Source organism: Chryseobacterium sp. R2ACT005 (assembly GCF_049949215.1).
Classification (GTDB): Bacteria; Bacteroidota; Bacteroidia; order Flavobacteriales; family Weeksellaceae; genus Chryseobacterium.
In genome coordinates, this window is sequence record NZ_CP188192.1 from 1555497 (window position 1) to 1786182 (window position 230686).

General features: G+C 35.9%; 220 protein-coding genes and 5 tRNA genes (1 of these 225 running past the window's edge). 134 read left to right on the forward strand and 91 right to left on the reverse strand.

The window, feature by feature from the left end:
- The first annotated feature begins 80 nt into the window (after positions 1-80).
- From ACPF63_RS07120 to ACPF63_RS07135, 4 genes are all read left to right on the forward strand, one after another.
- Entirely contained in the window at positions 81-1013 is a 933-nt protein-coding gene (locus ACPF63_RS07120) for a helix-turn-helix domain-containing protein (protein WP_426482532.1), read from the forward strand.
- 96 nt (positions 1014-1109) lie between these two features.
- Positions 1110-1850, forward strand: a complete 741-nt coding sequence (locus ACPF63_RS07125) for an SDR family oxidoreductase (RefSeq protein WP_426482533.1) — start codon at positions 1110-1112, stop codon at positions 1848-1850.
- Positions 1851-1859: 9 nt separating this feature from the next.
- A complete protein-coding gene (locus ACPF63_RS07130; RefSeq protein WP_426482534.1) occupies positions 1860-2345 on the forward strand; it encodes a DUF1097 domain-containing protein in 486 nt (161 codons plus the stop codon).
- Between the two features lie 48 nt (positions 2346-2393).
- The gene (locus ACPF63_RS07135) at positions 2394-3146 is read left to right on the forward strand and encodes an SDR family oxidoreductase (RefSeq protein WP_077416651.1); all 753 of its coding nucleotides are present in this window, start codon (positions 2394-2396) and stop codon (positions 3144-3146) included.
- Between the two features lie 517 nt (positions 3147-3663).
- Here the strand turns inward: ACPF63_RS07135 and ACPF63_RS07140 are convergent.
- The gene (locus tag ACPF63_RS07140; RefSeq protein ID WP_077416653.1) at positions 3664-4086 is read right to left on the reverse strand and encodes a transposase; all 423 of its coding nucleotides are present in this window, start codon (positions 4084-4086) and stop codon (positions 3664-3666) included.
- Positions 4087-4178: 92 nt separating this feature from the next.
- Positions 4179-4877: a hypothetical protein gene (locus ACPF63_RS07145; protein WP_077416655.1), complete on the reverse strand. Its 699-nt coding sequence runs from the start codon at positions 4875-4877 to the stop codon at positions 4179-4181.
- A 665-nt stretch (positions 4878-5542) separates the two neighbouring features.
- Here ACPF63_RS07145 and ACPF63_RS07150 point away from each other — a divergent pair.
- Entirely contained in the window at positions 5543-6970 is a 1428-nt protein-coding gene (locus tag ACPF63_RS07150) for a helix-turn-helix transcriptional regulator (RefSeq protein WP_426482535.1), read from the forward strand.
- 262 nt (positions 6971-7232) lie between these two features.
- Positions 7233-7562 (forward strand): transposase, encoded by a 330-nt coding sequence (locus tag ACPF63_RS07155; RefSeq protein ID WP_077418031.1) that lies wholly within the window; start codon positions 7233-7235, stop codon positions 7560-7562.
- Positions 7563-7799: 237 nt separating this feature from the next.
- Here the strand turns inward: ACPF63_RS07155 and ACPF63_RS07160 are convergent, their stop codons facing one another.
- The 6 genes from ACPF63_RS07160 to ACPF63_RS07185 all read right to left on the reverse strand — a co-directional run bounded on the left by ACPF63_RS07160 (position 7800) and on the right by ACPF63_RS07185 (position 12418).
- On the reverse strand, positions 7800-8237 hold the full coding sequence (locus ACPF63_RS07160; RefSeq protein ID WP_077416660.1) for a hypothetical protein: 438 nt from the start codon (positions 8235-8237) through the stop codon (positions 7800-7802).
- Positions 8238-8284: 47 nt separating this feature from the next.
- On the reverse strand, positions 8285-11107 hold the full coding sequence (locus tag ACPF63_RS07165; RefSeq protein WP_426482536.1) for a T9SS type B sorting domain-containing protein: 2823 nt from the start codon (positions 11105-11107) through the stop codon (positions 8285-8287).
- A gap of 51 nt (positions 11108-11158) precedes the next feature.
- Complete coding sequence (locus tag ACPF63_RS07170; RefSeq protein WP_426482537.1) at positions 11159-11344, reverse strand: T9SS type A sorting domain-containing protein; 186 nt, start codon at positions 11342-11344, stop codon at positions 11159-11161.
- Positions 11345-11383: 39 nt separating this feature from the next.
- The gene (locus tag ACPF63_RS07175) at positions 11384-11791 is read right to left on the reverse strand and encodes a GEVED domain-containing protein (RefSeq protein WP_426482538.1); all 408 of its coding nucleotides are present in this window, start codon (positions 11789-11791) and stop codon (positions 11384-11386) included.
- On the reverse strand, positions 11788-12045 hold the full coding sequence (locus ACPF63_RS07180) for a fibronectin type III domain-containing protein (RefSeq protein WP_426482539.1): 258 nt from the start codon (positions 12043-12045) through the stop codon (positions 11788-11790). Before ACPF63_RS07180 ends, ACPF63_RS07175 begins: the two co-directional genes overlap by 4 nt.
- 238 nt (positions 12046-12283) lie before the next feature.
- A complete protein-coding gene (locus ACPF63_RS07185; protein WP_426482540.1) occupies positions 12284-12418 on the reverse strand; it encodes a hypothetical protein in 135 nt (44 codons plus the stop codon).
- A gap of 112 nt (positions 12419-12530) precedes the next feature.
- Between ACPF63_RS07185 and ACPF63_RS07190 the strand changes: the two genes are divergently transcribed.
- Positions 12531-12833 carry a response regulator transcription factor gene (locus ACPF63_RS07190; RefSeq protein ID WP_426482541.1) on the forward strand — a complete coding sequence of 101 codons (303 nt, stop codon included), beginning with the start codon at positions 12531-12533 and terminating at the stop codon, positions 12831-12833.
- 162 nt (positions 12834-12995) lie between these two features.
- On the opposite strand, the gene ACPF63_RS07195 is transcribed toward ACPF63_RS07190, so the two are convergent.
- A complete protein-coding gene (locus tag ACPF63_RS07195) occupies positions 12996-13355 on the reverse strand; it encodes a prevent-host-death protein (RefSeq protein WP_077416671.1) in 360 nt (119 codons plus the stop codon).
- A gap of 249 nt (positions 13356-13604) precedes the next feature.
- Between ACPF63_RS07195 and gndA the strand changes: the two genes are divergently transcribed.
- From gndA to ACPF63_RS07220, 5 genes are all read left to right on the forward strand, one after another.
- Positions 13605-15023, forward strand: coding sequence for an NADP-dependent phosphogluconate dehydrogenase (gene gndA / locus ACPF63_RS07200; protein ID WP_426482542.1), 1419 nt, complete (start codon positions 13605-13607; stop codon positions 15021-15023).
- A 12-nt stretch (positions 15024-15035) separates the two neighbouring features.
- A complete protein-coding gene (gene zwf, locus ACPF63_RS07205) occupies positions 15036-16517 on the forward strand; it encodes a glucose-6-phosphate dehydrogenase (protein WP_180563942.1) in 1482 nt (493 codons plus the stop codon).
- A gap of 27 nt (positions 16518-16544) precedes the next feature.
- Positions 16545-17255: a 6-phosphogluconolactonase gene (pgl, locus tag ACPF63_RS07210; RefSeq protein ID WP_180563941.1), complete on the forward strand. Its 711-nt coding sequence runs from the start codon at positions 16545-16547 to the stop codon at positions 17253-17255.
- 665 nt (positions 17256-17920) lie between these two features.
- Positions 17921-18559 (forward strand): TetR/AcrR family transcriptional regulator, encoded by a 639-nt coding sequence (locus tag ACPF63_RS07215; RefSeq protein WP_077418037.1) that lies wholly within the window; start codon positions 17921-17923, stop codon positions 18557-18559.
- A gap of 709 nt (positions 18560-19268) precedes the next feature.
- Positions 19269-19907, forward strand: a complete 639-nt coding sequence (locus ACPF63_RS07220; RefSeq protein ID WP_077416677.1) for a TetR/AcrR family transcriptional regulator — start codon at positions 19269-19271, stop codon at positions 19905-19907.
- 67 nt (positions 19908-19974) lie between these two features.
- On the opposite strand, the gene ACPF63_RS07225 is transcribed toward ACPF63_RS07220, so the two are convergent.
- Genes ACPF63_RS07225 through ACPF63_RS07240 form a run of 4 tightly spaced genes read right to left on the reverse strand, consistent with a single transcriptional unit; the run spans position 19975 to position 25497 of the window.
- Positions 19975-21501, reverse strand: a complete 1527-nt coding sequence (locus tag ACPF63_RS07225) for a peroxidase, FMP-type (RefSeq protein ID WP_219072829.1) — start codon at positions 21499-21501, stop codon at positions 19975-19977.
- Between the two features lie 18 nt (positions 21502-21519).
- Positions 21520-22971, reverse strand: a complete 1452-nt coding sequence (locus ACPF63_RS07230) for a ferritin-like domain-containing protein (protein WP_426482543.1) — start codon at positions 22969-22971, stop codon at positions 21520-21522.
- Between the two features lie 4 nt (positions 22972-22975).
- Positions 22976-25054 (reverse strand): GMC oxidoreductase, encoded by a 2079-nt coding sequence (locus tag ACPF63_RS07235; RefSeq protein WP_426482544.1) that lies wholly within the window; start codon positions 25052-25054, stop codon positions 22976-22978.
- A complete protein-coding gene (locus tag ACPF63_RS07240) occupies positions 25051-25497 on the reverse strand; it encodes a hypothetical protein (protein ID WP_180563938.1) in 447 nt (148 codons plus the stop codon). Before ACPF63_RS07240 ends, ACPF63_RS07235 begins: the two co-directional genes overlap by 4 nt.
- Before the next feature lie 518 nt (positions 25498-26015).
- On the opposite strand from ACPF63_RS07240, the gene ACPF63_RS07245 reads away from it, so the two are divergent.
- The gene (locus tag ACPF63_RS07245; protein WP_426482545.1) at positions 26016-27320 is read left to right on the forward strand and encodes a M20 metallopeptidase family protein; all 1305 of its coding nucleotides are present in this window, start codon (positions 26016-26018) and stop codon (positions 27318-27320) included.
- Here the strand turns inward: ACPF63_RS07245 and ACPF63_RS07250 are convergent.
- Both ACPF63_RS07250 and ACPF63_RS07255 read right to left on the reverse strand, forming a co-directional pair.
- Positions 27317-27733 (reverse strand): RidA family protein, encoded by a 417-nt coding sequence (locus tag ACPF63_RS07250; RefSeq protein WP_180563936.1) that lies wholly within the window; start codon positions 27731-27733, stop codon positions 27317-27319. The genes ACPF63_RS07245 and ACPF63_RS07250 overlap by 4 nt on opposite strands.
- A gap of 264 nt (positions 27734-27997) precedes the next feature.
- Positions 27998-28600 carry an FMN-dependent NADH-azoreductase gene (locus ACPF63_RS07255; protein WP_180563935.1) on the reverse strand — a complete coding sequence of 201 codons (603 nt, stop codon included), beginning with the start codon at positions 28598-28600 and terminating at the stop codon, positions 27998-28000.
- A 117-nt stretch (positions 28601-28717) separates the two neighbouring features.
- Here ACPF63_RS07255 and ACPF63_RS07260 point away from each other — a divergent pair, with 117 nt between their 5' ends.
- Both ACPF63_RS07260 and ACPF63_RS07265 read left to right on the forward strand, forming a co-directional pair.
- Positions 28718-29074: a winged helix-turn-helix transcriptional regulator gene (locus ACPF63_RS07260; RefSeq protein WP_077416692.1), complete on the forward strand. Its 357-nt coding sequence runs from the start codon at positions 28718-28720 to the stop codon at positions 29072-29074.
- Positions 29075-29180: 106 nt separating this feature from the next.
- Positions 29181-29777, forward strand: a complete 597-nt coding sequence (locus ACPF63_RS07265) for a Crp/Fnr family transcriptional regulator (protein ID WP_426482546.1) — start codon at positions 29181-29183, stop codon at positions 29775-29777.
- 29 nt (positions 29778-29806) lie between these two features.
- On the opposite strand, the gene ACPF63_RS07270 is transcribed toward ACPF63_RS07265, so the two are convergent.
- Both ACPF63_RS07270 and ACPF63_RS07275 read right to left on the reverse strand, forming a co-directional pair.
- The gene (locus ACPF63_RS07270; RefSeq protein WP_077416696.1) at positions 29807-30649 is read right to left on the reverse strand and encodes a universal stress protein; all 843 of its coding nucleotides are present in this window, start codon (positions 30647-30649) and stop codon (positions 29807-29809) included.
- The gene (locus ACPF63_RS07275) at positions 30646-31173 is read right to left on the reverse strand and encodes a MarR family winged helix-turn-helix transcriptional regulator (protein ID WP_426483202.1); all 528 of its coding nucleotides are present in this window, start codon (positions 31171-31173) and stop codon (positions 30646-30648) included. The genes ACPF63_RS07270 and ACPF63_RS07275 overlap by 4 nt, the downstream gene beginning before the upstream one ends.
- Before the next feature lie 154 nt (positions 31174-31327).
- Here ACPF63_RS07275 and ACPF63_RS07280 point away from each other — a divergent pair, with 154 nt between their 5' ends.
- Entirely contained in the window at positions 31328-31687 is a 360-nt protein-coding gene (locus ACPF63_RS07280) for a DUF488 domain-containing protein (protein WP_426482547.1), read from the forward strand.
- 11 nt (positions 31688-31698) lie between these two features.
- On the opposite strand, the gene ACPF63_RS07285 is transcribed toward ACPF63_RS07280, so the two are convergent.
- The 3 genes from ACPF63_RS07285 to ACPF63_RS07295 form a co-directional block, all read right to left on the reverse strand.
- Positions 31699-32904 (reverse strand): MFS transporter, encoded by a 1206-nt coding sequence (locus ACPF63_RS07285; protein ID WP_077416700.1) that lies wholly within the window; start codon positions 32902-32904, stop codon positions 31699-31701.
- 88 nt (positions 32905-32992) lie between these two features.
- The gene (locus ACPF63_RS07290; RefSeq protein ID WP_047385402.1) at positions 32993-33907 is read right to left on the reverse strand and encodes a helix-turn-helix domain-containing protein; all 915 of its coding nucleotides are present in this window, start codon (positions 33905-33907) and stop codon (positions 32993-32995) included.
- A gap of 195 nt (positions 33908-34102) precedes the next feature.
- Positions 34103-34618, reverse strand: a complete 516-nt coding sequence (locus tag ACPF63_RS07295; protein WP_180563933.1) for a hypothetical protein — start codon at positions 34616-34618, stop codon at positions 34103-34105.
- A 117-nt stretch (positions 34619-34735) separates the two neighbouring features.
- Between ACPF63_RS07295 and ACPF63_RS07300 the strand changes: the two genes are divergently transcribed.
- From ACPF63_RS07300 to ACPF63_RS07310, 3 genes are all read left to right on the forward strand, one after another.
- Positions 34736-36157 carry a PLP-dependent aminotransferase family protein gene (locus ACPF63_RS07300; RefSeq protein WP_426482548.1) on the forward strand — a complete coding sequence of 474 codons (1422 nt, stop codon included), beginning with the start codon at positions 34736-34738 and terminating at the stop codon, positions 36155-36157.
- Between the two features lie 265 nt (positions 36158-36422).
- Positions 36423-36599: a histone H1 gene (locus ACPF63_RS07305; RefSeq protein ID WP_047377485.1), complete on the forward strand. Its 177-nt coding sequence runs from the start codon at positions 36423-36425 to the stop codon at positions 36597-36599.
- 372 nt (positions 36600-36971) lie between these two features.
- Complete coding sequence (locus ACPF63_RS07310; RefSeq protein WP_426482549.1) at positions 36972-38543, forward strand: M20/M25/M40 family metallo-hydrolase; 1572 nt, start codon at positions 36972-36974, stop codon at positions 38541-38543.
- A gap of 57 nt (positions 38544-38600) precedes the next feature.
- On the opposite strand, the gene ACPF63_RS07315 is transcribed toward ACPF63_RS07310, so the two are convergent.
- The 3 genes from ACPF63_RS07315 to ACPF63_RS07325 are packed head-to-tail and all read right to left on the reverse strand — an operon-like array spanning position 38601 to position 41968.
- Positions 38601-39152 carry an RDD family protein gene (locus tag ACPF63_RS07315; protein WP_426482550.1) on the reverse strand — a complete coding sequence of 184 codons (552 nt, stop codon included), beginning with the start codon at positions 39150-39152 and terminating at the stop codon, positions 38601-38603.
- On the reverse strand, positions 39149-39802 hold the full coding sequence (locus tag ACPF63_RS07320) for an HAD family hydrolase (protein ID WP_426482551.1): 654 nt from the start codon (positions 39800-39802) through the stop codon (positions 39149-39151). The genes ACPF63_RS07315 and ACPF63_RS07320 overlap by 4 nt, the downstream gene beginning before the upstream one ends.
- Before the next feature lie 42 nt (positions 39803-39844).
- Positions 39845-41968 (reverse strand): Tex family protein, encoded by a 2124-nt coding sequence (locus ACPF63_RS07325; protein ID WP_426482552.1) that lies wholly within the window; start codon positions 41966-41968, stop codon positions 39845-39847.
- 439 nt (positions 41969-42407) lie between these two features.
- Between ACPF63_RS07325 and ACPF63_RS07330 the strand changes: the two genes are divergently transcribed.
- Positions 42408-42719 carry a hypothetical protein gene (locus ACPF63_RS07330; RefSeq protein WP_077416713.1) on the forward strand — a complete coding sequence of 104 codons (312 nt, stop codon included), beginning with the start codon at positions 42408-42410 and terminating at the stop codon, positions 42717-42719.
- Between the two features lie 110 nt (positions 42720-42829).
- On the forward strand, positions 42830-43507 hold the full coding sequence (locus ACPF63_RS07335; RefSeq protein WP_180563927.1) for a YceI family protein: 678 nt from the start codon (positions 42830-42832) through the stop codon (positions 43505-43507).
- Positions 43508-43598: 91 nt separating this feature from the next.
- Here ACPF63_RS07335 and ACPF63_RS07340 read toward each other — a convergent pair whose 3' ends face one another.
- Entirely contained in the window at positions 43599-43955 is a 357-nt protein-coding gene (locus tag ACPF63_RS07340; RefSeq protein WP_180563926.1) for a hypothetical protein, read from the reverse strand.
- Between the two features lie 119 nt (positions 43956-44074).
- Here ACPF63_RS07340 and ACPF63_RS07345 point away from each other — a divergent pair, with 119 nt between their 5' ends.
- The 7 genes from ACPF63_RS07345 (at position 44075) to ACPF63_RS07375 (ending at position 51582) form a co-directional block, all read left to right on the forward strand.
- Positions 44075-44326, forward strand: a complete 252-nt coding sequence (locus ACPF63_RS07345; protein WP_077416719.1) for a DUF1294 domain-containing protein — start codon at positions 44075-44077, stop codon at positions 44324-44326.
- Between the two features lie 109 nt (positions 44327-44435).
- Positions 44436-44642 carry a bacteriocin-like protein gene (locus ACPF63_RS07350; protein ID WP_047385392.1) on the forward strand — a complete coding sequence of 69 codons (207 nt, stop codon included), beginning with the start codon at positions 44436-44438 and terminating at the stop codon, positions 44640-44642.
- A gap of 136 nt (positions 44643-44778) precedes the next feature.
- On the forward strand, positions 44779-46584 hold the full coding sequence (gene typA, locus ACPF63_RS07355; protein ID WP_077416721.1) for a translational GTPase TypA: 1806 nt from the start codon (positions 44779-44781) through the stop codon (positions 46582-46584).
- 129 nt (positions 46585-46713) lie between these two features.
- Positions 46714-48327, forward strand: a complete 1614-nt coding sequence (locus ACPF63_RS07360) for a glycoside hydrolase family 10 protein (RefSeq protein ID WP_426482553.1) — start codon at positions 46714-46716, stop codon at positions 48325-48327.
- A 270-nt stretch (positions 48328-48597) separates the two neighbouring features.
- The gene (locus ACPF63_RS07365) at positions 48598-49149 is read left to right on the forward strand and encodes a ferritin (protein ID WP_426482554.1); all 552 of its coding nucleotides are present in this window, start codon (positions 48598-48600) and stop codon (positions 49147-49149) included.
- A 178-nt stretch (positions 49150-49327) separates the two neighbouring features.
- Complete coding sequence (gene ychF / locus ACPF63_RS07370; RefSeq protein ID WP_426482555.1) at positions 49328-50419, forward strand: redox-regulated ATPase YchF; 1092 nt, start codon at positions 49328-49330, stop codon at positions 50417-50419.
- Positions 50420-50502: 83 nt separating this feature from the next.
- Positions 50503-51582 carry a hypothetical protein gene (locus ACPF63_RS07375; RefSeq protein ID WP_426482556.1) on the forward strand — a complete coding sequence of 360 codons (1080 nt, stop codon included), beginning with the start codon at positions 50503-50505 and terminating at the stop codon, positions 51580-51582.
- Positions 51583-51680: 98 nt separating this feature from the next.
- Here the strand turns inward: ACPF63_RS07375 and ACPF63_RS07380 are convergent, their stop codons facing one another.
- On the reverse strand, positions 51681-51839 hold the full coding sequence (locus tag ACPF63_RS07380) for a hypothetical protein (protein WP_175627246.1): 159 nt from the start codon (positions 51837-51839) through the stop codon (positions 51681-51683).
- Between the two features lie 248 nt (positions 51840-52087).
- Between ACPF63_RS07380 and ACPF63_RS07385 the strand changes: the two genes are divergently transcribed.
- On the forward strand, positions 52088-53026 hold the full coding sequence (locus tag ACPF63_RS07385; protein ID WP_426482557.1) for a helix-turn-helix domain-containing protein: 939 nt from the start codon (positions 52088-52090) through the stop codon (positions 53024-53026).
- An 89-nt stretch (positions 53027-53115) separates the two neighbouring features.
- Complete coding sequence (locus tag ACPF63_RS07390; RefSeq protein ID WP_426482558.1) at positions 53116-53880, forward strand: SDR family NAD(P)-dependent oxidoreductase; 765 nt, start codon at positions 53116-53118, stop codon at positions 53878-53880.
- Positions 53881-53963: 83 nt separating this feature from the next.
- Here ACPF63_RS07390 and ACPF63_RS07395 read toward each other — a convergent pair whose 3' ends face one another.
- Entirely contained in the window at positions 53964-54140 is a 177-nt protein-coding gene (locus tag ACPF63_RS07395) for a bacteriocin (RefSeq protein ID WP_077416734.1), read from the reverse strand.
- A 304-nt stretch (positions 54141-54444) separates the two neighbouring features.
- Entirely contained in the window at positions 54445-55599 is a 1155-nt protein-coding gene (locus tag ACPF63_RS07400) for a methionine aminotransferase (protein ID WP_426482559.1), read from the reverse strand.
- A 228-nt stretch (positions 55600-55827) separates the two neighbouring features.
- Between ACPF63_RS07400 and ACPF63_RS07405 the strand changes: the two genes are divergently transcribed.
- Positions 55828-56361 (forward strand): DUF2867 domain-containing protein, encoded by a 534-nt coding sequence (locus tag ACPF63_RS07405; protein WP_426482560.1) that lies wholly within the window; start codon positions 55828-55830, stop codon positions 56359-56361.
- Between the two features lie 101 nt (positions 56362-56462).
- Here ACPF63_RS07405 and ACPF63_RS07410 read toward each other — a convergent pair whose 3' ends face one another.
- The 3 genes from ACPF63_RS07410 to ACPF63_RS07420 all read right to left on the reverse strand — a co-directional run bounded on the left by ACPF63_RS07410 (position 56463) and on the right by ACPF63_RS07420 (position 61447).
- Positions 56463-57686: a T9SS type A sorting domain-containing protein gene (locus ACPF63_RS07410; protein ID WP_426482561.1), complete on the reverse strand. Its 1224-nt coding sequence runs from the start codon at positions 57684-57686 to the stop codon at positions 56463-56465.
- 208 nt (positions 57687-57894) lie between these two features.
- Positions 57895-58620, reverse strand: a complete 726-nt coding sequence (locus tag ACPF63_RS07415) for a LytR/AlgR family response regulator transcription factor (RefSeq protein WP_426482562.1) — start codon at positions 58618-58620, stop codon at positions 57895-57897.
- Positions 58589-61447, reverse strand: a complete 2859-nt coding sequence (locus ACPF63_RS07420; protein WP_426482563.1) for a histidine kinase — start codon at positions 61445-61447, stop codon at positions 58589-58591. Before ACPF63_RS07420 ends, ACPF63_RS07415 begins: the two co-directional genes overlap by 32 nt.
- 218 nt (positions 61448-61665) lie before the next feature.
- Here ACPF63_RS07420 and ACPF63_RS07425 point away from each other — a divergent pair, with 218 nt between their 5' ends.
- From ACPF63_RS07425 to ACPF63_RS07455, 7 genes are all read left to right on the forward strand, one after another.
- On the forward strand, positions 61666-63561 hold the full coding sequence (locus tag ACPF63_RS07425; protein ID WP_426482564.1) for a DNA topoisomerase IV subunit B: 1896 nt from the start codon (positions 61666-61668) through the stop codon (positions 63559-63561).
- A gap of 91 nt (positions 63562-63652) precedes the next feature.
- Positions 63653-64162: a hypothetical protein gene (locus ACPF63_RS07430; protein ID WP_077416746.1), complete on the forward strand. Its 510-nt coding sequence runs from the start codon at positions 63653-63655 to the stop codon at positions 64160-64162.
- On the forward strand, positions 64137-66728 hold the full coding sequence (locus ACPF63_RS07435) for a DNA gyrase/topoisomerase IV subunit A (RefSeq protein WP_426482565.1): 2592 nt from the start codon (positions 64137-64139) through the stop codon (positions 66726-66728). The genes ACPF63_RS07430 and ACPF63_RS07435 overlap by 26 nt, the downstream gene beginning before the upstream one ends.
- 41 nt (positions 66729-66769) lie before the next feature.
- Positions 66770-67411, forward strand: a complete 642-nt coding sequence (locus ACPF63_RS07440) for a rhomboid family intramembrane serine protease (protein WP_426482566.1) — start codon at positions 66770-66772, stop codon at positions 67409-67411.
- Positions 67412-67442: 31 nt separating this feature from the next.
- Positions 67443-68531, forward strand: coding sequence for a helix-turn-helix domain-containing protein (locus ACPF63_RS07445; protein WP_077416752.1), 1089 nt, complete (start codon positions 67443-67445; stop codon positions 68529-68531).
- A gap of 159 nt (positions 68532-68690) precedes the next feature.
- Complete coding sequence (locus ACPF63_RS07450) at positions 68691-69476, forward strand: SDR family NAD(P)-dependent oxidoreductase (protein ID WP_180563916.1); 786 nt, start codon at positions 68691-68693, stop codon at positions 69474-69476.
- Positions 69473-70450: an NAD-dependent epimerase/dehydratase family protein gene (locus ACPF63_RS07455; protein ID WP_426482567.1), complete on the forward strand. Its 978-nt coding sequence runs from the start codon at positions 69473-69475 to the stop codon at positions 70448-70450. Before ACPF63_RS07450 ends, ACPF63_RS07455 begins: the two co-directional genes overlap by 4 nt.
- Before the next feature lie 19 nt (positions 70451-70469).
- Here ACPF63_RS07455 and ACPF63_RS07460 read toward each other — a convergent pair whose 3' ends face one another.
- From ACPF63_RS07460 to ACPF63_RS07495, 8 genes are all read right to left on the reverse strand, one after another.
- On the reverse strand, positions 70470-72011 hold the full coding sequence (locus ACPF63_RS07460; RefSeq protein ID WP_426482568.1) for a lectin-like domain-containing protein: 1542 nt from the start codon (positions 72009-72011) through the stop codon (positions 70470-70472).
- A 7-nt stretch (positions 72012-72018) separates the two neighbouring features.
- Positions 72019-72591, reverse strand: coding sequence for a hypothetical protein (locus ACPF63_RS07465; RefSeq protein WP_426482569.1), 573 nt, complete (start codon positions 72589-72591; stop codon positions 72019-72021).
- A gap of 548 nt (positions 72592-73139) precedes the next feature.
- Complete coding sequence (locus ACPF63_RS07470) at positions 73140-73499, reverse strand: DUF4180 domain-containing protein (protein ID WP_426482570.1); 360 nt, start codon at positions 73497-73499, stop codon at positions 73140-73142.
- A gap of 5 nt (positions 73500-73504) precedes the next feature.
- Positions 73505-74527 (reverse strand): serine hydrolase domain-containing protein, encoded by a 1023-nt coding sequence (locus tag ACPF63_RS07475; RefSeq protein WP_426482571.1) that lies wholly within the window; start codon positions 74525-74527, stop codon positions 73505-73507.
- A gap of 27 nt (positions 74528-74554) precedes the next feature.
- Positions 74555-75403 (reverse strand): peptide chain release factor N(5)-glutamine methyltransferase, encoded by an 849-nt coding sequence (gene prmC, locus ACPF63_RS07480; RefSeq protein ID WP_426482572.1) that lies wholly within the window; start codon positions 75401-75403, stop codon positions 74555-74557.
- Positions 75404-76162: a peroxide stress protein YaaA gene (gene yaaA / locus ACPF63_RS07485; RefSeq protein WP_180563911.1), complete on the reverse strand. Its 759-nt coding sequence runs from the start codon at positions 76160-76162 to the stop codon at positions 75404-75406.
- A 4-nt stretch (positions 76163-76166) separates the two neighbouring features.
- A complete protein-coding gene (locus tag ACPF63_RS07490; RefSeq protein WP_426482573.1) occupies positions 76167-76868 on the reverse strand; it encodes a CPBP family intramembrane glutamic endopeptidase in 702 nt (233 codons plus the stop codon).
- A gap of 38 nt (positions 76869-76906) precedes the next feature.
- On the reverse strand, positions 76907-77518 hold the full coding sequence (locus tag ACPF63_RS07495) for an L-threonylcarbamoyladenylate synthase (RefSeq protein WP_426482574.1): 612 nt from the start codon (positions 77516-77518) through the stop codon (positions 76907-76909).
- 101 nt (positions 77519-77619) lie between these two features.
- On the opposite strand from ACPF63_RS07495, the gene ACPF63_RS07500 reads away from it, so the two are divergent.
- The 5 genes from ACPF63_RS07500 (at position 77620) to ACPF63_RS07520 (ending at position 78138) form a co-directional block, all read left to right on the forward strand.
- A tRNA-Met gene (locus ACPF63_RS07500) sits at positions 77620-77692 on the forward strand.
- 38 nt (positions 77693-77730) lie between these two features.
- Positions 77731-77803: transfer RNA gene (locus tag ACPF63_RS07505), tRNA-Met, on the forward strand.
- A gap of 38 nt (positions 77804-77841) precedes the next feature.
- Positions 77842-77914: transfer RNA gene (locus ACPF63_RS07510), tRNA-Met, on the forward strand.
- Positions 77915-77953: 39 nt separating this feature from the next.
- Positions 77954-78026, forward strand: a tRNA-Met gene (locus ACPF63_RS07515).
- A 39-nt stretch (positions 78027-78065) separates the two neighbouring features.
- A tRNA-Met gene (locus tag ACPF63_RS07520) sits at positions 78066-78138 on the forward strand.
- A 132-nt stretch (positions 78139-78270) separates the two neighbouring features.
- Here the strand turns inward: ACPF63_RS07520 and ACPF63_RS07525 are convergent.
- Positions 78271-78528 carry an Ada metal-binding domain-containing protein gene (locus tag ACPF63_RS07525; RefSeq protein ID WP_426482575.1) on the reverse strand — a complete coding sequence of 86 codons (258 nt, stop codon included), beginning with the start codon at positions 78526-78528 and terminating at the stop codon, positions 78271-78273.
- A gap of 49 nt (positions 78529-78577) precedes the next feature.
- On the reverse strand, positions 78578-79291 hold the full coding sequence (locus ACPF63_RS07530; RefSeq protein ID WP_426482576.1) for a 2OG-Fe(II) oxygenase: 714 nt from the start codon (positions 79289-79291) through the stop codon (positions 78578-78580).
- Positions 79292-79464: 173 nt separating this feature from the next.
- Here ACPF63_RS07530 and ACPF63_RS07535 point away from each other — a divergent pair, with 173 nt between their 5' ends.
- Positions 79465-79911 carry a GNAT family N-acetyltransferase gene (locus ACPF63_RS07535; protein WP_180563907.1) on the forward strand — a complete coding sequence of 149 codons (447 nt, stop codon included), beginning with the start codon at positions 79465-79467 and terminating at the stop codon, positions 79909-79911.
- 352 nt (positions 79912-80263) lie between these two features.
- On the opposite strand, the gene ACPF63_RS07540 is transcribed toward ACPF63_RS07535, so the two are convergent.
- Positions 80264-80845, reverse strand: a complete 582-nt coding sequence (locus ACPF63_RS07540) for a hypothetical protein (RefSeq protein WP_426482577.1) — start codon at positions 80843-80845, stop codon at positions 80264-80266.
- 336 nt (positions 80846-81181) lie between these two features.
- Here ACPF63_RS07540 and ACPF63_RS07545 point away from each other — a divergent pair, with 336 nt between their 5' ends.
- The 5 genes from ACPF63_RS07545 (at position 81182) to ACPF63_RS07565 (ending at position 86010) form a co-directional block, all read left to right on the forward strand.
- The gene (locus tag ACPF63_RS07545) at positions 81182-81547 is read left to right on the forward strand and encodes a BlaI/MecI/CopY family transcriptional regulator (RefSeq protein WP_047385363.1); all 366 of its coding nucleotides are present in this window, start codon (positions 81182-81184) and stop codon (positions 81545-81547) included.
- Between the two features lie 5 nt (positions 81548-81552).
- Positions 81553-83496: a M56 family metallopeptidase gene (locus tag ACPF63_RS07550; RefSeq protein WP_426482578.1), complete on the forward strand. Its 1944-nt coding sequence runs from the start codon at positions 81553-81555 to the stop codon at positions 83494-83496.
- A 72-nt stretch (positions 83497-83568) separates the two neighbouring features.
- Positions 83569-84459 carry a GLPGLI family protein gene (locus tag ACPF63_RS07555; protein WP_077416784.1) on the forward strand — a complete coding sequence of 297 codons (891 nt, stop codon included), beginning with the start codon at positions 83569-83571 and terminating at the stop codon, positions 84457-84459.
- Positions 84460-84556: 97 nt separating this feature from the next.
- Entirely contained in the window at positions 84557-85123 is a 567-nt protein-coding gene (locus ACPF63_RS07560) for a sugar O-acetyltransferase (RefSeq protein ID WP_426482579.1), read from the forward strand.
- Between the two features lie 20 nt (positions 85124-85143).
- Positions 85144-86010 (forward strand): GLPGLI family protein, encoded by an 867-nt coding sequence (locus tag ACPF63_RS07565; protein ID WP_426482580.1) that lies wholly within the window; start codon positions 85144-85146, stop codon positions 86008-86010.
- A gap of 71 nt (positions 86011-86081) precedes the next feature.
- Here ACPF63_RS07565 and fsa read toward each other — a convergent pair whose 3' ends face one another.
- On the reverse strand, positions 86082-86735 hold the full coding sequence (gene fsa, locus ACPF63_RS07570) for a fructose-6-phosphate aldolase (RefSeq protein WP_047385358.1): 654 nt from the start codon (positions 86733-86735) through the stop codon (positions 86082-86084).
- Between the two features lie 328 nt (positions 86736-87063).
- On the opposite strand from fsa, the gene ACPF63_RS07575 reads away from it, so the two are divergent.
- Positions 87064-87552, forward strand: a complete 489-nt coding sequence (locus ACPF63_RS07575; protein ID WP_219072813.1) for a YdeI/OmpD-associated family protein — start codon at positions 87064-87066, stop codon at positions 87550-87552.
- Positions 87553-87804: 252 nt separating this feature from the next.
- On the opposite strand, the gene ACPF63_RS07580 is transcribed toward ACPF63_RS07575, so the two are convergent.
- The gene (locus ACPF63_RS07580; RefSeq protein WP_228408803.1) at positions 87805-88341 is read right to left on the reverse strand and encodes a tetratricopeptide repeat protein; all 537 of its coding nucleotides are present in this window, start codon (positions 88339-88341) and stop codon (positions 87805-87807) included.
- Positions 88342-88536: 195 nt separating this feature from the next.
- Here ACPF63_RS07580 and pepE point away from each other — a divergent pair, with 195 nt between their 5' ends.
- The 4 genes from pepE to ACPF63_RS07600 all read left to right on the forward strand — a co-directional run bounded on the left by pepE (position 88537) and on the right by ACPF63_RS07600 (position 92727).
- On the forward strand, positions 88537-89229 hold the full coding sequence (pepE, locus tag ACPF63_RS07585; protein ID WP_077416794.1) for a dipeptidase PepE: 693 nt from the start codon (positions 88537-88539) through the stop codon (positions 89227-89229).
- Positions 89229-90083 (forward strand): hypothetical protein, encoded by an 855-nt coding sequence (locus ACPF63_RS07590; RefSeq protein WP_426482581.1) that lies wholly within the window; start codon positions 89229-89231, stop codon positions 90081-90083. The genes pepE and ACPF63_RS07590 overlap by 1 nt, the downstream gene beginning before the upstream one ends.
- Positions 90084-90179: 96 nt before the next feature.
- Positions 90180-91553, forward strand: a complete 1374-nt coding sequence (gene dacB, locus ACPF63_RS07595; RefSeq protein ID WP_180563903.1) for a D-alanyl-D-alanine carboxypeptidase/D-alanyl-D-alanine endopeptidase — start codon at positions 90180-90182, stop codon at positions 91551-91553.
- Positions 91554-91557: 4 nt separating this feature from the next.
- Complete coding sequence (locus tag ACPF63_RS07600) at positions 91558-92727, forward strand: sensor histidine kinase (RefSeq protein WP_411267048.1); 1170 nt, start codon at positions 91558-91560, stop codon at positions 92725-92727.
- 119 nt (positions 92728-92846) lie between these two features.
- On the opposite strand, the gene ACPF63_RS07605 is transcribed toward ACPF63_RS07600, so the two are convergent.
- From ACPF63_RS07605 to ACPF63_RS07625, 5 genes are all read right to left on the reverse strand, one after another.
- A complete protein-coding gene (locus tag ACPF63_RS07605) occupies positions 92847-94703 on the reverse strand; it encodes a peptidase M61 (protein ID WP_426482582.1) in 1857 nt (618 codons plus the stop codon).
- 116 nt (positions 94704-94819) lie between these two features.
- Positions 94820-96451: a M1 family metallopeptidase gene (locus ACPF63_RS07610; RefSeq protein ID WP_077416804.1), complete on the reverse strand. Its 1632-nt coding sequence runs from the start codon at positions 96449-96451 to the stop codon at positions 94820-94822.
- 136 nt (positions 96452-96587) lie between these two features.
- Positions 96588-99548: a reprolysin-like metallopeptidase gene (locus ACPF63_RS07615; protein ID WP_426482583.1), complete on the reverse strand. Its 2961-nt coding sequence runs from the start codon at positions 99546-99548 to the stop codon at positions 96588-96590.
- Positions 99549-99771: 223 nt separating this feature from the next.
- Positions 99772-100599 carry a twin-arginine translocase subunit TatC gene (gene tatC, locus ACPF63_RS07620; RefSeq protein ID WP_426482584.1) on the reverse strand — a complete coding sequence of 276 codons (828 nt, stop codon included), beginning with the start codon at positions 100597-100599 and terminating at the stop codon, positions 99772-99774.
- Positions 100600-100733: 134 nt separating this feature from the next.
- Positions 100734-101693 (reverse strand): KpsF/GutQ family sugar-phosphate isomerase, encoded by a 960-nt coding sequence (locus tag ACPF63_RS07625; RefSeq protein WP_426482585.1) that lies wholly within the window; start codon positions 101691-101693, stop codon positions 100734-100736.
- 158 nt (positions 101694-101851) lie between these two features.
- Between ACPF63_RS07625 and recQ the strand changes: the two genes are divergently transcribed.
- From recQ to ACPF63_RS07675, 10 genes are all read left to right on the forward strand, one after another.
- Positions 101852-104056 (forward strand): DNA helicase RecQ, encoded by a 2205-nt coding sequence (gene recQ, locus ACPF63_RS07630; protein ID WP_077416812.1) that lies wholly within the window; start codon positions 101852-101854, stop codon positions 104054-104056.
- A gap of 621 nt (positions 104057-104677) precedes the next feature.
- Entirely contained in the window at positions 104678-105757 is a 1080-nt protein-coding gene (locus tag ACPF63_RS07635) for a glycosyltransferase (RefSeq protein ID WP_047385344.1), read from the forward strand.
- 67 nt (positions 105758-105824) lie between these two features.
- Complete coding sequence (locus ACPF63_RS07640; protein WP_077416817.1) at positions 105825-106169, forward strand: hypothetical protein; 345 nt, start codon at positions 105825-105827, stop codon at positions 106167-106169.
- Positions 106170-106219: 50 nt separating this feature from the next.
- Entirely contained in the window at positions 106220-106606 is a 387-nt protein-coding gene (locus ACPF63_RS07645) for a cupin domain-containing protein (protein WP_426482586.1), read from the forward strand.
- Positions 106607-106736: 130 nt separating this feature from the next.
- Positions 106737-108140: a dihydrolipoyl dehydrogenase gene (lpdA, locus tag ACPF63_RS07650; protein WP_077416819.1), complete on the forward strand. Its 1404-nt coding sequence runs from the start codon at positions 106737-106739 to the stop codon at positions 108138-108140.
- Between the two features lie 121 nt (positions 108141-108261).
- On the forward strand, positions 108262-109116 hold the full coding sequence (locus tag ACPF63_RS07655; RefSeq protein ID WP_426482587.1) for a DUF4476 domain-containing protein: 855 nt from the start codon (positions 108262-108264) through the stop codon (positions 109114-109116).
- 130 nt (positions 109117-109246) lie between these two features.
- The gene (locus ACPF63_RS07660) at positions 109247-110071 is read left to right on the forward strand and encodes an SDR family NAD(P)-dependent oxidoreductase (protein ID WP_180563896.1); all 825 of its coding nucleotides are present in this window, start codon (positions 109247-109249) and stop codon (positions 110069-110071) included.
- Between the two features lie 17 nt (positions 110072-110088).
- Complete coding sequence (locus ACPF63_RS07665; protein WP_426482588.1) at positions 110089-111009, forward strand: helix-turn-helix domain-containing protein; 921 nt, start codon at positions 110089-110091, stop codon at positions 111007-111009.
- 59 nt (positions 111010-111068) lie between these two features.
- Positions 111069-111650 carry a TetR/AcrR family transcriptional regulator gene (locus ACPF63_RS07670; RefSeq protein WP_426482589.1) on the forward strand — a complete coding sequence of 194 codons (582 nt, stop codon included), beginning with the start codon at positions 111069-111071 and terminating at the stop codon, positions 111648-111650.
- A gap of 44 nt (positions 111651-111694) precedes the next feature.
- A complete protein-coding gene (locus ACPF63_RS07675) occupies positions 111695-112486 on the forward strand; it encodes an SDR family NAD(P)-dependent oxidoreductase (RefSeq protein WP_426482590.1) in 792 nt (263 codons plus the stop codon).
- Positions 112487-112515: 29 nt separating this feature from the next.
- Here ACPF63_RS07675 and ACPF63_RS07680 read toward each other — a convergent pair whose 3' ends face one another.
- On the reverse strand, positions 112516-112962 hold the full coding sequence (locus ACPF63_RS07680; protein WP_426482591.1) for a hypothetical protein: 447 nt from the start codon (positions 112960-112962) through the stop codon (positions 112516-112518).
- Between the two features lie 136 nt (positions 112963-113098).
- Here ACPF63_RS07680 and ACPF63_RS07685 point away from each other — a divergent pair, with 136 nt between their 5' ends.
- Positions 113099-113923 carry a CvfB family protein gene (locus ACPF63_RS07685; protein WP_077416833.1) on the forward strand — a complete coding sequence of 275 codons (825 nt, stop codon included), beginning with the start codon at positions 113099-113101 and terminating at the stop codon, positions 113921-113923.
- A 38-nt stretch (positions 113924-113961) separates the two neighbouring features.
- On the opposite strand, the gene ACPF63_RS07690 is transcribed toward ACPF63_RS07685, so the two are convergent.
- Positions 113962-117987, reverse strand: coding sequence for a T9SS type B sorting domain-containing protein (locus ACPF63_RS07690; protein ID WP_426482592.1), 4026 nt, complete (start codon positions 117985-117987; stop codon positions 113962-113964).
- A gap of 179 nt (positions 117988-118166) precedes the next feature.
- Here ACPF63_RS07690 and ACPF63_RS07695 point away from each other — a divergent pair, with 179 nt between their 5' ends.
- The 4 genes from ACPF63_RS07695 (at position 118167) to ACPF63_RS07710 (ending at position 124469) form a co-directional block, all read left to right on the forward strand.
- Positions 118167-118760: a TetR/AcrR family transcriptional regulator gene (locus ACPF63_RS07695; RefSeq protein WP_034695556.1), complete on the forward strand. Its 594-nt coding sequence runs from the start codon at positions 118167-118169 to the stop codon at positions 118758-118760.
- 89 nt (positions 118761-118849) lie between these two features.
- Positions 118850-120202: a TolC family protein gene (locus tag ACPF63_RS07700; RefSeq protein ID WP_077416838.1), complete on the forward strand. Its 1353-nt coding sequence runs from the start codon at positions 118850-118852 to the stop codon at positions 120200-120202.
- Between the two features lie 9 nt (positions 120203-120211).
- Positions 120212-121273, forward strand: coding sequence for an efflux RND transporter periplasmic adaptor subunit (locus ACPF63_RS07705; protein ID WP_077416840.1), 1062 nt, complete (start codon positions 120212-120214; stop codon positions 121271-121273).
- A 7-nt stretch (positions 121274-121280) separates the two neighbouring features.
- Complete coding sequence (locus ACPF63_RS07710; protein WP_180563892.1) at positions 121281-124469, forward strand: efflux RND transporter permease subunit; 3189 nt, start codon at positions 121281-121283, stop codon at positions 124467-124469.
- Positions 124470-124821: 352 nt separating this feature from the next.
- Here the strand turns inward: ACPF63_RS07710 and ACPF63_RS07715 are convergent, their stop codons facing one another.
- From ACPF63_RS07715 to ACPF63_RS07765, 11 genes are all read right to left on the reverse strand, one after another.
- Positions 124822-125268: a KTSC domain-containing protein gene (locus ACPF63_RS07715; protein WP_047385336.1), complete on the reverse strand. Its 447-nt coding sequence runs from the start codon at positions 125266-125268 to the stop codon at positions 124822-124824.
- 147 nt (positions 125269-125415) lie between these two features.
- On the reverse strand, positions 125416-126312 hold the full coding sequence (locus tag ACPF63_RS07720; protein ID WP_426482593.1) for a retropepsin-like aspartic protease: 897 nt from the start codon (positions 126310-126312) through the stop codon (positions 125416-125418).
- A gap of 192 nt (positions 126313-126504) precedes the next feature.
- Positions 126505-127269, reverse strand: a complete 765-nt coding sequence (locus ACPF63_RS07725) for a hypothetical protein (protein WP_426482594.1) — start codon at positions 127267-127269, stop codon at positions 126505-126507.
- A 528-nt stretch (positions 127270-127797) separates the two neighbouring features.
- On the reverse strand, positions 127798-128478 hold the full coding sequence (locus ACPF63_RS07730; protein ID WP_426482595.1) for a DUF2306 domain-containing protein: 681 nt from the start codon (positions 128476-128478) through the stop codon (positions 127798-127800).
- A 121-nt stretch (positions 128479-128599) separates the two neighbouring features.
- Positions 128600-129181 carry a GDP-mannose pyrophosphatase NudK gene (gene nudK / locus ACPF63_RS07735; RefSeq protein WP_426482596.1) on the reverse strand — a complete coding sequence of 194 codons (582 nt, stop codon included), beginning with the start codon at positions 129179-129181 and terminating at the stop codon, positions 128600-128602.
- Positions 129168-129527, reverse strand: coding sequence for an NUDIX hydrolase (locus tag ACPF63_RS07740; RefSeq protein ID WP_047385333.1), 360 nt, complete (start codon positions 129525-129527; stop codon positions 129168-129170). The genes nudK and ACPF63_RS07740 overlap by 14 nt, the downstream gene beginning before the upstream one ends.
- 52 nt (positions 129528-129579) lie before the next feature.
- Positions 129580-130170, reverse strand: a complete 591-nt coding sequence (locus ACPF63_RS07745) for a Crp/Fnr family transcriptional regulator (protein WP_426482597.1) — start codon at positions 130168-130170, stop codon at positions 129580-129582.
- Positions 130171-130174: 4 nt separating this feature from the next.
- Positions 130175-131083, reverse strand: coding sequence for a TIGR01777 family oxidoreductase (locus ACPF63_RS07750; protein ID WP_426482598.1), 909 nt, complete (start codon positions 131081-131083; stop codon positions 130175-130177).
- Between the two features lie 24 nt (positions 131084-131107).
- Entirely contained in the window at positions 131108-131452 is a 345-nt protein-coding gene (locus ACPF63_RS07755) for a hypothetical protein (protein WP_047374313.1), read from the reverse strand.
- Positions 131453-131456: 4 nt separating this feature from the next.
- Positions 131457-132059, reverse strand: coding sequence for an HPP family protein (locus ACPF63_RS07760; protein ID WP_047385329.1), 603 nt, complete (start codon positions 132057-132059; stop codon positions 131457-131459).
- The gene (locus ACPF63_RS07765; RefSeq protein WP_426482599.1) at positions 132060-132965 is read right to left on the reverse strand and encodes an arginase family protein; all 906 of its coding nucleotides are present in this window, start codon (positions 132963-132965) and stop codon (positions 132060-132062) included.
- A gap of 511 nt (positions 132966-133476) precedes the next feature.
- Here ACPF63_RS07765 and ACPF63_RS07770 point away from each other — a divergent pair.
- From ACPF63_RS07770 to ACPF63_RS07810, 9 genes are all read left to right on the forward strand, one after another.
- Positions 133477-133809: a single-stranded DNA-binding protein gene (locus ACPF63_RS07770; protein ID WP_426482600.1), complete on the forward strand. Its 333-nt coding sequence runs from the start codon at positions 133477-133479 to the stop codon at positions 133807-133809.
- A gap of 14 nt (positions 133810-133823) precedes the next feature.
- Positions 133824-134279 (forward strand): HRDC domain-containing protein, encoded by a 456-nt coding sequence (locus ACPF63_RS07775; protein WP_228408807.1) that lies wholly within the window; start codon positions 133824-133826, stop codon positions 134277-134279.
- Between the two features lie 123 nt (positions 134280-134402).
- The gene (gene hisS, locus ACPF63_RS07780) at positions 134403-135755 is read left to right on the forward strand and encodes a histidine--tRNA ligase (RefSeq protein ID WP_426482601.1); all 1353 of its coding nucleotides are present in this window, start codon (positions 134403-134405) and stop codon (positions 135753-135755) included.
- 223 nt (positions 135756-135978) lie between these two features.
- Positions 135979-136842: a PH domain-containing protein gene (locus ACPF63_RS07785; protein WP_426482602.1), complete on the forward strand. Its 864-nt coding sequence runs from the start codon at positions 135979-135981 to the stop codon at positions 136840-136842.
- A gap of 10 nt (positions 136843-136852) precedes the next feature.
- On the forward strand, positions 136853-137698 hold the full coding sequence (locus ACPF63_RS07790) for a PH domain-containing protein (protein WP_219072795.1): 846 nt from the start codon (positions 136853-136855) through the stop codon (positions 137696-137698).
- A 20-nt stretch (positions 137699-137718) separates the two neighbouring features.
- Positions 137719-138366 (forward strand): GNAT family N-acetyltransferase, encoded by a 648-nt coding sequence (locus ACPF63_RS07795; RefSeq protein ID WP_180563883.1) that lies wholly within the window; start codon positions 137719-137721, stop codon positions 138364-138366.
- A 65-nt stretch (positions 138367-138431) separates the two neighbouring features.
- Complete coding sequence (locus ACPF63_RS07800) at positions 138432-138971, forward strand: PH domain-containing protein (RefSeq protein ID WP_426482603.1); 540 nt, start codon at positions 138432-138434, stop codon at positions 138969-138971.
- A gap of 187 nt (positions 138972-139158) precedes the next feature.
- On the forward strand, positions 139159-139686 hold the full coding sequence (locus ACPF63_RS07805; RefSeq protein ID WP_426482604.1) for a hypothetical protein: 528 nt from the start codon (positions 139159-139161) through the stop codon (positions 139684-139686).
- Between the two features lie 20 nt (positions 139687-139706).
- Positions 139707-140498, forward strand: a complete 792-nt coding sequence (locus ACPF63_RS07810) for a class I SAM-dependent methyltransferase (protein WP_180563880.1) — start codon at positions 139707-139709, stop codon at positions 140496-140498.
- Between the two features lie 93 nt (positions 140499-140591).
- Here the strand turns inward: ACPF63_RS07810 and ACPF63_RS07815 are convergent, their stop codons facing one another.
- The 4 genes from ACPF63_RS07815 to ACPF63_RS07830 all read right to left on the reverse strand — a co-directional run bounded on the left by ACPF63_RS07815 (position 140592) and on the right by ACPF63_RS07830 (position 143231).
- On the reverse strand, positions 140592-140828 hold the full coding sequence (locus tag ACPF63_RS07815; RefSeq protein ID WP_047385320.1) for a YtxH domain-containing protein: 237 nt from the start codon (positions 140826-140828) through the stop codon (positions 140592-140594).
- Positions 140829-140926: 98 nt separating this feature from the next.
- Entirely contained in the window at positions 140927-141769 is an 843-nt protein-coding gene (locus ACPF63_RS07820; protein WP_426482605.1) for an isoaspartyl peptidase/L-asparaginase, read from the reverse strand.
- A 34-nt stretch (positions 141770-141803) separates the two neighbouring features.
- Positions 141804-142301, reverse strand: coding sequence for a hypothetical protein (locus tag ACPF63_RS07825; RefSeq protein ID WP_180563879.1), 498 nt, complete (start codon positions 142299-142301; stop codon positions 141804-141806).
- A 39-nt stretch (positions 142302-142340) separates the two neighbouring features.
- A complete protein-coding gene (locus ACPF63_RS07830) occupies positions 142341-143231 on the reverse strand; it encodes a cyanophycinase (protein ID WP_426482606.1) in 891 nt (296 codons plus the stop codon).
- Positions 143232-143430: 199 nt separating this feature from the next.
- Between ACPF63_RS07830 and cphA the strand changes: the two genes are divergently transcribed.
- Positions 143431-146061, forward strand: a complete 2631-nt coding sequence (gene cphA, locus ACPF63_RS07835; RefSeq protein ID WP_426482607.1) for a cyanophycin synthetase — start codon at positions 143431-143433, stop codon at positions 146059-146061.
- Positions 146062-146102: 41 nt separating this feature from the next.
- Here the strand turns inward: cphA and ACPF63_RS07840 are convergent, their stop codons facing one another.
- The 9 genes from ACPF63_RS07840 to ACPF63_RS07880 all read right to left on the reverse strand — a co-directional run bounded on the left by ACPF63_RS07840 (position 146103) and on the right by ACPF63_RS07880 (position 155899).
- The gene (locus tag ACPF63_RS07840; RefSeq protein WP_426482608.1) at positions 146103-146561 is read right to left on the reverse strand and encodes a hypothetical protein; all 459 of its coding nucleotides are present in this window, start codon (positions 146559-146561) and stop codon (positions 146103-146105) included.
- Between the two features lie 21 nt (positions 146562-146582).
- Positions 146583-147761 carry a hypothetical protein gene (locus ACPF63_RS07845; RefSeq protein WP_426482609.1) on the reverse strand — a complete coding sequence of 393 codons (1179 nt, stop codon included), beginning with the start codon at positions 147759-147761 and terminating at the stop codon, positions 146583-146585.
- Between the two features lie 193 nt (positions 147762-147954).
- A complete protein-coding gene (locus ACPF63_RS07850) occupies positions 147955-148788 on the reverse strand; it encodes a type 1 glutamine amidotransferase (protein ID WP_180563875.1) in 834 nt (277 codons plus the stop codon).
- 33 nt (positions 148789-148821) lie between these two features.
- Positions 148822-149943, reverse strand: coding sequence for a carboxylate-amine ligase (locus ACPF63_RS07855; RefSeq protein WP_047385313.1), 1122 nt, complete (start codon positions 149941-149943; stop codon positions 148822-148824).
- Positions 149944-149973: 30 nt separating this feature from the next.
- Positions 149974-150927, reverse strand: a complete 954-nt coding sequence (locus ACPF63_RS07860) for an ATP-grasp domain-containing protein (protein ID WP_426482610.1) — start codon at positions 150925-150927, stop codon at positions 149974-149976.
- A gap of 57 nt (positions 150928-150984) precedes the next feature.
- Positions 150985-151698: an alpha/beta hydrolase-fold protein gene (locus tag ACPF63_RS07865; protein ID WP_077416890.1), complete on the reverse strand. Its 714-nt coding sequence runs from the start codon at positions 151696-151698 to the stop codon at positions 150985-150987.
- A 215-nt stretch (positions 151699-151913) separates the two neighbouring features.
- On the reverse strand, positions 151914-153128 hold the full coding sequence (locus tag ACPF63_RS07870; protein WP_426482611.1) for an ATP-grasp domain-containing protein: 1215 nt from the start codon (positions 153126-153128) through the stop codon (positions 151914-151916).
- 141 nt (positions 153129-153269) lie between these two features.
- A complete protein-coding gene (locus tag ACPF63_RS07875; protein ID WP_426482612.1) occupies positions 153270-154685 on the reverse strand; it encodes a leucyl aminopeptidase family protein in 1416 nt (471 codons plus the stop codon).
- A gap of 92 nt (positions 154686-154777) precedes the next feature.
- Positions 154778-155899: an alpha/beta hydrolase-fold protein gene (locus ACPF63_RS07880; protein ID WP_426482613.1), complete on the reverse strand. Its 1122-nt coding sequence runs from the start codon at positions 155897-155899 to the stop codon at positions 154778-154780.
- A gap of 201 nt (positions 155900-156100) precedes the next feature.
- Between ACPF63_RS07880 and glgB the strand changes: the two genes are divergently transcribed.
- The 8 genes from glgB (at position 156101) to apaG (ending at position 168048) form a co-directional block, all read left to right on the forward strand.
- Positions 156101-158047, forward strand: a complete 1947-nt coding sequence (gene glgB, locus ACPF63_RS07885) for a 1,4-alpha-glucan branching protein GlgB (protein WP_426482614.1) — start codon at positions 156101-156103, stop codon at positions 158045-158047.
- Positions 158048-158050: 3 nt separating this feature from the next.
- Positions 158051-159457, forward strand: a complete 1407-nt coding sequence (locus ACPF63_RS07890; protein WP_426482615.1) for a glycogen synthase — start codon at positions 158051-158053, stop codon at positions 159455-159457.
- Positions 159458-159540: 83 nt separating this feature from the next.
- The gene (locus tag ACPF63_RS07895; RefSeq protein WP_047385305.1) at positions 159541-160809 is read left to right on the forward strand and encodes a glucose-1-phosphate adenylyltransferase; all 1269 of its coding nucleotides are present in this window, start codon (positions 159541-159543) and stop codon (positions 160807-160809) included.
- 263 nt (positions 160810-161072) lie between these two features.
- Positions 161073-162035 (forward strand): hypothetical protein, encoded by a 963-nt coding sequence (locus ACPF63_RS07900; protein WP_426482616.1) that lies wholly within the window; start codon positions 161073-161075, stop codon positions 162033-162035.
- A 264-nt stretch (positions 162036-162299) separates the two neighbouring features.
- Positions 162300-163340 carry an SRPBCC domain-containing protein gene (locus ACPF63_RS07905; RefSeq protein WP_077416902.1) on the forward strand — a complete coding sequence of 347 codons (1041 nt, stop codon included), beginning with the start codon at positions 162300-162302 and terminating at the stop codon, positions 163338-163340.
- A gap of 126 nt (positions 163341-163466) precedes the next feature.
- A complete protein-coding gene (locus ACPF63_RS07910) occupies positions 163467-166283 on the forward strand; it encodes a 2-oxoglutarate dehydrogenase E1 component (protein ID WP_426482617.1) in 2817 nt (938 codons plus the stop codon).
- Positions 166284-166322: 39 nt separating this feature from the next.
- Positions 166323-167576 carry a 2-oxoglutarate dehydrogenase complex dihydrolipoyllysine-residue succinyltransferase gene (odhB, locus tag ACPF63_RS07915; protein WP_077416905.1) on the forward strand — a complete coding sequence of 418 codons (1254 nt, stop codon included), beginning with the start codon at positions 166323-166325 and terminating at the stop codon, positions 167574-167576.
- An 82-nt stretch (positions 167577-167658) separates the two neighbouring features.
- Entirely contained in the window at positions 167659-168048 is a 390-nt protein-coding gene (apaG, locus tag ACPF63_RS07920) for a Co2+/Mg2+ efflux protein ApaG (RefSeq protein WP_077416907.1), read from the forward strand.
- A gap of 80 nt (positions 168049-168128) precedes the next feature.
- On the opposite strand, the gene ACPF63_RS07925 is transcribed toward apaG, so the two are convergent.
- The 3 genes from ACPF63_RS07925 to ACPF63_RS07935 all read right to left on the reverse strand — a co-directional run bounded on the left by ACPF63_RS07925 (position 168129) and on the right by ACPF63_RS07935 (position 170704).
- Positions 168129-168683 carry a 3'-5' exonuclease gene (locus ACPF63_RS07925; RefSeq protein WP_047385300.1) on the reverse strand — a complete coding sequence of 185 codons (555 nt, stop codon included), beginning with the start codon at positions 168681-168683 and terminating at the stop codon, positions 168129-168131.
- A 152-nt stretch (positions 168684-168835) separates the two neighbouring features.
- Positions 168836-169813, reverse strand: coding sequence for a glycosyltransferase family 2 protein (locus tag ACPF63_RS07930; protein ID WP_426482618.1), 978 nt, complete (start codon positions 169811-169813; stop codon positions 168836-168838).
- 6 nt (positions 169814-169819) lie between these two features.
- Positions 169820-170704 carry a lysophospholipid acyltransferase family protein gene (locus tag ACPF63_RS07935; protein WP_047385298.1) on the reverse strand — a complete coding sequence of 295 codons (885 nt, stop codon included), beginning with the start codon at positions 170702-170704 and terminating at the stop codon, positions 169820-169822.
- Positions 170705-170784: 80 nt separating this feature from the next.
- On the opposite strand from ACPF63_RS07935, the gene ACPF63_RS07940 reads away from it, so the two are divergent.
- On the forward strand, positions 170785-171357 hold the full coding sequence (locus ACPF63_RS07940; RefSeq protein ID WP_426482619.1) for a thioredoxin family protein: 573 nt from the start codon (positions 170785-170787) through the stop codon (positions 171355-171357).
- 49 nt (positions 171358-171406) lie between these two features.
- Here the strand turns inward: ACPF63_RS07940 and ACPF63_RS07945 are convergent, their stop codons facing one another.
- The 4 genes from ACPF63_RS07945 to ACPF63_RS07960 form a co-directional block, all read right to left on the reverse strand.
- Positions 171407-172768 (reverse strand): aldehyde dehydrogenase, encoded by a 1362-nt coding sequence (locus ACPF63_RS07945; RefSeq protein ID WP_426482620.1) that lies wholly within the window; start codon positions 172766-172768, stop codon positions 171407-171409.
- Positions 172769-173022: 254 nt separating this feature from the next.
- On the reverse strand, positions 173023-174585 hold the full coding sequence (locus ACPF63_RS07950) for an MFS transporter (protein ID WP_426482621.1): 1563 nt from the start codon (positions 174583-174585) through the stop codon (positions 173023-173025).
- A gap of 278 nt (positions 174586-174863) precedes the next feature.
- On the reverse strand, positions 174864-175910 hold the full coding sequence (locus ACPF63_RS07955; protein ID WP_426482622.1) for an HlyD family secretion protein: 1047 nt from the start codon (positions 175908-175910) through the stop codon (positions 174864-174866).
- A gap of 5 nt (positions 175911-175915) precedes the next feature.
- Positions 175916-177250, reverse strand: coding sequence for a TolC family protein (locus tag ACPF63_RS07960; RefSeq protein WP_426482623.1), 1335 nt, complete (start codon positions 177248-177250; stop codon positions 175916-175918).
- A 136-nt stretch (positions 177251-177386) separates the two neighbouring features.
- Between ACPF63_RS07960 and ACPF63_RS07965 the strand changes: the two genes are divergently transcribed.
- Entirely contained in the window at positions 177387-178190 is an 804-nt protein-coding gene (locus ACPF63_RS07965; RefSeq protein WP_426482624.1) for a helix-turn-helix domain-containing protein, read from the forward strand.
- A gap of 180 nt (positions 178191-178370) precedes the next feature.
- On the opposite strand, the gene rplI is transcribed toward ACPF63_RS07965, so the two are convergent.
- The 7 genes from rplI to ACPF63_RS08000 all read right to left on the reverse strand — a co-directional run bounded on the left by rplI (position 178371) and on the right by ACPF63_RS08000 (position 184336).
- Entirely contained in the window at positions 178371-178871 is a 501-nt protein-coding gene (gene rplI, locus ACPF63_RS07970) for a 50S ribosomal protein L9 (protein ID WP_426482625.1), read from the reverse strand.
- 112 nt (positions 178872-178983) lie between these two features.
- Positions 178984-179286, reverse strand: a complete 303-nt coding sequence (gene rpsR, locus ACPF63_RS07975; protein WP_034706728.1) for a 30S ribosomal protein S18 — start codon at positions 179284-179286, stop codon at positions 178984-178986.
- Between the two features lie 33 nt (positions 179287-179319).
- Entirely contained in the window at positions 179320-179661 is a 342-nt protein-coding gene (gene rpsF / locus ACPF63_RS07980) for a 30S ribosomal protein S6 (protein ID WP_077416927.1), read from the reverse strand.
- 195 nt (positions 179662-179856) lie between these two features.
- On the reverse strand, positions 179857-181209 hold the full coding sequence (locus ACPF63_RS07985) for a chloride channel protein (RefSeq protein ID WP_426482626.1): 1353 nt from the start codon (positions 181207-181209) through the stop codon (positions 179857-179859).
- A gap of 42 nt (positions 181210-181251) precedes the next feature.
- Positions 181252-181875, reverse strand: a complete 624-nt coding sequence (locus ACPF63_RS07990; RefSeq protein WP_426482627.1) for a hypothetical protein — start codon at positions 181873-181875, stop codon at positions 181252-181254.
- Between the two features lie 262 nt (positions 181876-182137).
- Positions 182138-183445, reverse strand: a complete 1308-nt coding sequence (locus tag ACPF63_RS07995) for a dihydrolipoamide acetyltransferase family protein (RefSeq protein ID WP_426482628.1) — start codon at positions 183443-183445, stop codon at positions 182138-182140.
- Between the two features lie 63 nt (positions 183446-183508).
- Positions 183509-184336, reverse strand: a complete 828-nt coding sequence (locus ACPF63_RS08000; RefSeq protein ID WP_077416935.1) for an SAM hydrolase/SAM-dependent halogenase family protein — start codon at positions 184334-184336, stop codon at positions 183509-183511.
- 133 nt (positions 184337-184469) lie between these two features.
- Here ACPF63_RS08000 and ACPF63_RS08005 point away from each other — a divergent pair, with 133 nt between their 5' ends.
- The 6 genes from ACPF63_RS08005 (at position 184470) to ACPF63_RS08030 (ending at position 189447) form a co-directional block, all read left to right on the forward strand.
- Positions 184470-185429 carry a PhoH family protein gene (locus ACPF63_RS08005; RefSeq protein WP_077416937.1) on the forward strand — a complete coding sequence of 320 codons (960 nt, stop codon included), beginning with the start codon at positions 184470-184472 and terminating at the stop codon, positions 185427-185429.
- A 119-nt stretch (positions 185430-185548) separates the two neighbouring features.
- Positions 185549-186211 carry a porin family protein gene (locus ACPF63_RS08010; RefSeq protein ID WP_077416938.1) on the forward strand — a complete coding sequence of 221 codons (663 nt, stop codon included), beginning with the start codon at positions 185549-185551 and terminating at the stop codon, positions 186209-186211.
- Between the two features lie 133 nt (positions 186212-186344).
- The gene (locus ACPF63_RS08015; RefSeq protein ID WP_047385284.1) at positions 186345-186842 is read left to right on the forward strand and encodes a hypothetical protein; all 498 of its coding nucleotides are present in this window, start codon (positions 186345-186347) and stop codon (positions 186840-186842) included.
- Between the two features lie 460 nt (positions 186843-187302).
- Positions 187303-187971: an outer membrane beta-barrel protein gene (locus ACPF63_RS08020; protein ID WP_426482629.1), complete on the forward strand. Its 669-nt coding sequence runs from the start codon at positions 187303-187305 to the stop codon at positions 187969-187971.
- Between the two features lie 72 nt (positions 187972-188043).
- Positions 188044-188706, forward strand: a complete 663-nt coding sequence (locus ACPF63_RS08025) for an outer membrane beta-barrel protein (protein WP_180563865.1) — start codon at positions 188044-188046, stop codon at positions 188704-188706.
- A 72-nt stretch (positions 188707-188778) separates the two neighbouring features.
- Positions 188779-189447: a porin family protein gene (locus tag ACPF63_RS08030; protein WP_426482630.1), complete on the forward strand. Its 669-nt coding sequence runs from the start codon at positions 188779-188781 to the stop codon at positions 189445-189447.
- Between the two features lie 69 nt (positions 189448-189516).
- Here the strand turns inward: ACPF63_RS08030 and ffh are convergent, their stop codons facing one another.
- Positions 189517-190875 (reverse strand): signal recognition particle protein, encoded by a 1359-nt coding sequence (gene ffh, locus ACPF63_RS08035; protein WP_077416947.1) that lies wholly within the window; start codon positions 190873-190875, stop codon positions 189517-189519.
- Positions 190876-191031: 156 nt separating this feature from the next.
- Here ffh and ACPF63_RS08040 point away from each other — a divergent pair, with 156 nt between their 5' ends.
- The 35 genes from ACPF63_RS08040 to ACPF63_RS08210 all read left to right on the forward strand — a co-directional run bounded on the left by ACPF63_RS08040 (position 191032) and on the right by ACPF63_RS08210 (position 224119).
- Complete coding sequence (locus tag ACPF63_RS08040) at positions 191032-191403, forward strand: hypothetical protein (protein ID WP_047374405.1); 372 nt, start codon at positions 191032-191034, stop codon at positions 191401-191403.
- Positions 191404-191462: 59 nt separating this feature from the next.
- Complete coding sequence (atpB, locus tag ACPF63_RS08045) at positions 191463-192560, forward strand: F0F1 ATP synthase subunit A (RefSeq protein ID WP_077416949.1); 1098 nt, start codon at positions 191463-191465, stop codon at positions 192558-192560.
- 47 nt (positions 192561-192607) lie between these two features.
- Entirely contained in the window at positions 192608-192802 is a 195-nt protein-coding gene (gene atpE / locus ACPF63_RS08050; RefSeq protein ID WP_002979108.1) for an ATP synthase F0 subunit C, read from the forward strand.
- An 83-nt stretch (positions 192803-192885) separates the two neighbouring features.
- Positions 192886-193383, forward strand: a complete 498-nt coding sequence (locus ACPF63_RS08055) for a F0F1 ATP synthase subunit B (protein ID WP_077416951.1) — start codon at positions 192886-192888, stop codon at positions 193381-193383.
- 2 nt (positions 193384-193385) lie between these two features.
- Positions 193386-193925 (forward strand): ATP synthase F1 subunit delta, encoded by a 540-nt coding sequence (atpH, locus tag ACPF63_RS08060; protein WP_426482631.1) that lies wholly within the window; start codon positions 193386-193388, stop codon positions 193923-193925.
- Between the two features lie 16 nt (positions 193926-193941).
- The gene (gene atpA, locus ACPF63_RS08065; RefSeq protein ID WP_047385277.1) at positions 193942-195519 is read left to right on the forward strand and encodes a F0F1 ATP synthase subunit alpha; all 1578 of its coding nucleotides are present in this window, start codon (positions 193942-193944) and stop codon (positions 195517-195519) included.
- Between the two features lie 76 nt (positions 195520-195595).
- Positions 195596-196459 carry an ATP synthase F1 subunit gamma gene (atpG, locus tag ACPF63_RS08070; protein WP_077416955.1) on the forward strand — a complete coding sequence of 288 codons (864 nt, stop codon included), beginning with the start codon at positions 195596-195598 and terminating at the stop codon, positions 196457-196459.
- A 267-nt stretch (positions 196460-196726) separates the two neighbouring features.
- On the forward strand, positions 196727-198085 hold the full coding sequence (locus tag ACPF63_RS08075) for a hemolysin family protein (RefSeq protein ID WP_077416958.1): 1359 nt from the start codon (positions 196727-196729) through the stop codon (positions 198083-198085).
- Positions 198086-198095: 10 nt separating this feature from the next.
- The gene (locus ACPF63_RS08080) at positions 198096-198401 is read left to right on the forward strand and encodes an ATP-dependent Clp protease adaptor ClpS (protein ID WP_426482632.1); all 306 of its coding nucleotides are present in this window, start codon (positions 198096-198098) and stop codon (positions 198399-198401) included.
- A gap of 209 nt (positions 198402-198610) precedes the next feature.
- Positions 198611-199225, forward strand: a complete 615-nt coding sequence (gene udk, locus ACPF63_RS08085; protein ID WP_045497309.1) for a uridine kinase — start codon at positions 198611-198613, stop codon at positions 199223-199225.
- Between the two features lie 4 nt (positions 199226-199229).
- Positions 199230-199586 (forward strand): FtsB family cell division protein, encoded by a 357-nt coding sequence (locus ACPF63_RS08090; RefSeq protein WP_047374422.1) that lies wholly within the window; start codon positions 199230-199232, stop codon positions 199584-199586.
- Between the two features lie 109 nt (positions 199587-199695).
- Complete coding sequence (locus ACPF63_RS08095) at positions 199696-200859, forward strand: methylmalonyl-CoA mutase family protein (RefSeq protein WP_426482633.1); 1164 nt, start codon at positions 199696-199698, stop codon at positions 200857-200859.
- A complete protein-coding gene (locus ACPF63_RS08100) occupies positions 200859-201299 on the forward strand; it encodes a DinB family protein (protein WP_077416964.1) in 441 nt (146 codons plus the stop codon). Before ACPF63_RS08095 ends, ACPF63_RS08100 begins: the two co-directional genes overlap by 1 nt.
- Positions 201300-201402: 103 nt before the next feature.
- A complete protein-coding gene (locus ACPF63_RS08105; protein WP_426483203.1) occupies positions 201403-201747 on the forward strand; it encodes a GxxExxY protein in 345 nt (114 codons plus the stop codon).
- A gap of 209 nt (positions 201748-201956) precedes the next feature.
- Positions 201957-203108: a class I SAM-dependent methyltransferase gene (locus ACPF63_RS08110; RefSeq protein ID WP_426483204.1), complete on the forward strand. Its 1152-nt coding sequence runs from the start codon at positions 201957-201959 to the stop codon at positions 203106-203108.
- Between the two features lie 138 nt (positions 203109-203246).
- Positions 203247-203516: a hypothetical protein gene (locus ACPF63_RS08115; RefSeq protein WP_426482634.1), complete on the forward strand. Its 270-nt coding sequence runs from the start codon at positions 203247-203249 to the stop codon at positions 203514-203516.
- Between the two features lie 157 nt (positions 203517-203673).
- Positions 203674-205053 carry a dipeptidase gene (locus tag ACPF63_RS08120; protein WP_077416971.1) on the forward strand — a complete coding sequence of 460 codons (1380 nt, stop codon included), beginning with the start codon at positions 203674-203676 and terminating at the stop codon, positions 205051-205053.
- Positions 205054-205263: 210 nt separating this feature from the next.
- Positions 205264-206184 carry a T9SS type A sorting domain-containing protein gene (locus ACPF63_RS08125; protein WP_426482635.1) on the forward strand — a complete coding sequence of 307 codons (921 nt, stop codon included), beginning with the start codon at positions 205264-205266 and terminating at the stop codon, positions 206182-206184.
- A gap of 210 nt (positions 206185-206394) precedes the next feature.
- On the forward strand, positions 206395-207318 hold the full coding sequence (locus tag ACPF63_RS08130) for a T9SS type A sorting domain-containing protein (protein ID WP_426482636.1): 924 nt from the start codon (positions 206395-206397) through the stop codon (positions 207316-207318).
- An 80-nt stretch (positions 207319-207398) separates the two neighbouring features.
- Positions 207399-208106, forward strand: coding sequence for an SDR family oxidoreductase (locus tag ACPF63_RS08135; protein WP_077416977.1), 708 nt, complete (start codon positions 207399-207401; stop codon positions 208104-208106).
- 149 nt (positions 208107-208255) lie between these two features.
- Positions 208256-209002, forward strand: a complete 747-nt coding sequence (locus ACPF63_RS08140) for an electron transfer flavoprotein subunit beta/FixA family protein (protein WP_077416979.1) — start codon at positions 208256-208258, stop codon at positions 209000-209002.
- A 99-nt stretch (positions 209003-209101) separates the two neighbouring features.
- The gene (locus ACPF63_RS08145) at positions 209102-210049 is read left to right on the forward strand and encodes an electron transfer flavoprotein subunit alpha/FixB family protein (protein ID WP_426482637.1); all 948 of its coding nucleotides are present in this window, start codon (positions 209102-209104) and stop codon (positions 210047-210049) included.
- Positions 210050-210231: 182 nt separating this feature from the next.
- A complete protein-coding gene (locus ACPF63_RS08150; protein ID WP_047385267.1) occupies positions 210232-210831 on the forward strand; it encodes a bifunctional nuclease family protein in 600 nt (199 codons plus the stop codon).
- A 22-nt stretch (positions 210832-210853) separates the two neighbouring features.
- Positions 210854-212236: a nucleoside permease gene (locus ACPF63_RS08155; protein WP_180563858.1), complete on the forward strand. Its 1383-nt coding sequence runs from the start codon at positions 210854-210856 to the stop codon at positions 212234-212236.
- Positions 212237-212350: 114 nt separating this feature from the next.
- Complete coding sequence (locus ACPF63_RS08160; protein WP_219072777.1) at positions 212351-212905, forward strand: RNA polymerase sigma factor; 555 nt, start codon at positions 212351-212353, stop codon at positions 212903-212905.
- Positions 212871-213578: a hypothetical protein gene (locus tag ACPF63_RS08165; protein WP_426482638.1), complete on the forward strand. Its 708-nt coding sequence runs from the start codon at positions 212871-212873 to the stop codon at positions 213576-213578. Before ACPF63_RS08160 ends, ACPF63_RS08165 begins: the two co-directional genes overlap by 35 nt.
- A gap of 76 nt (positions 213579-213654) precedes the next feature.
- Complete coding sequence (locus tag ACPF63_RS08170) at positions 213655-214749, forward strand: hypothetical protein (RefSeq protein WP_426482639.1); 1095 nt, start codon at positions 213655-213657, stop codon at positions 214747-214749.
- 149 nt (positions 214750-214898) lie between these two features.
- Positions 214899-215303 (forward strand): hypothetical protein, encoded by a 405-nt coding sequence (locus tag ACPF63_RS08175; protein ID WP_426482640.1) that lies wholly within the window; start codon positions 214899-214901, stop codon positions 215301-215303.
- 2 nt (positions 215304-215305) lie between these two features.
- Positions 215306-215716, forward strand: a complete 411-nt coding sequence (locus tag ACPF63_RS08180; RefSeq protein ID WP_426482641.1) for a hypothetical protein — start codon at positions 215306-215308, stop codon at positions 215714-215716.
- A gap of 57 nt (positions 215717-215773) precedes the next feature.
- A complete protein-coding gene (locus ACPF63_RS08185; protein WP_426482642.1) occupies positions 215774-216952 on the forward strand; it encodes an acetyl-CoA C-acyltransferase in 1179 nt (392 codons plus the stop codon).
- Positions 216953-217058: 106 nt separating this feature from the next.
- Positions 217059-218549 (forward strand): MFS transporter, encoded by a 1491-nt coding sequence (locus ACPF63_RS08190; protein ID WP_077416995.1) that lies wholly within the window; start codon positions 217059-217061, stop codon positions 218547-218549.
- 175 nt (positions 218550-218724) lie between these two features.
- Positions 218725-220887, forward strand: a complete 2163-nt coding sequence (locus tag ACPF63_RS08195) for a M12 family metallo-peptidase (protein WP_426482643.1) — start codon at positions 218725-218727, stop codon at positions 220885-220887.
- A gap of 135 nt (positions 220888-221022) precedes the next feature.
- Positions 221023-221949, forward strand: coding sequence for a mevalonate kinase family protein (locus ACPF63_RS08200; RefSeq protein ID WP_047385257.1), 927 nt, complete (start codon positions 221023-221025; stop codon positions 221947-221949).
- Between the two features lie 10 nt (positions 221950-221959).
- A complete protein-coding gene (locus tag ACPF63_RS08205; protein ID WP_077417001.1) occupies positions 221960-222889 on the forward strand; it encodes a UbiA family prenyltransferase in 930 nt (309 codons plus the stop codon).
- 63 nt (positions 222890-222952) lie between these two features.
- Entirely contained in the window at positions 222953-224119 is a 1167-nt protein-coding gene (locus ACPF63_RS08210; RefSeq protein WP_077417002.1) for a proline dehydrogenase family protein, read from the forward strand.
- A 490-nt stretch (positions 224120-224609) separates the two neighbouring features.
- On the opposite strand, the gene ACPF63_RS08215 is transcribed toward ACPF63_RS08210, so the two are convergent.
- The gene (locus ACPF63_RS08215; RefSeq protein ID WP_426482644.1) at positions 224610-225146 is read right to left on the reverse strand and encodes a helix-turn-helix transcriptional regulator; all 537 of its coding nucleotides are present in this window, start codon (positions 225144-225146) and stop codon (positions 224610-224612) included.
- Positions 225147-226117: 971 nt separating this feature from the next.
- Between ACPF63_RS08215 and ACPF63_RS08220 the strand changes: the two genes are divergently transcribed.
- Entirely contained in the window at positions 226118-227227 is a 1110-nt protein-coding gene (locus ACPF63_RS08220) for a M14 family zinc carboxypeptidase (protein WP_426482645.1), read from the forward strand.
- A 157-nt stretch (positions 227228-227384) separates the two neighbouring features.
- On the opposite strand, the gene ACPF63_RS08225 is transcribed toward ACPF63_RS08220, so the two are convergent.
- Complete coding sequence (locus ACPF63_RS08225; RefSeq protein ID WP_077417008.1) at positions 227385-227885, reverse strand: DUF4920 domain-containing protein; 501 nt, start codon at positions 227883-227885, stop codon at positions 227385-227387.
- A 142-nt stretch (positions 227886-228027) separates the two neighbouring features.
- Here ACPF63_RS08225 and ACPF63_RS08230 point away from each other — a divergent pair, with 142 nt between their 5' ends.
- From ACPF63_RS08230 to ACPF63_RS08240, 3 genes are all read left to right on the forward strand, one after another.
- Entirely contained in the window at positions 228028-229440 is a 1413-nt protein-coding gene (locus ACPF63_RS08230; RefSeq protein ID WP_077417010.1) for an APC family permease, read from the forward strand.
- 158 nt (positions 229441-229598) lie between these two features.
- The gene (locus ACPF63_RS08235; RefSeq protein WP_047374475.1) at positions 229599-230039 is read left to right on the forward strand and encodes a GPW/gp25 family protein; all 441 of its coding nucleotides are present in this window, start codon (positions 229599-229601) and stop codon (positions 230037-230039) included.
- A 24-nt stretch (positions 230040-230063) separates the two neighbouring features.
- On the forward strand, positions 230064-230686 hold the 5' portion of the coding sequence (locus tag ACPF63_RS08240) for a type VI secretion system baseplate subunit TssF (RefSeq protein WP_077417012.1). The gene runs 1261 nt beyond the window's last position; 623 of the gene's 1884 nt are visible here — the first part of the coding sequence; its start codon is at positions 230064-230066; its stop codon lies off the right edge, out of view.

Below are 230686 nucleotides of genomic sequence, written 5' to 3' on the forward strand. Positions count from 1 at the left end.
TTTAAGAAATTTTTCACAGTAAACAATATTTCATGTAGAAAGGCTCGATTAAATTTTTAAATTTACCTAAAATTAATGCAATGGCAAACGATAAACTGAATGTCCGGACACTCCGTGAGCTCTATCAGCAGCTGGATCTTCCTGTTGATTATCTGGAAGTGGAATCTGGCTTTACCATTCATTATTTAGAAGAAACATTCAAAGATTTACCCTTTCGTTCTGAGCCTTTTCGACCAAACTACTTCAGTTTTTTATTTATAAAGAGTGCATTCGGACATTATACGATAGATGACCAGCGGTTTGAAGTGACCTCAAATACCGTATACTTTACCAACCCCGGAAATTACAGGATTTTTGAATGGGAAAAACTGAAGCATACATGTCTTATCACTTTTGGAGAAGGCTTTTTGAAAGAATATGTACATGATGATGTCTATCGGGATTTTTCTTTTCTTTTGTCAGAAGTTATTGCTCCCCGGATTTTGTCACAGCAGCAATTCGGCCAGATAGAAGAGCTATATAGATTGATACACAAAGAGTATAAAGGACATTCTTTATATAAAAATAAGATTATCGGAGCTCTAGTGATTGCATTACTGTTAAAGATCAAAGAATATTTTTTTCAGGATTATGACCCTATTTATGAAGGGAATCGCAGTTCACAGATTGTTAAAACTTTCAAACTGAATGTAGAACGGCATTTCAGAGATCTGATCAGCGGAAAAACAAATGCTCAGTTAAGAGTTCAGGACTATGCCTACCTGCAGGCCCTGCATGTCAATTATCTTTCCAGTGTTATCAGTAGTAAAACGGGAAAAACAATCAGCTCATGGATTGCCGATAAAACGACAACTGAGGCCAAAGTCATGCTTCAGAATGAAAAACTCAGTATTAAAGAGATTGCAGCAAGATTAGGCTTTCTTGAAACTCCTCATTTCAGCAATTATTTCAAAAAACACACTTCAATAAGCCCCGCAGAATACAGAAAACAGTATTTTGGAAGCCAATCTTAGATATTTGCAACATCTGCTATAATTCTTGTACGTCCTTGATGAGCGTAATGTACCAACTTTGTCCTATCAAATTAACATTGATAAAAACAAAGTAATATGAGTACATTAAACAACAAAGTGATCCTTGTGACCGGAGCGTCAAGAGGAATCGGAGCTGAAATAGCTCAACAGCTTGCGTCAGCAGGAGCAAAAGTTATCGTCAATTATGCAGGTGGAAAAGAGGCTGCAGAAGATGTTGTAGCCTTAATAGAATCCAATGGGGGTGAGGCCATTGCCATACAGGCGGATGTAAGCAGTCCTGAGGCTGTAAAACAATTGTTTGATCAGGCTGTCGGCCATTATGGAAAACTGGATGTTCTTGTAAACAATGCCGGTGTTATGATTACCAAACTGATCAAAGACACTACTGATGAGGACTTTACACGTCAGTTCGATATTAATGTAAAAGGGACATTCAATACCTTAAGAGAGGCAGCTACCAGGCTGACCGACAATGGAAGTATCATTAATTTTTCATCTTCTACTACAAGACTGATGATGCCTTCTTATGGCACTTATGTAGCAACAAAAGCTGCTGTAGAACAATTGACCCGTGTATTTGCAAAAGAAGTTGGCAACAGAGGAATCAATGTAAATGCAATTCTTCCGGGACCTACCAATACGGAACTTTTTACTACCGGTAAATCACAGGAAGTGATAGACAGGCTGGCTTCTTTAAATGCATTTAACCGCTTGGGAGAACCTGGGGATATTGCGAAAATTGTGGTTTTTCTTGCCGGAGATGATGCGAAATGGATCAGCGGACAAACCATTGGGGTAAACGGTGCTATGGCATAATCATATAGTATGAAAACTTTACCAATTGCAGCCGCATTCGGCCTTTTCGGGGCCATAGCCGTCACTGTTTCTTTTTCACAGCAATGGCCTACGTGGGTGATGTTCATAGCCTGGGTGAGTTTCTATATTTTCGGTAAAAAGTGGCACAGTTCTCTATGGGCATTTTTACAGATTATTCTGGGAATGGGAATGGCGGTACTGATTCAGTTGACAGCCGGATTTTTGGGACAATTTATCGGGGCATTTGGATTTCCGGTGTCTGTATTTTTTTACATAGGATCATTAGCGTATTTCGCAGGAACCCAAAAGCTGAATAACATACCCGCATGGTTTTTAGGATTGATTATTTTGTTTGGAGTTCACCCGCCATTGGAACCGCTCCCGATATTAAAATTACTGATACCCATCATTGCTGGATTTTTCTTTGCCTGGCTGAATAACAAGGTCGTTGAAACCATCCATGAAAAACAGGTATCGGAATCATCCACTCAATAAAATTTATTTTTAAACACAATTATTATTCAAATTAAAAAATCAAAAATAATGAATTCATTACAAAATAAAGTAGCCATTATTACAGGCTCAGGAAGAGGTTTAGGAAAAGCTATCGCAGAACGTTATGCTGCTTTGGGCGCTGATATCGTATTAAACTATTCACGGGATAAAGCTTCTGCAGATGAGGTGGAAAGCACCATCAAAGCAATGGGAAGCAATGTGATTTCTGTGCAGGCAGATGTAAGTAAAGTGACTGAAATTACGTATCTTTTTGAGGAAGCCAGAAAAGCATTCGGGAAAATAGACATCGTGGTTGCCAATGCCGGTATTGAAATGGTAGAAACTCCTGTAACAGCGTTTACTGAAGAGCAGTTTGACAGACTGTTTTCAATTAATACCAAAGGAGCTTATTTCACCATGCAGCAAGCCGCTCTGAATGTAGAGAACAACGGACGGATTATCTATGTGGCATCGTCTACTACAGCTTTTCCTGTGCAGGGTATGGCAGTATATGGTGGAAGTAAAACAACCCCCAGATATCTTGTGGATGTACTTTCAAAAGAAATAGGACATCGTGGGGTAACGGTGAATACCATTATTCCTTTCGCTGTAGACCATTCAGGAATTTTTGCAGAAGAAAGAAGCTATCCTGAACTGAGAAAATCATTGATTGAAAGTTGTCCGATGGGGAGATTGGCAGAAGTGGAAGATGTAGCCAATATTGCGGAATTTTTTGCAAGTGATCTTTCTTCATTTGTGAACGGACAGCATTTACTGGTGAATGGAGGAGCTAATCAATAAGATGGAATGATGAAAACTATGAAATTATCCAGTATTATACTGGTAATGATCTGCACTCTGAATGCCTGTGGACTTCCTATTGGCTGATAAGCTGGATTAATATGAAAAGCTTGGATAAGCTCGTAAGTTTATGATCATAAAAAACCTCTGTTTCAGAGGTTTTTGTATTTAAAATAAAATTCCCCAACCAAAAATAAAATTCCCCTGAGAATTAATGAATAAATTCTTAAAAAAAGGTTGGGGATAAAAAATAGAAATGTAATACTAAACTATATTCATAGAATTCAATCATTATTACTTTGTTTTGGAGACAAACCAATCCTTATTTTTTTGACCGTTATTTTGATACATCTTCGTATCATGCTGCAGGACCGAAATCCTGCAGTGATACACTTTTCATTTGTGTTATAGAATCGTAAGTTTATAAAAAATTAAAAGGAAAGCATACATTCAATAGAGGGATATTGGAATGTATGCAGCAACTAAAAATCTTGATTTATAGGAGTTCAAAGCTCAATCAGTATTTTTTTATCCATTTGTATAAAGTGGTTTTGGGGATTCTGTAATCTTCTATTATCTGTTGTTTGGTTTTCTCATTTGTTTTTAAAAGATTTAGAATAAAATCAATTATTTCAACGGTATAAATATTTTTCCTGAACTCTGGAAGCTGTGTTTTTTTTTGTTTTAATTTTTGATAATAATCTGATGACAAAGGAGGTGAATACAGCAAAAGATGTTGAGAATAGATCCTGAAAAAATCATAAGTTAAAAGCTTGCTCCATTTAAGAAGAATCTCTGCATCCAGAGATTTGCTTTTGTACATCTCTGCAAGTTCCTTATGGCTGCATTGCATAAAGTTCAGGAGTCTGTCTGAAGAAAAGCCGGTTTCTTTCACCCGTTTTTGTATCAATTCACCGATATGGATATCTTTAAAAAGCATAATGAAGAAAAATTGAATAAAACCACTTTTGTGATAGACCAAAAGTGGTTTTTATAATTTGAAAATAGATATTTTATTATTCAGTATAGATATTAAGTACCATAATATACAATACTCAATGAAGCTGTAGTTAATCTGTGAGGTCTTGTGTAGTTACCTCTACAACTTATTATTTCACCGACATTAAAATATGTAGTTACTCCTATAGTATTTGCTTCGAAAGTAAGATTGTCAGTCAAACTACTTTGATTTACAGAAAGTTCAGTTGTAGTACTAGAAGCAGTTTTCTTTATAAAGGTTTGTACTGTTCCTCCAGTTGTAGGAAAGTTCATACCAACATTTTTTTTTGTGTAAAGCAAAATACCATAATATCCTGCTTTCAATACTGTAAAATTCCCTGAGCTGTATGATAAGTTTACAGCATTGATTTTGTCAGTAGTAAAAGTGTACTTAGCCTCTGTATTGGCAGGAAGATCACTGGTTGAGGTAATTCCTGTGGCAATTCCTACGATAGAAGGTATGCTTAGTGTTGTTCCATCTTTCAGGTTGCCATTAGCATCAGTTCCCAATAAATTGAAATTCTTGTAATTTTCCAGCCGTACAGAGCCATCATCAGATACACTAAGCAACTCCTTATTGGTGCTGTCATTAATCTCTAAGGCTTTTGTAGTGCTTGTGGTCCCTTTACTAATTACATCAAGCGTAGCGCTGGGTGTTGAAGTATTCATCCCAACCTGTGAATACACATTCAATGAAGTAAGGAGAACAGCGGGTAATAATAATTTTTTCATAGATGTAAAGATTTTTTATTTTGTTTTTTTTCACTTAGACTCACAGATATATAAGTTGCATGTGCTGTAAATCAAGAGGGTACATTTTGTTGTTGCAATATTACATTCGTGACTTAATGTGGTGCAAAATTTTATCTATGACATAGCTATGACATGATGTTAACTTTCTGATAATCAGATGATATTTTTGATCATGTATTATTTTCTGTTTTATGATCCGCTCTCTCATTGTATGTAAAATGTGTGTTTAATTTTGGTTTTAAGTAAAAGGCTCTTGAATGATTATTGAAATATGGATGGAGGGGTAAATGCTTACTTTGTACAATAATTTATTGTCTTCGTAATTATGTTTGAAATTTTAATAATGTTATGATGGTTTTTGTGACGATAAAATTATATTCCTGAAAAATAAGCTAGAAACAGTAATAATTCTTATGTCATATCTGTGTCATACCTATGTCATGTTCATATTGATTCCTTTTTTCTTTAAATATTTTATAATTGCTCCTGAAATAGCAGTAGTTCTCGTATAATGATTAATTGGATATTGTATTTTCTTATTATTATTGATTTTTTTAATAATTAAATCATTTATTTGGTTTTAATTTGATTTGATTTTACTGTTATATTTGTTATGTATATAAATTGTTACACGTGCTTACTATATGATGAAATTTATCTTTTTGTTTTTTCCATTTTTGCTTTTTGCACAGTCTAAAATTACCACAAGAACTATTGAAAAGAGACTGGAGAAATCTAATGCACTTCTTATTGAAGGGCAGACAGATGAAATGGTTACATTGAATCTTTCGATACTGGATGACGCTAAGCATATTAATTATGCAGAAGGTAAATTGTCTGCCTATTATAATTTAGCGCTTGCTTTTTCTATGCAGCACAAGTATAATAAAAGCAATTACTTCTTAAAGATGATGGAACCTGAATTTAAAAATTCGGATGCTGAAGATCAGGAAATTTCCATGAATATATTATACAGTATTAATTACAGAGGAATTAAAATGTATGATGAAGCACTAAAAAAATTAAGAAAGAATTTGTTGATGGCAAATGATTTAAAAAATGATTCTACCAGACACGCCATAAAAGGAATGATTCTGGTTCAGGTTGGGAAAAATTATCTTGAGAAAAAAAAGTATGACTCTGTTACGTACTATGGAAAGAAGATTGTTGATGAATTGAAGAAATCAAAAAAAATGGACGTCGGAATGAATACAAGCTTAAAAGCAGCATTGCTGCTTTTATCTGAAGCAAAGCTGAATGAAAATAAAATTGATTCTGCAGAGTTTTATATGAATTTAGCTCGCTCTGTGCCTGTTGATTGGGGGAATAATGATTTTGCAACATTGAAGCTTTTTGGACAAATTCATGACGTGAGAAAGCAATATGATTCCGCAATTGTAGATTATGAAAAAGCAATAAAGCTTGCCACAAAAGCAAAGAATTTAAAAAAATTATCAGAGTTATACCATTTAATAGCCAAGTCATACGAAAAAACCGGTCAGATAGATAATGGAAAGAGATATGAGCTCAAATATAATAGTCTTAATGATAGCTTAAAGAGGATAGATGAAGAGAATCTGGAAGATACAGTAGGTCTTCTTGTAGAAGAAAAAAAGAAGCCTTTGGAGCACCGAACCCACATTTTATTATACGTTATACTTATAGGATTTGTGGGTGCAATTATTATCATCTTTTTTGTACATAACAGGATGAAAAAGAAAAATAGAGTGCTAAATATAAAAGAAAAGGAAACTCAGGAACTTAATCAAAAATTGAATTTTGCATTTGAGGAAGTCTCCCAGTTGGCTAAAAATAATGACCCGGAATTTCTTGCCCGATTTCAGGAAGTATATCCTGAGTTTATATCAAAGTTATTGAAAATAGAACCAGAACTGCAAAGTACAGAATTAAAATTTTGTGCTCTGTTATTTCTTAATTTTTCTACCAAGGATATCGCAGCCTATACTTTTGTTCAGCCCCAATCTGTACAGACCAGAAAAAACCGTTTGCGTAAAAGATTAGGGATTCCATCGGATGAGGATATTTATCTGTGGATGAAAAAAATTAAATAGAAGCTTATTATATCACATCGCTATTTTACTATTTATAATTTGGTATTTCAATGTATTGTAACACTTATGTGATAGGTGTTTTTTTGGAAAAACAATGAGGATTAATCAAATTTGTATTCCAAGAAAAGATAAATTGTTGTAAGTGAACTTTTCAAAGATAAATTATTCTTTGTGGCTAAGAGTTTAGTTATTATTGGCCGGAGATCAGCCACGCTTCGGCCTCCTTTCGGGGTATTATTTGATTAAAACATATAAAGAATTTATGCAAAAAAGTGAATCACCTGATTATAAAAGAATATACGAAGATATCTTACGATTGCAGCATCCCACCAAAAAAGAACAATGTGAATCCATATTATCCAAAAGTAGATTTTCGGTAAAAGATGTTATTACCATCAATGATATTATTTTTCCTAAAGCTGATAAGAAGACCCAGTTTGATAATCAAAGACATCGTTCTTATGATCAATCGGCGATTCTTGAAATCCTTGATTATCAGAAAAACAATAAATTGAGTAACTCTGAATTGGCAAGATATTTTAAATTGAGCCGGAATACTGTTGCCAAATGGAAGAAACATTTTTTGGTGTAATGTGTTGTGTATTAAAAATAATACACCAGTTTATTTAAAAAGATATCATAATCGCTTAAAGTTTATCCTTTAGAAATATCAGAAATAAGATTCTATACTTACATATATCTGAATTTTTCTATCACAAGAAATCCAGATTTTTAAAATAAAATTAAAAGCTTCAATGAAAAAACAGAGACTATCTCATTCATGAAATAGCCTCTGTTTTTTTAATCAATATCCTGTTAATGCAGGTCATTAATTTTTTATGGTGGAAATATGGATACATTTTTGACCGTTAAAATCTGCCAGTTCAATGTTGCCAATCATTTCATTATAGACCCGGGTAGTGGTATCATTAAACTGATATCCTTCAATAAACACAGGTCTGTCCTTTGGAAGATTGCTCTGCTCATTGAGCATTTCCAGTGATAAACTATCAGGATAACCTTCATTTTTTTTAAACTTAATCTCTATTAAGCCGTTGCCAGCGAGATAATCAAATTTCTTTAAATGAGAAGGCAGGGCAGCCTTGGTTTTATAAACGTTTACTTTCTCAATACTGTTTTTGTAAAGATCAAACATGCTGGCAGTTCCAATGGCATCATTGTAAACAGCAAATTGTACGTTGCTGTTTTTCTGAGCCCAAAGTAGACCTGAAGAAATAATGAGGAATATATATAATAACTTTTTCATAATAAATAGATGTTTAAATGCCAATGATTTACTGTGGAAGGTTGGGATTAATTTCTGTTTTTTACTGTAATCCATCCGGTGTATTTTATTGGAGTCTGTTTTTTGTTGGTCTCATTCCAGCCCATATCAAACCAATAGGTTCCGGTAGATACTTTTTTGCCGTCAACGGCTCCGTCCCATTTGAATCCGTTCAGTTTACTTCCTTCATGAATCTTACTTCCGTATCTGTCATAGATACTGAATATAAAATTAGGTTTATTTGCTAAAGCAGAATAATCAAGGATATCATTTATTCCGTCACCATTCGGAGTGATGATGTTGATCAGATTAGGAACTGTGATTTCTACCTGCAGAGGAATACAATTGTATGAATCCTTTACATAGAAAGTTTTGCTTCCGCGGGGTATATTGGTAAATATATTTTCATTCTGCCAGTTGATATTATCCATGGAATATTGATAAGGCGCTGTTCCTGCAATCACAGTTAATGTAACCGAATTATTATTAATCGTAATCTCCGAAATGACAGGGTTTTCAGATGCATACACCTTCACCGTTTGTCTGGTGGTACATTCTCTGTTTTTCAGATCTACCCAATAGGTTCCAACTCCTACATTTTTGATGGACGGTGTTGTCGCTCCCGTACTCCATTCATAAGAAGTAAAACCTGGCCCTGCATCTAATGTGGTTGTATTTTCCATACAGATAATTTTATCCTTTAATACATCTGAGTACATAGGAGCGATAACTGTAAGGGTGACTTCTGCAATTCTATAACATCCGTTGGCATTACTTACTTTAACGTAAACTACACCAGTAGGAGCAATGTAATTGGCTGGATTCAGAATTTGGTTTGTCCCATTGTGTGCATCTGTTGGAGACGGATAATAATGTTTAATAGTTCCTGGTTGTATATTAACCCCTGCTGAAGTTAAATCAAATACCCCAAGTGCGTGATTGGAAGGCTCGAAGCAAGATCGTAAGGCAGCATCTTTGACAATTGGCGTTTCAGAAACCGTTAAAGTTAAAGTTACCTGCTCACAATCTGTAAAATCCGGATTGTTTCCACAAAACTTATAAACAATAGTATCCGTACCCAGATAACCGAAATTGGGAACATAATTAAGTACTCCTGATGCATCAATAGTAACTGTACCATTTGTTGGAGGTGTAATAATAGTTACCGTACTTGGGACATAAGTTTGGGTAGAATTGGTAAACTCCGGTACTATAGTCTGGTGTCCTTCACAAACCGTTACCGCTTTGGTAGATTCTTCAAGACAGGTATAGACCTTATAAACTGGAGTAGTTGCCGGATTACAATTGCCTACTGCAATTTTTACCGTATAATTTCCCGCAATCAGTGGAGTATAAGTATTGGCATTGGCTCCGGTAATAGGGTTTCCGTTCAGGAACCATTGGTAGGTGTCATAACTGTCATTCACTTCCAGTACAATGCCCGGAATACATTCTCCTGTCTTTTTGGAAATCAATGGAATAGAAGAGAAGCCTGCGAAGTATCCGCCATATCCGGATGTACTGTATCCACCGTTAATACCTGCCGTTACAGCCTTGTCAGAAACAACTGTTACATTTCCGGTGATAGATGGGATAGCATAGGTCACCCAGCCGCCATTCCCCGTCAATGCGAAAGGTCCTTCTGCAGCTGTGGGAGTATTTCCATTTACTGTTACGTTGGCTCCAACTTCTGTTAAAATATTCAGTTTTACAACAGCTCCGGTTGGGACAGTACTTGTTACTCCCGGTCCTGTTGGCATTTCATTGATCTTCCCGATTTCTTCAATTTTTCGGGGTAGAAAACAGTTTAATGGCGGTATGTAGTTGAAACCACAGGTTGCACTGCTGTTATTTACAGAAACCAGCTGATATAAATAGACATTTTTTGAAGTCGTAATAAACATATTAAAATGCCCGGAATTTCCCTGCTGAGCATAGTTGCTTCCTGAAATTCTATAAAATTCCCCACTGTTGATGGTCGCAATAGGAATGTTAGAACCATTGATGAATATTTGGGTGTTGTTTTCTGTTCCTACAACGATGCCACCTTCCAAATCAGCATTGGTAGATCTGGTTCTTACCATGGCAAAAGTGCTTCCAAGTCTATCTGTAGGTACAGACTGATCAAGAATTGCATCCGAGCCCGTACTGGTGTTGCTTCCAAAATTTCCATTGACATTTCCGTTGGTAAGGGTAATCGGTTTGTCAGAAACAATTTTAGCTCCAATAAAAGCAGATAGGTTTTGACCATTTGCTCCCGGACCTCCGGCAAAAATAAAAGATTGTCCTTTATTAAGTGTAATTGTCTGCGAATGAGTTGCTGGTATTCCTCCAAAAAATGTTACATTTCCGTTCCATGTAGTGGTTACAACCGTATTGTTTTCTGTTGCTAATATGCCTGCCGTGAAGTTATACAAGCTTGATGATGCAGTAGTAGGAGTTCCGGTTACATAAAATTCTTTGCCAATCCCGGCTTTTCCTTTACTTGTTATGATTTCAGCGTGTGCAGTACTGCTTACCATCCTTAATGAACAGTAGAATGGCTTGGCCCCTTGTACATATAAACCTTTATTGATTGTAGTGAAAGCATTTGTTGTAACATTGGCAGCTATATTACCAATGGGTACCACAAAAGTTTGAGGAGCACCTTTACTGATGGTTACATTGCCAATCGGAACGTTGTTGCTGTTAATCGTAACAACAAAAGGAGTTACAGAATCGGTAGAAAGATATAATGCCTGCGTATAATTTACAGAGGCGTAATAAGGAGCAAACCAGTGATCCGTATCTCTCTGAGCACAAATAGGAATGCCTAATATCAGGAACAATAAACTAAATATAAAGCTTTTCATGCATTGCTGAATTTTGATCTTAAAAATTACGAATTCTTTTTTTAAAATCAATTATGATTCTTTTATTAATTTTTTATGAACGGTTGTATTTCCATCTTCTATTTCTATCATATATATTCCGTTGATCAGATTGCTGAGATCAATAGTATTGTTCAGAATTATTCCGGTAGATATGAGTCTTCCAAGGGTACTGTAGATTTTATATTTAGCTTTTGTACTTATGTTTTTTACATACAATACCGAACTTACCGGATTAGGATAAATGTGAATATCCGCCTAGTTAAGAGAATTAGAAACCGCCAGTTTTGAGATTCTGACAGTGTAGTCTTCCACTTCACCATCCTTGAAACTCATGCAGTTTATAAGAATTCCGTCTTTCTGTAATGCGCCTCTCATGACTACATACTTATGATCACTCAGGCTTATGAAAGCATCATGAGGAACAGAAAAGGTAGTACTTGCTGTTGGATTTCCATTAGGTCCGTCTGCGAGAATTCTTTCATTGATGTCAAATTCTCCGTTTCTGTTGAAATCAATCCAGATCGCAACACCTGCATTGATACCAAAACTTAAAGTCTTATCAAGTATAATATGGTTTCCTGTGGAACCTTGAATCAAGTCAATAAACTTTAAAGGATTTCCTGTGAAATCCGAATAGGTAGATGCCATAGATTCATTGATCATTTCCTTATTACATTAGGCTTTACCGTAACTTTTGAAATGAACTCCGCTGTAGAATTAGCTGCTGATATCGGACAGTAGATTACTGTAGGAGTGGTGAAATAATACAGTTTTGTGAAATTTCCCGGTATTCCCTTACAGATATTGGAAATCTGCATTTCATATTTTGTAAGCTCCAGTAAACCCGTGATTGTGTAAGTATTGGTGGATACTGTAACATCAGTCCAGCTTGGAATTTCTACTTTTCTGTATTTCAATAGAAAAGTGTCGCCGGTGTAATGTAGCTGATATAGTTTGTTTGAACCGAAGTATTATCCACTACCGGAAAGTTGACAGGAGTAACTTTCACATTAGAGATATAATCGTTTGTTCCTGTTCCGGTCATGTTACAATAAGCTAACGGCGGAGTGGTAAAACTTGTATTTGGTGAGAAAGCTCCCTGGTTTCCATTACAGATTGTTGCGGTTTTACCTGATACGCAGTCTGTTCAGTAAGTCAGGTAATCGTGTAAAAACTTTGTCCTGCCGGAAGATTCTGACCTGCTGCATTGGGGAGCCATGTTCCTGTAGTTCCCTGCCTCCATCGGATAACATAATGTCTTTCACCGGAAGAGAAAAAAGTACACACCATTACCTATGATTTCCATCTTAAATATACCAATAGCGTAGATGTACTTGTTAATCACAGGATTACACCTATAGAGCTTGATGGTGATGGAGAAATCTCTAAAATAGTCTGTGTCGTGTCCTATTCCCTTAATCGGACTGCAGGAAATATCCGGATTATATCCAACACCTCAGAAAGTTATTGGAAATATAATCTCTTTACAGGAAAATGGACGGAAGAATGTAAAGTTACCCTAAAAATAAGGGAAATTGAAATTATAAGACTCTATTTTCAGGGATTAAAAATAGAAGAAATTGCAGAGCAATTATTCGTGTTACCCAGTACCATAAAGTTTCACAGAAGCAAATTGTTTGAAAGAATTGGTGTAAAAAATATTATCGAAGCAATATCCTACGTAATAACAAATAATTTGATTTAAACTTTATTTTTTCTAAATGTTTTTCAGATTGAAAATGCTGAAAAACAAATATCTTTTCGGGTAGTTTACAGTTTTTAAATACTAAGAACTGTCTGTTTCTTATACATATGTTTTGAGAATTGTCCCTCTATATTTTTGTAGGGGGACAATTCCCGGAACAGCTTAATTAAGCTGATAATTTGTGATCACTAAACTCAGGATGAAATGAACATAATTCTCTTCTACCTCTTTTCTGTTGATCAACTTGTTTTTATACTCATAAGAATTCAGGTCTCTGGATAATTTTTGATATGTTTCAAAATCATCACCTTTAATCTTTACTCTTATATTACCATCTCTTCTGTTGATGAGTACATCATCCAAAGTTCTTACTTTAAATAAAACTTCACATAATGCAGGACGAGCCTTCATTGACCCGATATATCTTTCAACTATATTAATCTTGAACGAATCAAATTTGATGGTATTAAAAACAATTTTAGAATTAGGTTCCTGAGTGTTGAGTTCAAGTTTATAGTTCATTACTTTATAAATTTTGGCAAATATAAGTTTAATTATGCCAAAAAACAGACTGTTTTAATAGATCATTACCATAATAATGATTGAATTTTTTTCTATAAAAAGAAAAACCTGTGAAAATGTGAATATTAGTAGCTTATAAATGAGGGCAAAACGGAAGTCTGGCGAATTTTTTTCTTCCTTTATTTTTTTCCTTATAGGCATTTACGTAATTTTATTCTCTGTAATTAAATTCATATTAATACCAATATAATGGAAAGATATAGTTATGGAATAGTTGGCCTTGGAGTAATGGGGCGGAATCTTCTTTATAATATCGCTGACAACGGGTTTTCAATCGCAGGATTTGACCTTGATCAGGAGAAAGTAAAAGAATTAGAGAATGGTGCTGCTTCTGAAATGAAAGTAAAAGGTACAGGCTCTTTAGAAGATTTTGTATCTGCATTAGAAGTCCCAAGGAAAATTATTCTTATGGTTCCTGCAGGAAAACCTGTAGACGCAGTCCTGGAAAACATTACCCCGCTTTTGAATGAAGGTGATATCGTAATTGATGCAGGGAATTCTTATTTTGAAGATACCAACAGACGTGTTGCTGATCTGGCATCTAAAAAACTGCATTTTATGGGAATGGGAGTGTCAGGTGGAGAAAAAGGAGCCAGAAGAGGTCCTAGTATAATGCCTGGAGGTGATCTGGAGGCGTTCAAACTTCTTAAACCAATGCTTGAAGCTATTGCTGCAAAAGTAGACAACGAAGCATGTACAGCATATATGGGGAAAGGATCTGCCGGGAACTACGTGAAAATGGTGCACAACGGTATTGAATATGCCATAATGCAGCTTATCAGTGAAGCTTATGATCTGCTTAAAAGAGGTGCCGGGCTGAATAACGAACAGCTTTACGAGGTTTTCAGAGATTGGAATAACGGAGAAATGAATTCATTCCTTATTGAGATTACCAGAGATATTTTTACTCAGAAAGATTCATTCACAGAAAATTATCTTGTTGATCAGATTTTAGATAAAGCAGGAGCAAAAGGAACCGGAAAATGGACTTCTGAGCAGGCCATGGAAATTGGTGTTTCTATTCCTACCATTGATATTGCGGTAACTTCAAGAATTTTATCTGCCTATAAAGATGAGAGAGTTCAGGCTTCCAAAATATATGCTGAAAAAGAAATCACAAAGCCGGAAAATACAGAACTGTTTATCAGGGAAGTAGGGGATGCTCTTTTTCTTTCAACATTAATCAGTTATGCACAAGGCTTGTCTTTGCTGGTAAAAGCATCTGCGGAATACGGTTTTGAAATTCCATTGAAAGATGTTGTGAAAATCTGGAGAGGAGGATGTATCATTCGTTCCGTATTGCTGGAAAAATTCTATTCTGCCTATACTCAAAACCCTGATCTTTCTAATATTCTGCTTGATCATGATATTTCTGAATTGGTAAAATTGAAAATCAAAGCTCTAAGAAAAACTGCCGGATATGCTGCTGCAAACGGTATTTCAAGTTTGGGAATTCAGACAGCTTTGGGATATTTTGATGCCTATACTACAGAATCTCTGCCCGTAAATCTGATCCAGGCTCAACGTGATTATTTCGGAGCTCATACTTATCAGCGTATTGACAGAGATGGTGTTTTCCATACTTCTTGGCAAAGTGCAAACAATTAAATTCGGAAAAAAATGAATCAAAATAAAATCTTGCAGCCAACATCTATCGTTATTTTTGGTGCAACGGGAGATCTGGCAAAAAGAAAACTTTTTCCGGCATTTTATAACTTATATATCGACGGCAGAATGCCCAAAGGCTTCAATATTGTAGCATTGGGAAGAGCCGAAAATACTGATGAGAATTTCAGAAATTATATCAAGGAAAACCTTGAAAGCTTCTCCAGAAAAAAAGTAACTTCTGAAGATTGGGCAGGCTTTCAGGCTCATATTACTTATTTTCAACATCAGCTGGATGAGGAAACTTCTTACCAGAATCTACAGCAGAAATTATTGGATTTTGATGCTGTTTACGGGATGAGAGCCAACAGGTTGTTTTACCTGTCAATAGGGCCTAATTTCATTACCACTATTTCCAATCATATCAAAACAACATCATTAGCTTCCGATCCGAAGAAAGACCGAATTATTATTGAAAAACCTTTTGGACATAATAAACAGTCGGCGATTGAGCTGAACAGTCTTCTGGCAAAAACATTTGAAGAAGAACAGATTTATCGTATTGATCATTACTTAGGGAAAGAAACAGTACAGAATATATTGGCATTCAGATTTGGGAATTCTATTTTTGAACCTTTATGGAAGCATAAATATATAGAATCCGTGCAGATTACCGTAGCGGAAGAAGTAGGAGTGGAGACAAGAGGTGCTTTCTATGAACAGACGGGAGCATTAAGGGATATGATTCAGAATCACCTGTTGCAAATCTTGTGTATGGTGGCTATGGAACCGCCGGCTTCATTGCAGTCTGGCGAGATCAGAGACCGTAAAGTAGATGTTTTAAAATGTATCCGCAGAATTTCTCCTGATCAGGTAGATCATTATGCTGTACGAGGTCAATATGGAAAAGGTACCATAAACGGGGTAGAAGTGAAAGGTTATCGTCAGGAAAACGGAATTGCTTCAGACTCCAATACAGAAACTTTTGCTGCAATAAAATTTTATCTGGATAACGAAAGATGGAAGGATGTTCCTTTTTATGTTCGTACAGGAAAGAAAATGAAAGAAAAGCATTCTTATATTACCATTCAGTTTAAGCCGCTTCCTCATTCCACATTTTCAGACAGCCCACATCTTTTATCAGCTAACAGATTGATTATTAATATTCAGCCGATGATGGATATCAGATTACAGTTTATGACGAAAAAACCGGGACTGACTTTGGATTTGAAACCAGCAGAAATGATTTTTGATAATTTTGCCTGTCAGGATGATACTCCGGAAGCTTATGAAACTTTGCTGCAGGACGCTCTTTTAGGAGATCTTACCTTATTTATGCGTTCGGATCAGGTAGAAGAGGCTTGGGATGTTGTGACAACAATACAGGAAGCATGGGAAAATAATAAAGATTTATCCTTCCCGAATTATAAAGCAGGAAGCTGGGGACCGGAAGATTGCAATGCTTTGGTGGAGAGACAGGGACATAGCTGGGTATAAAACAATATAAATTTAAACAGACAAAAAATGAATATTACAGTATTTGACGATCTGGAAAAACTGTACACAGAGGCAGCAGATGCATTTGTTGACCTTTCAAAAAAATCTATTCAAAAAAGCGGGCGTTTTGTGGTGGCACTCAGTGGCGGTTCTTCCCCAAAAGCCATTTTCAAACTATTGGCAACTCCGGAATATAAAGAACAGATTGAATGGAATAAGGTATACTTTTTCTGGGTTGATGAACGTTGGGTTCCTTTACAAGATGATAAAAGCAATTTCAGAATGACGGATGAGGCTCTTCTCAGCCAGGTTCCCGTTGATAAAAACCATATTTTTCCTATGTATGCTGAAGGAGTAACTCCTGAAGACTATGCAAAGACTTATGAAGAACAGATTAGAAGTGTGCTTGGGAACGAGGGTATTTTTGATTTTATCCTTTTAGGAATGGGAGATGACGGTCATACTGCCTCTTTATTTCCTGGCGAGGAGGTTTTAAATGAAAAAGAAAAGTGGGCTTCTGCTTATTATCTGAAGCCTCAGGAAATGTTCAGAATTACTTTGACTGCACCTGTGATCAATAATGCTGAAAATATTCTGGTTATTGCATTTGGTGAATCGAAAAAGCATGCGTTGAATGAAGTCCTGAACGGTGAGTATAATCCATCGTTATATCCATTACAGCTTATTGAAAAAAAGGAAGGATATCATTTTTTTACAGACGAAAAAGCAAAAGGATAACAAACTAAACTTTGACCTTTTAAAAATAAGAGACTGTCCTGGGACAGTCTCTCTTCATATCAACTACTCTATACCGAAACCGGTATATACAATTTTCTGTATTTCAAAATCAAAATCTAAATTTTAAAAACAGTATCATTAAAGAGCTAATGATACTGTTGCATTTAGTGTTTTTACCTTAGTTGCTTGTTTTCGAAACTTTTTAATTTTTCTCAACTCAATAGTGCTTCTATGTAAAATGGTTATTAGTTTGAAGCAAATATACAAAATAAGACACTTCTAAGTGTCTAAAATTTAAAAAAAATAAAATTATTTTAATTAAATTGATAAAATCCTGTGATATAGGGTGTTTTAAGGTGAAAATAAAATTAAAAAAAACAACAGAATGAGTATTTATAACTTTTAAATGAAAGAAAATACGTCTGTTAAATAAAAACAGCACCATAAAAATGGTGCTGCGAGTAATGTTTTACCTCAGCCATGAAATGTTAAAAACATTTAAACTGAGAGAACTAACGGTACAATCTGATCTCACTCAACCTCACAACTTTGATCGTTCGTTTATATAAAATGGTTATTAGTTTATGCAAATATATACATTTAGACACTAAAAAGTGTCTAAAATAAAAAAAAATTCATAAACTTGTATGATTGAAAAGTTTACCATGGAAAGAAAGTCAGCAGCAGGTAGTATCCGGAACAAGGAACGCAGTAAAAAAAAATTTTTGGACGCAGTAGGAAAGATACTGAGAACAAAAGGACATACTGCTTTGAAAGTGACTGATATTGCAGCTACCGCCGGGGTAGACAAAAAGATGATCTATACTTATTTTGGCGGGGTAGATGGGCTTATAGATGAATATATCCGGTCTCAGGACTACTGGAGTAAAGTAACCATTGATGAAATAGAAAAGATAAAACCAAAATTGGATGACGGGGGAAAATCTTTCATGGAAGAAATGCTTCTGTCACAATTTGATTATGTTTACAAAAGCAAAGAAGCGCAGAAATTACTTCTATGGCGCATCTCGGAATCCAGAAAATCACTAAGAAAACTGACTGACACCCAGGAAGAAAATGGTGAATATATTTTTAAACTGCTGATGGATCCTTATTTTAAAGAAAATAGTGAAGAATTACGTTCGATAATGGCTATCCTGGTTTCCGGACTTTATTATCTGAATATGTACTCTGCCATAAACGGCAGTATCTTCTGTGGAATAGACGTGGATACTTCCAGCGGACGGGAAAAAATCAAAAAAGCAATCTCCTTTTTATTGAATCAGACTTATGAGAATCTGTAATATTCGGTGTGTTATAATCTCAGGAATTAAATTCCGGTAAAAAACAAAACCATTAGAAATTTCTAATGGTCAATTGTGTTGTTGTGTTTCTACCTTAGTGTTTCGTGTTAAAGTAAGGGAACCTAAATAAAACAGTCTGAATTGTCTTATTTTTCAACCTAAAAGTGTTTTAAAATATATAGATGGTTTTAGTTTGTACAAATATATAAAATAAGACACTATGAAGTGTTTAAAATAGTAAAAATTTTCTTTGTTTTATTTAATGTACTGAATTGCAGTATGTTAATTTTATAATAAGAAGAAGTTACTCTTTTGAATGATGCTGATATTCCAATTTGATCATATAAGAAAAGACAGAAAATCTTTTCAAAATAAGATTTACATTTCAGTAATTGAAGAGAATAAGCTAAAATTTCTATTGAAAAGTATTTTATTTAATATCATATCAGCTTTCTGAGAATAAAACAGCACCATTAAATAAAATGATGCTGTTGGGTTGTGTTTACCCCAGTCGTTTATGTTCGAAACATTTTAAACTGAGGGAACTAACGATACAATCTGAATAGTTTTATTTTTCAATCTCGATAGTGTTTTTATATAATGGATGGTTTTAGTTTTTGCAAATATATATAAATAGTTGAAATTAGACACTCGAAGGTGTCTAAAATAATAAAAAATTTTCTTAAACTTGTATATTGAATGTTTAGTCATGGAAAGAAAGTCAGCATCAGGGAGTATTAGAAACAAAGAACGCAGTAAGAAAAAATTTTTAGATGCAGTTGGAAAAATTCTGAAAACGAAAGGACATGCAGGATTGAAGATCAACGATATCGCTGCAACTGCCGGGGTAGATAAGAAAATGATCTATACCTATTTTGGGGGTATGGATGGTCTGATGGACGAATATGTCCGTACACAGGACTTTTGGGTGAAAGTAACGAGTGAGGAAGTAGAAAAGATGAAACCGAACCTGGAAGATGGAGGAAGAGAATTTATCGAGCACATGCTGCTTTCACAATTTGATCATGTATACACCAACAAAGAGGCGCAAAAACTATTGTTGTGGACTATTTCTGAACCCAGAAAATCATTAAAAAAACTAATTGATACCCAGGAGGAAAACGGAGAATATATCTTCAAATTATTGATGGAATCCCGTTTCAAAGATAAAATGGATACCTATCGCTCTATCATGGCGATTATGGTTTCAGGGCTTTATTACCTCAATATGTTTGCCTCTCTGAATGGCAGTATTTTCTGCGGGATAGACACCAATACACCTGAAGGACGTGAAAAGATCAAAAAAGCAGTATCCTTCATGGTGGACCAAACCTACGAGAATCTTTAATATATCTTAGAAAACATAAAAAAAGAGGCAATAATCTGCCTCTTTTTTGTATAATATTGATGATATTCTATCCTTTATGATATGGACATCCTGAAGTTGCACTGGAATTTTCACCAGTATTGAAGAACTGTTCTTCAATCACTTTTCTCTGATCTTCAGGGATGTCTGCTAACTTACGAAGCGTATTGACCTGGATATGAGGCCAGCTTGTGGTACCTCCATCATTCCCGAAATCAAATTCGAAGAATACAATTTGCTCATATTGCAGCTGAAGAACCTCTTTCCCATCTTCAATAATGGTTTCAATCCACATATCCATATCCACTTCAACAGTAGGAACAAAACGGTTTACAAAAGGAACATTTAAAATACCTCCCTGTGCGCCGGTTTTCATTTTGGAAGACATTCTCACATGTACATAATTGCTGACCTTCTGGCCTCTTAATGTATCCCTGAGCCTCAGATCAGGTCGTACAGAATAAGGATATAAATCATCTGCGAGTATTCTCTGGGTGTAGATTTTATTTGACCCCGGATCATTATCATCATTAAGGGTTTCATGAACCCAATCCGGTGCAGGTTTGTCAAGATCAATGATGTCTTCAGGTGTTACTCCTGCATTCCCCATCGTACGTGAAATGGAAAGGTGATTCGTTTCCCAGGCTTCTTTACCATAAGGAAATTGAGGAGAGCCTTCCACTAAATAGAAGGTTGTATTATCTTTATTTTGAGGAATAATATCTCCCAATAATGTAATGGTACTTCCATGAGGAATAACGCCACTTCGGGAAATAGAGTAGTCCGGGATGAAATAAGGACCATCAAGTCCTGCTCCCGGCTTGAGTTCCTGTGCCGGAATAATCTCGTAATAAGGCTGTCCCGGCTGCAGCTGGCTTTGAAGAATATATTTGGGGTTGGCTTCTCCGTCTGGTGTTATCCTTAGCAAAGGCTCATCTCTGTATTCGCCGGTATATCCATATTTTGCATCTTCTGTTGAAACAGCATGAATACCACGATCTCTTTCAATAGACTCTTTGGTTGCTGCATGATTATAGACATCACTCAGCCATAGATACATTCCGTTTTCTTCGTGGATAGGGGTGTATTTCAAAGCATCTTGTCCCTGTACAGTGTTAACGCTCTTTATGCTTTGTTCATATTTAACAGCTCCACAGAAAAGTTCACTCGCACCACCACGGTTACGAACTCCACCGGGAACGATTGAAAATGTTAGTTTCTCAATATATTCTTCACTATCAAAAGCGAATTTTCCGGGAATTGTTCCTGAATTGGTTCCCGGAGAAGGCATAATAGTAGTATGCACCCCGCTTGCTAATGAGGGTTTTGTAATATCTTTATTGTAATTAACATTATAGCTTACCCACGTACCATCCAAAGCTGCAAGGATTCCATAATCTACACTATTTTCGATGGCTTGAAGGTTATCTTCTCTGAATGGTCTCACCGGATCATCAATAAGAAGTTTTGAATATCCATCCATTAGCTCAGCCAGATTAACTTCATTTTGGCCTGGCATTTTACGGAGCAACAGTTCTTCTCCCGCTTTGGGACTTTCTTTTTTTCTTTTAAGCATGATATATCGTTTTTATGGTTATAAATCGGTGTATTCGAAAGTCGGACCTGCATTATTTTGTGAATCCAATGGTTGTTTCATCAGATTGACAGCCTGTTCTTTCAAGGCATACATGTACATAATGGATTTTTCCAATTCTCTTTGGTTTCCTTCCACAGCACTTTGTATAGCATCTAATAAACGTCTGTAAGTTTTATTAAACTCAACGCCCTGTGCATGTAATTCTTTGTTCTTAATATAATCTTCCACTTTTGGATTAGGCTTCATAGGATAGGCTTCATCCCATTCTACAGGTAGGGCTTTTCCGGTTGGTGGTGTAGTAACAGGCATCATTCCGTTTTCATCCATAAAAGGCTCATAGTTTCCACCGAGATAGAAATGCTCATGGAATACTTCTTTAAATCTGAAATAATGAGCCAGCTCCATTCCTTCTTCAAATTGTGACGGATCAACATCGAAAATAGAATCGTCAGCGCCTTCTCCCTGCCCCTTAATTTCCTGAAAAACAGCAATTACTCCATCTAGAGCTTCTACGAAATGTAATTTTCCGCCACTTCCATAGTATTGCTCAGGACGGATCTGTTTTTCCTTCTTTCCTGTGAAAATTCCTCCTATATTCAATTCTTCAAAATTCTTCGGCAGCGTTCCATGTGCTTTGTAGTAGGCAATGATTTGGAAAATAACAATATAGAAGAATAAAACATCATAATATTCACCAATAGTATGAACATTTTCCATGATGAAACCTTTCATGTTTTCAAGGGTCCACAAGTTGGTATTCTGTACGGCTGCTCTTTGAGAATATAATGCTGAAGAATCTGTTACATGGTCATATTTCGGAGCTTTTACCAAAGGTTTGGTTGGGCTTTCAATGGCAATAAAAGTGGCAATACTGTTACTTGAGAATGTTTCCAGACCTATATAGAAATCAACATTCATGGGTAATTTCATCGGATAAGTAGGGTAGTTCTCCTGTTTGTTTACAGAGGGTTGAATGTCAATTGCATTCAGGACATTGCAAACCATGATCAGGTGAAGCATTTCTTCTACGGCAACACTTCGGATGATTTGTGAAGCTAAAGCATTAGTTCCATCCTTGATAGAATACAAAGCTGTAAGATAAGGCGGAATGGTAGAATGCTCAATGAGAATGGCTGTCTGTAAAAGGTCCTGTAAAATGGGTTTATAATCAATTTCGTTTACTCCTTTTTTTAATTCAGACACTTCTGAACCGAACTGAGAACCTAAATAAGCATTAAAATCATCAATCTGATCATTCAGTAAAAGATGAGTTAATATTTTGCTGTGGTGTTTTAATCCTTCAGTCCAGTCTTCTTTGCTAAGTGTTGAATCAAATAATAGAGAAGGCAATGAAACGGCTTCTGTAGCTACCGCGTTTCTTGCGGCCATTCTTCCTGCTGTTAATGTTTCCTGTGGCTGTGCTGTTTTATTGATAAGTCTTTGTCTCATGTTGTTATTTTTTAAGTTGAGTTTCAAGATCAGCAAGGATAGATTCTACTGAACGGATTGTGAATGCTGATAATGTTAAAGTAGGATTTGAAGTTCCCAAAGTGGTCATGTTTCCTGCTCCTACAATATATAAATTCGGGTGGTCCCAAGCTTTACAGTAGCTGTTGGTGACAGAATCCTCTGCTGTAGAACCCATTCTGTGAGTTCCTACTATATGACCCGCTCCGTTATAGGAATATCTTACTCCATTGTAGATGACAGAGTTTTTGTCTTCGGCGGTGTATGATGTGAAATCTTTAATATGTAATCTTTTGAACATCTGATCAGAAGCGTTTTTTGCCTGTTCCATAGCTTTCATTTCATATTCTGTTAATTCATAATGAATTACAGGACGCGGAATTCCAAGTACATCCAGATACTGATCATCAATGGTTACTCTGTTATTTGGATTCGGCAGCTGTTCAATCTCGAAGTGGAATAAAACCTGTTTTGAAAGTCTGTTCGTAAGTGCTTCTCTTAATTTTGCTCCGAAAAGCTTCTCCTTGGTGATAAAATAGGCAACATCTGATCCCGGAGAAAATGCCGGCCAGCCCCAGCCCCAGTTGTCAAGAGGAGAGATCCATGCAGAAAATTCACCTCTGAAGTTTCCGTCACGGAAAGACGAGATATTGGTGGTGGAACCAGGACCTCTGTATGGATAGACCGGTTCGGGGAAAAGTCCCCAGGTAAGCATTACCATATGATCCATCAGGTTTCTTCCCACCTGGTCACTGCTGTTGGCAGCCGTTTTTACAACATTATTAACGGTATATTTGGAATTCAGCAGGATTTTTGGATTCTCAAAAGCATTGGCAGCCAGAATCACAATAGCGTCTAAGGTGTCAATAGATTCTTCAACAAAATCTGTTTTTTCCTTTGAAGTATACCTTCTCAGATGAACTTTGGAAATTTTCTCTTTATCATTCTGGTCAACACTTAATCTGTACACAACACTCTGAGCCTGAATCTGCATGTATGGATTACGCTTAAGGTTTTCATTATCATTAAGCTTATACAATGCCTTTTTCAAGGTCTTTAAAGCATTATATTTAGCCTGAACCGGACAGATGGGAACGCAGGACGCATTTCCTTCACAGCGCTCGCCCATATAAGGATTCCAGACAGAACCGAGAGCCTTATATTCTTCTTTTTCAGAGCTGTCCAAAACCAGTTTGTAACCCGATTCTTTTGGTTCGGCTTTGATGATCTTTGTTTTCCCGTATTTTGGATTCGGAATAGAATTTCTTCCCTGAGGAGATGGTACCATCATCAAAGGAATCTCTCCGGAGCTTAGCTTTACACTCGTACCTTTAAGCCCATCAATGATCTTATGATCCATATAACTTTGCGGAATTTCTTCCATCGGGAATACATAATCTCCATAATATTGTTCCCTATTCTCCAAAATTGGATATTCCTGTTTTGAAACATCTCCGGAAACCCCGATTTCAAATTCTGCCATTTCATAATAAGGCCTTAATTCTTCATAATCTATCGGCCAATTAACCGGACTTGGCTTATCGGAATTCGGCTGGGGAATGGTAATGCCATATTTCTCGGTAAGTTTGAAATCATTCGGAAGCATTCTTGGAGTCGTTCCCAGCCAGTGAAGGGTCGTTCCGCCTCCCACTCTGATGGCATCACTTGCGAACGGCATTGGTCCGAATTGTACCAGATATCCTTTTTTATCTGGAAAGGGCTGAACAATGTGCTCCATATCCAGAACATTTGGAGAAGGTGCCTGTTTCAAATTCGGATAAGGAGAGTTGGGAACTTTGGCTTCTTCTCTGTAAAAAGTATGGATATACTCATTGTAAGTGGTCATTGAGGATACGGAATCCAGTTCAATACCAGCTTCCAGACCCGCTTCATACATAAGGATTGATATTTCCCTGATATTATCCGATTTTCCTGCATCTGCACGGTGGATCATTTTACCTTTTGTCACGTCAAATACATGATCGGTCAGCAGTTTTGCAATTAATGATCCTGCGATCCCCGTTCCTACGATGATCACATCTTTTTTGTTATTTGTTTGATTCATGAGTTGCTGTTTACAGGTTTTATATTCCACGATTTGTAGCCAGGCTGTTTTGCTCCGGGCGGATGAGAATGCATCAGGTTCCAGACAAGACCTTCTTTGTAAGAAAGATCATTGATATAAGCGCCTTCCCAGGTTCCCAGATACCACATGGTGATCACTTTTCCGGAAATGTCATTCATTCCGGGATTGGAGATAATTTCGGATTGAATAGCCTTATTCAGTTCATCTTTACCGGAATGTTTTTCAAGAATGTTTTTAGATACAGTAAGAAATTCTACGAAAGTAGCGGCATCTAAGCTTTTGAGAATGTAGGTGTAATAGGTTTCTGCCAAACCTGTAGACTGTAACTCGTTTACAGTAAACCCGGCAAGCGCTTCCGAGATAGACATAAACACGTCGAAATAATAATCGTCGACGTTGAGGATTTTGTTAATAATATTCATTTCGTTAAAAATTTGGGTTAGATATCTTCAACTCCTTTCAACAGGAAGTTATCATACCGATTGATCTATAGCTGCCGGATTTTTCAGATACCATTTCTCTTCCAGAAATGAATGCATACTTTTCAAGCTATCCATAGTTGTCAGTTTTTGTTTATCCGAAATTAATCAGATCCTCTCAGATTAGATTCAGTATTTCTACGTAATTTACAATGGTGTAATTTTAATTTTTTGTAACAAATCCTTTATTCATGGTGTTTTTAAAGCGCCGTGTTTTCACCTAGTTTAGAATTATTTTAAATAATAGGGTAGGATTTATTACCCTTAAAAAGAGTATTAGAAGTCTCATTTGTGAAAATAAAATATTGAAATTGTGTGAGATGTAATTATTTTTTTAATTAAAAATGAAATAATCTTACCTTTAGACATCAGGAAATATATATTGCTGTAAAGTGTAATAATAAAAGTTATTCTGTACTTATCTGTTGAAATAAACCCTGATAAACGTATAAATTATAACCATGAAAAAACTTGCTTTTAGTGTACTGTGTTTCATTTCTCTGACATTGTCTGCACAAGGATCAAACAAAAAGGAGGAGGCAGTTGCTCAATCTACCAACAATATCCATCAATCTGTTCAGATCGAAACAGACAGGATATTTGATAAATTGGTTAATATCAGAAGAGAATTTCATGAAAACCCAGAATTGGCAGGTTATGAAAAGCAAACTCAGGAAAGAATTAAACAATATTTACTTGATCTGGGGTTGGAAGTTAAGACCGGTGGATATGGTTACAGCGTTGTAGGGATTCTGAAAGGAGATCAAAAAGGCAAAAAAATAGCCTGGAGATCAGATATGGATGCATTACCCAATGATTATCCTGATCCTGAAGTTTTCAAATCGAAAATAAAAGGTATTCAGCATGGCTGCGGTCATGATATACATATGGCGATTGGATTAGGAATTGCTGAAGTTCTTTCAAAAAATAAAAAATCCTTAAAAGGAACCGTCTATTTCATATTTCAACCTGAAGAAGAAACTTTCAAAGGAGCAAAAGAAATGTTGGATAAAGGCTTGCTTTCTATAATAAATCCTGACGAAATATATGGATTGCATGTAACGGCCATACCTGTAGGACAGATAATGGTGAAACCAAATGAAATGTTTGCCTATCAGAAGAAAATAAGGATTCAGTTAAAAAATGGATTATCCGAAGATGAAACAAAAGGGTTAACGAAAAAGATCAGTAATTTTCTCTACCGTATTCAGCCTGAAGCTAAGCCCTGGGAACTACAATCTATTATTGATTCTAAAATTGGCTTGGCAAATCCTGATACTATTTTTAAAGACTACCTGTTCATGGATGGAAAATTTACGGCCTATTCTAAGAATAATGAGTCCTTTTTTGAAACCTATCTGTATGAGACGAATTCTTCTAATTTAGATAAAATAATTCCTGGAGTTCAGAAAATTATAGAAGATAGCGGATATAAAGAAAAGCTTCTTTCTGTTTCATTTGTACAGGGAAATCCAACGGTTAACAATGATGAAAAGCTAACAAAATCAGCCACGGAAATCCTTCAGAATCTCTATGGAAAAAATACAGTTGCTATAGATTATGGACAGGTTCCATTTTTTAATGATGATTTCTCTTATTTTCAACAGAAAATACCAGGCGTTTACTTTTTTCTAGGAGGTTCCAATTTTGAAAAAGGAGTGATTGCCATGAATCATTCTTCTAACTTTCAGGTAGATGAAGAAAGTATCAGAACCGGAGTAAGAAGCTTTTCATCGTTACTTATTGAACGTCTTAACAGGAATTAATTTTTCACCGCAATGGCGTCTATCTCGAACAACATCCCAGGTAAAGCCAGTTGGTTCACAGGAATAAGTGTGCTTGTAGGCAAGAATGATTCTTTCCATACTTTCTTAGCTTCTTCCGCCCATATCTTAAGTTTTTCCTGGTTGTGATCAACGATAAGAAGAGTGATTTTTACAACATTATCAAACGTCATAGAATGGCTCTGTAAAACGATTTTTAAATTTTTCAAAGCATTCTGAACCTGTATTTTAAAATCATCAGCCAACAGATGATTTTCTCCTGTACCGCCGCTCTGTCCGGATATAAAACACATCTGGAAAGGAGATTTCACAGAAATACTGTGTGAAAAACCATAAGGCCCAGGATTAAACAGTTCTGCAGGATTGATCAGCTGAGGTTGTTTATTATTTTCCATAATTTTTATTTTAATCCAGTAAAAATGAGAGATAAAAACAAGGAAAGTCTATACATATGTTGAGGAAAATATTCTTTTAATTGTATAGATTACTTTTTCAATGATAATGAAGGCTTAGTAAAAAAATGCTGTCTCAAAAACCAAATAATTTAGTTTTTGTCATTCTGACGAAAGAAGAATCTTTTTGACACTCACTCAGATGAGATTCTTCATTATATTTTATATCATTCAGAATGACAGTTTTGAGACAGCATTTTTAATTTTTTACTCTACAACAATACTTTCAATCCCTTTTTGCAGCGCCGTATCCTGAATAACCGGAACAGAAAGACCTTCTGCACGAACAACAGAAATATCAGTCATTCCCATAAATCCAAGAGTTTGCTTTAAGTAAGGAACTACAAAATCGTAGGCCTGTCTTTCTCCTTCAGAATATACTCCGCCACTTGAAAAAGCAAGGTATACTTTCTTATTCTTTACCAGACCTTCGGGACCATTTTCACTGTAGCTGAACGTCTTTCCTGCTCTCGCAATGTGATCAAGCCATGATTTAAGAGTGGAAGTGATACTGAAATTGTATAGTGGAGCTTCAATGATGATGATGTCTGCTTCATGAAGTTCATCAATTACTGTATCAGAAAGCTTTACCGTTTCCAACTGCTCAGAAGTACGGTTTTCGGCCGGAGTGAAAAATGCATTGATATGGCTTTCTTCTAAATGAGGAAAAAGCGGGTTGGCCAGATCACGTTTTTTAAAAACACTGTCAGGATATTTTGCCGTGATTTTTTCTACAACAGCATTTCCCAGTTTTTTACTGATGGAAGACTCGCTTCTTGGGCTAGAGATAATATGAAGTACTCGTTTCATTTTTATTTTTTTTTAAAATTGATGTTTCAAAATTATCTATATTTACTAATAAAAATATAGTAGTTACCAAAAGGTTAGTAATAACATTTAGGTTAGCAACCAGATAAAACAGAGACAATGGAAGAAGAAAAAATAGTGTATTCAAGGCCGCAATGCAGTACGCATCTGGCTGCTACTGAGGATGCTTTATATGTTTTGGGGGGCAGGTGGACCATTAGAGTAATGATTGCTATTTTAGGCGGACATACCCGCTTCAATGAATTACAGCGAACCATCAATGGAATCTCGGCAAGAGTCTTGTCCAGCGAATTGAAAAAGCTGGAAGTGAATCATTTAGTTGAAAGAACTGTTCTTACCGATCAGAAACCGGTGTTGGTAGAATATGTTCCTACAGAATACAGTGAGTCCCTGAAAGATGTGATTGCTGCTCTGGCAGACTGGGGTACAAAACATAAAAAGAAAATTACAGCGTAATAAAAAAGAGTAGTGTTGATGTCAAAAATCATTTTTTCTTTGGTATTTGATCAGTTGCAACATTGCTTATACTTTAAGTATTTTTACTCAAATTAATAATGGCAAGATGATTATATATGAAGACTTATTATTTTCCCGGGGAGCCATTCTGGAAAAATATGATGCGGCAGATATTATTTTTAAAGAAGGAACTGTAGCTAAATATTATTTCCAGATCAGGTATGGTACTGTGAAACTGAATACTTTTTTAGAAGACGGAAAAGAATTTGTTCATGGATTCCCTTTTGATGGACACTGCATTGGTGAAAGCTATTTATTTACAGATCATTATTATGCAATCAATGCTATTGCCATTACTGAGTGTGAGATTATTAAGATTTCCAAAGCAAAATTTCTGCAGATACTGTTGGAAAAACCGGATTTAATGCTGGAGATTAATAAATATATGGCTGACAGAATGCATTTCAGATTTATGATTTCCAGCTTTCTTGCTATTTCAGATCCTATTGTGAAGCTTACAAAGCTTTTTGATCATATTAAAAATTATTTCGGATTCGAAGAAACCTATTCCTTTCTGATTCCTTATACCAGACAGCAAATAGCTACCTTAACCGGTCTTCGGGTAGAAACGGTGATCAGGTATGTCAAGAAAATGCAGGAACAGGAACTTGTTAAAATTGAAAGTACTAAAATTTATTATTAGCTTTTACGCATTCATTTTTAAAAACCTTATTATTTTAAAATAAGTACGGGCTGATGGGTGTTCTGGTAGATTCCCTCAGAAATACTTCTGCTTGCCAGATAATACAGAAAGCTATGCTGACCTGGCAAAGCTATAATAAGATCCGCTTCATTAGAGGCTGCAAAGGACAGAATTCCCTTAATAACATTTTCATCATGAGAATAATGAATACTGCTTGGAATCTCCGTTAAACGTTCACGAATATACTCTTCCAGCTCTCTTTTTTTGTCCTCATCCTCTTTCTCATTGGTATTGATATTCAAAAACATCAGACGTACATCCTGTTTGTGGATAACAGATTTGTGATGAAACAATCTTTCTAATCTTTTAATTCCCTTTATATCACAAGGAATAAATATATTTTTGATAGGAGTGTAGTGATAGCTGTTGGGAACAATTAAGGTCTTCACAGGACTCGTTCTTGCAATGCTGATAATATTCTCGGAAACAAAGCTCTCAGTAGAAGAAGTCTGGTCGTCACTTCCCAGGATAATCAGCTCTACAGAAGGCTGGTTTTTTAAAAGTTCATTGATGCTTCTGGTAAGAGCCCAGTCGCTTAATATCCTGGAAACTTTAATTTCAGGTGACTTTTCTGTAATAATACTGCTTAACTGATCAAATAGTGATTCTGTCCTTTGCAGTAAATTATTGACATTTTCTTCATTCACAAATGAATGTCCTTCTGCAATATGCAGATAATCAAACTCAGATTCTCCTGCTGTTTTGAGTAAGATAATGTTTTGATATTCGTAGGTTTTTGCCCAATCTGCGGCAACTCTTACTGCATTTTCCGTAGTTGATGTAAAATCAACGGGTACAAGGATTGTTCTCATATTGTATTATGTTTTGGTCCTGATTCTTCCAGGTTTGCTGTCATTTTTTTTACAAGAAGCAGCGCTTTGTAAATCTCTTCCATATCAATATCTCCAGCCGCTTTTTTGTAAAGATCCAATGCCCACGGATAAACGGTTTCTATAATCTGTTGACCTTTCGGAGTCAAAAAGACCTGTTTATTTCTTCTGTCATTTTTATCAGCAATCCGTTCAACAAGATCACGTTTTACAAGGCTGTTGATGAGATAAGTAATGCTTGATTTGTCTTTGCTTACTTTATTTCCTATTTCCTGCTGGTTGATACCATTTTTACGTGAAAGCAGGCCCAGAATTTCAATAAGTTCAAAAGAAAGATCCGGATCATATTCATTAATCGTGGTCTGAATCTTCTGTCGAAGCCGGCTTTTCATTTCACTCATTGCCAGGCCAAGCTCCAGAGCCAGTTCTGATATATTGTTCTGTTTTTCAGGCATGTTGTATAATAATGATATGGCAAGGTAAGAGGTGGTCTGAAAGAATTTCATCACTGCTTACCCTAACAAATATACGAAAAATTAGTTTTAATTAAAACTAATTGAAAATAAAGTATTCTACAGCAAGAGATAAGAAATAGGAAAACAGGCGCACAGGAACAAATTTTGTAGTCTGATAACTTAGAAGTTTTTAAAAACAAGAATAATGTCTGTAATTGCGTTAAAAAGAGTATATGAAATTCCATCTCCAAACGATGGCTATCGTGTATTGGTAGACCGTTTGTGGCCAAGAGGACTTTCTAAAGAAAATGCCGATCTCAATGAGTGGGAGAAAGATCTGGCACCATCAACAGAGTTAAGACTATGGTTTCATCATTCAGTTGAATTATGGACAGAATTTTCGGAAAAATATAGGAAAGAACTCCATGAAGCTGATCTTGGCAAAGACTTTCTGAAACGCCATAAAGATCAGGAAAAAATTACACTTCTATATGCCGCAAAAGATGAAGAACATTGCCATGCAATTATATTAAAAGAATATCTGGAAAGTATAAAACAGAAGTGAAAAAGCAGAGATTAAATCCCTGCTTTTTCTTTTTTTACGGCTTTATTCATGATGATGATGATTCCGAAAAGGAAACATGCGATGATCAGATAACGCCAGGAAAGGTCTTTTTGTTCATTAACAGTTCCACTTACCGAAATGATAAAACTCGTTATTGAAGTGATTACATATACCAATCCACCCATCAATCCGCCAGCTGTTCCTGCATTTTTAGGAAAGTAAAGCATACTTGTCGTAAAAAAGGAGGTAAATAAAATTCCGGAACAGATGTGAATAAAAAAGGCAAAAGGAATCATAATGAAAAGGCTTTCTGCAAAATAGCTCGTGATAATCAGCCCTGCAATCAGGATAAGCTGAAGCAGGATAGGCTGTAGTATTCTTGGTTTGAAATCAAGGGTCAGTCTACGCTTCCCGATAAAACCTCCAATCATCCATGAGAACCCCAGGATTAATGTACAGTATCCGATAACTACGGGTGTAAAATGGAAGGTATTTTCAATAATAAACGGTCCGGTAATATTAAATAACATAACAATAGAGTAGCTCAATCCCAAAATGAAAATTCCCAGCATGAAAATCCTGTTTTTAAGCATCATTTTATAAAGACTGATATTCTCCGAAAGATCCAGTTTCTTTTTCTGAGGAAGGCTTTCTTCACTAAAGAACCACTCAAACAAGAACAAAAATCCGGCATAGGCAGCCAGAAAATAAAAGTTAGCATGCCAGTTAAAAATTTTCTCAAGATAACCTCCGAGGAACGGAGCCAGAATAGGACCGCATGACCAGACAATCGTAAAGTAACTCAAATAATGTTTTACCCTCTCTGCATCATAAATATCTACAAAAATAGCACGCGTAGCCACAACAAGAACCGAAACTGCAGCACCCTGAAGAATACGAAGCAGACAAATCAATAAAATACTGTTGGTCATCGTAATTAAAATACTCGTCAGGATCAATAAGAACAATGCAATCAATTTCGGACGGTAGCGGCCGATACTATCCAGAATTCCTCCTACAAACAATTGAGAAATTCCGTAGCTCAGCAGATATGAGGTCAGAGTGATCTGGATATCTTTTTCTGAAACCATCATTTCTTTGGCCATAGAAGGGAACGATGGTAAATATATATCCGTGACAAATCCCGAAAGCGGGATAGACACGAAAGCCATAATGGTAATTAATCTGATTCTTTTTTCAGATGCTTCTCTCAACATGTTCATTCATTTTTTACTATGCAAAAATAAGTCAAGAAATATGAAAGTGAATTTTAAAAGACAAAGTAAAAATTACAAAAATCAAATATTAGGATAAATTCTTAAATTTTAATGGTGAAGTCCGGGCATGTTTTTTAAAAAAGTTATTAAAATGAGCAGGCTGATCAAAACCTAATGTATAGCCAATTTGAGCGATATCCCAATTGGTATACTTCAGCAGGTTTTTAGACTCTTCAAACATCTTTTCTTTAATAATCTGTGTTGTAGTAAGATGAGTTACAGATTTCACCGAGGAATTCAGATGATTGACATGCACATTAAGATGATCAGCGAAGTCCGAAGGAGTTTTTAACGCAAGCGGATAAGCAGGGGAGTCCAAAGGAAACTGTTTGTTGAGTAGTTCATCAAATAATCTGTATAAACGCACGTTTGCAGGAAGTTCATTAGGATTGATGTCCTCCACGCGGTTTTCCAATGCCAGATGCATAACAGAAGCCAGGTTGCTTTTGATACTGCTGCAACGGAAAGGATAGGCCGAATTATTCATTTTGTAAATCTGATCAAAATAGAGGGTGGCCAGCTGGGTCTGCTCTTCGGTCAGAAAAACTACCGGCTTGCTCCATTCTTTGAACATTGAAGTCTTTTTGAACAGATTAAATTCTGAATTTCCATTAAAAAATTCCTGATTGAACAGACAGAAATACCCTTCTTGGAGATCGCTGTCACACTCCCAGGAGTAGGGAATGCTTGGAGAAGGAAAGAATAATGCCGGACGGTCAATGTACAGCTGATGGGTGCCATAATGAATAGTCCCTTTTCCAATGATAAAGCTAATTTTATAATAATCACGGCGGTTGTAAGGACTCTTAAAACTGCAGTACTTCCGCATCGAAATGTTGAAGTGGGATTTACCCATTTCAAAATCCTCAGAATCAAACATCTTGATCTGGTTCTTACGAATACGTTTGTAATAATCCTCTATAGTTTCCAGCTGATCACTCATAAGTAAAAAATTATAAAAATCAAAGATAGACAAACTATTACTCATTTAAAATTATTTTAAGTGAGATAATAAAAATAAGAATAATAGCTTTCCTCAATATCATCAATATAAAAAAGATCTATTGATGATGAGATATACGTAAGTGCTATAAAATATACGCAAAATCTGTAAAATCAGTGGTTAAAAAAGATTGTACTAGCCTTTATTAATCTCCAACTCTAAAATATGTGATGGAAGCTGAAATGGGCCAGCTTTCGAACTGATAGTAGGTACAAACCCAGACTCTTTTAAAAATTCCGAAAGCGGATTATGATCAAGCATATTAATCCAAAGGATATCTGTGAAGCTCACAGCTGATCTGCATTTTTTCCAAAGTGACTGCCTTGTTTCAGGAAAATCAAACGCTGAAAGAATCACAAAACTTATTTCTGTTGCTCTTTTTCCATCCGGTATGCCAGGATGCAGAGAACCACTTTTGATGATACTGTATCCGACAGGTTTTTGATCTGCATACGTCATGATCAGCTGATTGGAAAGATCATTCAGGTCGTTGATCATTTTTCTCGGATCTATTTCATTGTGAATATATTTTTTAATGTTTTCCTCACTTACAAAGTCTTTATGCAGTGTATAAACGGAAGAATCAATAATGGTTATAAGATCAGAAATTCCCTCTTCAGAACCTACTGTAAATTTTGAAATGATATCCATGGGATCTTTTTTATTCAAAATTATAAGATTAATCCGTTCAAAAAGGATACAGTTCGCTAAAATATCATCGGTACAGAAATGTATTTTTGTAAATTTGTTCAGTACAGTTGATGTGTTATGGCGAAATCTTATAAGTACGAAATTTTTACGACAGTCATTGAGAAGCAAATCCACAGTGGGATTTTGCAGGAAAAAGACAGGCTTCCTTCTGTTCGGGAAATTAAAGAAAAATATAAGCTTAGTACAAGTTCTGTACAAAGTGGTTTTGAATACCTTATGATTAAAGGTTTAATCAGGAGTTATCCAAGGTCAGGATATTTTGTTGCAGAAATTCAGGAAGAGAATATTCCGGAAATCAGAACAAAACTGCCTGTTGTAGTAAGAGATGCAGAATTTATGAAAAGTATGATGCTTACTTCCAAAAGGACTTCGGAATCCAGTTCTTTCAACACAGCTGTTCCCGGAGATTTGCTGATCCCGCAGAAACTCATCCTCAGAACGATGCAGGAAGTGATTCGTGAAAAAGGAGCTTCATTGCTCAGGTATTACCCGCCAAATGGTCTGGAAACATTAAGGAAACAGATTGCAAAACAAATGGGAACTTACGGCAGTACTTTAAATCCTGATGAAATAATCATTACAGACGGTGCACTACAGGCACTCACAATCGCTTTGAAATTGGCCACCAAAGCTGGAGACGTGGTCGCTGTTGACAGTCCGTGTGTGTTTTCCGTACTTGAAGTAATTGCTCATCTGGAACTGAAAGTGATAGAGATTCCCATACACTACAGAAGCGGTTTTGATACGGAATATTTCAGAACAGTCTGTCAGGAAAATAACATCCGCGCTCTTGTTATAACTCCGAATTTTCATAATCCAACAGGAATGATGATGGATGATGAAACAAAAAAAGAAATTCTTGGTATTGCAAAAACTCATCAGTTGTGTATCATTGAAAATGATATGTATTCCGATCTTTATTTCGATGAACAAAGACCCCACTCTATAAAAAGCTTGGATAAAAACGGAAGCGTGATGACCTATTCATCATTTTCAAAAACATTGGCACCGGGAATACGTTTAGGCTTTCTTTGTGCTGGAAATTTTTATGCAAAATCTGAAAGAGTCAGGTTTACATTAGGGCGGACGGTTTCACCCATTTATCAGGAACTGGTTTTGAAACTGCTGCAAGGAAGCAGTTATGAAAGACATTTGCGTTCATTCCGGAAAAAGCTCAACCAGCAGGCTATTCAGGTGTTGGATGCTTTAAGAAGTTCCTTCCCCGAAGGTTGTTATTTTCACAGACCTCAGGGCGGATATACTATTTGGGGGAGGCTTCCGGAGAATACAGATATGGAAAAGTTCTATGAATACTGTGAAAAGCACCAGATTTTATTTACTCCCGGGAACACTTTTTCTTTTACAGATAAATATCAATTTCATTTCCGGATTGTTTTTGCAGAGCGGATTACTTCTGAAAGTATTATTTTATTACAGAAAGCAGGTGAAAAGGCTCGGGAATTGTTTCTTGCAACATAAGAACTTTATTCAAAGTAAAAGATCTAAAAATGAAGATTTAGAAACCCAAATAATGAAAAAATAAGCGAAATAAAATTCCTTTCAGAAGTCCTCAGATAAGGGTTGTAATCGTGTTCTATGATCGTTTTCAGGTGCTAAACTATCCAAAAATGCACTTTTATAGAGGTGAAAGTGAATATTTTAGCCATTTAGCTTAAACTTTTTTCACTCCAGCTAGGCTGGAATCGCCATAAAACCTATATTTGCAGCCTAAATTTTTAAATAAATGAAAGAACTAATTGAAAAAATCAACGCAGAATTTGAAGCGTTCACAACTGAGGCAAACCAACAAGCAGAAAAAGGTAACAAAGCAGCTGGTACAAGAGCTCGTAAAGCAGCTTTAGAACTAAGCAAACTGTTCAAAGACTTCAGAAAAGTTTCTGTAGAAGAAGCTAAAAAATAATTTACTTTTAGCCGGCTTTTAAAGCCGGCTTTTTTATCCCCTCAATACAATACGTTTTTGGATTTGAAATAGGGTGAAAACTCCCGGTTTATGAGTTTTTTTACTGTAATTCAATATTCAAAATTAAATACTTTAAGCATAACTCTTGCTTTCCTTACACTTCTGAATATATATACGCGACTAACTAATTTTAATCCAAACATCATTAAAGCTGTCATATTGATAGTTTTTTATGAATTATAATTTTCAGTGGATTTCTGTTATTATTTTCATGTGAAAATATAGATAATATCATTAGAAAACCTCTTTTTTAGGCTTATTTTTTCATCATCTCCCTAATTTCCTTTATCTTTAAACCAATCAATATATATTATGAGGATAAATAGATTTTTTGCAGTGCCTGCAGTAGTGCTGGCTGCCCAGTTTTCCTGGGCTCAGGTAAAGGTGGACCCAAAAGAAAGGCTAAACCCTATCGTAAAAAGTTTTGTAGATGAAGTAAATAATAATTCCCAGCTGGAAAACCTGGCATCTGAACTGCTTGACGGGATCGGACCGCGTCTTGTAGGAACTCCCGAAATGCTTGCAGCTAACGAATGGAGTGCTGGTAAACTTCGTTCATGGGGAGTAGATGCCAATCTTCAGCAGTTTGGAACATGGAAAGGATGGCAGAGAGGTACTACTCATGTTGATATGACATATCCGCGTGTAAAATCTCTGGCTGCTACACAGCTTGCATGGAGCCCGGCTACTAAAAAAGCAATTGAGGCAGAAGTTATTATTCTTCCAAAAGTATCTTCCAAAGCAGAATTTGAGCAATGGCTACCTTCTGCAAAAGGAAAAATAGTGCTGATGGCACAATACCAGAAAATCGGACGTTCTGATGAGCAGATCAAAGAATTTGCTACACCGGAATTGTATGAAAAACTTAAAGCAGAGAAAGAACAGGCGGCTAAAGATTTTGCTGCTTTTATAAAAAATATCGGATATGACAATAACAGCCTTCCAGAAGCTTTGGAGAAAGCAGGGGCGGCAGGAATTGCTATTTCAAACTGGACAGGAATCATGGGGGCTAACAGAATTTTTGGTGCCAAAACAACCAAAATTCCAATGATTGATATTGATGTGGAAGATTACGGAATGCTTTACAGGATGGCAGAAAAAGGTACTCAACCTAAAATAAAAATTGATGCCCAGTCTAAAATACTTCCTGAAGCCAAAAGCTTTAATACGATCGGAATGATCAAAGGAAAAGAAAAACCTGATGAATACGTTATTCTTTCTGCTCACCTTGATTCGTGGGACGGAGCTCAGGGCGCTACAGATAATGGAACAGGAACAATCACCATGCTGGAAACCATGAGAATTCTGAAGAAATATTATCCTAATAACAAGAGAACTATCGTAATCGGACTTTGGGGAAGCGAAGAGCAGGGATTAAACGGTTCAAGAGGTTTTGTGGCGGATAATCCTCAGATTATTAAAGGAGTGCAGGCTGCGTTTAATCAGGATAACGGGACCGGACGTGTTGTCAATATCAGCGGTCAGGGGTTTGTAAAAGCTTATGACTATGTAGGAAGATGGCTGGATGGGGTTCCAAAAGCGGTAAGAAATCATATTAAAACGGATTTTCCTGGAATGCCTGGTGGAGGAGGTTCTGATCATGCTTCATTTGTAGCAGCAGGAGTTCCCGGAATTTCTTTGGGTTCTCTGAACTGGGGTTATTTCGGATATACATGGCATACCACAAAAGATACCTATGACAAAATTGTTTTCGATGAGGTGAAAAATAATGTGATTTTAACTGCAGCATTAGCTTATATGGCTTCCGAAGATCCTGAATTCAGCAACAGGGAAAAGAGGGTAATGCCTCAGGATGATAAAGGGGAAACGGTAAAATGGCCGGAAGTAAAAGAGCCTAGAAGAAGTTCTAAAGATTATAAATAAAATTCTATTCTAACAGTAGAATTAGAAAATAAAAAGGCTGCCTCAATGGGCAGCCTTTTATTTTTTTTGCAGAAGCATTTCTCGTACTTCTTTTACTTTGTTTTCTTTTACGATATGGGTTTTACAGATCTTGTTATTCAAATGCATACTGAAGTTCATTTGAGTGCCTTGTGTTTCCCAGGTGTGGCTAGGCGGCGGAGTGTAATCCGTTAAAATCGGGCAAAAGTTGGCCAGACACAATATATTTCTTACCAATGATTTTATAAAACCCGGTTGATTTCCATGGTCATCAAGGATTGTAAGCTTAAAAATTTTCTTGCCTAAGGTCGTTCCGAAATACCATTCACAAAGTGTTCCTGATATAATTACACAGGGAATTGAAAGAATGATACCAAGAATAACAGGTAAATGGAATGTGAAGACGAATATCATGAAAAAAGGAATCATGTCTATCACCTTGGCAAAAAAACGTTCTGTTTCATTTCTTTTATGAGTAGGAGTATAAGGAAAGTCATACTCGAATTCATTATAGATTCTGTTTCCTAATTCATCAAAGGATCGGGTTGGTCTGCGAATAATTCTCTTCTCTTTAAGCTCAGAAATCTTCATTGTTTTGTACTATCGGAAATATGGGGTATTAAGTCCGAAAACGTAAGAATTGATGGTTCATAAAGTGAATCAGTCAGCTTTCCGAATCCATATTTGCAGAAAATAAACGGTAATCCATTTGTCAGTGCGGAATCATAATCAGTTTGGGTATCACCAATATATATGGAATCTTCAAGGGTTAAATGATTTCTTTCCATGAGGAGCTGTATATTTTCAGATTTTGTTTTTTGCGTCCGTCCATGAGATTCAAAATCAACGAACAGATTATTGAACTGATAATAGTCTAAAAATGATTCAATATAACCATTCTGGCAGTTGCTTACGATAAACAGAGAGTGGGTGTTAGCCAGGTTTCTCAAAGTATTTTCTACGCCCTCATATAAAATTCCTCCTTGTATGTGCAGTATTTCATTTTCTTTGGCAACAATTTCAGAGAGAAGCTCCTGAGCTTGCAGATTTGAAATGCCCGGAATAATATCTTTTACAATATCATGAGCCAATAATCCCATATATTGATCCATATCTTCAGGTTTAAGTTCTCTTTGGATCAATTGATGCCTGCCTAAAACTTCATTCCATATTTTAATGATTGTCGCTCTGGAATCCCATAATGTTCCGTCAAGATCGAAAATTAAATTCTTTGTGTTCAAAATAAATATTTTGTGGTTTATACTTTAATTTACAGCCGAAAATTACAAAATCATGCTCAGCTGCACTCTTTTTCTCGCCTCATCTACTTCTGTTACCTTTACACGTACATGCTGGTGAAGTTTTACTACTTCATTGACATCCGATACAAAGCCGTCTTTCAACTGGGAAATATGAACCAATCCGCTTTCTTTTATTCCAAGATCCACAAAACATCCAAAAGCCGTAATATTATTGACAATTCCGGGAAGAATCATGCCTGTTTTTAAGTCTTTAATGCTTTTAACTGTAGGATCAAACTCAAATACTTTGGCAGCTTTTCTTGGATCCAGACCCGGCTTTTCAAGCTCTTTTAAAATATCCTTGATTCCTAAGATCCCGATTTCTCCTGTGATATAGCTTTCCGGTTTTACCAGAGCTATTTTTTCTTTATTGGCAATCAGCTCATCAGTTTTAATGCCTAAGTCTTTGGCTATTTTTTCTACAATTCCATAAGCTTCAGGATGTACAGCGGAATTATCCAGTGGGTTTTTGGCATTCGTAATTCTTACAAATGCAGCTGCTTGCTGGAAGGCTTTTTCTCCAAGTCTAGGAACTTTTTTAAGCTGTTTTCTGTCTTCAAATGCTCCGTTTTCAGCACGATAATTGACAATGTTTTCAGCCATTTTCTCTCCAATTCCGGAAACATAGCTTAAAAGCGATTTACTTGCTGTATTTAAATTAATTCCCACAGAATTTACACATTTCATCACTGTAGAATCCAGTTCATTTTTCAGTTGAGTCTGATCTACATCGTGTTGGTATTGTCCAACCCCAATAGATTTGGCATCAATCTTTACCAATTCAGCCAGCGGATCAGAAAGTCTTCTTCCGATGGAAACGGCTCCACGCACTGTTACATCATAGGTTGGAAACTCTTCCCTTGCAATTTTACTGGCAGAATACACTGATGCTCCGGCTTCTGAAACTACAAAAACCTGCAACAGCTTATCGAAAGCAATCTTTTTAATGAAAAATTCTGTTTCACGGCTTGCCGTTCCGTTACCAATGGAGATCGCTTCAATATTATAAGCATTTACCATAGAACGGATCTTTTTCATAGCCATCCCGCTTTCATTCTGTGGAGCGTGAGGGTAAAGAGTTTCGTTGTGCAGTAAGTCTCCTTTTTCATCCAGGCACACTACTTTGCATCCGCTTCGGTATCCCGGATCTATTGCCAGAATTCTTTTCTCCCCCAAAGGAGGAGCCAGTAGAAGTTGGCTTAAGTTTTCAGAGAAAATCTCAATCGCTTTTTTATCTGCTTTTTCTTTGGCTTTCTGTAGAGCTTCATTGGAGATAGCAGGTTCCAGAAGTCTTTTATAGCTGTCTTTTATCGCTATTGCAATTTGTTCTGAACTTTCATTATTGGATTTGATAATAGCTTTCTCAATAAAATCGATGGCTTCTTCCTTATCGATCCCTACATTCGTTTTTACAAAACCTTCAGCTTCTGCTCTTAACATCGCCAGAAGTCTGTGAGAAGGTGTTCTGCTGAGACTTTCTTCCCATTCGAAATATTGGGAGAATTTTTGGGCGTCTTCCTCCTCTTTTTTAGCTTTTACAACTTTGGAGGTAACAACCGCCTTACGCTGAAAGAGTCTGCGGAGATTCTTGCGGACATACATATTTTCGTTGATCCATTCTGCCATGATGTCTCTGGCACCCTGAAGCGCTTCTTCTTCAGAGGAAACTTCATCATTCAGATATTTTGAAGCCAGAAACTGAATGTCATTATTTTTCTGACTCATAATGATCCTTGCCAAAGGTTCCAATCCTTTTTCCTTGGCGGTATCAGCTTTTGTTTTTTTACGTTTTTTGAAAGGCAGATAAAGGTCTTCCAGCTCCTGAATATCAAAGCTGTCTTCAATTCTCTGTTGAAGCTCAGGGGCTAAAGCATTCTGCTCTTCTATAGATTTTAAGATAGACTCTTTTCTTTTGACAATGTCTTCAAACTGCTTACTGATCTTTGAGATCTGTTCGATCTGTATTTCATCAAGATTTCCGGTTTTGTCTTTTCGGTAACGCGAAATAAAAGGAATAGTGCAGTCTTCTGCTAATAATTGTAAAGTATTGTTGATGCTCTTCTCAGAAATATTGAGCTGTTTTTGTATAAATTCTACGGTCGTCATTGTTCTGTTTTCGGATAGCTAAAATAGCGTTTTGGAATGAGAAAAAAATAAAATACAGCTATAAAAAAGCCTGATTACAACAAAATGCAATCAGGCTGTAATAATAAACTTAAAATTAATTAAGGCAGTACTTCATTATAATAAAGCGGAGTATCATTGTTTTTATCATATCCTATTATAATAACTTTATACTTCTTTGCATCATCATTGTTGTAAAACTGTACTTATAAACAATGAAGATTATATAAAGATTTAAGTTTAGACAAATCGTTGGTGTAAGTTTATGGTTTCCTGTATTAAATAAATTAAAAATCTATCTTCGGCCTTTATGAATGTAATCTTAAGTGATTGAAAATTAATTTTTAAATTTCTATTTACTGTGGTTTTGTATTTAAATATTTTACTTAGTTTATGTTTTTATAATATCAAAACTAATAACATGAAAAAAATATTTACATTATTCATTTGCTGTTCTTTTTTAGCGTCTTGTTATCAAAGAGAGCCTGAAGAGCCTAAAATATGCAAGTGTAAGGTACAGGAGTATGAACGGATTGTTGTATTAAAAAATGAACATGATGGCAGTTATACAGATTATTCTGATACAGGATGGATTGCTAAAGGTGATCTTCAGGAAGACAATGCTGAAGATTGCTTTAGAAATGAAACGGTAAAGAATCAGGAATTCTCTAGCAGCTATGACTCACAATACAGAAGAGAGGTGTCTCGTAAATGGGTTTACAATTGCAAATAATATATAATTTTGTATTTCTTGATGTATGATAAGATGCCTCCAAATAGGTTTTTCTATTTTTGTACCCGAAAACAACAAAATTTCAATAAACTTTTTTAAAACAGTTCAATATGAAAAAAATTAGCGTAATTGCATTAGTAGGAGTAGGATTGCTTTTGGCATCATGTAATAAAGGAAAAACTGCAGATACTGCTGCTACAGCTCAGGAACAAACCGTAGCAGAGAGCAAAGGTGAAACACTTGCAGTAGATACAGTAGGTTCAGTAGTAAACTGGAAAGCTTTCCATAAAGGAGGTATGGCACCTCGTTGGGGAACACTTACTGTAAAATCTGGAGATATCAGTGTTGACGGAGGTCAGGTTTCCGCAGGAAACTTCGTAATCGATATGAACTCTATTAAGGTAGATCCGGCTTCAGTAACAGAAAAAGATAAAAAACCTGCAGACCTTGAAACTCACTTGAAAACTCCTGATTTCTTTGATACAGCGAAAAACCCTACCTCAGATTTCAAAATTACAAGTGTTGTAGATTTGAAAGAAGCACCGAAAGATGCAGTAGCAGGAGCTAATAAAACAGTAAGCGGAAACCTTACATTATCAGGAAAGACATTGAATGTTACTTTCCCTGCTAAAGTAGATGTAGCAGAAAATTCAGCGGCTATTCAGGCTAAATTTACTGTAAACAGAGCTGATTGGGGACTTAAGTTTGGTACTTCAGAAGCAGATCCGGCAGAATGGATGATCAGCAAAGATATCGAGATTGCTATCGATGTAAAAGCTAAAAAATAAGTTATTTAAACTTTAATAACGAATGAGCTGTCTTGATTAAGGCAGCTCTTTTTATTTTTAAAACCATTCTTTTACCCTTTTTAAAAAGAAATCAGTTCAAAATTTTTGAATTCTGAATTCTCACACAATATTCACTCCCTAGATACAGAGGATTACCATGTTTTTCAGACCAGAAACCATCCAGTATATCCTTACTTAGACAGCGGTATACAGCAACTCCTTTATAGATGCTATGATCGTCTCCTTCATAATTGAAGTTGATGACTAAAATATGGTCTTTGTAAAATCCTGTACCATTTTGCAGATGATCACCAATAACCCATTGAGCAATAATACGGTTGTTTTCATCTATGGATAAGGTTAATATACCATGATAAGAAGCCTGCGAAGCCTCTTCCTGGTTGCTTCCTTCAATAGCATAGCTTCCCGCCAGATCGTGTACTGTCATTAATTTGTTTTTTTTAACGGAGGGCAAATTTAAATAATCTTATTCTGTATCTTGATTTAAATTCCGGGATTTTCCTATATATAAATTAAACTTTATTTTTGTTTTAAATTAATTTTAAAATGATTCCTTTTCTATTCATAGCTAATCTGATTACATTTGGTGTCTTCGGTTTTGATAAATGGCAAGCCAAAAAACAGCAATGGAGAATTTCAGAAAATATGCTTTTAGGAATATCTCTTATAGGTGTTGTAGGAGCAGCCTCTGGAATGATTATTTTCAATCATAAAGTTTCCAAAAAATCATTTCTTGTGAAATTTTTTATTGTGGTTTTAATTGACCTGGTACTTTTTTACAGATTGATAAGATATTGATATAAAGTAAGCTATGCTGTTTTTTTTAATGTTAAATATTGTAATAAATAATTGTTGTTACGTTTTTTTTAATAATTTTATCAGGCTAATAACAAATAAATAAAACAACATGAGAAATCTTAGAAAAATTTCCAGAACTGAAATGAAATCAGTTCAGGGAGGAATCATTAAAGGAATGGTGAGATGTAAAGATGCAGATACATGTGCTGTAAGATGGGGTTGGGGAACAGGATTTTCCAGCAATTGTGGTGAATTTGACATTATTTGTGGAGAACCGCCTGCAGTAGATCCATGTGAAGTACAAATCTGTATATAGATAGACTAAAGGGTGTTTTTGGAACACTCTTTTTTATTGTCTTGTAAATAAGTATTTTAAACATAATATTAAATATTTGTATAAGTAAATATTTTTTCATTAAAAATCACTACTTTTGCACCCGTAAAAATCTTTTATGCAAAACATTAGAAATATTGCGATTATCGCACACGTTGACCACGGGAAGACGACTTTGGTTGACAAGATCATTCACGCTACCAACATTTTCAGAGAAAATCAGGAGAGTGGGGAGTTAATTATGGATAACAACGATCTTGAAAGAGAAAGAGGGATCACAATCTTATCCAAGAATATTTCTGTTACTTATAAAGACACAAAAATTAACGTAATTGATACTCCTGGTCACGCCGATTTTGGTGGAGAAGTAGAAAGAGTATTGAAAATGGCTGATGGAGTTATTTTGTTGGTAGATGCGTTCGAAGGACCAATGCCACAAACAAGATTCGTACTACAGAAAGCATTGGAACTAGGATTGAGACCATTAGTGGTAATCAATAAAGTAGATAAACCAAACTGCCGTCCTGACGAAGTTCACGATAAGGTATTTGACTTATTCTTCAATCTTGAAGCTACAGAAGAGCAATTGGATTTCCCTACATTCTATGGATCTTCAAAACAAGGTTGGTTCAACACTTCTTTAGAGCAAACTGAAGATATTATGCCATTATTAGATGGTATTTTACAATATGTTCCTGAACCGAAAGTAACGGAAGGAAGCCTTCAGATGCAGATTACTTCATTAGATTTCTCTTCTTTCTTAGGAAGAATTGCAATTGGAAAAGTAACAAGAGGTGAACTTAAAGAATCTCAATGGATCGGTCTTGCTCAGGCAGATGGAAAAATTGTAAAAGGAAAAGTAAAAGAACTATACGTTTTCGAAGGATTAGGGAAGAAAAAAGTAACTGAAGTACAAGCAGGAGATATCTGTGCTGTAGTAGGTTTTGATGCTTTCCAGATTGGAGACTCTTTCGTAGATCTTGAAAATCCTGAACCATTGGAAAGAACTGCAATTGATGAGCCTACGTTGAACATGACGTTCTCTATCAACAATTCACCTTTCTTCGGTAAAGACGGTAAATATGTTACTTCAAATCACCTTAAAGAAAGATTATACAAAGAATTAGAGAAAAACTTAGCATTAAGAGTTCAGCAGACGGATGATGCAAACACTTTCTTGGTTTTTGGTAGAGGTATTCTTCACTTGTCAGTTTTAATTGAAACAATGAGAAGAGAAGGTTACGAAATGACAATTGGTCAGCCACAGGTTATCTTGAGAGAAATCGACGGAGAAAAATGTGAGCCTTATGAATCTTTGGTTGTTGACGTTCCTGAAGAATATGCTTCAAGAGTTATCGACTTGGCAACTCAGAGAAAAGGAGACCTTCACATTATGGAAACTAAAGGTGAAATGCAGCACATGGAATTCGAAATTCCTTCAAGAGGTTTGATCGGATTGCGTTCTCAAATGTTGACAGCTACTGCAGGTGAAGCTATTATGGCACACCGTTTCACAGAATATAAGCCTTTCAAAGGAGCTATTCCTGGAAGAAGTAATGGTGTATTGATCAGCAAAACTCAAGGTCCAGCTACAGAATATTCTATCGCTAAATTACAGGATAGAGGTAAGTTCTATGTTGATCCAGGTGAGGAGATCTATGCAGGTATGGTTATCGGTGAGCAAAATAAGCCAGGTGATTTGGTAGTAAACATCGTTGAAGCAAAACAGTTGAATAACATGAGAGCTTCTGGAAAAGATAAAGATACAGGTGTTGCACCAAAAATATTATTCTCTCTTGAAGAATGTATGGAATACATCCAGGCTGATGAAGCAATTGAGGTAACTCCAAACTTTATCAGAATGAGAAAGAAATTACTTTCTGAAGAAGAAAGAAAAAGAGTAGAAAGATCTGCAAAAGCATAATAAAAATCTTATACATAAAATCAAAGCCTCGATTTTCGAGGCTTTTTCTATATAAACCCATTAAAATGCTTATTTTGGCATAATAATCTCTGACAAATAAAAAATAAATTTTAAAGTAGTGTTGTGACTATGAGAATGAATAAATTAAAACTTATCGTTTTATTGGGCGTTTTTGCATCTTACACCTCATGTTCCGTACAGAACAATGTTGTAAAAACACCTTCCACGAAGAATCCAACAAAACCCACTAACAATACAGCCCCACCAAAAGCGCCTGTTGTAATAACAAAACCAACTACAGGGACAACAACTCCAACTGAAGAAAATTTCAGAACCAATCTTCCGGAAATCAAAAGAGAATTCCGTGGAGCATGGATCGCGAGTGTAGCCAATATCAACTGGCCGTCAAGAAATGATCTTACGGTGGAACAGCAAAAAGCAGAAGCAATCAGTATGCTTGATATGTTGAAAGATAACAATTTCAATGCTGCTATTTTTCAGATCAGACCTTCTGCAGATGCCCTCTATACAAGTAATATTGAACCCTGGTCTTACTTTCTGACCGGCGAAACAGGAAAGGCACCTTCTCCGAACTATGACCCACTTCAGTTTTGGATAGAAGAAGCTCATAAAAGAGGCTTGGAACTGCATGTCTGGTTAAATCCTTATCGTGCACACCATGCCAATGGTGGTGCCGTGAATAGTCTGTCAATGGCCAATAAACTGTCCGATATTGTTTTAAGATTAAAAAACGGGATGTACTGGTTTGATCCTGCTAATCCAAAAACACAAGGGCACGTATCCAATGTGGTGAAAGATATTGTAAAAAGATACGATATTGATGCCGTTCACTTTGATGATTATTTCTATCCTTATGCCACCTATAACAGAGGTGCAGATTTTCCTGATAATGCAACATGGAACGCTTATGTAAGCAGTGGCGGTACCTTATCCAGAGCAGATTGGAGAAGAGATAATGTGAATAAATTTGTAGAACGTATTTACAAAGAAATTCATGCAGAAAAAAATAATGTAAGATTCGGGATCAGCCCGTTCGGAATATGGAAACCTGGATATCCTGCAGGAGTTGTGGGATCTTCACAGTATGACGAGCTGTATGCAGATGCTAAATTATGGCTAAATAAAGGTTGGGTAGATTATTTTTCACCACAACTTTACTGGCCCATCGACTCCAAAGGACAGAGTTTTGAAGCCCTGTTAAGCTGGTGGCAGTCTGAAAATACTATGAACCGTCACTTATGGCCGGGATTAAATACTGTTGAGATCAAAGTATCAGACCGTCCCACGGAAATCAAAAATCAGATTGCAATTTCCCGAAATATTCTGAAAAATGATGCCGGAGAAATTCACTGGAGTATTGCCGGGCTTACGAAAAATCCAAATATGCTGCCTGCTTTGAAAAGCGGACCGTACAGTGAAAAAGCATTAGTACCAAAATCGCCATGGATAAAAGCTGTCCCATTGCAAACTCCTACATTGTTTATTGCAGACAACGGAAGCTTCGCACAGACAAGCTGGAGTACGAAAAATGCTGCTGATGTTTTTCAGTGGGTTCTTTTTACACAATACAATGGAGTATGGCAAACGGAAATTTTGACGTTAGATACCCTTTCAAAAGACATTCCTAAATTTAAAGACGGTAAAAAGCTGAGTGCAGTTGCTATAAAAGCCATTGACAGATTAGGAAATGAAAGTGATTATATCGCCAGAAAAATTAAATAGTATTTTTTGATAAAAGGCAAAAAAGTTAATTTGAAAATTTCTATCTACTATTAGTCATTACGAACCGTAAGAGGAAGCAATCTCAATTATAAATTTAAAAACCAGTTCTCAAGTAGAACTGGTTTTTATTTTAGAATAACTATAAATTATTAATTTAAAATAATGATTTTCAATTAAATAAAAATGTAAATAAATAATTATATTTAAAATATAAATTGCATCGGAATCATTTTTGCATGATTCATCCCATAATCACCAAAATATAACATTATGAATACTAAAAGACTTTCCACCAATATGGAAAAAGCACTTAGTGACCAGATGAATAAGGAGATTCATGCATCACACGTTTTTTTATCTTATGGAATTTGGGCCGATGATAAAGGCTATCAGGGAATTGCCAACTTTCTTTACCGTCATGCCCAGGAAGAACGAAATCACTCAATCAAATTCATGGAATACATTTTAAACAGAGGTGGAAAACCAAAAGTAAACGCTATTCCTGCTCCTCCTGCAGATCCGAAATCTCTTACAGCTTGTTTTGATGGCGTTTTTAAACATGAAGTTGACAATACAACCGCTATTTACAGAATTGTAGATCTTTCCATGGAAGAAAAAGACTGGGCAACCTGGAATTTTATGCAGTGGTTTGTACAGGAACAGATTGAAGAAGAAACATTAGCTCAAAACTTAATTGATAAATTAAAAATCGCTGGTGGTGACAGAGCTACCGATGAATCTTTATTTACTTTAGATAAAACTTTACAGGAAGCACCGAATGATGTCCCGCTGGCTCAGAATGCTACGGGAAATAATCCATAAAACAGCCGGTGAATCCGAACCTTTAGGAAATCTGTCAGAATATTGACAGATTTTTTTATTATGAAACTCCCTCAAAAATCACTATCTTTGCACACTCGTAATTCAAGGTTCAGAGTTCAATGTTTAAAGTTGGAGAAACCTTGGGTTGCCCTAAACCTTAAACTTTGAATTTTACAATATGAAATGTGGAATCGTAGGCCTGCCGAATGTAGGTAAATCAACTCTTTTTAACTGTTTGAGTAATGCAAAAGCTCAATCAGCAAATTATCCTTTCTGTACTATTGAGCCGAACCTTGGGACGGTTTCTGTACCGGATCAGAGACTTTTTGAACTGGAGAAAATCGTAAAACCTGAGAGAGTTTTACCAGCGGTAGTTGAGATTGTTGATATTGCAGGTCTTGTAAAAGGAGCCAGCAAAGGAGAAGGATTGGGGAACCAGTTCTTGGCTAATATCCGCGAGTGTGAAGCAATCATTCACGTTTTAAGATGTTTTGATAACGGAAATATCATCCACGTTGAAGGTTCAGTAGATCCTTTAAGAGATAAAGAAATTATTGATATAGAGCTTCAGCTGAAAGACCTTGAAACAGTAGGAAAAACAGTTGAAAAAGCTAAGAAATTCATCAAGTCAGGAAAGAAAGAAGATATCCTTACTTATGAAACGCTTCAGAACCTACAGAAATTCCTTGAGGATGGTAAAAATGCAAGAGAATTTGCGACTGATGATTTTGCAAAATCAATTATCGGAGAAGTTCAGTTGCTAACCAATAAGCCTGTACTTTACGTTTGTAACGTAGATGAAAATTCTATCAAAAACGGAAATGATTGGATTGCTAAGATTGAAGAAATGGCTAAAGGTGAAGGTGCTGAAGTAGTAGTATTGGCAGCACAGATCGAGGCTGATATCAATGAGCTTGAAACTTTTGAAGAAAGAGAAATCTTCCTTGATGAGTTGGGTCTTACTGAGCCGGGAGTTAACCGTTTGATCAGAAAAGCTTATGATCTTTTGAAACTTCAGACTTATTTTACAGCCGGAGTGAAAGAAGTAAGAGCCTGGACTATTGGACAGGGATGGACCGCTCCACAGGCTGCAGGAGTAATCCATACAGACTTTGAAAAAGGATTTATCCGTGCAGAAGTAATCAAGTATAATGATTATATCCATTACGGTTCTGAAGTAAAGATTAAAGAAGCCGGAAAACTTTCTGTAGAAGGTAAAGAATATATAGTACAGGATGGAGACATCATGCACTTTAGATTCAATGTATAAGAAAATATTAAAGTTCGTTTATAATAAAAAACGCTTCCATGTATTTGGGAGCGTTTTTTGCATTCATGAGCTAAACTTTTACTATGAGAATCTTTTATTTCGCTATTCCTATCTTATTTTTCTCCTGCTCCCAATCCATAGAAAAAAAGTGCTTTGTCAATCACAGAGATCAGGTATTTGAAGATTATAAAGAGCAGAAGCCTTATACCATTCAACAGATATTGAACGAGAAACCTGATTATCTTGAAATTATAAATCTTAAAGAATACAGGAGTTTTAAGGAAGACAGTATAGTAAGTCATGCCAATATCAGTTCTGAAGAGTCTGAAAATATATTTAATAGACAGGACAAAGAATTTAAAATAGTAAGGGATAAATTTTCAGATCAGTTTTTATATTATTCTCAGCAGCAGGCAGGAAATATTCTGTACGCTTTAGGACGAAATAGCATGGGATTCTGGCTGCTGAAAATTGAAAATAATATACCTAAGGCTTATTTTATAGGATTGAGCTTTAGCCATTATTATATAAATGAAATGCTGGAAATGCCCATCATCAAAGACGGGTTTCTTCAATTTGAAGGAAGTCTTGTGAAAATCATAAAGATAGTGGGACTTCCGGGTTATGATGATTATTCAGCGATGGAAGATGGAAAATTATTTAAAATAAATTTAAAAGACCTGATGAAAGATTCAGATAACGATGGTTACAATGATATTTTTGAAAAAAGTTTTGGTTTAAACCCTGATAGTAAGGATACAGATGGTGACGGAATCAAAGATTTTGATGATATGAATCCTATGTTTGCATCTGAAAAGAATAAATTTACCCAGCTCTATGAATTGTTGCTGCCAAATTATGGAATGACAAATATGAAAAAATTACATTATACATTCCATATTTATAAGAATGATTGTGATTACTTCCACCAGATCAATCCTGAAATCAGAGTATTATTTATACCTGAAGAAAAAAACAATCAAACCTATTATACCAGAATAACCGATGTCATTGAGGAAGATATTTCCAAAATTCAAACCAATGATCAGGATCCAAATGTATTTTATATCTATGAATCAGGCAGCAGTTTTACAAATGATTATGCAGCAGAATATGTAGAAGGTAAATGGATTCTAAAGAATATTGGAGGTATTGTTATCTAATAGATGCGGAAATAAAATTAAAAAAGTCACTCCCTTGCTGGGAAGCGACTTTTTATAATGATAAAAGCTTTTATTCAGCTTTTTCGTTGTGCTGGTTATTAAATTTCGATACCAGGCTGGCATTGTAATTCTGCACAGGCAAAAGAAAATTTCTTACAAGTCAGATCTGGAAGAAGACACATTTCTTTTCCTCCGGTAATTACTCTTAATTGTTTTTTGTTCAATTTTTTTCCGTTAGTTAAATTTTGATTTTTCATTAGTTTTGATTTTTAGTGAGTTAGTGCTAGCGAATGTAAGAAAAATAAATGAAGTATATCACTGTGTTTAGAAAAAAAGAATAATTTTTTAATGAAATATTTTAATATTGGTTATTGATTTTACATTAAATCAATAAGTCTGCAGAGTTTTTCAATATATGAATAAGATGTTTTATTTTGAAAATGTAATCAATTTGAAACAGGCTGTTTCATAAGTTCGTATATTTGAATTTTACAAATCATCTGCCATGGAAAAAGTAGCAAATACCTCACTGGAAGATTTTTATAAAGAGATGGCCGCCAAATTAGGTAAAGATCTCGAAAGTATTTTTCCAAAAGGACTTCATAAAGATATCGGACACTTTAATGTTTTTGATATTGCCCAGACACTCGAAAGAGCAAAGACTACTTCCGAAATGCCTTATAACAGAAGGAAATACTATAAAATAAGTTTTATACGAGGGCGAAACAGGGCAGAATATGCTGACAAAGTAATATCAATAAAACAGAACGCCTTATTATTCGCCACTCCAAAAGTTCCGTACCATTGGATACCTGAAGATGCTGATCAGTCGGGGAGTTTCTGTGTATTTACAGAAGACTTTTTCATTAAAGATAAATCCTATTATAATCTCGAAGATCTCCCTATTTTTCAACCTGGAGGAGTACCTGTATTTGAAATTGACGATGAGCTTGCAGAAGAGATAGAAGGCCTCTTTAAAAAAATTAAAAAAGAGATAGATTCAGATTATGTTTTTAAATATGACCTGATCAGAAACTATGTTCTGGAACTGATTCATTATGGACAGAAATTGCAGCCGGCTACCAAAATATCCGCATCAAATGATGCATCTATGAGAGTGGTTTCTCTGTTTATAGAGCTGTTAGAAAGACAATTCCCTATTGAATCCTGGGACCAGAGACTGCAGCTGAAGACCGCGAAAGATTATGCAGACCGACTGGCGGTTCATGTCAATTATTTAAACAAAAGATTAAAAGAAAGCACCGGAAAAACGACTACAGAATTTATCTCTGACCGAATCACTCAGGAAGCAAAAATACTCTTAAAACAGACCAAATGGAACGTCTCAGAGATATCCTATGCTCTGGGGTTCGAAGAAATTGCCCACTTTTCTAATTTTTTTAAAAGGAAAACTTCCTTTACCCCGTTAGAATTTCGTTCCTGATTTGAATTTTGCAAATTTCAGATTGATTCAAGCAAACACTTCAGTCTGAAAATGTCCCAACTTTGTACCATCAAAATAATCAAAATACAATGAACACAAAAACAAATATCGCACTGGTAACCGGAGGAAGCCGTGGATTGGGCAAGAACTCAGCTCTAAAGATCGCTCAAAAAGGATTAGACGTTATTATTACCTACAGAAGTAATAAGGAAGAGGCTGAAGCTGTTGTGAATGAAATAAAATCAATGGGACGAAATGCTGCTGCTTTCCCGCTGGATACAAAAGACATTAAAAGTTTTGATGCCTTTGTAAAAGAAGTTACGGATCATCTGCAGGAAAATACAGGAAGTACTCGTATTGATTACCTGATCAATAACGCAGGAACAGCTTTATATTCACCCATTACGGAAGTAACGGAAGAACAGCTGGATGATGTTGTAGACATTCATTTCAAAGGAGTGTTTTTCCTGACTCAAAAATTTTTGCCATTCATGAATGATGGGGGAGGAATTATCAATATATCTTCAGGATTGGCAAGATTTGCAACTCCGGGATCTTCTATTTATGGATCTATAAAAGCTGGGGTAGAAATGCTCACAAAATATATGGCCAAAGAATTAGGATCAAGAAAAATCAAAGCTAATGTTGTGGCTCCTGGAGCTATTGAAACAGATTTCGGAGGAGGAAGAGTAAGAGATAATGAAGAGATCAACGCTGTAGTGGCGGGTGCTACGGCCTTAGGAAGAGTAGGACTTCCTGATGATATCGGCGGTGTAGTGGCATTTCTGTGTACGGAAGATGCAAGATGGATCAATGGACAAAGAATTGAAGTTTCAGGAGGAATGTTTTTATAACATTTGAAGAATCATCTTTATAATAATTCGGCCGGCTCATTTGAGCCGGCCGAATTATTATTTGTCATTTTTTTGGAGTATTATTACTCAACAGCTTCAAGGGGTTCAGGTAGCTGGCATTTAAGCTCTCTGCATCCAGGCCCGATGTATACACAGTACCCAGAAGAATTGGTACATCTTACGTTACCTAAACCTCCATTGATTGTACTTAATTCTTTTTTGTTTAATTTTTTTCCTTGTGAGATGATTCCCTTTTTCATGATTTTGATATTTAATGGATTAGTTATTTTATAAATATATGAAAATCATGAACAATAAGTCATTTATTAAAGAAAAATATAAACTCGTCATCTGAAATGACCTTGAAATATCTACCTCATTTTTAGAACAGTACAATTTTATCGGAGATAAAATCATTGCGCCTTAAAACGTTTACTTTTAAAGTTCCTTTGCGTCTTAGCGTTTTCAATACTAAATCCATAAATTTCAATGAGGTTGCTTTGCTCGCAATGGCAATTGGAGTAAAGATCTTTGTCTCTAAGCTCCCACAAAAGCACACAAAAACTATGATGATACTCTTGATAAATTCTCAATTGCCCTTTCCAGAGTTTCCTGCTTCTTGGCAAAACATAATCTTATCACATTTTCATTCAGTTTATTCTTATAAAATGAAGAGAAAGGAACACTGGCAACCTTATGATTAATGGTAAGCTCAGATGCAAAATCAAAATCGTTTTTATCCGAAATCTTATCATACTTTACTGCCTGAAAATAAGTTCCTTCACAATCCAGCAGTTCAAAAGATGTTCCTGCAAGACCTTTTCTCAGAAAATCTCTTTTCTCCTGGAAAAACTGATTCAGTTGGGTATAATGTTCATCATGTTTCATGTACTCACCCAGTGCAAGCTGGATAGGAGTATTCACACAGAAAACGTTGAACTGGTGTACTTTTCTGAATTCATCCGTTAAGATTTTGGGAGCAGCGCAGTAGCCTACTTTCCATCCGGTAACGTGAAAAAGTTTCCCGAAAGAAGCAACAAGAAGACTCCTTTCTTTCAATTCCGGATATTTACAAATGCTTAAATGCTGTTTTCCGTCAAAAACAATATTTTCATACACTTCATCACTTAAAATAAAAATGGAAGTCCCTTTTACCAGCTTAATAAGCTCTTGTATATCATTTTCTGTCAGGATTTTTCCGGATGGGTTGTTGGGATTATTGAGAATAATCATTCTGGTTTTGTCACTGACAAGATTTTTTACGGCAGCCCAGTCGATTTTATAATCCGGAGCTTTCATTTCAAAACGTTTTACAATACCTCCGAAAAGTTCTACAGTAGGTTCATAACAATCATAGGCCGGTTCAAAAATAATCACTTCATCATCCTTTTTGATAAAAGAAGCAATGGCTGTGAAAATAGCCTGTGTTCCGCCTGCTGTAATTGTTATTTCGGAGTCAGGATGATAAATTGCATGATGGCTGTTCTCAATTTTTCTGGCAATTTCTTCCTTCAGTCCAATCATTCCTCCCAGCGGAGCATACTGGTTAAAGCCTTTTTTAATAAAGTGATCTACATGATTCAATAACTCAGGATCAGGCATGAAATCCGGAAATCCCTGAGAAAGATTGATCGCTTCATTTTCGTTGGCAAGCTGAGTCATCTGACTGAAAATAGTAGTTCCTACATTGGAAAGTTTTGATAAAGGAAGTTGTATCATAAAAACAGTTTTGTTGATCGAATTTAATGAAATATTTAAAACAGACTCCATTTATAAAAATAAAAATTAAATAGAGAGAGGTTTAAGGCTGATGTTGAACTGTTTAATGGTTTAAATGATAAAGTTTATGAATAAATATGATTTTAAACATATGTTTGGTTTTTCTCTTTTTAATTTACAGAAAGATACCTACATTTGTTAGGCACACAGCTATTAAAAACAATGACAATGAAGATTAAGAAGACAGAGTTTCCTGAAAAATCAGTTTTATCCCAAGGGGAAAAAGATTTTGATTATAGTGATAGTTTTGAAGGAGAATTGACCCATGGAAGCCGGAATATTGATATTTCAGAAATCGGAAAAATATTCTTTACAAGCGGACCTGAATGGGGAAAGAAAATGTTTGCTTTCAGAAATAAAGCAGTAAGATTATTGGGGCTGAAGACCGGATATGAAACAGAAAGTCAGCAGAAAAGGGATTTTAAATGTGAAGTGGGAGAGCGCATGGGTATTTTTAAAGTGTTTGATAAAACAAATAATGAAATTGTTATTGGGGAAGATGATAAACATCTGGATTTCAGAGTTTCACTTTTATTTGATGAAGATAAAGAGCATCTTGACGAAAAATCACTTACCATATCAACTACAGTAAAGTTTCATAACTGGCTGGGTGTATTATATTTTCTTCCTGTTCGCCCTTTTCATAAGCTGATTGTACCTGCTATGCTGAAAAATATGATAGAACAATTAGAAAAAAGATAAATATTTACCCCTTACAAATGATTGAGGGATAAAGAGACAGTCTCAAAAGTTAAATTGTTTGACTTTTGAGACCGTATTTTGGTTATTGTTTTCTTGGCTATTTATTTGGAGATTATTAGTTTTTGTGAACCGGTTTTTCCTTCAGATGTGAGTTCAACAATATAAGTTCCCTGGATCAGCTTTTCAGTATTCAATCTGATGTTTTGGTTTCCACTATTGAGATTTTCAGACTTTTCTAATACTGTTTTTCCTGAGCTGTCAATAATTCTTACGGCTGCTTTTTCCTTCTTTGAAAGAGATGTCTGTACATCCACATAATTTTTGGCAGGATTCGGAACCAAAGAAATATCTCTTTTTCTGGCCGCCTGAAGCTCCTCTTTCGAAATGGCTTCCAGATCAGGATGTTCACTGCGGAGACCTGTGTTGTCAGTTTCTTTTAAAATTACTTTTCTTGAATAACAAAATGTAATGCAGGTGCTGCATTTTTTTAAACCTTTGCTATCAGATTGAATGACACATACCGTGTATGAACCGGGGGTATTATAAGTGTGTGAAGTCATATGATCAGTAAGCGGTGTTCCATCTCCCCAGTTTACAGAATAATTGTTAGGAGGATTATAGCTGTCTAAAAATACCTTGGCTGTTGCAGTATTGCTTGTAGAACTGAATGAGGTTTCAAGTTTGAAATTCGGGTCACAGTCAGCACATGGTTTTACACAGATGTTGTCATACCATACTATTTCAGAGGGATTTGATGTATAATCGGGAGTAAGCATTACAGCAGTTGAATTATTGATGATGTTGTTGAAGTCTGTGCAGGTTGTACCGCTGCTGGGATCCATTGTCCAGGTTCCTTCAGAATTGGAAGGCAGAACAGAGCCGCTGCAATTGGCAATGGGAGCCCGTACCCGTACCCATCCGCTTCCTTCAGTTACGGTGATATTGGCAACAAACGTGATTATTTTGCTGCCGGACATAATGTGAATGGCTGGATGTATGGGCGGAGACCCATTAAAAGTTCCATCATTTTCAAGATAGAAATCAAAAAATAAACATTGCCCCGGAAACCGCTGCCCCAGATTTTTAAAATCTACGGTATTGACAAGTCTTGAACCTCCGGAGTCATCAATTAGTTTTAGAAACTGAGAACCATCCAGAGCATTGGGAGTGCCGCTTGAAACGGTTACATTGCCATTAGGATAAGGAGCATGAACCCAGTTTCCGGCAGGCAAGGTAGATGAATTAAAATCTGAGCAGGGTGCCTGTGCTTTGAAAAACAGACCGCCCAGAAAAATGCAGATGGTAAAAATGTAAGCTTTTATCATAATACAGCATTGATTTTATAGATCAAAAATCAACAAAAAACTTTAGAATTAAATTTTGTGTATTGACTTCTGGTAAAGGTATTATGATATTAAGGCGTTCGGTAATACCGGTTGATAAGTGTATTTGTTATCCTAGTAAGTGTCAGTAAGTTGTATTTAATTGTAGTTGAATAGTAATTTTAGTTTTCGATGGGCCTTGAGTTATTTTTTAATCAAGATATCCTATCCGGTGAAGGAAATCATTTTTTTTGCGGACAGAAACATCCAGTACAGAATGATCTGCCATCACTACCTGGCCGCCTTTTCCTTTGATGTATTCTTTAAGATGAGACAGATTGATCAGATGTTTATGATGGATCCTGAAAAAACTATATTTTGAAAGCTGTTCTTCAAACTCGTGGAGTGTTTTGGAAACAATGATCTTGCTCTTATCTGTGAAATAAAATGTGGTATAGCTGGAATCTGCCTCACAGCGAATAATTTCACTGATATCTGTGAGTTTAAATCCCTGCAGTGTTGGAAGGCTGATCTTATTATTTTGAAGATTTACTGTATTTTTACTTTTTCTGATGCTTTCCAGTACTTTATTCACGGCAATGATGAACTCCATTTTTTTGATGGGTTTCAAAAGGTAATCGGCAGCTCCGTTTTTAATGGCCTGAATCGCAAAATTTTCAAAAGCTGTAATGAAAATAATCTTTGAATCAACTTCTCTGAACTTTGAAAGAAGATCAAATGCAGTTCCATCCTTCAGCTGAACATCCAGAAAAAGAATGTCTGGTGAGTTTTTGGAAAGATAAATATAGGCTTCCTCTACACTGGCGGCCTGGTGGGTGTTCTCTATTTCTGGAAATTCATTCTCCAGCAGCAGGGAGATATAATCTCTTCCATCCTGCTCGTCATCAATGATGTATGCCTGTATTTTGGTTTTCATAAGGTGTAATATAAAGTGTGATTTGAGTTCCCGGTCTTTTCTCTTTCTCCTGAAGATCGGTTATTTCTAATATGATATTAGTATCAAAAAGCTGTCTGAATGTTTCAATTCTCTTTTCAGATAATTTTACTCCAAAAGAATTTGCATTAGAATGAAGCTTCTTTCCAATGCCCACACCGTTGTCTTCAATAATCACACAGAGAGCTGTTCCTGTATATTGAAACAACACTTCAATGTTTCCTTTTCTGTCCTGAAGATTCGCTATACCGTGTTTTATGGCATTTTCTACAAAAGGCTGAATGAGGAGTGAAGGAACAGTCCAGCTTTCATTTACATTTTCAGAAACGGTAATTTTATAATCAAAAAGATCTTTCAGGCGCAGTTTTTCCATATTCAGGTATAAAGACAGGTATTCTGCTTCTTCTTTTATGGGCATGAAGGTTTTTTCGGAATAATGAAGCGTTTTCCGGATCATTACAGAAAAGGTATTAAGGTAGTTCTCCGCTTCATAATAATCTTTTTTATACAGTAAAAAATGAATGGAATTGAGACAGTTATAAATAAAATGCGGGTTGATCTGTGCTTTAATGGCCTGAAGTTCCAGTTCTGCAATTTTCTTTTCATAATATAAAGTCTCCAGTTTTTTATTTCTCTTTTTCTGAAAATAAAATGTGATCAGCATAGATAATGCAGCAGCTCCAATGAAGACAAGAAGCAGTTTAAACCACCACGTTTGCCAGAATGCAGGTTTGATTTCAAAATGAAGATCAGTAGAGACATACGACTTTCTCCCGTTGTAACCCAATCCGAAAACTTTAAAAGTATAATCCCCTGGTGGAATAGAGTTGAAAGTAATATTCGGGGAACTGCCGGTTTGCCAGTCTTCACTTAGTCCTTCAACTTTATACTGGTAGCTGATTTGCCCTTGTGAAGCAAAATCCGGAAAACTTACATTAAAAGTCAGGCTGTTATCCGGAGTCTTGCCTTCCAGTGGCTGGCCAGGATCATAAAAGAGATTATTCCCGATCTTTACAGAATTAATGATTACTTTTTTATGAACAGATTTCTGCTGGCTCAAAAGGTTTTTAATAGAGAGAATACCCAGACCTTTTGATGTACCTGCATAAACGGTATCTCCGGAAATAATACATCCTGCAACAACATTTGAGGGAAGACCATCTGTATGGGTGAAATTATTGATTTTTAATTTTTTATCCTTAAATTCAATTCTGCTGAGACCGTAATTGGTACTTGCCCAGAAAACCTTTTCATTCTCTATTTCTATTTTTTTGATCTGTCTTGTCGGAAGACCATCGCTTTCCATGATTTTTTTGATCACTCTGAAATTATTAAACAAAATAATTCCGTTAAGATTGGTTGCACCTGCATACAGATTATCACTGAGCTTTTTAATGTCTGTAAAATAATACCCCTCCAGAAACAGCCTTTTCTTTTTTGTAGCGGTATTCAGCTTATAGAGGTCTTTAAATGTTCCGGCAAAGATGCTGTCCCGGGTATAAGGTAATGCGGTATAAATCCGGCTGCCCATCATCAGCTTTTCGTAGGATCCTTTATGGTGATTATAGGCAATAAGACCTTCCAGAGTACAGAAAAGTGCAGATCCCAAAGTATAGGGAACCATGTTTTTAATGACATTTTCCTTCAGGACCTGTTTTTCTCCTGTTACTGTATTATACCGGACCGGATTTCTGGAAAGTCCGAAGATGATTGTATTTCCATCAGACAAAATGGCTTTGTTCTCCATTTGAGAGCTTTCTCCCAAATGAAGGTCCGTGATGACTCCGTTATGATAAATACCGCCTTTGGCTTCATTATAACCGAGATAGATACTGTTTCCGTTTTTTGCAATAGCCGTGATATGAGATGAATTGTTCTTCACAGGAAAATGAATATAATTTCTGAAAAACAGGTCCGAAATAAAGAAAAGGCCATTGTTTCTGGTAGAAAACCAAAGATTGTTATCTTTATCTGTCAGTACATCATGGATAATGTAGCCATCCATCAATCGGATAGGATTTGATAAGCCTTCTGTTTCCATGAAAGGATTTTTGAAATATAAAACACCACCATTTTCAAGACAGGCCCAGATCCGGGAGTTTTTATCAATGGCCAGACGGTGTATGTTTTCGGGAGCTGTATAGGAAGCAATTTTTTTGAAATGGAACTGATGATAAACTCTGTATATATCAATCTTTCTTCCGTTTTTTAAAATAAAAAAATCTCCCTTCCTTGTTACCATTGTATTTTTTTCGATAGAAATATTGCAGACTGTTTTTTTTCGGGTGAAAACATTATAGACTTCGAGATTCTTCTTTTTATATCTATCAGAAATATAAAGGTTTCCGTTTGCCATATTCAATCCGAAAGTAAAATAATTATCCGAAGCATTCTGATGGATAAAAATGGGTATTGTCGTGATTTTTTCGTTCTTGTAAACTAATATGTTTTTGGGATTGTCTCCCTCATACAGATAGACCGTATTTCCGTTGATATGGCTGAGTGTAGTATAAGTAAACTTTATTTTTTTCAACTCCGGATTGCGGTCTGAGTTGATGATTTTGCCTTTCTTCAGATATGCAAAATCATTCAGGAAAGAAATAATAAACATTTCGTTGTCCGGAATTGGAAAACAGTCCAGGATCTCAATGTTCTTGAGCCCGTTTTTACTTCCGAACTGCTTAAATTCTGCTCCGTCAAACCTGAAAAAGCCGGTGTCGCTTCCCAGGTAGATGAATCCATTTTCATCCTGATTCAATCCATAGGTATATGAGCTGTTGAGACCGTCTCCTTCATTATAATGTACCATCCCGGGAATTTGAGCATTACATAATGAAACAGCCAGTAAAATGAAGAAAAATAAACAAGAGATTATAATTTTTTTCACATTTAGTAAAATAATTGTGAAAATTATATAATTTGATTGATAATACTGCAATTTTTTTGGGGAAATCTTTAAAAAACAAACTGAAAAATTCGGATAATTTTATACAATTTTGTACTTTTGTATGTTTGCTGAAATCATATATGTCACAAGAAATAAATCCAACCTATTCAGAAGATAATATTAGAACCCTCGATTGGCAGGAACATATCCGTCTGCGTCCCGGCATGTACATTGGGAAGCTTGGTGACGGATCTTCCGCGGATGACGGTATTTATATTCTGCTTAAAGAAATCCTGGATAACTCCATTGATGAGTTCAGGATGAGATCAGGTAAAAGAATCGAAATAAAAGTGGATGACGGAAAAGTTACAATTCGTGACTTTGGACGTGGAATCCCATTGGGAAAAGTAGTAGATGCTGTTTCCAAAATGAATACCGGAGGTAAATACGACAGTAAAGCATTTAAAAAATCTGTAGGATTAAATGGGGTAGGTACCAAAGCGGTAAATGCGCTCTCTGAGTATTTCAGAGTACGTTCTTTCCGTGACGGGAAAATGAAAGCCGCAGAGTTCTCCCAGGGACTTATCAAAGAGAACTTTGAAGAAAAAGAGACTTCAGACAGAAACGGTACTGAAATTTCTTTCATTCCGGATGGTGATATATTCCTGCATTTCAAATACAGAAAAGAGTATATCGAAAGAATGCTCCGAAATTATGCATACCTGAATCCAGGGCTTAAAATTCTTTTCAACGGAGAGACCTATTTCTCTGAAAATGGTCTTAAAGATCTCCTTGAAGAAGAACTGGAAAGTGAAACCCTTTATCCTATTGTTCATTTAAAAGATGATGATATTGAAGTGGCAATCACCCATACTGACAAATCTCAGATGGAAACCTATTTCTCATTCGTAAACGGACAGAATACCACGCAGGGCGGTACCCACCTTAATGCATTCCGTGAAGCTTATGTGAAGACAATCCGTGAGTTTTTTAATAAAAGTTTTGAAGCTTCTGATATCAGAAAGTCTATCATTGCCGCTATCTCCATCAATGTAGAAGAACCTGTTTTTGAATCCCAGACCAAAACAAAATTAGGATCTAATGATATGGGGCCGAACGGACCTACCGTAAGAACATTTATCATTGATTTTCTAAAAAGTAAACTGGATAACTTCTTACATAAGAACCCGGAAATTGCGGAAGCCATCCAAAGAAAAATATTGATTTCTGAGAGAGAAAGAAAAGAACTTTCCGGAATTCAGAAACTGGCTAGAGAAAGAGCTAAGAAAGTTTCTCTTCACAACAAAAAACTTCGTGACTGCAGACAGCATTATAACGATCAGAAAGCCGAAAGAAAAGGTGATACTCAGATCTTCATTACCGAGGGAGATTCTGCATCAGGATCTATCACAAAATCCAGAGATGTGGAAACGCAGGCTGTATTCTCACTGAAAGGTAAACCATTGAACTGCTATGGCCTTACCAAGAAGGTGGTATACGAAAATGAAGAATTTAACCTTCTTCAGGCTGCTTTAAATATTGAAGAAAGTCTGGAAGACCTGAGATACAATCAGGTGATTATTGCAACCGATGCCGATGTTGATGGGATGCACATTCGTTTGCTGATGATTACTTTCTTCCTGCAGTTCTTCCCGGATCTGATTAAAAACGGACACCTTTATATTCTTCAGACTCCTTTATTCAGGGTAAGAAATAAGAAAGAAACAAGATATTGTTATTCAGAAGTTGAAAGAGTAAAAGCATTAAATGATCTTGGGAAAAATCCTGAAATCACACGATTTAAGGGATTAGGAGAAATTTCTCCGGATGAATTCAAGAATTTTATAGGTCAGGATATCAGATTGGAACCTGTGGTATTAGGGAAAGACCAAACCATTGAACAGCTTCTGGAGTTTTATATGGGAAAAAACACTCCGGACAGACAAGCTTTCATTCTTGAAAACCTTGTTGTGGAAGATGATACTGATATCGCTAAAAAAGAAATTCTGGATGAAGTAGAAAATCAGAAAAATTAAATATTAAAACTCTCCTTGAGAACAATGCAGAAGGGCAAAAAAAAACACATTTTGAAGTAAGAGATTAGGAAACTTACAACAAAAAAATCAAATGAGACTAAGTAACCGTAATAAAGCATCAGTTTATAACTTTTTAAGCACCCTTCTTCTTATGATAATGGTACTTGGAGTAATTGTATTTATAGCTAATAAATATAGGTTTAATGCGCTGGATGATGAAAGTTATTTACTGATTATTGTTCCTATTATGATGCTGATTATCTTTTATATTTGTGGACGGCAGATTTTTGAATATGACAGCGATGGAGAAGCCCTGAACTTTAAAAACAGGAATATTATTCCTTTTTTAAACAAGCCTCTTCATGATGAATTTCCAAAATATAAGCTGATAAAATATGATGTAGTCAGTATTTTATTTATCAAAAGATTATACATCACCGTTTCAAGTAAGAATAATGGATCTACTATACTGAAATATCAGATCTCTTATTTGAACAGAAAAGAAGTAAACGATTTAAAACTCTCTTTAAACAAAGTAGTAAAAGCTAATAAAGAGAATAAAGACAAAAAAACAGATGACGACAGAAGAATATTCGCATGAGGGTGAAAGTTTAAAGAAGGTTTCCGGTCTGTATAAAGACTGGTTTCTGGATTATGCTTCCTATGTAATTTTGGACAGAGCTATCCCTTCGGTGTATGACGGTTTAAAACCCGTTCAGCGAAGAATTATGCACTCTATGCGGGAACTGGAAGACGGCCGTTACAATAAAGTGGCGAACATCGTGGGAAATACCATGAAATACCACCCACACGGAGATGCTTCCATTACAGATGCCATGGTGCAGGTAGGGCAGAAAGAACTGCTGATAGATACTCAGGGAAACTGGGGGAATATTTATACAGGAGACTCTGCGGCTGCGGCAAGATATATTGAAGCAAGGCTGACTCCTTTTGCGCTGGAAGTAGTCTTTAATCCTAAAACTACAGAATGGACCAAATCTTACGACGGAAGAAATAATGAACCTGTAGACCTGCCGGTAAAATTTCCCTTGCTTCTTGCACAGGGAGTAGAAGGTATTGGAGTAGGGCTTTCCACAAAAATACTTCCGCATAACTTCAATGAGCTTATCAACGCATCAGTAGCTTATCTGAAAGGAAAGAGATTTGAGCTGTATCCGGACTTTTTAACAGCCGGTTATCTGGATGTTTCAGAATATAATGATGGGCACAGAGGAGGAAAAGTAAGAGCCAGAGCCAAAATTACCCAAACGGATAAACATACATTGGTGATTTCCGAACTTCCTTACTCGAAAACGACAACTGACCTTATTGATTCTATCTTAAAGGCCAATGAGAAAGGGAAAATCAAAATTAAAAAGATTGAGGATAATACTTCAGATAAAGTAGAAATCCTGATTCATATCCATAATGATGTTTCACCGGATAAAACAATTGATGCCCTGTATGCATTCACGGACTGTCAGGTGACAATCTCTCCGAATGCCTGTGTGATTGTAGGTGACAAACCTATGTTCATGAATGTTTCCGATATCCTGAAAATGAATACGGACCATACGGTGTCATTATTGAAGAAGGAACTTGAAATTGAACTTCACGAACTTCAGGAAAGCTGGCATTTCTCTTCACTGGAAAGAATTTTTATTGAAAATAGAATCTATCACGATATTGAAGAGGTGAAAACCTGGGAAGATGTATTAAAAACAATTGATGCAGGATTAAAACCACATACCAAACATCTTTTAAGAGCGGTTACCGAAGAGGATATCTTAAAACTGACTGAAATCAGAATCAAGAGAATTTCAAGATTCGATTTAGATAAATTTAAAGAAAATATTGCATCACTTGAAGGTAAAATAGAACAGGTGAAATACCACCTGGCCAACCTGATCGCTTATGCCATCGATTATTATTTAAATATTCAGAAAAAGTACGGTAAAGAGAAACAGAGAAAGACAGAGCTTAGAATTTTTGATACCATTGATGCTACAAAAGTAGCGGTGGCTAATGAAAAGTTCTATGCCAATTTTGAAGAAGGCTTTATCGGAACATCCCTGAGGAAAGACCAGTATCTGTTCGATTGCTCTGACATTGATGATATCATTATTTTCAGAAAAGACGGAAGCATGAAAGTGGTAAAAGTAGAGGCGAAAACGTTTGTTGGAAAAGATATCCTGCACGTTGCCATCTGGAAGAAAAATGATAAAAGAACAGTGTATAATATGATCTACCGGGAGGGAAGAGAAGGACCATATTATATGAAACGTTTCTCGGTAACCGGAGTGACAAGAAATACAGATTATCCGTTAGCTTCAGATAAAAAAGGTTCCGAAACACTGTATTTTTCGGCAAATCCTAATGGTGAAGCAGAAACAGTAACAGTATTGTTAAAGCCAAATCCTAGAATCAGAAAGAACAAAATGGAGATCAATTTCTCCGAACTTGCCATCAAAGGACGTGATTCCAAAGGAAACCTGGTGACAAAATATGCGGTAAAGAAAGTGGATATGAAGGAAGAAGGAGTTTCTACTCTGGCACCTAGAAAAATCTGGTTTGATGATACGATAAGAAGACTGAACGCTGATGTAAGAGGAACATTACTTGGAAGTTTTAAAGGGGATGACAAAATTCTGACTATCAATACAAACGGTGAAGTAAAGCTTGTTTCTTTTGATTTGGGTAACCGTTTTGATGATGAATATCTGGTTTTGGAAAAATGGAGACCTGCACAGCCTATTACCTGTATTTATTATGATGGAGAAAAAGACATTTACTTCATCAAGAGATTTTTACTGGAAAATACGGTAAACGTACAGACCTTCATGCCGTCTGAGCACCCGAAATCATTTATTGAAAATGTAATCGTTGCCAATGACGTAACTGCAGAAATTATTTTCGCGAAAGATAAAGGCAAAGAACGTGAAGCTGAAACAATAAACATCGATGAATTTATTGCCGTAAAAGGAATAAAAGCAATCGGAAATCAGTTTACAAAATTCAAAGTAAAAGCAATTAATATTACCATTCCTGAACCTGTGGAAGAAGAACCGGAGATTTATGAAGATCCTGAACCCACAGGAGATACAGATGAAGACGGAGGAATTATAGGAGATCTGTTTCAGGGTGACGGGAATAGCGAAAATGAATAGACCATACAATGTCTGTTTAATTATAACATAAGAAACATACGATGAATATAGTTGTTTTAATTATCATGGCGGCCGCATGTATTTTTAGTTACATGGGATTTAACAATACAGCATTATTTGAAAAATATAAATTCAATGTTGGAGCCATTGCAAACCGTAAAGAATATATAAGGCTGATCAGCTCTGCATTTTTGCATGCAGACTTTATGCACTTATTTTTTAATATGCTTTCCCTGTATTTTTTCCAGGGAGTAGTCATTAGTTTTTTTGGAGAAACGGGATTTTTGATTCTTTATTTTGGATCAATGATTTTAGGAAATCTATTCAGTTTACAGATTTATAAAAACCAGCCTTGGTATTCTGCTATTGGAGCATCAGGAGCGGTTTCGGGAATTATTTTTGCTTCCATAGCCATGGCACCGAATGAGATCAGTGTCAATTTCTTACCGGGATGGTTATTTGGAACATTATATTTCGGATATTCTGTATACATGATGCTGAATCCTAAACAATGGGATAATCTTGGCCATGCCGCTCACCTTGGAGGAGCTTTTTTCGGACTCGTTTACTCTATTGTAATGCATCCGCAGCTGGCCATGAGCAATATCCTTTTCTTAGGAATCATGTCGCTTCCGTTAATTTATCTGGGATATGAAATTTTTGTAAGGAAGCGAATAGGATAAAAGACTATTTTTGCTTAAAATATCAAAACCAATGAACACATCAGAGTTAAACAGTTTCATCGTGATACTTATCTATGGTTCATTGGTTTTGCTTTCTCTGCTAAAGCTCGCCAATCCTTTACAAGTAAACCATAAAGCCAATTTCTGGTTTGGAATATTTCTTTTTCTGTGGTCTACCTTCTGGCTGGATGAGGTTTTGTTTCTCATCACGGGTACGACAGTTGAGTTTCATTCCCTGTTTTTCGTCAGATGTATTCAGTTTTTCACACCCATTGTTTTTTACTTTAGTGTGCTGTTCTTTACCAATCCCTCTTTTACCTTCAAAATCAAGGATTTTAAATTCCTGTTACTTCCTGCAGCCTTTCTGTTATGTCTTATCTTAGTAAATCTCGGTTATGAATCACCGTTTGAATATCTGAGTGTTATTTTGATCCTGATTCAGGCACTGTTCTATACCGGACTTTCTTATATTACCATCAGAAAACACCAGCGAAAGATCCAACAGTTTTCTTCCAATACTGAAGGAATCAATTTGAATTGGCTTGAGTATATCATTCTGGTACTTCTTATTGTGAATATCATCTATGTGATATATAATCTCTTCTATGACCCTAAATCACTGAATTTTTTTATCAATACTGTCTTTTTACTGGTGATCTACTGGGTGGGATATTATTCTCTGAAACAAAGGGAAATTTATCCTTTAGAAGAAAAGCAAAGAGAAGAACTGATCTCTATCAATGAAGATTCCGATTCAGAAGAGATAAAGAGAAAGCTCATCTCCGATGAAGAATTACTAAAGATTAAAACCTCACTTGAAAGACTGATGGAAATACAAAAGCCCTACCTTGACAGTGAACTTAACCTGATCAGGCTGGCTGAAATGCTCTCCGTTTCTACTCATCACCTGTCTTATGTCATCAATACAGGTTTTGGAAAGAATTTCTTCCAATATGTAAATGAATTCAGAGTAGAATATGCCCAAAAACTTTTGAAGGAATCAAATAGTAAATTATCAATTCTGGGGATTGCGTACGAATCAGGATTCAATTCCAAGACTTCTTTTAATACCACGTTTAAAAAAGTGACGGGACAGACTCCTTCTGAATTCAAAAAATAAGTTCAGGTTTATAAAGTTTTACTTTTGTGTTGATTTAAAATATTGATTTTAAGTAATTTATATGTTTTATCTTTCTTGATTGAAAATCAGTTCGTTCAGATAATCCGGAACATTCAAACCCTCTTTACACGATAGCTTTGTACCATAAAATGTAAACGTATGGATACCAAAGAGTCATATGCTGTAGTCACAGGAGCAAGTCAGGGACTGGGCAAATCATTTGCTGAAAATCTGGCCAGAAAAAAGATCAATGTCATTCTTGTAAGCCTTCCGGATCAGAATCTCAAGGAATTTTCCCATGAGCTGGAAGAGCTGTATGAGGTAAAAGTTCATTACTATGAAACAGATCTTTCTGTTAATAACAATGTCATGAAGCTCACAGAATGGCTTAACCGTTCTTTTGATATTCATATCCTGATCAACAATGCAGGACTTGGGGGTACTAAAAAATTCACAGAAGCCTCTCCGGATTATATCAATACCATTCTGCAGGTTAATGTAACGGCAACCTCTCTGATTACCCATCAGTTGCTCCCCAACCTTTTAAAACAGCCAAAAGCCTATATTTTGAATGTCTCCAGTATGGCGGCCTTTTCTCCTATTGGTTTTAAAACCGTATATCCTGCTTCCAAAAGTTTTATCCATTCATTTTCCAGAGGGCTGTATGAAGAGTTGAAAGACACCAATGTCTTTGTAAGCGTTGTGAATCCGGGTGCCATGAAAACCAATACGGATGTCTGTAAAAGAATAGAAAAACAAGGTTTCATAGGAAGACTGACGCTTTTGAATCCTGATAAAGTGGCATCATACTGTATTCGTCAGCTGTTTAAAAAAGATTCCGTAATTATGGTAAATCCAATCAGCTGGCTGATGATGAAAATTTTACCAATATGGATCAAACTTCCGTTGATGACCCAGGCTATAAAAAGAGAGATCGAAGCATGAAAAAAGTATGTGTAACCGGAGCAACAGGGCTTCTGGGAACTAATGTTATTATTAAATTATTACAAAATGGTTATTCTGTTATTGCTCTGGTGCGCAAGAAAAGCGGCTGGCTGGGCGAAGAAAACGAGAATCTGAAGTTGGTGGAAGCAGATCTTTCATCCGATCTTTCATTGTTACTCAAAGAAGTTGACTGTATCATTCATATTGCAGCGGAAACACGTCAGAATCTCATCAGCTATGGTGAATATAGAAAAGTGAATTATGAAATGACCGTAAATCTGTTTACCCATGCGGAATTAGCAGGTGTAAAAAAGTTTTTATTTGTAAGCACGGCAAACACCTTAGGGTATGGAAATACAGCTTTCCGGGGAAATGAACAAGCGCCGCAGCTTTATCCTTTCACACATTCACTGTATGCACAAAGCAAGCTGGAAGCTGAAGATTATCTTTTAAAGAACCATAAAAATACAGACGTTATTATCGTTAATCCAACTTTTATGATCGGAGCCTATGACAGCAAACCGAGTTCCGGGAAAATCATCTTTTGGACCTGGAAAAAGAAACTGTTTTTTTATCCGAAAGGAGGGAAGAACTTTGTACATGTGGAAGATGCCGCTAACGGAATTTTATATGCTATTCAATATGGAAAGACTGATGAAAAATATCTCTTAGCCAATGAAAATTTGAGCTATAAGGAATTTTTTAAGAAAGTAAACCGGATTACCGATCAGAATCCAGTCATGATAGCTATTCCAAACAGAATTTTGAGTTTCCTTGGATTGATAGGTGACGGCTTGAGAAAATTAAACATAAAAACAAATCTCAGTACCTCCAATATGAAAGCTCTGCAGATCCGTAATTATTATTCTAATCAGAAATCAGTAGAAGAGTTAGGTATTCAATATCAATCCGTTGATAAAGCAATTGAAGATGCTGTTCAGTATTTTATTGAAAATAAAAAAACCAGCTCTTAAAAGCTGGTTTTTAATCAAATTATCTTGTTATTTTCTGGGTTACATTCTTGTTGGAAATAACGCAGGCTTTACTGCAGTTATTTGTATTAGAAATATTAACCTGTACCAATGCCGGCAATGATCTGTATTCTTCCTTATTATAAGGAGCTTCAGTACCATTGCTTCCACCGCCTTTAATATCATATTGTACCTGGACCACTCCTGTGAACCCAACCGCAGGTTTGAAAGAAAGCGCTCCGGTAGTGGGGAAGTAAGTCCATGTTCCCTGGCTGTTAGTATAAACACCACCAGTTATATTCGGAATCAGAGCTCCATTATTATCCAAAAAACGAAACGAATTGAAATCAAGGTTATTATATGAAAGTGTTGGCGGGTTTTGACCACCTGCTGAAGAATAAGCCGCATCATTCAGCAAAGGATAATAAATTGACTTTATCCCCGGGCATCCCGCGAACAGATCATCTGTTACTTCTGCAGCATAAGGTCTGGTAACCCCTAAGTTTCTCAATAAATGTATATTTTTAGCAGCTCCTGTAGAAGCAGCAAATCCAATTCTGAAAGTTGAAGGTGCTGAGGTATCCAGAGTTCTTACCGTACTGTTGGATATTGTAGTTTCCGTATATTTCAGAGAAGTTGGATAATAATAATTATCAATCACTGTTTCTTTCACGGTTCCGTGTTGTATTTCCAGGGTTATATTGTAACCGCCAGCAGGATTGGGAACTAATGTGACATACGCTTTACGGAATCTTGCATCATTTTCATTGAGAGGAAAGGTTGTTCCACCACTTTCAATGCTGAATTGCTGAAGAGTTGTATTTTTAATCCCTATATATTTTCCGGTTGCAGTATCAAGATAAGCAGATCTGTTACTGCTGGAAGGAGCAGCATTGGTTGCTGTACTGTAAAGCAATGGATACCCATTGTATCCTGCAGGTTCAGCTGATGACAGATACTGATTTCCACGTTTACCTCTTAAAGAAACATTGCTTCGTCCATCCGCTAATGATACACCGAAAATTCCATTTCTGACTCTTTCACCCTGGTTAAAGCTTGTTTTAAAATTTCCGAATTCATCCAGTCCTATTCCAAGATAGGCTCCTCTAAGGCCTTCTGTAGACTCGCCTCCACGTACAAAACTATATCCTAATCCTCCACCAAAGTATCCAAGATTAAGCTGCTCTTTAGGAATAGATCCGTCTACTAAGAATATAGAAATACCGTCTCCTCCGTTAATGTTTCCGCCATAAATAGCAAATTCAAACTCGAATTTGATTCCCTGGTCACTTTTGAATATTTTATCAGCAAGTATTACACCTCCCGAAATATTGTTCACACTTCGGGTAAGCCGCAATCCATCTGTGGTAAAGGTGGCATCATTCTGGACTCCACTGGTTGCTACTTTATAAGCTTCCTGAGGCTGTAATCCCTGTGTGAAGTTTACAAAATAAGGATAGCCGGTTCCCTGTTCATTTTGTGCTTTACTATTCTGGGAGAAAATGAATAATGAAAAAATAAATAAAAGCCTTTTGTATTGTAAAACTGAGGTATTTTTTATCATAGCTCGGTTATTTAACAACAAAAACAATATTAATAAAAGAACAGTCTGTGGCTGCGGCTTTTACATCATAAGTCATTACCCCATCATCAGAAATAGAAATATTGCTGAATACATTAGGATCAGCATCTGTTACATAATAATAAATGTCTTTGCTTGACGGGAAAAAAGGAATAGATGCGGGAGCGCTGGTGCTCTTTGCTTTTGGAGACCCGAACTGTGTTTTATACAAGGTATATAAATCTTTTGTTCTGCCGGTAGCATTGGTAGAAGTGTCAAAAGAAACACTAGGCATGTAAAACATTTTTACAGTATTACTACTGATACATAACCAATCAGGCTTGGTAGGTGTTCCAATATTCTGGCTTAAACATTTCTTATCAGTATCATAAATAAGAAGCGAATTGGCCGGATTGGAAATAGCATCTCTTTTTGCAGTAGTAAGTCTTGGTATCAGAGTTCCTTTGTTTTGACTGTAAACATCCAGAATAGAGCTTTCGTCAGGTGTTGGTGTATTAATCCCTATCTGGGCAAAAGAAAAAGAACTTACTAAAACGATTGGTAGAAATAATTTTTTAATCATGATGTCTCTAATAATTTTTTATCTGTGTATTGTATGTTTTTTGTGGTGTGTTTTTTATGAAAATACTTTCATACCAGCTCGATTCATATTGGAAATAAATACTCCTGCAACTCATCCAAACAATGAATTATACTCATAGATAGTATGAGGAGCCCTTAGGTTCCAAGATAACAGATACAACAAGGATGTGTCATAGAGACAATCTATGTTTTATCTGAAAGAGTCGAAAAGAGAATTGAGTTAAGTAGCCCTATTATATAAAATATAAGCTTGTAGAATAGTAAAATTCATAACCTTTGTGTTTTTGCAAATATACGAATAAACTACTTATTATGTGTGTTTTATGAGATTAATTTTAATTTAACTTTGTTTGTTGGTTAAATCATCGATTGTTGAATTAATTTTTTTGAGAATATGGTAATATAAATAGATTATTTTTAACATTCAATCACCGTATTTTTTTTAAACATGCCGTTTTGTAAAAAAATACTTCTGTTAAAAAATCCATTAAATAGTATGTTTTTGTACGTAATTAGCTGAAAAAGAATTTATTTTGATAAATTATCTAATGCCTTTTCCAGTGATTTTAGAAAATTTACGTGTCTTGTTTTGTTACTTTCAAAAATGAAATCCTTCAGACTCTTACTATCATATTTGTCGAAGTCACCTACAATAGCCAGTCCGATACGATAGTTCGAGAATTTTTGAAGAATTTCACCGGCTATTTTTGTTTTTAAATCGAAGAATTCAGGAGTGATGTTTTTTTCATAAAGAATGACCTTGTCAAAACCTTGATAATAAACATTTCCCATGAGATCCAGCCCGTCCTGTGCAGATTGGATGATAATTTGATCAGAAATAACTTCTGCAATTTTTATCGTATTAATTTCGTGAGATTCAATAGTCATCTTCTTTATTGAATTGTTTTTTTGATGTCATGTAAAAAGTTACCCAAAGGAAATGCATCTCCCAGATTGGTAAGTGCTATAATACAGCTGTTATGCTGCAGATCTCTCCAGAATAAAGCTTTGAAACCATTCAGACCGCCTGTATGCATTGCGGTTTTTCCACCCTTTTCATCTTCTATAAACCAGGCAAATCCGTAGTTTGAAATCTGGCCGCCAGCTAGTTTTGCAGGAGTATACATGAGAGCTGTATTTTCTTTACTGATCAAGGTATAAGTTCGCAAAGCCTGATCAAATTTATACAGATCTTCAGGAGTAGAATAAATTCCGCCGTCACCAGTTGTTAAGATTGAATAATCATCAGGCTTCTTCTGCCGATTATATCCTGATGCTTTATTCTGGATAATTGTGGAAGATTTATACACATACGTATTGTTCATCTTCAAAGGAGTGATAATCTGTTCATGGATCAAAGTACCATAAGATTTCCCGGAAACTTTTTCGATAATCTGAGAAAGAATGATATATCCGCTGTTGCTGTATTTAAATTTACTGTCAGGAATGAAATCAAGATTTTTAAGACTAAACAGCCAGGCAATCACTTCCGTATTGGTCAATCCTTTTTTCGAAAATAAATTCTCATAGTCACTGATTCCTGATGTATGGTGCAAAAGCTGTCTGATAGTGATATCTTTAGCATATTCGGGAAGTTCAATGAACTGAGATGCCTTATCATCCAGTTTTAATAAACCTTTTTGCTCTAAAATAATAATCGCTGCCGCAGTAAAAGCCTTGCTGAGAGAGGCAATATAAAAAGAAGTATTTTTATCAGACCGGAGCCCTTTTTCAATATTGCGGAAACCCAGGGCAGTATCACATACCATCCTGCCGTCTTTCACAATCAGAACAGAACCGTTGAATTCACCTTTCTTATAATATTCATTCACAACATCCTGAGGATGCTGTTTGCAGGATGTTAACGACAGAATCAGGAAAATACCAACGAAGGCATACCATATCAAAGTTTTCATAGGTTAGGTGTTTGGAAGCAAAATTACTTATTTCCTTCCATAAATGAACCGGTCATTTTCAGATAAATCCTTCAATAATTGAGCGTTAGAAAAATATTGATAGAGTTCCAGAGTTTCCGGACCTAATTTCTGATTGATTTCTAAGAACAAAAGCCCGTCCTCATTCAGGTGCTTTTTAGCATCTTCTGCTATTTTTTTGTAAAAGATCAAAGCATCGGAAGTAGGGGAAAAAAGGGCCATTTTAGGCTCAAATTCTTTCACAGAGTCTGCAATTTCAATCTCTTCTTCAATGCTTATATACGGTGGATTTGAAATAATGATATCAAAGCTTTCAACCGGTTTAAAATGGAGATAATCAGCATGAATGAATTGTATTTCCAGGTGATGATAATCTGCATTTCTCAGAGCGGTCTTCAATGCTTTTTCAGAAAAATCTATCGATGAAACTATAGCTTCAGGAAAATGTTTCTTTAAAACCAAAGGAATTACTCCACTTCCGGTTCCTATATCCAAAATCTTTAATCCCTGAATGTTAAACTTTGAACGTTGAATCTCTCTGATAGCAATCTCCAGCAGTTCTTCCGTTTCAGGGCGGGGAATCAGTACATTTTCATCCACAAAGAACTTCATACCATAAAACTCAGTTTCTCCGAGAATCTGTTGGTAAGGTCTTCCTGTTTTAAGTTCTGAAACCAGATGACAAAGCTTTTTTTCATCATCTGTCAGAAGTTCCTGTTCAGAAAATCTTCTTTGCTGAAAATGATCGAAACCTACGATCTGATGGATGAATAGGGAAGATAAAAAAACACTTTCCGATTCAGTATAAAGACCGGAAAGTTCTGCTTTGAAATATTTTTTAAATGTTGAAATTGTCATTTACCTTGTAAAAACCAGTTTAGTATCTGTAGACTTCTCTTCATCAATTCTGTACCCTTCATAGTTGAACGCTTTTACATCTTCCAATGTCTTGGCGTTAGTTTCAGCACAAAATCTTACTACAAGGCCTCTTGCATGCTTGGTATATACAACGATGGTTTTGAGTTTTCCATCTTTTAATTCATAAAAATCAAAATCGATTACTTTATGGTTCAGTTTTTTTCTGTCGATTACTTTCCCATATTCATTGCTGGCAAGATGAAGAAGTATTTCACCTTTCTTCATTTCAGAATTCAGCTGTTCTGTAATCTTTTCTCTCCAGAATCCATACAGGTTTTTGTATTGATCAAACTCAAAAGGACGGCCCATTTCCAGCCTGTAAAGCATTACTTTATCAGAGGGCTTCAGCAGACCATAAAGCCCGGAAAGCATTCTGTAGTTTTTCTGCAGGTAGTCTACCGCATTTTTATCCAGAGTCTTGGCATCCAGCCCCCTATAAACTTCTCCTGTAAAAGCAAACATGGCAGGAGCAGATTCTTTTGCAGTAGGTTTGGATTTCCATTTTTGATTTCTTTCCCAGTTTTCATCAGCCAGTTTGGGTGATATTTCCATCAGTTCGGACAGATATTTCGGAGATTTTTCTTTTAAATAAGACTGTATAAATGCTGCATCTTCAATGAATCTGGGAGTAGAAGATTTCAACAGATCCGTTGAGTTTTCTACGTTCATTAATTTTGCAGGAGATGTTATAATTTTCATAATGTTAAAATACAGATAAATGTTTAATATTAATAAAATTCAGGGTCATCAGAGAGATAAAGTCAATCATAAAATGACAGATGATCAGAATTTTAATATTTGAATAGCGTTTATAAAACAGGGCAAAAACAATTCCAATAAAGAAAGGTCCGAGAACCTGACCTATGGTACCGTAAGTGCTGTGCAGGATTCCAAATAAAACAGCTGAAATAAAAACTCCAGCAGTTGGATTATTATAGATTTTTTCAATTCTGGGCTGTATATAACCCCGCATCAGGAATTCTTCTACAATAGCAGCCGTAAGGCACATGAAAATAATTAAAAAATAATTGTTCTTAAAAACGGATACAAGGTTAAGAAGCTTATCACTTATTTTTTCGGGGATAAAAAACAGGATTATTGCATTCAGAAATGCTCCACCAATGATGCAGATGAAGTACAGGCTCAGAACTGCTTTAATATAAAATAGGATAGAATAAGGAGTTTCTTTTTTTAATAAAAATGAACCTTTTTCAATAACTATATTGTACAGAAATACAATGATCAAAACGATCCAGATCACAATCCTGCTGAGAAAAAAGCTGTCTGAAGTAATTCCTTTTATTCCTGTCATCAGAGTGATAACCGGGAAAGAATAAAGCATTGCCGCAACCAAAAGCACAAAAGTGAGTAAAATTCCTATAGAATATTTCCCATTAAACCCCATAATCCAGTAACCCTAAACCTTGAACTTTATATTTTGAATTAAATAATTCCTTTTCCCTGACGGATAATCTCCGGTTCTCCGGAAGTAAGGTCTACAATAGTGGATGCCACATTATCTCCATATCCTGAATCAATAACGATATCTACCAAATGATCATATTTCTCAGCAATCAGCTCAGGATCGGTAGAATATTCAATGATTTCATCATCATCTTTAATGGAAGTGGAAGCAATAGGGTGTCCCAGTTTTTCAACAATCAGTTGCGGAATCGGGTGATCCGGAACACGGATACCAATTGTTTTATGACCTTTATACGCCAAAGGTAAACTTTTGTTTGCTTCAAGGATAAAAGTAAACGGCCCGGGAAGATGACTTTTCAGAAATCTGAAAACCGAGGTGTCAATAGGTCTTGTAAAATCAGAAAGATGGCTTAGATCATTACAGATAATAGAAAATTTTGACTTCTCAAGCTTCATTTTTTTGAGCTGAGCAAGTTTTTCCATGGCTTTTATATCAAAAATATTACAGCCTAAAGCATATATCGTATCAGAAGGATAGATAATCAGCCTGCCATTTTTTAAAGTTTTAATAACCTCATTCACAAGATTTTCCTGTGGGTTGTCTGGGTAAATTTTTAATATTTTTGCCATAAAACAAAGATACAAATAATAAAATAGTTTTCATAAAAGTCCTTTATTTAAAAGAAAAATTAGGATTTGTAAAAAATATTCGTACCTTTGCAATCCAATATCGCGGGATGGAGCAGTAGGTAGCTCGTCGGGCTCATAACCCGAAGGTCATCGGTTCGAGTCCGGTTCCCGCTACTAAGTAAGTGTTTTCGGTAAACACTCTAAAAATACACCGCGGGATGGAGCAGTAGGTAGCTCGTCGGGCTCATAACCCGAAGGTCATCGGTTCGAGTCCGGTTCCCGCTACTAAGTAAGTGTTTTCGGTAAACACTCTAAAGATATACCGCGGGATGGAGCAGTAGGTAGCTCGTCGGGCTCATAACCCGAAGGTCATCGGTTCGAGTCCGGTTCCCGCTACTAAGATAAGTGCTTTCGGTAAGCACTCTAAAAATACACCGCGGGATGGAGCAGTAGGTAGCTCGTCGGGCTCATAACCCGAAGGTCATCGGTTCGAGTCCGGTTCCCGCTACTAAGATAAGTGCTTTCGGTAAGCACTCTAAAAATACACCGCGGGATGGAGCAGTAGGTAGCTCGTCGGGCTCATAACCCGAAGGTCATCGGTTCGAGTCCGGTTCCCGCTACTAAACTAAAAATCGGTATAACGACAGTTATACCGATTTTTTTATGTTAGCCTGTCATTGCCAACAAAGTGAAGCAATCTCAGGTTGCAATAACGCAAAGACACAAGTTTATAATTGTATTATAGAATCGTTTTAAGAGCCAAGAGTAAATATTTTCTGTTTCCACTGTTGATACGCTTCTCTCATACAATGTCCACAAGGACGATAATTACTTTGTAGAGCTTCTTTTTCATCTGTAAAGAAGACCCTGTTTTCTATTTTCATTCTTTTTCCTGACAGGCAGCTGAGCAGTCCATAGATTTTCAGTTTTTTATTTCCTCCAAAACAAACTTCTCTGCTATGAATTTTACTTCTCAGACTTTTGGCTGATATTTGAGAATGTGAGAGCATTATAATTGAAATTTTAAAGTTGAAATTTAACAGTTAGCAGTACCTCAAATTAGCTGATTGCATCATGGAAAATAATTCCCAAAGCATAGCGGTTTCCTTCCCGAACCTCACTTATTCCATGTTTCATATTGACCCTGTAATAGCCTTTGGCACCTTTTTCTGGCTTAAATTGAGTCGTAAAAATGAGTACATCTCCTTTCTTAGGTTTTAAAACAATAGCTTTTGACTGTGCTCTCGGGATCTGCTGGGTAAGTACAAATTCTCCACCTGTAAAATCTTTATCAGGTTCGCTGAGCATTAACACAATTTGGATAGGAAAGTACACATCGCCATATAAATCCTGGTGTAAAGTATTAAAACCACCTTCTTTATATTTTAAAATTAAAACAGTAGATTTCTGTTGGCCATTGGTATAACATTGTTGTAAAAATTCCTGATGATCTAAAGGAAATTGAGTGTCAATATGTAAGGCTTTAAACCAGGAATTGGCAATCGGAGCCAGATACGGATAAATAGTCGTTCGTAGGGTCTGAATCATTTCAGGAAGCGGGTAATCAAAATATTTATATTCACCAAGGCCGAAACGGTGTCTTGCCATGATCACTGTTTTTCGGTAAAAACCGGGATTGTCATAATTTGTCTTTACTATTTCGCATTCTTCATCTGATAACAGATTAGAAATTACAGCATATCCGTTTTCATGCATTGTTTCCGTAAGGTGCTGCCAATCTGTATTTTTTATTTTATGAATGATATCTTTCATTGGTTTTATTTTATACTGCAAAAATCCGAAGTTGTTCAGGATAATAAAATCCGAAACATGTGGTATTTATCTTCAGACTGAAGCTTCTGGACTATGAGTATAATATGAATCTGGATTATAAGGCTGGTCCTGATTAAGACTACTTTTGTCCTGTTAATAAAATAAACATAACTATGAATTACATTATTAAAAAGGCAAGTCTTGAAGATCTTAATGAAACAGCAGAATTATTCAATCTTTACCGTGTTTTTTACAGACAGGAATCAGACATTGAAAAAGGAAAAGCTTTTCTCAAAGAACGGTTTTTAAACAGTGAATCGGATATCTTTCTTGTGATTGCTGAAGGAAGGGCTGTCGGATTTGTACAGCTTTACAAGCTCTTTCATTATACCAAACTACAGAAACAGTGGCTGCTAAGTGATTTATTTGTTCACCCGGATTACAGAGGAAAAGGCTTTTCCGTAGCATTAATTGACCGTAGTAAACAATGGTGTGAAGAAACAGGGGCATGCGGATTGATGCTGGAAACAGAAAAAACAAATGATATTGGAAATACGCTGTACCCGCGTTGTGGATTTGAATATGATGGACTTCATAATTACTACCAATGGTGGAAATAGGCACAAAAGGGAACGATGATTTTTAGGCTGGAGGCTGGGGCAGGAAACTCCCAGCATTTTTCTTAAAAGTAGTATTAGTTCTACAATTGTGCACGTTTAATTCTACAGGAATTTTCAGCTAATGGAAAGGTATAGTTCTATTTTTGTAAAGCTCTTACAGATCATGGGTAGGACAGTTGATCTGTAGAGTGTATGCAAAAAAATCTCTGCCTAATTTTCTACTTTTTCCCCAAGAGTTTTATGATTAGTACCACAAAACTGCTTTTTCCGGCGGAGATTTTTTGCTTTTAAATAAAAAAGAGAACCGCAATTGCAGTTCTCTTTTTTTATGTTTTTAATATGATTTTAGATATTATTGAGCCAGTTGAGCGTAAGGAGTAAGCTTGTTGTCATCAGACATTGTCTGTCCTAAAAAGTCTCTTTTCTGATCCGCTTTCATTCTCCCTGCAGCATCGTTGGCATTGAAATAAGCTTCATTCAATTTTGTAGCAATATCAGCAGGCTTGAAATCAAATTTAGTATCACCTTCTACACCCAGATATCCGTTCTTTCTTGTAAGGTTGGTAATATAATTATTGTAGTTGATCATTGTACCTCTAAACATATTGTTATGGTATTCCATACATTTCTTAGCTTTTTTAGAAGAATTGTTCAGGATACAGTTTTTCATATTGTTCCTGTATAAAAACCATTCAGATTCTAAAATACCATATTCTCTGCCCAAAGCAATCTTTCCATTATTCACAATATTATTATCCCCTTCTTTTGTGGAGATGGTCTGAAGATGCTGAATCACCAATGGAACGGTAGCTTCGATTTTTGATTTTGTATCCTTTAATATGCTCAGATTGGCAGCAGGAGAACCCTTCTTTTGTGCTGTAGTAACGTTAAAAATAAGCAGTAATAGTACAATCAATAAATTATATCTTTTCATGAGAAATTTTTAAAGCACTAAAATAAATATAATTTCCCGGTTAAAACAAATTCATTTTAATTTTATTTAATAAAATTTAACAAGTTTTAAGAATTTATACCTGAAATGACTCTTTTTGTGTGGATTAAGCAGGTGGATATTTTACTTCTTTAAAAGATTAATATATTTTAACTAATTTTATATAATTGATTTTCAAACAGTTGTATTGTTATCTATGTTTATCACTAAAAAAATAGTTGTTTGATTCATTTTTATTTCTACATTTGTATAACTAATTTCTTAGTGATATAGAATAGGATGACTTTTATATCACGATAATTGATAAATTAACAGGATATGAAAATTCAGACTTTAACAAAAGCAGAAGAGCAGGTAATGCAGTATTTATGGAAAATAGAAAAAGGATTTCTAAAGGATGTTCTTGATCTTTTTCCGGATCCAAAACCACATACCAATACGGTCTCTACCATTTTAAAAGTATTGAAAGACAAAGAATTTGTAGACTATCGTGTACATGGAAGACAGCATGAGTATTTTCCGCTGGTTTCAAAAGAACAGTATTCTGGGAAAACCATGAAAAGTCTTGTGAAAAACTATTTTAAAGGCTCTTACAAAAGTGCCGTTTCATTTCTGGTAGAAAAAAACGAAATGACAGTAGAAGATCTTGAGATGTTATTGGACGAACTCAAAAATAAAGACTAGTATCTATGGAAGCAATACTTTTATACTTTGGGAAAACAATTTTATGTTCAGGTGTAACATTTTTGTATTACCAGTTGTCTTTAAAAGACAAGACATTCCATCATTATAACAGATTTTATCTGTTGGCCGCAATCGTGATGTCACTGTTGCTGCCACTCATCAGAGTAGATGATTTTACGATAGAGGTAAATAGTGATATGTATATGCTTCTTGATAAGATTCAGAATTTTAATTCAGAAAAAAATATAAACAATGGTAACCTTTATTTTAACATTATTTTTTCAGCTCTGGGACTGGTTTCTCTCTATTTTTTAGGGAAGCTTATCTATGGGATTTTCAAAATCCAGCAGTTTAAAAAACAGTTTCAGAAAGAAAGTTTTGACGGGATCAACCTTTACCGTACAGACCTTAGTGAAGCTCCGTTTTCATACTTTAAGAATCTTTTCTGGAAGAATGCTATCACCCTGCATTCTGATATCGGAAAACAGATTTTAAAGCATGAGATGGTACATATTGAGCAGAAACATTCCTTTGATAAGATTTTTATCGAGATTATTACTTCTGTTTTCTGGTTCAATCCGTTTTTTCATATCATCAAAAAAGAAATTAATCTCATTCACGAGTACCTGGCTGATAAAAAAGCCGTACAACAATCGGACACCAAAGCATTTGCGCAGATGCTTTTAGCAAGCCACTTTTCCGGAACACAGTTGCCTGCTGCCAGTCCGTTTCTAAGTTCAAACCTTAAAAAAAGACTTAAAATGTTACAAAAACCAAAAACCAAGTTCGGATATGCGCGAAGAATTCTTGCATTGCCGGTGTTATTTACCGTAGCTTTTGCTTATCTGGTAAATGCAAAAAACAGAGAAATTGAAGAAACCAATCTTTCCATTAAAAAAGTAGTTTCAGAAATCAAAAAAGATACCGTAAGACCATCGGGTCAGGAAAAAATTACAGATATGAAACCTGTCTCACCGGAAGATCATACAAAAGTGGCTGAGCTTGAGAAAAAGATAAAAGAAAAAGAGACAGAGCTGAAAGGATTGGATCCGGAAAGTGATGCCTTCAGTGATAAAATTGAAGAAATAAGTAACCTCGCATCAGAGATAGGAGAGATAGCTTCCAAAGTTGAAGTGGATGAATATTTCAATTCTGCTGAATGGAAAAATCAGATGAAGGAACTTGAAAACATGGATCCTCTTGATAAAAAAGAGCTTCGTAAAATAGAAAGAGAGGCTAAAAAAGCGGGAAGAGAAGCTGCAAGGATGGTAAAAAAACTGCCTATTCCTCCTGCTCCCCCGGAAGAGCCAAAAGAACCCAAAGCTCCGAAAGTAGTTTATTTTAAAAATAATAATACAGTCTATTATAAGGATCTTAGTCCTAAAGAAAAAGATGAAGTACGTAAGGCAATGAAAGAAGCCAGAAATGCGATGAAGGAAGCCAGAATTGAAGGAGAAAAAGCTAGAATTGAGGGCGAAAAAGCCAGAAAAGAAGGAGAGAAGGCAAGAGCAGAAGGTGCTATAGCTCGCATACAGGGAGACAATGCGAGAGCAGAAGGAGAGCGAATCAGAAAAAAAAATGTGATCATAAGGATTGATGGAGAGAGAATAAGAAAGGAAAGCGAAAAAATACGTGCAGAAGCAGAAAAAACAGCACAGAGTTTCAGAGCTGGTAACTTTACCATGACAACTTCTGCTCCTAATGTTATGGTAATGAATGCTGATTTCATCAAAAAAGACGGCAACGGAAACATCGCCATGAATGGAGTGAAAAAGTTTAGCATAAATGGCAGTGATGACCTGAAATATAAGTATTTTATTGACGGAAGAGAAGTATCTAAAGATGACGTTAATGCTTTGAATTCTGCCAATATTTCAAAAGTAATGGTCAACAGCCAGAAGAATGGGGAAGTGAAGAGAGGAGAAGTAAGAATTGAGACAAAGAAATAAAAGTTCCAAAAAAGCTTTGTCAGTATTCAATTGGCAGAGCTTTTTTACTAATATCCGGATAATACATAAATTATGAAAAAAAGTTATTTCATTTTATTAGCACTGTTAAGTGTGTTTGTGAATGCACAAGTGAACAGATTCTTTTATGACTACAAATATGTTTCTGATTCTACCAATAAAGCAGACGTGAAAAGCGATGTTATGCTTTTGGATATTGATAAAAATGGATCAAAATATTACAGCCGCGATAAGTTTGTTGCTGATTCAACAATGAAAGCTGATATCGCCAAGCAAATGAAAGGAGGATTCGGAGGCAGTATTAATATTAAAAGGAATATAAAACCTGGAACAATTAATACAACTGTTACAAAAAAATATCCTGATTACAGTGTTTCATTCTCAGAAAATATAGGGAATACTACTTATAAGATGCCTGAAGACCAAAAACCTGAATGGAAAATCTTACCAGAAAAACAAAAAATTGGAGAATATAATACCCAAAAAGCAACCACAAATTTTGGAGGCAGAAGCTGGACAGCATGGTTTTCTACAGATATCCCGTTTCAGGATGGTCCTTATAAATTCTATGGACTGCCGGGACTGATCATTAAGATTGAAGATAAAACAGGATCACATATCATGACTTTAATAGGTAACAAAAAAACAGAAGCTGCCTCAGAAGAAGATATTCAAATACCAGGTCTTACTACAATCGGTTTAGGAGGTAAAGAAATAGAAATAACTAAAAAACAGTTTAAAAAAGCCTGGAAGGATTACCTTGTTGATCCTACAAAAGACATGAAACAAACCATGAGTACTCTTCCTGCAGGAGCTGTTGTACAGATGAAAAATCAGGATGGAAAAAGTATTGATACGAATGAAATGTATAGGGCTATTGAAAAAAGAGCAAAAGAAGAACGGCTAAAAAATAACAATAAAATAGAACCGGAGCTTTATCAATAAGCAGTTTCTATTTGATTAAAATACAGTAAGGTTATCATAATCTTACTGTATTTTTTTTGTATTGTGTATCTTTATCCGGGACTTTAAATTCCATAGTATGACAGAAAAAGAAAAATGTGCAGCAGGACTTTTATACAATGCCAATTACGACAAAGAACTGATTCAGGAGCGTATTGCCTGCAAAGATCTGTGTCAGGAGTACAATGGACTGAAAAACTCTGAGGCAGAAAACAAATACAGAATACTTAAGAGCATTATTAGCGATATAAAAGAAAATATCTGCATAGAACCCAATTTCTGGTGTGATTACGGATACAATATAAAAGTAGGAGAGAACTTCTATGCCAATCATAACCTTGTTATTTTAGATTGTGCCAAAGTAGAGTTTGGTGATAATGTTTTTATCGGTCCAAACTGTAGTTTCTATACAGCAGGCCGTCCGCTTGATGCAAAACAGAGAAACGAAGGTCTTGAATATGCACATCCGATTAAAGTAGGAAATAATGTCTGGCTGGGAGGAAATGTGGTTGTGCTTCCCGGAGTTTCCATTGGAAATAACTCGGTGATTGGTGCGGGAAGTGTTGTCACGAAAGATATTCCGGATCATGTTGTCGCTGTGGGAAATCCGTGTAAAGTTGTTAAAAAAATTACAGAACAGAATTAAAAAACTATATCAAACTAACCATGAGAAAGTTGATCATTTTATTGAGTCTTATATTGGCTGTAATTACTAATGCCCAGAATCAAAGATTTATTTATGAATACAGATATGTTCTGGATTCCACAGCTAAAGATAAGCCAGAAGTAGAAATTATGCTTTTAGATGTTGCTGCAAAAGGATCAAAATTTTACAGTAAGGATTCTTTTGAATCGGATTCTCTTATGACATCTGCTATGGAAAAACAGCTTCAGATGGGAGTTAAGGAATTAGATTTTTCAGGAATCAAATTCAAAGGCAAAATAAGTTATAGTGTTGAAAAGGTGTATCCGGATTATTCAGTTAACTTTTTTACCAATCTTGCGGCTGACGAATATATGGTACAGGATGCCAGAAAACAAGAATGGAAAATCTATTCGGATAAAGCAGAGATAGGTGGATTTAAAGTACAAAAAGCAATTGGTGACTTTGCCGGAAGAAAATGGACAGCCTGGTTTACCACTGATCTTCCCATTCAGGATGGTCCTTATAAATTTCATGGGCTTCCGGGATTAATTGTAAAACTTGAAGATGCTTCCCATACCCATTCTTTCGAATTAAAAGGAAATAAAAAACTCCCTGAAGGCTATGAATGGAAGAGTACCAAAGAAAAAGAACGATTTAATGCTCTTGTTACAGTGAATGAAACCAGGTATAGAAAAGCTTTTAAAGACTATCTTGCTGACCCTATGAAAAGTGAAAAACAGATGTTGGCCCAGGGAATTGAAATTCAGGAAATGGATGATTCAGGAAAATTGATTCCTGCTGATAAAGCACAAAAAGATAAAGAAATAAAAAGGAAGAATGATCTGAAAAAGCAAAATAATATCCTTGAGCTGGATGTGCTGAAATAAAAATACTCATTATAAAAATAAAAACCCGGAACATTGTTCCGGGTTTTTTATATCTGAATAAGAATCAGTTATTATGCTAATTTCTGAGAATCTGCAATAAACTGAGCCAATCCGCTGTCTGTTAATGGGTGCTTCAATAAGCTCAAGATCGGAGGCAGTGGGGATGTAATTACATCAGCTCCGATTTTAGCACAGTCAATGATGTGCATTGAGTGACGGATAGAAGCCGCTAAAATTTCAGTTTCATACATATAGTTATCAAAAATCAATCTGATTTCCTGAATAAGGTTCAGACCGTCTGTAGAAATATCATCTAATCTTCCTAAGAACGGAGAAACATAATTTGCTCCTGCTTTTGCGGCCAAAAGAGCCTGTCCTGCAGAGAATATCAGTGTACAGTTAGTTTTGATCCCTTTATCAGAAAAATATTTTAAAGCTTTGATACCGTCTTTGATCATCGGAATCTTTACAACGATATTAGGGTGAATAGCAGCCAATTCGTCTCCTTCCTTAATCATTTCTTCATACGTTGTAGAAAGAACTTCCGCAGAAATATCTCCGTCTACAAGTTCGCAGATCGTTTTATAATGGTTTTTAATTGCTTCAGATCCCTGAATACCTTCCTTTGCCATTAATGAAGGGTTGGTCGTTACACCATCTAAAATTCCAAGATCTCTAGCTTCCTTGATTTGCTCTAAATTAGCTGTGTCAATAAAAAATTTCATTTTGTTAAATAGATTTATTGATACAAAGATAGGGAATTAATTGGGTTCTGGGATATGAATTTTGAGTTACGGAGTTCGGGATTTCGAGTTACGAGGTTCGGATTTTGGGTATACGCGTTGTAGAATTGGAGGGGTTGAGAGTTTCAGGTTTGGGAATGGGATGAATTATATACAGTAAAAAAAAATAATTTATATTGATCTTAAACAAATAGTTAATTTTGCACCTAACACCTAACACCTAACACCTAACACCTAACACCTAACACCTAACACCTAACACCTAACACCTAACACCTAACACCTAACACCTAACACCTAAATATCATCCATGAAAAGCAACAGTTTCACAGCCACATTGGAAATCATTGGGATTAATCCTTTTGTATTTATTCCAAAAGAGATTTTGGACAGGATTTTTGATGAATCAAGGAGAAATAAAAGTCCGGTTCCGGTAAAAGGAACGGTGAACGGACTGGAATTTAAACAAAACCTGATGAAATATCTGGGAGAATGGAGACTGTATGTGAACCTGACAATGTTAAAAAATTCCCCGAAGAGAATTGGAGAAATCATTGAAGTTGTATTGGAATATGATGATTCTGACAGAAGTATTTCTATGCATCCTCATTTGGAAAAAGCGATTAAAGAAAGTCCTCTGGCAACAGAAAATTTTGAAAATCTGATTCCTTCAAGAAGACATGAACTGGTTCGTTATATCAACAATTTAAAAACTGAAGCCAGCATCCAGCGGAATATCGAGAAAATCATCCGCCACTTACATGGTGAAACCGATTTTTTCGGAAAGGTGATTGAATAGGTGAACAGAAACTAAAAAGAATTTTAAAAACGCAAAGACCAAATTAAATTTTCTTATTGTTAAGTAAGTTAAGAAAGCGAAAAAGTTGCTGATGAAGCTTATGATATACATACGCTTAGAAAGAATCAACGAAGTTGATTTAAACTTTGCTGCCTTAAAATAAAAAGTAAGTAAAAATAGACCTTTGCGTTAAATTTAAACTAGATTGGATAAATAAAAAATGCCGGAAAAACTTTCCGGCATTTTCTTTTACTAAGAATTTAGTGTTTTGCTAAGCTTTACAGCGTCCTGATTGGTAGGGTCATACTGTATCGATTTAGCAATATGCTCTTTTGCCTTATTAGGATCTGTCTGCTGTTCTGCAAAGGCAATATAGAAATAGGCATAGGCCAGATTTTTCTTATTTTGCTCTACTTCTTCCGGTTTTACGGTTGCAATATACTTTTCATAAGCCAGTTTTGCATTGGCATCATCTTTTGCAGACTGATAAGCATATGCCTGGCTGTAGTAAGATGGAGCCCAGTCCGGTAATAAAGCAGAAATTTTCTTCCAGGTATCAATGGCATTTGGCCAGTCTGAAGCTTCCTGATAAGCTGCTGCTAATTTTGCTAAGGATTCTGTATCCTTTGGATTGGCCTCAATCTGTTTTTTAAGACCATCAATCGTTGGATTGGTTGTTTGACTCGTCGCTGCCGAAGTTTCCGGTTGAGTCGTTTGAGCGTTTACAAAACTTACACTTCCCGCCAGTATCAAACCTAAAAATAGATTTCTACTATTAATTGTACTCATTTTCATAATCTTATATTTTAAATTCGAAATGTAAAATTCAATAATAATTCCATAAAAAGTTAAATTTTAGAAGCTTTAAGTTTTTTTAGAAAATATTAACGGGAAACATGTTTTTTTTAGTTTAATTTTTGATTCGTTAATGTTTGAAGCTATCTTTGTCATTCATTTTTTTATTAATAAATATAATTTCGTGGTATGAATATCATATTAGCTTCAACATCCACCCTTTTTGGTGGAGAATATCTGGAATACTTAAGAGAAGAATTAATCCAACTTTATAAAGGAATTGACGAAATTGTGTTTATCCCTTTCGCAAGACCAGGCGGAATTTCCCATGACGATTATACAGCAAAAGCACGCTCTTTTTTTGAAACCATCCATATAAAAGTAAAAGGTCTTCATGAATTTGAAGATAAAACAGCAGCCCTTAATCAGGCAAAAGGATACTTTACAGGAGGCGGAAATACATTTTTATTGGTCAAAACATTACATGAAGAAGGATTGATGTCTGCCCTAAAAGAAAATGTATCAGGAGGAAAAGCATATCTTGGATGCAGTGCAGGAAGCAATATCGGAGGCCAGAATATGAAAACGACGAATGATATGCCAATTGTATATCCTCCAAGTTTTGACTGTATGGGACTGGTTCCTTTCAATATCAATCCACATTATCTTGATCCTAACCCGGATTTGAAGCATAATGGAGAAACCAGAGAAACCCGTATTCAGGAGTTCCTTACCCAAAATGACATTAAAGTAGTAGGTCTTAGAGAAGGAAACTGGATCAGAAGAACAGCAGATTCCATTACTGTGGAAGGAAATGAGCTGACAAGAATTTTTGAAAAAGGTAAAGAACCTTACGAAATAGAAGCAGGAAGCAGACTTTAATGAACAAAGAAGAGATCAATCTTTTTGTAGAACATAATCTGAGCAATTTTTCAGTGAACAGTACCGGATGGGAACAGCTGATCCGGAACCTGCTCTTTGAATTTGCTATTGCAGGCTGGAATATGGAGCACCGTGTTTTTGGAAAGGAAAAATTCGGTGGGTTGAGGTGTTACACATACTCCGAGGACGAAGCACTTAATAATAAGCTTAAAGCCATCAAAGATAAATATTCAGAATTGTCTGTAAAGACTTGTGAAATCTGTGGCAGTGAAGGTAAAATGAGGGTAATAGGTTCGTGGCAAACCACGCTGTGCCTGAATCATTTTCTGGAACAGCAGCCTTTTATTGAAATTGATCATCAACAGAATATCAGGAGAAGTAATAAAACCATTCTGAATATCAAAAATATCGTAAAAGCCGACCTGGAATATGACTTTCAAAGCGTATGGATTCATACAAAAGAACAAGGAGAAATGTTTTATTTCTCATGGCAGGAACCTAATTATTATCTGCTTTTAAAAACAATTCCTCTTTCTCTTTTTCCGGAAGACAGACGGAGTGAAATTTCAACGTTATTCCAAAGTTTGCAGAATTGTGAGATATGCGGATATAAAGCTGTGCATCAAAAAAATTGTCTGCGCTGTCATCATGAGCAATGGAATGAATCCGGATATTTTATAGAAGATTATGGAGAAAAATCAAATTATATAAAAGAATGCCAGATGGATATTTTTATAGATGAAGAGGATTACGAGAAATATTTCACCTATGATCAGTCATTTGAAAAAACGTCTGATCATCAGATACTTTTCAGCTCCGATGATCTCAGGGCGTATGAAAAGCTTTTATTTTAACTATATTTGATTAGAATTTAAATCAATGAAAAAGGTTCAGATACTGGTCATGAACTGTATGGGAACTCTTTGCATTCAGAACCAAATAACAATTTAATGAAAAAAACATTTGCTGTTCTCACACTCTCTGTACAGATGGTTGCTGCGCAGAATATTGCTCAGAAACTGGATAAAGTAACCAAGGATCTCATGGATTCTTCAGGAACGGTTTCTTCCAGTTTATCATTTTATGTTTCAGATGAAAATGGCAACTTTATATACGAATATCAGGGAAGTAAGGGACTTTCTACTGCTTCTACACAGAAAATTTTTACCGCTGGTGCAGCACTGGAAACCCTGGGCAAAAATTATACTTTTACAACCACTTCAAGCTATTCCGGAAACATTGCCGGAGGAACACTGAACGGAAATCTTTTCATCAGTTCCAATGGTGATCCTACATTAGGAAGCTGGAGATATGATGCCTATAAACCTGAGAATTTTAAAAAGAAGCTGATTGAGGCAATTAAAAACTCAGGAATTACAAAAATATCAGGAGATCTTGTGATTGATGATTCTTATTTTGATCATCAGACGATTCCCGGTGGCTGGCCTTGGGATGATCTTGGAAATTATTACGGAGCCGGTGTGTGGGGAATCAACTGGAAAGAAAACCAGTTTGATATCAATATTAACGGAACAGATTTTAAAAACTTTTCTTATCCTTTGGAAGGAGTGAAATGGCTGAATGATCTGAAAGCCGGAGGAAGTTCTGATCAGAGTCTTATCTTTACCGCACCTCATTCCGAAGTAGCGTTGATTAACGGAATGCTTCCGGCAGGAAAAACGGTTACGGTTTCCGGCTCTACACCTAATCCGCCCTTACAGCTCGCAGCAGAAGTGAAACAATGGCTGAAAGAATCGGGAATTGAGATTTCAGGAAAAGCAATAACGAATTCACAGCTTGAAATAGAAGGGAAACAGGCATTGGAAACTCCTAAAAATAATATTCTTTTGACTTACCAATCTCCAACGCTGGATAAAATTGTGTATTGGTTTCTAAGGAAAAGTATCAATCTGTATGGAGAAACATTGATTAAAACCTTAGGAAAAGAGAAAAAAGGAAATTCAAGTTTTAAAAGCGGGGTTTCTTATCTGAAAGAATTCTGGAAATCAAAAGGAATTAATCCTAATATGATCAATTTTGCTGACGGAAGCGGACTTTCACCACAGAATTATGTAGCGGCAAAAGCAGAAGTGCAGGCTCTTTTATATGCTAAAAAGCAATCATGGTTTGAAGCGTACTATGATGGTTTCCCAATTCAGGAGAATGGAATGAAGATGAAAAGCGGTACGATGAGAGATACCAAATCTTTTGCAGGATATCACACCGCGAAAGATGGCAAAAAATATGTGTTTTCGATTATTATCAACAACTACCAGGGAAGTGGAAATGCAGAACTGCAGAAAATTCTGAATGTTTTAAAATAAAATAATTTTGAGAAAATCCATACTTACCAGACTGAATAACTGGATCATTTTTGTTGTCATGACTACTTTGGTAATCGCTATTGTAGTGGCTTCGACATCACTCATTAATTTTCTCAGAAAAGAGGAGATCAAAAGGATCAGCCTTCTTTCCAAAGCGATAAGAATACAGCAGGAAGTAAAGACTCCGGATACGGATGTTCTTGATCTGCTGCCGGATATCCTTAATATCAACAATACCATTCCGTTCATTGTAACAGATAAATATAAAAACCCTATTCTTGATCTCGGATATTACAGAAATATCCCTGAAGCTACTATAAAGAACCCTGAAAAACTTCAGGACCTAATCCGGAATATGGAGAAAAATTATGATCCTATTGAGATTAAGGTGCCGGATGGGAACAATCAGTTTGTCTACTATGACAACTCGCGTATGCTTAATAACCTTCGGTATTCGCCTTATATTTTAGGATTGTTTATTCTGTTGTATTTCGGTTTTTCATTCTGGTTTTTCAGGACGATCAAAAAAACGGATGAAGGTTATCTCTGGGCAGGTTTGGCTAAAGAAACGGCACATCAGATCGGAACACCTTTATCTTCCATGATTGGGTGGATGGAAATTATGAAGCTTGATAATCCTGAATCGGAAGGAGTACACGAGATAGAAAAAGATATTGAAAGACTTAGAACGATCTCAGAACGATTCTCAAAAATAGGTTCTATTCCTGAGCTGAATGACAGGAATTTCAATGAAACAATTCAGGAGAATTATGATTATTTGAAAACCAGAATTTCCAAAAAAATCAATTTTACATTGAATCTTCCGACCTATACCGTGTTGGTTCCGCACAATAAAATTCTGATGAGCTGGGTGATTGAAAATCTGGTAAAAAATGCTGTGGATGCCATGAAAGGGGAAGGTGCTATTACGATGTCAATTTTTGAAAGAAATAAAAATATTCTGGTTGAAGTAAAAGACAATGGAAGCGGAATGACAAAACAGCAGGCAAGAAATGCTTTCAATCCCGGATATTCTACTAAAAAAAGAGGTTGGGGATTAGGATTGTCATTGGCAAGAAGAGTAATTCATGAATATCACAACGGAGATATTAAGATTTCTCAGACTGAAGTAGGAAAGGGAAGTACTTTTAGGATTACAATTAAGAAAGAATAAAGGTTGTAACAGAAAATAATCTTAAAAATATAAACCAATAAGGGTTGAATAAAAAAATACAAGATCTTATTTATTCAGATTTAAAAATAAAAAGCGGAGAAATTTCCCCGCTTTTCTTATTATTTTTTACCAGTGAGCCACTGTGTTTGTAATTTCAGTTCTTCCGGAGTCGGATTCGCCTTGAAGGTAGGAGTTTCCATTGTCATCTTATCCAGAATAGCCTTTCCTTTCAACGTCATTTTCTCTTTCTTACCGGCATTATCTCTTAGAATCGTTACTGTAACGTCCTGCCCGTCTTTGATGGTTCTGGTATAGCCAATAAAGTCCTGTACTTTTTTGATGTCTACCGTTTTTCCATCTAAAGCAAGTACCTGGTCTGTAATTTTAAATCCGATACTTTTTGAAAAAGGAGACAAAGCAGAGTTTTCATCAAAAGCAAAAGCATTGTTCTTTTCATCAAAACCTGTCTGGTTCGGGTCTTTGATAAACCAGAAAAGAGGATGGCTTTCCTGCTTTTGAATGTCTATACCTACCATTTTCAGATATTCTGCATAAGGAGTGGGCTGGTTTCCTGCAATATATTTATTGTAGAAATCTTTTACCTGAGGATATCCGGTTACCGTTACCAGCTCGTCAATCAGTTTATCATCTTTGAAAGGTTTGTTTTCTCCAAATCTTTGAGACAGTTTTCTGATCATATCACGATATCCCATCTCTCCGTTGGAAAGTTTTCTAAGCTCAATATCTAGACACATTGCAAGAAGAGCTCCTTTTTCATAAACATTTCTGTACTGATCCTTGTAAGGTTCAACCAATACATTTTTACTCATTACCGTAAACGGCATCGTATCATCGTAACTCTTGGAGTTGGCAATCTTCTCACCAATTCTTTGAAGGAACTGATCTTTATTGATAAGACCCTCCTGAATCTGAAACAGGTTGGCAAAATATTCTGTTCCACCTTCGTACATCCATAAGTGCTGAGACATCTTCGGATCTGCATAATCGAAATAGTGAATCTCTTCAGAATGAGTCTTCAGAGGATTTACTGTATGGAAAAACTCGTGAGAAACCACATCTGTAATGGTATTGTCGATAGCATCTTTCGGCATTCCTTCAGGAAGAACCACACTTGTAGATTCATGGTGTTCCAGTGCTCCGAAACCTTTCACTCTTGGTCCGTCACCTCCGGAAAGATAAAGCATGATTGCATACTTTTTATTGGTATTCATATCACCCAGGAATTTCTTCTGAGCAACCACCATTTTTTCGAGATTCTCTTTGAAATCAGCAGCTTTGTATTTTCCTGTTGGAGAATATACTCCCAGTACCAGATCCATTCCTCCTGCATTGAAGGTAATATAATCCGGTTTTGTATACATAAGTGGAGAATCTGTTACCTTAGCATAGTTCGCAAGGGTATAGGTATCTGTAGCATCAGATTTGTCCTGGTCTACCAATGCTGTTGTTCCGTAGAAATCTGTTGGTTTCTGAACGATCAGCTGATAAGGAACATCCTGCATATTATCAATATATCCTATAAATCCGTGGGTATTGATCATATATACTTTACCTGCCTCAATATCTGTTCCTGACGGAGAAAATACCGCTTTATGCTTTGATGTATCTAATTCATCATCAAAACTGTCATTCACAAGATAAGAGATTTTGGAAAGACCCTGCGCATTTTTCAATGAATAGGTATTATCATTTACTTTAGTGAAAGTAAGTTCTTTTCCTTTATTATCGTAAAATTTGATCCCTTCGATGAATCTTCCATAGTCGTCTACAGAATAAGTACCCGGAACCGTTTTAGGGAAATGAAATTTAACATCTCCTGATTTCATTTTCGGAAACTCCATGGTAACGGCTACTTTATCATCTTTTACATTGACTAGATCAATGGTTGTTTTTATAGACTGAGCATTTGCTAAAAAAGAAGCAAAAATACCGAGACTAAGTACTGTTTTTCTCATTAGGTTTACATTAATAGTTAAATAGTTGTTCTTTTTATCATTTTGTTACGGAAGAAGTATTAAACTTTTCTTAAAATTTCAATGTAAAAGCGAAAAGGCAAATCTGCCTTTTTCTTTTATTTATTATTGTAATAATTGATATAATAGTTGGGGTTTAATTCAACCGGATCATTCTTTTTAAGCTTTACGGTCTGCCATTCTTCCGTAGGATTTATAGTCTGATCACCGTTGATGATTATAGGTAATTTCAGGTTTTTTACCACATCTGTATAACGGAACTTTAGAGTATCGCCATTTTGAGTGTACTCAAAAGTTGGTATTTTTATCGTTCTCAGGTACTGATCAAAAACAGTTGAGAAATCAATGCCGGATTTTGATGAAATATAATTTTCAATCTGCTGGGTGGTAACGGTCTGATGATAAAAATCTTTATTCAGTCCTCTCAGAATCTGTCTGAACTTTTCATCATTGTTAATTACCTGTCTTATCGTATGAATCATGTTGGCTCCTTTCGGATACATATCTCCGCTGCCTTCATTTCTTACGCCGTACTGACCAATAATAGGAACATCATTATCTATCAATTTCCTTATCCCCTGAACATAGATTTCAGAAGATTTTTTGTCCATATATTTTTCCGTGAAAAGAGTCTCGGAATAATTGGTGAAACTTTCATGGATCCACATATCAGCCTGGTCTTTTGCTGTAATATTATTGGCGAACCATTCATGGCCGCTTTCATGAATAATAATGAAATCCCATTTTAATCCAACTCCTGTCCCTGAAAGATCTCTTCCAAGATAGCCGTTCTGATATTTGTTTCCATAGGCTACATTACTCTGATGTTCCATGCCAAGATGAGGAGATTCTACAAGTTTGTATGAATCTTCATAAAACGGATACGGACCAAACCAGTATTCAAACGCTGAGAGCATAGGTTTTACCTGTTGAAATTGTTTTTTTGCCTTGTCTAGATTATAGTCAAGTACCCAATAATCCAGGTCCAGTTTTCCTTTTTCACCCTCAAATACATCTTTAAAATTTACATATTTTCCTATACTCGGGATAATGGAGTAGGCGTTGATAGGGTTTTTAACCTCCCAGGTATAAGTAGTTTTACTGCCGGTTGTTTTTTTATCAGTTAGTCTGCCGTTACCTACACCTACCAGATCATTAGGAGTTACAATTTTCATAATGACTCCGTTATCAGGTTCATCGCTCCAGATATCTTTGGTAGGAAGCCATATGGAAGCTCCTATTCCCTCGTCAGCAGCAGTCATCCATGGATTTCCTTTTTCATCCTTAGTAAAAACCCAGCCTCCGTCCCATGGCGCGTTTTTAGCAATGGTAGGTTTTCCGGAATAGATAACATTGATAGTATATTTTTCGCCTTTTTTGAATTTTTTATTCGCTGTAACCAAAATGAAATCCCCGTCCTGCTTGTAATTTTCAATAGGGAAATTTCCTTCCACTTTATCAGCTTTCATAGGCTGTTGAAGGTCAATCTGGAAAACAGGGTTGGTAATATCTTTTATAATCTCAAAGCTGATTATATTATTTCCTTTAATACTTCTCTGCTCAAAATCCGGTTCTACGGAAAGATCATATTTTTTGACATCCCAAAAATTTCTGAACTCAGTATTGGAGCCTTTTAAAGTATCCTGTTTGGTGAAAACCTTACCCTTTTCAAAGAACTGCCCGAAAACCAGTCCTGATGCAAATAAGAGCGTATATGACAACTTTTTCATTTAAACCTTTATTAATAATCTTTTCAAAAGTATAAAATTAAATTAATAGCACATACCGGAAATACAATAAAATGTAGATTTTGAAAAAGCATAAAAAAAGCCCGGTCAATGCCGGGCAGTAAAAAATTGTTAGGTTTTATTTTTTGATGAATTTCAGGTTTGTAGTGGTGCCCTTATCTTCAATTGAAATAATATAAGCTCCAGTACTTAATTTTGAAACCTGGATTTTATTATCATTAATCTGGCCGTTCATTACTTTTTGACCTGCCATATTAGTAATGATAAACTGAGCTTTAGATGAAATCTGAGATACATTTAATACATCACTTGCCGGGTTAGGGTAGATCTGAATTGAACTCTTATCTTTTACTGTCTCATTGGTAGAAAGCTGCTGCTGGATAAGTACCGGATAATCCTCTACTTCACCATATTGCTGGTTGCTGCATCCGCTGTTTGGCTGGCTTTCATATCCCAATACAACTCTCATGATCACATTTCCTCCGGTATAAGCATCTGCAGGTACTGAGAATGTTCCTGAAACAGGAGTTGCTATACTAGGTGCGCTGGTGTAGATTATTTCAGATGAAGAGAATACTCCGTCTTTGTTGAAGTCTATCCACGCTGTTACCCCGTCATTATATTGTGAACCTGTCCATGCTTTGGTAATACTTACATTGTTACCTGAAGATCCGGACATCAGGGTGATTAGTTTTGTAGGATCCGTAGTGTAGTCTGTATACGGTGTATTATTACTGCTATTTGAAACAGGAGGCATTCCTGAAGGAGTTACCGTCACATTAGAAATATATTCGTCAGCTGCATTTGTTCCGGTTATGGAACATTTAGCAAATGAAGCCGTTGTGAAATTCGTTGATGCAGAATAAGAGCCAACAGAAGATCCGCAAACATTAGCTATCTGTACTTCATATTGAGTTGCTTCTGTAAGACCTGAAATGTTATAAGAGTTTGTTGAAACAGGAACAGTAGTCCATGTTGCCGTTCCTACTTTTCTGTACATTACAGAATAAGTTGCTCCTACTAAGGCTGTCCAGTTTACGGATGCTGAGGTTCTTGTAATACCTGTTACCGTAATCCCCGCCGGAGCAGATGTTGCACAGGCACTTGCAGATGCAGAAACTGTGGCATTCCCAACCGCGTAGAATACATTATCAATGGCGCTTACTCTTATCTTTACGCTGGCACCTGTTGCCAAAGAAGAGAACGAAAACGGCTCAGCTCCATCATTAGGTGTGGAAGGAGTAATAACTGTCCATGTAGTTCCATTGTCTGTAGTATAGTCTAGTTTAACATTCTGTACATTATACGGTGCATTATTAGTGTTCACTACATCCCAGGCAACAGCTCCAGGTGTATTATTGTAAACCGTAGTTGAAGTTACTTTAAATGGACCTTCATTGCCTATATCCACTTTCATCAGGCTGCTTTGGGTCTGTTGTTGTGCAGCATCCGGATTATTATCTCTCACCGTTACCTTGAAATTCATAGTTCTTGGTATGTTGGATACTGTTTCCCAATCTACAGCACTGGTAAGAGTACCATTAAGAACATTTGCCAATTTAGGGAAATAACGGGTAGGGGAGTTTGTAGGCATTAGAGATCTGAAGTTCGCACCATTATTTCTGGTTGCACTTACTGGTCCAAAAGTAGAAGTAGCCAGATCATATTGTTCCCATGTGTAAGTCATTGGATCATTTTGTGTATCTGCAGCAGAAGCTGTCAGTACAAAAGCAGTTCCTTTAGGGATCATTTTATTAGCCAATGGCTGTATAGAAGGAGGTGTATTGGCTACTGCTGTAATAATACCACAATCCTGAGCATTCACATATGCTCCTACTTCTTCAATATTTTTGGTATGAAAATAAGCATCAGAATGCATCTGAACATTATAGTTGGTAATACCGGCGTATCCCATAATAGTAGATCCCGATCCCGGCTCCATGTGGGCACCGTGCAAAGCAATAGACATTGTGTGTGCTGCACCGAACTGGTGACCGATTTCATGAGCTACAAAATCTATATCATAATTATCTCCGAAAGGCTGATCCGGAGTAGATGGTGACGTGATTCCTGCACCTTTAGAAGTAGCATCATTGTTGCTGGCAGGATTTCTGCAGACATTTCCTACATCTCCGGCACTTCCACCACCACCTCTGTGGCCAAAAAAATGTCCTATATCATAGGCATTATTACCTACACCAGCGGTATTGGAAAGAGTTTGCTGAAGTTGTAGATTCCATGCACCGGGAGCACTGTAGCTGCCATTTGGATTTACTATTACATTAGAGTAAGGATCCGTCGCAGGATCTGCGAATATAAGCTGTGGAAGATCCTGTACAATCATATGGATTCCAAAATCTTTTTCAAAAACACCATTTACACGGTTCATTGTAGCATTAATACGGGCTGCGGCTGCAGGCACACCTCCGGCAAGCTGAGTGTATTCACCATTTACGGAGATTGCGATTCTATAGGTTCTGTATTTTTGTTCATTACTTTTATTAATATTACCGAGCCCGTTTAAGACATTTTTTGTTTTAAGAAGCTTATTCATTTCTTTCTTTGCCTTCTCAGACTCAGAAGTTCTACATTCAAAAGGATCTTCCTGGGATTTATTAGATTTGAAAAAGACTCCAAATACATCCCTTTCTTTGTTGATGGGCTCTATAAATTCGTATTTCCCAGTATCAGAGTCGAATGTCATAGATTGGAAATCGTTTGGTGCAGTACTGAACCGGATTTGTTTATGTGGATTATCCAGTCCGATACCGGAATATGCTCCCAATTCGTATCTGTCTGCCATAGACTTTTCTACTACAGGCGAGCTGTACACTGAAAATTTTTCAATTCTTCCGTCTGCTGTTGGAATAGAAACAATAACCGGGCTTCCTCCTTTTCCTGCTTCGGGAGTATTCTTCAGTTGCTCTCTCAATGCAGAAAGATCAAACTTATAGGCATATTCTACCTTAACTTCTTTTCTTACCGGTGTGATTTTTTCCGAGACCGGTTCCCAGCGTTGTGCCTTTAAACCGCTTAGACTTAAAGCCAATGCACAGACGAAAATAATTTTCTTTTTCATATTTTTTTATTTGTTATTGAAGTTTTTAAATATAGTATGTTTTTTTTAATCTTTTACTGATAATATCGTGTTAATTATTCCTAACTTTATAATATTAGCTAAATTTTATTCTTATTTTAAATTATATTAAGAATAAATATAATTAAGGTTGATTTTTTTAATAAAAAAGCGCTATCATTCAATTGAATAATAGCGCTTAGATTTTTATTAGTGAAAATATTAGTTATTTCTGTACTGCCGGAAGATTTACGTTGCTTTTCTGTACCTTCTTATACGTGAATGTACACATCATAATACTGAATTCATACAAAATAAGCAGTGGGAATGCAGCCATCAGCATACTTAAAACGTCTGCCGGGGTAATGATTGCAGCAACTACCATAATCAAAACAATAGCGTGACGACGATATGTTTTCATAAATGTTGGAGTCAGAATTCCGATGCTGGTAAGGAAATAGATCAGAATCGGGAAAAGAAAAATAATACCCATCCCTAAAACTACCTGTAAAAATAAGGTGGTATAATCACTTAAGTCATAAAGAGGAACGATAATGTCTGAAATTTTAAAAATAACCCCAAAATTAACCGCAAACGGAAGGATTAGAAAATAACCACATAATACTCCGGTCATGAAAAGAATCCATACCGCATTAATAATATAAATAGAATTTTTTCTCTCTCTCGGATGTAAAGCAGGACCAATAAAACGCCATAATTCCCATACAATATAAGGAAATGCTGCTACCATTCCTCCAAAAACAGAAACAGCCATCATTACATTGAACTGCTGATACAATCTCTGTACACGAACAGGAAACTCTTTTGGAAGATGAATACTGTCTTCTCCTAAAATCATTCTTGAAAAATGATTAACAACTCTGAAGGTTGGGAAATCATTTCTGGTAGGCCCAAAAAAGATATGGTCCATAATCCAGTTGATATTAAAGCCAACCACAAAAGCAGCAATTATGATAGCAATAATCGAACGGATCAGATGCCCTCTTAATTCTCCTATATGCCCAAGAAAGGACATGTCTTTACCATCACTCACAGAATTCAATTTTTAAAGCGCAAATTTATAAAAAAAATGACAGAAGTAAGCGTCTGCAGATTATTAGTTAAATTTTACTCTTGATCTGCAAATCACCTTTTATGTATTAATCTCTAAACTTTGGATTATATTTTCTAATTAATCCCCTCGTCCAGCAGTTTATGCAGATCTATAATCCCGAAATACTTTCCGTTTTCCGTTACAATAAGCTGGCCGATATTATTTTCTTTCAGCGTTTTCATAGCTTCTTTGGCCAACGCATCTTTCTCAATAGTTCTTGGATGGGAAGACATAATATCTTTAGCCAATACCTTACTGATATCTTCTTCTTTCATCAGCATCCTTCTCAAATCTCCGTCTGTGATCACACCAATGATCTGATCCGATTGAGTTACCACTGTAATTCCGTGGCTTGATGCACTGATTGAGATAATGACATCTCTTATTGATGAATCTTCTGTAACCTGAGGTTTTTGAGAAGAAAGAAACTGTTCTACTTTAGAAGTCAGGTTTTTTCCTAAGCTTCCTCCGGGATGGAATTTGGCGAAATCATTAGCTTTGAAATCATTCAGCTCCATTAAAGCAACAGCCAAAGCATCTCCCAAAGCCATCTGAATTGTAGTAGAGCTGGTAGGTGCCAGTTTATTCGGACAGGCTTCAACGTCAACGTGAGTATCTAAAATAACTTCAGAAAACTCAGCCAGTTTACTCTTTTTATTTCCCGTCATCCCGATCAAAGCGGAAGAATAGTCTTTTAAATAAGGAACCAGGTTGGCGATTTCAGGAGAATTTCCGGAATTTGAGATGCACAAAACAACATCCTGTTTCTGAATTACTCCCAGATCTCCATGGATAGCTTCTGAAGCATGCAAAAACTGTGAAGGTGTTCCCGTTGAATTTAAGGTCGCTACAATTTTATTTCCTACATGGGCCGATTTTCCAATTCCTACCACAATAAGCTTTCCTTTTGCCAGGTTGATGATTTCTACTGCCTGCGCAAATTGGTCATCTATTCTGTTTTTTAATTTTTCGAGTTCAGAAATCTCTATTTCTAAAGTGGTTTTTGCAATTGATATAATGTTGGTTCTATCCATTTTATGATGATAAGGTATACAAAAAAGTTCTTTAAAAACGTTATATTTTAAAAAGAATATTTAATATAAGTTTTATTTTTTATAAATTCGTTCGCTTTTATTTTAAGCGAAATTTTTATAACTTTGGGTGTGATGCAAATTTAGCAATAGAAAATTAGATGAGCGCAAAAAAAGCCAATTTATCAGGCGAATTGAAAAAGTATTTTGGGTTTTCTACATTTAAGGGCCAGCAGGAACAAATTATAGACAACCTATTGAATGGGAAAGATATATTTGTTTTAATGCCTACGGGTGGTGGAAAATCATTATGTTATCAGCTTCCGGCACTTATTTCGGAAGGTACGGCAATCGTCGTTTCGCCCTTGATAGCGTTAATGAAGAATCAGGTAGATGCAGTGAACGGCCTTTCATCTGAGGATGGGGTAGCGCATGTATTAAATTCCTCATTAAACAAAACGCAGACCAAGCAGGTTTTTGACGATATAAAAAGCGGCAAAACCAAACTTCTGTATGTAGCTCCTGAATCATTAATAAAAGATGATTACCTGGATTTTTTGAAAGATGTGAAAATTTCTTTCTTTGCTATCGACGAAGCCCACTGTATTTCAGAGTGGGGACATGATTTCAGACCAGAATACCGGAATCTGAAACAGATTATAGACAGAATCGCCAATGTACCGGTGATTGCTTTAACGGCTACTGCTACTCCTAAGGTTCAGGATGATATCCAGAAGACTTTAGGAATGACTAATGCATTGGTGTTCAAAGAAAGTTTCAACCGTCCTAATCTATATTATGAGGTATGTCCTAAAATCAATATAGACAAGGAAATCGTTAGGTTTATCAATCAGCATAAAGGGAAATCAGGAATTGTATACTGCCTGAGCCGAAGAAAAGTTGAAGAATTTGCCCAGCTTCTGCAGGTAAACGGAATCAATGCACTTCCTTACCACGCAGGTCTTGACCAGAAAGTGAGAGTTGCCAATCAGGATAAATTCCTGATGGAAGAAGTAGACGTAATTGTTGCTACCATTGCCTTTGGGATGGGAATTGATAAGCCGGATGTACGTTTTGTGATCCACTACGACTTTCCAAAATCATTGGAAAGCTACTACCAGGAAACAGGAAGAGCAGGAAGAGACGGAGGTGAAGGCCACTGTCTGGCATTCTATGATCCTAAAGATATTGAGAAATTAGAAAAATTTCTGGCACAAAAACCCGTTTCAGAAAGAGAAATCGGATTGCAGCTTTTAAATGAAGTGGTAGGTTATGCTGAGACTTCAATGAGCAGAAGACAATATATCCTGTATTATTTTGGAGAAAATTTCGATCCTGTAAAAGGAGACGGAGCCAATATGTGTGACAACTCATCCAATCCTCCAAAAGTAAAGGATGCCACTGCAGATTTGAAAAAAACGTTGGAACTCATTAATGATACAGGAGAAAAATTCAAGTCTAAAGATTTGATTTCCGTTATCGTGGGGAAAGAAAATGCAGTGACAAAATCTTACAAACTTGAGCAAAGTTCTTATTTTGGCTTTGGAAAAGAAGAAAAAGATAATTACTGGAAAACAATCCTGAGACAGGCAACCGTTCAGAATTGTTTACAAAAGGATATTGAAACCTACGGTGTTTTAAAAATTACAGAAAAAGGAAAAACTGTCCTGAATGGTACTTCTAAAGACGTATTTTTAATCGCTGAAGACAGAGAATTTGACCTTACCCAGGCAAAAGCTGAGAGCGATCAGGTACAGCAGCAGGCTAGCGGAGGTATGGATCAGAACCTTTTTAATCTGTTGAAAGAACTTAGAAAGAAAGTTGCCAAAAAACATGGAATTCCACCATATACTGTATTTATGGATCCAAGTTTGGAGGATATGACCGTTCAGTACCCGATTACAGTAGATGAAATTACCAAAATCTATGGAGTAGGCGAAGGAAAAGCTAAAAAGTATGGTAAAGAATTCGCTGATTACATCAAAACATATGTAGAAGACAACAATATAGAACGTACTCAGGATATGGTTTTGAAACAGGTGGCCAATAAATCGAGCCATAAAGTTTTCATTATCCAGAGTACTGATAAAAAGATTGACCTTGAAGATATTGCAAGAGCCAAAAACCTTTCTATGGATGAACTCCTGAAAGAAATGGAAAGAATTGTATATCAGGGAACAAAGCTGAATATCGACTATTATATCGAAGATAATTTTGATGAAGATATCGTAGACGGCTTCATGGAGTTCATGAACGAATCTGAAAGTGACAGCATGAAGGTATTACTGGATGAATTTGGGGATGAACTGTCCGATGAAGAAGTGAGAATGCTGAGGATTAAATTTATCAGCGATGTAGCTAACTAAAAGAACAAGTCAGAACACAATAAAAGCCCTGTTTATAAGGGCTTTTATTGTATTTAAAAGTTTATAAATAGAGATAAATGGATTTTTTTTAAAAATATTATCCTGTAATTTTATTTTTTCTAATAATAGCAATCATTTGTTTTGATTTTTCACTAAGACAGAACTTAAAAAAAAATTATAAGAATCAAGGAGAATATGCAATTGGCAAAATAAATAGCAGTAAAGGATATGGAAGAGGTACTGGTTTCTATTTTTTATACTCGTTTAAAGTAGGGAATAAGAATTATAAAGGACGATCTACGACAGATTTGTCATTTTCTGAAGCTGAGAAAAATATAGGTAAAAGGTTTTTAGTATTGTATTTAAAACATAATATTTATAATAATATACTATATGTTTCTATTCCTGTTAATGATAGTATAAAAAGTAATTTGGAGCTGCATAGATGGGTTTCTCGTTATCCTGTTATTCAATCTAAATTAGACTCAATCCCAGGGTCAGGGTTTTTCTTTGAAAACTATTTCTAAGGTAACAATAATTTTATACTTTGCTTACTTTTGTTCTTTAGTGTAAGAAAGGAATATTTGAAAGATAACCAAACTTTTTACTAACTTTACACTGATGAAAAAGATATCTGTCATATTTATTCTGCCGGACTTAGAAACCGGGGGAGCAGAAAGAATTGTTACTACTATTGCGAATCATCTTTCCAGAGATCGGTTTGAACCCAAGATTTTGCTGTTACGTAAACAAGGCGGATATTTGAATTTTCTGAAAAAAGACGTCGAAATTATCGATATCAATACTGAAAGAATAAGACATTCTTTAAAACCTATTTTAGGTGAAATCTACCGAAGAAAACCAGATATTGTTTTCTCAGGTTTCGGAGAGGTAAATGCTTACTTATCCTTATTCATCAAACTCTTTCCAAGAACCAAATTCATTGCCCGGGAAACCAATGTCGTTACCCAGCATGTAACCCGTAAGGAGATTAAGTTTTTCTATAATTTTTACAATAACTATCAGAGAATCATTGCGCAGAGTGATGATATGATGAAGGATCTTGTTGATAATTTTAATATTAAAAAGAAAAAAATTGTCAAGATCAATAATCCTGTAGACTTTGATTTTATTGAAGATAAAATGGCACTCTCTTTAAAACCAGAATGCTTCAAATACAATTATAAAAATGTAGTGGCTATTGGCAATTTATCATCCAGAAAAGGATTTGATAACCTGCTGAAGGTTTTTTCCAGACTTAAGAATGAAAATATTATGCTTCATATTCTGGGTGATGGAAAAGATAAAGAGATCTTACATCAGACCAAAGAACTCTTAGGATTAAAAAAAGTAATTTTTCATGGCAGACAGGATAATCCCTACCAATATCTGAAATATGCAGATTTATTTGTACTTTCTTCAAGGTATGAAGGTTTTCCCAATGTACTTCTGGAAGCGGGGGCCTGCGGAACTTATTCTTTAGCCAATAACTGCCCCGGAGGAATCAATGAAATTATTCAGCATAATGTAAACGGTGAAGTCGCCAATATTGAAAACTATGATGGTTTTGCACAACAGATTGTAAAAGTATTACAGAACAATTATAATAGAGATGCGATAAGAAACTCTATTAAATCAAGGTTTTCAAAGAATATTATTTTGGATAAATACGAAAAGGTATTGCTGGATTTAATGAAGTAGTCTTATTGAACGGATTTGTCTTATGGGGTTTTATTTTCTTAGATTTGGGGTGATAAAATAGATCGTAATGAATAAAATCCCGAAAATAGGATGCGCTTGTGAAAAACCTGACTTCAATTATACAGAATTTAGAAGTTCCGAATTAGGTATAGACCATACGAACGGAAGATATGGAGAAGTTTCCATTCAACAATGCAAACTGTGTCAGAGAATATGGATTCATTATTTTGTTGAAAATGAAAGTTTTTCCAAGTCGGGAAGATGGTACAAAGGAATTGTTTCTAAAAAAGACCGTTCACAGATAACCCCGGAAAATGCAGTAGAGTATCTGGAAAGCCTTGAATGGTATGTATATGGAGGTTCATTTTTTGAAAGTACAGGTACATTTGGACAAGGAAAGTTGGATGTGTGATATTTTAGCTGATTTAATAAAAACAAGCAGTAGAATTAAATACCAAATCAATGAAACCATTTATAATTGCTGTTTTGATGCTGAATTCTGTTGTAATGATGGCTCAACAGAAGACCATCTCCAGAAAAGAATTATTAAAAACTTCTCTTGATCAGAGTGTTAAATCAGCAGAAATTCAGGAAATAACAATGGCTGCAGGACTGGCTGCTCCCAAACATGTGCATCAATGTCCGGTAGTAGGAATCATAAAGTCCGGAGAAGCTATTTTTCAGATAGAAGGACAGAAAAGTATTTTTCTTCGGGAAGGTGATGCTTTCTATGAACCTAAAAATACTACGATTCTCCATTTTGATAATGCATCAGCAGAGAAACCACTCATCTTTACAGCAATTTATTTGAAAGAGGGGAATGAGGAAAATATAAAATTCATAAAATAACATTTTTCATAAAACAAAAACATATAATTATCATTTTTAAAATTGATAAAACTCACTTTGGTGCTTAGTAATTTATATGTAAATTTGTGAGAATTAAGATAGATAATAATAAACAAATTCATAAAATAACATGAGTCAATTCGATGTTACCGTAATAGGTTCTGGTCCCGGTGGTTATGTTGCTGCTATCCGTGCAGCACAGTTAGGTTTCAAAACAGCAATTATTGAAAAATATTCAACTTTAGGCGGAACTTGTCTTAATGTTGGATGTATTCCGTCAAAAGCGCTTCTTGACAGCTCTGAGCATTTCGAAAATGCAAAACACAATTTTGCAGGTCACGGAATCATCATCAATGAGCCGCAAGCGGATATTACAAGAATGATCGAACGTAAAAATGAAGTGATCAAGCAGAATACAGATGGAATCAGCTACCTGATGAACAAAAACAAAATTACTGTTTTTGAAGGTGTGGGAAGCTTCGAATCTGCTACTCAGATTAAAGTTACAAAAAACGACGGTTCTTCTGAAACTATCGAATCTAAATATACAATCATTGCAACAGGTTCTAAACCATCTGCATTACCTTTTATCTCTTTAGACAAAGAAAGAGTGATTACTTCTACGGAAGCTTTAAACCTTAAAGAAATTCCTAAACATTTAGTAGTAATCGGTGGAGGTGTTATTGGTCTTGAACTAGGTTCTGTATACCTAAGATTAGGAGCTCAGGTAACTGTTGTAGAATTTATGGATAAAATCATCCCTGGAATGGATGGAGCTTTAAGCAAAGAATTGACTAAAGTTCTTAAAAAACAAGGAATGAAGTTTATGCTTTCTACTGCGGTTTCTGCGGTTGAAAGAAACGGAGATACTGTAAAAATCACAGCTAAAGATAAAAAAGGAGAAGAAGTAGTAGTAGAAGGAGATTACTGCTTGGTTTCTGTAGGAAGAAAACCTTACACAGATGGGCTTGGCCTTGAGAAAGCAGGGGTAGAACTTGACGAAAGAGGAAGAGTAAAAGTAAACGACCACCTACAAACGAATGTTGCGAATATCTATGCTATTGGTGACGTTATCAAAGGTGCTATGCTGGCTCACAAAGCTGAAGAAGAAGGAGTTTTTGTTGCTGAAACATTAGCAGGACAAAAACCTCACATCAACTATAACCTGATTCCTGGTGTTGTTTATACATGGCCGGAAGTTGCAGGAGTTGGTAAAACTGAAGAGCAGCTGAAAGAAGAAGGAGTAGCTTACAAAGTAGGTTCTTTCCCAATGAGAGCATTAGGTAGAAGCCGTGCAAGTGGTGATGTTGATGGTCTTGTTAAGATTATTGCAGACGAAAAAACAGATGAGGTTTTAGGAATGCACATCATCGGAGCCAGAGCTGCTGACCTTATTGCTGAAGGAGTAATTGCTATGGAATTCCGTGCAAGTGCTGAAGATATTGCAAGAAGTTCTCATGCTCACCCAACTTATGCAGAAGCTATTAAGGAAGCTGCATTGGATGCTACAGGGAAAAGACCAATTCATATGTAATAATTGATTAAAAAATTTAATCATTTAAATATTTAAAAATTAAAGGCTGTTTCTTTTTGAGACAGCCTTTTTTATGTGGCTTTTGGCATGAAAATGGAGATTGATTTTTGAAATTTCAAGTATGAAAAAGATTTTTATCAGTGGGATGCTTTTAGCGGGGATCAGCTCTTTTGCCCAGGAAGCAGGTCAGGTTGGAGAGTTATTAAAGAATGAAGCTTCTACCTCAGAAATGAGATCTCCCAAAAGTTTAAATGAAAGAAATAAAACTCCTGATGGGATGAGACCTGGAAATAATACGATTCCTCAGAGAAATAGAAATACCCATCCAAATTATCAGTGGAACAGGAACTATGGCTATGCGGAAGTTTTTCTGAGAATTCCTGAGCAAGGCTTTTTCACTGTTGAAATTGGAGATCAGATGATAGCCAATGGTTCCGGGAAATACAGGTTCTTTGATTTGTCGTCAGGAAGAATGCCTGTTTCTATCTACGAAAATGGTTTTCTGATTTACAGAACCACGCTTATGCTTCGCAATAATAACAGAATGGTGCTGGATTTTTTTACCAATGAAGGGCTATATCTACTGGATTCTTATCCTGTTCAGGGCCAATATGGCTTCAATGACTGGAATGATGTATGGAACAATCCTTACGGAAACCAGTCCGGAGATGGATATAATCAGGGTAATGTAATGGATAATAATTCTTTCCGCCAGTTTTTTGATATGATGATGAGGAATGAGAAGTTTGATGATGGTAAAATAGCTATGATCAATCAGCAGACGCGCACTTCAATGTTTACTTCCGCACAAATAAGAGATCTGGTAAAAGCTATCAGTTTTGATAATAAAAAATTAGCACTCGCTAAATCTATGTATCGCAACTGCGTTGATAAAAACAGATACTTTATGGTGTATGATGCTTTTGATTTTGAAAGCAGTAAGCGGGAGCTGATGGATTATATTTCAAATTTGTAATAAGACTTTTTTTATCTTTCTCTCTCTCTAGAATAATTTATATCCTGCTTTTGAATACAATAAACGGTGATTTGAACACTTCCTGATCTTTCCGAAATCCGAACTTTGCATCATTAATAAGATATATATTATGAATAAGCAAAAAGTGTGGTTTATAACCGGAGCATCAAGAGGAATGGGACTTGAAGCGGTAAAAGAAGTTTTACATAAAGGAGATAAAGTAATAGCCATTTCCCGGAACATACAACATGTAAATAATGGAGATACAGAAAATTTACTCTCTTTACAGGTTGATATTACGAATGATGAGGATGTAAAAAATGCTATTAAAAAAGGTATTCAGCATTTTGGTGGCATTGATGTGGTTCTTAATAATGCAGGCTATTATTTAGCAGGCAGTGTAGAAGAAATAAAGGATGAAGAATTCCGCAAAACAATGGATGTAAACCTGTTTGGGATGGTTAATGTTATTAGACACACTATGCCATTTCTAAGAAAACAGAGATCAGGACATATTATCAATATTTCTTCCAATATGGGATATGTTGGTTATGCCAATACAGGCAGTTATAATGCCTCAAAATTTGCTGTCATAGGACTTTCAGAAGCTCTTGCACAAGAAGTCAAAGTTTTCGGGGTGAATGTGACAGTAGTGGCTCCCGGAATGTTCCGTACAGGTTTTATGAGTGAGGCAACTTTGACGGCTGCAGAAAATAGGATTGAGGATTATCACTTGGACAAGCATATTGACATGCTTCAAAGCTTCCATGGTTATCAGCCTGGTGATCCCGTGAAACTTGCTCAAATACTTTATAATATTAGTACTTTAAGCAATCCGCCCTTACATCTGATTTTAGGAAAGGATAGTTATGAATCAATTCTTGAACATAGAAAAAATGAAACTGAAGAACTAGAGCAATGGAAACATCTTTCCTTTTCTACGGATTTTAAATAATGTGTAAATTTGAATAAATGAAAAAACCTTATTCAGGACCTTATGTGATAAGATCTATTTCAGAACTGCATCGTTTGTTTGCTCTTCCTCAGCCGGATCATCCTTTGATAAGTGTAATTGATTTTGAATCATTAAGCTATCAGCATAGCGATATATGGAATCATTTTACTAATGACTTTTATTGCATTGTTCTTAAAAAAGGCAGTAACGGGAATTTTAAATATGGTCTTAAAGATTATGATTTTGATGAAGGGATGATGACTTTTACAAAACCAGGACAGATATTTTCAGTAACATCCATGAAAAATAATCCTGTTAAAGGATATATGTTAGTATTCAAGGCGGAGCTAATCCGTCCATATTCTTTAGGGAAAAATATAGATCAATATGGTTTTTTCTCTTATTCCATAGCAGAGGCCCTGCATCTTTCAGAAAAAGAAAATATTGTAATTTCATCTTTACTGAAACAGTTACAACAGGAACTGAAGAATAATATAGACCATTACAGTCAGGATGTTGTAGTATCTCACCTGGATCTTTTATTGAGTTATTCCAATCGTTTTTATAACCGACAGTTTCTTACCAGAAAATCAGTGAATAAGGATATTGTCACTAGACTTGAGCAAATTTTGAAGGATTATTTTAACAACGAACAAGCTCTTACCCAAGGGCTACCGACAGTGCATTTTCTTGCTGGTGAACTTCATCTTTCGCCCGATTATATGACAGATCTGCTGCGCAATACAATAGGACAGAATACTCAACAATATATCCATGAACATTTAATTGAAAAAGCTAAGAAATTATTAACTGCTTCCAACTTAACCGTTACCGAAATTGCTTATCAGCTCGGATTTGAATATCCTCAGTCATTTAGTAAATTATTCAAAAAAACTACAAAACAAACTCCACTGGAGTTCCGAAAATCTTTTAATTAAAAAAAATAAGTCAGATAATTTCTTTTTTTATATTTTTGTATCAATCATTACAAAAATAAATGAAAGGAAGACCCAATATCCATCAGGATAAAGAATTGATTCTAAAAGCTCAGAAATTGTTCTGGGAAAAAGGTTTTACTGCAACTTCGCTTAGTGATTTGACTGTCGCAACTGGAGCAGGAGCTGGAAGTTTATATAACTCTTTCAAAGGAGGCAAAAAAGAACTGTTTAAAAAAAGCCTGGAGCAGCGAAGAGAAGACTTTGAAAATTTCAAGCAAAGATTGAATAAAAGCGAAGATCCAATTGGACTTATTAAAAGTTTCTTTTTAAATATCGCTAATGCTGATTATAATGAGCATATGAAAGGCTGTATTGTTGCCAATACACTTGTTGAAATGACATTCGTAGAGGAAAGTTTGAAAGAAGAGGCTGCCGAGATACTAAAGGAAACAGAAAAACTCTATACTTCGGTTATTCAGCAACAACAAAATAAAGGAACTCTGAAATCAACACTTCCGGCAGAGGTTTTGGGTAAGTGCCTGATCACGTTTTGGTGTGGTATCAATTCTCTTCGTAGAATGTACCCGGACAGGAGGATTTTGAAAACCCAGATTGAATTGCAATTGCAGTTATTGCATTAAATTTTTTTAACTATTTTTTTAACGATCATTACAAAAATAAAACAATGAATTTACAACTAAAAGGAAAGAAAGCATTTATTAGCGGATCCACACAGGGAATAGGATTTTCAATAGCAAAACAATTGTTGGAAGAAGGTGCGTCCGTAATTATCAATGGCAGAAGTGAAGAGAAAACGGAATGGGCGAAGAGAAAACTCAAGGAGGAATTTCCAGATGCAGATGTGTCTGGAATTGCCGCAGATTTTGTCAAAAAAGAAGATCTTAACAAGCTACTGGAGGAGTTGGAGGATATTGATATTCTTATTAATAATGTAGGCGTTTTCGGAATCAGTGATTTTTATGAATTGCAGGATGAAGACTGGTATCATTATTTTGAAATCAATGTGATGAGTGGGATGCGGTTATCAAGAAAGCTGCTTCCAGGGATGATCCGAAAAAACTCGGGCAGAATTATTTTTATCAGCAGTGAATCAGGAGTCAATGTTCCTGAAAATATGATTCATTACGGAATGACAAAAGCTGCGATGTCGGCATTAAGTAATGGTTTATCCAAACTCACAAAAGGAAGTGCCGTTACAGTTAATACCATTTTAGGTGGACCTACTTATAGCGATGGGGTTGCTGCTACTGTGGAGCAAATAGCCGAAGCTCAAAATCTGACTGTGGATCAAATGAAAGAAATCATTATCCAGACCGCCAACCCACATATTCTTTTACAAAGATTTATTAATCCGGAAGAAATTGCAAGCCTGGCAGTCTACCTTTCCAGCCCTCTTTCTGTTGCGGTAAATGGAGCAAGCTTAAGAGCAGATAGTGGAGTCTTAAAGATAATATAACCCATAAAAATATATCTTCAGTTGCTCTTTTACATTATTTTCAGATTATCGTAAAACTTAGAATGTTTCGGAGCAATATTGAATTGTATTCCAAAGGTTACTCCTTTAAAATATTTATCTCTGTGAATTGGAAAAGCATATCCGCTATTCAGAAATATAGCATTAAATAATGAGATCCCTATTCTTGGTTCTAACGAATAGGGATTGCCGGATATTCCAAACAGCAATCCGGCACGTAGAAAGTTGATATTCATCTCCGGAATAAATTTATCTGTGTTATTAACATGGGTATAAAGCAGAGACGGTCCCAGAATAATAGAACCATCATAGCTGTCTCCAAATCTATATTCTAATCCTGCCTGCAGAACATTTCTTCCGGTGTATCGGTAAGAAATATTTACCGCTGTTTTCTCCAGTAGCTGAGCTTTTGAAAAGATAACCGAAAAGAGCAAAGGCAGAATGAAATATTGTTTCATATTTTGTTTTTTATTCAAATGTACATGTTTTATGGTCTTTATAAAAGGTTAATAAGAATCATCCAAAGATTATAATGGTATTGACTAGGTTAGCATCTTCAAATTTCCGTACCTTTGTCAGCTAATTTTATCATCAATGCAACTCGGAAAAACTCAGACTTTAACAATTTCAGAACAAATTAATTCAGGATGGATCCTCGTGGACGAATCCGGAGAAAAAGCTTTTCTGCCTAAAATCTTTATTCAGGATGAAAAAGAAACAGGTGATGAAGTTGAAGTTTTTGTATACCAGGATGACGATAAATTAAAGGCGACTACCGAAATTCCATTGGCTGAAGTAGGTGAATTTGCGGTAATGAGCTGTGTACAGAGTCTTCCTAGCGGAGCTTTTATGGATTGGGGAATCATTAAGGATTTATTTATCCCTTACAAACAGCAGAAAACCAAAATTATAGAAGGTAAAAGATATCTGGTTTATATCTATGTAGATGAAGATATGGAGCTGATTACAGGGACAACAAAGTTCAAGAGAAACCCACAGTATGATGATCTGCCATTTCAGAAAGGAGACAAAGTAGATCTGCTTATGATGAACGAAAGTGAACTGGGCTGGAACGTGGTTATCAACAAGCAGTACATAGGTTTGATATACGCTTCTGATGTTTTCAAAAAACTTTATCCACTGTCAGAAGAAAAAGGCTATATTAAAATGATTCGTGAAGATGGGAAAATAGATATTTCCTTACAGCTGGACGGTTTTGAAAATATTGACGAGTTCAAACAGAAGATTATTAACAGACTGGAAGAAAATTACGGACTTCTGTATGTATCTGATAAATCCTCACCTGAAGAGATCAAGAATGAATTTCAGATGAGTAAGAAAAACTTTAAAAAAGCGATCGGAGGACTTTATAAAGATAAAATCATCGATATCCTGGACGACAAAATCAAATTATTATAAAATAAAAAAACGAGCAGAAATTTCTGCTCGTTTTTTTGTTACTCTCTGTTCTTGATCAGAAGCCATCCGCTGTAGACTCTTCTGTCAGAAACTTTTATAGTGTACCAATAATTTCCGGTAGAAATAGGGTGTGATTCATATTTTCCATCCCATTGGAAAGTTTTCTTTTTAATAAGCTCCTTATAGATTATCGCTCCTTTTCTATCATATAAATAAATTTCTGTTCCCGGATAGTTTTCCAATCCTGCGATTCTCCATGTATCATTGATCCCATCTCCGTTTGGACTGATTGCGTTTGGAATATTGAATATAGAGAAGTTCTTCTGCCCGATGATGCATCCGGATTTTGTTCTCACATAAACAGTATATTCTCCCATATTTAAATTGGTGAAAATATTAGAATTCTGCCATGTGAAATTATCTAAGGAAAATTCATAGTTTCCGCTCTGAGAAAGAATAACCGTTGCTGTATTATTGGTAATATTTACAGAAATGATATAGGCTAAAACAGAATAACCCACCTGAGTGGAGCTTGTACTTTCGCATCCGAAAATATTGGTTACTTTCACGGTGTACGTTCCTGGGGTAGATACTGTAATGGTTTGAGTAGTTGCTCCGGTATTCCATTCATAAGACTTAAATCCTGGTCCTGCATCCAAAACAACCGATTTACCTTCACAAAAATCAAGTTTATCAGGAAGCTGAACAAAAGGCTTAGGATTTAAAGTAAGGTTTAATCTCACCACTTTAAAACACCCATCTGGAGTTGCAACCCTTACGTGTATTAGTGTTGTTCCCAAATTTAAAACATAGCCGGAAGGATTGGAAATAGGATTTCCTGCAGTATCAGTATACGTGAAAATATAATTTCCTGGATTATTAATAATGCTGGCTTCATAAGAATGAAGATTAACAACCATTGAGTTTGCTGTGGTTGTATTACATTGTACTTGTGTAATATCTTTTGCAGGTACATTATCTGTGGACAGCGTTACTGTAATTGCCAGTTTTTCAGATTCGCAATTATTTAAAGTCTGGGTTACATAATAGATTTGTCCGCTTACCAGAGGAGTTGTCATCGGAATCACATTTCCTGCCGCATTATAGAATTTAAGAGCTGTTCCTGATACAACCAGCTTTTCCAGCGTAGGATTTGCCGAAGCACAGAAATCCTGATTAATATTTGCAATTGGTTTAGGAGTGGTATTTACCGTTACCTGAATAGCCGTTTTATTACTTTCACAGCCATTAATGGTTTGAGAAGCATAATAGGTCTGTCCGTTGGTAAGAGCAGTTGTTGATGACAGAACATTTCCTGCAGCATCGTACCACTTGATGTTCTGGCCTGTGATCTGAATGTCAGAGATTTTAGAATTATTGATAGCGCAGAAAGTTTGCTGGACATTTGCAGCAGTTGGAAGAGAGGGGGAGGTTACAATTACATTTTGATTTTGAGTAACTGTATTTCCATTTCCATCATTATAAGTCCAATGAATAACATAAGTTCCAGGGATCGAATAAGATAAAGGGTCTGTAGTGGTTGCAGTAATTGTACCAGCACAGTTATCTGTAGCGGTAGGCAGGTTTGTTATTGTTGTATGACAGTCTCCTGTAATGTCTGCTAGAGAAGCAACGTTCGGAACCGGAGCCATATTGTCACCCACAACGACGTTTACAGTAAAAGTTCCATCACAGCCTCCCGACCCCGAAACGTGGCAGGTATATGTACCGGAATGAGCTGTTGTTGCATTAGGTATTGTTGGATTCTGCTGGTTTGATGTAAAGCCATTAGGTCCAGTCCAGTGATAGGTTGTTCCTCCTGTAGCGTTAAGCTGAACAGTTGAATTGATACAAACCGGAGAGTTTGATGTGACAGATATTCCTGCAGCACAATCATAAAATTTAGCGAAATTATTATTAACCTGGGCTCCTCCTAAAGTATATATATTATTACTTTTTGCATAGATGGAATGAACGGATGAGTAAAAATAAGTTCCCCAAACCTGATTACCTGCCGGATTAAATTTAGTAAAAAAACCTGAACGATAACCATTATTATTGTCAGGCATATACCCATTTGGAGTTGCTATCTGAACTGCGTTTGATGTCTGCCCTGAAAATATAAGACTATTATTGTCATCTACGGAAAGTCCGAAGGCCTGATCATCATTTACAGCATTGCTTGTTGTTGCTCCGAAATAAGTTCCCCAAATTTGATTTCCTGCAGGATTGAATTTTGTTAAAAAAATATCATCACCAAGATTAGATGTGCGTATTGGCTGATGTGTTCCTGAAGTTGATATTCTTTCATTAGCATCCGTATTTCCTAATAAAACTACATTGTTATCTTTGTCAACTTTTAAATCTCTTACTATTGTTCTCCCTTCATTATAATTGTGCTGAATACCATACGCGTTTCTACCGCCATAATAAGTTCCCCACAAAAATTGAAAATTACTGTCAAGCTTGGCTAGAAATGTATTGCCTTCTCCAATCAAAGTTTGCTGATGAGTACCTGCTGTTCCATTTCCGGTAATATTATACCCCTGGTAAACATCGCCGGCTAAATAGATATTATTATTACTGTCTCTGTCAATTTTTTTAATTCCCGACTCTTTTAAAAAAAAATAGGAGCCATACATTTGTTGACCATTCGGAGAAAACTTTGCGATAAAAGAAACCCCATTATAAATATTAGGATTATTTTGAATATTTCCATTAGCTGTTACAATCCCATTGTTTCCGGTGGAAAGTCCCCCGATAATTAAGTTCTGGTTTGAATCTAATACAATAGAATTTGCTGTGTCAAATTGATCTCCTCCGAAATAGGTTCCCCATATTCTTATACCATTATCATTAAATTTCATGATGAAAGAATCAATGTCATATCCCATCCATTGCCCCTGGTAATTTGTATGTTCTTTATGGGCACCGGGAGTTGTTATATTGTTTGTACCTCCCTGAGAATCTCTTGCCTGGCCAATAGCATATATTTCATTGTTATTATTAATGGTAATATCCTTCAGAAGATTGGTTTCATCCCCTCCATAATTGAATTGATGATTTCCTAAAAACACACCCCATATTTTATTTCCTGCCGGATCAAATTTACAGATATAACCATAGTTCTGAGAGTTAGAGTCCATTATTGTATAAGTACTGGTAGCAATATTATATCTTGCAATAGTAGTAAATCCAGTATAAACTTCCTGATTGGAATTGGCCAATACTCTATAATATGTATTGGATTGCCATACCCAGTTTGGGTGATTTTTAATCCATAAGGGGGTAGGTACAGGATCAATAATTAAAGTTTTGGTGAATGAATCCTGTGTCCCGGCAAAACCATAAGTGTTTTCATCAATATGTTTATAATTGATAGTGGTTTCATGCTTAGATTTTCCATCTGTAATCCAGGAAAGAGGAATATTTTCATACATATCTCCAAAACGAAGTTTCATCACAATTTTTTTATTTTTTAATGATGTCTCTGCTCCGTTGAATTTCATTTTGATATCTGAAATTTTTCCGCCGGGTCTTACAATAAAGTTATATTCAACAGGTTTCAGAGTATCTTTTGGTTTAAAGAAAATAAGATCAATATTATTGTAGATATTCTTATAAGTAATCTTTTTAAAACGATACACATTTAAGATCCCGGCCGGCTTTCCAGGAATATTATAAAAGTTATCATAATCAGGAGACTTTTCTTCGGGAATTATTTCAGAATTGATATTAGAGTTAACCAAGTCTATATCTATTCTATGATATTTGTATTTAACCTTTTCCTCTTTTTGATTATAAGATTTTGGGGTTTTAGGATTATCTGGTGTACTTATTTTTTCTACCTGATATACATCATAAGAAAATCCATTAGAACGCAGCTGTACATTCAGACCATTAGAATGGAAAAGATATTTTACATTTTTATTTTCTTTTCCGTCTTGATCAATAATCTGACCTTTGTTTTCATAAAAATAATAGGAGTTTTCTTCAGAAATATTTTTCTGTGAAAATAGAAGTACCGCGTTCAAAACCATGAACAGCGAAAGAATTTTCTTCATCAGGTTATTAATTTTTGCGGCAAAGATATAAAAATAGCTTTCTCATTATATATTAAGTAATAGCAAACTTCAGGTCAGAAACATGATGGATATCATAACAATTATGTTTAATTTTTTTGTTTAACAATTTTGTCAAAAATAAAATTTAGTATAAATTTGCACAAATTTGTTTAACAAAAATGTCAAATCAAGCAAAAAAAGACCAAACACAGGAATTGATCAAGGAGACAGCGAAGAATTTGTTCTTTGTGAAAGGAAAATTTGATGCTACTACGCAGGAGATTGCAGATGAAGCAGGAGTGAACAGGACCCTTATTAATTACTATTTCCGTTCAAGAGATAAGCTGATTCAGATCATCTTTGATGAAGCGCAACGAGTAGAACAGGAAAAATCGAAGATCATTCAGAATTCTGATCTGCCTTTTAAAGAAAAGATCAGCCAATTCATAGAAAGCAGCCTTTCTACAAGCCTTCAGTATCCGTATCTGGAAACGTATATCGTATCACAGATCAATAAAGGGACCTGCCATCAAAGAGAAATTGAAGAAGATATCCTGAATGATATGTATAAGGATATCGAAAAAGAAATGGAATTGGGAAATATAGAAAAAATGGCACCTGTTCAGTTTATTCTTAATATGGTGGCTCTATTAGTATTCCCAAGTGCCATAAGACCATTATTTATGGAAAATTTATTAATTAATGATGAAGAATATGATAAGATTATTTCTGAACGAAAAGAGATTATTATCAATATGTTGTTCAAAAACTAAAAAAAACTAAAGTATTTCTGAAAATGATTCGTCATTTAGAAATAAATAATGACTGAAAATTAAATAAAAAATAAACGAAGTATAAAATTATGAATAGAAAACGTATAACTGCTACAAAGCTAAAAATTGGGATAGCTTCAGCATTTATGATTTTCGGCTCTACATTGATGTCTGCCCAGCAGCAGGTTTCCCTGCAGGAAGCTATAAAACAGGCACTTCAGAATAAGGCAGAAGCCAAAAAAGCTGCTTTACAGATAAAAAAAGCCGAATACAAGATTGATGAAGCCAGAGCCGGTGCTCTTCCACAGGTCAGTGCAACGGCGGGTTTAACTTATAACCCGATTATTCAGGAGTCTTTGCTGGAATTTGGAGGAGAGAAAATCAGAGCGCAGTTTGGGCAGCCTTGGGGTTCTACAGCTTCTGTACAACTTCAGCAGGCAATTTTTGATCAAAGAGTATTTACAGGACTTAAAGCTGCAAAATCAACAAGAGAGTTTTATGTACTGAATGCTCAATTGACCAATGAACAGATTATTGAAAATGTAGCAACAGCTTATTATCAGGTGTTTGTACAGGAGGAAAATCTTAAAACGGTAACCGCCAGCTATGCCAACACCGAAAAAGTAAGAAATGTTATTAAAAGTTTGGTTGATAATGGTTTGGCAAAATCAATCGATTTAGATAGGACAAATGTTCAGCTTACGAATATTGGTTCCAATAAGCAGACTTTAATCAACTCTGTTGAACTTTCAAAAAATGCTCTGAAGTTTTATATGGGAATCCCGATTTCTACAGACATTGAGCTTGAAGAAAAAGAGATCGAACCAAAGCCTGAGCTGATTGCAAGCAACGTAAATCTTAATGATCGTACAGAGATCAAAGTTTTAAATAAAAACAGGGAACTTTTGGTTTTCAATAAAAAAGCAACCGAAGCTTATCTTTATCCATCAGTAAATCTTACTGCGAACTACGGATGGGGAGCAAACGGAGCAAAATTCCCGTTGACAAACGGTCTTAGTAAAGGCGTTCTTTGGAGTGATTATTCGGCAATTGGATTGAATGTAAATATTCCTATTTTCACGGGAGGAGCTACAAAAGCGAAGATCAATCAGGCAGAAATAGATATTCAGGATCTTGATGTTGATATTGAAAACACTCAGTTGAGCTTAAGTTTAGATTATAAAAATGCAATCACCAATATGGAAAATGCATTGATTAATATCGAAAGCATGAAAGATAATGTAGGATTGGCAGAAAGAGTTCAGAAAAATACCCAGTCAAATTATCAATATGGGTTAGCAACCCTTACAGAGGTGCTGGATTCTGAAAATGCTTTAACACAGGCAAAACAGAACTATTCTAATGCATTGCTGGATTACAAACAGGCCGAGATCAAGCTGATAAAAGCTAAGGGTGAACTAAACACACTACAAAACTTATAATAAACTAAAATGAAAAAAACTTTAATATATATCATCGTAGCAGCAGTACTGATAGGTTTAGCCGCTTACAAGATTGCCGGGAACAAAGAAAAGCAGACGCAGGAAGTAAAAGAAGTTGCCAAGCAGGTAGATAAAATCAACGTTAATATTGTAACCGTTACAAGAGAAAATATTGATACAGATTACTCCGCCAACGGAACATTCATTCCTAAGCAGGAAATGAACCAGTCTTCTGAAATTGCCGGACGTATTGTAAGCGTTTTGGTAAAAGAAGGATCAAGAGTAAGTGCAGGTCAGGTGTTGGCAACCATCAAGAGAGATGCTATCGAAGTGGATGTTACACAGGCTCAGAATAATTTGCAAAATGCTATTATCGATAATCAACGTTACGAAAATGCCTTTAAAACAGGAGGGGTTACAAAACAACAGGTTGATAACTCAAGACTTCAACTGAAAAATGCACAGGCAGCTGTGAAAGCTCAGGGAGTAAGAGTGAATGACACCAGCATCCGTGCTGGTATCAGTGGTACTATCAACAAGAAAATGGTTGAGCCGGGAACAGTAGTTTCTATAGGGACTTCCATGTTTGAAATTGTTAATATCAACAGCCTTAAACTTTCTGTATTGGTAGACGAAAGCCAGGTTGGCAGAATTGCACTCGGTCAGGAAGTTCCAATTAATGTGAATGTTTTACCGGAAGATTCTTTCAGCGGTAGAATTACATTCATTGCTCCTAAAAGTGATGCTACTTTAAATTTCCCGGTTGAAATTGAGGTTCAGAATAAAGGAAACCTAAAAGCGGGGATGTATGCAACTGCTACATTTAAAACAAATCACGGTGCTGAAACTCAAAATATGTTGACTGTTCCTGCAGAAGCTTTTGTAAACGGAGTAAGTTCAGGACAGCTATTTATTGTAAATAATGGTACTGCTAAATTAATTAAAGTTCAGACCGGTAAAGTATACGGCGACAAAGTTCAGATCTTAAGCGGACTGAATGGAGGCGAGCAGGTAATTACCAGCGGACAGATTAATCTTGATAACGGTTCGAAAATCAATATCGTAAAGTAAGCAGAAGATGAAGTTAGCAGAAATATCCATTAAAAGACCATCGCTGGTTATCGTATTATTTACGATACTTACGCTGGGTGGTTTATTAAGTTACTCCATGATGGGGTATGAGTTGATTCCAAAGTTTGAAACCAATATGGTAACCATTTCTACGGTATATCCGGGAGCTTCGCCTGCTGAGGTGGAAACTTCGGTAACCCGAAAAATTGAAGATGCTGTTGGTTCTTTGGAAAACGTGAAAAAAGTAGAATCTTCATCTTACGAAAGTTTATCGGTTATTATGGTGCAGCTGAATACCGGTGCCGATGTAAACTATGCTTTGAATGATGCACAGAGAAAAGTAAATGCTATTTTGGCAGATCTTCCCGACGATGCAGATCCTCCTTCTTTGCAAAAGTTCTCATTGGATGATCTTCCGATCATGACTTTGAGTATTTCCAGTAATAACCTGAATAATAAAGATCTTTATGATCTTTTAGATAAAAAAATAGAGCCTATTTTTTCCCGTGTAAACGGTGTTGCTCAAGTAGACCTTGTAGGTGGGCAGGAAAGAGAAATTCAGGTAAGTTTAGATGAAAAGAAAATGCAGGGATACGGTCTTGCCATCGCAGATGTACAGCAGGCAATTCTTTCTTCAAATCTGGATTTCCCAACGGGAGCTTTGAAAACAAGAACTTCAAGATCTACGATCAGACTTTCCGGAAAGTATAAAAATGTTGCTGAAATGAATAATCTTGTAGTTTCCAATAAAGATGGAGCTCAGGTTCGTTTATCTGATATTGCAACCGTTTTTGATACACAGAAAGATGTGGAGAAAGTTGCAAGATATAACCAGAATTCAACGATTTTACTTCAGGTTAAAAAACAATCTGATGCCAATGCGGTTTCAGTTTCGGAACTAGTGAAGAAAACAATCGCTGATGTTCAGAACAATTATAAAGCCCAGGCGATTAAAATAAATATTGTAGATGATACAACAGACTTTACGCTTGAAGCTGCAGACCATGTAATTTTCGATTTATTCTTAGCAATTATCCTGGTAGCAGTGGTAATGTTACTGTTCCTTCATAACATCAGAAACGCGTTTATCGTTATGGTTTCTATTCCGATGTCATTGATTGCAACGGTGATTGGAATGTATCTTATGGGATATACCTTAAACCTGATGAGTTTACTTGGACTTTCATTAGTTGTTGGTATTCTTGTGGATGATGCAATTGTAGTTTTGGAGAACGTTTATCGTCACATGGAGATGGGGAAAAGCAGAATTCGTGCGGCATACGATGGTGCTTCGGAAATTGGATTTACCGTAACGGCGATTACATTGGTAATTGTAGTGGTATTCTTACCGATTGCAATGAGCTCAGGATTGGTTGCTGATATCCTGGCACAGTTCTGCGTTACCGTAGTTATTGCGACAATGTTTTCGTTACTGGCCTCATTTACCATTATTCCTTGGTTATCTTCAAGATATGGTAAATTGGTACACCTTTCAGGTAAAAATCCTTTTGAGAAGTTTATTCTTTGGTTCGAAAAGCAATTGGAAAAATTCACACACTGGATCACAGGAATTTTAGAATGGTGTTTGAAAACGACATTAAGAAGAGTAATGACGGTTATTGTAACATTCATTATTTTGATCTCTTCATTTATGTTGGTTGCATTTGGATTTATCGGAGGTGAATTCTTCCCTAAAATGGATAGAGGACAGTTCCTTGTTCAGATGGAATTACCAAAAGATGCTTCTGTAGAAAAAACCAACCAGATTACTCTTGCTGTTGAAAAATATCTGAGAGAAGACAAAGATGTTGTAGATATGATCACAACAGTTGGTCAGCAGTCATCAGGTTTTGGTGGAGCACAGGCAACATTGTACCAGTCAGAGATTCAGGTGATTTTGGTAGATAAATCTGAACGTAATGAGAGCACAGATATCAAATCCGCAAGAATCAAGAGAGCTTTAGAAGAAAAATTCACAGGAGTTGAATTTAAAACAGCACCAATTGGATTAATGGGAGCAGACAATGCACCAATTGAAATGGTAGTGACGGCTCAGGATAACGAAACAGCAAATAAAGAGGCAAACAGAATTCTTGAGTTGCTTAAAAAAGTTCCTGGTTCTGTAGATGCAGAATTATCAACTGACTCTGGAAGCCCTGAAGTACAGGTGAATATCGACAGAGATAAAATGGCTTCTTTAGGCTTAAATCTTTCTAGTGTAGGACAAACAATGCAAACTGCATTTAACGGAAATACAGACGGAAAATTCAGAGCCGGAGAATATGAATATGATATTAATATCCGTTTTGGTGACGCGAACAGAAAATCTATTGAAGACGTAAGAAATCTTATGTTTACCAATCCTAAAGGAGAACAGGTAAGACTGAGCCAGTTTGCAGAAGTAAAAATGGGTTCAGGACCAAGTTTATTGGAACGTAGAGATAAAGCACCTTCTGTAAAGGTAAAGTCTAAAGTGGTAGGCCGTCCTGTAGGAGATGTTGCCAATGAATGGGCTGCTCAATTTATGGATAACGAAAAGACCAAACCGGCAGGAGTAAGCTACATCTGGAGTGGTGATATGGAAAACCAGACTGAAGGTTTCGGTACTTTAGGGATTGCATTAATGGCTGCTATTGTATTGGTTTATCTGGTAATGGTTTCATTATATGACTCATTTGTATATCCTTTCGTGGTATTATTTTCTATTCCTCTGGCATTGATCGGGGTAATGGTTATTCTTGCCATCACAGGAAATTCATTAAACATATTTACGATGCTGGGGATGATCATGTTGATTGGTTTGGTAGCGAAGAACGCAATTATGATTGTCGACTTTGCAAATATGAGGAAAGAGGCTGGTGCAAGTACGCATGATGCTTTGATCCAGGCAAACCACGCACGTCTTCGTCCGATCTTGATGACTACTATCGCGATGATCTTCGGTATGATCCCAATTGCAATTGCAAAAGGTGCCGGAGCAGAAATGAACAATGGATTAGCCTGGGTAATTATCGGTGGTTTGACATCGTCATTATTCCTGACCCTAATTATTGTACCGGTAGTTTATTCAATATTTGACTCTATCTTAAGAAGAATGGGTAAACATGAAAAAGTGGATTATGAAGCTGAAATGAAAGCTGAATATGAGCATAGAGAGCTAAGTGAAGATGGATTTACTACAAAACATGTAGATTAAATATAACAATCTTTAATTAACCAAAAGCCGTGTCATTTTTGATACGGCTTTTTTTTGCCGTTGATATAGATTCTTAATGTCTTTGCAGGCTTCGATAAAACCGCTGGATGATGTTTGTTAAGGAAAGCCGCTGTTTTAAAGTCAAATTATTGACTTTTGTCATTCTGACGAAGGAAGAATCTCATTTTTAATCAAACACGAGATTCTTTACTGCATTTCATCTTGCTCAGAATGACATCAATTGTACAATAGATATTAATAAGGAGTGGGCTTTAGCCGAAACATAATATTAAAAACAAAAAAAGACTCCCAGAATAAACCGAAAGTCTTCAAATATTGTAATGTGAAAAAATTAATCTGCCATAGCCTCACCAGACTTTCTGTAGATAAAGTTTCCATAGATATGTCTTCTTGCAAAACGGCTTGGTGAATCAGCGTTGACCATTTTGATGTAGGTATTTCTTGGAACTCCCATATACTCATACATGTTTCCATTCAAATGTTGAACAGTCAAAATCGATTTCTCAAGATAGAAATCCTGAATGTTAGATTTTGTAGTCGTTTCTGTATATTCTTCTTTATATTTATCCTGCGTTTCAGAATTAATACTTACCAAAAAGTGATACGCTTCAATCACAGACTTGCTTTTTTCTTCAGCTTCTGTTTTTCCGGCTTCATCATTAATGAATTTATCAGGATGTGTATCTTTCATCACATTTCTGTAAATAGTCTTTAATTCTTTTAAAGTAACATTTTTATCTACCCCAAGAAGTGTTCTGTGCTCACCAATTTTTTTCATATTCTAACCCTTATTTTCGGGGTGCAAAATTAAGCAATTAAATTTAAAAAACCATAACTTATTCATTATTAATTTATTTGGTGGGCTATAATGTGAAAAATTACCCTGTGTACAGACCTGTAGAATTTGTATAGTCAACCCTTACAGTTAATTAAACCCTGAATACAGATTTTTATTAAGTTTAAAATAAATAAATCCGTTCTTAAAATCAATGATGGTGTTGAATCTTTTTAAAAACTGATTACCAAAAAATCCTGCCATTTTTTCCGTAGCATCAATTCCTTCTGTGGAGCCGGAAAGGGTTATCGGGAGGTTATAAAGATATTTTTGAGCGAATTTCACAGCCGGACAGAGAACAACAGGCATTTCATACACAGAACCATCAGAACCTCTTGCTGTAGCTTTTCCTATGGTTTTCATAGTTTTGGACAAAGCATTGTTTTTCGCAAAAGGAGAGGCAATAGTAAGTGCATCATCAGCTCCGCTGTCGAGTCCAAAAAGTCCTGAATATTCTTTATCATTTATGACAATACTGCTTTCTACAGCAGGGTAGTTGTCGACCATATGCAGTTTCATCTTTTCATATCCCGTCAAATCAATGGACAGATCATTTTCTTCATAAAACCAGATTTCATTTTTATGATAATCAATTTCAATGATTTTTCCTTTCATCAGATCTGTTCCGAAAACCCCGTCAAAATTGGCAGAACCATAAGGAATAAGAGTAAACTGTACATCATTTTTCTGAATGCTTCCAAACAGCACCGTATTGTGACTGCTGTAATCGACGGTATTTACTCCGTTTGAGCCTTTGTTTTCAGACTGTCCATCAATAGTAAGGGGTACTTTTTTCTTTGCAGTGATATTGATGACAGAACCATCGGCACCTGTATCAAACAGGAACTTTATACTGTCAGTCTTATTGACTTTACAATAGATATAAACGGAATTGTTTTCCAGGGAAAAAGGAAGGATAGTGGGTGGTTTTTGAGCTGATATTGCTATAGAAAATAACAAGGTCAGAAAAATAACAATGAGTTTCATGGAATTAGTTTTTTACACAGACGAAAATAATTGTAATCGTCGCTTCCACAAAGAAATAACAAGCTATTAACCCTCTTTTAACCGTTTCTTAACCGTTCTCAATAAAAAGATCAGCAAATAAAAAACAGTACCCAATCTGAGTACTGTCATTATATTTTTTAATAATTAAATCTTTCAATTTTTGAATCAATATTATGGTTCATCACAAGTTCTTTTCAGCTTTGTAAAGATCTTATCAAAATCCTTGTAAGAGGTTACCTCATCTTCACGTTTCTGTCTGAAACTGCTGTTGGCACAGTTGTGAAATCCAAGACCAATAAGGTCTATCAACGCATAATCTTCTTTCTGCGGATCATTCATTTTGGCATCAAATCTCGCCATTACGCTTTTCGGATCAGCATTATTTTTACTCTTAAGCTCTGTGTAGTTTTTCCATGCGACAAACATCTTTTCTCTGTCCGGAGAGGATATTGCATCAATCTGTTCTCTGCAGGTATTGTAATATTTACTGTTTCTAAGGGTGGAAGGATCAGAATAAGCAAGGATTTCTTCTTTATTCAGCTGATATTCATTTTCAAAAGAATCAATAGTCTCTTCCATCAATTTTTTCCATCTTGGAAGGTCAATGACTTTAATGCTGTACAATTCCTTTTTCTTTTCCTCATACTGCTTTTCAAGGTCCTGTAAGTAAGCTTCTCTGTTTTGGCGGATTTCTTCAAGCTGGGAAAGTTTAAAAACAGGTCGGGTATCAAATACAACTCCATTGAATTGGTACAAAAGCTTATTGACTCCGTCTATTTCTTCTTTTTTATATTTAGCCGAATCAAAATACCCTTTATTATCACAATTAAAAGTCTGATAACTGTAGGGTGTCAGATTGTTTGCTTTTGCAGGAGTTTTTTGCCCCCAAATAGTAATGGATAAGGCCAAAGCAAGCCCGATCATCATTTTTTTCATGTACATAACCTGTTGAAAGAATCCGAATTTTCTGAATTTCACTGCAAAATTAAGGCTTTAAATCCAAAATATAAAGGAATAAATAGATTTTCTCAATTGATTTTGCGAATTTTATATGGATTTTGTACTGCGGGGGCATTTAAGTTTTATAATCTATATAGAAATCCTTTGTTGGTAGGGTATACAGAGGATATAAAAAAAATCTGGATGTGAATATTGTTGGTGATTTACATGGATTTCGACAAACTTCTATATTGATTTCGGCTCAAATTCAAAAGGCCAGATTAAAAATAGGATCATTTATAGTTCCTTTTCTTGGTATTGATGATTGTTTTTTTAGATTTAAAATAATAGATTTACATGAATTAACACAAAACCATGATCTATTATTTTTTTCTTCTTTTTATTATTGCTGTTTTTGGAGGAATCGCTTATCTGATAATGCGCTTTTTCAGCAAATGGACTAAGAACAGCAAGTATGAATTGATTTTTAATACATTAATATTTATCGGATCATTTTTTCTGGTATCATTTCTCAGTCTTTGTATTTTCTTTTCTACCGTTGATTTTTCCAGGTAATCCTGTATTTTTTCTGATCATTACATAAGCAATACAAAGGTTGATCAAAAGGGCAGCCCATACATTCAGTCCGTAAAAAAGCTGGTAATCATGCTGGATTTCATTATACAAAAGATTCTTAATGATTCTGAAAGTAATTGCTGTTGTGGTTACCGCATAGCTTAATATCATATAATTGCTATGCCTGATAATATTTTCTTTTTTAATAGAAAGTACAGCAGCAACAGTGAAATAGGCCCAAAGAATATCCTGAATCAGAAATCCTGTAATTCCGATAAGACCTCCATTTGAAAACAATCCCAGTACAAAGCATGCCGGAACATTGATGATCAAAATATTGTAAACATATATTTTCCCAATAATCTTATGGAGGCTTCTGTTTTCCGCTAAAAACCGATTAGAAAATTGCGTAAGGCCAGCCAGAAGACAAAGCGTTATAGAAAAAATATGGATGTAGAAAAAAGTCATCCAGTACGGATTGCCAACTACCTGCTGCTTAAAGGCCAGAAATCCGATGTTTTTATCAAATGATGTATATTGGGAAATCGTTTTCAGCATTAGAATACTGAAGATCAAAACTGAAAATACAGCTATTACTTTAATGATTTTTATTCCCAATACCTTCATCATTCATGGATTATTGTAGAAAATCTCGTAGATTGGAATTTAATCTTCCAAAACTTCTCTGATCTGTTAAATATACATTTTACTCATCATTTATCATCAATCAACTATCAATGATGTTCCCATTCTACATGATCCCTTTCATCCGTAAGTGCTGCAAAAGCATAATCGTTTTGGCATCTTTAATTTCTCCGGTATCAATCATAGTAAGACTTTCCTCAAAAGGTAATTCCAGAACTTCTATATTTTCACCTTCCTCTTCCAGTCCGCCGCCGTCCGTTATTTTCATTTCATTTGAATATTCTGCAATAAAAAAATGAAGGATTTCCGTAACAGATCCGGGAGACATATACGCTTCAAATACCTTTTCAACTTTGGAAATTTTATACCCGGTTTCCTCTTCTGTTTCCCGTTTTATGCAGTCTTCCGGGTTGTCATTATCCAAAAGCCCTGCACAGGCTTCAATAAGCATTCCTGTTTCATTGCCATTGATATAAGTCGGCAGCCGGAATTGTCTGGTTAGAATAACGGTGTCTGAAAGTTTGTTGTAAAGAAGAATAACCGCTCCGTTTCCACGGTCGTAAGCTTCTCTGCTCTGAGTTTCTGTAGTTCCATTCTTTTTTAAAGCAGAATAGGTGACTTTGTTTAAAGTATACCAGTTGTCTGAAAGGACTTCGGTACGAAGGATGGTTATATCAGGATTTTGCATAAGGAATATCTTCTATGTTATAATAAATGGTCAGACCTCTTTCTTTGGCTATTCTTACATCCTCATCAGCTCCTTTTGAAGCTCCTTCTATACGAAGCACTGCATCACATTTTTCAAGAAGGGCATGAGCTACCGGATACTGTATTTCCTGCCAGGCTTCATCACCTATTTGAGTAGAACCGGCAAGATGGATCAATGGCAGCGCAACCCATTCTCCAATAATAGGAATGTGTCCCTTTCTGAAAATAGGAAGAGCAACAGCTTCAAGATTGTGAAGATTCTGCTGGATAAGCTGCGGATCATCGTTCGTTCCGCTGCGGTAAGGACCTGCAATAAGTATAAACATAATTTTTTTTGGTAAAGTAACAGAACTTTCAGAATAAAAAAAATAATATAGCTTAAGAGAAACTGTTTTTTTGTTTGGATTTTATAAGGCTTAAAAATTCGGGAGTGATCCCTAAATAAGAAGCAATTTGCTTTTGTTTGATACGCTTTACCGCTTCAGGATATTTCTGAAGAAAATTATAATAGCGTTCTTCTGCCGGTAAAGAAAGATTTTCAATCGTCCGGAGCTGTTCTCTGATGTAGGCGTTTTGCATCATGATTCGGAAAAAGCGTTCAAATTTCGGTATCTGGTGATAAAGTTCATCCAGATGATCTTTTTGAAGCTGCAAAATACAGCTTTCTTCTAATGCTTCAATATTCAGCATCGCAGGTTTCTGATTGATAAAACAGTACATATCCGTGATCCACCAGTCTGGAACAGCAAACATGATTGTAGATTCTTTTCCTGTGGTATCTATATGAAAAGCTCTCAAAATCCCTGTCTGAACAAAATTGATCTCTTTACAGACTTGCGGCTGTTGCAAAATCAATTCTTTCTTAGCAACCTTTTTTTCTTTTAACAGAGACAGAAAATAAGACTGCTCCTGATTGGTGAGCGAAATATGCCTGGAAATGTTTTTTAGAATTAAAATTTCTTCCCCCATTCTGTTATTGCTTCTTTAATAGATTTTCTAAAGCCTCATTCAGGTCCGGAAACTTAAAATGAAATCCGGCATTCTGGATTTTCTGTGAAGAAGCTCTGGAACCTTCCAGTATAGCCGTAGCCAGTTCTCCGAATATTAGTTTTAATACAAATCCTGGAACATTGGGCATGAATAAAGGTTTTTTAAGTATTTTGGCAATCTTTTTTGTAAAATCTTTATTAGTGGCATGTTGGGGAGAAACAGCATTATAAGCTCCATTCATTGCTGAGTTTTTTAAAGCTAGCTCATAAATAGAACAAATATCTTCAACATGAATCCATGGCATATATTGCTGTCCGCTTCCTAAAGGCGATCCTATATAATATTGAATAGGAGGTGTCATTTTCTTTAAGGCCCCGTCTTTTTTGGAAAGTACAACAGCCGTTCGTATTTTAACCACTCTTTCTGCCAGATCCTGTTCTTTGAAATCATCTGCAGCCCTTTCCCATAAAACCACAACTTCACTTAAAAAATCATTGCCGGGAGGATCACTTTCAGTGTAAATCTTTTCCGAAGTTTCAGTACCATAAAAATTAATTCCTGAAGCTGAAATAAAAGACTTAAGCTTGAGTTTATTTTTTCTTAAAGCAGTTCGAAGTAATTCCGCTGAATCAACACGGCTCGAGATCAATTCTCTTTTTCTTTCAGGTGTCCAGCGCTTTTCTGAAATGTTGGCACCGGCAAGATGAATAATGTGAGAAACATTTTCCAAAGTTGTCTCATCTATATTTCCTTTTCTGATATCCCATTCATATTCATGATCATGTTCTTTTTTTCGGGTCAGAAATCTGATTTCATATTCTTTGCCTATCTTTTTGGCCAGTTCTTTGGCGATCATACCACTGGCTCCGGTGATCAGAACAACTTCTTTCATACTATTTTATTTAAGGTGTGTGGGTTATGCCTGATTCTTTACAATCAGTACAAAATCATCTTCCAGAAGTTTATAGCCGTAATCATAAATAAACTTGTATTCAGACCCGTTTTTATAGACTTTCAGGTTGGTGAAATAATCAAAATCAAAACCTAAGCCATCCAGTCTGGACCTGGCTACTTTTGTTTTACCATCAGTATTAATTTCCATCAGGATTCGGTAGTTTTTGCGGAGTTTGTTGTTCACATTCCGCATCAGGTTGTTAGAATCCTTATTTTGCTTATTGTTATAGGCGTTTCGGCAGGCGTCGTTGCAAAACTTTTTATCAGACCTTCCGATGATTTTCTCGCCACATTCCAAACAATTCATCTTTTTATTTTTTTATTTTGTGGGGATGTGCATGTCTTTTTCTTAACAGTCTCATGAACCTGCTGTGGGTAGGATAACTTCTGTTAGGAGTAATATTATTAAAAAACAAAGCCACAAGCAGCAAAATGATACATCCCGAAAGGACAGGGGAAATTACATACCAATATCCCAGTTCCGGAATCTTCCCGGTAGAACTTACAGCAATAAGGGCTGTAGCACCACCTGGTGGATGCAGGGTTTTGGTATATTGCATCAATACAATAGAAAAGGCCACCGCCAAAGGAGCCGAAAGCCAGATAATATCCGGAACAAACTGATAGACGGTAACCCCTACCAATGCAGACAATACATGTCCGCCTACAAGATTTCTCGGTTGTGCCAACGGGCTCTGTATTGCTCCATAAATCAGAACACTTGAAGCCCCAAAAGAACCAATAAGAAATATATTTTCAGTTTCCGTTAACGAATGAGACTGGATAAATGCAATGATTCCAATTCCGAAAAATGCACCCAAAAATGACCAGAAGTGTTCTTTGTAATCAACAAGCGTTTCTTTATAGATTACATACTTGGAAACTCTGAATGTTCTTTTTATAGTCTTCTTCATTTAGTCTTCTTTATTTTTTATAATTTGAATTAAATTTTCTACAAATGGGCGGGTATATGTTCCGTTTTCATCATAATCAGGATCTAAAATAGTAATCTCTATCCCAAAACATAATGGACTTTCAAATAAAGGCTTCAGCATTTCTCTGAGATCATCATAGCTGATTCCGTCTTCCATTCTGCTGTCTACGGCCGGTATTATTTCATCTTTCAGAATATCCACATCAAAATGAATGAAAAAGCCATCCAAATCTTTATCATTCACCATTTTCAGAAAGTCTTCAGCAGTTTTCCTGAAACCATTCTCTCTGAGACGGTAAAGATCATAGTAATGAATATTGGAATTGACGATTTGATTAACATATTCATCATCATCTGTTTCTGCATTTCCGCAGCAGAAAATATTTTCCTCAGATAAATAAGGTTTTAAACCATCAATATTGGTCAGTTTCTCGTGTCCGGTTCCGGTAATGATGGCGAGATCCATACCTGCTGCACCTCCGGTTTCTGAAAGTTCAGGCGGGATAAAATCGGTATGGCCGTCAAGATAAAAGAGCCCGAAGTTTCCCAGTTTTTTCAAAGCGACAGCATTTCCAATCAGGATGCTGCAGTCACCGCCCAGGATAATATTGAATGTATTCTCTTCGTAATTCTTAAGAATATAATCAGACTGTTTTTTGGCATATTCAATAATGGGATCTGCATTTCTGACATTTGACTCCTCATCAAAGTCCATGGAATATTCCGGAGCATCAAGCCTGAAAACGTTTTGAGGAGCAATTCTGCTATGAAAATCAAATTTCCTGAGCCAGTCCGGAAGTTTTCGAACCCCCGGTTCTATCTCATGTTCCTTTTTTGTAAGTCCCAAATTGAGAGGAAACTCAAAAATATTGATATTCCTTTTCATAGATGAATTTTAACAAAGATACAGAAATATCCGTTTGTAAATGGATAGGATTTGAATGAGAAAAAGAAAGTCAGAATAGAATTTTTCTATTCTGACTTCAATATGTTTAGTTTATGCTTTCTATTTTTTCAGTCTTTCGATTTCCTCTTTTAGAAGTCCAATATATTCCTGCATTGTTTTAATGATCTCTATGCTTAATTCATTGTTGATATTTGTAACGTTGCTCATGCATTTTCCAATGTTTTTTTAAGAGAGAAAAATATTTTGGGATATAGTTTTCTATCATATAATTTTTTCTTTAAAAGTAATGTTTACTGTCTTTTGCTCATGATAAATACTGCTTTTTACAGAATTCTATTTATTTTATTATCCATTTGCAAACGACTACAAACGGATTTAAATAGTTTATAACCGATTGAGGGTTGATAAGATCGCAATCTTTGCAACAGAGATTTGAGAAAAACAGTGAACGTCTCTTATCTGAATTATTAATCTTTAAAATTTAAAAGTTATGTCACTAAGAAACAAAGTAACATTAATTGGTTACACAGGAAAAGAAGTTGAAATGGTAAACTTCGACAACGGAAATATAAAAGCAAGCGTATCCTTGGCAACAAGTGATCATTACACGAATGCGAAAGGAGAAAAAGTAGAAGAAACACAATGGCACAATCTTATTGCTTTTGGGAAAACGGCCGAAATTTTTGAAAAATATGTTTCCAAGGGAAAAGAAATTGCCATAGAAGGAAAGCTTACCTACAGATCCTATGATGATAAAGACGGGGTGAAGCGCTATATCACAGAAATTCGTGTAGACGAGATTCTATTATTAGGAGGAAAATAATTCTAAAAACACAAATGATGAAAGTAAAAGTTTTTAAAATAAGACTTCCGGAAGAATTTCTCTATATAGATCAGAAAATGCTGGATGATTTCCTGGAAGCCAATGAGATTATGAAAGTAGAAACAGCTTTTGTAAGTGATGAGCGGTATTGGTCTGTAATATTGTATTTTGAAGATTTAAAACTGACAAAAAATACAGTTAAAGAACCAAAAGCAGTTAAATATTCTGCAGAGAATGATTTCCTGAATACAGATGAAGAAAAGATACTGGATGCACTGAAGCTTTGGCGGTCTGAAAAAGCCCGGGAACAGAATCTTCCCACATATTTCATCGCCAGCAATAAAGAGCTGATATCTGTAGCCAAGTATAAGCCTGCCAGGAAAGAAGAATTGCTGGAGATCAAAGGATTTGGAAAGCATAAAATTGAAAATTATGGTGAAGAGATCCTTGAGATTCTTGAAAGCGTCTGATTTTTCAGAATAATTGATAACACAACAGCAAAAAGCTGGGGAAGATTGTTTCTTCAGCTTTTTATGCTGTGTAAAGTCCATGCAATTCCGTACTTTTGCATTTATCAAAATGACATACAAAAAATGAAGCCAAATTTAGCAAAAGGGACGAGAGATTTTACGGCACAGGAAGTTTCCAGAAGAAAATATATCATCAATATTTTACAGAATAATTTTGAATTATTCGGGTTTCAGCCATTGGAAACTCCAAGTTTTGAAAATCTTTCTACCTTGACAGGGAAATACGGAGAAGAAGGAGACCGTTTGATTTTTAAGATTTTAAATTCAGGAGATTATACTTCTGAAGTCAATCAGGAAGACTGGGATAATAAAAACCATCAGAAACTTATTTCTCAGATTTCAGAAAAAGCTCTTCGTTATGACCTTACTGTACCTTTTGCAAGATTTGTGGCAATGAATCATGGGAAGCTGACATTTCCATTCAAACGTTCTCAGATCCAACCGGTTTGGAGAGCTGACAGGCCTCAGAAAGGAAGATACCGTGAGTTTTATCAGTGTGATGCAGATGTGGTAGGAAGTGAAAGCTTATTGCAGGAAGTAGAGCTGGTTCAGCTCTATTTAAAATCATTTGCAGACCTGAAAGTTCCTGTTACAATTCATATGAACAACAGAAAAATCCTTTCCGGATTGGCAGAATATGCAGGAATCACAGATAAACTGATTGAATTCACTGTAGCATTAGATAAGCTGGATAAAATTGGTAAAGAAGGCGTTGTAAAAGAATTACTGGAAAGAGAAATTTCTCAGGAATCTATTGACAAGCTGGATTTCCTGTTCAGCCAGTCTGACGATGCGCTGGAAAACCTTCTTCAGCTAAAAGAAAAATTTGCAGGAAATGAAATCGGTCTGAAAGGAGTAGAAGAACTTGAATATGTTCTTACACAGTCTCTGAGCCTTGGTGTTGATATGCAAAATCTTGTATTCAATATTACCCTGGCAAGAGGACTGGATTATTATACCGGTGCTATCTTTGAAGTGAAAGCAGATGAGGTTGCTATGGGATCCATCGGTGGTGGAGGTAGATATGATAACCTTACAGAAGTATTTGGAGTTAAAAATATTCCGGGGATAGGAATTTCATTCGGATTAGACAGGATTTATCTGGTAATGGAAGAATTGAACCTTTTCCCTGAAGAAGCATCATCCAAGATCGAATATTTGTTTGCTAATTCTGGAGGAGAAGAAACTATAGAAGCCCTAAAGCTGATTATGCAGCTAAGAGAAAAAGGAATTTCGGCAGAATTATATCCTGAAAATGCAAAAATCAATAAGCAGTTTACTTACGCAGAAAAGAAAGGGATAAAAAATATGGTTTTCCTTGGTGAAGAAGAAATTAAAAATAATACTGTTACTTATAAAGATCTTGAAGCTGGTGAAAAGAAAACCGTTTCTCTTGAAGAGTTCTTAGGATTATAATATTGCAAAAATTGCCCAATAGATTAATCATCTGACTTTGGGATATATAAAAAGAAAAAACAGCCACAAAAAAGTTTTGTGGCTGTTTTTTTTGATTGATATTAAGATTTAAATATTTTTGATCTTTAAAATTGACTCAGAATTTGTAATTTGGATCGATGTATATAAACAGAGTGAAAATAATGCTCTGAATTCATTAAAAACTTTTAAACATAAAAACCAGATGAACACTATTTGCGCATTGTGCGGAACACTGCTAACGGCAACAGATATGTCTGTAGGTAAAAATAAACTTGCTGACGGTGGTTATTTGTGTGCCGGATGCTTTACTAAAGCCGTTACTATCAACAGAGACCTTATCCATAATCTTGATCAGTTTTATTTTGCAGAAATTACAGGAATGATTCTGAAAAGTAAAATTGATGCAAACCAAAATACCAGAGACCCTCAATATACAGGGAACAGCCATTACGAATATGATGCACCAACAAGGTTGGATGAAATAAAAGATCAGATTGTTGCTCTCAATGCAAGACTGAGTGTTCTTGCCAATGAAGAAGTGAATGAATTGGCAAATATTCTGGACAGAGATGAAAAATTGCTGGCTATTGCAGAAGGAATTGATCTTCAAAACAACAGGGAGGGAATTATATTTTCAACACAGAAAAGGGTTGCTTTTATTGATAAAAAATTTCTGGGTGGAGTTGTCAAGAATGAATTTCTCCTTCAGGATATTTCTTCCATTGATCATATTGAAAATCTTTTGTATTCAATTCTGAAAATCAATACCTATAGAGATGATGCACAGTTTAAACTGCACAATAAAAATGATGGAAGGGCATTTTCCAATGTTAAAAACCGAAGTACGAACTATTCTGAAAACGAATTGAGAAGGGATTCAGTTCCACTGCAGGCATTTTCCCAAACAATTCCGGATCTGGTTCAGGAAAATGTTTATTCTACTGATAAAGGAAATTCCGGAGCGATTTTTGAGCAGCTGGAAAAATTGGGTAAACTCAAAGAGATTGGAGTGCTGACAGAGGGTGAATTTGCCGAACAAAAGAAAAAGTTACTTGATAAATTATAAAAAAGAAAAAATGAGTAATAATTGTGCATTGTGTAAAACAGAATTAACCTCTATGGATACGCTTTTGGGAGCTAATAAGCTTTCAGATGGCAACGTTTTATGCAATAAATGTTTGAATGAAACGAGCAATATCAATGAAGAATTGCTGTACAATCTTAATAAATTCAGTATTGATGATATTAATGACATGTTGAAAACAGAGAATAAAGAAACGGTTTTGCCAGTGGCAGCGGTAGTTCAAAATCTCCCTGTGATGGTAGAGCCTGATTCAAGCCAAATTTCAAAAGAAGTTTATAAACGGAGACAACGCAAAATAAAATTTGAACTGGAAAAACTGAACGCCAATCTTTCCATGTTCACCAAAGGAGAGATCAAAGAACTTCCTTATCTGATTTCCGAGGAGGAACAAATAATCGCCATTACAGATGCTCAGTTTGTCAATACATTGGATGCAGGTGTATTGGTGGCAACCCCAAAAAGAATGATTTCTGTATCAAAAGGAATGTTTGGTGCAGCAAAGATTAATGATTACCGTAATGAAACCATAAAGTCGGTAAGCTTTGTAACAGATCCGAGATCTCCGATAATTAAACTGCATTTGGACGAAAGAGTAGTTGAGTTTGAATGCTATATGGATAAAGAAGATGCTGAGACGTTCTATGATACCATAAAAGCCATGTATAATAATCCTAAGGAACAACCTCTGAAACAAATTGATACCACGGGCAAAAGTGTTTCACAGCCATCAGAAGAAATTTTTAATCAGCTTGAGAAATTAGGAAAACTGAGAGAAAACGGAATCTTAACCGATGCAGAATTTGCAGAGCAAAAAAAGAAGCTGCTGGAGCAATTATAATAAAACTTTTATACGGAATTATGAAGAACAAAGTATCGGCAGAAATCGTAGAAAATTGGCTTAAAGGATGGTGTTTATCAAGAGAAGTCTCTTTTCCTGTTCAGTATAAATCCGGATTCCACGTGATGGTGGGAGATGAAACACAAAAAGAGCGTTTTGTATTTCCTCAACTTAATGATGATTTTTACCAACTTGCAGATTCAATTGATGAGCCCTGGATTTATCTCAAAGTATCTACATCTCCTGAAGAATTTATAGGGAAGATTCCTGAAAGATGGAAACTGCAGTCACAAGGATATATGATGACCTGTTCTCACCCGATGAATTTCCCGGAAATCAGTCTTGCAGAAGGGTATTACTTAGAATTTTCTGAGTATAACACAACTTTTGTTGTCAGGATTGTAGCAGAGAATGGGGAACAGGCTTCTATAGGCCGTGTCTCTCTTATCAATGGTGTGGCTGTATATGACAGGATTATTACCGAAAAAAATCATCAAAGGAAAGGGCTTGCTTCTTTTTTATTGAAAGAACTTGAGAAGATCGCTTTATCAAAAGGATTTACAAATAATCTTTTAGTGGCAACAGAAGAAGGAAAGCTGTTGTACGAAACATTAGGCTGGAAGATGTATTGCTTGCACAGTTCTATTGTAATTCCATCTGAAACATAATATTTTAGCCAAATTAAATTATTCTTTTCCCAAGAAATAGTAATTTAGGCTCATAAACTGTTACTATGAGTGAAAAATCAAGACTTGACGAAATAAGAGAGGAACTTAAAAGACTGGATATCAGTCCTACTATATTTGCCCGAAAGGAAATTCATGAACTGCCGGATATTCTTTCAGCACACGAAAAAATTGTCTATCTCGTTGAAGGCAGAAATAAAATAAACAATCATCATATCATTTTAGTAGCTACAGACAGAAGATTGATCTTTGTTGATAAAGAATTCATGTACGGGTTGAAAGTAGAAGACTTTTCTTACAGCAAAATAAGCTCAATACAATATGAAACAGCATTTTTACTGGCTTCTATAGATATTCAGGTTACGGATGATGTTGTAGAGATTGATGGAGTAGGAAAGTACCATGCTGAACTGTTTTGTGAAAAGGTAAGAGACTTCATGTCCCTGCCTGAAGTATCTGTTCAGAATACACCCGAAACTAGTGTTCTAGACCAACTCGAACAGTTAGGAAGATTAAAAGAAACCGGAGTGCTTAGCGAGGAAGAATTTTTGGATCAAAAGAAGAAACTAATGGAGAAACTGTCATAAAATGTGGGAATTTTTTAATAGAAAATGGTATAATTCGGTTATAGTCTGCACATTTATAGCTTTTCTCTGTTTTTTGGGTCTTTCTATATCTAACAGATACATACTCTATACTTGCTGTTTTCTTCCTTTTATTTTTCTACTGATTCCTTTTATTCTAGGTATTATCAGGATTGTCAAAAAAGATTATTTGAAAGGAATTTTGCAAACCCTTTCAACAGTAATACTGGCGGTACTAACCTATGGATACTTCTCTTTTGCCTTGATGTTTTATCCTTATGATTTCTTTGCGGAGGAATTAAAAATTCCAGATAATATTAAATTTGAAAAGCCACTAAAGCTTAATGATGAAAAAGACAGAGTAAATATTCATCAACAGGATTTTATTCTTTACGACTATCTCCAGCCGGGCATGTATAAATATGATCTGTTTTTACATAAGATTGAAAAAGGAAAAGTATACCTGAAAATATTTGAAATTACCAAAAATAATATACTTTCCGAGAAAAGTATAAAAGAGAAAAGCAAGATTGAAGTAGAAAATAATACTGATGAATTAAAAAGATTTGAATTAAAAGATAACTTTACAATTTACGAAGGCGATTGGGGACAGTTTTATGGAAGTAGAATTGAAGTGTGGTTTAAACCGGATGCTATAAATAAACCCGAAAGAAAATTAATCACAAAAAACTATATTGTTCAAGGCTGGATGAGATAAATGATTTAAAGAATTAAAAAATGGAAAATTACTTAGAAATAAATAAAAAATCTTGGAATGCTAAAGTAGAACCGCATCTGAAGTCGGACTTCTACTTTGTAGATGAATTTCTGAATGGAAGAAGTTCTTTGAATTCAATAGAATTGGAGCTTCTTGGAGATATAAAAGGAAAAAATATTCTGCATTTGCAATGTCATTTCGGGCAGGATTCTATTTCACTGTCAAGAATGGGGGCAAAAGTTACCGGGATTGATCTTTCTGATAAAGCTATTGATACGGCCAGAGATCTTGCTCAGAAATGCGGAACGGATACAGAATTTATCTGCTCAGATGTTTACGATCTACCTAATATTCTGGATCAGAAATTTGATATCGTTTATACAAGTTATGGCACAATAGGCTGGCTTCCTGATCTTGAAAAATGGGCCGGAATTATCAATCATTTTCTAAAACCTGGTGGACAGTTTATTATGGCAGAATTTCACCCTGTTGTCTGGATGTTTGATGATGACTTTACAAAAGTGACTTACAACTATTTTAATGAAAAGCCGATCGTAGAAACTTATGAAGGAACTTATGCAGATCAGTCTGCACCCATCGTACAGGAATATGTAATGTGGAATCACTCATTATCAGAAGTTATTGGTAATCTGATTAAAAAAGATTTAAACCTGCATACTTTCCGTGAGTTCGACTGGTCGCCATATCCTTGCTTCAGACATGTAGATGAATTTGAAAAAGGAAAATGGAGAATTCCGCAGTTTGGAAATAAAATACCGCTGGTCTTTGCTTTAACAGCCCAGAAAAAATAAATATTAATTGAAATTTTTCCAAAATAAAAAGTCATCGTAATATTGATTACGATGACTTTTCCTATATATGAATGTTAAAAAAACTGCTTTTATTTAGCTTACAGAATCTTCAGCCTTTGTTTTTACTTCGTCCACTTTATTCTGAACCTGAGAAGCAACATCATTGGCTTTGTTTTTAAGGTCATTTCCCCATTTGTTAAGATTATCTTTTGCTGTATTGATTTTATCTTTTACTGCTTGTTGATCTTCAGGGCTTGAATTCTTATATTTCCAATAAGCTAATGCACCTAAACCTAATAAAGCTAATAAACCTTTTCCTTTGTTTCCCATGATTTCTATTTTTTATGTATTAATATTAAAATTTGTTGTTATCAATAATGTAAAATACGTGCCAAAAAAATAACCGGACTTATAAAAAAATGTTAAATTTAAGAGAAGACTTCAAAATTTTCACCATCAAAACTGGCGAAAACCATAGTAGGATAGGAATCCTGATGATAGATATTTCCATCCTTATCAATGGCAATAGCACCCGCAAACCCATCTATGGCTTTAAGCTCATCAAATGTTTTGATAAATGCCTGCTGAAGACTCATTCCATCTGTAACCCTTGTTACAATTTTTGTGGCAGTAGCATTGCTTACAATATCTTCTCCAACACCAGTACAACTTACCGCACAAAAAGCATTGGCATAATTTCCTGCCACTGTGGCAGAATCTGAAATCCTTCCCGGAATCTCAAAACCTTTTCCGCCTGTAGATGTAGCAACAGCAAGCTTTCCGTCTTGATCAATCGCTACACAGCCTACCGTTCCTTTACCTCCATTGGCCAATTTGGCTTCATACTCACTTCTTCTCTGAGGAATCTCTGTAGAAAAATTCTCAAAACCATGTTCCGTAGCATAGATTTTTGCACCGTGACCTCCCAAAACCCGGTCATCTTCTCCAATAAGATCTTTGGCCACAAAAACAGGATTCTTCACATCCTGGATATTGATGACTCCGCTTAGCTTTTGAGTTTCTCCATTCATAATAGCAGCACTCATACGGATAACACCATCGCTCTGTATCTGAGAACCGATTCCTGCATTGTACAGTGGATCGTCTTCCAATAATGATACAGCATAAGCAGCAGTATCAAAAGCCGAATGGGTCTTAAGATAATCAAATGCTTTTTGGGCAATCTCTTTTAAAGAATACTGTTTTGCAGTTTTTACTTTATGGCTTTGGTCGCTTTCTGAGAAAAAACCTCCGTGGATAATGAGCTTCATAAATAAAGTTTAGTTTTTTTTATTGTTAATTTCTTTAGATACCATCAGCAGGTATTGAAGTTCTTTTAAAATGAACCCTCAATTCTTGACAAAGTTTTGAAATGCTTTCTACATTATGTTTTTCTACAATGATAAGTTGTAATTCATCAGAATAGCTGTCTGCAAGCTCAATAACTTCCAGTGGCGGATCTTCCTGATTAAGAATCGGCTGCAGCCATTTAAAATAATCACCTGCATATCGTATTCCTATGGGGAAATCTCCAATTAGGTTATTGAGACTTTCATCAATAAGTTCATGAATTTCATCTATTTTATCACCCCGGATTAGAAAATCAAAAAGTTCATTGGTCACCGAAAATTCAAATGCACCGTCTTCATTGCTTTCAATAACCCATTCTGCATCATTATCTTTTATATATTGGGCCGGGTTTACATAGCATAAAGAACAGTTTGAAATCATTTCTTCTTTATTTTCCACATCATAGCCTTCCAGAAGAAGGGTAATCAATTGTTCAATTTTTTCTTCCCTCATTTAGTTTTATTTTCAACTAAATTAAGAATTACTTTTGAGTTATTTATCCTGCGGTATCGGATTAAACTGAGAATTCTCAATAGTTAATTTCTTCGTGGTAAGATCATAGTGATCATTCATAGACATAACATGTACCGTTAAATTATCAATAGAAATAGGCTCCCCAAGATTGATATTCGTAAGATTGGTATCTTTAATAAATCTTCCGTCTACCAGAATTACAAGACCTGAACCTACAGCTGTCATCACATCATTATGGATGAAAAGCCCCGTATCTTCTCCAAGTCCTATTCCCAGTGTTCTCGGATTGTTGACTACGGCCTGGAAAAGACGACCGATTCTGCCACGCTGTACAAAGTGTGTATCAATAATAACATTATCAATCAAACCTAATCCCTGGGTGGTTTTGATTTCTCCTTTTAAAAGTGCTTCAGAACTGCTTCCCTGGTAGATCATATTCTCGGATGCCGCTGCAGCTCCCGCAGAAGTTCCGGAATAAATAAAATCCTGTTCCTGATATTTTAATAGAATCGTATCATGAAATCTTGTTCCTCCAAGAATAGAAGTCAGTCTCAACTGATCTCCTCCGGTAAACATCATGACATCAGCAGCATTGGCTCTTGCTACCATAGCATCAGAGTTGGCTTCTTCACGGTTGTGAATATCCAGAACATTTACATTTTTAGCACCCAGAAATTCAAATGCCTTTTTGTATTCAGAACCTACGATCTGAGGTATTTGAGAGGCGGTTGTTACAATTTCAATAATAGAATCTTCCTTGAGTTTTGATTCGTTGATGATCTTCCTTAAGATCCCACGTTCAAAAAAATTAAGATTCTTTTCGATATTCTGATCATAATCGGTTTCTGCAAAACTTCCTTTGTTTACAGCTCCTCCGATAACTATTAATTTTCCAACAGGCTTCGTCATGGGTACAAAATTAAAAAATAATTAACATTCTTTGGCGAAATTCGTGCCATCTTTAATTGATTTTTAATGTTTTAAGAATGTTAATTGAAATTAATTGTTTTTTAACAAATCTTTAAATTTGCTATGGTTTTGTTTTGGGTTTTACATTATCTTTGGCTATGAAAGGAGTTATTGTTAACTGTTAAAATGCCAATAGACTATGAAAATCGAAAAGATTCAGGCACTACGCGGTCCAAACATCTGGAGCATCAGAAGAAAGAAGCTGATACAGATGAGGTTAGACTTAGAAGAAATGGAGAATTATCCTACCAATAAAATCGAAGGATTCAGGGAAAGGATTGAAAAATTAATACCCTCATTGATTACCCATCGATGCTCGGAAGGAGTGGAAGGTGGTTTTTTTCATAGAGTGGAAACAGGGACCTGGATGGGGCATGTTATAGAGCATATCGCTTTGGAAATACAGACCCTGGCAGGAATGGATGTGGGGTTTGGAAGAACCCGGGAAACAAAAACTCCTGGAGTGTATAATGTGGTTTTCAATTATATTGAAGAAAATGCGGGAATCTACGCTGCTGAAGAAGCTATGAAGATTGCAGAAGCCCTGATAGAAGGGAAGGATTATGATTTAAATGCCTGTATTCATAAATTAAAAGAAATCCGAGAACGTGTCCGTCTGGGGCCTTCTACAGGAAGTATTGTAGAAGAAGCTGCTTCCAGAAGAATTCCCTGGATAAGATTGGGAACAAATTCTCTGGTACAATTGGGGTATGGCGTGAATCAGCAAAGATTTCAGGCTACCATTACAGGAAAAACAAGTTCCATTGCCGTTGATATCGCATGTAATAAAGAATTAACCAAAAGAATGCTTCATGATGCTGCTATTCCGGTGCCGATTGGTGATTTGGTTGTAGACGAAGAAGGATTAAACGCTGTGATCAGAAAAATTGGTTATCCGATTGTTTTAAAACCTTTGGATGGAAATCATGGAAAAGGTTCTTCCATTAATGTCAACGAATGGGAATCTGCTAAAATAGGTCTGGAACATGCCCAAAAATATTCCAGAAAAGTAATTGTTGAAAAATATATCACAGGTTACGATTTCCGTATATTGGTGATTAATAATAAGATGGTGGCAGCAGCAAGAAGAGTTCCTGCTCATGTTGTAGGAGACGGTGAACTGAATCTTCAGCAGCTTATTGAAAAAGAAAACAAAGACCCAAGAAGAGGTTATGGTCATGAAAATGTCCTTACTGAGATTGAAATAGATAAAGATACACTGGAACTTCTTGAAAAGCTTCAGTATACACTGGAAACCATTCCTCAAAGGGGAGAAGTGGTCTATCTGAAATCAACGGCGAATCTTTCAACCGGAGGAACATCCATTGATGTAACAGATATGGTGCATCCGGAAAATATCACAATGGCAGAAAGAATTTCCAAAATTATCGGATTGGATGTATGCGGTATTGATGTGATGGCGGAGAATTTAACTCAGCCTTTAAAAGAAAGTGGTGGAGCTATTATTGAAGTCAATGCAGCTCCTGGGTTCAGAATGCACCTGGCTCCAAGTGAAGGACTGCCAAGAAATGTTGCCGCACCGGTGGTAGATATGCTTTATCCGCAAGGGAAACCTTTTACCATTCCAATTATTGCCGTGACAGGAACTAACGGGAAAACAACAACTACAAGACTTATTTCACATATTGTAAAAAGCAATGGATACAGAGTAGGATTCACAACGTCGGACGGAATTTACATTCAAAATACGATGTTGTCAAAAGGAGATACAACAGGTCCGCTTTCTGCAGAATTTATCTTGAAAGACCCAACCGTAGAATTTGCAGTACTGGAAACTGCCAGAGGAGGAATTTTACGTTCCGGACTTGGCTTTTCACAATGTGATATCGGGGTTCTTACCAATATTGAGGAAGATCATCTGGGAATGAATGATGTTCACAGCTTAAGAGATCTTACCAAAGTAAAACGTGTCGTAATGGACAGTGTTAAGAAGAGTGGCTGGAGTGTACTGAATGCCGATAACATATATTCTATGAAGATCGTGAATGACCTTGATTCTAATGTGGCAATCTTCAGTATGGATGAAAATAACCCTCATATTGTAAAATTTGCGAAAGAAGGAAAGATCACCTGCGTGTATGAAGAAGGATTCGTCACTATTAAAAAAGGAGACTGGAAGATCAGAATAGGAAAAGCAAAAGATTTCCCGATTACGATGGAAGGAAAAGCCCGATTTATGATTGAAAACGTATTGGCGGCTAGTTTGGCAAGTTATCTTTATGGGTTTGGAATTGAAGATATCTCTAATTCTTTGAGAACCTTTATTCCAAGTGCTCAGCTTACTCCGGGAAGATTGAATGTCTTTAAATTTAAAAACTTTAAAGTACTGATCGATTTTGCTCATAATCCTTCAGGATACGAAGCCATTGAAGATTATCTTAAAAATGTAGAGTCTACAAAGAAAATTGGAATTATATCCGGTGTTGGAGACAGAAGAGATAACGATATCAGAGAATGCGGAAAGATTGCGGGAAGAATGTTTGATTATATTATCATCCGGAATGAAAAACATCTTCGAGGAAGAACGGAAGATGAAATTAACGGGTTGATTATTGATGGTATTAATGCTGCAGGCAGAGATGTCAGCTATGAGATTATCCCTAAAGAAATCGAAGCATTAAAACATGCTATGGGAATGGCTGAAGAAGGAACGTTTATCACAGCTTTAAGTGATGTTATTTCCAATGCTATTGATCTGGTACAGGAATATCAGGCCAAAGAGTTACTGGAAGACAATAAGAATATTTAGTATTAAAAAAATAAAACCTCCGAAATATCGGAGGTTTGTTTTTATAAGCTTTCCCAGGTTTTCTTTATGTTCTGCATTTTCATCAGATAGAAATACAAAGGAATGAGTTCTAATCTAAGGGTAAAGCTGATCGTTGGAACAGTAAATGGGATAATTGCCATCATAATGAGACAAACGGCAATTCCTATGATTGCATCAACTATTGCAGCCTGTACTGCCCATTTTTGTTCAAACCAAAGTCCGTAAGCAACAATACCTTTGAACAGAAACAAAAAGCTGATCAAAAGCCCCGTCATTGAATAAGGATGATTAGCATTGATCCCATATATCGATAAGGAAACATGAGTCAGCAGAGAACCTGCAATCAATAAAATAGCAGATACTGCGCCTCCGATTAAAAAGATCCATAAGAAAATTTTAATCCACACGGGTAATAAGTTTCTTCTTCGTGTTAAACCGCTGTTGTCAAATTCTGCAAAAGCAGTCGACTTTTCTTCCATGTATTATTAGTTTTAAATTTTTTATCCAAAAAATGCATTCGAACTTCCGATCCAGATGGCATCCTTTTTATTGAAATCAACATTTACCATTGCGGCTTTAGTCATTCTCCCAAGATTTTCCAATAAAATAGGGCGTTCGTCATTTTCCCGCCAAATATACAACAAACGGATCTCTGCTTTTGAAAATTCTCCGTTGATATCTTCAAAAATGGGCTCATAATGCACTTTTCTCTGTAAAATATAATTTTCCTTATCCTGAATAGCGTCTGTAATTTCCTTCGTAGGATTTAAATTAACACCACTTCCTGCGAATGAAAATAAAGGCTTCAATACAAAGTCTTCAAGATTTTCATTTTCCGGAAATTCATGTAGAAAATAACTCTTTGGAACAAACTGATGTTTTAATAAAGGCAAAAGAAATTTTGAAATTTTAAAGAACCAATTGGGGTGAGTGATCCATTTAACATCTACTTCTTCACGGAAATCAAATTCTGTATTAAGATCCGGAATATTATCCAACTCGTCGAATATAATACGGTTGTAAATTCTTTTGATTTCTACCAGATTTCCATTGTTTTCATAATACAGTTTTTTGTCTTCTTTCTTTACTTTGGTCAGACACACTGTTTTTATTCCTAATAATTGCTCTGTTAAAGCAAAATCAATGGCTGTTTTTTGTTTTTCAGGGAAGATTTCAAGCAGGATTACATTTTCAGGATTTTCCTCACCTACAATAAGCTCCTTCAAATAGTTTTTAAAGGTTTCATGAGGCATAGGATTTCTGATTTCCGAAAGAAAAGGGTAAACTTCACAATAAGTTTCTTCATACACTTTCTGAAAAGCATACAAAGAAGGAAACGCCTGAAGTTCTATCAGCTGAGGTTCTATCGCTCCGTTTTCGCTTTTGCAGACTCCAAAATCTATTGTGAAAAAATGAGGCTGATTCGTATCATTGGGAACTCTGCAGTTATCAGGAACGGCTTTCCGAAGTGTTTCAGCAGACATTGCCTTAATCTGGCTGATAATACTTTCGCTGGCATCAATAAGCTTACTCTCAAATTCTTTAGTCAAAAAAATAGGGCTTTCTGAAACCCTGAAAGTAGGTGCTGTACCTCCTTTTTCTGCCAGTATATTTTTTAATTGATTGTACTTTTCATCCGAAAACTCCTGATTGTACTGTTTTCTGTATTTTGGAATCATATTTTTTTTCTTTTGTGATGTTAAAAAATCGAACATTTCTGCCCGATTGTTATATATAGTAAAGGAGCTGGAAGCTGGGAGAGGGAAGTTCTTAACTATGAAAATATTTAGACTATCAGTTCGTGAATAAAAGCATTTTCAGTAGTCTTAACTGAAAATAACTTCCAGCATCCTTCTTCCAGCTTCCAGCCTTTTAAGCCAAAGTCTCAGCTTCTTTCAAAATGTTTTTTTTTGCAAACTGAAGGAATCTCGGAAGGATCTGATGTCTGGTCAGAATGATTTTATCCTCATCATCTATTCTGTCGATCGTTTCAAGATATTTCTCCATACCGAAATTTTCGATCATAGCTTCTCTGTTTTTTTCATCTTTCAGATTTTCGATCAAAGATTCAGGATTAGCTTCAGGATGAAACTGTGTTCCGAATATTTCTTCTGAAAAACGAACTGCCATTACCGCTCTTTCCAGATTGATATGAGGACGGAACTTCTCAATCGCCATGATAGTCATCCCAAGTTCTTCAAAACGGTCATGATCCGGCTCTATAAACTGGTACGCTCTTGAATCTACGGCATAAAAAGGATCCTGAAGATTTTTGAATAAAAACTCTTCTTTGCCTTCATCTGTTTTATGAACAGGCATTACGCCAAAGGAATAAGACTTTCTTTTACAGATATTACCAAGGTTCCAATGAATACTTGCCAGCTGGAATGAATGGCAGATAAGGAAAAGGTATTTTTTATCTTCACTGTATTTATTATGCTCAAAAACAGAATCTAAAAAATGGGCAAATCTGTCTTCCCAGGCAAAACCTTCACGATGTGGATTTCCAGGACCGCCTGAAGAAATGAAAATATCAAAATCTCCGATCTCGGGCATTTCATCTTTAAATCTCACATCAAATGTCTTGATGACAACATTTTCTTCAGAGTTCTGCTGAAATGCTTCAGAAATTTCTTTAATGTTTCTAAAACCTTGATTCACATGATTGTTGTTCATGTCCAGCAGAGCAATTCGAATATCTTTCATTACATCATATTTTTTGTAAAGTTACCAAAAATATTATGAAGCAGTTTCACCATGTGTTATGCCATACTCTGTTTCAGAGATCATATAATCAACAACTTTCGTGAGATCCCCTGTTTCCTTAAAGATCTGAAGCTGCCTGTCTGCACCGGTTCCGTTTTCCAGAATTTTCCAGGCATATTCCACTTCATGGCGGCATCCCAAATCGTCTACCACATCATCAATAAACTCTAAAAGTTCTTTCAATAAATGAGGATAAGGAACAGATTCTTCTTTTCCGAAATCGATCAGATGGGCTTCAATACCGCTTTTGGAAGCACGCCATTTATTTTCGTTCAACAGCAGTCTTCTATAACTTCTGAAGCTCAGATTTTGCTGGTGAAGTTTATAGATTTTAGCAACAAGGCATTGCATAATGGCAGCAAGACATACCGTTTCATCAATTCTCAGTGGCATATCACAAATTCTGAATTCAATCGTAGGGTAGAACGGATGAACACGTAAGTCCCACCATATTTTCTTGGCATTGTCGATGGTTCCTGTTTTCACAAGAAGATCTACATAACTGTCGAATTCTGCCAGAGAGTTAAAATAACTCGGGATACCGGTTCTCGGGAATTTCACAAAGATTTCCTGTCTGTAAGATTTAAATCCTGTGTATCTTCCAATCCAGAATGGCGAATTGGTAGAAAGAGCATACACGTGAGGAAGAAAGTAACGCATTACATTCTGAATTCTTACCCCTTCTTCACGATTAGGAATTCCAATGTGGACGTGCAGTCCGAAAATAAGGTTTTCACGGGCTACATCTCCCATGTCGTCCACGATTTTGATGTATCTTTCTCCCTGTGTGATATTGTTATCTGACCAATGAGAGAATGGGTGAGTACCTCCTCCGGAAACGCGAAGCCCCTGTTCATGAGCGATGTTGATAAGATGACGTCTTAAATTCGTCAATTCTGCTCTGGCTTCCTGAATATTCTGGCAGATCCCTGTTTCCATTTCAATCATAGATTCGTGCATTTCGTGTTTTAAATTTTCACTTAAAACCGCTTTGCCGCCTTCGATGATTTTTGAAACGTGAGAAACCAGATCTCTGCTTTCTACATCAATGATCTGATATTCTTCTTCAATTCCAATAGTAAACTGATGATGCATTTTTTTTGTGTTTTTTATTTCTTTTCAATGTTATTTTATGGAATCTTTCACAAAGGTTCCCCAAGTAATATTAGGTTTCCCAGGAACATATTCTTTAGCTTTTTCTATAGCCAGTTTTGCAGCATGTTCTATAATCCATGCAAAATTTTCTTCTCCTACAGAATTTCGGTCTGCATCCGGAGCCGGGTTGCAAAAATCAATTGCATAAGGAATACCGTCTCTCACTGCAAATTCTACCGTATTGAAATCATATCCTAATGCTTCATTCATGGTAATGGTATAATCATGAATAGTTTTCAGTAGTTTTTCAAGTTCTTCACCTTGTGTCTGATGAGTAGTGGCATATCTCAGATGAGGGGCATTTCTCGGTTCGTAAGGCATGATGTGAACATACTTTCTGCCCAAACAGTACACTCTGTAATAATCATCAAAGATTATTTCTTCCTGTACCATCATCACCAGCTGTTCGGTTTCGCCTAATTTGTTCCAAAGGTCATCCGGGTTTTCTACTCTGTATACGTTTTTCCAGCCACCACCGTCGTGAGGTTTCATGTATGCCGGAAATCCTACATAATTAAAGATATATTCCCAGTCGTGTGGAAATTTCAGGTTTCTGAATGAAGTTTCAGAAGTGTTGTCTGGCCTTTCGTGTGACGGAAGCAGAACAGTCTTAGGAAGTGGGATTCCCAGTTTAGACATCAGGGCATTGTTGAAAAACTTCTCATCAGAACTCCACCAAAACGGATTGTTGATTACATAAGTGCCATTGAGTGCGGCATTTTTCAGGTAAGCTCTGTAAAAGGGAACGTCCTGTGAAATTCTGTCGATGATTACCGCATACCCATAATCTGCACCCTGTTCTAATTTATCGATGGTAACGGGTTCAGCTATGATATCTCCACCTCCCAGTTCATTCACTTTATCTATAAATGCCCAGGGAAACGTGTCTTCCATACCGAAAAGAATTCCTACTTTTTTTGTCATAATTTTTGTTTTTTAAGATGGGTGTATATTTTTTTCTATTTGTCTTTTTTATTGTGTTTAAGAGAAAAATGTTCCTATAAAGGTTGGGAAGACCATTCTCCACAGTGGCCAGTCGTGCCCTATCCATTTTCTTTCGTCATACCAGAAATCGATTCCTTTCAGCCTTAAAATTTCGGACATTTCAACATTTTTTTCTTTGCAGATATCCTGATCAGAAGTACTGAGTACAATATGCATGTGTTTGTATTTCCAGGCTTCATCGTTTCTTACAAATTCCCTGGGGCAGTTGAAATATACGATTTCATCAGAATAGCCATCCATGAAATTTCTTATGCTGAACGCTCCGGAAAGGCAAAACAGATGAGAAACCACATCAGGAAATCTGAAAGCAAAATTGGCAGCGTGATAGCCTCCAAAACTTGCTCCGGCTACTGCTACGCGATGGGTTTTATGAAGTTTCTGAATATAGGGAACAAATTCCTTGATCAGAAACTGTACATACCGTTCATAATTTCTTATTCTTTGCTGAGGAGATATTTTGTCATCATAAAAACTCCAGCTGTCGATGGTCTGAACATTGTAAAGCTTTACTTTTCCCTGTTCTATAAACCAGTTGATACTTCCGTTAAGATGAAAATCATGATTTTGAGTGTATTGTCCCTGGGAAGTAGGAAACATAATAATAGGGTGGCCGTAATGCCCGGTCACTTCTACCTTGAGACTTGTTCCCAATATATTTGAATAATATTCTGTATGTTCTATATGAGGCATTTTTCCTTGTTTAATTTTAATACTGTACTTCTATTTGATAAATTCAATTCCTCCAGGCTGATCTTTTTTCTAAAAGTTGAGTCAACGAACTGATAATATGTCTTGCCATTTTCCAGAACTTATACTCTCTAAATTACATTTTAGTATGGAATCTTCCGGCAGATTATATATTATGAATTCAATAACATTTTGAATATCAATGTCACTCTTTATTTTTAGGAACTCAGTTTGTTGCCTTTTGGAGGCAGAATGTTCAGCATATCTGCATGAATCATATCTGCAGCAGAATCCAGTCTGTCCTGCACAATGGAGGCATCTCCGGATTTGTAAACAATTCCGACATGATAATCTATCGGAAGGAATTTTACAACTTCTTCACATTCAAAATTGCTGTAATCCGGTTCCTTATCTTTAATCAGCGCAACAATAAGCCCTGAGTAATATCCTGTAGGTGGTGAAACACTGTAATCATTTCTTCTCAGAAGTGCATCTTCAATTTTAGCCCATTCTCTCCAGATATTAATACCGCTTGAGGCCTCTACCAGGTCTGGAATATGAGCACCGCCAACCCTTGATGAGGTTTCAAGAAAATACCATTTTCCATCTTCTTTTCCTTGGATAAATTCTGTATGGGTGGCACCATTAATCAATCCGAAATTGGAAAGAACTCGGGCATTAATTTCTTCCAATGCCTTAAACTCCTCGGAATATCTTCCTAAAGTTTTAGATCTGAATACTCCGCCTTCATGGGAAACCTGCATAGGAGGAGCAAGGTATTTTGAGGCAGAAGTAAATACAATTTTTTTATTAAAAGTAAGGCTGTCCACATGGTAAACGTCTCCGGGCTTAAAACTTTCCAGTAAAAAAAGATGACGTTCTTCTCCCAGTGTCTCCAGTGCCTCATAAAGTTGTTCCTTGGAAGTTATTTTCTTGATTCCTGATGCTGAAGCTTCAGAGCGGGGTTTCAGTACCCATGGTGCAGGAACATGGTCTGTAAATTCATTGACTTCATGATCATTGAATACAGCTGTAAATTCGGGAACGCTGATCTCTGAATCTTTTGCTTTTTGGCGCATAGCCAGTTTATCCCTGAAATACCGGTGTGTAGTCTGTCCCATTCCCGGAATACGGAATGTTTCCCTGATTAATGCCGCTTTTTCTACGTCATAATCATCCAATGCTACTACAGCATCTACTTTTCTGGTTTTCATCAGGTGGGAAAATCCCTGAATCAGATGCTCCAGATTCCATACAGACGGCTTGAGTTCCGGCATATAAAATACCTCATCAATTGCATGCCAGGGCCAGTTTTTTTCCTTAAGATTTTCTGAGGTTACTAAGATGATTTTATTGCCGAGATTCTTCATTTCGTCCATAAAATCGTAGCCTTTGTAATAGCACGAAATACACACAATAGTTTTCTTCTCCATATAATGTTTTTTAATTTTTAGTGAATTTTAAAAAATAAAAACATTTATTTATTGTTTTATTAATATTAAAAAATGTAATATCGTGCGTTTTTGAAAATTCACTAATCAATTATACAGAGTTTTTTTGTAAAAAACTAATTTTTAATGATAATTTTCAATTAAATCCACAAGGAGTTGAACCCCATAACCTGTTGCTGCTTTTTCCTTGGCGTAGCCTACATTCCCAAAGGCTACTCCTGCAATATCCAAATGTGCCCATTTAGGATGGTTTTCAATGAATTGCTCTAAGAATTTTGCTGCAATAATACAATCTCCGATCGGTTTTAAGGAGATGTTTTTCATATCGGCTACATCAGACTGAATGTCGTCCTTCCACACATCCCATAAAGGAAGATTCCAAACTCTCTGATTGGTTTGATCTCCAGTTTTTATCAGATTATTTTTCAGTTCCTCATTATTGGAGAACATCGCGGCACAGGTATCTCCAAACATGCGTACAGAGCTTCCTGTTAAAGTAGCCAGGTCAATCAGAAAGTCTGTTTTGTAGTTTTTGGAAAGGTAAGATAATCCGTCTGCAAGGATTAAACGACCTTCGGCATCGGTATCAAGTACTTCAATGGTTTTTCCGTTGTAGGCTGTGATCACATCACTCGGAAGCAGGGCTTTTTCAGAAACAGCATTATCTGTAATAGGAAGAACAGCAATGATGTTCACAGGAAGCTGCATTTCTGCAGCATAAATCAAAGTACCCAAAACAGCTGTAGCGCCTCCCATATCAGACTTCATATAATGCAGATTGGCAGAGCTTTTTATTGATATTCCTCCAGTATCAAACAAAATACATTTTCCTACCAGTCCGAAAGTCTTGGCATTTTTAACCGTAGTTTTGTATTCTAAAATAGTGAACGCAGCATCATAAGCACTTCCCTGATTGACTGATAGGTAAGCACCCAACCCAAGCTCTTCACATTTCTTTCTGTTAAATACGGTATATTTTAGCTCATGTTTTTTTGCCAGATTTTTAAGATATGCACTTAAAATATCCGGTTTTTTAAGATTGGCAGGTTTGTTGAGCCAGTCCTGACAGGCAGTCTGCCCGTTAATAAGGGCTTCGGTTTTCTGACTGATATGATCTAGTTTTTTCTGGCTTAAATTTTCAAAATGCAATTCAAATTTTACATTCCAGAAAACATGTTTCTTATCGAAAGGATAGTTGTAAGTTCCAGCTAAAAGTCCTTTTACAAATTCCTCAAACTGTTTTTCATTCATGAAATCTGCCAGAGCTAATGTAGGCACTGCCTGCAGTTTTTCTTTCTGTGTTTGTGAAAATTTTGCTGCAACCTGCTGGATTTCAAAATTCTGTAACGTAGATTTTCCTAATCCAATAAAATAGGTAATTCCTTCTTCATGAGCATTGATGAAAACTTCATACTTCTTTCCCGTAAAAAAAGTAGAAATGTTTTTATTGAAATTTTTACTGGATTTTGTCCATTCTTCCTCTGTAAATACGTGGAAGACCTGAGTGTAATTTTTGTTTTTTTTATTAATTAGTTTCATAAGTAGATATTATATTTTTCTAAGATCATAGACAATCGTCTTCTTCATTTGTTCTTGTCTGTCCGAAAATCTTCTTCAGCAATTTTGCTGGCTTAGTTTTTAATGCTTTGTTGTTGTGGTTTTACTTCTACAGGGTTTTCAGTATTATCGTAGAATAGCCATTCAATGGCCCTTGGAAACTCCTGTGACCAGTAAAATTCATTATGAGTGCCCTCAGGATTGATATTGGTCTTGAACTCAAAATCAAACAGCTTTTTCTCTTCCCATCTTTTCAGATATTCTTCAAAAATATGAATCCTTTTGACCATTTTAGATCCTTCCTGACCGCCTCCATAAAGATAAATTTTTGTTTTAAAAGGAATCCGGAAATTCATCATCGGGAAATTGTTGTTGGGCTCAACCCACAGTGAAGGAGAGAATATCAATAACTTGGAATACACTTCAGGATAAAGAAATCCACTGTATATACTGATGAGTGCCCCTAATGAGCTGCCCCCGATTCCGGTATTGTCACGGTCTTTTTTTGTTCTGTAATTTTCATCCACAAAAGGTTTTAAAGTATCTGCAATAAAACGGATGTATTTTTTTCCCTCAGAACCATTGGCTACATGATCATTATCGAAAATATATTCTTTAATTCTTTCCTCGCTGCCATGTTCTATAGCAATGATGATAAGGTCACCACGGCCATATTCTGCAAGGATAGACAGCTTCTTATCAATTTCCCAGTTTCCGAAGCCGCTCCCTTCATTGAATAAGTTCTGGGCATCCTGAAGATATAAAACAGGATATCGCTTATCCGTTGTATGATAATCGTAGGGAAGCAGTGCCCAAACTTTACGGTGGCGGTCAAGCTGCGGGATATAAAAATTTTCGGAAATTATTTCAGCAATGGGATAATATTCTTCTTTGAACGGGCCCCAGTTTAATCTCCATTTTTTTACAGTATCCGAAGTTTTGCCAGCTGCTTTTTTTACTTTCCGGTTGGGAGTGATATTTCCATATTCATCCAGCTCCACATTCTCCCAGCCTCCCTTTGTGAATTTATAGTCAATTTCTTCGGCAAGTATCTGGTCTTCAATTTCTATAAAATAATTGGAGGGATCTGTTTGTTGGAGCTGGAAATTGTAATCTTTAGGATTCCAGCTGTTGAAATTTCCGGTGATAAATACCGGTCTGTCGTCTTTTTCTTCTGTATAAAGTTCAAACCTCATCGTATGTGTTTAATAAAAATAGTGATGCTAAATTTATAAAAAAAGATTGTTTTGAAATCATAAAAATGTGAGGTAAAAAATGATATATTTGATAGAAAGACAAAACACGAAATGGTATTGATAATTATTTGATGAATTATTAATCGCTATTGTCAGTATTTTTCGTAGTTTCAGGCAAATTATAAATATAAACTGATCTTGATGAATTCTGTTAAAACCTACACGCTTTTCACCGATCATGATGTGTATCTTTTCAAAGAAGGTAGACATTATAAGCTGTATGGTAAATTTGGAGCACATTCTGCAGAAAAAGATGGCGTGAAAGGCGTGTACTTTTCAGTGTGGGCACCCAATGCAAAGAAAGTTTCCGTTATTGGAAATTTTAATAACTGGAATCATAAAGATCACATTTTGTTTCCAAGATGGGACGGATCTGGAATTTGGGAAGGATTTATTGAAGGCTTAACCTGGGGAACATTATATAAATATGCCATTGAAACACCAAGAGGCGAGATTCTGGAAAAAAGCGATCCTTATGCGGTAAGCTGGGAACAGAATATTCAGGCAGCTTCTTTGGTTTCCACCACCTGGTATGAATGGAATGACAAGGAATGGATGGATAGCCGCTGGGAAAAAAACAGGCTGGAAGCTCCTATATCAGTGTATGAACTGCACCTTGGCTCATGGGTGAGGGAAGGTGATAATCCTGGACAGTTTTTAAATTACCGGGATATTGCAGAAAAGCTGGTTCCTTATGTCAGAGAAATGGGGTTTACCCACGTAGAGTTCATGCCTGTAATGGAGTATCCGTACGATCCAAGCTGGGGATATCAGATTACAGGTTTTTACGCGGCGACTTCACGCTTCGGTTCACCACAGGATCTGATGTTTCTCATTGATGAACTTCATAAAAATAATATAGGCGTTATTCTGGATTGGGTTCCGTCTCATTTTCCCGGAGATGCTAATGGTCTTCACCGCTTCGATGGTTCCTATCTTTATGAACATGAAGATCCGAGAAAAGGGTTTCATCCTGATTGGAAGTCACATATTTTCAACTACGGGAGAAATGAAGTGAAATCTTTTCTGATCTCTAATGCCATGTTCTGGCTGGACCGCTACCATGCTGATGGATTGCGTGTAGATGCCGTAACTTCAATGCTGCATCTGGATTATTCAAGAAATGAGGGCGAATGGGAACCGAACATCTATGGAACCAATGTAAATCTGGAAGCAAAAACATTTCTGCAGGAATTTAATACTGCAGTCTATAAGGAATTCGGAAATAGTATAATGACCATAGCAGAAGAAAGCTCAGATTTTCCCATGCTTACAAAACCTGTTCACGATGGAGGTGTAGGCTTTGGGATGAAATGGATGATGGGCTGGATGCATGATACGCTGGATTATTTTAAAGAAGATTTTCCTAACCGTAAATTCCATCACCATAAACTGACGTTTGCTTCTATGTATATGTATAATGAAAATTATATGATGCCTTTGTCACACGATGAAGTGGTACACGGAAAAGCAAGTCTGATCTATAAAATGAAAGGGGACGAATGGCAGAAATTTGCCAATCTGCGGGCCTTATATGTATATATGTATACCCATCCCGGAGCCAAACTGCTTTTCATGGGGGATGAATTCGGGCAGACCAGTGAATGGAACTTTACCAGAAGCCTGGACTGGCATTTGCTGAAATATCCTGTTCATAAAGGAATGCAGGAAATCGTTAAGGAACTGAATCACCTGTATACATCAGACTCTGCCTTTTATGAAAACCAGTTTGATAAACATGGTTTTGAATGGGTAGAAGCAGATGATCTGGAAAACTCAGTGTATATATACCTGAGAAAAGGAAAACGGAAAGATGATGTGGCTATGGTAGCTTTGAACCTGGCTCCAAAAGTACTGGATTATAAAATAGGGATTCCTGCAGGAACTCATTGGGAGGTTGTTTTAAATTCTGATGATGAAAAATACAGCGGAAGCGGAGTAGAACCTGAAATACTGGAAGAGAAGCATGAAGAATGGCGGGGATATCCGAAATCAATGACTGTAAAACTACCGCCCTTGGCAGGAATTATTTTAAGACAGAAGAAAGATAAAAAGTATAAATTACACAGAATTAAACACAAGAGATAAGGAATGGTTGTTTATCATTTAAGTACAGAATGTTATCCTGTAGCAAAAGTAGGCGGTCTTGCGGATGTAGTAGGAGCGCTGCCAAAATATCAGAATAAAATAAAAGGAGTAGAAGCTAAAGTAGTAATACCATGGTACAACAAGCCCTTTATATATGATCATGAATTTGATTTGGTTTTTGATGGATTTATTCATCAGGGAACCAATATGCTGCAGGTTCAGGTGTTGAAAGAAAAGACAAACGCTCTGGGGTTTGAACTGTATATGGTGAGAATCCCCGGATTATTAGACAGAGACAATCCTTATGGATATCAGGACGAAAGTTTCCAGTTTATCGCCTTCCAGCATGGAGTGTTACACTGGCTGTGTGCCATGGAAATTCGTCCAGATGTTTTACATTGTCATGATTATCACACCGGACTGGTTCCCTTTATGGTAGAACACTGCCGGGAATTTGAATTTTTAAAAGGAGTGAAAACAATAGGAACTATCCACAACGGAGAATATCAGGGAACGATGAGTTGGGGGATGGCGCACTATATGCCGTCTTTTGATTCTTATAAATGGGGACTGATGGATTGGAACGGATTCATAAATCCTCTGGCCAGTATGATTAAATGTGCTGATGCCTTTACCACCGTTTCAGAAGGATATCTGGAAGAACTTTTTATAAGTTTCCGCGGATTGGAAAGCCTTGTTCGCCAGGAATTTGGAAAAGCATACGGAATTATCAATGGTATCGACACTGAAGTCTGGAATCCGGAAACCGATCCGATGCTGGATTTTAATTTTAACAGTAAAAATGCAGTCGCCCAAAAGAAGAAAAATAAACAACAACTCTGCAAAGAATATGGATTGAAGCCGGAACTGCCTTTATTTGCCTTTATTGGAAGGTTTGCTACAGAAAAAGGAGCCGATTTTTTACCGGATGTAGTATGGAAAAGCATTAAACAAAGTTATGGAGCTTTAAATATTATGATTCTCGGGTCTGGAAATACCTATATTGAGAATAAGCTAAAGGAATACGATTATACCTATACCAACTTTGCTCTGGATCTGGGATATAAAGAACATCTTTCCCATAAGATCTATGCATCGGCAGATTTCCTTCTGATGCCTTCAAGAGTAGAACCTTGCGGATTGAATCAAATGTATTCCATGAGATACGGAACTGTTCCTGTAGTAAGATATACGGGAGGGCTCAGAGATACCGTAGAAGATATCTCAACCGGAGGTGCAGGACTTAACTTTACTTATCCTGGAGTAGATGATATTGTACATGCGATGAACAGGGCGCTGGGCATTTATAACCAAAAAGGAGTGATGGAAGATCTTATTCATGCCAACATGAATTTTGACTTTGCATGGGAGAAATCTGCAGAAAAATACATAGCTTTATATAATAGCTGATACAATAAAAATAAAGAATGTTTTAAAGTAGCGGTGAACACTAAGAACAAAACAATAAACTCAATAAAAAACGCAAGATATTTATGAATCGAAATGTAATCTCCATAGTTTTAGGAGGAGGCAGGGGAACAAGATTATTCCCGTTAACGTATTCCAGATCAAAACCGGCTGTGCCTATCGCGGGAAAATACAGGTTGGTAGATATTCCTATTTCAAACTGCCTGAATTCTGGATTAAATAAGATTCTGGTTTTAACGCAGTTTAATTCTGCTTCTCTCAATTCACATATTAAGAATTCTTATCACTTTGATATTTTCAGCAAAGGCTTTGTCGATATTCTGGCAGCTGAACAGAATGTAGAAAATGAAAGCTGGTATCAGGGAACTGCAGATGCCGTAAGACAATCGATGAAACATCTTGAAAAATATGATTATGACTATATCCTGATTCTTTCAGGAGATCAGCTGTATCAGATGGATTTCAGGGAAATGCTTGATTTTCACATTGAAAACGGAGGCGATCTTACTATTGCTACAATCCCTGTCAATGCAAAAGATGCCACAGGTTTTGGGATCTTAAAATCGGATGATGAAGGAAATATCACCTCTTTCTATGAAAAGCCGGATTATGATATGCTGGAAGGTCTGAAATCTGAGGTTTCAGCAGAAAATAAACATACAGGAAAAGAGTTCCTGGCTTCCATGGGAATCTATATTTTCACCAAGACTATCCTTAAAAAAATGTTTGATGAAGGAGCTGGTGATGATTTCGGAAAAGATATCATTCCGAGCTCTATTGGAAAATACAAGACACTAAGCTATCAGTATGAAGGATACTGGACAGATATCGGAACTATAGAATCTTTCTACGAAGCGAATCTGGATCTTTGTCTGGATCTGCCGCAGTTTAACCTTTTCTCTTCTTCACCCATTTATACCAGAGCAAGGATGCTTCCTCCGTCAAAAATCAACGGTTCTTATGTAAGTAAGGCTGTGTTTGGTGACGGATGTATCATTATGGCTGATAAAATTGAAAATTCAGTAATCGGGAACAGAACAAGAATAGACAAAGGAAGCACCATCGTAAATTCCTATGTGATGGGAGCCGATTTTTACCAGAATACTACAGAAATTGTGCTGAATGACAGAGCTGGCCGCCCTAATATGGGAATCGGGAAATATTGTTATATAGAAAAAGCAATCCTTGATAAAAACTGTTACATCGGGGACAATGTGAAAATCATCGGAGGAAAGCATATCCCGGATGGCGACTATGGAACTTATTCCGTACAGGATGGGATTGTTGTAGTGAAGAAAGGCGCTGTAATTGCTCCGGGAACACATGTCGGATAATAGAAAGGAAGCTGGAAGATATTAAGCTGATGTAGAACCAGTAATCTTATCATATAAAATTCATGTTTATAAGGTAAGGTCGAATGTTTTTAATCAAAAAATGATTAGTAATTATCCAAGGAATAGTAACCTCCAGCTTCCCTCATCCATCTTCCAGCCTTTAACCAGGTTAATTATTGTTAAACATACAATCAGAGTGATCAGCATATTGTTCACTCTTTTTAGTTAATAAAAACACAATTTAAAAAAGAAAGCCATTCTTGATGAAATACGAACAAGTCTTTTTTAAAATACTACTGATTTTAACAACTTTAACAGCCAAATGCTATACATCACAAACAATTACTGTTCGAGGTATAGCCAAGGATTCTTTAAACAACCTTATATTAATTAGCATAAATGATACGATAAGAAAGTTTAGAGACAAAGCATTTGAAAATAATGACTGGAAAGGTTATGATGCGCTAGCTAATAATAAAAACCTTTCCACAATACCAGATTCTGCTGGGAATTATGTCATAACAGCAAAAGTTACAGATACATTGTATTTTTCTAAAAGAAAGTATACTACCCAAAAATATAAAGTTGCAGATATAATAAAGAATAATATTCAGGTTAATTTAAAGCCAGCGCCATGTATTCCTAATAAAGAATGTGATCAGAAAGTTCCATCAAAGTTATATATTTTCGTAGGAAAAAAAATAAATGTTACTTCTGTAGACAGATCACAATATTGTGGTGAAATGATGGATAGCGAATATAAAGCTGAATATAAAATTGAACAGGAATTTTCTGAACATTATCCCTCTTCAACAATTGTTTTTACAGCTTATGACCATAACAGCATGTATGAATTTGATTTTAGAAATTATGATCATATATTAATTTTTGTAGGAGAATATTGCGGTGACTTAATTCATTTGAAATATCAATTTTTTCCTTTATACAAAACAGCTGACGGGAGATGGGCAAGTCCTGTGAAGCTCAAAATGGAGCAAGTGTATCAACTTAGCCAATATGCACCTTCTAAAATAGATTTTGATCAATCTATCAATTTTGATTTACCATATGATTTATCCGAAGAGCAAATTGCTCAATTAAGAAAATATAAGTTTCCCGAAAAATACTATGATATTAAGGATAATAAGGCAATCCCAATAATGGGAAGATATGTGGAAGATTTAGTGAAAATCTGGAAGGAAATTTCTGAGAAAAATAAAGAATAAATTAAGTAAAAGAATAAAAGCTTGAAACTCGGGAAAGAAGTAAGAAGATGGAAGTTATTAAAGGCGGAAATAACCTGTTTTATCATATAGAATTTCAGGTTATTTGGATTTTCAATCAGAAGTCTACTAGCGATTTCTTTCAAATAGTAACCTCCAGCTTCCCTCATCCATCTTCCAGCCTTTAACCAGGTTAATTATTGTTAAACATACAATCAGAGTGATCAGCATATTGTTCACTCTTTTTATTTGTATTATTTTTGTGCGATGCGTATTTTTAAGATATTAACTTTTATCGTTGTTTTGTTGGGGGGAGCTTATGCTGCTTCCATGTACTATTTTGTGGACGAAAGTAAAAATTTCACCATTGAAAAAGAGATTGATTATCCGGTAGATAAGGTATTTACCCAATTTAATAATCTGCAGAACTTTACAAGATGGAACAACTTTTTTACCAGTTCACAATCTATCGATATTGATTATTATACGCCTTATGAAGGACAGGGAAGTGCCATCAGTTATGTAGATGCTAAAAATAATACCGATGGAGAAATGTTTATCCGGTATGAGAACCTTAATAAAACATTGAAATATCAGCTTTTTGAGGATGAAAATGAAAATCCAACGCTGGTTGATGTTAAATTTAAGCCTGTTTCTGCAGAAAAAACAAAAATAATCTGGTACGTACATACACCTAAACTGGCTGTCTGGAAAAGAGTAGAAAACTTCTGGACTGAAGACCGTTTTGCTGAAAATATCGACAAAAGCATGACGAATCTTAAAAATTCTTTAGGAAATAAAGTAGAAAAAGACAATCAGATGGCAGCAATCAAATATGACAGCCTGATGGTGGAAAATGAAGAAGACAAACTGTTGCTTGGGATCAATGTAAGTACTTCAAATAAAAAAGACGCGCTCTACAAAAATATCGTGATGAATTATAACAAAGCTTATAACTTTGTGACGATGGATATGGGAAAAAGAGATGATGAATTTGGATATCCCATCCTGATCACTGACGCGGACAATTATAAAGATAAAGAAGTTTCTTATTTTCTGGGAATTCCGCTTTCTAAGAAAATTGGAGTGTCTGACAATAATTTCAATTTCAGATCCGTAAATCCGTCTCAAAATTACGTAATCTACTATAAAGGGAACTATGAAGGACGAATTCGGGCAATTCAGCAGCTGATTCAGAAAGCCAAAAAAGACGAGATGCGCTTCGGGGATATCCGCCAGACCTTTATTGAACGTCCGATGGAAGGACAGGACGTGAACATGAAGCTCTCATTATCAGTGTATAAGTGATTTTTATTTATTTATTTTTTTCTTAAGTTTTTTTAACGGTTTCAGACTGTTCTAACTCGGTTTTTTTTATTAAATTTGAAGATTAATTCTACAAATAAATTTTAATAAAATAGATAAACTGTAATAATGGACAGATTTTCATTCCTAAACGCAGCTCATTCTCAATTAATTGAGGATTTATACCAACAGTACTTAAAATTCCCAGACTCCCTAGAACCATCATGGAAAGCCTTCTTTCAAGGCTTCGATTTTGCTTTAGAGAACTATGGAGATGACGATAACACCCAGTTTATTCAGGCTTCGGCCAGCGCTGCCCCGGCAGTTCAACAACAGATTTCTCAGGCAGTATCAAACGGAGAAGTTCCTGAGCATATCAAGAAAGAATTTAAAGTAGTAAACCTTATTGAGGCTTACAGAACAAGAGGGCACCTTTTTACAAAAACAAACCCGGTAAGAGAAAGAAGACACTATACACCTACTTTAGATATCGAAAATTTCGGTCTTTCTAAAGAAGATTTAAATACAAAATTCAACTGCGCTGTTGAAACAGGAATGAAAGAGCCTGCTACATTGGCAGATTTGATCAAACATCTTGAAAGTATCTACTGCGATTCTATCGGAGTAGAATATACATACATCAACAACGTTGAAGAAAAAGATTTCATCAAAAGATGGCTTCAGGTAAATGAAAACCATCCAAGCCTTTCTGCAAACGAAAAAACAGAGATTTTATTAAAATTAAACCAGGCGGTTGCATTTGAAAACTATCTTCACACAAAATTTGTAGGACAAAAAAGATTCTCATTAGAAGGAGGTGAAACATTAATTCCGGCTTTAGATCAGTTGATCTCAAGATCTTCTCAGTTAGGAGTGGATGAAGTGGTGTTAGGAATGGCTCACAGAGGTAGACTAAACGTACTTACCAATATTTTCGGGAAATCTTACAAGCAGATTTTCTCGGAATTTGAAGGGAAGGAGTTTGAAGAAGATGTATTCTCAGGTGATGTTAAATATCACTTAGGATCATCTAAAAAGATCAAAACTGCTTCAGGAGAAGAAGTGTGTATCAACCTTACTCCGAACCCGTCTCACCTTGAGACAGTGGCTGCTTTGGTAGAAGGGATCTGCCGTGCAAAAGTAGATGACAAATACAAAGATTACTCTAAAGTATTGCCAATCATCATTCACGGTGACGGAGCTATTGCCGGACAAGGTATTGCTTACGAAGTAGCTCAGATGATGACGCTGGAAGGATACAGAACAGGAGGTACGGTTCATATCGTTGTAAATAACCAGGTTTCATTTACAACCAACTATATGGATGCAAGATCTTCAACATACTGTACAGATATTGCAAAAGTTACAGAATCTCCTGTAATGCACGTGAATGCTGACGATGCTGAAGCTGTTGTTCATGCCATCCATTTTGCTGCTGATTTCAGAGCGAAATTCGGAAAAGATGTTTATATTGACCTTTTAGGATATAGAAAATACGGACATAATGAAGGTGATGAACCAAGATTCACTCAGCCTAACTTATATAAAACAATTTCAAAACACCCGAATCCAAGAGAAATTTATAAAGATAAATTACTTAAAGACAGCATTACTTCCAATGATGTAATTGCTAAAATGGAAACGGAATTCAAAGCTCTTCTGGATAAAGATTTTGATGCTTCAAAGGAAATTGAAAAGAACGTAATGGATCTGTTCATGGCTGAAGACTGGACTAACTACCCAATCGGAAAGAGAGGAGCAGTTCAGTTGCCGGTTGATACAAAATATGATGCCGCAAAGCTGAAAGAATTAGCGCTGAAAATGTCAACACTTCCTGTTGATAAAAAATTCATCAATAAAATTACAAGACTTTTCGAAAACCGTATCAAAGCTATTGAAGGAAATTCATTAGACTGGGCATTAGGAGAGTGGTTAGCATATGCAACACTACTTGTAGAAGGTCACAACGTAAGAATTTCCGGAGAAGATGTAGAAAGAGGTACTTTCTCTCACAGACATGCGGTAGTAAAAACAGAAGATACAGAAGAAGAATATATCCCGTTAAGACACGTATCGGAAAGCAGATTTGATGTATTCAACTCTCACCTTTCAGAATATGGTGTTCTAGGTTTCGATTACGGATATGCAATGGCTTCTCCAAATACATTAACGATCTGGGAAGCTCAGTTCGGAGATTTCGTAAATGGAGCTCAGATTATTGTTGACCAATATCTTGCCGCAGCCGAAGAAAAGTGGAAGATCCAGAACGGATTGGTAATGTTATTGCCTCACGGTTCAGAAGGACAGGGAGCAGAACACTCTTCAGCAAGATTGGAAAGATTCCTTACCCTTTGTGCTAATGAAAACATGGTAGTCGCTAATATTACTTCACCTGCCAACTACTTCCACTTATTGAGAAGACAGTTGAAATGGGGCTTCAGAAAACCACTGATCGTAATGAGTCCTAAATCTTTACTGAGACATCCTAAAGTGGTTTCTCCAATTGAAGATTTTGCAAACGGTACATTCCAGCCAATCTTGGATGATCCAACTGCAGATCCTAAAAAAGTAGAAAAAGTAGTTCTTTGTTCAGGTAAACTGTACTTCGAATTATTAGCGAAGAAAGAAGAATTAAACTGTGAAAATATTGCATTGGTAAGATTTGAGCAGTTATATCCACTTCAGGCAGATGCTATTGAAGCGATCTTCAACAAATACGAAAACAGAAAACAATTGGTTTGGGCTCAGGAAGAACCTGAAAACATGGGAGCTTGGTCTTATATCCTGAGAAACTTCAGAGATACAGGAATCCAGGTAGTTGCTCCGGTACCAAGCGGTGCTCCAGCTCCAGGTAGCCACAAAATGTTTGAGAAAAACCAAAATGCAGTGATCAACAGAGTTTTCGACAGAGATGATGCTCCTGCAAAAAGACCAGTTACAGCTTAATTTAAATAATATCCAATTAAAAAATAAAAAATACTCGATATGTCAGTTTTAGAAATGAAAGTTCCTTCACCGGGCGAATCAATTACAGAAGTTGAAATTGCAACTTGGCTTGTAAAAGATGGTGATTATGTAGAAAAAGATCAACCTATCGCCGAAGTGGATTCAGATAAAGCAACTCTTGAATTGCCGGCAGAGCAAAGTGGTATTATCACTTTAAAGGCAGAAGAAGGTGATGTAGTACAGGTAGGTCAGGTAGTTTGTTTAATTGATATGGATGCTAAAAGACCAGAAGGTGCTGCACCTGCTGCTGAAGCTCCAAAACAGGAAGAAGCTCCGAAAGCGGCTGAACCTGCGAAACAAGAAGCTCCAAAACCTGCAGCTCCGGTAGCGGCTCCACAAACTTATGCAACAGGAGCTCCATCTCCGGCTGCTAAGAAAATCCTTGATGAAAAAGGAATGGATTCTGCTCAGGTTTCAGGAACAGGAAGAGACGGAAGAATTACTAAAACTGATGCTGAATTAGCGGCTGTTCCTGCATTAGGAGGAAGCCCAATGACAGCTACAGGTGCTAGAACTACCACTACAACTAAACTTTCAGTTTTAAGAAGAAAAATCGCACAAAGACTGGTTTCTGTGAAGAACGAAACAGCTATGCTGACGACTTTCAACGAAGTGGATATGTCTGAAATCTTCAGATTAAGAAAGCTTTATAAAGAAGAATTTGCTCAGAAACACGGAGTTGGACTTGGTTTCATGTCTTTCTTTACTAAAGCGGTGACAAGAGCATTACAAATGTACCCGGATGTAAATGCATCTATCGACGGTGACTTCAAAGTAAACTACGATTTCTGTGATATTTCAATTGCGGTTTCAGGTCCTAAAGGATTAATGGTTCCAGTATTGAGAAATGCTGAAAATATGTCTTTCGCAAGCGTGGAAGCAAACATTAAAGATCTTGCTATCAAAGTAAGAGACGGTAAAATTACTGTTGACGAAATGACTGGTGGTACTTTCACTATTACAAATGGTGGAACTTTCGGATCTATGATGTCTACGCCAATTATCAACCCTCCACAGTCTGCAATCTTAGGAATGCACAACATTATCCAGAGACCGGTTGCTGTTGACGGACAGGTAGTAATCAGACCAATGATGTACGTTGCAATGTCTTATGACCACAGAATTATCGACGGTAAAGAATCTGTAGGATTCCTTGTTGCGGTAAAAGAAGGTATCGACAATCCAGTTGAAATATTATTGGGAGGTGACGAAAGAAAAGGCCTTGGTTTATAGTTTTAATAAAATTATAATGTAAATATATTATCTCGCCTTATAAAAAAGGCGAGATTTTTGTATTTATTAAGAAAATGCTACAATGATGTTTTCAAAAATGACTTCCAATATCAAAGTTTCAGTAATACCTGAATATGATAGTAAAAACAGTTATCCATCCGAAAACCGTTACGTTTTTAAATACAATATCACGATAGAAAATGACGGAAGCTTTCCTATCAAAGTATTGAAAAGAAAATGGTTGATTTTTGATGTAGGATTTGGATACACAGAGATTATAGGTGATGGCGTAATCGGCCTCACTCCTGAAATAGGAACAAATGAAAATTTCTCTTATTTCTCCAATGTAATGCTTCGTTCCGGAGTAGGGAATATGAGCGGAAAATACCTGGTGAAAAACCTGGAAACACAGGAAACTTTTGAAATTGATATTCCAAAATTCAATCTGTTATCTGAAGTGTTGAGTAATTAAAGCTTTTTTGTACCAGAATAGTACAATAGTAATGATTGATAGATTGTAGAATAAGAACCCGGGTTCAATAATCTGTTCTATTAAAGCTTTTTGATTTTCGCTTTCAAATATTCATTTACTTCATCATTACTGGTGAGAAACAATTTCTCAAAAGCCAGGAGAGAGATCTTTGCACATACTTCAGCATCTGCTCCCGCTCTGTGGTGGGTAAAATCAATTTTATGATATTCTGCCAAAGGTTTCAAACCGTATTTTGGAAGGTAGTTCCATGACTTCTTGGCAAGCTGTATGCTGCACAAATAGCTGAGCTGGGGAGTAAACATCCCATAATGTTCCAAACATCCTCTTAAAACAGAAGCATCAAATCCTGCATTATGAGCAATCATAAGGCTTCCGTACATCATATCCTGGGCTTCATACCATATCTCATCAAAAGTAGGTGCATCTTTTACATCTTCCGGTTGAATCCCGTGCACCGCAATATTGAATTTATTAAAATAAGGAAAACTCGGAGGTTTGATCAGCCAGGTTTTAGTCTCAACAATCTTAGAATCCTGTACCACACATATTCCCATCTCACAAGCTGAACTTTTCTCATGAGTAGCCGTTTCAAAATCTATTGCACAGAAATCCATTGTTTTTAAATTATAAATTGTTGCTAGTTCTTTAGTTTAGTGTTTAAGGTTTAAAGTTTAAGGTTAGTTGAAGTTATAAATGTTTTTACTAGCAATCTCTGTTCTTATATAGTAGAAGATTTATTTCCCTAATCCCTATTACCTGCAACCTATCATCTGCCACCTAAAAAGTGTTTAAAAATAAGCCATTTCGATTGATAGAACTCATTCTTTTGGCTTTTCTGACGAAGTTTCCATGTTCCCGGAAGCTGTCTGTAAAATCCAAAATGAGCCTTTACAACAGCCCACAGATGTGGAAAACCATGTTTTAATCCAAAATAAACTCCGGCAACACCATCCAGACATAATCTGAAAAAGATCAGCCAGATCAATTGAGGAAAGGGAAGGTTCTTAAGCATCATGGAAAGGTTATTTCTGATGTTTAAAAAAGTTTTTTGTGCACTCTGTTTGTTAAGTGTACCACCACCTACATGATAAACTTTGGATTTTCCCGTATAATAAATCTTTTTCCCGGAATTAATGAGTCTCCAGCAAAGGTCAATTTCCTCCTGATGGGCAAAAAATCTGGCATCAAAACCATTCTGCTCCCAGAAATCTTTTGAACGGATGAAAAAGCAGCATCCTGATGCCCAGAAAATCTCTGTATCATCATTATACTGTCCTTTATCTTCTTCCAGGTCATCAAAAACCCTGCCTCTGCAATAAGGATATCCAAGGTTGTCTATCAATCCGCCGGCAGCTCCCGCAAATTCAAAATAGCTTCTATTGTGATAAGATAATATTTTAGGCTGTACTGCTGAAACGGAAGGATTTTTTTCCAATAATTCCAAAGCAGGTTCTATCCAGTTCTCGGTAACTTCTACATCAGAATTGAGAAGGCAGTAATATTCATTAGAGATGGCTTTCAACCCTTCATTATAACCTCCTGCAAACCCATAGTTTTTATCGTTTTTAATAACGGTTACTGTGGGGAAATTTTTTTGTAAAAACTCAATGGAATCATCCGTAGAAAGATTATCGATAACAAAAATATCCGCATTCTGAGAAAATTGAACCACACCCGGCAGAAATTTTTCAAGCCAATTTCTGCCGTTCCAGTTTAAGATGGCAACTGCCAGTTTTTTCTGCATGTCAATCTATTTTTTTTCGGAATCAAAATTTTTGATGGAGTCCTGGTATTTCCATTTTCTGTGTGACCAAAGATAGTTGTCCGGATTTTTGTGTAATGTGTTTTCCAATAATTTATGGAACTTTCTTACCACTTCATTTTCAGTAAACTTTTCACCATCAGGACATATTCTATGATAATTTACCTGATAATAACCACGTTTTACCTTCTTCATCTCACAATAGATGAAAACAAGATCCATTCTGGTAGCCAGCTTATCATATCCAACAAAAGCAGGAGTTCTCTGATTCAGGAACTCTAATCCGTACGTGACATGTGCGAAGTGAGGAGTCTGATCTGCTACAAACATATAGGCTGAATCTCCATTGTTTTTAGATCTGAAAATATTCAGGATCACTTCATTGGCTTCCAATGCTTCATTTCCGAATTTATTACGGACCTTCCTCATCTGATTCTCCCAGAAGTCATTATTTACCTTTCTGTATACAGGATGGCAATGCGCCTGGGGAACAATCTTTGCCAATGCATTGATCCACTCCCAATTGAAGACATGTCCTGCCAGAAGGATAATGTTTTTACCCTCCTTTTTAGCATCATGAAACAGTTCCTGATTGATGTGCTGCATTCTCACCCTGGCTTCTGTCTCAGAAATGCTGAAAGATTTGATAGTTTCTACCAGATAATCTGAAAAATTAAGGTAGAATTTTTTCCGGATCTCTTTAATTTCTTCTTCCGATTTATCAGGGAAAGAGTTTTTCAGATTTTGGGTAATTACCTCTTTTCTGTATCCTACCAGATAATAGTTCAGGAAAAAGATCACGTCCGAAAAAATATACAATATTTTAAGCGGAAGTTTGGAGATCAGATATAATATTTTGATTAGAAAATTCATAAAACACGCAAATTTAGTGATAATAAAATTATGGTTCTATTTTTGCAGAGGGATATATATTATTTTTTTACTTTTATGTTATGAAAAAATTGACAATGTTAGCATTCCTGGGACTAAGTGTAATCGCTTTTGCACAGGATGTAAAAAATACACCTGATAAAGGAAATCAAAAAAACGCTCTTATAGTTCCGACTGAGCAGAAAGAATTAGAAGCAAAGAAAAAAGCTGCTGAAGAAAAAGCTAAGCTGCCAAAGCCTTATGATCCGAAAGCGGATGCTCAGGCTGATATTAATAAATTGGTAGCCCAGGCTAAGAAAGAAGGTAAAAACGTTATGATCCAGGCTGGCGGAAACTGGTGTATCTGGTGTCTTCGTTTTAATAATTATGTACAAACTACTCCTGAATTAAAGGAAATAGTGGATAAAAACTATGTCTACTATCACCTGAACTTTTCTCCGGACAATAAGAATGAAAAGGTTTTTGCCCAATATGGGAATCCGGGTGAGAAATTTGGCTATCCGGTTTTTATTATTTTAGATAAAGACGGGAAAATGATCAAGGTTCAGCAAAGTGATGTTTTAGAAGAAGGAAAAGGGTATAGCAAAGAAAAAGTAAAAGAGTTCTTTACTACCTGGGCTCCTAAAAAAGGATAAAATAAAAAACTGCTTCAGAAATGAGGCAGTTTTTTTATTTCTATGAGTATTACATTAATTTCTTAATCCAGCTTAATTTTTTCTCAGAATACGGTGGATATTTGATGTTCGGTTCACCCCAGGTGGCTTTTTCAAGAACAGCTTTTTGATGTGAGAAAGTTTCAAAACCGTATTTTCCATGATAATTTCCTATTCCTGAACTTCCCACCCCTCCAAATGGCAGATGATCATTGCTTAAATGCATTACCGTATCATTGATGCAGCCTCCTCCAAAAGAAAGTTTCCGTGTAAAGATTTCTTTTTCCTCGGAATTATTGGTAAAAAGATAGGCAGCCAATGGCTTTTCAAGTTCCAAAACAGAATTGAGAACTGCATTGTAGCTTTGAAAACTGATAACCGGCAGGAGAGGTCCGAAAATCTCTTCCTGCATGATTTCGTCATTCCAGTTTATAGGGTTCAGAATAGTAGGCTCTATGTGTAGCTTTTCTTCATCAAAAGATCCTCCGGAATAGATTTTTTCTTTATCAATAAGGTGTATAAGGCGCTGGAAATTTCTTTGATTAATAATTCTTGTGTATTGCCCTGAGCCTGGTTCATATTTAAATTCTTTGATGTATTTTCTGAGCATTTCCAGAAATTGCTCCTGAATGGTTTCTTCTACCAACAGATAATCGGGAGCTACACATGTTTGTCCGGCATTGAGGAACTTTCCCCATACAATTCTTTTTGCTGCTATTTCAAGATTGGCATTTTTGGTGACAATAGCCGGAGATTTTCCTCCCAGTTCAAGTGTTATGGGAGTAAGATGCTCTGCTGCCGCTTTGTAAACAATCTTTCCAACCTTTGTACTTCCTGTAAAAAATATTTTGTCAAATTTTAATTTTAAGAGAGCTGTCGTTTCATCAATACCACCTTCGTATACGTAAAGATATTCAGGAGGAAAGTTTTCATTGATGATAGAAACCATCGCCTTCATCGTATTTTCAGCAATTTCGCTGGGCTTAAGAATACAGCAGTTTCCGGCTGCCATTGCCGCAATAACAGGAGAAAGGGATAACTGATAAGGATAATTCCAGGCTCCGATTACCAGTACACAGCCAAGAGGGTCTGCATAAACTTTACTGCTCCCGAGCTGGTTGACAAGATTGGTGCTTACTTTTTTAGGCTTTGAAAGAGATTTTAAATTCTTGATATAATAATTGATATCATTCAGAATAAAAGATAGCTCTGTTGTGAAAGTATCAAATTCGGATTTTCCAAAATCCTTGTTAATCGCTTCATACAGCATTTTCTCATTAGCAATAATAAGGCTTTTAAGCTTTTCAAGATACATTTTCCGGAAAGCAAGATTTTTGGTCTGCTGTGTTGTAAAAAGATCCCTTTGGTTCAGTAAAATTCTTTCAATTTCCATTCGTAAGCTTTTGTATTAAACGTAGTGCTTTGCGCAATATTGCTGCTGGAAAAATACGAACAATAAGCTGGCCAAAGTGGATAGAGGATAGAGGATAGAGTTGGAAGATGGAAGAAGGGAGATGGAAGTTACTTTTGGTTGTTTGAAGACAAGTAGTTACTTCAATAAAAAATTATTAAACTTTTTATATTGATCCAAATGAATTTTGAGTATTACTTTTATCTCAGGAACTTCGATCTTCCAGCTCCCTTCTTTTACATTATATTTCTCACAGCTATTTTTACCGGATGATACAGCAATAAACAGATGGCCGTAATTAATGCGAGCCAGAAAAGTCCCGTGAAAATTTCCATATTGGAAAGGAGAATAGACTGAGCTGTTATTTTGGCTTTAAAAGCACCGGCTGTCATTGATAAAGAATCATTAACTGACAGTTTTGAAATATTAGCACCGAAAAGCTGATTCCACTGACTGTAAAAAATGGGATTGGTGTCTGTAAAATTAGAACTAATTGTATCAGAGTGTTTTAAGGTTAAAAAAAGCATCAGATTCTGCATTAATGCATAACCAATAGCTGTTGTCCAGAAACGGGTTGTGGTTCCTAAAGCTGTAGCATTGGGCACATATTCTTCCGGAGTTCCTGAAATCAAAAAGAAAACTAGCGGCGTAAATAATAATCCCTGAGCAACGCCCTGTAGAAATAAAGGCGGACAAATCGTAGAAAGGGTAGTGTCAGGATAAAAAGTATAGGTAAACCATGCACAGTCTATTGCAAGTAACAGAAATCCGGTAAAGAAAACAATTCTTGAGGAAACTCCACGAACCAGGCAGATTCCTGATAATACTATACCCAGAAGAGTTCCTGCAACATTCCAGTACTGGATGTTTACAATATAATCCCAGGGCCATTTCCATACCGTAGCCATGATGCTGTAGACATTATTCAGCCCTGATCGGATCAGGTAAAAAATGAAGAACAGAATCATTCCTGCAATCACATTTTTTGAACTGAAAACTTCAAAATGAAATAATGGTCTCTTGGAATTTCTTTGTTTAAGCATAAATAATCCTCCCGAAAGCAGGAATATAAATAAACACATGATAATGGTATCAGACTCGAGCCACATCAGTCTTTTACCATAAATAATAGCATAACCGCCAGCCTGCAGACATACCCAAAGTAAAAACCAGCTGGTAACATCCAATTGGTACAAAGGTTTTTTAGGAAAGAATCTGTTTCTGTTGAATAAAGCAATGCCAATGATCAGTACAAATACATGGAAATAGACCATCATCAGGATCATATGCTGAAAATCGTAGTTCTCAATGCTTGATTTCAACAGGGAAGTGGTTATTGTACCCCCGGTGAGCATAATGGTATACATGAAAAGGTAGGCTAAGACTTTGGCGTGTTTCGTTTTTAATTCAGCAATAATCAAAGGAAGGAAAATAGCACCTTCCAACAGCCCGAAAATTCCTTCTAAAAACCGGATCACCAAAATAACATGATAATCGTGAGTTACCGATAAAATGTAAAGTATAATAACAGAAATGGAGGCCATCAGCAGGACATAATATTTGACGCTGAAATAAGCCATAAACCGCTGTAAAACTAAAAGGGTAACCACAAATGTCCCATACATCAAAATCATTAAATACTGGATGTCATCTGAATCAACATCCATAAAAGAAGAGGTGAAGGCGCTGTTGGAATGCAAAAGCGACAACAACATCAGGTGGGGAAACAATGCCAATATAAGAAGCGGCAGTTTCAGCCATTGTGGTACCCATTTATGATAAACTGTATTGTGTTGCATAGTTTTTTGAAAGCATTAAAAGATAAATGCTGAAAAGGCAGATAAGTAAACTCACAGCCTGAGTTTAAAAATGCGAAAAGACAAAAAAGCAAGGTGTAAAAGTAAAAGGTAAAATGGCAAATATGCTTAAGAAAAAATTTGCAGATTCGCTATTTTGCAGTCTTGTCTTTTCGCTAAAAAAATAATTTAATCGTAAAGTATGAAATGTATTGATTTGAATTGATTTTTAATTGAATAACTTTGTACTCTAGTACTTCAATTCACTCCCACACTCAAACTTATATCTTCTTCGCGCTCACGAGAACATTCATTCCGGAAAGCAGTTTTTCGTTGTCTTTATTATTATCAAGAATAATTTTTACAGGAAATCTCTGTTCAATTTTTACAAAGTTTCCGGTTGCGTTATCAGGTTTTACTAAAGAAAACTGTGATCCTGATGCAGGAGAAACGGAAAGTATTTTTCCTTTAAATTCTACGTCGGGATAAGCATCTGCAGTAATAATGACTTCCTGGTTCTGATCAATCTGTCCAAGTTGTGTTTCTTTGTAATTGGCAATGATCCATTTTTCTTTGCTGACCATCTGTACCAAAGCCTGACCTTCTTTAATCAATTGCCCTTCCTGAATAGTCTTTTTTCCAACCCACCCATCATAGGGAGCCGTAATTACAGTATAAGAAAGATAGAGTTTGGCAGTATTCAGGCTTGCAGAACTCTGCTGAATCTGGCTTTTAACAGGGGCAACCTTGGTTTGCTGTTCACTGGCTCCGGCTCTTACTGCATTTTTTTGCTGTTCCAATGCCAGAAGATTGGCTTTTGACTGTTCATATGAAGCTTTTACATTTTCAAATTCCTGTTCGGTAGCGGCATCTTCTGACAGCAGGTTTTTATATCTTTTAAAATCCTGTTCTGTTCTCCAGATATCAATTCTTGCAGAAGCAATTTTGGCATCAATGATCTTTGTATCGCTTTCTTTAGTATTGACACCGCTTTCAATAGTGCTGATGGTAGCTGTATTGGCGTGGAGATTGGCTTCTGCCATTTGTACCTGATTTACAAACTCTCTATTGTCTATGATAATTAAAGTATCTCCTTTGTGTACAAACTGATTTTCATTAAACTGTATTGCTTTGATAAATCCGGAAACCTTGCTGGATACAGGAGTGATATATTGTTCGATCTGTGCATCGTTGGTAGTGACATTCTTTCTTGAAAAAAGATAAAAACTGACCATTCCTGTAATTCCGCTGATAATCAGGATCCAGGCCAGTAAAGTAATGGACTTGTTGATTCTTTTTTCCTTTTGTGTCAGTTGTTTCTGTGCCATAGTTTTTATAAGTTTCCAATCGTATATTGGAGTTGGTAATATTTAAGTTGTCGGTTTATTTTTACGGAAATAAGGTTAGATTCTGCCTCCAGATAAGTATTGTCGGCATCGATCAGTTCAGTGATAAGACTTAGTTTGTTCGCATATTTTGTTCTTACAATACGATAGTTTTCTTTAGCCTGGTCAATCGCTTCTTCAGCAATTTTCACTTTCTGGTCTGTTTCTTCAAACTTTTTGTAGGCTTCATATACACTGTGTCTTATTTTCTCTTCATTTTCTGCTATCTGAAGCATGGCAAGGTCTATATTTTCCCGTGCTTCCTGCATTTTGTATTTATTTTTATACAGATTTTCGATAGGATAGCTAAGGTTCACACCCATCATTCCCAGACGGTATGCATACGGTTCGGGAGGAAAAAACATCATATTCGGATACTTTAAAAAATATTCTCCTCCTGCTGTAATTTTAGGTAAGTAATTCGCTTTGGTGATTTTTTGATCCAATTCCTTCAGTGAAAGATTTTTGTGAGTGATTTCAACGGATTCATTTTTATTTAAAGCTGTTTCAGTCAAATCATCAATATAAGGAATCGCAGCATTCTCCGAAATAAGATCTTCCGTATTCACATGCATTTCCTGAATTTCCGGAAGAGAAAGAATAGTTTTCAGTTTGTGCTCTGCAATCTGAATATCGTTATCCAGTTCTGTCCAGCTCATTTTATGATTGGAAAGCTGCAATGAAGTTCTCAATACTTCATTCACTGTTACGACTCCGTTGGCTTTAAGAGCTTTTACCTGTTTGATGTTAACCGAATCTTCTTTCATCTTATCATTGATGAGACTTTGCTGTTCTTTTAAATGATGGATCTGCAGAAAAGCTGTGATGATTTCCATGGTAAGCTGTCTCTCATCCAGATGCGTTCTTAAAGCAGATATTTCAGTGTCAATAGCCGCTTTTTTTTCTGTATTTTTTATTTTGCCGCCCATGTACACAGGGATTGATGCAGATAATGTAAAATCATACATCCCATTGATCGCATCATACCTTGTCGCTTTGTTAAATACGCCATTCTGATGCTGATACAGATTGGTTACCTGAGTATAGCTGGTATGAAATTCAATGTCCGGAAGCTTTTCCATTTTGAGATCTTTCTCTTTGGTAGCGGACATTTCCTGTTTTAGATGACTTATCTGAATGTTTTTGTTGCTTTTCAGACCAATCTCTACAGCTTGTTGTAAGCCGAGATGCTGATAATCTATCATCTGTGAATGTAAAAAGCTGCTCAATAATAAGCACAACGCCATGCATAGATATCGGCATGCGTTAAATATGATATTCATAAATTAATTAAAGGATTTTTGCTAAAATGATTTTGATGCAGCAAAGTTACGACGACAAGAGTAGGACCTGATTTGTGAAAACAGAAAAAGATTTGCTCATTTACGCCAATTTGAAAAATCTTCTTATCTTTATTTCATGAATGACAGTCATTTTAAAGCCGTAGAAGAGGAGGATGCTGAATTTTACATCTATCATGTCCTCACAGGTAATGTAACAACAGAGATTCATTATCACAGTTCTGCACAATTAGTATATGCAGAAGGAGGTATTGTGCATGTTTTTACAGATCAGAAGCATTGGTATCTTCCTGCAAGGTGCTTTATGTGGATTCCTGCCGGAACACCTCACTACATTTTTTCTACCAGTCCGAAAGTTGATTTATATAATTTTTATTTTAAGAAGGAAGAAAGCGAAAATGGCTTTTTTGATGAAATTAATATTTATTCTGTTAATAATCTACTTCGGGAGATGATTTTATATACTAAAGAATGGGATGGGAAAATCACAAAAAATGACCACTCTAAATATTTTTTTCTCAAAGCGCTTAAAGGAGTTTTACACGAGAAAAAGCACAGACACCTTGCATTTCCCATACAGCATCCCTTTCCTAAGGATGAAACACTATTAAAGATTGCAAGATATATTCATGCGAACCTTGAAAAGCCCCTTACTATAGAATCTACGGCCAAAGAATTCGGAATGAGTACCAGAACTCTTTCGAGGAAATTTAAAGAGATTCTGGGCATGAATTACGTCCGTTTTCTACGGGCATTACGAATTACCCGTTCCCTTGAGCTGATGCTGGAAGGAAAATACAATATGTACGAAATAGCAATGATGGTAGGATATAATAGCCTGTCGTCTTTCAGTAATATTTTCAAAAAAGTAATTGGCATTGCTCCTACGGAATATCAGCAGAAACTGAGAGGGGATAAATAGTGAGTGGAAGTGTTTGAGAGAGCAGTAATAGCTTTTTTTGTTATAAGATTTATTGAGAGGAGATTTCCTTCTCTGGAGAGGTGGATTTATGCAGGGCGAGAAGATGGGGGAATTCAATAAAAAAACCACTTCAAATAATTGAAGTGGTTGATATTGTGAGAAAATCTCAGTTGCTTAAAATTAAGCTTCTTCAGATTTAACTTCTTCTTTTTTAGCAGGAGCAGCTACAACTGGAGCGTCAGATATGATATCGAATTCGAAATTGTACTCAACGTTTCTGTGTAATCTGATGTTTGCCGTTACTTTACCAGTTCTCTTAATAGTGTTCCCTGGAATTTTGATATATTTCTTCTCTACAGAAACTCCAGCTTTAGCAAGAGCTGCAGAAAGATCTGCATTGTTGATAGATCCGAATAATTTGTCACCAGAACCTACTTTTGCAGGGATAGTGATAGAAGTTTTCTTTAATTGATCTACTACAGCGTTAGCAGCAGCGATTAATTTAGCTTCTTCTTCTTTTCTAGCTTCTAATGTAGCTTCTAAAGCAGCTTTGTTTTTAGGTGTAGCTAAAAGAGCAATTCCTTGAGGAAGTAAGAAGTTTCTAGCATAACCTGGCTTTACGCTTACTGTATCAAACTCAAGTCCTAAGTTTTCTACGTCTTGTTTTAGGATGATATCCATTGTTGTTGTCCTTTTTAAAGATTTTAGAGTGTTCTAAAATCAAGTTAGAATTAATTAATTTATTTATTCAGCAACAAAAGAAGAGACTGCTCTCTTCTTTTATTTATTTGTCTTATTTCAATAAGTCAGCTACGTAAGGTAGTAAAGAAAGGTGTCTTGCTCTTTTGATAGCAGCAGAAACTTTTCTTTGGTATTTTAAAGAAGTTCCAGTGTATCTTCTTGGTAAGATTTTACCCTGCTCGTTTACAAATTGTAATAAGAAATCAGCATCTTTGTAGTCAACGTGCTTAATTCCGTATTTTTTGAATCTACAATATTTCTTTTCAGATTTTGTATTGATATCAAGCGGAGTAAGGAATTTTACTTCTGATTCTCCTCCAGCTGAGGCTTGTTTAGCCATTTCATCTATTGCCATGTCTTGTCTTTTTTAAAAAAATAGGGTTAATAATTAAGCTTTAGCTGCTTTTACTTTAGTTCTTCTAGTTACAGCATACTCAACAGCATGTTTGTCAAGTTTCGTAGTAAGGTAACGGATTACTCTTTCGTCACGCTTAAATGCTAATTCTAGATCAGCTACTACACTACCTTCTCCTTTGAATTCGATTAGAGTATAGAACCCGTTCTTTTTCAATTGGATAGGATAAGCTAATTTTTTTAATCCCCAGTTTTCTCTAGCAACGATTTCGCAGTTCTTTTCTTTGATAAGATCTACATACTTGTTCACTGCTTCCTCTACCTGTGACTCAGATAGAACGGGAGTTAAAATGAAAACAGTTTCGTAATTGTTCATAATGTTAAATGAATTTGTTAATTATTTCGAGGTGCAAAAGTAGAGAATATATTTCTTATATGCAAGAGGATTCATGAAATAGTTGCGTATTGATGGTTTATAGTTTCAAGTTTAATATTGGGGATATTCTTAATGAAAAGCTATTTTCAATACAATACTTTTCCAAACGATCAACTTTCAACGGACAATTTCTGACTAATCTTTTTGTCTTAGCTCCGTCAGAAAATTGACCTTCAATACATCATACAGCGAATGTCTGCTTACTAAAATAGAAACAATGGAAGAAACCATTCCTGCCAGCATCAGGTGGAAAATCAATGAATGTCTGTCTGTCATTTCCAAAACAATAATTGCTGAAGTAAACGGAGCCCTGGTAATTCCCGTGAGAAAAGCTACCATTCCGGCCAGAACAACAACATTCGTTTCGTTGGGTGTTAAATGAATGGCACCTGAAATAACAGAGCCTATACTTGCTCCCGCTGTGAGAGCAGGGGCGAAAATTCCTCCTGCACCACCGGAAGTAAAAGAAAGGGCAGGGCCAAGCATTCTTAGAACCGGAACATACCAGTCTTCATGCTTATCCTTCGTAAAAAGAACACGCTCCATAATTTCTTTCCCGGAGCCCAGAATTTCCCTGTTGATGAAATAAGCGATTGAGGCAATAATCAAAGCACAAATGATCAGAAATATAACATTGGCCTTATCGGTTTTCAGTTTGTTTTTTTTCCAACTGTTGATTTTAAGCATCGCAACAGAAAGCTGACTGGCTAGAATACCAGCAACTGCAGCAACAAGTACAATGGGAAACATAACCATTAAAGAAACATCATTGGTCTTCGGATATCCCAGATATAAATAAGAACCAGCAAGTGTTTGTGCTGTAAGACCGGCAATAATTACTGCAGTAAACAAAGCTGTTTTGAAGTAATTGATATGGGTTTTTGACAGTTCTTCCACAGCGAAAACAATACCTCCCAACGGAGTGTTGAAAGCTGCGGCAAGCCCGGCTGCGGCTCCTGTCATAATCATGTTTTTCTTGGAAATTTTTGGCCACCATTCGGGAAGATACTCGTTGACTTTTCTGAAAACAGAGCCTGCAATCTGAATAGTAGGTCCTTCACGTCCTACCGCACCTCCTCCGATGACCAGAATGACTGAAGACAGGATTTTGAAAAATATAATCTTAATACTCAGAAGGCTTCTGATCTTGCGGTGTTCTTTCGGATTGGCGAGTTCTACCGCAGCCATGACCTGTGGAATACCGCTTCCTTTGGCATTGGGCGCAAATTCTTTTACCAGCCACCAGGAAAGTACAAATCCTATGGGAGCGATGATGAAAATCATCCATGCATGCCAGTCAAAGATAAAATTCATAAGATGTTCACCCCAGGCAAATATCTGTGCATACATGACGGCAAAAAAACCTGTAATAACAGATCCTATCCAAAAAGGAATAGCCTGAAGCAGATTGTACTTCAGCTGTTCGTTCCGGATATTGTCAAAGGAATTTTTGATGGATTTCCGTATCAGGATGAAAATTTTCAGCATTTGTCTGTTTTGAGGGATGAAATTACGGTAAAATTTTGAAAATTATAGGTCGTTTAAAAATTTTGAGATGATTTCAGCGTTTCCAATTGTAAGTATTTCCGGTAAACCAAAGCTTAAAATATTGTTTTCCACTTCAAGTTTGAAATTTTCATTCGGAAAAGTTTTTATAGCTGCTTTTCTTTTTGGAGTTAGAAAATTCATGGTTTTAAATTGATCACTTCCTAAAACATAGAAATCTTTAAATTCATGATCTTTCAAATTGATAGTAAAACTGCTGAATATTCCTGCAATCTTATCCATTAATTTCTTTTTATTGATGGAGATATACCCAAAATCTTCCTCCACCTTTTTGAGTCCCCAAAGTTGAATAGTGTCAAATTTACGACCTAACCGGCCTCCTTCGGATGTCATTCCAACTTTGCTGACGATAAAAAGATAGAAAGAATCACCTGTCGTTCTGTCTTTTACAAAATAACAGATTTGCGGGATGAATATGGGATAGAGATCATGAGAACTGAATTGTTCATAGGGAGATTCTTTAAGATCAATTACAGAAATTTCATAGACCGCAGAAAGCTGATCGTAGACTTCAGCAATGAGATTTTCATCCTGTTCGGTGAAATCAGAAAATTTAGTCATGTCATACTTTCTGTAATCCAGATCCATTGTTGAATATTATTTAAGTTTAAAAATAGCGCTAATAAATCTAACTTCCAAAAAAGTTATTGTAGATAGAATTGTGTTTAATTTGTTATTGATTTAATAAATTAAATACCTTTTATTTAAATATTTGTAATTGTTATTTTGTGTTGTTTGATCTTTTGATATTTCATTGAGTTTTGGTTAACAAAAACAAAAAAACCTCCGAAAAACGGAGGTTTGTATTTAAAACCGGCAAAAATTACTTTATTGCTGATTGTATATTTACTTATATTTCTGTGTTCAGATCCCAGTTTTCAAGATAGTCGTGAACATGCTTCAGCATCATTCCTCCTAAAGAACCGTCTACCACTCTGTGGTCATAAGAGTGAGACATGAACATTAAGTTTCTGATAGCAATTACATCACCATCAGCTGTTTCAAGAACTGCAGGCTTCTTAACGATTGCTCCGATGGCTAAAATAGCTACCTGAGGCTGAGGAATGATAGGGGTTCCCATAAGGTTTCCGAAGCTTCCTACGTTAGAAATAGTATAGGTTGCACCCTGAGTGTCTTCAGGTCTTAATTTCTTGTTTCTTGCTCTGTAAGCCAGGTCGTTGATTGCTTTTGCAAGACCTGAAAGTGATAACTGATCAGCATTTTTAATTACAGGAACAATAAGGTTTCCGTCCGGAAGGGCAGTAGCCATACCAATGTTGATGTTTTTCTTTTTGATGATGTTTTCACCATTGATAGAAACATTGATCATTGGGAAATCCTGAATTGCTTTTACTACAGCTTTTACGAAAATTGGCATAAAAGTCAATTTTTCACCTTCGCGCTTTTCAAATACGGCTTTATTTTTATTTCTCCATTTCACAACGTTGGTAACGTCTGTTTCGATGAAAGAAGTAACGTGTGGAGCAATTTGTTTTGCTTTTACCATGTTTTCAGCGATGATCTTTCTCATTCTGTCCATAGGAATGATCTCATCACCTGCGCTTACCGAGATTGTAGCTGCCGGAGCAGATACTGCTGGTTTCGGAATGGATGCTGCCTGTACAGGAGCCGCCTGCTGAACCGGCTGGTTTCCTCTGTTAGCAACATATGTTAATATATCTTCTTTTGTAATTCTTCCTTCCAAACCGCTTCCTTTGATAGATTTCAGTTCAGTTTCAGAAATATTTTCCTGTTGTGCAATAGATTTTACAAGTGGAGATAAATAAAGATCTCCTGAGAATTCTACGTTTGAAGCAGCTGTTGTTTGTAAAGGCTCTTCAATCGCTTTTAAAGTGTCAGCATCCGGAGTAGCCGCCGGAGTTTCAGTTTTTACTTCTTCTGAAGCTGCGCCTTCTCCTTCAATTTCTAAAATAGCAATGGCTTCACCTACTTTTGCAACTTCATCTTTTTGCTTTAAAATTTTTACGATTTTCCCCGAAACTGGTGTCGGAACATCTGAATCTACTTTATCTGTTGCAATTTCTACTACGGAGTCATCCTCCTTTACGTTATCACCTTCATTGAATAACCAAGTGATAATTGTCGCTTCCATAACACCTTCTCCCATGGAAGGAAGCAATAATTTGTATTCTGCCATTTTTGATTTTTAGATTTTGACAAATATATAAAAAAAATCGGTTTTTTTATGAAATATATAATCTTAGCTGAATTCAATATAAATATTTTCGCCCACATTCAATCCAAACAGGCTTTTAGCACCGTTTTTCTTACTTCCTTTATAGATGGTAAGCTCCAATAATTGACTATCATTGAAAATAGCAGCAGACTGCCCATGGAATTCTGTTTCCCTTTCCCAGTCTGAAACAACCTCCGTATGGCTGGAAAATATCCTTGAAAGGCTTAAATTTCTGAATTTTATGGTAAAACTATCGTAGCCTTTGCTGATATTTTCAAAAAAGTCTTTGTTGATATTTGAGATTATATTTCCGAAATTATCAATATAAGTTACTTCACCGATAATCATGCCTTCCGATTCATTATAAACTGCTCTTGGGAACATCAGTTGTTTGGCTGTACTTATTTTTCGCCCTATTACTTCAGGGAGTCCGCCATTGGCAAGATGTACCGCTGCAGGAACAAAAATATCTGTAGAAGTAAAGTTGATGATGTCATCAAAACGGTTGTTAAGCGTAAGTTCATAGATTGCTTCCGGTTTAATATCAAAAAAGATAAGGCTTAAAAGACCGTTATCTGCCGCTAAAAAGTAAGATCCATCGGCTTTGTAAATGATATTCTTTCTTGATCTGTTGTGAAAACTGTCTACGGAAATGATGTGAATGCTTCCTTTAGGAAAATATTTATAAGCATTTCTTACAATATACGAAGTCTGTATAAGGTTGAATGCCTGGATATCGTGGGTTATATCAATAATATTAACCTCAGGGTTTAGAGACAGAATTTTGCCTTTCACAGCGGCAACTCTGTAATCTAAATTTCCGAAATCCGAAGTAAGGGTAATAATTGACATGAGCAATTTCTAGAATAGTGTAGTATTGCAAAGTTATTTAAAATAAAAAGAAAGCCCGAAAGATTGTTGAAAAGAATTTGATATAAATTTGAAAAAAAGCTTTAATTTTAAAATCTAAAAATAAAAATACTGCATGTTTGAATTAACATATGATTTGGAAGATATCGATGCGAAAATCTTCTATGGAGTTAATAACCAATATTTCAACTTAATAAAATCAAGCTTTCCAACCATTAAAATTACAGGAAGAGATCATGTCATCTTTGCCATGGGAAATAAGGAAGCTTTAGACATACTGAAACAAAAACTGAATGATATTGTCAGTTTTATCTCCAAAAATAACTCAATAGGCCTGAAAGACGTTGAAAATATACTAAATATTAAAGACGAAAATGAGAAACAACTGGTTTTTGATCAGGATATTATCGTAAAAGGGGTCAACGGAAAAGTTATTAAGGCTAAAACAACCAATCTTAAAAAATTGGTAAAGGAGACGGAGAAAAAGGATATGGTCTTCGCCATTGGTCCTGCCGGAACTGGAAAAACATATACCAGTGTAGCATTGGCCGCAAGAGCTTTAAGAGATAAAGAAGTGAAAAGAATCATTCTGACAAGACCGGCTGTAGAAGCGGGAGAAAGTCTGGGATTCCTTCCGGGTGATCTTAAAGAGAAGCTGGATCCATATTTGCAGCCTTTGTACGATGCACTTCGTGATATGATTCCCCATGAGAAACTGGAAGGTTTTATGGAGAAAAAAGTAATTGAAGTAGCTCCTTTGGCTTTCATGAGAGGACGTACCCTTGATGATGCTTTTGTGATTCTTGATGAAGCGCAGAATACTACCCATGCACAGATGAAAATGTTCCTTACCAGAATGGGTATGAATGCTAAATTCATTATCACAGGAGATCCGAGCCAGATTGACCTTCCGAAAAACCAGCAGTCCGGGCTGAAAGAAGCTATGAGGATTTTAAACGGAGTGAAGGAGATCGGGTTTGTGCATCTTACAGAAGAGGATGTGGTAAGACATCCGGTGGTAAGAAAGATTATTCTTGCTTATAATGATGAGGACAAAAGACTAAGAAACGACTAGTTAAGAATAGGTGAAAGTTTCCGTTAACCTTTTATTAACCTTAAATTGGTTAGTTAAAATTTGTTAATTTGAAAAAAATAATTAGTTTTGCAGACCTTGAATGTAAAAACTAATTAAACATGAAAAAACTTTTACTTGTTGCAGCAGTCGCTGTTATGGGAATTTCTGCAAACGCTCAGGAATTTCGATTTGGTCCTAAAGCTGGTTTCGCAATGTCAACTATTAAACTGGATGATAAGCAAGATGATCTTGACGGAAGAAAAATGTCTCCTAAATATACTTTCTATATCGGTGGAATGGCTGAGTACAAATTCAATGATAACTTTGCTGTTCAGGGAGAGGTTTTATACTCACCACTTGGAGCTAAAGAAAAAATTGATGGAGTAAATGCTGGAGGAATGTATTTTGGGGAGTCAACTAAGATTACTTTTGGAACTCTTTTGGTTCCTGTTTCTGCAAAATACTTTATTACTGAAGGTTTTTCTGTAGCAGCAGGTGTTAACGTAGGAATTATTCTTACGGCTAAACAAAAAACTGTAATTGGCTCAGATTTCCTTGATGTAGAAGTGGAAGGAGATACTGGTGATGTGGATATTAAAAAAGATATCAAATCTTTAAACCTTGCTCCTTTCTTAGGCGTTGAATATATGCTGGAGAACGGACTTTTCTTTGATGCAAGATACAGCTTAGGTGTATCCAACCTATCTAACGATAATAGTGGAGGTACTGTAAAGAACAGCTTTGCTCAGGTGGGTGTAGGTTTCAAATTCGGAGGAAACTAATTCTGAAAATCTTATTTAGAAATAATAAAAAGCAGGACAAAAATTGTTCTGCTTTTTCTCGTTGTAGAGCAGTTGTATCCTTATGATGAAAATAATTAGTACTTTTGCAGAATAATTCAAAGCTACTAAAAAAATGAAAAAACTATTATTACTAGGTGCTTTTGCACTTTTAGGAGGTGCTGCTCAAGCACAGGAAGGTTTTAAAATTGGTGGACATATTGGGGTTCCTGTGTCTGATGCAAGTGATGTATCTTCATTTACATTAGGAGTGGATGCTGCTTATATGTGGAATATTGCTAAAGGTCTTGACCTTGGGGTAACAACAGGATATTCTCATTTCTTCGGAAAAGATCACTTTGATGATTTCGGATTTATTCCTGTAGCTGTTTCCGGTAAATACAGATTCTCTGGAGCTCCTATCTTTGTAGGATTAGACCTGGGATATGGTATCTCTACAAAAGATGGAGTAGATGGAGGTTTCTATGCACAGCCTAAATTTGGATATCAAATGTCTAAAGGAGAGTTGTACATCGGATATCAGTCAATCAGTAACAGACGTGACTATGGTTGGTACAGAGATAGCTGGAATGTAGGAGCTGTTAACATTGGTTATAATTTCTTTTTGAAATAAGAAAGCAATTGCATATTAAAACTCCGGCCGAAGGCCGGAGTTTTTTTTGATATAATATAAGCAGACTGTACAGACTTTTATCAGAAATTTTTGAAATAATGACCCTACAGCGATTAGGAAAAGATAAAAACAACTTCATATTATAAACAAATGTTTAAATTTTAAGAGTTAATAACTTAAAAATTAATATTTTAGGTTAACTTATTTTGGCGTTTTTCCAGAATTCATGGGGTTTTAGAAAAAAAAACGAAAATTTAAAAAAGTAAACATATTCGCCTCTCGTTAGTAAAATGGAGTTTTTTTATTCATAATATTGTGAAAAACTCAATAACTTCTCTTAACTATGATTTATTTTTACAATACTCTAAAATTTAATAATGATATTAATCACATTAACAAATTTTAATATTAATGGGGACCACTGTAAATTTGCCCTCAGAAAGTATTAAAATTTTTTAAAATGAAAAAAATATTATTAGCGGGTGCTGTTGCACTTTTTGGTTTATCAAACGCTCAGATTGCTAAAGGAACTACATATTTATCAGGATCTGTTGGTTATTCTCAAGTAGAATCTAACAACGGTAACGATAAAAAAGAAAACTTCAACGTATTACCTACAGTTGGATATTTCGTAAACACTAACCTAGCAATTGGATTAGGAGTTGGTTACCAGACTGAAAAGAACACTTTATCTACAACTACAACTTTAGGAAACACTACAATCGTAAACGAGAGCGTAGTTAAAACTCCTGCATTCGTTGTTGCTCCATTCGTAAGAAAATATTGGACTTTATCTGACAAGTTATATTTCTTCGGGCAATTAGCAGTACCAATGCAGTTCGGAAAAACTGAAACTGAAAACAACTCTGTAGCTACAACTACAACAGGTTCAGGAACTTCTGTGGTTTCTAACTCTACTTCTACTGAAGCTAAATACACTAAAATCGGTGTTACTGTGAAGCCAGGTTTAGATTATTTCTTAAACAAAAACTGGTCTATCGAAGCTACTATCGGTGAGTTCGGTTACAGCAACTACAAGCCAAAAGATGGTGATGCTACAAACAACTATAACTTCGGATTGAATTTATCTTCTGTAACTTTCGGAGTTAAATATGTATTTGCAAAATAATAAACAAAGCATATAGCAAGAAAGCCCTGAGAAATTCTTAGGGCTTTTTTTTATAAAACTAATATAATAATCATGAAAAAAATCGTATTGATGGGCGCTGTTGCGCTTTTTGGTTTATCAAACGCACAGATTGCTAAAGGAACTTCTTATCTTTCAGGACAGGTAGGGTTTTATCACAAGGAAACCAATGAATTTGGTGGGAACAGAAAGGACAATGTAATCAGGATTCTTCCTACAGCAGGTTATTTCGTTAATACAAATTTAGCGGTAGGACTAGGAGTAGGATACAAAAGTGCTGTTACCAAATACAAAGTAAATGCAAGCGAATTCAGTAATCCGGTTGAAATAAAAAATACGGATAACGCATTTGTGGTAGCTCCATTCATAAGAAAATACTGGACTTTATCTGATAAATTATACATTTTCGGACAATTGCAGGTTCCATTGGAGTTTGGCAAGGAAGAGTTGGATTTTAACAGTGATGGTAATGGTGGAGATCCTATACTTTCCGCTCCGTTTATGCAAAAAAATAACTATACTAATATTGGAGTGAATATTAAGCCGGGTCTGGATTATTTCATAACGAAGAACTGGTCAATTGAAGCCACAATAGGAGAGTTCGGGTACAATACTTACAAAAGAGATATTGACGGTGCCAAAAGAGCTGATGACTACAAATTTGGGATCAGTTTAACTTCTGTAACTTTCGGAGTTAAATATGTATTTGCAAAATAATAAATAAAATAGATGAATTAGTCCTGAGATTGCTATCTTAGGACTTCTTTATTATAAAACTATTTAATAATCATGAAAAAAATCTTATTAGCGTCTGCAATCGCTTTATTTGCAGGTTTAAATGCGCAAACTACTTTCGGGGTAAAAGCGGGTTACGCTTTATCAAAATTAAATTCTAGTGAAGGAGATTTTGAATTTGGTGGATTTGAAGCAAGTTTAAAATCCAAGTCAGGATTTTATGTTGGTGGTTTGGTTGAATATAAATTCAATAATAAGTTTGCCGTTCAGGGAGAGGTAGAATATGCCAATCTTGGCGGTAAAGCAGAAGTTGGAATATCAGGTACTGGTTTTACCTTAACTGAAAAGATGAACCTTAACAGAATCGTTATTCCTGTATCGGCAAGATATTATGCAACTCCGGAACTGGGAATTTATGCAGGTCCGTATGTGAGTTTTAAGACCAATAACAAGGTGAAATTTGAACTAAATGGTCCCAATGCCGGGATGGTAGATCCTTCAGGACTTAAAGAAGGAGAACGCTATTTAGAAAGAGAACTGAATGATGGTTTAAAATCTACCGATTTTGGGTTATTCCTAGGGGCTGACTACAACATTCATAAAGGATTATTTGTAGATGCACGTTACAGCTTTGGTCTTACGAATATGATCAAAAATCCTGTAGATGGTGAAACATTGAGAATGAATTTCTTCCAGCTGGGGCTAGGATATAAATTTAAATAAACCCATATTCAGATAAAATAAAAACTCTCAGAATTTCTGAGAGTTTTTTTTATGAATGATTTTGTCTTGTTATTTTCCCATTCCGCCCATTCCCGGCATATTTGGCATCTTGCTCATCATCTGCATCATCTGCTTTCCTTGAGGGCCCTGCATCATCTTCATCATTTTACCCATTTGGTCGAATTGTTTCATCAATTGATTTACATCTTCGATTTTTCTTCCGGCACCTTTAGCAATTCTTCCTTTTCTCTGGGTATTGATGATAGAAGGTCTTCTTCTTTCTTCAGGAGTCATAGAGTAGATAATCGCTTCAATGTGCTTGAATGCATCATCACTGATCTCTACATCTTTGATCGCTTTTCCAACACCAGGAATCATGCCCATTAAGTCTTTCATGTTACCCATCTTCTTGATCTGATTGATCTGTTTTAGGAAATCATCAAAACCAAACTCGTTTTTAGCGATTTTTTTGTGAAGTTTTTTAGCTTCTTCTTCGTCAAATTGCTCCTGAGCTCTTTCTACTAGGGAAACAACGTCTCCCATTCCCAGGATTCTGTCTGCCATCCTTTCCGGGTAGAAAAGGTCTAAAGCTTCCATTTTTTCTCCTGTAGAAATGAATTTGATTGGTTTTTCAACAACAGAACGAATCGTCAAAGCAGCTCCACCACGGGTATCACCATCTAATTTAGTTAAAACAACCCCGTCAAAATTCAAAGCATCGTTGAATGCTTTTGCCGTATTCACAGCATCCTGACCTGTCATTGAGTCAACAACGAATAGTGTTTCATCTGGTTTAATGAAGTAATGAACTGACTTAATCTCGTTCATCATCTGTTCATCAATTGCCAAACGACCTGCCGTATCCACGATCACAACATCATGACCGTTTGATTTTGCAAAATTAATTGCGTTTTCAGCAATCGTAGAAGGATTTGTAGAACCTTCTTCTGTAAAAACCGGAACCCCGATTTGTCCACCTAAAACTTTTAGCTGATCAATCGCAGCAGGACGGTAAACGTCACATGCCACCAATAAAGGTTTTTTATTTCTTTTTGTTTGTAAATAATTAGCAAGCTTTCCTGAGAATGTAGTCTTACCAGAACCCTGAAGACCCGCAATAAGAATTACAGATGGTTTTCCTGAAAGATTGATTCCCTCCTGAGAACCTCCCATAAGGTCTACCAATTCATCATGGACGATTTTCGTCATCAGCTGTCCAGGCGTAAGGGAAGTAAGAACGTTCTCTCCTAATGCTTTATCCTGAACTCTTTTAGTAAGATCTTTTGCAACTTTATAGTTAACGTCGGCATCTACCAATGCTCTACGGATCTCCTTTACGGTTTCCGCTACATTGATTTCGGTAATTTTTCCTCTACCGGAAATATTATGTAATGCCTTGTCTAATTTATCCTGTAAACTATTAAACATATTTATTGTAAATTATAGGTTTGCAAAAATAAGGAATTTTTAGCATATCTAAAGTGTTCGGGACGTAATATTATATAGATAAGAAAAATGATATATATCAAATCTTATCATAATACGATAGAAAAAGTCTATTTTTGCGGTCTATTAAAATTTAGAATGAAAATCAATCCCAATATTCTTGTTGTCATTTTATTCTTTCTGACGTTCCTGGTGCATTTTTCTCTTTGGAAATTTGTTTTTCACCTGGATGAAATTGTGATCATTAAGTTTTATCTTTTTCTAAGCGTCATGTTTATGATGATGATCACTCTTATTATCTTAATCAATAGAGTAGCACCGGAATTTTTAGGATTGTCTGTTATTGGTTTGATTCTTTTAAAATTCGGTTTGATGTACTTAATCAGAAAAAAACTGAACTTTGAAGTGATTCCAGGCTATAAATTCCATTTTATCATCCCTTATTTTGTCCTGACAGCACTGCTTACATACTATGCGATCAAGCTGATTAATCATGATAAAAAACAGTAAAATAATTTATTGAAACTAGAAAAAATATCATATTTTTGCACAACGAAAAAAACCTATCAATGTTTAAGAAATTCGCAGTTTTATTCTACAGTATTTTTGTATTAAACTTAGTGTCTGCACAGCACGGTGAGGCTACTGCCGGGGCAGCTCCTGCTCAAGAGCTTTCAGAGAAAGACAAAGTAAGCAAAGAAAACAAAGAGTTCATCGATCATCACTTGTTGGATGCACATGATTTCACATTGATGGTTGATAAAGACGGTCACCACATCGGTTTCCCTCTTCCTGTTATTGTATATGACAATGGTTTTCACTCTTTCATGAGTAACAAAGAAGGGTTCATGCACGGAGAGCCTACTGAAGTAGATGGTTCTTTTTATGTATTGCACCATGAGAAAATCTATAAGACTGATGCAGCTGGAACTATAACTCTTGATGATCACGGTCACCCAACTAACGTAAAACCATTAGATCTTTCAATTACAAAAAGTGTACTGATCATTTTATTAGTATCAATCTTTATGTTAGTGTTGTTCGGTGGTATGGCTAAGTCTTATAAAAAATCAGTGGTTCCTACCGGTGCTGCAAGATTTTTAGAGCCATTAATTATTTTCGTAAGAGATGAAGTTGCTATTCCAAACATCGGACATAAGTATAAGAGATTTATGGGTTATTTATTAACGGTATTCTTCTTTATTCTTTTCCTTAACGTTTTAGGATTAATGCCTTTCGGAATTAATGTTACAGGTAATATTACAATGACATTCTTCCTTGCAATCCTTACTTATTTGATTACAACATTCTCAGCTAACAAAGATTACTGGAAACACATCTTCTGGATGCCGGGAGTACCAGTTCCAATGAAGCTGATCATGCTTCCTATTGAACTATTAGGAACAATCACTAAACCATTCGCATTGATGATCCGACTTTTTGCAAACATGACTGCAGGTCACATCGTAGTAATGAGTTTGATCGGATTGATCTATGTATTTAAGAATTTTATCGCAGGTGTTGCATTTCCTTTCCTTACATTGGTAATTTATTTACTAGAGGTATTGGTAGCATTCCTACAGGCTTATATCTTTACAATGTTATCAGCTCTGTTTATCGGAATGGCAGTACAAGAGCACGAGCATGAACATCATGCAGCTCACTAATTGAAATTATAAATTAAAGTAAAACAAATTTTTTAAAATTATATATTATGGAAATCCCTAAAATTGTAGGTGCTGGTATCGTAGTACTAGGTGTAGGTATCGGTCTTGGTAAAATCGGAGCTGCTGCTCTTGAAGCTATCGCTAGACAACCTGAGCAATCTGGAAAAATCCAAACAGCTATGCTTATCGCAGCTGCACTTGTAGAAGGTGTTGCGTTTGCTGCTCTATTCGCAGTAAACTAATTAAAATCAGACCATTATCTGTGACGGTTGGTTACAGATAATGGTTCTTTAAAAAAAGTAATAATTATTTATACATTTATATAATGGAATTAATTCATCAGTTTTCGTCAGGATTATTTATTATCCAGTCTGTTATTTTTCTAGCATTATTATTTTTGTTAGGTAAATTCGCTTGGAAACCTATTTTAACGTCTATCAATGACAGAGAAACATCTATTGTTGACGCTCTTAATCAAGCTAAATTAGCTAGAAAAGAAATGGAAACTTTAAAAGAGGATAACGAAAGAATCATTCGTGAAGCTAAAATCGAAAGAGACGCTATCCTTAAAGAAGCTAGAGAAATTAAAGACAGAATCGTAGGGGAAGCTAAAGATGTTGCTAAAACTGAAGGAGACAGAATGATCGAAGCTGCTAAACAGACTATCAATGCTGAGAAAAATGCTGCTATGGCAGACATCAAAACTCAAATTGGTACTTTATCTGTAAACATTGCTGAGTCTATCTTGAAACAAAAATTAGACAACAGCGAAGCTCAAAACGAATTAGTTCAAAATTATTTAAACAAATCAAACCTTAACTAAGAATGCTTACATCTAAAGTAGCTAAAAGATACGCACAAGGTTTACTTGATTTTACCAATGAATCAGGTCAAACGGCTACTGTATTTTCTGAAATGAAAGATGTAGTAAAGATCATGAAAGTGTCTGCGGACTTAAATAAATTCTTCATGACTCCTTATATCGATTCTAAAAAGAAAATAGAAGTAGCAAATGAAATTTTCAAAGGTTTATCTGTCTCTTCTCAAAATCTGATCAGATTGGTGATTAAACACGGACGTGAAACCCAATTGAAAAATATCGCTCAGGAATTCATCAACAAAGTAGAAGACCTTAGCGGTGTACAGAGAGTAACACTTACTACAGCAACTCCGCTTTCAAAAGAGAACCTAGATCAGATTTTAAGATCTACAACTCTTGTAAACGCCGATTCAAATTTTGATTTGAAAGTGAATGTAAAGCCTGAAATTCTTGGAGGATATGTTCTAAGAGTAGGTGATCAGCAGGTAGACGCGTCTGTGAAGACAAAATTGAACCAAGTTAAAAAAGATTTCCAATTAAATTAAGAAAAACAACCATACAATGGCAGAAATAAATCCGGCAGAAGTATCTGCGATCTTAAAACAGCAATTGGCCAACTTCGATACTCAATCAAACGTTGAGGAAGTAGGTACAGTTTTAACCATCGGTGATGGTATTGCTCGTGTATACGGGTTAGAAAACGTACAATACGGAGAGTTGGTGAAATTTTCTAGTGATGTAGAAGGTATTGTACTTAACCTTGAAGAAGACAACGTAGGTGTTGCTTTACTTGGTGAAAGTAAATTAGTAAAAGAAGGTGATACAGTAAGAAGAACAAACAGAATCTCTTCTATTAAAGTAGGAGAAGGTATGTTAGGAAGAGTAGTAGATACTCTTGGTAACCCTATCGATGGTAAAGGTCCTATTACTGGGGATTTATACGAAATGCCATTGGAAAGAAAAGCTCCTGGAGTTATCTTCAGACAGCCGGTAACTGAGCCTTTACAGTCTGGTATCGTTGCAATTGACGCAATGATTCCTGTAGGAAGAGGTCAGAGAGAGCTTATCATTGGTGACAGACAGACAGGTAAAACTACTGTTGCAATTGATACAATCATCAACCAAAGAGAATTTTTTGATGCAGGTAACCCTGTATATTGTATATATGTTGCAATCGGTCAGAAAGCTTCTACTGTTGCACAAATCGTTAAAACTCTTTCTGATAAAGGAGCTTTAGCTTATACTGTAATTGTTGCGGCTAACGCATCAGATCCAGTTCCAATGCAGGTATATTCTGCAATGGCAGGTGCTTCTATTGGAGAGTTCTTCAGAGATACTGGTAGACCAGCACTTATCGTTTATGATGATTTATCTAAACAAGCTGTTGCTTACCGTGAGCTTTCTCTACTATTGAGAAGACCACCGGGCCGTGAAGCTTATCCTGGAGACGTTTTCTATCTTCACTCAAGACTATTGGAAAGAGCGGCAAAAGTAATTGCTGATGATAATATTGCTAAGCAAATGAACGATTTGCCAGAATCTCTTAGACCAATTGTAAAAGGTGGTGGTTCTTTAACGGCACTTCCAATTATTGAAACTCAGGCTGGTGACGTTTCTGCATATATCCCTACCAACGTAATCTCTATTACAGACGGACAGATCTTCTTGGAGTCTGATCTATTCAACTCAGGGGTTCGTCCTGCGATCAACGTAGGTATCTCTGTATCTAGAGTAGGAGGTAATGCTCAGATCAAATCAATGAAAAAAGTTTCTGGTACTCTTAAGTTAGACCAGGCTCAATATAAAGAACTAGAGGCGTTTGCTAAATTCGGTTCTGACCTTGATGCTTCTACTTTGGCAGTTATCTCTAAAGGAGAAAGAAACGTAGAAATCCTTAAGCAGCCGGTAAATGCACCACTTCCTGTAGACAGTCAGGTAGCGATCGTATACGCTGGAACAGAAAACTTAATGAGAAACGTTCCTATCAGAAAAATTAAAGAATTCCAACACGAATATATCGAGTTCCTAAGATCTAAGCACCCTGATACAATGGCTGCTATTAAAGCTGGAAAAATCGATAACGATATTACAAGTGTTCTTAAGCAGGCTGCTAATGATTTAGCTTCTAAATACAACTAAAAAATTCAATGTTTAAGGTTTAAAATATAACGTTTTAAGCCTTAAACTTTAGACCTTAAACTTTGAACCCAAATTAATGGCAAACTTAAAAGAAATACGAGGCAGAATTACGTCAATTTCATCTACGATGCAGATTACCCGTGCTATGAAAATGGTTTCCGCTGCGAAACTTAAAAAAGCACAGGATGCAATTGTAATGCTAAGACCATATTCTGAAAAACTACAGGAACTTATCCAGAATGTAAATTCTAGTTCAGATCCTGATCAGATTTCTGTATATGCTCAGAAAAGAGAGGTTAAAAGAATACTTTTCATCGCTGTTACTTCAAACAGAGGTCTTGCGGGAGCTTTTAACTCTTCAATTGTAAAGGAGCTTAACCTTCAGTTCCAGAACAATTCTCAATATGAGATTGAAGTTCTTCCTGTAGGTAAAAAAGCATTTGATGCTGTAAGAAGAAGCCGTTCAGTATATGCTAATGGAAGTTCTGTTTATGATAATCTGAACTTTGATGCTGTTGCTCATATCACTGAAGGAGTAATGGCAAGCTTCAGAGAAGGTAAATTTGACGAAGTATATGTTATTTATAATAAATTCGTTAATGCAGCAACTCAGGAAGTAACAACAGAACAACTTCTTCCAATCTCAATGCCTGAAAATACAGAATCACAGGTAGAAACAGATTATATCTTTGAACCAAACAGGGCTGAGATTCTGGATAACCTGATTCCTAAGTCTATCAAAACGCAGGTTTTCAAATCAATTCTTGATTCAGTAGCATCTGAGCACGGAGCGAGAATGACAGCAATGCACAAAGCTACAGATAATGCAGAAGCTTTGAGAAATGATCTTAAGATCTTCTACAACAAAGCAAGACAGGCAGCAATTACCAACGAAATCTTGGAAATTGTTTCCGGAGCAGAAGCTTTGAAAAATTCATAAAGAATTATTTTAACATACCATTAAAGCACCGATAAATTCGGTGCTTTTTATTTTTATAAGACTAAAACTGCTATTTACCGTTCAAAAACCGTCTTTTTATATAGAAATGAGAGGATGTATTCAATTATTTTTTTAAATAAAAAATAGCGACATCTTATCGCTTCATATTTTCTTTCAAAAAATCCTCAATCAAAATAATCTATCCCGGATTCAGGTTATTTTTATTTTGCATATCTTTGTACCTAATAAAATTTATACAACCTCTAAATGGACTCGGACATAGTCAGGCTTTTGCTGGCCTTATTTCTTGTTTTACTAAATGGCTTCTTCGTAGCCGCAGAATTTTCAATTGTTAAAGTTCGTTACTCACAAATTCAGTTAAAAGCCGCAGAAGGTAATTCTATGGCTAAACAGGCAGAACATATCATCAAGCATCTTGATGAATATCTTTCCGCTACACAATTAGGAATTACATTGGCATCCCTTGCTCTTGGTTGGGTAGGAGAAAGTGCCTTGCATCATATGGTTGAAAATATCTTCGCATCTCTGAGTATTGATCTTACTCAGACAACGATTACTACAATCTCTGTAGTGACCAGTTTTGTGTTGATTACCATTATGCACATTGTATTTGGTGAGCTTATCCCAAAATCAATTGCGATCAGAAAATCTGAAGCCACTACAATGGCAACAGCTGTTCCGCTAAGGGTTTTTTACACAATTTTTAAACCGTTTATCTGGTTGATGAACTCAATGTCAAATGGTTTCCTTAGATTGGTTAAAATTCACCCGGCTTCCGAACAGGAAATTCACTCTACAGAAGAGCTTCAGCTTTTGGTAAAACAAAGTGCTGACAGCGGAGAGATTGAAGAAGAAAACTATGAGATCATCAAAAATGCATTTGATTTTACCGATCATTCTGCTAAACAGATCATGGTTCCTAGACAGAATATTACTTCCATAGATTTTGAAGAAGATGTTACAGATATCATCAATAAGATTATGGACAGCGGGTATTCCCGTATTCCGGTATATATTGACTCCATTGATAATATCATCGGGATTTTCTATACAAAAGAAATCATCAGGGAATTTGTTAAAAGAAAAGGAAATCTGGATCATGAAGACCTTAAAGATTTAATGCGGGATGCCTTTTTCGTTGTGGAAAGTAAAAAAGTTTCAGACTTACTGAAAACGTTCCAGCTTAAAAAACAACATATCGCTGTTGTTATTGATGAATTTGGTGGGACTGAAGGAATTATTACATTAGAAGATATTCTGGAAGAACTGGTAGGGGAAATTCAGGATGAAGAAGACGATGAAGAAAAAATCGTTGATAAAATATCAGATAATACCTATTGGGTGCAGGCTACACAGCCTTTGGACGAAATCAATGAATTTCTGCCTAAAAGACTGCCGCTTTCAGAAGAAAGTGAGTACAATTCATTAGCCGGATTCATTCTTTATGAGTTAGAAGATATCCCTGAAGAAAACCAGGAATTTGATCTTGAGGACTACCACTTTAAAATTCTGAAAATGAATAATAAAAGTGTAGAACTTGTAGAACTGGTCTATGAGGAACCTAATGCTATAGATCATTTAGCAGATAAAATTGGAGAAGTTTAAAACAGTTAGAATGAATTTTTATAATATCATAAAAGATTATGAAGATCCAAAGCGCCAGTATGAAGAAGAAGTCCTCGTTCTGGATGATACGGATGAAGTTTATAAACTGGTACTGCATAATGACGATATTCATACATTTGATTATGTAATAGACTGTCTTATCGAAATATGCAAACATACCCTGGAGCAGGCAGAACAATGTACGATGCTTGTTCACTACAAAGGCAAATGTACCGTAAAAACAGGCTCAATGGATGTTTTGAAGCCTATGCATGAAAAATTAATTTCGCGCGAATTGACAAGCGAAATCGTATAAATAAAAAAACCGGCAATCAATTTGCCGGTTTTTTTATTGAATCCGAAGGGGAAAGTTGAGTAATGGCAATAAATGACAAAGAGTAGAAGGCTTCAGGAAAATCTTTTAATCTTTACATGCTTTAATCTTTTAATTTCTCAATACTCTTACATTGTCATATTTTATCTAAAATAGTATATTTGTACCAACTATAAAGAAACAAAAAAATAATGCTTGTAATAGGAATTGCCGGTGGTACTGGATCCGGCAAAACTACAGTTGTTGACAAGATACTTCAGCAGCTTGATATTGAGGGAATGAATATCCTTTCTCAGGATAATTATTATCACGACAACCAAGGTCTTACATTGACGGAAAGAGAAGCTCTGAATTATGACCATCCCAAGTCGATAGATTTTGAATTATTGATAAAACATGTGAAAGCTTTAAAGAATAATGAGCCTATTGAACAGCCCATTTACAGCTTTGTCACTCATTCCAGAACAGGAGATCATGTCACTGTAGAACCTAAAAACGTATTGGTAGTAGAAGGAATTTTGGTTCTTACCAACAAAGAATTACTGAAAGAATTTGATTTGAAAGTATTTGTTCATGCAGATTCTGACGAAAGGCTGATCAGGAGGATCAGGAGAGATACCCAGGAAAGGGGAAGAGATCTGAGCGAAGTATTACACCGTTATCAGACTACATTGAAACCAATGCACCAGGAATTCATAGAGCCTTCTAAAAATGATGCCGATCTTATTATCCCAAATATGAAGCAGAATTCCGTAGCGATTGATTTTTTAACTACTGTTATTAAAAACTCGTTGAAAAAACATTAAAAAAATGGAAGAAAACAACCTTATCAAAGACATTCAGCCGAAATCTGAAACATTCAAACTTATACAGAAATATGTTTTGAATAAGTATACCATTACGATTTGTCTGTTTTTGGTATGGATGATTTTTTTCGATAAAACCTCATTTCTTGTAATCAATGAACTGAATGGTGAGATCAGGAAATATGAAGAGCAGCTGGACTTCTACAAAAAAGAATACGAAAAAAATGATGCTTTTTATAAAAAACTGATGAACAACAAGTCTGAGAAGGAAAAATACGCAAGAGAAAACTATTTTATGAAAAAGCCGAATGAAGAGATTTTCATTTTGGTGGTAGACAGCACAAAAGTTGCTAAGAAATAAGGGCTTGCTAAAAAGGTCAATAGTGAATGGGCAATTAATTTTGTTTTATGGTACTATTATATAGAAAGAAAAATTCATTATTGACAATTCACAATTTAAACTAAAACTAATGTCAAATACAGATATATTTTCAAACTGGGAAAGTTTAGTCAAAAAACAACTTAAAACAGAGGATATTTACCCTATTTTAGAAAAACAGAATTTGGAAGGAATAGAGGTGAAGCCCTTTTACACGGAAGTTCAGAAGCCTTTGGTAAATCTGCCTAGAGTTGAAGAAAGCACCCATTTGGTAGCACAATATCATGAAAGTTTAGAAGAGGAAGTATTTGCATTTATCCTTGATCATAATGTAGAAAATCTTGATCAGAAAACTCTTTTTGTTAACAATAAAGAACTTGCAGGGCACATCAGCCCTAAAGAAGAAGACCAGTATTTTTCATTGATTGACATTTTTAATGAAAAAGAAGGAAGTATAGACGACCAGCTGGCTAAAGAATTACTGGCTAAAGACTTTAAAAGAAATATCTGTGTAGATATCTCACTGCATCAGAATGCCGGAGCAGCCATTTATCAGCAGCTTGGTATTGCGCTAGCAAAAACTAAAGAACTGGTAGAAGCTTATGGTGCTGAAATTTTGAATAAGCTAATCTTCAGAATAGCAGTAGGAGGAAATTACTTTTTTGAAATGGCAAAACTGAGAGCCTTTAAAATTGTTTTCAACCAGCTTTCTAAGGAATATGGTATGGATGAAGTTCCTTACATCTTTGCGGAGACTTCACTGCGAAATAAAGCCGTTTCTGACAATGAAAACAACCTGATCCGCTCTACATTAGAACTTGCTTCTGCAATGATCGGAGGAGCTGACGCTGTTTTTACCAATAATTATCTTGTAAACAGAAGTACAGATAATTCGGAAGAAATTTCTTTCAAACAGCAGATTGTGCTCGCTTACGAAAGTATCATCAATGTATTTGAAGATGCTGCGAACGGAAGTTATTATATTGAAGATATTACGAAGCAGTTTGCAGAGAAATCATGGGCTTTATTTGTTGAAATCGAGGAAGCCGGAGGGTATCTTGAACTGTTGAAACAGGGAGTTGTTCAGAAAAAGATCTATGATCATGCTGTTGAAGAGCAGCAATGGATTGAAGAAGGAAAAATAAAGCTGATAGGGGTAAATTTATACCCTAAATTAGACGTTAAAAAGTCTATCGGAGATCTGTATAACGAAAAGGAGATAAAAGCGGTTCGCTGGGCTGAAATGTTTGAATAATGAAAGAAAAACTGGTAGACTTATTTGAATACACCTATCATTTCAATGTTGAGATGATTAAAGTTATTTCTGAAAACAGAGAACTTGTTGATGATAAAACCATCAGCCTGATTAATCATACTCTTAATGCACAACAGATCTGGAATGCCCGGATTTTGGGAGAAACTACTTTTGAAGTCTGGCAGATCAATCCTTTTGAATCTCTTGAGGAAATTAACCATAGAAATTTTCTTAAAAGCATTGATATTATAAGAAATTTTGATCTGGACAAAAGAGTAGAATATCAGAATTCAAGAGGAACAAAATTTGAAAACAGTATTTTTGAAATGCTTTTTCATGCAGTCAATCACTCTACCTATCACAGAGGACAAATCAATTCTTTGCTTAAGCAGAATGGAATAACTCCGGTATTGACGGATTATATTTTTTACAAAAGATAATTTGATAGACTAATCATTTCAAATGAGATTTTGTGTAGATTTATGAAACACAAAATACAAATGTTATAAAGAAAACGAGATAAGTTTTTATATCAGGAAATCTATATTTTCTGTTTATAATGAACTTGGACCAGGGCTTTTAGAAAAGGTTTATGAGAAAGTTTTGGCATTTGAGTTAGAAAATAATGGTTTAAGTGTTAAAACACAAGTGCCAATTCCAATAAATTTCAAAGAGATTCTTATTGATTCAAGCTTTATCGCAGATATAATTGTGGAAGATAAAGTTATCATAGAAGTCAAAGCCGTAACAGAAATAGCAAATATTTATCATCAGCAGTTATTAAGCTATCTAAAGTTAACAGGATTGAAACTAGGAATTTTGGTTAACTTTAATACTGATCAAATTAGCAAAAGTATTTTTCGGAAGGTAAGAGGAAATTTAGATTAATATTCTAAAAATGACCGCAGATAGCACAGATTTTCACTGATGATTGCGTCTGTTTTTTATAGTTAATAAGAAAACTATCAGCGATATATCAAATTGGAATAATATAAAGAAATAAAAGATCAGGATTTAAAAAACCATGCTGTCTTTGGCTTAAAAATAGAATGAATAAAACTCAAATAATAAAACATAAACATCTGTGAAAATCCGTGATATCTGTGGTTAAATTAATAAACAAAGACATTCAAAACTATATCAATGCAAATCTGAATGCAGATTTACATACACTACTGCTGAAAAAATCACCCTTTCCGGAAGTTTCTATGCAGGAAATTGTACAGCAGATTAAAGGAAAACAGGTTGCTGAAAGAAAGTTTCCTTTTCTCTTGAAAGAAGGGATTATTTTTCCGCCACAGCTTAATCTCGAGCAGTCATCATCAGAAAAAACAGCCCTTTATAAATCCAACATCCTGAAAGGGAGTACATTTATTGATCTCACGAGCGGTTTTGGTATTGATGCCTATTATCTGTCTCAAAACTTCGATCATATCACTTTGGTAGAGCAGAATACAGAGCTTTTAGAAATTGTTGAGCATAACTGGAATACTTTAGGACGTCATGCAAATTTTATCAACAAGAAGCTTGAAGATTTCCTGAACGGGAATCAGGAACATTTTGATGTCATTTATCTTGATCCGGCCAGAAGAGATCAGCAAAAAAATAAGGTTTTTCTTTTAGAAGACCTGTCTCCTGATATTCTCGAAATCCAGGAGAAATTGCTGTCTATTTCCAATCAGGTCGTCATTAAACTCTCTCCACTTATTGATCTTAAGTATCTTGTGTCAATGTTGCCGGCTATTTCAAGGATAGAAATTATTGCCCTGAAAAATGATGTAAAAGAAGTTGTCATTTTTTTATCCAACGAAAATACGGACGAGATTATCTGCAGCTGTGTGAACCTTGAGAGTGGCGAATCTGCCTTTACTTTCAGATTTGGGGAAGAAGAAAATGCCGAGTCTGAATATTCTGAGCCTGAAAAATACATTTACATTCCCAATAACTCTATTTTGAAAGCAGGAGTTTTTAATTTGATTTCACAGAAATTCGGATTAAAAAAGCTTCATCCTAACAGTCATTTCTATACCTCCAGTGAAAAGAAAGGAGACTTTCCCGGGAGAATTATGGAAGTGGAACTCGTTGACTCTAAAAATATTAAGAAAAAAGAACAGTATAATATCATTTCAAAAAATTACCCTTTAAAACCTGAAGAAATCAAGAAAAAGTATGGTTTGAAAGATGGGGGAGATCATTACCTTATTTTTACACAATCCAAAAAAGGGAAAATAATATTAAAATCAGTATAAAAATGTTGCCGAAAAAAGCAGGATTTCTTACTTTTGGGCAATCAAAAATTTAAACATGAAATCGCCCGCTGTTTGGATAAATCAGAATAGGCTAAAATAGTGCGGTTTCATATGATCTTAAAAAAATAAATTTTACATATGAAAAAATTAGTTATATGTTTAGCAATTGCAACAGTAGCGGTAAGTTGTAAAAAAGTACCAGCTGGTGGAAATAAAGGGACTTTGAAACTGGAAGAAGGAGTAGACAGATATTCTGATGCTGCTCAGGGAGAAGGTCACGGACATGCAGCTGCTGCAGAGCATAAGGAAGAAGTTGCTGCAAAGCCAGAAACTGCAGCTCCTAAAACAGACAGTACTGCTGCTGCAAAACCTGCTGAAGCTGAAAAGGCTCCAAAAGCTGAACACTAATTAGAAGTACAAAATATACAAATGCCCTGTTTTTGCAGGGCATTTTTTATTAAAAAAGATGGCTATAAGGCTCATTAGCATAAGATTGGTAAAATCCTGTCTTTTTGTTTGTCCCTGCCGGGCATTTTTTTTAATTTTAACAAAATAAATTTTTACAATGCAAGAGACATTAAATTACATTAACGAAAACAAACAGCGTTTCGTGGATGAATTATTTGAGTTATTGAGAATTCCTTCTATTTCTGCAGATCCGGCGTATAAAGATGACGTTTTGAAATGTGCAGATGTAGTGGCAGCGCACCTTAAAAATGCAGGAGCTGATAATGTTGAAGTTTGCCAGACCAAAGGCTATCCAATTGTTTTCGGAGAAAAGATTTTAGATAAAAGTTTACCTACAGTATTGGTATATGGACATTATGATGTTCAGCCGGCAGATCCATTGGAATTATGGACAAAGCCACCTTTTGAGCCTTATATTGAAAAAACTGAACTGCACCCTGAAGGAGCTATTTTTGCAAGAGGTTCTGCGGATGACAAAGGACAGTTTTTCATGCACCTGAAGGCATTCGAAGCAATGATGAAAACCAATGCTCTTCCTTGCAACGTTAAATTTATCTTAGAAGGAGAAGAAGAAGTAGGTTCTGTAAGCTTAGGAGACTGGGTGAATGAAAATAAAGAGAAATTAACTTGCGACTGTATCTTAATTTCCGATACTCATATTTACAGCAACGAACAGCCAACTGTTACAACAGGATTGAGAGGTTTAAGCTATGTAGAAGTAGAAGTGGAGGGCCCAAACAGAGATTTGCACTCAGGTCTTTACGGTGGAGCGGTTCCAAACCCTATTCACGTTCTTTCAAGAATGATCGCTAATCTGATTGATGAAAACGGTCATATTACTATTGACGGGTTCTATGATAATGTAGAAACGGTTTCAGATGCAGACAGAGCTGATATGAACAAATTGAAAGACAATCCTGAAGAATTCAAAAAATCAATCGGATTAAGCAATATAGAAGGAGAAAAAGGATATACAACTTTAGAAAGAACATCTATCCGTCCTACTTTAGACTGCAACGGAATCTGGGGTGGTTATACCGGAGAAGGTGCAAAAACTGTAATTCCTTCTAAGGCTTTTGCTAAAATTTCCATGCGTTTGGTTCCTTACCAGACCCCTCAGGAAATCACGGAAAAATTCACGAAATATTTTGAAAAAATCGCTCCGGATACGGTAAAAATTAAAGTAACTCCTCACCATGGAGGAATGCCTTATGTTTTACCAACGGATACCAAAGAATTTGCGGCTGCAAAACAGGCGATGGAGTCTGCATTCGGAAAAGAAGTTCTTCCCTACAGGGGAGGAGGAAGTATTCCAATTACAGCAATGTTTGAGCAGGTTTTAGGAGCTAAATCTGTATTGATGGGCTTCGGATTGGATTCTGATGCAATCCACTCTCCAAACGAGCACTATGGATTATTTAATTTCTATAAAGGAATTGAAAGTATTCCGTTGTTCTTTGAAAATTATTCAAAGTAATTCAACGAAAATAAGATACAATAAGGTATTTCTGGAAAGAGATACCTTATTTTTTTGCTCTGAATTGAATTGTTTTACCTGTATGGGAAGACGTTTTTAATAGATTTGAAAATTAAATTCACTGAGTATAAAAGCGTTATTTTTTATTTGCAATAAGTTATTTCACCATTCATGGAAAGTTTATATTTTTAATACAAAACTTGATTTCCTATGAAAAAATACTACTCAATTGCAATTTCACTATTGTCAGCATGCGTTTTTGCACAGCAGGCTGTATCCTTTGAATTCAATGAAGGGTTCAACGCTGGAAATATCCATGGCCAGGTGGGATGGATCAGTACTCCCACAGGAGGAGTTCCTGCAAATGTAACCCATCAGACCATCAGCGTAGATAAAGCCAGCGATGGAAGCAGCTCCCTCAAAATTGTCAAAGAAGCAACCTACGGAACTCAGTCTGATCCTATTATCGGAGGTTTTTATAACCTGCCGGCTCCTCTTGTTTATAATAATTTTTCTGTATCATTTGATATCAATATGTCGCAGCTCAACGGCTCTGATTTTGGTTTTCAGGGAGTAAATAACGTTGATGATCAGTTGGTTGTGAGATTGGATTTTGATAAAACCGGATTGCTCAAAATTTTGAATACCGTATCAGGTACACAGGATTTGATTTCCATATCTTCAGCCTGGCTGCCTAATATCTGGTACAGAGTGAAAGTCGTAGGAACTGCCACAGATGTCAGATATTACGTTAATAATGTTCTTATTTATACAGGTATAGCCGCAAGTTCAATGAATATAGATCAGCTGCGTTTTGTCCATAATAATGCGTCGGGGGCTGCTTATATTGATAATATTAAAATAAATAGTGAACTATTGGTATTGGGGATTAGGGATTCAAAGATTACTGCTAAAGAAGTATCTGTTTACCCTAATCCTGCAAATGATTTTATACAGATTAATTCTCCAGGTACAGTTAAAAGTATTGAGATCTATGATGAATCAGGAAAGCTGATCAAAACTGAAACAAAGAGTAGCAGAATGGATGTAAAAGGTTTTCCTGCAGGCGTATATATGGTTAATATCAAAACTGAAGGAAGGAATTTTACAGAAAAAGTGATCATCAGATAAATTATTTATTGATTCTGAGAACCTGTGTTCTTTTTAGCGTGCTGTAGGATTTATGGATGATTTTTTGGAAATGACACTTTTATTTAGGTTTAATATCTTTATTTGTTTAGGTTAAAATATATTATGTTAATTTATTTTTATGTTTAAAATATTCGTTGATTTTGCTTTTTTGATTAAAAGACCTATATTTGCTCAAAACTAAAAAATATCATGAAGAAACTTTACATTTTCGCAATTTCGTTGATTTCCATAACATCTTTTGCCCAGCAGACTATTTCTTTTGAAGCCAGTGAAGGATTTACAACAGGAAATATTAATGGCCAGCAGGGTTGGATTACTACAAATGATGGAGGTGTACCGCCAGTATATTTGACCACTCAATTGGTTTCAACTGAAATGGCAACTCAAGGTTCAAATAGTCTTAAAATAACACCAGATTTACCTTATGGACCACAGCAAAGCCCTGTAATGGGTGGTTTCTATACCTTTACTACACCATTAACCTATAATAGCTTTACACAATCATTTGATGTAAGACTTACCCAAAAAAGCACATCAAGTTCGGATTTTGTATTCAGAACAGTAAGTACAACTGGAGCAGGAGGGATTGTTACTTATATTGATTTTTCTTACGACGGTGCAATTTTACTAGCTACAGCTGGTTCAGCTAACTTAGTAAATACCAATCAGACCTGGAATGCCAATACTTGGTACAGAGTGAAAATAGTGTCTACTGCTACAGGAATCCAATATTTCCTGAATGATGCGCTGATCTACACAGGACAACCATTCAGTAACAATAATATTAACAGAATGGATTTTGTGCATGATAATTATGGAGGTTCTGCCTATATTGATAATATTAAAATCAATAATGAAGCATCACTATCTACAAAAGATGCCGTTAAAAACGATGTGAAACTATCCATTTATCCAAACCCTGCTACTGAAGTGATAAAAATTACAACTCCTGGCAAGATAAAACATGTTGAAGTGTATGATATGTCAGGAAAAAGAATAGATGTAACATTGAATGGGGATCAGGTGAATGTAAGCAACCTATCTTCCGGAGCCTATTTACTGAATGTAGAAACGGAAGGAAGAAACTTTACAGAGAAATTTATAAAAAAATAATTCCTGATAAATCTTAGTATCAGTAAAACGCTCCAATTGGAGCGTTTTTGTTATTTTAGAGAATTAAAATTAGGGAATCAATGGCAGAGAATAAAACAGCTTATATAACAGGGGGAACCAAAGGTATTGGTTTCGGAATTGCTAAAATTTTACTTGAAAATGGAATCTCAGTAGCTTTTTCAGGAAGAAAAAAAGAAGATGTCATGAAGGCGGAAGAGGAACTTAAACAATACTCAGAAAATGTTTTGGGAATTGTTTCTGACGTAAGAAGCCTGGAAAGCGAGCAGGAAGCAGTAAAATATACCGTTGAAAAGTTCGGAAGACTGGATTATATCATTGCTAATGCAGGATTGGGAATATTTAAACCCGTAGACGAACTCACAGCAGAAGAATGGAATGATATGATAGAAACCAATCTCACAGGTGTTTTCTATACCTTAAAAGCTTCTGTAGAAGAACTGAAGAAGACAGAAGGTTACTATATTACCATCTCAAGTCTTGCAGGGGCCAACTTCTTTGAAAACGGAACGGGATACAATGCTTCAAAATTCGGAGTGGTAGGTTTTACCCAGGCAGCGATGATTGATTTAAGAAAATATAATATTAAGTCTACGGTTATTATGCCGGGTTCGGTGGCCACTCATTTTAACGGAAATATTCCATCAGAAAAAGACAGTTGGAAGATTCAGCCCGAAGATATGGGGAATCTCATATTGGATATTTTAAAGATGAATCCAAGAGTTTTGCCAAGTAAAATAGAGTTTAGGGCAACAAAACCAGCGAAGTAACTACATCTAATGTATTGAATAATAATTTAATAAGTATTATGCATGCATAATATATTTTTTATTTATATTAGCAAAAATTAATTCAAACAAAATCTCTGCATAAACTGTCATGATTTTATGCGTCAAAGGGAAAAAATAAAATAGTACACATGAAAATATTAGTTTGTATTAGTAGTGTTCCGGATACTACTTCCAAAATTAACTTTACAGCAGATAAATCTGCTTTCGACAAGAACGGAATTCAGTGGGTAATCAATCCGCTAGACGAATTTGCGTTGACAAAAGCGGTTAAACTTCAGGAATCTCAGGGAGCAACAGTAACAGTAATCAACGTAGGAGATGCTGGTACAGAACCTGTGATCAGAAAGGCTTTGGCAATTGGTGCTAATGATGCTGTAAGAGTAAATCTTGATCCTAAAGACAGCTATTCTACAGCAAAAGAAATTGCAGCTGTAGCTCAAAACGGAGGATATGATCTTATCCTTTGCGGAAAAGAATCTATCGACTATAACGGAGGTTCCGTGCCAGGAATGGTGGCTCAGCTATTGAACCAGCCTTTCGTAAACGCTTCAGTAGGATTAGACGTAAACGGAAACGAAGCTACTGCAGTAAGAGAAATTGAAGGAGGAAAAGAAACTATTTCTGTAAAATTACCGGCAATTATTGCAGGTCAGAAAGGATTGGTAGATGAAAAAGACCTTATCATCCCGAATATGAGAGGAATTATGTCTGCAAGAACAAAACCTCTGCAGGTAGTAGAGCCTTCTTCTTCAGAAGTAAAAGTTCAGGGTGTATCTTATGACAGTGTTCCGCCAAGAGCAGCTGTGAAAATGGTTTCTCCTGACAACCTGGATGAATTGGTAAGATTGCTTCACGAAGAAGCTAAAGTAATCTAATTAAGATAACAGGTAAGAGGTGATAGGTAGCAGTTTTTACACATACTTCTCAGACCTAATCCCTATAACCTAAACCCTACAACCTAAAAAATATAAACAATGGCAGTATTCGTATACGCAGAAAATATAAACGGAGTTTACAAAAAGGCAGCTTTTGAAGCAGTTTCTTACGCTAAAGCTGTTGCTGATAAGGCTGGAGATACCGTTACGGCAATCTCTGTAAACCCAACAGATTCTTCAGATTTATTATACAAATATGGAGCATCAAATGTAATCAATATCAAAGACGAAGGTCTTAAAAACTTCTCAGCAAAAGCATTCGCACAGGCTGTAAGTGAAGTAGCAGACGGAAACATCATCGTTTTCCCTCATACAACTGATGCTTCTTCAATTGCTCCTATGCTTTCTGTAATGAAGAACTATTCTTTAATTACTAACGCTTTAGAAGCTCCTGAAAGCCTTTCTCCTTTCCAGGTAAAGAGAAGAGCATTCTCCGGAAAAGGTTTTATGCATGCAAAAGCTGAAGGAAACGGAGTAATCGTTACGGTTTCTCAAAACGCTTTCGGTGTTAAAGAAAATGCAGTATCAGGTTCAGAAGAAGTGAAAAACTTATCAGTAGCTAATGAAGATACTAAAGTGATTTCTCATGAGCAGAGTTCAGGTAAACTAGACCTTAAAGAAGCTGAAGTTGTTGTTTCTGCTGGTAGAGGGATGAAAGGTCCTGAAAACTGGGGAATGATTGAAGATTTAGCAAACGTGTTAGGAGCAGCTACAGCATGTTCTAAACCGGTTTCTGACATCGGATGGAGACCTCACACAGAGCACGTAGGACAAACAGGTAAGGCAATTTCTCCAAATCTTTACATTGCTGTAGGGATTTCAGGAGCTATTCAGCACCTTGCCGGAGTAAACTCTTCAAAAACTATCGTAGTAATCAACAGCGATCCTGAAGCACCATTCTTCAAGTCTGCTGATTATGGAGTAGTAGGAGATGCTTTCCAGATTATTCCTGCATTAACAGAGAAAATTAAAGCAATAAAAGGATAAGAAAGTGAATAGTCAATTCGCTTTGCTCGTCAATTTTTAATTAAATAATTCACTTGCAAAGCAAAATTCACTATTGACGTTTGACAATCATCAACAATACAGATAAAAGCTCGGCTTTCCGGGCTTTTATTTTTGCGTAAAAAAGTAAAATCACAATAAAAAATTAATCTATATTTGTAGCTATGGATTATAAACAGCTAATTATTCGCGGAATATCGTACAGCCAGACCCAGTCGGGGGCTTACGCATTGTTACTGGAGCATGAAGAAACACACATAAAATTACCTGTTGTTATAGGAAATTTCGAAGCCCAGTCTATCTCTCTCGGATTGGAAAAAGATATCCATCCACCGCGTCCTCTTACTCATGATTTATTCACAAAATTTATAGTCTCTGCCAACTATGAGCTGATCTCTGTTATTATTTATCAGATTGTAGACGGAGTATTCTTTTCAAATATCAACTTTAAAAATAAAGCGAACGACGAAGAATTGATTCTTGATGCCAGAACCTCTGATGCTGTTGCAATGGCGGTAAGATTTGATGCACCTATATTTACAACACAGCAGGTTTTGAATGAAGCAGGGATTTTATTAGAACTGGAAGATGTTGCCAAAGAAGACCAATCTTTCTCAGAAACTGTACAGACGGAAGATAATTTAAAATCTCTTTCTATGGAAGAACTTCAGAAATTACTGGAAGATGCCGTTAAAGAGGAAGATTATGATACTGCTCTTGAAATTCAGGAAGAGATCAAGAGAAGGAAAAAGACAATTGACTAAAGAGATACTTTTTATATAAACTATGAATTTAAAATTACGACTGACCATCCTCAGTTTTCTCCAATTTTTTGTTTGGGGAGCATGGCTGATTACGATGGCAAACTTCTGGTTTGGCACAAAACATTGGGAAGGAACTCAGTTTGGAGCTGTGTTCGGAACCATGGGAATAGCTTCCATCTTTATGCCAACCATTACTGGAATTATCGCTGACCGCTGGATCAATGCGGAACGAATATTTTCAGTACTACACATTCTTTATGGGGTTACTCTTTTCATATTACCTCATTCCACAGATCCAAATTCTTTCTTTTCAGTAATGCTTCTTGCGATGTGTTTTTACATGCCTACGATAGCACTTGCCAACTCAATTTCTTATACGATCCTGAAAAATAACAATCTGGATGTTGTAAAAGACTTCCCGCCGATTCGTGTATGGGGAACTATTGGTTTTATTGTTGCCATGTGGATTACAAATCTTAGCGGAAACAAAGCTACAGAAGGACAGTTTTATATTGGAGGAGCTATCGCAATATTTTTAGGAATTTATGCACTTACCTTACCAAAATGTCCGCCACAAAAGCTGATTGATAAAAATTCGCCGCTATCTGAACAATTAGGATTGAATGCATTCAAACTTTTTGGAAACTATAAAATGGCCTTGTTCTTTTTATTTTCAATGCTTTTGGGGGCTGCACTTCAGCTTACCAATGCATATGGAGATGTTTTCTTAAGTGAATTTGCCCATTTTCCTAAATATGCTGACTCATTTGTAGTACAGAGATCTACCATTATCATGTCAATTTCTCAGGTATCTGAAACCTTGTTTATTTTGGCGATTCCTTTCTTCCTGAAGAAATTCGGAATTAAAAAAGTAATGCTGATGTCTATGCTGGCTTGGGTATTAAGATTTGGATTCTTTGCATATGGCGTTCCGGACGGATTTGGACTTTCTCTGATCATCCTTTCATGTATTGTATATGGAATGGCATTTGATTTCTTTAATATTTCAGGGTCACTTTTCGTAGAAACAACTACAGATAAAAAAATACGTTCTTCAGCTCAGGGGTTATTTATGATGATGACCAACGGTTTCGGAGCTGTTTTTGGAAGTTATATTGCAGGTTGGGCTATTGATAAATTCTTTACCCATAAATTCGCAACCGTTTCAGAATTATCTACTTATCTGGAAACTACACCGGATAATCCTACTTTCCTTGAAATTCTGAAAAATAGTTTCAATGCAGCGGTTAATTCAGACGGAACCCTTTCGTCTGTAGTGATGGTAAAAGACTGGCAGCAGATATGGCTTTCATTTGCTATTTATTCGCTGGTACTGGCTATATTCTTTGCTGTATTGTTTAAACACAAGCACAATCCGGAAGATGTTTCATCAGTAAAACATTAATTAAAACTAACATTCTTTAGATATTAAATTGCATTTTTGAAAAAAAATGCAATTTTTTTTTATTTTCAGGCAACCTTTTTTTTAATAGACCGTCTTATAGATAGAAACTGAAACATGAAGAATCTCGAAGAGAATTTTTTATTGGCTAAAAAACAAGACCGGAGAGGGCAGAAAGCTCTTTACGAGATGTTTGCTCCTAAAATGCTGGCCATTGCAAATTCTTATGTCAATAACCTTCATGATGCGGAAGACATCCTCCTGAATGCTTTGATGAAATGCTTTACCAGAATAGATGAATGCAGAGACTGGAAAAGTTTCCCGTTCTGGCTTAGAAAAATTATTGTTAATGATTCTATTACCTTCATCCGGAAGAATAAAAATATTCTCTACGCAGATGTGGAAATTGCCGATGATTATAGTGAAACCTTTGATGAAGAATATCCGGAAGAAATAAATATTGAAGAAATATTTTCCCAGATGCCAATAGGATATAGATTGATTTTTAATCTCTACGTCTTTGAGGATAAAAAACACAGTGAAATTGCTGAAATTCTTAATATCTCTGAAGGAACAAGCAAAAGCCAGTTGAGCAAAGCAAAAAAATGGCTTGCTGAATTTTTAAAAGCAAAAGAAAATGAAAAAAGAAATACTGAAACAGTTAAAATCTGATTACGAAAAGCTTGAAATAAAGCCTTCTGCAGATCTTTGGGGCAGGATAGAGCAAATAGACCAGAGAGAAGAGGAAAGTGCTGATATAAGCTTTAAAAAGGCTTTTCAGTGGTGGAAATACGCTGCTGTATTAGTTCTGTTGGTTTCTGTAGGAGTATTGCTTTATTTTAATAGAAATCATCCTGCTAATACAGACAATCCAATCGTTCATACAGAACTGCCAAAAAAGGATATAAAGACGCCTTTAACGGGTCAGAAAATAGATGCTGCTCAGAACATTATAACAGAAAACAATACCAGCCAAGAGAAATTGAAAGTAATTCCAGATATTCCTAAAGGGTATCAACAGAAAGAAACTCTGCAGAAAGAAGGATTAAGTATGGGTAAAGAAGAGCAGGTTATAGTTGCTGATTATGAGATCAAAGCCCCGGTATTGGATAAAAATATAATTCCTATAGCAGATAAACCTGTACTTGTAGAGAATAAAAAAACTGAATATATCAATGCTGATGAGCTCCTGCAGGGAAGAGAGTTCCAGAAAAAACGGGAAGAGAACAGAACGGATATCAGAAAATTCGGAGCGCTTGATATGACCAAAATTAAGGTGAAAAGTCCCAATTCTCTTAAGATATTTGGAGTAACAGTCTACACAGACTCACTGGAAAGCAAATAAACAATCATCTTTTGTATTACAGAAACTGCCCCGGAACAGGGACAGCAATCAAATATTGTCTAAAAATTAATAAAATATGAAACCAAAGTTACTATTGATGGCTGCTGTAATAGCTTTTAGCTATGGATTTGGCCAGGAAACTCCGGAGAATAACCTGACCGTCTATTCAAAAAAGATTGACAGCATAGTGATGTCTGAAAAAGGCAAAATGAATGTAGAACTGGATCAGATTGATAAGAGCTTTAAAGAAAAGAAAATCACCACCGATGAAAAGCAAAAACAACGTACAGCAATCGCTTCAAAATATGAGCAGATTATTAATGAGAAAATAGATTCCCAAAAGCAGGATCTTGAAATGGCAACCAAAGAACTCGTTAAAGACGCTGTTTTTAAATCTGAAGATTCTGTAAAAAATGGAAAAAATCAACTTTGGCTGGGACTCAATGGATTTAATATGAAACTCAACGAGAAGAAAAAGAAGAACAACCCGAAAAATTATCTCGAAACCTTAGAACTTTCCGTGAGTATGGGCGGAGCAGGATTAACTTCAAAGAACAAGCCTTTTGATTTTTACAGTAAGAACTCTGATATTAAAAACAGTGTTATCAACTCCTGGCAGCTGACATTATGGTACGGTAACCAGATCGGAAGTTACACCAGCCCTTTTTTCTATCGTTTCGGATTGGGAGTACGATCAGACCAGCTTACACCCAAATATGGGCAGGCATTCAAACAGGATAAATATAACTTATTCGTTGGTGATTTTGACCGCGGAACCCTTAAAAAAAGTATGCTTTATAATACATATATAACCGTTCCTGCAGATCTGAAATTTGTTTTAAATCCAAAATATAAAGACTATGAAGGGGTTAAATACCTGGATAATAATAAGAATCAGCTGTGCATTATTCTGGGTGTTTATGGGGGCATTAAAATAGGGAGTGTGAATTATTCCAAGTATTCCAATGAATTTTCCGATAGAATTGTTGAAAGAGAAAAAGTGATGCATGGAGTCAACGATATTGTTTTCGGAGGAAAATTGGGAATCAGTTATGCCGGATTCAATCTGTTTGTGCAGAAAGACTTTACACCCGCTTTTAATGACAATGCTTTGCTGAAGAAAAAATATGGACTTCAGATCGGGATAGAGATCGCAAATGTTAATTTTTAATTTGATAATAAATAATCTGTTTCTTTGCGTAATGAATAAAAATATTAAAGCTTTTTTATAACTAACAAGCGTTCGGGTAATGAAATCCTATTTTTAAAACACACTGTTTAAAAGTGTGTTTTTTTTTGTATTTTGGCACTTTAGTAAATATGAAAAATATTCAGTTATTAGGATTACTGTTAGTCGTAATAGGCAGTTTTTTACCCTTGGTACATGTGCCTGTCATTGGGAACTGGAACTATTGGAAGCTTGATCATTATCTGGCGATCGCATGCTGGATATTGGCTGCATGTGCCGTTTTTGGAATTGTCAATAACAGCGTGAAAATCGTAAGGTTTTTTGGTATTCTGCTTATCCTTTTATTTGCATTTACCTTATTCGCTGTGAAGATGCAGTCTTTGCAATATTTTAGCTTTTTACCATTCAAATCCTGGCAGGAAACTTTTGCCGGAATTGTTAAACTGAAATGGGGCTGGGCTGTAGAATTTTTAGGAGCTTTCCTTTTGGCTTTTGCAGGAGGAAACAAAAAAGTAAATAATCGCACACAACTATAAAAATGAACTTCTTAAAAATATTTTCCGCTGGAATTTTGTTGGTAGCAGCCACACAGGCTAACGCGCAGACAGCAAATCAGAAAAAACCGGATAATCCGGCTAAATGTGCCAATATAAAAGAAGGTAAATTTGTAAGACCCAATTACCCGGAAGGAATATGGCATATGACCATTAAAGATAATGTTCAGACTGAATATTTCAATAATGGAAAAGACTATATCAAATCAACATTGGTTTTTGTGGATGACTGCAATTACAAAGCAATCATTATGGAGAAATCCGATAAAAACAATCCCATACAGATAGGAGATGTCTTCAATAATAAAATTTTAGCAACTCAGGATAACCTTCTGAAAGTTAATACTAAAATTGAAGGATCTCAGTTTGATGTGGTCTATGTAAAAGTAAAATAAATTCAACCTATACAACGGAACTCTTGTTCCGTTTCGTTAAAAATAAAAATTATATACATGAAAGAAGTATTCATCGTTTCCGCAGTAAGAACACCTATGGGGAGTTTTATGGGAAGCTTGTCAACAGTTCCGGCTACAAAACTGGGAGCAACTGCCGTAAAAGGAGCATTAGATAAAATCGGTTTAGATCCTAATGCTGTTCAGGAAATCTATATGGGAAATGTTCTTCAGGCAGGAGAAGGCCAGGCGCCGGCTCGTCAGGTAGCTTTAGGAGCAGGTCTTTCAATCAATACACCTTCTACTACAGTTAATAAAGTATGTGCTTCAGGAATGAAGGCTGTGACAATGGCTGCTCAGGCGATCAAAGCTGGTGATGCAGAAGTAATTGTTGCAGGAGGTATGGAGAATATGTCTTTAGTTCCTCATTATTACAATGCAAGAGTGGCTACAAAATTAGGCGATATCAAAATGCTTGATGGAATGGTGCTTGACGGTCTTACAGACGTATACAACAAAGTACATATGGGAGTATGTGCAGAAAAATGTGCAGTAGATTATAATATCACAAGAGAAGATCAGGATAACTTCGCTGTAGAATCTTATAAAAGATCTGCTAAAGCTTGGAGCGAAGGGAAGTTCAGTGAAGAAATTGTACCGGTTTCTATTCCTCAGAGAAAAGGAGAGCCTGTAATCTTTGCTGAAGATGAAGAATACAAAGCAGTAAACTTCGACAGAATTTCAACTCTTCCTACCGTATTTAAAAAAGAAGAAGGAACAGTAACTGCAGCTAATGCATCTACTTTGAATGACGGTGCCTCTGCATTGATCCTTGTTTCAAAAGAAAAAATGGAAGAACTGGGATTGAAGCCTCTTGCAAAAATCGTTTCTTATGCTGATGCAGCGCATGAGCCTGAAAACTTTACAACGGCTCCGGCAAAAGCGTTACCTATCGCTCTTAAAAAAGCAGGATTAGAAGTTTCTGATATCGATTTCTTCGAATTCAATGAAGCTTTTTCAGTAGTGGGATTGGCCAACAACAAAATCTTAGGTTTAGATGCTGCTAAAGTAAACGTAAACGGTGGTGCTGTAGCACTGGGACATCCACTGGGAAGTTCTGGTTCAAGAATCATCGTTACTTTGATTAACGTATTGAAGCAAAATAATGCAAAATACGGTGCCGCAGCAATCTGCAACGGTGGTGGAGGTGCTTCTGCTATCGTGATTGAAAATATCTAATATTCTGTTTACGAATATATTACCATTAAGGAATTGATAATTTTTTTAAAAACTTATCCATTTCTTAATGGTTTTTCTATTTTTGTGCTACTAATATATATTTGAAATGTCTGAAACTGAGAATCGACAGCCTAAAAACATAAAGAATAATCCGAAGATTATGAAAGCCTGGGCTGTATATGACTGGGCAAACTCCGTGTATTCCCTGGTTATTACCTCTACTATTTTCCCTATTTATTACTCTATCCTTACCACAGCGTACGAGAAAAAGGAATATATAGCAGAAACCAAAACATGGATTGATGTTCCCGTAAGGCATACGATCAAAATTTTTGGAGAAGGATATCAGCCAGATGCTGTGTATGGATATTCACTTACCATATCATTCTTTATTGTAGTATTGTTGTCTCCATTTTTATCTTCATTAGCAGATACTATCGGAAACAAAAAATCTTTCCTGCAGTTTTTCTGCTATCTGGGAGCAACATCATGTATGGGATTAGCCATGTTTACAGGGATGCACAACGTATTTCTGGGACTTCTCTTCAGTATTACGGCCAGTGTCGGCTTCTGGGGAAGTTTGGTGTTTTACAACTCCTTTCTTCCGGATATTGCCACACCGGACAGGCAGGATGCGCTTTCTGCAAGAGGATATGTCTACGGATATATTGGCTCTGTAGTTTTAGTCGTACTCTGCTTGATTCTTATTCAGGTTTTTGCAAAAGGAGCGGCTCAGCAGTTATTATTTACAAGAATCAGTTTCCTGTTAACGGGAGCATGGTGGTTTGGGTTCTCTCAATATACATTCAAACACCTTCCTCAGTTTGGGGATGTGAAAGATAAGCTTCCTAAAGATCTTGTATTACTGAATTATAAGAATATCTTCAAGAAACATGAAGAACAGGGAGGTTTCTTTGAAGTATTTAAAGATAACCTTAGCTTCTATAAAGATATTGCAAAGGAAAGTTTCCATGAACTGTTTAAAGTAGGAGGAGAACTTTTCAAAGACAAAAATCTTAAATTCTTTCTGTCGAGTTTCTTCTTTTACAGTGTAGGAATGCAGACGATTTTCCTTATGGCAACCCTGTTTGGGAAAAGTGAGATCAACCTTGCTCAGGATAAACTGATCGGAACCCTTTTGGTAATCCAGATTGAAGCGATCATTGGAGCTGTTATTTTCTCAAGGTTATCTAAGAAAATCGGGAACAAAAACGTTATTTCAATTGCCATCATCCTATGGATCGTTGCTTGTCTTTGGGCTTATTTCCTGAACAAAGAAAATCCAACAGTAGAATACCAGTTTTATGGGGTAGCTGCAGTGGTAGGATTGGTGATGGGTGGCCTTCAGGCGATGTCCAGATCTACCTATTCAAAGCTGCTTCCTGAAAACTCGATGGAAAACACAACCTACTTCAGTTTCTATGACGTATTGGAGAAAATTGCGATCATCATCGGGACATTCATCTTTGCAACATTAATTGAGCATTTCAATAATATGCGTATCGCAGCATTATCAATGACCATATTCTTTGCGGCAGGATTAGTTTTAATCAGATTCCTGAAGGTCAAAATGAGAACCGACAGAGAAACTTTATAAAAATTAAAAGACGTTATTTTTAACGTCTTTTTTTATTTTAACGAATAAAAAACATTCATTTAGTTATTTGGTTTAATTTATTTATAGAGTTGCTACAAATATTAGAATGTAGTAGCTATTTTTCACTATATGTTGATTTTTTTTGTTTATTTGTTAAAATATAAATTATTAAATCATGAAAAAAATTCTATTAATTTATTTTTTGGGATGTTTTATTTTTGTTTTTTCTCAGAAATTAAAACCAATTTCTCAAAAAGTATCGGAATATCGTAATGGAAAAATAGACCTTAAAAGTTATGATCTGTTTGAGATCAATAAAAATCCTGATAAACTGGCTGAATACAAAAGGGCAGCAACAGATATTACTGTTATGTCTTTGAAGCCAGCAGAATTGAAAAGATTAATCAGAGAAAAACCTGATTTTCTTGAAATATCTTTTCCTTTTGATGGTGGGAAACAGATCACTGTTGAAATGTACAGACATCAGATCTTAACCAACGATTTTAAAGTTGTAACAGAAAAAGGAAAAGTAGTAGAGTATACTCCAGGCGTTTATTATCAGGGAATTGTAAAAGGAGATAATGCCTCTATTGTAGCTTTTAGCTTTTTTAATAACGATATCGTAGGAGTTGCTTCTACTCCCGAATTAGGAAATATAGTACTTGGAAAAGCTAAAAATTCTGAAGATTTTGTAAACTATTCAGATTCTAAGTTAACAGGCCCCAATCCATTTGCCTGTGAGGTAGACGGACTAAAAGAAAATCAGACCCAAAGACCTGTTTTTAACCCTAACAATACCCATAATAAAAAAACGGATAATTGCGTAAGAATTTACTACGAAGCAGGCTTTGGTCCTTATACCCAAAATGGAAGCAATACGACTACTACAACCAATTGGGTGACTGCTATGCACAATAATGTTACAACATTGTACGCCAATGAGAATGTTAATGTAGCTTTAAGTGAAGTTTTTGTTTGGACAACCACCGATCCTTATTCAGGCTCACCAAGTGCAATTCTGAACCAGTTTAGAACCACCAGAACCTCTTTTAATGGCGATCTGGCACAATTATTAAGAAATCCTGCTACAACAAGTATCGCATATGTAAATTCATTGTGTACCGATTACAGATATTCTTATTGTGGTATGAATTTTAATTATCAAAATGTACCCACTTATTCATGGAATATAGAAGCTATGACACATGAGCTTGGGCATAATTTAGGTTCACCACATACTCACGCTTGTTTCTGGAATGGTAATAATACAGCTATTGACGGGTGCGGACCTGCTTCAGGAAATAACGAAGGATGTACTGCAGCTCTTCCTCCTGCAGGCGGTGGTACTATTATGAGTTACTGTCATTTGGTAAGCAGTGTAGGAATTAATTTTGCAAATGGCTTTGGGATACAGCCAGGAACACTGATCAAAAATACGGTAGATTCAAAAGGATGTCTGGGTACGAACTGCACAGCGTCTTGTCCTACATCCATCACAAATTTTAACATTAACAATATCACGCAGACTTCTGCAAATGCCACTTTTACAGATGCTGCTTCAACATCATGGAAATATAAACTGGCGACAGGTAGCGGAACGGCAGTATCTTCCGGAAATGCCAGTACACAGTCTTTTAATTTTACAAACCTTCAGCCGGCATCTTATTATAGACTAAGTGTAGGAACAGATTGCAGCGGGCCTAATGCCTTCCAGCTATCAAAGCTTTTTCTGACTGATGGAGCATGGTGTGATGGAACTCAGTTTTTAGATACAGGCGGTTCCACAGGTCAGTATGGAGATAATGAAGACCTTGTAAAAACATTTTATCCTACTCCCGGCTCATCTATGACAATGACATTTACGACATTCGATCTTGAACAGGGCTATGATTTTATGTATGTGTATAATGGCTCTTCTACAGCTTCACCATTATTCGCCAATGGAAATAATCTGAGTGGAAGCACAGTTCCCGGTCCTTTTACATCAACAGATCCTTCAGGTGCTATAACCGTAAGATTTGTTTCAGATGGAGGAGTTACAGGAAATGGCTGGAAGGTGAATTTCTCTTGCGGTGTCTTAGCAGTAGAAGATATCACCACCAAAAATAATTCAATAGATATTTATCCGAATCCTGCCAAAAATATGATAACCCTCTCTTCAAAAGAAAGATTAAAAGGGTATAAAATTTATGATGAAGCAGGAAGATTGGTCGCTTCTGATTCTTCCTTGAAAGGTAATAAACAGGAAATAAATCTTTCCTCAATTCAGACAGGAAATTATGTGATTACCGTAGAAACAGAGAAGCAGACAGTTAATAAGAAGCTCATCAAACAGTAATTTTTAAATATATCTTTGCAAAAGCCTGATAATATCAGGCTTTTTTATTATCTTTAATATAGAAAAAATTCGGCCTGAGTTTTGCTTATATTCAGCGGAATAATTTTTAACTTTGCAAAAAGATTTATTGTCAATATGACCAACCCTCTATTTTATGCAAAAATAATCCTGTTTGGAGAATATGGAATGATTGAAGATTCCCAGGGGCTTGTAGTACCTTACAGCTTCTATAAAGGAACTTTGAAATTTTCAGATCTGAGTTCTGAATTTGAACTTAATTCCAACAGACATCTGCAGAAATATTCTGAATATCTTACAGCACTTGATCTTTCTGACGATTTTAAGTTGGATATCGGGAGTTTCAAAAATGATATTTCTAACGGACTTTTCTTTGATTCCAATATTCCTCAAGGATACGGAGTTGGAAGTTCGGGAGCTTTGGTAGCAGCTATTTTTGAAAAATATTCAATCAGTAAGCTGAATCCAGAGAACATTTCAAAAAATAATCTTAAAAAATTAAAAGCTGTTTTCGGTGAAATGGAAAGTTATTTCCATGGGAAAAGTTCGGGAATGGATCCTTTGATCTGTTACATGAATCTTCCAATCCTTATCGAAAATAAAGAAAATTTAGACAGGGTAAATATTCCCGAAGGAGAAGAAGGAAAAGGGGCTATTTTCCTGATCGATTCCGGGATAACAGGGGAAACAGGTCCTATGATTCAGATTTTCTTTGAAAAAATGAAAACAGAAGGTTTCCGTAAAACCCTGAAAGAAGAATTTATCCGTTATAACAACGCATGTATTGAATCTTTCCTTAAAAAAGATATGAATCCTTTCTTCAGAAACCTGAAAAAACTTTCTCACTGGGCCTATGAACATTTCCGCCCTATGATTCCTGAAAGTATTTTTAATATCTGGAAAAAAGGTCTGGATTCTAACGCTTATTATCTTAAACTCTGCGGAAGCGGTGGAGGCGGCTATATCTTAGGATTTACCAAAGACTATGCAAAAGCAGAAAAAATGCTTGAAGGCTTCCAAAAAGAAGTGATTTACAGATTTTAAACAGGTTGGAATGAATTCTGAAAAAGAAACTTTCCAATCTAAAAATTATATATCAAAATCTTTACTGTACAGATTTTCACAATTTGTGGGCTTTCTGCTCGGAGCACGGTTTTTTGTAGCAGCTCTGCTCACATTTGCCCTCTATGTTTCCACTTTTTTCCTGTTTAATCAGGATGAATCTTTCAGAAAATTCGTCTTTGATTTCAAAGTACATGGTATTATTTTCTGTACCGTTCTTACTATTCTCGCCGGTGGCATCATCAATCAGTTCTATGATCTGGAGAAAGACCACGTCGTAAAACCTTTCAGAACCAGAGTTCAGAGTTTTATCAAGCAGAAATATTTTTTATACGCTTATCTCGCACTCAGTGCTATCTCTTTGGGAGTAGCCTGGATGATTTCCCATAATGTCTTTGTTTTTTTTGTGATTTATCAGTTCTTTATGTGGTTTTACAGCCACAAATTGAGCAGAATACTTATTGTAAACAACCTTACTTTCGTCAGTCTTACTTTGTATCCATTCTTTGGAATGATGGTGTACTACGAAACCTTTTCAAAAAAGGTATTTCTGATGGCTGTTTTTCTTTTTCTTATTTTGCTGTGCATTGATATAGTGAAAGATACCCTTACCAGAAGTGTAGACAAAACGTTTGGATATACCACAATTCCTAATTATTTTAAAAGCAGAAATACAAAATTGATCCTGACTTCTTTACTCATGGTTACCATGGCAGTTTCTATGAAACTCATTACCAAAACCGGTATTACAGGATTCATGGCCTATTATTTTGCCGGAGGGCTTTTTATCATGATAGTATGTATTTATCTTCTTATCAATGATTCCCGGAGAAGTAACTTCTTTACATTGAATATATTACGATTCTGGGTTTTCGTAGGAATTATTGCAATGCTTTTAAACGGAATAGAGCATAAATTATAAAAAAAATCTTTAAATAAACTGAGGTTATTATTACCTTTGCATAACTAAATTTAATAAATAGGAATGCCCATTTTTAATGATACTAAAGTTGCATTTGCAGACAAGTCTGATGCACAATTGAGAAAGGCTTACTGGATGTTTAAAATGATTGAACAGCCCGCTCTTACAAGCCTTGGAACTTCTGTTCTGAATTTTACAGTACACAACAATTTTCCTTTCGTTAACGGAATTGTAAAAAATACCTTATTTGAGCAATTCTGTGGCGGTGAAACCCGTGAAGAAAGTATGAAGGCTGTGAAACAGCTGTTTAAAAGAGGCGTTGGAAGTATTTTCGATTATTCTATTGAAGGTAAAGAAGATGAAGAAACTTTTGATGCGGTTTGCAAAGAAATTAAAGATATTGTTAGATTCTCAGTGGGAAATCCGGCCATTCCTTTTATTGTATTCAAACCTACTGCTTTCGGAAGAATTGATCTTTATGAAGCCGTTGGAAAAGGAGCGGAGCTTACTACCAGCCAGAAAGAAGAATGGGCAAGAGTGGTAAAAAGATTTGATGAAGTATGCAGTCTTTGTCACGAGAATGATAAAAAAGTAATGGTAGATGCTGAAGAAACCTGGATGCAGGATGCGGCAGACCATCTTTGTGAAGAAATGATGGAGAAATATAACCAGCAAAAACCTATCGTTTGGAATACCATTCAGATGTACAGAACAGGAAGACTGGAATATATGGAAGCCAATCTTCAAAGAGCAAGAGAGAAAAACTACTTCATCGGTTACAAAATTGTTCGTGGTGCTTATATGGAAAAAGAAAGAGCCAGAGCAGCAGAGAAAGGATATGCAGATCCTATCCAGCCAAGTAAAGATGCTTCAGATAAAAACTACAATGCAGGAATCGACTTTGTGATGAACCATCTGGATAAAGTTTCTGCCTTCTTTGGAACCCATAACGAAATCTCTTCAGAGCTGATTATGGATAAAATGAAAGCAAAATCTTTGGATACTGACAATCCACACGTTTATTTTGGGCAGCTTTACGGAATGAGCGATAATATTACGTTCTATTTGTCTGATAAAGGCTATAATGTGGCTAAATATCTTCCATATGGACCTGTAAAGGATGTTGTGCCATATCTTACAAGAAGAGCCAGAGAAAACACTTCTGTAGCCGGACAAACCGGAAGAGAGCTGGGACTTATCAAAAAAGAACTGGAAAGAAGAAAGAAATAACAATATTGTTCTTACTATACCTAACAGGCCTGCAGATTTGCGGGCCTTTTTATTGCAATCAACTTCAATACAGAAGCTCCATTATTTCTGAAGAAGCAGACTTTAGATTGTAAAACGAAATTAACAATAATCAATACAATTATTATTTACATTAATCATATGTTAAAATAATACGATTTTTATTGTTGATTTAACTTTAAATATTTATATTTGATAGAGCCATAAAAAACCAATGTATGAAAATATTTTCATTTACCCTTTAGGATACTGCCTGTGACAGAATTTTTCCAAATAGATAGACACCTTAACACTCTTATAAATAGCCGAAATTATAAAAAGCATATTATGGGATAGATGGTCATCATGAGATAAAAATTTCATCAGCTGGATATCCTATTCAATTTAAAAAACAAAATAAAGCAATAGCTTTAGTTTTCTTCTTCAAATATTTTTTAACCTGATCATTTTCTTTGATCAGGTTTTTTATTTTTTAAGGCTCAAAACTTTCAAATTTTCCGTTTTCATAGAACAAAACAATACGCTTTATCTTATGAGTCTGATTACCAATTATTTGCCCTAACAGTTGATCTCCTGGATTTTCTAATCGCTGAGAATCTGATATTTTTTCTGGAGCTTTATCTTGGGTCGGTATAAACGATTCTCCAGGGCTTGATTTTGGAGATTCCATTTCAGTTTCAGCACTCCCGAATTCATCATCATCGTTCATCATGGTAAACAAGTCGGGGAGAGGCGTTGTTTTTATTTTTTCCTCTTCAGTATATTCCTCAGGAATTTCCGTTTCAGGCAGCTGGGATTTCAGCATCTCTCCTTCACCGGTAACCAGCCAATCCCACAGAAGCTCCGGGAAACGGGATTTTATTTTTATGATAAATTCAAGAGACGGTTTGTTTCTTCCTGATGTGATATGCGAAATGGATGAACGCTGTACATCAATCTCATCAGCAAACTCAGAAGGAGTAAGATTGGAATACTCTATAATTTTGGAAATTCTTTCATTTAAACTCATAAAAATAAGCCTTTAATTATTTTACAAATGTAACTCATATAATTTACAAATGCAAAATACAAATGTAAATAATTGGCATTATTATTTGTATACAAATGTAATCTAATAATAAAGCATTTTAAATCAATATATTATAGTTAAATTACAATTGTATTTAATAATTATAATTCTCTCCTATAGCAACTCTTCTGTATCCATTCAGACACAATATTGTTCCACTATTTACCCTAAATATTAGTTTATAAATGTAAATTAGGGCATTTTCAGAGGGTATTTGAGCCCCTAAATGACTTCTTATTTACTGTTTACATGGTTAATCTACTAAATTCTCTTATCTGACATCCAAGTACTGATAAACATCTGTTTTAGGCGGTATAATAGCTATTTTATATGTATTACAGTAGTAAATTACGGATGTAAATATCCTGAATTCAGTCGAGATAACTCTTTATTGGAGGAAAATGGTACTCATGCTAAACACTATTTTTATTGTCTGCTAAATTATTCCTAAAAATATAAACTTAACTAAAATTTTCAGGAAGATTTCTGTTTTTCTGATCATTTTACATTTGTATAATAGGGTAGACAACAAAGTTTTCCACAATTTTTACGTTTAATAAAATAACCATCAATTGAGCTAAATCAGTCTTTTTTACACTTCAAGTGGTGTTACTAATATAGTTTAGATAAAATATATAACATATTGGTTTTGTGTATTTTAAATATAATGAATTAAATTATTCGCAATCCACAATTTTATCAACAGACAATATGTCATCTGATACTGTTTAACAATGTTACAGTTGTTAACTTGTTTTTTTAACCAAATGCTACCAAGGTTTAAATTTTGTAAATTATTTTTAAACTATGAAACAAATGTAAATCATTGTATTTTGACGATAGTCACAAATGTTAATTTAAGTTTTTGCCTAAAAATGGTTAAATTTGATTCTTGTAAATTATTTCTCAAGATGAATTTTGAACAGATCTATTCTCAGACCCCCGATTTCTCAAATCGCTATATTTCCCCTGAAAAATTATTTTCTTATCTACAGACCAATCTCAGCGATTATATTCAGGAGATCGGAACATCCTATTTAGATAAGCCTATTTACCAGCTAACTATAGGAACCGGAAAGATTCAGGTATTGGCCTGGTCACAAATGCACGGAAATGAATCCAACGCGACTCATGCCATGCTGGACCTTTTAGTAACTCTTGATAAGGCACCTGAAATGAAAGAGGATTTGTTCAGTAAAATAAAGCTTGATTTTATATTCATGCTAAATCCGGACGGCTCTGAAAGATGGACGAGACTAAATGCAGCCGATATTGATCTGAACAGAGATTTTCATAATGAAGCCAGTAAAGAGATTAAGTTTCTGAAAAATGCAGCAGCTTCAAAGAAATATGATTATGCATTAAACCTTCATGAGCAGAGAACGATCTTTACTACTGACGGTATTCATCCTGCTACGCTTTCCTTTTTGGCTCCTTCCGAAAATGTAGAACGTACGGTTACTGAAAACAGAAAAAAATGTATGGCAGTGATCGGAAATATATATAACCATTTGAAGGAAATGATCCCGAACCAGATCGGAAGATATTCTGACGAATTTTATCCTACTTCCACAGGAGATAATTTTATCAAAGCCGGAATGCCTACTATCTTATTTGAAGGTGGACACTTTGTAGATGATTACACCAGAAAAGGAACGAGAAAATATTATACTATTGCTCTTTATTATGCATTGAAGGCAATAAGCGAACTGAACTCCGATACTACAGGTTGGGAAACTTACCTTGAAATTCCTGAAAATCAGGAAACCCATTATGATATTATTTATAGAAATGTAAAACTGAACACAGAACACGTCTGTATTCTGGATATAGCGGTTCAATATAGGGAGATCAAAGAAGAAGGGAAGGATGATATCTCTTTTATTCCTTTTGTGATGGAGGCCGGAGATGTAAAGAAAAGAAAAGGCTGGCTGGAAATAGACTGTACCGGAAAGAAATTTATTTCTGCTGCTAAATATCCGAAACTGGATTCCGTGGTGGATTTTAAAATTGAAGATTAAAAAATCGGCTGTCCCGCAGGACAGCCGATTTTGCTTTTTTTGATATTCAATAGGAATGGGCTTTAGCCCATTTTAGTTTCATAAATATTCATCCGGCTTTAGCCAAACTAAACCTTAGAAATTTTTAGAATTAAGATTTTTATTCAATGATTAAAGCTTAGTTCACAACTTTAATTCCATTGGCTACAAATCTGATCTCTTCTTTTGGCTGTGTAATTGCATCAATTTCAGCTTGTGGCTTCTTAGCATCTTCTGCATAATGTTTCTGCTCGTTCACAGAAGTTACTTTTCTTTCTGCATTACCTTCCAATACTACATTTTTACCTTTTAAAGCGGTAGGTACAAAGAAAGCATAGTCTTTCATTTTTACAAAAAACTTAGAATTGTCCTCCGTCTGAATCGTAAGCCAGCATCCTTTTTTATCACAAACATCAGTTACTTTTCCCTTAACAGCTACATTTTCAACTTTTTTGTTGTCTTTTTTAAGCTGTTTATTCAGATTATCTACTGTGATTGCTTTAGATTCGGCAGATGAAGTTACCTGGCCTCCATAAGTATCACCTACCAAAGCTTTTCCTGCCGGTGGACCGGATTCCTGTGCAAATGCTAAAGTAGAAACACTTACAGCGGCTGCAAATAATATAGCTTTAAATTTCATTTTTAATATTTTTCCCAAAAATACTAATTAATATTGAATCATAACCGATTTAAAAATGATAAAAAACAGCTGTTTCCAGGATTTTTCAATAAAATTCAAAATGAAAGACAGATTTGATTATATTTGACCCCTATACTTGACTATGCAAAAAAAACTGAAACTATGGGACGCCATTATGCTGGTGATGGGTTCTATGATTGGAAGCGGAATCTTTATTGTAAGTGCTGATATGACGCGAAACCTGGGATCAGGTTTTTGGCTGATTGTGGTATGGGTTATCACAGGAGTGATGACCGTGGCAGCGGCAATAAGCTATGGAGAGCTTTCTGCACTGTTTCCGAAAGCCGGCGGACAATATACCTACCTGAAAGAGATTTTCGGTAAAAGGATGGGATTCCTTTATGGCTGGGGATTGTTTACCGTAATACAAACCGGAACGATTGCTGCCGTAGCAATGGCTTTTGGTAAATTTACAGCCTATCTGATCCCTTCACTTAATGATGCTGCCCCAATTTTTCAAAGTGGTGAATTCAAAATCACCTGGATACAGATTCTGGCGATTGCAGTTATTGTTTTGCTTACTTATATCAATACCAGAGGGGTAGAGAGTGGTAAAATCCTTCAGAACATCTTTACAGGTTCCAAAATCATTGCATTATTGGGCTTGATAGCTGCCGGTTTTATATTGGTAGATATTTCTCACCTATCAGAAAACTTCAGCTGGGGAACAGATTCTTTTAGTAATCTTAAAAAAGATTTGAGTGGTAATTTCATTAAAGAAGGCTGGGAACCAATTGGAGGAATGACTTTGCTGGGAGGAATTGCCGCCGCAATGGTAGGTTCTGTTTTCAGCTCTGTTGCCTGGGAAAGTGTAACTTTTGTTTCCGGTGAGATTGAAAACCCTAAAAAGAACGTTGTAAAGTCGATGATTTATGGGACTTCTGCTGTAATGATTCTTTATATTGCAGTAAACTATGTATACTTAAATGCATTAGACAGAGACGGAATTGCATTTGCGGCCAACGACAGGGTGGCGGTAGCGGCTTCACAGAATATTTTTGGAAGTGCAGGAACTATCATCATTGCTTTATTGGTAATGATCTCTACATTTGGATGTAATAACGGATTGATTCTGGCAGGAGCGAGAGTTTTTCAGACCATGGCAAAAGACGGAATGTTTTTTAAGTCAGCGGTAAGAAATAATAAAAATGAAGTTCCGGAAAATGCTTTATGGATGCAGGGAGTCTGGGCTTCTATTTTGTGTCTGAGCGGACAGTACGGGAATTTATTGGATATGATCTCTTTCGTGATCGTTCTGTTCTATATGATTACGGTTTTTGGAGTTATTTACTTAAGAATGAAACAGCCAGACTTGGAAAGACCTTATAAAACATGGCTTTATCCGGTGACCCCTGTTATTTACCTTATCATAGGAACATGTTTCTGTATTTTACTGTTAATTTACAAACAGCAATATACGTGGCCGGGCTTTGTATTGGTATTGCTGGGACTTCCGGTATATTATTTTATCAATCGAAAAAAGGCGGATGCTTAAATAAAATAAATATATTATAGATTAAGGGCTTTCAATTCAGTTTGAAGGCCCTTCTTTTGAATAATATTTTAATGTATTGTAACAATTATTTGGTGAAAATGCGTACTTTGGTATTCCGTTTTTAAATAAGCGGAACCATGAAGTAAAAACTATAAGTTATGGATACACCAAATTACAGAATGCCTTTCGTACCGTCTACTTTAATGACCGAAGGCGGAAGTATCGATACCTGCGATATGGGAGAAAGTATTGCTCACAATATTATGCTGCTGATCACCACCAAAAAAGGGGAGAACAGATATGACGAAAACTATGGAAACGATGTTTGGAATCTTGAATTCGATAACGGAGTAACAAGTGCCATCTGGGAAAACGTTTTTGTGAAAAGCTTAAGAAGACAAATCCAGGAATATGAACCAAGAATTGTAAGCCCGCAGATCGATGCCCATATACAATTTGTAGAGCACAGCTACGATACTAAAGAACACACCGAAATTAAAAAGAAAGTAAGAATTGCCATCAATGCAAAAATGGAGGAAACAGGAGAACGTTTCAGTTTTTCAACCGAATTGTTTCTAAGCCCGATGTCTATTGATTAATATTTTTAACAGCGAAAGAAAATTATGAATTTAGATCAGAATATTTATTCCAAAGAATCTGTAAAAGCAAGAATGCTTCAGAATGCAACTAAAGTTTGGGGACTCAGAAGCCCGCAGTCTTTAGATCCTTTTGTAAAACTGTTGATAGATGCATTCAGTACAGAAGTTTTTAAAGCGAATAATGAAATACAGACGGTGAATGCCCGTATATTGGAAAAGCTTGCAAAACTGCTGACACCGTCCATCTATACACATCCTATCCCGGCGCATTCCGTGGCTTTTACACAGCCTTATGATTCATCGGAAGTTTTATTGGAACACACGGAGTTTTTCTTCCGTAAACAGATGACTTCCACAGTAAAGTCAGAATCCGATAAACAGCTGAATATCCCTTTTACTCCGGTAGGAAATGTAAGAATCAATAAAGTTCATACCTCTATCATGTTTGTAGGAAATACCTGCTACAGCATAGATGACAGATTTAATAAAATTCCTATTGCAAGGTTCCAAGGAAGACCCGAAGATTATAGAAAAATCACAATAGGAGTAGATGTCAGCAAGTATATCAGTGAAAGTTTTCCTAAATATCTAAGTATATTCTGTTCCAATCCGGCTTTTGAACACCTTGATTTTGTCTATAAATTATT

Coding starts and splice junctions, on each gene's coding strand:
- ACPF63_RS07120 (WP_426482532.1), top strand. CDS start 81: ATGGCAAACGATAAACTGAATGTCCGGACACTCCGTGAGCTCTATCAG.
- ACPF63_RS07125 (WP_426482533.1), top strand. CDS start 1,110: ATGAGTACATTAAACAACAAAGTGATCCTTGTGACCGGAGCGTCAAGA.
- ACPF63_RS07130 (WP_426482534.1), top strand. CDS start 1,860: ATGAAAACTTTACCAATTGCAGCCGCATTCGGCCTTTTCGGGGCCATA.
- ACPF63_RS07135 (WP_077416651.1), top strand. CDS start 2,394: ATGAATTCATTACAAAATAAAGTAGCCATTATTACAGGCTCAGGAAGA.
- ACPF63_RS07140 (WP_077416653.1), bottom strand. CDS start 4,086: ATGCTTTTTAAAGATATCCATATCGGTGAATTGATACAAAAACGGGTG.
- ACPF63_RS07145 (WP_077416655.1), bottom strand. CDS start 4,877: ATGAAAAAATTATTATTACCCGCTGTTCTCCTTACTTCATTGAATGTG.
- ACPF63_RS07150 (WP_426482535.1), top strand. CDS start 5,543: ATGATGAAATTTATCTTTTTGTTTTTTCCATTTTTGCTTTTTGCACAG.
- ACPF63_RS07155 (WP_077418031.1), top strand. CDS start 7,233: ATGCAAAAAAGTGAATCACCTGATTATAAAAGAATATACGAAGATATC.
- ACPF63_RS07160 (WP_077416660.1), bottom strand. CDS start 8,237: ATGAAAAAGTTATTATATATATTCCTCATTATTTCTTCAGGTCTACTT.
- ACPF63_RS07165 (WP_426482536.1), bottom strand. CDS start 11,107: ATGAAAAGCTTTATATTTAGTTTATTGTTCCTGATATTAGGCATTCCT.
- ACPF63_RS07175 (WP_426482538.1), bottom strand. CDS start 11,791: ATGATCAATGAATCTATGGCATCTACCTATTCGGATTTCACAGGAAAT.
- ACPF63_RS07185 (WP_426482540.1), bottom strand. CDS start 12,418: ATGGTGTGTACTTTTTTCTCTTCCGGTGAAAGACATTATGTTATCCGA.
- ACPF63_RS07195 (WP_077416671.1), bottom strand. CDS start 13,355: ATGAACTATAAACTTGAACTCAACACTCAGGAACCTAATTCTAAAATT.
- gndA (WP_426482542.1), top strand. CDS start 13,605: ATGGAAAGATATAGTTATGGAATAGTTGGCCTTGGAGTAATGGGGCGG.
- zwf (WP_180563942.1), top strand. CDS start 15,036: ATGAATCAAAATAAAATCTTGCAGCCAACATCTATCGTTATTTTTGGT.
- pgl (WP_180563941.1), top strand. CDS start 16,545: ATGAATATTACAGTATTTGACGATCTGGAAAAACTGTACACAGAGGCA.
- ACPF63_RS07215 (WP_077418037.1), top strand. CDS start 17,921: ATGGAAAGAAAGTCAGCAGCAGGTAGTATCCGGAACAAGGAACGCAGT.
- ACPF63_RS07220 (WP_077416677.1), top strand. CDS start 19,269: ATGGAAAGAAAGTCAGCATCAGGGAGTATTAGAAACAAAGAACGCAGT.
- ACPF63_RS07225 (WP_219072829.1), bottom strand. CDS start 21,501: ATGCTTAAAAGAAAAAAAGAAAGTCCCAAAGCGGGAGAAGAACTGTTG.
- ACPF63_RS07230 (WP_426482543.1), bottom strand. CDS start 22,971: ATGAGACAAAGACTTATCAATAAAACAGCACAGCCACAGGAAACATTA.
- ACPF63_RS07235 (WP_426482544.1), bottom strand. CDS start 25,054: ATGAATCAAACAAATAACAAAAAAGATGTGATCATCGTAGGAACGGGG.
- ACPF63_RS07240 (WP_180563938.1), bottom strand. CDS start 25,497: ATGAATATTATTAACAAAATCCTCAACGTCGACGATTATTATTTCGAC.
- ACPF63_RS07245 (WP_426482545.1), top strand. CDS start 26,016: ATGAAAAAACTTGCTTTTAGTGTACTGTGTTTCATTTCTCTGACATTG.
- ACPF63_RS07250 (WP_180563936.1), bottom strand. CDS start 27,733: ATGGAAAATAATAAACAACCTCAGCTGATCAATCCTGCAGAACTGTTT.
- ACPF63_RS07255 (WP_180563935.1), bottom strand. CDS start 28,600: ATGAAACGAGTACTTCATATTATCTCTAGCCCAAGAAGCGAGTCTTCC.
- ACPF63_RS07260 (WP_077416692.1), top strand. CDS start 28,718: ATGGAAGAAGAAAAAATAGTGTATTCAAGGCCGCAATGCAGTACGCAT.
- ACPF63_RS07265 (WP_426482546.1), top strand. CDS start 29,181: ATGATTATATATGAAGACTTATTATTTTCCCGGGGAGCCATTCTGGAA.
- ACPF63_RS07270 (WP_077416696.1), bottom strand. CDS start 30,649: ATGAGAACAATCCTTGTACCCGTTGATTTTACATCAACTACGGAAAAT.
- ACPF63_RS07275 (WP_426483202.1), bottom strand. CDS start 31,173: ATGAAATTCTTTCAGACCACCTCTTACCTTGCCATATCATTATTATAC.
- ACPF63_RS07280 (WP_426482547.1), top strand. CDS start 31,328: ATGTCTGTAATTGCGTTAAAAAGAGTATATGAAATTCCATCTCCAAAC.
- ACPF63_RS07285 (WP_077416700.1), bottom strand. CDS start 32,904: ATGTTGAGAGAAGCATCTGAAAAAAGAATCAGATTAATTACCATTATG.
- ACPF63_RS07290 (WP_047385402.1), bottom strand. CDS start 33,907: ATGAGTGATCAGCTGGAAACTATAGAGGATTATTACAAACGTATTCGT.
- ACPF63_RS07295 (WP_180563933.1), bottom strand. CDS start 34,618: ATGGATATCATTTCAAAATTTACAGTAGGTTCTGAAGAGGGAATTTCT.
- ACPF63_RS07300 (WP_426482548.1), top strand. CDS start 34,736: ATGGCGAAATCTTATAAGTACGAAATTTTTACGACAGTCATTGAGAAG.
- ACPF63_RS07305 (WP_047377485.1), top strand. CDS start 36,423: ATGAAAGAACTAATTGAAAAAATCAACGCAGAATTTGAAGCGTTCACA.
- ACPF63_RS07310 (WP_426482549.1), top strand. CDS start 36,972: ATGAGGATAAATAGATTTTTTGCAGTGCCTGCAGTAGTGCTGGCTGCC.
- ACPF63_RS07315 (WP_426482550.1), bottom strand. CDS start 39,152: ATGAAGATTTCTGAGCTTAAAGAGAAGAGAATTATTCGCAGACCAACC.
- ACPF63_RS07325 (WP_426482552.1), bottom strand. CDS start 41,968: ATGACGACCGTAGAATTTATACAAAAACAGCTCAATATTTCTGAGAAG.
- ACPF63_RS07330 (WP_077416713.1), top strand. CDS start 42,408: ATGAAAAAAATATTTACATTATTCATTTGCTGTTCTTTTTTAGCGTCT.
- ACPF63_RS07335 (WP_180563927.1), top strand. CDS start 42,830: ATGAAAAAAATTAGCGTAATTGCATTAGTAGGAGTAGGATTGCTTTTG.
- ACPF63_RS07340 (WP_180563926.1), bottom strand. CDS start 43,955: ATGACAGTACACGATCTGGCGGGAAGCTATGCTATTGAAGGAAGCAAC.
- ACPF63_RS07345 (WP_077416719.1), top strand. CDS start 44,075: ATGATTCCTTTTCTATTCATAGCTAATCTGATTACATTTGGTGTCTTC.
- ACPF63_RS07350 (WP_047385392.1), top strand. CDS start 44,436: ATGAGAAATCTTAGAAAAATTTCCAGAACTGAAATGAAATCAGTTCAG.
- typA (WP_077416721.1), top strand. CDS start 44,779: ATGCAAAACATTAGAAATATTGCGATTATCGCACACGTTGACCACGGG.
- ACPF63_RS07360 (WP_426482553.1), top strand. CDS start 46,714: ATGAGAATGAATAAATTAAAACTTATCGTTTTATTGGGCGTTTTTGCA.
- ACPF63_RS07365 (WP_426482554.1), top strand. CDS start 48,598: ATGAATACTAAAAGACTTTCCACCAATATGGAAAAAGCACTTAGTGAC.
- ychF (WP_426482555.1), top strand. CDS start 49,328: ATGAAATGTGGAATCGTAGGCCTGCCGAATGTAGGTAAATCAACTCTT.
- ACPF63_RS07375 (WP_426482556.1), top strand. CDS start 50,503: ATGAGAATCTTTTATTTCGCTATTCCTATCTTATTTTTCTCCTGCTCC.
- ACPF63_RS07380 (WP_175627246.1), bottom strand. CDS start 51,839: ATGAAAAATCAAAATTTAACTAACGGAAAAAAATTGAACAAAAAACAA.
- ACPF63_RS07385 (WP_426482557.1), top strand. CDS start 52,088: ATGGAAAAAGTAGCAAATACCTCACTGGAAGATTTTTATAAAGAGATG.
- ACPF63_RS07390 (WP_426482558.1), top strand. CDS start 53,116: ATGAACACAAAAACAAATATCGCACTGGTAACCGGAGGAAGCCGTGGA.
- ACPF63_RS07395 (WP_077416734.1), bottom strand. CDS start 54,140: ATGAAAAAGGGAATCATCTCACAAGGAAAAAAATTAAACAAAAAAGAA.
- ACPF63_RS07400 (WP_426482559.1), bottom strand. CDS start 55,599: ATGATACAACTTCCTTTATCAAAACTTTCCAATGTAGGAACTACTATT.
- ACPF63_RS07405 (WP_426482560.1), top strand. CDS start 55,828: ATGAAGATTAAGAAGACAGAGTTTCCTGAAAAATCAGTTTTATCCCAA.
- ACPF63_RS07410 (WP_426482561.1), bottom strand. CDS start 57,686: ATGATAAAAGCTTACATTTTTACCATCTGCATTTTTCTGGGCGGTCTG.
- ACPF63_RS07415 (WP_426482562.1), bottom strand. CDS start 58,620: ATGAAAACCAAAATACAGGCATACATCATTGATGACGAGCAGGATGGA.
- ACPF63_RS07420 (WP_426482563.1), bottom strand. CDS start 61,447: ATGGTACATTATAATGAAGGAGACGGTCTCAACAGCTCATATACCTAT.
- ACPF63_RS07425 (WP_426482564.1), top strand. CDS start 61,666: ATGTCACAAGAAATAAATCCAACCTATTCAGAAGATAATATTAGAACC.
- ACPF63_RS07430 (WP_077416746.1), top strand. CDS start 63,653: ATGAGACTAAGTAACCGTAATAAAGCATCAGTTTATAACTTTTTAAGC.
- ACPF63_RS07435 (WP_426482565.1), top strand. CDS start 64,137: ATGACGACAGAAGAATATTCGCATGAGGGTGAAAGTTTAAAGAAGGTT.
- ACPF63_RS07440 (WP_426482566.1), top strand. CDS start 66,770: ATGAATATAGTTGTTTTAATTATCATGGCGGCCGCATGTATTTTTAGT.
- ACPF63_RS07445 (WP_077416752.1), top strand. CDS start 67,443: ATGAACACATCAGAGTTAAACAGTTTCATCGTGATACTTATCTATGGT.
- ACPF63_RS07450 (WP_180563916.1), top strand. CDS start 68,691: ATGGATACCAAAGAGTCATATGCTGTAGTCACAGGAGCAAGTCAGGGA.
- ACPF63_RS07455 (WP_426482567.1), top strand. CDS start 69,473: ATGAAAAAAGTATGTGTAACCGGAGCAACAGGGCTTCTGGGAACTAAT.
- ACPF63_RS07460 (WP_426482568.1), bottom strand. CDS start 72,011: ATGATAAAAAATACCTCAGTTTTACAATACAAAAGGCTTTTATTTATT.
- ACPF63_RS07465 (WP_426482569.1), bottom strand. CDS start 72,591: ATGATTAAAAAATTATTTCTACCAATCGTTTTAGTAAGTTCTTTTTCT.
- ACPF63_RS07470 (WP_426482570.1), bottom strand. CDS start 73,499: ATGACTATTGAATCTCACGAAATTAATACGATAAAAATTGCAGAAGTT.
- ACPF63_RS07475 (WP_426482571.1), bottom strand. CDS start 74,527: ATGAAAACTTTGATATGGTATGCCTTCGTTGGTATTTTCCTGATTCTG.
- prmC (WP_426482572.1), bottom strand. CDS start 75,403: ATGACAATTTCAACATTTAAAAAATATTTCAAAGCAGAACTTTCCGGT.
- yaaA (WP_180563911.1), bottom strand. CDS start 76,162: ATGAAAATTATAACATCTCCTGCAAAATTAATGAACGTAGAAAACTCA.
- ACPF63_RS07490 (WP_426482573.1), bottom strand. CDS start 76,868: ATGGGGTTTAATGGGAAATATTCTATAGGAATTTTACTCACTTTTGTG.
- ACPF63_RS07495 (WP_426482574.1), bottom strand. CDS start 77,518: ATGGCAAAAATATTAAAAATTTACCCAGACAACCCACAGGAAAATCTT.
- ACPF63_RS07525 (WP_426482575.1), bottom strand. CDS start 78,528: ATGCTCTCACATTCTCAAATATCAGCCAAAAGTCTGAGAAGTAAAATT.
- ACPF63_RS07530 (WP_426482576.1), bottom strand. CDS start 79,291: ATGAAAGATATCATTCATAAAATAAAAAATACAGATTGGCAGCACCTT.
- ACPF63_RS07535 (WP_180563907.1), top strand. CDS start 79,465: ATGAATTACATTATTAAAAAGGCAAGTCTTGAAGATCTTAATGAAACA.
- ACPF63_RS07540 (WP_426482577.1), bottom strand. CDS start 80,845: ATGAAAAGATATAATTTATTGATTGTACTATTACTGCTTATTTTTAAC.
- ACPF63_RS07545 (WP_047385363.1), top strand. CDS start 81,182: ATGAAAATTCAGACTTTAACAAAAGCAGAAGAGCAGGTAATGCAGTAT.
- ACPF63_RS07550 (WP_426482578.1), top strand. CDS start 81,553: ATGGAAGCAATACTTTTATACTTTGGGAAAACAATTTTATGTTCAGGT.
- ACPF63_RS07555 (WP_077416784.1), top strand. CDS start 83,569: ATGAAAAAAAGTTATTTCATTTTATTAGCACTGTTAAGTGTGTTTGTG.
- ACPF63_RS07560 (WP_426482579.1), top strand. CDS start 84,557: ATGACAGAAAAAGAAAAATGTGCAGCAGGACTTTTATACAATGCCAAT.
- ACPF63_RS07565 (WP_426482580.1), top strand. CDS start 85,144: ATGAGAAAGTTGATCATTTTATTGAGTCTTATATTGGCTGTAATTACT.
- fsa (WP_047385358.1), bottom strand. CDS start 86,735: ATGAAATTTTTTATTGACACAGCTAATTTAGAGCAAATCAAGGAAGCT.
- ACPF63_RS07575 (WP_219072813.1), top strand. CDS start 87,064: ATGAAAAGCAACAGTTTCACAGCCACATTGGAAATCATTGGGATTAAT.
- ACPF63_RS07580 (WP_228408803.1), bottom strand. CDS start 88,341: ATGAGTACAATTAATAGTAGAAATCTATTTTTAGGTTTGATACTGGCG.
- pepE (WP_077416794.1), top strand. CDS start 88,537: ATGAATATCATATTAGCTTCAACATCCACCCTTTTTGGTGGAGAATAT.
- ACPF63_RS07590 (WP_426482581.1), top strand. CDS start 89,229: ATGAACAAAGAAGAGATCAATCTTTTTGTAGAACATAATCTGAGCAAT.
- dacB (WP_180563903.1), top strand. CDS start 90,180: ATGAAAAAAACATTTGCTGTTCTCACACTCTCTGTACAGATGGTTGCT.
- ACPF63_RS07605 (WP_426482582.1), bottom strand. CDS start 94,703: ATGAGAAAAACAGTACTTAGTCTCGGTATTTTTGCTTCTTTTTTAGCA.
- ACPF63_RS07610 (WP_077416804.1), bottom strand. CDS start 96,451: ATGAAAAAGTTGTCATATACGCTCTTATTTGCATCAGGACTGGTTTTC.
- ACPF63_RS07615 (WP_426482583.1), bottom strand. CDS start 99,548: ATGAAAAAGAAAATTATTTTCGTCTGTGCATTGGCTTTAAGTCTAAGC.
- ACPF63_RS07625 (WP_426482585.1), bottom strand. CDS start 101,693: ATGGATAGAACCAACATTATATCAATTGCAAAAACCACTTTAGAAATA.
- recQ (WP_077416812.1), top strand. CDS start 101,852: ATGAGCGCAAAAAAAGCCAATTTATCAGGCGAATTGAAAAAGTATTTT.
- ACPF63_RS07635 (WP_047385344.1), top strand. CDS start 104,678: ATGAAAAAGATATCTGTCATATTTATTCTGCCGGACTTAGAAACCGGG.
- ACPF63_RS07640 (WP_077416817.1), top strand. CDS start 105,825: ATGAATAAAATCCCGAAAATAGGATGCGCTTGTGAAAAACCTGACTTC.
- ACPF63_RS07645 (WP_426482586.1), top strand. CDS start 106,220: ATGAAACCATTTATAATTGCTGTTTTGATGCTGAATTCTGTTGTAATG.
- lpdA (WP_077416819.1), top strand. CDS start 106,737: ATGAGTCAATTCGATGTTACCGTAATAGGTTCTGGTCCCGGTGGTTAT.
- ACPF63_RS07655 (WP_426482587.1), top strand. CDS start 108,262: ATGAAAAAGATTTTTATCAGTGGGATGCTTTTAGCGGGGATCAGCTCT.
- ACPF63_RS07660 (WP_180563896.1), top strand. CDS start 109,247: ATGAATAAGCAAAAAGTGTGGTTTATAACCGGAGCATCAAGAGGAATG.
- ACPF63_RS07665 (WP_426482588.1), top strand. CDS start 110,089: ATGAAAAAACCTTATTCAGGACCTTATGTGATAAGATCTATTTCAGAA.
- ACPF63_RS07670 (WP_426482589.1), top strand. CDS start 111,069: ATGAAAGGAAGACCCAATATCCATCAGGATAAAGAATTGATTCTAAAA.
- ACPF63_RS07675 (WP_426482590.1), top strand. CDS start 111,695: ATGAATTTACAACTAAAAGGAAAGAAAGCATTTATTAGCGGATCCACA.
- ACPF63_RS07680 (WP_426482591.1), bottom strand. CDS start 112,962: ATGAAACAATATTTCATTCTGCCTTTGCTCTTTTCGGTTATCTTTTCA.
- ACPF63_RS07685 (WP_077416833.1), top strand. CDS start 113,099: ATGCAACTCGGAAAAACTCAGACTTTAACAATTTCAGAACAAATTAAT.
- ACPF63_RS07690 (WP_426482592.1), bottom strand. CDS start 117,987: ATGAAGAAAATTCTTTCGCTGTTCATGGTTTTGAACGCGGTACTTCTA.
- ACPF63_RS07695 (WP_034695556.1), top strand. CDS start 118,167: ATGTCAAATCAAGCAAAAAAAGACCAAACACAGGAATTGATCAAGGAG.
- ACPF63_RS07700 (WP_077416838.1), top strand. CDS start 118,850: ATGAATAGAAAACGTATAACTGCTACAAAGCTAAAAATTGGGATAGCT.
- ACPF63_RS07705 (WP_077416840.1), top strand. CDS start 120,212: ATGAAAAAAACTTTAATATATATCATCGTAGCAGCAGTACTGATAGGT.
- ACPF63_RS07710 (WP_180563892.1), top strand. CDS start 121,281: ATGAAGTTAGCAGAAATATCCATTAAAAGACCATCGCTGGTTATCGTA.
- ACPF63_RS07715 (WP_047385336.1), bottom strand. CDS start 125,268: ATGAAAAAAATTGGTGAGCACAGAACACTTCTTGGGGTAGATAAAAAT.
- ACPF63_RS07720 (WP_426482593.1), bottom strand. CDS start 126,312: ATGAAACTCATTGTTATTTTTCTGACCTTGTTATTTTCTATAGCAATA.
- ACPF63_RS07725 (WP_426482594.1), bottom strand. CDS start 127,269: ATGAAAAAAATGATGATCGGGCTTGCTTTGGCCTTATCCATTACTATT.
- ACPF63_RS07730 (WP_426482595.1), bottom strand. CDS start 128,478: ATGATGAAGGTATTGGGAATAAAAATCATTAAAGTAATAGCTGTATTT.
- nudK (WP_426482596.1), bottom strand. CDS start 129,181: ATGCAAAATCCTGATATAACCATCCTTCGTACCGAAGTCCTTTCAGAC.
- ACPF63_RS07740 (WP_047385333.1), bottom strand. CDS start 129,527: ATGTTTATACTTATTGCAGGTCCTTACCGCAGCGGAACGAACGATGAT.
- ACPF63_RS07745 (WP_426482597.1), bottom strand. CDS start 130,170: ATGGGGGAAGAAATTTTAATTCTAAAAAACATTTCCAGGCATATTTCG.
- ACPF63_RS07750 (WP_426482598.1), bottom strand. CDS start 131,083: ATGAAAGAAGTTGTTCTGATCACCGGAGCCAGTGGTATGATCGCCAAA.
- ACPF63_RS07755 (WP_047374313.1), bottom strand. CDS start 131,452: ATGAATTGTTTGGAATGTGGCGAGAAAATCATCGGAAGGTCTGATAAA.
- ACPF63_RS07760 (WP_047385329.1), bottom strand. CDS start 132,059: ATGAAGAAGACTATAAAAAGAACATTCAGAGTTTCCAAGTATGTAATC.
- ACPF63_RS07765 (WP_426482599.1), bottom strand. CDS start 132,965: ATGAAAAGGAATATCAATATTTTTGAGTTTCCTCTCAATTTGGGACTT.
- ACPF63_RS07770 (WP_426482600.1), top strand. CDS start 133,477: ATGTCACTAAGAAACAAAGTAACATTAATTGGTTACACAGGAAAAGAA.
- ACPF63_RS07775 (WP_228408807.1), top strand. CDS start 133,824: ATGATGAAAGTAAAAGTTTTTAAAATAAGACTTCCGGAAGAATTTCTC.
- hisS (WP_426482601.1), top strand. CDS start 134,403: ATGAAGCCAAATTTAGCAAAAGGGACGAGAGATTTTACGGCACAGGAA.
- ACPF63_RS07785 (WP_426482602.1), top strand. CDS start 135,979: ATGAACACTATTTGCGCATTGTGCGGAACACTGCTAACGGCAACAGAT.
- ACPF63_RS07790 (WP_219072795.1), top strand. CDS start 136,853: ATGAGTAATAATTGTGCATTGTGTAAAACAGAATTAACCTCTATGGAT.
- ACPF63_RS07795 (WP_180563883.1), top strand. CDS start 137,719: ATGAAGAACAAAGTATCGGCAGAAATCGTAGAAAATTGGCTTAAAGGA.
- ACPF63_RS07800 (WP_426482603.1), top strand. CDS start 138,432: ATGAGTGAAAAATCAAGACTTGACGAAATAAGAGAGGAACTTAAAAGA.
- ACPF63_RS07810 (WP_180563880.1), top strand. CDS start 139,707: ATGGAAAATTACTTAGAAATAAATAAAAAATCTTGGAATGCTAAAGTA.
- ACPF63_RS07815 (WP_047385320.1), bottom strand. CDS start 140,828: ATGGGAAACAAAGGAAAAGGTTTATTAGCTTTATTAGGTTTAGGTGCA.
- ACPF63_RS07820 (WP_426482605.1), bottom strand. CDS start 141,769: ATGAAGCTCATTATCCACGGAGGTTTTTTCTCAGAAAGCGACCAAAGC.
- ACPF63_RS07825 (WP_180563879.1), bottom strand. CDS start 142,301: ATGAGGGAAGAAAAAATTGAACAATTGATTACCCTTCTTCTGGAAGGC.
- ACPF63_RS07830 (WP_426482606.1), bottom strand. CDS start 143,231: ATGACGAAGCCTGTTGGAAAATTAATAGTTATCGGAGGAGCTGTAAAC.
- cphA (WP_426482607.1), top strand. CDS start 143,431: ATGAAAATCGAAAAGATTCAGGCACTACGCGGTCCAAACATCTGGAGC.
- ACPF63_RS07840 (WP_426482608.1), bottom strand. CDS start 146,561: ATGGAAGAAAAGTCGACTGCTTTTGCAGAATTTGACAACAGCGGTTTA.
- ACPF63_RS07845 (WP_426482609.1), bottom strand. CDS start 147,761: ATGATTCCAAAATACAGAAAACAGTACAATCAGGAGTTTTCGGATGAA.
- ACPF63_RS07850 (WP_180563875.1), bottom strand. CDS start 148,788: ATGAAAGATATTCGAATTGCTCTGCTGGACATGAACAACAATCATGTG.
- ACPF63_RS07855 (WP_047385313.1), bottom strand. CDS start 149,943: ATGCATCATCAGTTTACTATTGGAATTGAAGAAGAATATCAGATCATT.
- ACPF63_RS07860 (WP_426482610.1), bottom strand. CDS start 150,927: ATGACAAAAAAAGTAGGAATTCTTTTCGGTATGGAAGACACGTTTCCC.
- ACPF63_RS07865 (WP_077416890.1), bottom strand. CDS start 151,698: ATGCCTCATATAGAACATACAGAATATTATTCAAATATATTGGGAACA.
- ACPF63_RS07870 (WP_426482611.1), bottom strand. CDS start 153,128: ATGGAGAAGAAAACTATTGTGTGTATTTCGTGCTATTACAAAGGCTAC.
- ACPF63_RS07875 (WP_426482612.1), bottom strand. CDS start 154,685: ATGAAACTAATTAATAAAAAAAACAAAAATTACACTCAGGTCTTCCAC.
- ACPF63_RS07880 (WP_426482613.1), bottom strand. CDS start 155,899: ATGAGGTTTGAACTTTATACAGAAGAAAAAGACGACAGACCGGTATTT.
- glgB (WP_426482614.1), top strand. CDS start 156,101: ATGAATTCTGTTAAAACCTACACGCTTTTCACCGATCATGATGTGTAT.
- ACPF63_RS07890 (WP_426482615.1), top strand. CDS start 158,051: ATGGTTGTTTATCATTTAAGTACAGAATGTTATCCTGTAGCAAAAGTA.
- ACPF63_RS07895 (WP_047385305.1), top strand. CDS start 159,541: ATGAATCGAAATGTAATCTCCATAGTTTTAGGAGGAGGCAGGGGAACA.
- ACPF63_RS07900 (WP_426482616.1), top strand. CDS start 161,073: ATGAAATACGAACAAGTCTTTTTTAAAATACTACTGATTTTAACAACT.
- ACPF63_RS07905 (WP_077416902.1), top strand. CDS start 162,300: ATGCGTATTTTTAAGATATTAACTTTTATCGTTGTTTTGTTGGGGGGA.
- ACPF63_RS07910 (WP_426482617.1), top strand. CDS start 163,467: ATGGACAGATTTTCATTCCTAAACGCAGCTCATTCTCAATTAATTGAG.
- odhB (WP_077416905.1), top strand. CDS start 166,323: ATGTCAGTTTTAGAAATGAAAGTTCCTTCACCGGGCGAATCAATTACA.
- apaG (WP_077416907.1), top strand. CDS start 167,659: ATGATGTTTTCAAAAATGACTTCCAATATCAAAGTTTCAGTAATACCT.
- ACPF63_RS07925 (WP_047385300.1), bottom strand. CDS start 168,683: ATGGATTTCTGTGCAATAGATTTTGAAACGGCTACTCATGAGAAAAGT.
- ACPF63_RS07930 (WP_426482618.1), bottom strand. CDS start 169,813: ATGCAGAAAAAACTGGCAGTTGCCATCTTAAACTGGAACGGCAGAAAT.
- ACPF63_RS07935 (WP_047385298.1), bottom strand. CDS start 170,704: ATGAATTTTCTAATCAAAATATTATATCTGATCTCCAAACTTCCGCTT.
- ACPF63_RS07940 (WP_426482619.1), top strand. CDS start 170,785: ATGAAAAAATTGACAATGTTAGCATTCCTGGGACTAAGTGTAATCGCT.
- ACPF63_RS07945 (WP_426482620.1), bottom strand. CDS start 172,768: ATGGAAATTGAAAGAATTTTACTGAACCAAAGGGATCTTTTTACAACA.
- ACPF63_RS07950 (WP_426482621.1), bottom strand. CDS start 174,585: ATGCAACACAATACAGTTTATCATAAATGGGTACCACAATGGCTGAAA.
- ACPF63_RS07955 (WP_426482622.1), bottom strand. CDS start 175,910: ATGGCACAGAAACAACTGACACAAAAGGAAAAAAGAATCAACAAGTCC.
- ACPF63_RS07960 (WP_426482623.1), bottom strand. CDS start 177,250: ATGAATATCATATTTAACGCATGCCGATATCTATGCATGGCGTTGTGC.
- ACPF63_RS07965 (WP_426482624.1), top strand. CDS start 177,387: ATGAATGACAGTCATTTTAAAGCCGTAGAAGAGGAGGATGCTGAATTT.
- rplI (WP_426482625.1), bottom strand. CDS start 178,871: ATGGATATCATCCTAAAACAAGACGTAGAAAACTTAGGACTTGAGTTT.
- rpsR (WP_034706728.1), bottom strand. CDS start 179,286: ATGGCAATAGATGAAATGGCTAAACAAGCCTCAGCTGGAGGAGAATCA.
- rpsF (WP_077416927.1), bottom strand. CDS start 179,661: ATGAACAATTACGAAACTGTTTTCATTTTAACTCCCGTTCTATCTGAG.
- ACPF63_RS07985 (WP_426482626.1), bottom strand. CDS start 181,209: ATGCTGAAAATTTTCATCCTGATACGGAAATCCATCAAAAATTCCTTT.
- ACPF63_RS07990 (WP_426482627.1), bottom strand. CDS start 181,875: ATGGATCTGGATTACAGAAAGTATGACATGACTAAATTTTCTGATTTC.
- ACPF63_RS07995 (WP_426482628.1), bottom strand. CDS start 183,445: ATGGCAGAATACAAATTATTGCTTCCTTCCATGGGAGAAGGTGTTATG.
- ACPF63_RS08000 (WP_077416935.1), bottom strand. CDS start 184,336: ATGTCAATTATTACCCTTACTTCGGATTTCGGAAATTTAGATTACAGA.
- ACPF63_RS08005 (WP_077416937.1), top strand. CDS start 184,470: ATGTTTGAATTAACATATGATTTGGAAGATATCGATGCGAAAATCTTC.
- ACPF63_RS08010 (WP_077416938.1), top strand. CDS start 185,549: ATGAAAAAACTTTTACTTGTTGCAGCAGTCGCTGTTATGGGAATTTCT.
- ACPF63_RS08015 (WP_047385284.1), top strand. CDS start 186,345: ATGAAAAAACTATTATTACTAGGTGCTTTTGCACTTTTAGGAGGTGCT.
- ACPF63_RS08020 (WP_426482629.1), top strand. CDS start 187,303: ATGAAAAAAATATTATTAGCGGGTGCTGTTGCACTTTTTGGTTTATCA.
- ACPF63_RS08025 (WP_180563865.1), top strand. CDS start 188,044: ATGAAAAAAATCGTATTGATGGGCGCTGTTGCGCTTTTTGGTTTATCA.
- ACPF63_RS08030 (WP_426482630.1), top strand. CDS start 188,779: ATGAAAAAAATCTTATTAGCGTCTGCAATCGCTTTATTTGCAGGTTTA.
- ffh (WP_077416947.1), bottom strand. CDS start 190,875: ATGTTTAATAGTTTACAGGATAAATTAGACAAGGCATTACATAATATT.
- ACPF63_RS08040 (WP_047374405.1), top strand. CDS start 191,032: ATGAAAATCAATCCCAATATTCTTGTTGTCATTTTATTCTTTCTGACG.
- atpB (WP_077416949.1), top strand. CDS start 191,463: ATGTTTAAGAAATTCGCAGTTTTATTCTACAGTATTTTTGTATTAAAC.
- atpE (WP_002979108.1), top strand. CDS start 192,608: ATGGAAATCCCTAAAATTGTAGGTGCTGGTATCGTAGTACTAGGTGTA.
- ACPF63_RS08055 (WP_077416951.1), top strand. CDS start 192,886: ATGGAATTAATTCATCAGTTTTCGTCAGGATTATTTATTATCCAGTCT.
- atpH (WP_426482631.1), top strand. CDS start 193,386: ATGCTTACATCTAAAGTAGCTAAAAGATACGCACAAGGTTTACTTGAT.
- atpA (WP_047385277.1), top strand. CDS start 193,942: ATGGCAGAAATAAATCCGGCAGAAGTATCTGCGATCTTAAAACAGCAA.
- atpG (WP_077416955.1), top strand. CDS start 195,596: ATGGCAAACTTAAAAGAAATACGAGGCAGAATTACGTCAATTTCATCT.
- ACPF63_RS08075 (WP_077416958.1), top strand. CDS start 196,727: ATGGACTCGGACATAGTCAGGCTTTTGCTGGCCTTATTTCTTGTTTTA.
- ACPF63_RS08080 (WP_426482632.1), top strand. CDS start 198,096: ATGAATTTTTATAATATCATAAAAGATTATGAAGATCCAAAGCGCCAG.
- udk (WP_045497309.1), top strand. CDS start 198,611: ATGCTTGTAATAGGAATTGCCGGTGGTACTGGATCCGGCAAAACTACA.
- ACPF63_RS08090 (WP_047374422.1), top strand. CDS start 199,230: ATGGAAGAAAACAACCTTATCAAAGACATTCAGCCGAAATCTGAAACA.
- ACPF63_RS08095 (WP_426482633.1), top strand. CDS start 199,696: ATGTCAAATACAGATATATTTTCAAACTGGGAAAGTTTAGTCAAAAAA.
- ACPF63_RS08100 (WP_077416964.1), top strand. CDS start 200,859: ATGAAAGAAAAACTGGTAGACTTATTTGAATACACCTATCATTTCAAT.
- ACPF63_RS08115 (WP_426482634.1), top strand. CDS start 203,247: ATGAAAAAATTAGTTATATGTTTAGCAATTGCAACAGTAGCGGTAAGT.
- ACPF63_RS08120 (WP_077416971.1), top strand. CDS start 203,674: ATGCAAGAGACATTAAATTACATTAACGAAAACAAACAGCGTTTCGTG.
- ACPF63_RS08125 (WP_426482635.1), top strand. CDS start 205,264: ATGAAAAAATACTACTCAATTGCAATTTCACTATTGTCAGCATGCGTT.
- ACPF63_RS08130 (WP_426482636.1), top strand. CDS start 206,395: ATGAAGAAACTTTACATTTTCGCAATTTCGTTGATTTCCATAACATCT.
- ACPF63_RS08135 (WP_077416977.1), top strand. CDS start 207,399: ATGGCAGAGAATAAAACAGCTTATATAACAGGGGGAACCAAAGGTATT.
- ACPF63_RS08140 (WP_077416979.1), top strand. CDS start 208,256: ATGAAAATATTAGTTTGTATTAGTAGTGTTCCGGATACTACTTCCAAA.
- ACPF63_RS08145 (WP_426482637.1), top strand. CDS start 209,102: ATGGCAGTATTCGTATACGCAGAAAATATAAACGGAGTTTACAAAAAG.
- ACPF63_RS08150 (WP_047385267.1), top strand. CDS start 210,232: ATGGATTATAAACAGCTAATTATTCGCGGAATATCGTACAGCCAGACC.
- ACPF63_RS08155 (WP_180563858.1), top strand. CDS start 210,854: ATGAATTTAAAATTACGACTGACCATCCTCAGTTTTCTCCAATTTTTT.
- ACPF63_RS08160 (WP_219072777.1), top strand. CDS start 212,351: ATGAAGAATCTCGAAGAGAATTTTTTATTGGCTAAAAAACAAGACCGG.
- ACPF63_RS08165 (WP_426482638.1), top strand. CDS start 212,871: ATGAAAAAAGAAATACTGAAACAGTTAAAATCTGATTACGAAAAGCTT.
- ACPF63_RS08170 (WP_426482639.1), top strand. CDS start 213,655: ATGAAACCAAAGTTACTATTGATGGCTGCTGTAATAGCTTTTAGCTAT.
- ACPF63_RS08175 (WP_426482640.1), top strand. CDS start 214,899: ATGAAAAATATTCAGTTATTAGGATTACTGTTAGTCGTAATAGGCAGT.
- ACPF63_RS08180 (WP_426482641.1), top strand. CDS start 215,306: ATGAACTTCTTAAAAATATTTTCCGCTGGAATTTTGTTGGTAGCAGCC.
- ACPF63_RS08185 (WP_426482642.1), top strand. CDS start 215,774: ATGAAAGAAGTATTCATCGTTTCCGCAGTAAGAACACCTATGGGGAGT.
- ACPF63_RS08190 (WP_077416995.1), top strand. CDS start 217,059: ATGTCTGAAACTGAGAATCGACAGCCTAAAAACATAAAGAATAATCCG.
- ACPF63_RS08195 (WP_426482643.1), top strand. CDS start 218,725: ATGAAAAAAATTCTATTAATTTATTTTTTGGGATGTTTTATTTTTGTT.
- ACPF63_RS08200 (WP_047385257.1), top strand. CDS start 221,023: ATGACCAACCCTCTATTTTATGCAAAAATAATCCTGTTTGGAGAATAT.
- ACPF63_RS08205 (WP_077417001.1), top strand. CDS start 221,960: ATGAATTCTGAAAAAGAAACTTTCCAATCTAAAAATTATATATCAAAA.
- ACPF63_RS08210 (WP_077417002.1), top strand. CDS start 222,953: ATGCCCATTTTTAATGATACTAAAGTTGCATTTGCAGACAAGTCTGAT.
- ACPF63_RS08215 (WP_426482644.1), bottom strand. CDS start 225,146: ATGAGTTTAAATGAAAGAATTTCCAAAATTATAGAGTATTCCAATCTT.
- ACPF63_RS08220 (WP_426482645.1), top strand. CDS start 226,118: ATGAATTTTGAACAGATCTATTCTCAGACCCCCGATTTCTCAAATCGC.
- ACPF63_RS08225 (WP_077417008.1), bottom strand. CDS start 227,885: ATGAAATTTAAAGCTATATTATTTGCAGCCGCTGTAAGTGTTTCTACT.
- ACPF63_RS08230 (WP_077417010.1), top strand. CDS start 228,028: ATGCAAAAAAAACTGAAACTATGGGACGCCATTATGCTGGTGATGGGT.
- ACPF63_RS08235 (WP_047374475.1), top strand. CDS start 229,599: ATGGATACACCAAATTACAGAATGCCTTTCGTACCGTCTACTTTAATG.